Raw genomic sequence first — 226,342 nt, 5'->3', positions numbered from 1 at the left:
CGACGTGCGCCTGCGCTTCAGCCCGCAGATGACGCCCGTGCAGGTGGAGCCCACCGTCGAGGACCGGCTGGGCGACCTCGTGGGCCGCAGCGTGCCCATGCGGCAAATCTTCGCGCTGCTCCAGCGCATCGCCCCCACGGACTCCACCGTGCTGCTCGTGGGCGAGACGGGCTCCGGCAAGGGCGCGGGCGCCAAGGCCATCCACAAGTTGAGCCCCCGCACGGCCGGACCGCTCGTCGTGTTCGACTGCGCCAGCGTGTCCGACTCGCTCATCGAGTCCGAGCTGTTCGGCCATGAGAAGGGCGCCTTCACCGGCGCGGTGGGCCAGCGCATCGGGTGCCTGGAGCGCGCCCACGGCGGCACCCTCTTCCTGGACGAAATCGACGACCTCGCCCTGGACCTGCAGCCCAAGCTCCTGCGCGCCATCGAGGACCGCGAGTTCCGCCGCCTGGGCTCCTCGACCCCCATCTCCTTCGACGCGCGCATCGTCGTGGCCAGCAAGAAGGACCTGTGGGCGGAGACGCAGGCGGGCCGCTTCCGCGAGGACCTCTACTTCCGCCTGTCTGTCTTCACCTTCAGCCTGCCACCCCTGCGCGACCGCAAGGAGGACATCCCGCTGCTCGTGGAGGCCTTCGCCGGCGAAGGCCTGTGGCCCCGGCTGCCGGAGAAGATTCAAGAGCAGTTCCTGGGGCACACCTGGCCGGGCAACGTGCGCGAGCTGCGCAACGCCCTGGAGCGCGCCCGGCACATGGTGGACATCCCAGGCCTCACCGGGGACAACCTCCTGCGCGAGTTCACCCGCGACGTGCCCACGCCCGCCGGGGACTTCCTGCCGGTGGAGTTCACCGGGCCGTTCAAGGTGTGCAAGGACGAGCTCGTCCGCGCCTTCGAGCGCGAGTACCTCACGCGCCTGTTGGGCCGCGCCCGAGGCAACATCGCCCGCGCCGCCCGCGAGGCGGAGCTGGACCGCAAGCACCTCTATTCACTGCTGCACAAGTACGGGCTCGTTCAGAGCGAGCCGGACTGACGCCTTCGTGGCATGGTGCGGCCGCTTTCACGCGGTCCCCCATCCCCCAGGAGGGCTTCATGAAGTTGCGTCCGTCCCGCTGGCTCGGTGTGCTGTGCGCGGGTGTCTTGATGATGAGTGCGACGGGCTGCTTCGGCTCGTTCAAGCTCACGACGAAGATCTGGCAGTTCAACAAGGGCATCTCCGGCAACAAGTTCGTCCAGTGGCTGGTGTTCCTCATCTTCGTCGTGGTGCCCGTCTATGAAATCGGCACGCTGGTGGACGCGCTCGTCGTCAACAGCATCGAGTTCTGGACCGGCAGCAACCCGGTGAGCAGCGTGGAGGGAGAAGACTCCAACACGCGCATCGTGAAGCTGGGCCCCACCGACACGCTGAAGATGTCCCGCGACGTGGAGTCCGGCGTCATGCGTCTGGAGTTGCAGCGCGAGGGCCAGGAGCCCGTGGTGCGCTACTTCGAACCGCTGGAGGACGGCATGGTCGCGCGCGACGAGGCGGGCGCCCTGCTCATCCGCGCGCAGGGCCAGACGGACGGCGCGGTGAAGGTGACGGACGCCACCGGCTCCACCGTGACGGTGCACGCACGGGACGCGGTGGACGCCGCGCGCCAGCTCTTCCTGGACGGCGGCGCGCCGGCGCTCGCGCGGTTCGCCACGCACCAGGGACAGCTCTCCCAGGGCATGGCCACGCTCGACACCTGCACGCCGTAAGAGAAGACCCAGGGCTTCCGGTTCGCGTCACCGGAAGCCCCGGAGTGATTCAGGGCGCGGGCTCGTCGCCCACCACGTCGCCCAGGTCTGGGCCGAAGCCCGCGTCGAGCGCCAGGGAGTTGAACGTCCCCTCCATGCTGCGCCCCGCGCCGTAGCCGTCGCCCTTCTTGAACGACAGGGAGAAGTCTCCGCGCGTGGCCTCGCCCACGTTGCCGCCTTCGTCCAGCACCAGGTCGCCGCGCTCCACCTGGGTGAAGACGCGCGCCGGTTCGCCCGCGGCCACATGCACCACCGACGCGCGGTCGCGGCCAGAGGGCGTGGTGCCGCCGAGGTTCACCTTCGTGCCCGGCTTCATGTCCACGCCTTCCGTGTCCACGGTGAGCCGCGCGACCAGGTCCACGTCCAGGCCGTTGTTGCGGAAATAGCTCACCTGGAGCGCCTCCGGATTGCGGCGGATCTCCACCCTCGACACGTCGGTGACGGGGAACAGCTCCGACACGCTGCCGGACAGCTCGTTGTCTCCCCGGCACGCGATGACACCCGCGCCGCTCAGCACGGCCGCGAGCCCCAGCGCCGCCACGGCGCGTCCCGCGAGGCTCACCGCTCCACCGCCAGCGTCAGGGCCTGCGTGCCGCCCGCGCGGTAGAGCACCACGCGCTGGCCGGAGGACAGGAACGCCAGCTTCGGCGACCAGCCACCCGCCGTGTCCACCGTCACCTCGCGCCACTGGTCCTCCACGCGCGTGGCGATGATCAGCGCGTCGTCAGCCGGCGAGCAGCTGCCCTCGTTGCGCCCGGACTCCAGCGAGCAGATGTGGAACGCGATGGACGGGTCGTGCGTCTTCGGGTCGAACGCCAGCGACGGGTACCAGGCGCCGGAGCCCGTCTGGTACACCGGATCCGGCGTCGTCCAATCCCCCGCTGCCGCGCACTTCGTCCCCGTCGTGCCCGCGCAGGTGATGAGCGTGAGCCGGCTGCTGGAGCGGTCCACCGCCGCGATGCCGAAGCCGATGGTTGAGTCATACGCCATCGACGCGCCCAGCATCGTGTTGCCCACCGCCTGCACCTGCACCGGCGGCGTCCACGTGGTGCCGTCCGTGTTGCGGCGCTGGAAGTACACGTTCTGCCCCGGCGCGTCCGCGGCCCCAAAGGCCTGGTCGAACACCAGCGCCGGCTGATCACCCGCCATCAACATCTGCAGGTGCCCGCCGTACGCGCCCTTCTGGTCGCCGCCCGACGCCACCACCCGGTGCTGCCACGCCGTGGGCCCGCCGCTGGCCAGCTCCACGTCGCTGCCCGCCCAGTCCTGCTGCGGGAACTGTCCGTTGTGTCCGTCGCGGTAGACGACCAGGGCCTGGCTGCCGCTGAAGACGATGGAGGGATTGAGCCCCACCAGGTAGCCCGTGTCGCTCACCGGGTTGCCCGACACGGCCTCGTCACCATGGGTGACGGCGATGCGCTCGGTCCAGGTGCCATTCGCGTTGCGGTAGGACACCGCCAGGTCGCTCTGGAACCAGAAGATGGAGTCATCGCTTCCACCGCCCAGGTAGCTCACCGCGGGCTGTCCGGACGGGCTGAACGCCAGCGACACGCCGTACACGCGCTGCACGGTGGCGATGGTCTCCGCCTGTGCCTGCACCTGGCCGTCCTTCACCTCGCGGTAGCGAAGCGCGGAGTCCTTGTCGTTCAGCTTCACGTAGTACGCGATGCCGATGCGGTCGTCCGGGCCCACCGCCATCGCGATGTTGGAGATGGCGAGCTGCTCGCTCGGCTCCGTGTCCACCGTCAGCCGCACGAAGGGCGTTTCCGTCGTTCCGCCATCATCCTGCGGCTTCGAGCCCGCGTCCGGGTTGGCCGGCTTGCCGCCGCCACATCCCAGCGCGAGCGCCGCTCCCAGTAGCCACGCGTGCCGTTTCATGCGGTCCTTCTCCTTGGTTCAGTCGGCCTGGTTGAGCGCGCCATCCTATGTCAGCCGCGCGCGTTGTCCGTCACGCCTCGCGGTGCGGACCCACGTCACGCACGCGGTGGGCGGCCAACCGACCCCGGCCCCTTCTCAGGTGCCGTGAAACACACGCACCTGGGATAGGCTCGCGCGCCATGGCTCGCGCGCGTTCGCTCCCCCCGAAGCTGTCCCGGCGCACCTTCATCCAACGGCTCACCTTCTTCGGCGGCGGCGTGGTGCTGCTGGGTGGCATTGCGTGTAAACGTTCGAAGGAGGCGGAAGAGAAGAAGCCTGCGGAGCCCACCGGCACCACCTCCGCCGGCCAGGCCCTGCGCACCTTCTCCGCCTTCGAGTACGCCGTCGTCGCCGCGGCCGTGGAGCGGCTCCTCCCCCGCGACGAGGACCCCGGCGCCCAGGACGCGGACGTGGCGCTCTACATCGACCGCATCCTGGAGACGCAGGGGCTGGAGTCCATGCACCGCGACTTCCTCCAGGGCCTGTCCGCGCTGGAGCGCCGCGCGCAGCGCATGTTCCAGAAGGGCTTCGCGCAGGCCACGCCCGCCCAGCAGGACGAGCTGCTCGCTATCTTCAAGGACAGCCCGGCCGGCAGCGGCGAGGCCCACTTCTTCGAGCTGTTGATGACGCTCAGCCTGGAGGGCTTCCTGGGCGACCCGTCCTACGGCGGCAACAAGGGCCGCGTGGGCTGGCGGCTGATGGGCTTCGACACCGTGGGCACGCTCGCCATGGCGCCCCCGGAGGGATACGACGGGCCCAAGTGCCTGCGCGAGTGCGGAGGTCACCACCCGTGAGCCTGCCTTCCGTGGACGTGTGCATCGTGGGCAGCGGCGCGGGCGGAGCGCCGCTCGCGCTGGAGCTGGGGCGCGCGGGCTTCAAGGTCGTGGTGCTGGAGAAGGGCCGCCACTACCAGCCCAAGGACTTCGTCCACGACGAGATCCTCAACAGCCGCCGCAACTTCTTCATGCCGCTGCCGTGGGAGGAGCCGCACCTGGTGCGCCAGGGGGCCAAGGGCCGCTACGAGCGCAGCAACGCCGCGTGGACCGCCAACTGCGTGGGCGGCGGCACCGTGCACATGAGCGGCTTCTTCTACCGCCTCAAGCCGGTGGACTTCCGCCTGCGCTCCACGCTGGGCGCCGTGCCCGGCACCACCGTGGCGGACTGGCCCATCTCCTATGAGGAGCTGGCCCCCTTCTACGACAAGGCGGAAGCCGAGCTGGGCGTGTCCGGCCAGGCCATCCCCCACCCCTTCGCGGAACCCCGCAGCGGCCCCTACCCGCTGCCGCCCCTGGATGTGCACCCGGTGGCGTCCGAAATCGACAAGGTGTGCGCGGCCATGGGCTGGCACGCCCTGCCCACCGCGCGCGGCATCATCAGCAAGGCCTACAAGGGCCGCTCGCCGTGCGCGTACTGCGCGCTGTGCGGCAGCTACGGCTGCGAGACGGGCGCCAAGAGCAGCACGCTCGCGAGCCTCATCCCCAACGCCATCGCCACCGGCAACGTGGAGGTGCGCCCGGGCAGCATGGCGCGCTCCATCGAAGTGGATAAACAAGGCCGCGCGAAGAGCGTGGTGTACCTGGACAAGGACGGCGTCGCGCAGGAGCAGCCGGCGAAGGTCATCATCGCCTCCGCCACCGCGGTGGAGAGCGCGCGCCTGCTGCTCAACTCCACCTCCAGCCGCTTCCCCAACGGGCTCGCCAACGGCAGCGGGCTCGTGGGCAAGAACCTCCTCTTCAGCTCCTTCGGCGGCTCGCGGGCGCACTTCCGCGTGTCGAAGCAGAAGACCGCGCGGCCGTGGCTCACGGACCCGGCGCCCTTCGTCAACCGCAGCCTCCAGGACTTCTACGTGATGCCGGACGCGCGCCACGGCTTCCGCAAGGGCGGCACGCTGGGCTTCATGTGGGCGCACCCCAACCCCATCTACGCGGCGGTGGGCCTGGCGGGCAGCGGCAAGTCCGGCGTGTTCGGCAAGGAGTTGAAGGACCGCATGCGCGCGTACCGCGACTCGCGCATCCTCGAGTTCGAGGTCTACGCGGAGTTCCTCCCCACGCCCGGCACCTCCGTCACCGTGGAGCCCGAGGTGAAGGACAAGTACGGCATCCCCGTGGCCGCCATCACCCTGGACCGGCACCCGGCGGACTTCGCCGCCACGCGCTTCCTCGTGGAGCGAGGCGAGGAGGTGTTGATGCGCCTGGACCCGGACAGCGTGGAGCGCGTGGGCACGCAGGGTGAGACGACCATCCTCCAGCACGGCACCTGCCGCTTCGGCAACGACGCGGCGGCCTCCGTGCTGGACAAGCACTGCCGCGCGCACGAAGTGCCGAACCTCTATGTCGTGGACGGCAGCTTCATGCCCACCGGCGGCAGCGTGCCCTCCACGCTCACCATCGCCGCCAACAGCTTCCGCGTGGCGGACCACCTGGTGCGCACGCTCAAGGGCTGAAGCCGCGCGCCGCTGACGCGCTACTGGAGGCGCAGCGGCGTCACGTCCACCTTCACCACGTAGCGCGCCTGCATGTCGGAGTCGAACTCCACCAGGTGGTCACCCACGCCGGTGACGTCCGCCTGCTGGGTGAAGACGCCGAACTTCTCCATCTGGTCCAACGCCGCGCGGCCCGTGGACGCCTTGCGCTGCCGTGCGCGGCAGCCCTCCTCGTGCACGGTGATGGCCGTCTCCTCTCCCGCCGCCGTCACCTCCTCCAGGTAGAAACTCACCTTGATGGTGGAAGCCTCCGGCACGCGCACCAGCACCTGCCCGCGGCCAGGGAAGCGACCTTCGGAGTAGCTCTCCGGCCCGAGGATGCAGCCGGCGTACTCACTGCACACGGGCCAGGACGCCTTGCAGACATCCAGCACGCGCGCGCCGATGAAGTCATCCCGCGAGCCGCCGCATGCGCCGAGCATCAATCCCATTACAGCGCACGCCAGTCGCGAGACATTCCGTGTTACAACACCAGACATTCTTCTGAACCTCAGCGAGGAGTGGATGTCCATGCGCATGCGCAACCTGTGGCTGCCCCTCACCATCATCGCCCTGGCGGGCTGCGGAGACGAGTCCGAGGACCTGCCGAACACGCCGCAGCTGCTCATCGACCGTACGGAGCTGAGCTTCGACACGGAGTTCTCCGCGGGGACCTACGTGGGGGCGACGACCTTCAACACGCTCTACATCGAGAACCGCGGCCTCCAGACGCTGGAGCTCACCGAGGCCTCCATCTCCGGACCCAGCGTCTTCACCATGAAGAAGCCGGAGGACTGGCCGGAGAACGGCCCCCTGAAGCTGGAGACCTACAAGCGCACCTTCATCGAGGTCGCCTTCAAGCCCAACGCCGCGCAGGAGTTCACCGGCAAGCTCACCCTCAAGTCCAACGCCGCCAACGGCGAAACGCGTGAGCTGACGCTCAAGGGCAAGGGCGTCGCGGCGCCGAAGCCGTAGTCCCGGCGAAGGCGGCGGAGGCGTGAAGCCCCGCCGCCCGCCCGGCGCTGCTACCGGGTGAACTGGCAACCGCCCACCCACGTGCCACCGTCCTGCGTGGGCGCCGGGCACGACGTGGGCGAGCCGCCATCCGCCGCCGTGTAGCTGCGCGGGTAGTCGCCGTAGCCGGTGCGCAGCGTGTAGCTCACGGGCGTGTAGTCCGTGCGCTCGGTGGCGCTCACCGCCACCTTGAGCGTGCCGCCCTGGATGAAGCGCCGCTCCAGGCAGGAGCACGTGTAGGGCGCCACCGTGACGCGCGTCGTGGTGGCCGTCTTCTCCAGCTGGTACAGCGCCTGGTAGCTGCTGAGCGGCGCGCTCGCGGAGGTGTGCCACGCGCGCATCGCCGTCGGGTTGTAGGCCAGCGTCAGCGCGCCGCCCGTGCTGGTGGTCGTCACCGGCATGCACCCGGTGGTGCCGCCGTCCGTGGCGGTGCCGTCGCAGAAGGTCAAATCCAGCGCCAGTCCGTGCGGCGTGCCGCCATCCGGCAGGTTGTCCACGTCCCACTGCACCAGCCACGCCGCGTCCTCGGGCGCGCTCAGCGCGGGGAGCTGGTACTCGAAGGTGTCCGTGTCGGAGGGCACCGCGTCGTAGTCCGTGGGGCCGCGCACGCCCAGGCCCGTGGCGCGGTCGTTGTTCCGCAGCCGGCCGTGGCCGTGCGTCAGCTGGCCCTTCGCCTCGAAGGTGGCGTTGCCCACCGGCAGGTTGCCCGTGCCCACGTCGCCGAGCGTCTTGGAGCGCGGCTGCTCCACGCCTCCGCTGTAGGCGTTCTCTTCTTCCGTGTCCTCCGCCGCCCAGGACACCTCCAGCCGGTAGTCACGGTCATCCGCCCAGTTGTTGCCGTCGTCCTGCACCACGAAGTGGTACGTCACCTCCGTGCCGTGCGAGGGCACCGGCAGCGCGCCCTGGAAGTTGCTCAGGCCGGCGAAGCGCGCCGGGTCGGACTCCTCGCGCACGGACTGGATGCACAGCACGGCCTCCGCGTTGTTGCAGTAGGTCTGCACCAGCCCCGGCGCGTCGGGGTGCTCGCGCGTGTCGCGCGGGCACACGGCCGGGTTGTTGGAGCAGGTGGCGCGCTGCTCCGCGGTGACAGTCGTGCTGACGGTGCTGAACACCAGCACCTGCCGGTCCGCCAACTGGCCCAGCGGCAGGGGCAGCGGGTCGAAGCGCGTGGTGGTGGGCCGCTCCGTCAGCCGGTAGCGCAGCACGCTCGGCTTCGTCAGGCTGGACAGCTTCACCGCGAACCAGTCGCGGTCGCCCACGTAACCCAGCCGGCCCTCGAAGGTCGTGGTCGCGCCCGTCGTCCCCAGGTTGTTCGAGTACGCGCGGGCGTAGGCGTCGTTGTCCCCGGACTGGTCGCGCGGGTCCTCCTCGTCCACCACGCGCACCTCGACTTCATACGGCTGGCGCAGGTCGCCCGCGGGCACGGGATCGTTGTTGCCCTTGTACCCCTTCACCACCAGGGTCCAGGTGCCCGCCAGCTTCACCTTGCGCGCGGTGGCCATCACGCCCGGGTGCACCTTGGGCAGCACGTTGCCCTCCGACTCCTTGTCGGTGCCGTTGGGGCGCAGCAGCTCGTAGGACAGGCGGTAGTTGGGCGCGAAGCCCTGGTCCGGCGCGGTGATGCGCACGTAGGCAATCTTCCCCGCCGTCAGCGGGAAGCTGAAGCGGTCCACGTCGTTGTCCGTGGCCAGGTAGCCCTGCGCGGTGCCCACCTGCACGGCGCCCTGCGCCGCCAGCGCGATGGGCGTGGGCGTGACGTCGTTGGGCTCGTTCGTGTCCGGGTTCTCCAACAGCTCCACGGTGAGCCGGTAGGCGTTGCGCGCGTCGTAGTTGGGGCGCGCGGGGTTCGTGGGCGCGTCCCGCACCACGATGATGAGCTGCGTGCTGGGCGTGCCGTACGGCAGCACGATGTCCACCGGCTTCGGCGCGCCCGCGCCGTGCTGGTCCGACTTCGTCACCAGAGAGGTGTCCTTGTCCTTCTCCCGCACGGAGATGGACAGGTTCACCGGCGTGCTGGACGCCAGGTACGTGCCGGTGACGTGCACCAGCGTGCGCGCGTTGGCGGTGGCGGGGATGTTGACGCGGTACCAGTCCTCGTCACCGGCCTTCACGTCGCCCGTGAGCGCCAGGTAGCGCTCCATGGGCACGCCGGGCTTCAGCTCGCAGTCCGCGTTCGTCAGCGCCTCCTCGCGGTTGTTGCAGAGGTCCTCCACCACGCCCGTGCCGGCGTCCGGCGTGTCCTCCCCGCCGGAGGAACAGGCGGCCAGCAGGAGGAGCGCGAGCGGGAGCAGTCGGGTGCGAAGGCGCATGGGGGAAGTCCGGGAGGCGAAAAAGAAGTCAGGGGACGGGCGAGAGGGTCGGGGCGACGCCGGGGCAGCCGTCCACGAAGTCCTCGGGGTTCACGCGGATGACGCCATCCGGAGGCGACTTGATGCCGCCCACCGGGTAGCGCACGGAGTCCACGCGGAAGGTGCGCACCAGCGTGCGCGCGGTGGGGTCGTCCGCAGGCAGCATGGCCACGGAGAGGTAGATGTCGTTGTAGCCCGCGCCGCGCTGCACGGTGCCGGCGTCCACGCCGCCGTCCACACCCCCGTCGGCGATCATCGCGATGGTGGGCGCCAGCAGCACGTTGTCCACGCGGAAGCGGTAGCACTGGCGGCCCTGGTCATCCACCGGGCCGTCCGCCTCCATGCTGTAGCGGTACGCGTCCGAAGCCAGGTTCGCGGTGTCCACCTGCAAGGGGCGCATGTGCATGCGCAGCTCGCTGCGGTTGGTGAGGCCGTCCGTGTCCGGGTCCTCGTCCAGGTCCTTGCTGGAGCCCTGCGTGCCGCCGCGCCACTCCATGCCGTCCGGCACGCCGTCGCCGTCGCTGTCCTGGAGGGTGGCGTTGGTGCCGATGAACTGCTCGTCGCAGTCCAGGAGGCCGTCGCAGTCCGTGTCCACGCCGCGCAGCGCGGGCGGGCAGCCCTTGTCCAGACCGCCGCCGTCCGGCTGCGCGACCTGCGTGGGGTCGAACTGCACGCCGCGGTCGCGGAAGTACACCTCCACGCCGTCGCTGAAGCCGTCGCCGTCCGTGTCGCGCAGGTTGGGGTTGGTGCCCAGCTCGTACTCGCGCGCGTCGGAGAGGCCGTCTCCGTCCGTGTCCGCCTCGTCCAGCGGGCTGCCCGGGGGCGCGGAGAAGTTGGAGGCCACGAAGTCCTTCACGATGAAGGCGCGGCGCACCTGGCCGAACTGGAAGTTGAGGAAGTTGATGGGCTCGTTGTTGCGGAAGTCGCGGAAGTTGCCGCCGCCCAGCGTGGCCATCTTCTCCAGACGGTCCGCGTTCTGGTTGATGATGAGCAGCGGGCAACCGCCGTCGCCGAAGCCGCCGTCCTCCGCCACCAGGTCGCACACGGACGGCACGGGCTGGATGGGGTTGAAGACGTGCACGGTGTTGAAGCGCACGTCCTCCACCAGGTCGCGCAGCTGGCGGATGCGCACCACCGCGTCGCCGCGGATGAGTTCGTCGTCCTGGTTGTTCGTGGGCTTGCCGTCCGACAGGAAGATGACCGAGTAGCGCGCCTGAGCCAGCGCGTCGCTCCCGCTGGGCTGCTGCCGCGCCCGCGCGATGTCCGTGTTGATGAGCGAGTAGATGTCCGACAGCGGCTTGACGAAGTCCGTCGAGTCCCGGTTCGGTGACGTGTCCGTGTTGCGGAAGGTGAGCAGCTTCTCCGTGAGGATGGCCTTCGCGGTGGCGTCCAGCCGCGACACCTGCACGAACCCGTCCTCCAGCGGCGGCCCCGGGTTCTGCGTGAGGAACGCCGTGGTGCTGCCCGCGAAGAGCATCACCGCGATGGAGACCTCTTCGTCCTGCGGGAGGTTCTCGATGAGGTCCACCAGCGCCGTGGCGCGCACGCCGTCCGGGTCGCTCACGCGCATGGACTGGCTGGCGTCCATGGCGACGATGATCTTGATGGGCCGGATGACCTCATTGGCGCCCAGCGTGCAGAAGCGCCCGTCCAGCGCCACGGCCCGGTCCGCGGGCACGTCCGTGTCGCGGCGCGGGTCATAGAGGTACGAGTCCGTACAGGCCATCACCACGGCGAACCCCACCAGGCAGAGCGCCCACCAACGTCCCGCGCGGCTCACGGCGAGGCCCCTCCCTGCGACGGCGACACGCCGACGCAACTGCCCTGGGTCCTCCAGGGGTCCACCAATTGGTCAGGACGGCGGAAGTCACCGTCCTCCATGGCCAGGTCCGGCGCCAGCGGCACGCGCACGCTGGGCGGCGCGTACTGGGCCCACGCGCACGCGGTGCGCCAGACGCCGTAGTCCGTGGCCACACCGCTCTCCGGCGCCTCCGCGAACCACACCTTGAACAGGTTGTAGCCCTGCTTCACGCCGGAGCGGTCCGGCGGCGTCACCAGCTGGAGGTTGGACACGGTGAAGTCGTAGCAGACGCCGTCCGTGTCGGTGCCGCCCGGGACCTTCTTCACCTCGTACTGGATGCCGTACTTGTCGTGGAAGGGCCGGTCGCGCCGGGTGGGGTCGCTGCCGGCCTTCAACTCCTCGTCGTCCGGGATGCCGTCGCCGTCCGTGTCCAGGCCGGACACGCTCGACTGGAGCGGGTTGAGGCCGTACTTCACCTCCAGCCCGTCCGGCATGCCGTCGCCGTCGCTGTCCACGATGCCCTGGCGCGTCTTGAGGTAGTCCTCGGCGAACTGCGACAGCCCGTCACCGTCCGTGTCCCGGCAGATGCAGCCGGGCGTCAGCGGGGACTGCGGGTTGCAGCCGCGCGCGTCCAGGTCGTTGCCCGGCTTGAAGCCCTGGTCCTGGCGCCGGTACTCGAAGCCGTCGCTCAGGCAGTCCCCGTCACTGTCGATGGTGAAGGGGTTCGTCTTGAGCGTGAAGCTGTTGTCCAACGAGTCCGGGACGCCGTCGCCGTCGCTGTCCAGCACGCGGCCGTCATCTCCCGGCGCGGAGCTCAGGGGCTCCACCAGCAGCGTCTTCATCACGTTGGGCGACGCGAAGGAGGAGTAGTCCAGCGCGCCCAGGCCCAGCTCGGAGATTTCCGCCGTGTCGCTGAACTCCTGGTAGACGCCGTTGCCCATCTCCGCGAAGCGCTTGAGCAGGAAGGAGGCGATCTTCTTCGCCGCGGCCGGGTACTGCGCCTCCGGGACGCCCGGGTAGGTGCCGTAGATGTCCTGGCAGATGGGGCCGCAGGCGCGCACGGCCTCTTCGTTGAAGAGCAGCACCGTGTGCATGCGCACGTCGCCCACGTTGTACTGCGTCTTCAGCTCCATCAGCCGGCGCACGTAGCTGAAGAGCTGGTAGTTCTGGTTGCGGTCCGTGCCCACCTCGAAGCCGGTGATGGCGTCGGTGGTGCTGGTGGCGTTGCAGAAGCTGGTGATGGAGTCGCGCCAGGTGAGGTCCGGCGTGTCCGGCCCCGCGTAGGCGGACAGGTCGTCGTTGGCGGAGCAGCGCGGGTAAGGCGTGCCGTCCGTGAGGAACACGACGACGTAGCGCGTGCGCGGCAACAGCTCCGGCGTGGACTGGGACACCGCCTCGATGTCGCTGGCGATGAGGCTGTACGCGTAGCTGAGCGCGCCCTGGTAGTCCGTGCCCTTGCCCAGCTGCGACTGCAGGCCTTCGATGTAGCTGTTGATGTTGCCCGGCGGCGCGAAGCGGTCTCCCGTGGAGGCCGGCGGCCAGGTGTTCTTCACGTTCGTTTCGAACGGGGCAATGGCGATGCTGATGTTGCCCTGGCGCGCGTCGTTGATGCGCCGGAAGCCATTCACCACGTTCTTCAGGGCGCGCACGCGCGCGGGCTCCGTGACGCCCGGCGGGATGATGGCCTGGACCTCCGCGCGCTCGCAGAAGCCGCTGCCCTCCTGCGAGCCCGGCGGATCCGACACGCACATGCTGCCGGACTCGTCCACGACGAGCACCACCTTCACCGGGAAGCCGGTGGGGTTCGCCGGACGCGTGCACACCCGGCCGGTGAGCGTCAGCCGGTCATCCAACTGGGACTGCTCCTGGGCGCGAGGCTCCAGGAGCGTGTCTGAACAGGACAGCACACCCAGGACCAGGAGGCCGGTCGCAAGAAACGGAACAGCGAGCAGACGGCGCATGCGATGCGGACCTCCTGGCACGGGGAACATCCTGGGTTACGCCTTCTTGCGGCGGCGCAGGAGCAGGCCGAGCACGCCAGCGCCCAGGGCCGCGGCGCTACCGCCCGCGGGCAGCGAGGTGCAGCCACCGCCTTCGGAGTCCTGCTTGCCCACCTTCACGAAGAGGCTGGACACGGAGGCGCGCTCATTGGGGAACACGCGGTCCGCGAAGGCCAGGCGCGTGGACACCTGCAGTTCGTACTCGCCTTCCTTGTCCGGGTTGAAGTTGGGCACGCTGCCGTCCACGTACTGGTACTCCCAGTGGCGGCTGTAGGTGACGGCGCCCTTGGGGTTCTCCACCACCGCGGTGGAGCCGGAGGGACGCTTCACGACCGTCCACGTGTACTCGATGGCCGCGCCGTTGCGGTTGGCGAACAGGGGCGGACGCACCGCCATGCCCGTCTTCTCCACGCTGATGGAGCCGCCGGTGCCCACGCTGAAGGGCGACTTCGGGTCGAGGCAGTCGTTCGGGTTGTCCTTGTTGAGGACCACGCAGTAGCGCGTGTCGCACGCGTCGCCGATGCCGTCGCCGTCGTCATCCGCCTGGTCGCGGTTGGCCACCAGCTGGCAGTTGTCCACGTTGTTGAGGACGGAGTCGTTGTCGATGTCCGGATCGCACTTGTCGCCGATGCCGTCCGCGTCCGTGTCCTTCTGGTCCGGGTTGGCCAGGCCGGGGCAGTTGTCCAGGTTGTCGGAGACGTTGTCGCCGTCCGCGTCCACGCGGCACAGGCTCACGTCCGCCGGCAGCACCTGGTCCGGGTTGGCGATGAGCGGGCAGTTGTCCTCGCCGTCCGCCACGTCGTCGTTGTCGTCGTCCGTGTCGCAGACGTCGCCAATGCCGTCCTGGTCGTTGTCCGCCTGGTTGGCGTTGGGGATGGTGGGGCAGTTGTCCTCACCGTCCAGCTTGCCGTCGTTGTCGTCGTCCGGGTCGCACGCGTCGCCAATGCCGTCGCCGTCGCCGTCCAGCTGGTTGGCGTTGGACACCGCGGGGCAGTTGTCACAGGCGGTGCCGACGAGGTCACCGTCCGCCGTGTCGTCCTGGTCGCGGTTGGACGTGAAGGGGCAGTTGTCCTTGTCGTCCGCCTTGCCGTCGCCGTCCGCGTCGTCCGTGTACGACAGCGTCTTGCCGTCGTCCGTGTACGCCACCCAGACGGAACAGCCACAGCCACAACCGCAGCCGCCGCCCTCCTCCTTGGGGCGACCGCATTCGTCTCCGAGGCACTCCGGGTTGTCCGGGTTCTGCTCCTGGGCCTGCACGGTGCGGGGACTCAGCACCAGGAACGCTCCGAGCGCCAACAGGGGGGCAATGCGACCGATAGTCATGGTGACTCCTTTCACAACCCCTGCCCTAGCAAGAGGCGATCCCGCGTCTGTAGGAGTTTCAGGGTCAGGAACTTCAAGGGGTTGCGCGTTCGGAAGAGCCTGCTACAGGAAGGGTGTGGGGGGGACACCCCATTGAGACTGTGGGGAACACCCCACGCCGGGGGGCCGTCTCAGGTGCCCACGATGAAGTCGTCGGAGAGCATGGGGACCATGCCCGCGGGGGTGCGGCCCGTGTCGGGGTCGTATTGGATTTCCTGGATGAAGAGCGAACCCACGCCGGCGCCGCGCGGATCATTGTCCCGGCCCACCTGGAGGTAGAGGTAGACCTCGTTGGTGCCCGCGGAAATCACCTCGCCGGGAATCAGCGGGTGGGGGCGCTCCAGGGTGGGGACCAGGGAGACGTTCTCCACGCGGGTGCGGTAGCAGGCGCGGTCGCTGGTGGCGGTGGGCGGCAGCGGGACGATGGAGTAGCCGTAGCCGCGCTCGCGGTGGAAGTCGAGGTCGGCGCTGAGCGGGTCGGTGTGGGCCTCCACCTCCGCCACGTTGGAGGCACCGTCGCGGTCGGTGTCGAGCAGGTCCTCGGCGATGAGGGGGTTCGTTTGCGACAGGGCCTCCACCAGGTCCGGCAGGCCGTCGCCGTCGGTGTCGCCCACGCAGGGGTCGCTGCCGAGCACGCGCTCCTCGCAGTCGTTGAGCCGGTCGCCGTCCGTGTCCTGCACCACGCTGCAGCCGTTGATGATGTCCACGGCGAGCGGGTCCAGGCCCATGCGAAGCTCCACGCCGTCCATGAGTCCGTCCTGGTCGGTGTCGGGGGAGGTGGGGTCCAGGCCCAGGGCGCGCTCGTCGTCGTCCGACACGCCATCGCCGTCGCTGTCGACGAGCATCTGGCCGTTGCGCACCTGCACGTTGCGGTTGAAGGCGAGGAAGCGCTTGAGCTTGAGCGCGTTGTCGAGCGCGCCGTAGTCCAGCCGCGCTAGCGCGTTGGGCAGGCCCACGAAGTCCGTCTCCACGGGCGCGCTGCCGCCTGCGTTCGCGATGGCGGCCACCTGGAGGCGGGTGACGGGGTCCGGCGTCTGGCCGCGGACGTAGACGGGCTGGACGCTGACGTCGCCCGCGCCCAGTTGCTCCACCAGGCCCTTGAGCTCGCCCACCACGGCGGTCAGTTCGCACTGGCTGCACGAGGCGTTGCACTGGGCCTGGGCTTCCGGGGTCGCGTTGCAGCCGGCGGCCTGGGCCAGCGCGGTGCACCGGCTGTCGATGCCGATGTTGTACGCCGGGTTGTCACAGCTCACGTCGGAGCTGCGGATGACGGGCGCGACCACGTAGCGCGAGCGCGCGACCTCGCCCTTGCAGGCGGCCTGCATGTCGCCGGACATCAGGCTCTTGGACAGCCGCAGCGCGGAGCGGATGCTGATGGGCCCCTGCTGCTGGTAGCTGGCGTAGCGAGGCAGGACGGACTGGAAGGAGGCGGCGTCCGTGAAGCTGCCTTGAAGGCCCGTGGCCACCGAGTGGAAGGCCACGAGCCCGAAGCGCACCTGCGGGCCGGTGAAGCGCGAGGTGAGCGTGGTGAGCCCGTCCACCGCGGAGCCCACCACCTCCGGCTCCACGCCGGTGCCGCCCTGGAGCGCGAAGATGACCTTCACGGGGAACGCGTCGCCGGTGGCCTCGGGGACGCAGAGGTCTCCCTCGAAGTTGGCGCGGTCGCGTGTACCGCCCGCGCGGTCATCAATCGAATAGAGCCCCGCGTCGGTGCACGACAGCCACAACGTTGGAAGCAGGAGCCAGGCGACCCGGGGGGAGGAACGCATTCGTTGGATTGTAGACCTCAGCCCCCCCTTCCAACGCAAGCGACCCGAGTGCCGGCTCCACGTGAAGGCCCCGACACCGCTCCCGCCTTTTCGCGCCGACAGAGAAAAGCTCGCCGCCAACCAGGCTGGAATGTCCACATCCCGCCTGGAATCAGCTCCCGACAATTTCCTGGTCTTCCCGGGATGGTTCCGATTTCGGGGAGGGGAAAGACATTGCCCTCGCTGTCCAACCAATCCCCAAGGAGCAAGACCATGAAGAAGACGCACGTGAAGCTGGGCGGGACCGTGGCGATGTTCGTGCTGGCGCTGGGTGCGACGGGCGCGATGGCTCACAACCGTGAGGTGAAGAGCCATGATCCGCGCATGGCGGTGTCGATGGAGGAGGTCGTGCTGGTGTCGAAGACGGGCCCCCTGGCGGGTGGTTCCGGCAGCGGCAACGGCAACTGCGGCATCCTCAGCAACATCCTGGGTGGCGGCAACATCATCGGCAACACCACGGGCAACCTGCTGGGCCTCTTCATCGGCGGCGGCAGCATCTCGGGCAACTGCAACTGACGCCAGCTGACGTCACAACCCCCTGAAGTGATGTAGCGGTCCATTCAAGACGGACCCGACGCCGGAGGTGCCCCCTCCGGCGCTCGGTCTGGAGCCCCCATGCGACACACGTTGACTCCCCGGCACGGGTTGTTGACCGGCCTCGCCGTGCTGCACCTGCTGATGGTGGCCCGTGGCGCGCTGCACGTGCCCCTGCTCCCGCTGACAGACACCGGGCGGACCTGGGCCCAGGCCTATGGGCATTGGACGGGCTCGAGCAGTGGCTTCAGTTTCTTCGCCCCCGGGGTGAGCCCGGCGGTGCGTGTCTCCTTCGACCTGGAAGGTGCGTCCGGCGACCGGCTGCACGACGACTTCCGGTCCGAAAACGGCGCCGTGAGCGTGCGCATCCATTCCATGAACCTGCGCTTCAGCCTGGAGGAGAGCCGGGACGCGCTGGCCCGCGCGTGGGCGGCGGCGATGTTCGGCCGGCATCCGGACGCGAGAGCCGTCACGGTGCGCGTGGAGTCGCTCCAGCTGCCCAGCATGGAGGGACACCTGCAAGGGTCGCAGCCGCTCTGGACGGAGGCCTACCGTGCGGAGTTCCAGCGGCGCGTGCCCGCGGCCGTGTCCACCGGTGAGGTGACGCCATGAGCGCCCGGACCTGGAAGTCCGCCGTGGGTGCCAGGCTGGCGGCGTTCGTCGGCGAGCCCTCTTCTCCGCAGCCGCTGGGCGTGTTGCGCATCGGCGTGGCGGCGCTGCTGCTCATCCAGGCATGGAGCCTGTCGGAGATCCTGCCGGAGCTGTTGGGCAACCAGGGCTGGGTGCCCTGGAGCGTCTCCGAGGCGATGGCATCCCCTTCCGTGCCCCGGGTGGGCGCGGTGGTGGCCGCGCTGGCGCCGCTGGGCTTCTCGCAGGCGGCCAGCATCCAGGGCCTGACGTTCGTCTACGTGGTGGCGCTGCTGGGGCTGCTGCTGGGCCTGCACACGCGGCTGTCGTCGGTGGTGGCGTGGATCCTCCACACGGTGCTGCTCAACAGCATCAGCTTCTTCTCCTACGGCGTGGAGACCTTCGCGCACATCAGCCTGTTCTATTGCGCGGTGATGCCGGTGGGCACGGCGTACTCCCTGGACGTGCGGGCGGGCAGGCTCTCCGGCGCGCCGTCCGCGCTGGCGACGCTGTCGCTGCGCGTGTTGCAGGTGCACCTGTGTCTCATCTACCTGACCACGGGTCTGGAGAAGATGCTGGGGCCCGTGTGGCGGGACGGGACGGCGCTCTGGGAGGTGCTGATGCAGCCCCAGTACGGCCAGTTCGACTTCGCGTGGCTCGCGACGGTGCCGTGGATGGTGAAGCTGGCCACGTGGGGCACGCTGGTGGTGGAGGTGGGCTACGCGTTCTGCGTCTGGCCCCGGCGCACGCGGGGGCTCTGGGTGGCGCTGACGATGAGCCTGCACCTGGGCATCGCGGTGATGATGGGGCTGTGGATGTTCAGTGGGATGATGGCCGTGCTCACGTTCGCGGCGTTCGGGTGGCCCCTGATCGCCGAAACGATGCGCACGCGGGTCCGCGCCGCGGTGCTGTTCCCCTTCCACTCCGGGACCGCGCGTTAGGGCTCACAGCGTGAGCAGGTACGCGAGCAGGTCGTCGCGCTCCTCGGCGGTGAGTTCCTGCGCGGCGCCGTGGGTCAGGCCTGGGGTCTCCAGCAGCGTGCGCAGCGGGAAGCGCGAGCCCACCACGAGCCGGTCCTCCTGCACCGCGTAGCCCGCCGTGGCGCTCGTCAGGAGGGGCCACACGTCCCAGGTGCCCACCAGTGAGGGCGGCGCTGCTCCTGTCACCAGTTGCTGCTGCTCCAGCCGCAGCGGCAGCGCGATGGGCGTGCCGACGTCCTGATACTGGCCCCGCGTCGAGGGGTCCTGGTCCAGGGTGAAGAGGGGCGTGGGGTGGCAGGCCGTGCACCGGGCCTTCCCTTCAAAGAGCGCCAGGCCCTTCACCGGGTGGCCGGCCCTGCCGTCCGGCAGCGTGACGGTCTCCAGCGGCGCGCCGTCCTCTCCCCGGTACGGGTTGGGCGCGGTGGGCAGCAGCGAGGTGTAGAGCGCCAGCGCCTCCACCTCCGACGGCAGCGGATCCGGGTTGTGGTAGCGGTTGCGCCCGCCCACCGTCTCCACCGTCTCCGCGATGCTGCGCGTGCTCGCGGGCGTGAAGTAGGGCGGCGTGTCCCGGCTGCCCAGGGCCGTCGTGGACCGGTAGATGCGCATGGGGCGCGTCTTCTCGAAGAAGACGCCTCCCGTGTGCCCTTCGATGTGGCACGCGTCGCAGCTCATGCCCGTGCGACCCACGTCGGAGAAGTAGAGCACCTGGCCCAGCCGACGCTGCTCGCGCGAACGCACGTCCACCACCGGCCACTGCCGCGTCACACGCGCGTTTCCCGCCCGCGCCTCACGCACGTCCACCACCGCCACCGTGCCCGTGAAGCGGTTGAGCACGTAGAGCGTGCGTCCGTCCGGGGACAGCGCCAGCGAGCGCGGCCCGGAGTGCAGCTCCAGCCCCGCCCTCCCCTTCGTCCCCAGGTCCTCCACGGGGCGGATCCATGGCGTGCCTTCCGGCGCGAGCACCGGCAGCGTCTGGAGCACCGCCTCTCGCGCGGCCGCGTCGCTCTTCACCAGCGCCTTCGCGTCCAGCACCCGCACCTGCCCCAGGCCCACGTCCGCCGCGTAGAGCAGCCCGGCACGGTCATCCAGCGCCAGCCCCTCCGTCACGCCCGCGCCGAAGCCCCGGTGCCGCACCACCTCCTGCCGGTCCAGGTCCAGCACCGCGACGCCGCTGTTCGCACTCACCTCCATGCGCTGGGCGTTGGGCCCCACGTTCGGCCCCAGGCTCGACATGAAGAGCCGCTTCAAGCGGTCGCTCGCGACCAGGGCTCGCGGCGCCTTGCCACCCATCACCTGCGCGGAGAAGGCCTCCGTGGTGCCTCCGACAATGGGGACGCCCGGCTTCGGCACCACCGGCGCCAGCTCCCGGCCGTCGTCCTGGCGCAGCAGCACCACCTGCCCCGTCTGGAGGCTGCCCACCGCGAGCAGTCCGTTCCACCGCGCCATCGCGCGCGGGTTCGGATCCACGGCCGCGCTCCATTTCTCGCGGCCATCCTCCAGCGCGAGCGCGTGCACCGTGTCGCGCAGGTGCTCGGCGACGAAGGCCACGCCCTTCGCTCCGTCCACCTCCAGGCCCCATGCCCCCGAGGGCGCGGGGACGACCCGGGCCTTCCGCTCCGGCGCGTCCAGTGCGTACAGCCAGAGCTCCGCGCCGTACTGGTGGGCCACGCCCAGCCAGGGATGGCCGCTGGCGTCCTTCCAGGTCGCGAGCGCGGACGGCCCGTCTCCCACCGCCATCGCCTCCACGCGGCCAGACTCCACGTCCAGCGCGAACACCGTGTCCGTGGGCGGCGACGCGACGAAGAGCGTGCGCCCGTCCGGGGACAGCGCCATCGCCATCAGGTCCGGGAAGGCCGCGTCGTTGACCAGGGTGAGCCGGGCGGTGCCCGTGGGCCGGGGCCCGGTCGCGGCGAGCGACAGTTGCACGTCCGTCTGGAAGGTGCCCTCGGGGAGCTGGAGGTCGGGGGGGAGCCTCGCGTAGCCATGGCGCGCGTCCACCACCGTGAGCGGCACCTCCCGCGACAGGGGCGCGCCGAGCACCAACCTCAGGCCCGGCACCAGGTTCTCACCATAGAGGGCGAGCGGCTGCGAGGTCTGGTTGCTGGTCAGCTTCGGGCCCACCGCCTGGAGGATGGGGCGCGGTTCAGCGGGAGCGGCGGACGGCGCGGGCGTGGGCGTGGGCGTTGGCGTTGGCGCGGGCCCGCTCGGGGGCATCCACACGAAGACCCCAAGGCCCAGGAGCACCAGGGCTCCGAGCACGGCCGCGATCCATCCCCGATTGCGAGTGACACCTATCACGCGTGGGCATGCCTCCCGCGCGCGAGCATCCTCCATCCGCCCACCGTGTCACGATGACTTCGTGCCACGTCTGCTCGCATGCTGGGGAGGCGCCGCTCGGAGGGAATCCCACGGGACGTTTCCAGCGTACCGGCACGAAGAAGGACAAGTCGTGGAGGGTCCGCCCCAGGTGAGGTGGACTGCCCCCCACACCTGATCGCCACAGGCCATGCCATGGGGCTGGAGTGTGCGTTGACAGGTCGGGGCTCGCATCGCTTAACCTGTTGATGATGCGACGTTTCCTCTTCTTCTGTGCCGTCGCCAGCGTGCTCGGCTTCGGTCCCCTCTCCCCCGCGAACGATGCCTGGGCCCAGGGGCGTGCACGCGCTCCCAAGACGAAGGCCGTGAAGTCGGCCAAGCCCAAGAAGGGCTCCAGCAAGGCGCCCCCGCGCATCGAGACGAAGTCGAGCACGGCCGTCACGGACCCTGTGACGGGAGATGCCTCGGCCGCCGCGTCGTCCGCGCCGCCGCAGCGCGGCCCGTCGCGGATCGACTTCGACGACCGCCTCATCCAGGGCCAGACGAACAAGTCCGGCGCCGTGTACCTCTATGACCGCAAGGAACTGAAGACGCGGTCGATGCTCCGCGAGCGCGACAGCTTCCGCTCGGAGACGCTCGCCACCGTCTACGATCAGTAGGGCCGTACCGCCCATCACCCTTCGAAGGGAGCGTCACCGTTGAGCGGCCAGCCCAGCGTCCTGCAAGTCGTCATCCTCCGCGACGGCCTCCTGGTGGGGACGGAGGTCTTCGTCCCCGGCACCTACGCGCTCGGCTCCGATGCATCGTCGGATCTGCGGCTGGACGACGCGTCCGTGTCGCCGCGCCATGCGTTGCTGTACTTCCAGAACGGTCGCACCGCGATCCAGGACGCGGGCGGTGGAACCAGCGGCGTCTTCGTCAACGGACACCAGGTCACCGCCTGTGAGATCCGCTCCGTGGATGAGGTGCTGTGCGGTCCGTTCGTCCTGAAGACGCGGATCCTCAACCAGCGTCCCGTCGAGACCAAGCCGCAGCCGCCGCCCGAGGTCGCCGCGCTCCTCGGAGGTGCGGGGGCTCCGCACTCCGCGATCCCGAACGGAGGGAACGGGGCGACGCACGCGTTCGGACCCGCCACGAATGGCTTCGCGCCCCAGCACGGCGCGCAGGCCGTCCACGCGCAGCAGACCGTCGTCGCACAGCAAGCTCAGCAAGCCGCGCTGGCACAACAGCAGGCTCAGCAGGCCGCATACGCGCAGCAACAGGCTCAGCAGGCCGCACTCGCGCAGCAACAGGCTCAGCAAGCCGCCTACGCTCAGCAGCAGGCGCAACAGGCCGCCTACGCGCAGCAGCAAGCCCAGCAGGCCGCGTTGGCACAACAGCAGGCGCAGCAGGCCGCCTACGCCCAGCAGCAGGCTCAGCAGGCCGCCTACGCCCAGCAGCAGGCTCAGCAGGCCGCGCTGGCACAACAGCAGGCGCAGCAGGCCGCCTACGCTCAGCAGCAGGCTCAGCGCGCCGCACAGGCCCAGCAGGCGGCACAGGCGCAGCAGGCCGCATACGCGCAGCAGGCACAACAAGCGGCGCATGCGCAGCATCCGGGCGTGCATGCCCAGCAGCAGGCGCAACAGGCTCAACAGGCGGCCTTCGCGCAGCAGAACGCGCACGCCCACCCCGGCGCGCACGCGGGGCATCCCCAGGCCGCGCACGCTCATGCGGGCCACGCACCGCAGGCCGCGCACGGCGCGCACCTGAATGGTGCCCACGCCGCGCAGCCCTCGGCCTCGAAGCCGGCCCCCGCTCCCGCGGTTCCCCCGGGCACCGTCCCCTCCGCGCGGCGCCGTCCTCCGTCGGAGGTCATGCCCAGCCTCCTCGTCGCGGACGATCTGCTCGCGGACCTGGACGCGGACGTCGCGGCGCCCACCTCCGGCCCCCTCGTCCTCGACAAGACCCCGGCCAGCCGCCCCACGCACGCGCCGAAGATCGGCCCGGGCAAGGGCGCGGCCCAGCTCTACCTGGAGCTGTACTGGGGCGCCGTGCGCCGCGACGCGCGCCGCTTCGCCCCGGACGCGAAGAAGCCCGTGAAGGCCGCCCAGGAGGAACTGGCCCCCATGCCGCTGTGGGGCTTCACCCTCCCGGAGGGTGACGACTTCACCCTCGCCGAGTCCGTCAACGGCAACTACCGCCTCTTCGTGCCCCCCGGCACCGACGTGGAGAAGGCGCACAGCGACGGCCGCTTCGCCCCCGTCACCACCGCCGCGCTCGAGTCCGACGGCAGCCGCCGCTTCGTCACCCTGCGCGACGGCGCCGCCGCCCGCCTCACCCAGGGCAAGATGTCGCTCGTCGCCTACGCGGCCCCCGCCCCCGAGCGCGTCTTCGTCAACCCGCTCAAGGGCCTGCCCTGGCTGACCCTCTTCTTCCTCGCCATCTTCGGCGGCGGCCTGGGCTGGTTCATCGCCACCCGGCCTCAAGGCCCCGCGACCGCGGACTTCACCCAGAAGAACCTCCCGCCCGTCGCGCTGCGCCTCATCGCCCCCGAGCCCAAGAAGAAGGAAGAGGCCAAGAAGAAGCTCGAGGCCCTCAAGAAGAAGGAGCCCGTGAAGGAGAAGCCCGTCGTCGCGGAGAAGGCTCCTCCCAAGCCCGTCAAGGAAGTGCAGGTCCCCAAGGCCGTGGCCGCCGCTCCTGAGAGCAAGGCGCTCAAGGCGCTCGCGAAGCTGTCCGCCGCGGGCCCCGCCGCCAATGACCTGCTGGCCGCCGTGGACAAGCTGGGCAGCGGCCCGGGCAGCAAGAACGCCAAGCAGACCAACTACAAACTCGCGGGCCTCATCGGCAAGGCGCCCATCGCCAACGCGGGCCTGGGCACCTTCGGCCTGGGCGGCGGCGGCAAGGGCGGCGGCGCCACCCTGGGCGCGGAGCTGCTGCGCGGCAAGGGCGGCGGCGGAATTGGCGCGCTGGGCGCGGGCGGCGTGGGCAAGGGCGCGGTGGGCGGCACCGTCACGCGCGCCACCGCTCGCAGCATCTCCTCCACCCAGGGCACCGTGGACCGCGAAGCCGTGGCCAAGGTCATCAACAGCCACCTCAATGAGGTGCACGGCTGCTACGAGCGCGCGCTGCTCAAGGACCCCGGCCTCGCTGGCAAGGTGGTGCTGGAGTGGGCCATCGGGCTCAACGGCCGCGTCGCCTCCGCCAAGACGAAGTCCTCCACCCTCCGCAACGCCTCCGTCGAGGCGTGCATCCTCAGCAGCCTGAAGGGCTGGCAGTTCCCAGCTCCCAAGGGCGGCCAAGTCATCATCACGTACCCGTTCCTCTTCAACTCGGTCGGCTACTGACGCGGGGGCCATCCCCCCACCCCACGTCGTCCCCCGCCACCTGACAGGAAAAAGTCCCCGTGCGATTCCTCCTGCTCTCCCTCCTGTGCCTGGTGCCCGGCCTCGCGCGCGCCCAGGCCGAGGAACTCGAGAACCCCGGCACCGTCTCCGCGGTGCAGGACCGGCTCTACCGCATGCACCACGAGCTCTCGCTCGGCGTGGGCGTGCTGCCCGCGGATGCCTTCTACAAGGGGCTCATCGGCACCGTCGGCTACACGTACCACTTCAGCGACAGCGTCGCGTGGCAGGTGGGCCGAGGCACGTACAGCTACAACGTGCAGACCAGCCTGCGCCGCCAGTTGGAGCGCGACTTCGACGCCGCCCCCACCGCCACCGCCTTCGAGGACCAGGTGCAGTGGATGGTGGGCTCCGACCTCATGTGGAGCCCGCTGTACGGCAAGACGTCCTTCCTCAACTCCAACGTCATCCACTTCGAGGTCTTCCTCCTGGCCGGCGGCACGGTGGTGAAGGTGGACCGCAGCGACGGCTTCCGCCCCGCGGTCAACCTGGGCCTGGGCGTGCGCATGTTCTCCAGCCAGAACGTGTCCTTCCGCCTGGACGTCACCAACAACACCGTCTTCGCGGGCGCGTCGCGCATCATCAACGTGCCCACCGTGCAGATTGGGACGGCCTTCAACTTCGGCGCCACGGAATGACGTCCCGCCCGCTCATCGTCGCCGCGCTCGCCAGCGCCGCGCTCCTCGTGTCCCCGACGGTCGCCCTCGCGGCGCCGGACGCGGGCACGCTGCCCATGCCACCCGCGCCGGCCGCCACCGCGAAGGCCCCCGCCGCCCCCACGGACGCGGGCACCCCCGGTCCCACGGACGCGGGCACCGTTGCCGGCACGCCCGCTCCCGCCAAGGCCGCCGTCGCCGAAGCACCTCCGCCCCCGCCGCAGAAGGTGCCGCCGGAGACCTTCGACAACGCGCTCAAGGCCTACTTCGACGGCAAGCCTCGCGACGCCGCGGGCCCGCTGTACGCGTGGCTCCAGGCCACGCCGCGCACGGATGACAACTACGCGTGGGGCCAGTACTTCCTCGCCCGGAGCCTCATCGACCTGGGCCTCACGCACGCGGGCGCGACGTACCTGGCGCGCATCGCGCGTGAGCGCTCCAACCCCAACGTGCTGCCTCGCGCGCTGGACGCGCTGAAGGGGCTGACGGACCGGCCGCACGACGAGGTGATGATCGACGAGCAGGTCTTCGGCGCGCTCGACCTGGGCTTCCTCCCGGACGAGACGGGTGCCTACGCGCACTACCAGCAGGGCCTGGTGGACCTGCGCGTGGGCAACGAGCGCTGGGCGAACACGCACTTCTCCAAGCTGCCGGAGACGAGCGCCGAAGCCAGCCGCGCGAAGTTCGCGCTGCTCGTCACCCGGCTCAAGCAGGTGAAGGATCCGCCGGAGGAGATGGTGAAGGACTTCCTCGGCCTGTCCCAGGACGAGAAGCTCACCCGCGAGGCGCGCAACGAGGCGGCGCTCGCGGTGGCCCGCCTGCGCTACGAGAAGAAGGACTTCCCCGGCGCGCTGGAAGCGTACGGCAAGGTGAAGCTGCCGGAGCTGGACCCCGGCCGCGCCAGCCTCTACCTGGAGGAGGCGTGGACCCGCTACAAGCTGGGCGAGCTGCGTGCGTCGCTGGGCATCCTCACCACGCTGGACGCGCCGTCCTTCCGCGATGAGTTCATGCCGGACAAGTACCTGCTGCGCGCGCTCATCTTCCGCGACCTGTGCCACTACCTGCCCGCCAAGCGCGCGGCGAAGGAGCTGACGCGCCGGTACGCGGACTCGCTGGAGTCCGTTCGCAACCGCGAGGACCTGAGCCAGGACGCCCGCCTGCGCCGCGCCGCCAACGCGCACGGCGGCACCCAGCGCGCCGCGAAGTTCGTGTCGCTGCTGGACCTGGAGGGCGAGCGCCTGGGCCGCTACGCCGGCAGCTTCGGCGACCGGCTCTTCGGACACCTGACGCGCGTCTATGACTTGTCCCACGCGGAGGCCGTGCGCGTGTACGACGCGCGACTGCAGGACGCCGTGCGCCAGGAGGCGGACACGCTGCTGCGCGCCGCGGAGCAGGTGCGCCTCATGGAGTACGAGGTCGGCCTCAAGCTGTACGAGCGCGTGAAGAAGGGCGCGCAGGTGGTGGCGGCGCAGGAGGAAGAGCTGCTGTCGCCCGCGCAGGTCGCCTTCAAGTTCGACAACGAATACTGGAACGACGAGCTCAAGTCCTACCGGGTCCGCATCGAGAGCCGTTGCATCGAGGAAACCCCATGACCGGCCCGTTCACCGGCCTCATCACCGCCGCACTGCTCGCGGCCGCGGCCCCTGGCCCTGGCCGTGTTGGGCCCAACACCAACCCCATCGTGTCCAAGGCGAAGGAGCGCGAGGAGCTCGTCGCCAAGCTGAAGCGCGACATCTTCAAGGTGGACCGCGCCATCGGCGAGACCGAGAAGCTCATCTCCAAGAGCCGCAACGCCCCCTACCTGCCGGACCTGCAGTTCCGGCTGGCGGAGCTCTACGTCGAGAAGAGCCGCTACGTTTACTACCTCCAGGCGGAGACCCGGCCGGAGGGAGCCACGGGCGCCATCGTCTCTCCGGAGACGCGCCTGATGAAGCAGAAGGCGGTGCAGATGTACTACCGCCTGCTGCGCGAGTACCCGGACTTCAAGGACGGGGACCAGGTGACGTTCTACCTGGCGCACGAGCAGCGCGAACTGGGCCAGTTCGACGAGATGCTCAAGACGCTGGGGGACCTGACGCGCAAGTACCCCACCAGCCCGCTGCGCCTGGAAGCCGAGCAGATTCTCGGTGACCACTTCTTCGACAAGGCGGAGCTCGTCGAAGCGGAGAAGCACTACCAGGCCATCCTGGAGCTGCCGCCGTCGCCGGTGCACGACCTGGCCCGCTACAAGATGGGTTGGATTCGCGTGAACCAGGCCAAGCACGCGGAGGCCGTCACGTTCTTCGAGGCGGCGGCCGCCAGCGCGCCCCTGCCCGGCGTGGACGTGAAGAAGGCGCTCAACGTCAAGCGCGAGGCGCTGCTGGACCTGGTCTACAGCTACACGGAGGCCAAGCCCCCCAAGGGCGCGCTCAACTACTTCGAGAAGCTCAGCGAAGGCCGCGCCACGTACGCGCTCGCGCTGGACAAGCTGGGCAACCGCTACTTCATCAAGCAGCAGTACGAGTGGGCCATCCCCACGCTGCGCAAGCTGATGGAAGTGCAGCCCGACCCTGAGATGGACCTGGAGCGGAGCCAGAAGCTGTACGACTCGCTCAAGGCCGCCAAGGGCAAGGTGATGCCGGAGCCGGAGGACATCCGCTTCCTCGTGCGCGCCGCGGTGCAGAGCAAGACGGACCCGGAGATGTCGGAGTCCGACCGCAAGAAGCAGCTCGCGGAGACGGAGGAGATGGCGCGCGACCTGTCCACGCAGGTGCACCTGGCCGCGCAGAAGGCGGACTCGCGGGACCTGTACCTCAAGGCCGCGGCCGCCTACCGCGAGTACCTGGGGCTGTTCCGGCCAGACCAGTACGTGCGGCCCATCATGAAGAACCGCGCGGACGCGCTCTTCGCCGCCAAGGAGTTCCCGGAGGCCGCGCGCCAGTTCGAGGAGCTGGCCCGCTACGAGGACAAGGCCAAGGACGGCAAGGCCGTGGACACCGCCATGTACGGCGCGCTCCTGGCCCACTTCTCCACGCTCAAGCCGGAGGAGGCGCAGAAGCGCAACGCCTTCGAAGTGGCGGACGCTCGGCAGGCCCTGAAGCTCCTGGGCGCGACCTACGTGTCGCGCTACCCGCAGAGCCCGCACGTGCTGGACGTGAAGTTCAACATCGCGCGCGCCTACTACGAGGACGGCGATTACCCGAAGGCGGCGGAGCTGTTCACCGCGTTCGCGCTGGCGCACCCGCAGTACAAGGACGCGCCGGTGGCGGGCAACCTGGCCCTGGACAGCCTGCGGCAGGTGAACGACTTCAAGAAGCTGGACGAGACGGGCCGCAAGTTCCTCGCGTCCTCGCTGCCGTCCAACTTCCGCGGTGAAGTGCAGAAGATCCTCACGCAGAGCAAGGCCGAAGCCCTGGACGAGCTGGCCCTGCAGAGCGCGCAGGAGACGGGCGACGTCATCGAAGGCCTGATGAAGGTCGCGGACGAGAACAAGAACAGCGACATCGGCGAGAAGGCGCTCTACGGCGCGTTCACCGCCGCGCGCGAGAAGCGCGACCTGCCACGCGAGCGCGAGCTGGGCGCGAAGCTGGTGCAGTCCTACCCCAAGAGCCAGTACCTGTCGGACGTGCTGCTGACGCTGGGCCGGCACGCGGCGGAGGCGGCGGCCTTCAACGAGGCGGCCGGCTGGTTCGAACAGGTGGGCCAGAAGCTGACGGGCGACCTGGCGTCGGTGGACGGCTGGATGGCCGGTGCCCGCCTGCGCATCGCGCTGGGTGAGTACAAGGAAGCGTCCCGCAACCTGGAGACGGCGTCGGAGGCCGCGGGCGCGCGCAAGGGCGAGGTGCTGTCGCTGCTCGCCGAGACGCGCCTGAAGCAGAAGGACTACTCGCGCGCGAAGACGGCGGCGGAGACGGCGCTCAAGCTGGACAAGAACAACGTGGCCGCCGCGGCGGTGCTCGCGGAGGTGCAGGCCACCACCGCGCCCACCGCTCCGCCGGACGCGCTCATCTCCACCCTCACCGCCGCGGTGCAGGGCCCCAACGGCCAGACGGAGGAAGCGGCCAAGGGACTCTGGTACCTGGGTGAGATCCTCTACCGCGGCTACAAGGACCTGCCGGCGGACAAGGTGGAGGAGAAGGTCGCCGCGCTCCAGGCCATGGAGGGCGTCTACACGCAAGCCGCGTCGCTCGGGTATCCGGAGTGGGCGGTGGCGTCGCTGTGGAAGATTGCCCTGGCGTACGGCCACATCGCGGACGTGGTGGACCAGACGCCGGTGCCCGGCGGGCTGTCCGCCGCGGAGACGAAGCAGTTCCAGGACGCGGTGAAGCAGCAGGTGGGGCCGCTCAAGGCCCGCTCGGACGAAGCCTTCAAGGCGTGTCTGTCCCGCGCGGAGTCGCTGGAGGTCTTCAACGCGGCGGTGGTGGGTTGCCGCAGCCGCACGGACGTGGCCGCGCTGCCGGTGCCGCAGCCGGCCGCGCCCACGCAGCCCGCGGCGCTGGAGGACCTGCGCAAGAAGGCGGAGAAGGTGCTCACCGCGGAGGCGCTGGAGGCCCTGGGCATGGGCTACCTGGATGCGCACCAGTACGGCATGGCGCAGCTGACCTTCGGGCGCGTGACGGAGCTGCAGGACACGCGCGCGTCCGCGCACGCGGCGCTGGGCTGGGCCATGCTCAACCTGGGCGATGCCATGGGTGCCCGCGAGGCGTACGCCAAGGCGCTGGAGGCGGACCCCACCTACGACAAGGCCCGCCTCAACCTGGCCGCGCTGCGCTGCCGCTTCGGCGACACGGATGGCGCGCGCCGCGAGCTGGCCGTGCTCAAGGACATGGGCACGCTCAACGGTCCGGACGTGGACGCGGGGTGGAAGGCATGCAAGTGAGCGCGCCCTTCCGCCGCATCGCCCCGGTGCTGTTCGCGCTCTTCGCCACCGCGTGTGGTGACGAGGGCGGCAAGCTGGAGGGCAGCGTGACGGAGCTCATCGACCTGCGCTACCAGCGCACGGAGGCGGCCCTGGCGGAGGGGACGCTGGCGGTGAGCTTCGTCAACACGCAGGGCAGCGGGCAGGACGTGGTGTTGAAGGTGAGCGCGCGGGTGGCGGACATGCTGCCGGACAACGAGTACGCGGGCTCGCTGGACATCGACCTGGCACAGGCGCTGGACGACGGCTCGCAGCGGGGCAGCGTGGACCGCAGCGTGCTGGACGAACCGGTGCGTCCGTTTCCGCCGCTCGTGCGCGGCAACCTCTTCGTGAAGTCCCTTCCGAAAAACACCGGGGACCGGGTGTCGGGCGAGTTCAGCGTCACGTTCACCAACGGCACCGACGTCTACTCCGGCCGGACCATCTTCAGCCGTTTCGAGGCCATCGCTCCATGAAGCGCCACCTGCTCCTCAGCCTGTCCCTCCTGACCGCCGCCTGCGGCCCGAGCTACGGCATGCGCGTGCCGGACGCGCTGGTGAAGAAGCTGCCGTACGAGACGCGCATCGAGCTGCTGGAGGCGGAGAACGACCTGGCGCTGGCCATCGACCGGGTGGACGAGGCGGACAACGAAGTCAACCGCGCGCGAGACAACATCCGCCGGGCCAAGTCCCGCCAGGAGGCCGCCGAGGACGAGGAGGACCGCGCGCAGGACGCGTCCTCCCGCGAGGTGGCGCAGCTGGCCATCGCGGAGTCGGAAGCCCGCGTGGAGTACCTGCGCGCGCACCAGCGCCTCAACGTGGGGCTGCGCGAGGTGGAGAAGCTGTCCCTGCGCTGCGCGTTCGCCCGCTTCGAGCTGGCGCGGCTGACGTCGGCGCGCAAGGCGAAGGTGCAGGGCAGTGAGCGTCTGGAGCCGAAGGACTTCGAGCAGCAGGTGTCCGAGTGCGAGGCCGCCGTGAAGGAAGAGCGCGCGAACCTCGGGGGGGACACGAAGGAAGCGCAGGCGGCGAAGGAGGCGTGGGAGGCGAAGAAGGCCGCCCTGGCCAAGAAGACTTTCGACGCGCGCGCCAGCCCGTACGTGGAGAACCTGTGATGACGAAAGCCGGAGTCCTTCTCCTCCAGTTGTTGACGGCCCAGGCTCCTGCCCCGGAGACACCTCCGCCGGAGAAGCCCGCCGCGCGCGCGGACAAGCTCCCGGACGACCCGGACGCGCTCTACAAGCTGGGCACGGCCTTCCTGTCGCAGAACCAGGCGCGCCGCGCGGTGGCGCCGCTGACGAAGCTGGTGGGGCTCACGCCGGACGGAGTGCCCGCGAAGGTCGCGCTGGCGCGTGCGCTGCGGCTGTCCGGTGACGTGCCCAAGGCCAAGGCGGTGCTGGACGCGGCGCTCGCGGCCTTCCCGGAAGAGGCCACGCTGCGCTCGGAGCGCGGCCTGCTGGCGCGCATCCAGGACGACACGGACGAGGCGATTACCCAGTACTCCGTGGCGACGGAGCTGGCGCCCAAGGACGCGGAGCTGCGCTTCAATCTGGGCGAGGTGCTCCAGCGCGCGAACCGCACGGATGACGCCATCGAGGCGTACCGCGAGGCGCTGAAGCTGGACGGCGCGCTCCAGGTGGCTCGGGTGAACCTGGGCAAGGCGCTGGCGGAGAAGGGGCTGGCCGCGGAGGCGAAGGAGACGCTGCGCGAGGCCATCCGCCAGAAGGACAGCGACGCGGAGGCCCACTACAACCTGGGCGTCGTGCTGATGCGGGAGAACGACGTCACGGGCGCGTTCTCCGAGTACCAGGCGGCGCTGAAGGCGGATCCGAAGCACGCGCGCGCGCAGAACAACCTGGGCGTGGTGCTGGACGGCCAGGGCAACGCGCGCAAGGCGGCGGAGGCGTTCCAGAAGGCCATCACGTTGGATCCGAAGTACGCGGAGGCGCACTTCAACCTGGGGCTCGCGTGCTTCCAGTTGGGGGAGAACGCCCGGGCGACGAAGGCCTTCGAGAAGGCGCTGCTGCTGGAGCCCCGCCGCGCGAGCGGCCCGTACACGCAGCTGGGCCAGCTGTACCTGGCCCAGGGCAAGAAGACGCAGGCGGTGGCCGCGTTCCAGAAGGCCATCGAGAAGAGCGCCGACGACGGCAAGAAGACGACGGAGTCCTACCAGGGCCTGGCGCGCGCGTACCTGGAGCTGGGCAAGGTGGACGACGCGGTGGCCACGCTGAAGACGGCGGTGGAGACCTTCCCGGACGAGCCCGGCGTGCGCGCGGGCTACGGCGACGCGCTCAAGGCCAAGGGCGACCTGGAGGGCGCCATCGCGCAGTACTCGGCCTGCGTGAAGCTCCAGCCCACGGTGGAGAACCGGCTGATGCTGGCGGAGGCGTACGCGAAGAAGCACGTGGGCGCCCAGGCGCGGCCCCTCTACGAGGCCGTGCTCCAGGAGGATCCGAAGCACCGCGCGGCGAAGCTGGGCCTGGCGGACCTGCTGCTCGCGATGGGCGACTACGCGGCGGCGGAGAAGCTGCTCACTCCCGCCCAGGGCGAGGAGGCGGAGACGGCGGCGCTGGCGCGGCTGGGCATCCTGCACTCGCGGCGCGGCCGGCCGGACCTGGCGGTGCCTGAGCTGGAGGCGGTGGTGGCGAAGGACCCCGCGCAGTTGGAGGCCCGCGCGGAGCTGGGCTTCCTGTACCTGCGCGGCGGTGACGAAACCAAGGCGCTCCAGGTGCTGAGCGACGTGCTGGCGGTGGAGCCGCGCAACTCGCTGGGCCTGCTGTACCTGGGGCACACGCTGTACCGGCAGGGCAAGTTGCCGGAGGCGGAGAAGGCCTTCCGGGGCGCGTCGCAGGTGGACGCGAGCGCGGGCGAGCCGCACTTCGCGCTCGCGCAGCTGCTGGAGGCCACCAACCGCAAGCCCGAGGCGAAGAAGGAGTACGAGGCCGCGGTGCAGTTGCAGCCGGACCACGCGGACGCGAAGACCGCGCTGCGGAAGCTGGCCGTGGACGTGCCGTAGTCGCGGCGGGAGCGCACCGCACGAACCTGTCCGACAGTCGGACAGGTTGGGCCCGCGCTCTCTACTCCCGGGCTCGCATGAGGCTGTCTGGGAGCGAGGGCCCCGTGGGCGCGGGCCGTGGCGACTCCGTGAGCGTCCGGCCAAAGTGGTAGCGCGCCTCCGCGTGGACGCCGAAGGATTCGCCTCCGGCGCTCGCCAGCAGCACGAGGTCGTCATCGGGGCGCCCATCCGCGGGCAGGCCCAGGGTCCAGGGCACTTCCCGCGTCTCCCCGTCCAGGACGATGGGCGACCTGGGGCCTTCCCGGAGAACCGTTCGCGGCGGCACGCGCAGGGAGACCTCCACGGGCGCGGTGAAGCCCGGGCTCCGGTCCAGCCGCGCGACGAGCCGCACCGTGTCCGCGCTGGCATCCACGACCCGCCAGGAGACGTGTAGCGGCGCCGGGATGCGCGCCGTGGCGGGGAGCACCGTGGGCCGTGACGCGGGGCTGTCCGTGGCGGTGGCGTCGTCCTCCGAGCCTCGCATGAGTACCGTGGACGAAGGAGTTGTCGCCGCATCCCTGACGTGTGGCTTCGCCGGGACCGGCCGCGAGCCCTGACGCACGCGCGACTTCACGTCCCACGTATCCATTCCGTACGCGGGGAGCGCCACCGACCGCGCGGACGCGAGGAGCGTTGGAGAGGACGCGTGGACGGGCTTCTCCTTCGCCTGAGGAGGTGACTCGGAAGGCCTTGGTGGCTTCTTGCGCCGCACCCGGTCCATGCCGGACGCCATACCCGCCGACAGCGCTCCAACGAGCGCCAATGCCAGCACGGCCCCCGCCACGCGTTTGCGCATCAAGGGGCGCAGGAGGTTCAGGGTCGTGGACCGTCGGCTTCGCTGCATCGGACGCGGGAGCGTCATGGACACAGGGGCTCGTGGCTCGGATACGGGAAGGCGGTGGCGGGTTCGGTGGCCGCGTCGACCCGAGTGCTCGGGAAGCCCTGGCACATCAGCGCGTCCAGGAAGTCCGCGAGACACGGTGAGGATCTGCCCGTGTCCACGACGTCCGTGAGCGCGCCCTTCTCATCCCGCGTCCAGGTGTGTCGCGTGTAACCGCGCGCCCAGGGCGCTCGGTTCATCGAGGGCGCGGCGAGCGCGTCGTAGAGGGGCTGGCTCGACGGTGTACCGGCGGCCGTGCGGTAGAGGATGGCGGCCACCTCGTTCTCGTCCACGGGCTGGAGCAGGCCATCTTCGGCGCGGGGCCGCGTCCACGGGCTCACCGAGGAGGCTCGCGCGGACAGGTCCACCCAGAACAGCGTCCCGCCCTGCCGGTCGAAGTAGCGGGGACTGCGGCGCGCGTCCGCGCTGAACCACGTGGCCCAGCCCTCGCTCCATGCCTGTCCCGGGAAGGTGGGCACGCCCACATAGTGCGAGCCGCCCTCCTCCGGACTGGTGCCCCGGCTGGCCATCACCCAGTGCCCCAGCTCGTGCATCACCATCGCGTCCGACCACCACGCCGCATCCGAGTCCCCCGGCAGCCACACCTGCGCGTCCCAGCTCCGGCCCACCGCCGTCACCGGCCACGGCGCGAAGCAAGCACCACAGGACCAGGTCGTCCCGAAGCCCAGCCACGCCACCACGGGCAGGCCGTCGCGTCCGCCGTAGCGCTCGCGCATCTGGCGCCAGGCCGTGCCCAACACGTCGAACACCGCCGCCGCGCCAGAGCCCTCGGACTCGGCGAGGGTGAACGCAGGTTGTTCGGACAGCTCGCGCGTCGTGCGCGACCAACTCCAGATGCGGGCCGCGTCCCCCGGCACCGTCTTCACCGACTGCGCGCCCGGCAGCCCGGGGTCCGCCACCGCGTAGGCCACCGCGCCGTCCCGCCCCCGACCGGCCGCGTATACGACGACGCGGTCGTCCTCGCCCAAGGACGACGACACCTTCAGCGTGAACCGGCCGGCGTCATCCGTCACCTGCGAGTCGAGCACCTTCGAGCCCTGGAACGACACGATGAGGAACCCGCGAGCAGGCACCGGCTCCACGTCCAGCGTCCACGCGCGGAACTCCGCATCCGGGAAGCGGCGCGCGTAGCGCACCGTGCCGCTCAACGTGGGCCCGGGTCTGCCGCAGAAGCCCCGACCGGGCGCGGCTTCGCAGGCCACGTCACAAGCGCGCGCGACCCACCGGCCGTTCGTGCACACCTGCAACGCTCGGGACTCCGTGCACCGCGAGACGCCGTCGACGCATGCAGTACCCGAGACACAGGCGACCTCCGGCGATTCGACACAAGTTGTGTCCTCCGCGCAGTCCTCCCGGTGCACGGCGCCATCGAAACAGCGCTCCAGTACGCGAGGCCCCAGGCACCGTGACGGCGCGGGGAGCTGATCACACGCGAGCGCGGGCCGGACGGCCTCCTCAGGCAGGGACGTGACACAGGCCGCGCAGGCCGCGCCCTCGCAGTCCGCGGCACAGGGAGTCAGCTCCGCCCCCGAGTCGCAACCCGCGAGCGCCAGCGCCACGAGCGCCCAGCACGACACCCAGACCCCGCGTCCCACCAGGAGGAAACCTCGTTCGAGCCAACGCGCGCGAGGACAGCACGCACGACTCGACGTCAGGCAGAGCCAGGAGGACGACGGCTCCCCTGCTCGCCCGCTCTCCAATAGGTTCCAAGGTCCCGAGCTTCGGACAACCGCGTCAGGGGCGTGGAGCGTTCGGGCGGCACAGGACGAGCCCCACGTCATCCGGGAGCGCGCCGCTCGCAAGTCGAGGCAGAGCGGCCAGCGCGAGCACAGCAGCGTGTGCGTCGGCGATGCTCACATGCTCCTGGATACGACGGAGGTCGACGTACTTGAACAATCCGTCCGACGCGCCGAGGAGAATGCCGCCTCGCCACACGCGTTCGAAGGTGACGGGCCGAGCCTGCCCGCTACCGAGCAGGGGCTTGCGGTGTTGATGCTCCGTCAGCGCGGTCGCTTCGCCGCCCTGGAACAGCCACAACTCCGAATCCCCCACGCTGGCCCCCACCACGTGCCGAGGGGTGACACAGGCGACCACGGCGGTGGTTTCTCCTCCCTGTCCCGAGGCCACCAGTTCCGCGTCGCACCGCACCAGCACATCGCGCCAGGTCTCTTCGCGTTCCACGTCGGCCCCGGCCTCCACGGCGTCCTGGACGCCATGCAGGACGGCCTCCGCGGCCTCGGCGCCACGTCGTGAGTTCCCCGCCCCATCCGCCACCACGAGCACCGTCACGGCCCCTGGCGTCAGAACCAGCACGCGGTCCGCCCCCGTCCTGCCCGCCGGTTCCACATGCCACACCGTCTCGAAATCGCTCATGTGTCGCGCTCAGGGGCGACCTTCGCATGCCATCGACAAGCAGTCGCGCCGCGCCGCGCACAAACCTGTTCGACCGTCGGACAGGTTCGGCCGAGGAGACAGCGGCTCATACAAAGAGCATGTCCACGAATGAGGCGTCCAGCCGTCGCCGCTTCTTGTCCACGGTCGTCTTGCTGAGCGCTGGAAGCACCGCGAGCGCAGCACCCAAGTCCAAGCCCTCGGAGGTGAACGCCACCGAGGACCTGATGCGCGAGCACGGCGTCATCCGCCGCACGCTCCTGGTGTACGAGGAGATCGCTCGCCGCCTCGACCTTCGTGAAGAGAAGGCTCCCGTGGAGGTGCTCGCCCAGGCCACTCGCCTCATGCGCCGCTTTGGCGAGGCCTACCACGAGAAAACGGAGGAGACAGAGGTGTTCCCCCGGCTGGTGAAGGCGGGCCAGCAGAAGGAGCTCGTTCAGGTGCTCATCGAGCAACACGCCGCAGGGCGCAAGCTCACCGAGTCCATCCTCGCCGCGACCTCAGGCCGCGACGCACTCACGCAACCCCAGCCAAGAGCCGAAACTGCGCGGCAGCTCAACCTGTTCATCCGCATGTACGGGCCGCACGCCGCGCGCGAGGACACGGACCTGTTCCCCGCTTTCCGCAACCTCTTCGACGAGAAGCAATTCAAGGAGCTCGGTGAGCGCTTCGAGGAGCAGGAACACCGGCTGCTGGGGAGCAACGGCTTCGAGAACGCGCGCAAGGAGGTGGCTCAGTTGGAGCGCGCGCTTGGAATCCACGACCTTGCCCGGTTCACGCCCTCGGAGAGGTAGGAAGTTGCGTGCGCTCAAGGAACGCGGTCAGCAGGGCCCGTCGCTCCTCTTCGCCCAGCACCCCATCCAGCGCGGGGAACAGGTACGTCTCCTCGCGCAACGAGTGGTGGTGCTCCAGGTGCTTGAACGTGCTCTCCATGTCGAACACGCGCAAGACCGTGCGGCGATAGTCCGGAGCGCTCGCGTCCAGCGCGTCCACGGCCTCCTGACACTTCGCCAGCAGCTCCTGCATGCGCTGGTGTTCTCCGGTGAAGAGCTCCGGCGCGGCGCCTCGGATCCTTCCGGCGCGCGGCAGCTCCGGCAAGAGCAGCGCCTCCTCCGCCTCCAGGTGCCGCGTCAGCTCCTCGCGGTAGCGCGACAGCCGTTCACGCGCGGCGGGCAGGTCCATGCCCATCAGCGCTTCCTGGTGCAGGAGGAACAGCTCCTCCAGGTCGCGGTGGAGCGCTCCCAGGCTGACGAAGTCGGTGGGCGCGGCCATCAACGCCCTTCAGTGCACCTTGTCGTCGCGCACGTGGGCCTCGCGGGCCACTCGCGGACGCGGCGTCACCATGCGGGCCACTCCGGAGTAGAGCTGATCCTCCGTGTAGACCTTGCGCACGCGACGATGCGACGCGCGTGGGTGGTAGGCCGGGCCCGGGCGCTCCAGCCACTGCAGCACCCGCACCTCGCCCGAGTGCGCCAGGTCCGCGAGCAGCGCCTCCGGGCACAGCTTCAGGTAGCGACGCACCAGCGGCCGCAGGCGGCGCCCGAACTCCGTGCCCAGCTTCGCGTGGCGGCGGCCCGCGTGCAGCGTGCCGTCGAAGCGAAGCGAGATGTGGAAGAGCTCGTGCATCAGCGTCTCCAGCCGCGCCTTCGCGGTGGAGCCCCGGAAGAAGAGCGGGCGCAGCGTGATGCAGTACAGGATGCGGCGGCCCCGGATGCGCACCTCCGGCTTGCGCCGCCCCGCCTTGTCGATGCTCTTGCCCCCCTTGAAGCACAGGGGCTTCACCGTGCCTCGCGACGCCCTGCGGGCCTCGCCCGCCACCACCAGGATGCGGCCCACCTTCACGTGGTTGAACTCGGGCATGCGCGCGGCGATGTCCCGGATGAGGGAGCGCAGGGTCCGGTTGAAGTTGGGACGTCGGGGAGCCACGGTTGGTGGACAGTCTAGCGGAAATCCCCTTGGGACTGGCCCCTGGCCTCCCCAGAATGTCCTTTGTGAATCGCTCGACCTGCCTGATGGCCCTTGTGTCCGCGCTGTTCGCCCTTAACTCCGGGTGTGCTTCCGCCCCCGTCCGCTCCGGGGGGCCCCCTGCCCTGACGGCCCAGGAGACCGCCGTCGTCTCTCAGGGGCTCACCGACGCCTCCGTGCGCTACACCGGACAAATCACCGGCACCGCCAACGGCGTCGTGGAGCGCGCCGACTATGAGCTCGTCGCCGACGGGCAGGTGGTGAAGATCGGCTCCACGAAGCTGGGGGTGCCGTTCGCGCCGGGAGCGCCCGCGGACTTCTCCATCGAGGAGAAATCCGCCTACGTGAAGAGCCCGGAGGACCTGGCCCGCCTGAGCGCCCAGGGCGGCACGGTGCTCATCGCGCTGCGCGGCACGCTGGTGGTGCGCTCCGGCGGCAGCGAGGACTCCCTGCCCTTCGCCGCCAGCCGTGCCGTGCGCGTGCCCCGGCTGCCGGAGGTCATCGTGGAGAGCCTGGACGCGGCCCGCTATTCGCCGGAGGAGGTGCAGATCAACCTGCGGCTGGGCGTGCGCAACCCGAACCCGTTCCCGCTGCGGCTGGACTCGCTGACCTACCAGGTCGCCGTCGCGGACAAGCCCCTGGAGGAGGGCACCACCGCGCAGGCGGACTCGGTGGATGCGTCCGCCACGGGCGTGTACCCGGTGGAGGTGGCGGTGACGGCCCAGTCCTGGGGCCCGGGCGTCAAGGCGCTCATCGGGAAGGGCGTCCTGCCCTACAGCGTGAAGGGCGAGCTGAAGGGCCCCATGTTGCAGGTCCCCTACTTCCTCAAGGGTAACGTGAAGCTCAACGTGTCCCGCTAGACTGGCGCGCACGCGTGCCCATCTACCTGCTGAGTGACGACGAGCCGGAGCTGTTCCCCCCACCCGCCAAGGCGGACAAGAGCGGCCTGCTCGCGGTGGGCGGCGACCTGCGCCCGGAGCGGCTGGTGGCCGCGTACTCGCAGGGCATCTTCCCCTGGTACAGCGAGGGCCAGCCCATCCTGTGGCACTCGCCCGACCCGCGCTTCGTGCTGGAGCCGGAGAAGATTCACGTGGGCCGTTCGCTGCGCAAGGTGATGAACCGGGGCACGTACACGGTGCGATACGACACCGCGTTCCCGAAGGTCATCGACGCGTGTTCGCGCGTGCACCGGCCGGGGCAGGACGGCACGTGGATTACCGACGCGATGAAGCAGGCGTACATCCGACTTCACGAGTTGGGGCTGGCGCACTCGGTGGAGGCGTGGGACGGCGAGGTGCTGGTGGGCGGGCTGTACGGCGTGTCGCTGGGCGCGGCGTACTTCGGGGAGAGCATGTTCGCGCTGGCGCCGGACGCGTCGAAGGTGGCGTTCGCCACGGCGGTGGAACGACTCAAGGGGTGGGGCTTCCAGCTCATCGACTGTCAGGTGGAGACAGAGCACCTGGAGCGCTTCGGCGCGGAGTCGTGGCCGCGCAAGCGCTTCCTGACGGCGCTAGAGCAGGCGTTGAAGGAGCCCACGCAGAGGGGGCGGTGGACGGAGTAGACTTCACCGGATGGACGTCCACTACACCTGGATTGGCCCTCCTCCGACGGACCGCAACCGCGACATCACCGCGCCGAAGGCGCTGGCGACACGCTGTGCGGGACAGAGCGTCACCATCTATTTCTGGTGCCTGGACGCGCACGTCGCGACCTACGAGCGGGACTTCGCCGCGCACAAGAACGTCACCGTGCGAGGCATGCAGGCGTTCCTGACGAAGGCGGGCACGAGGGCGTATCGCTGGTACTACTGGTACCAGGAGTCGGACGACTGGGCCGTCGCGGCGATGACGGACATCCTCGACTGGGGCCTGGCGCTGGCGACGCCGCCCTCGTACCGGGCCTTCGTGAAGGACGCGTGGTCGCTGTTCCTCATGTACACGTGGGGCGGCTACGTGCTGGACGCGGGTGTGGGGCCGCAAGGCGGAGGCACGTTCGCCCTGCCGGAGCCGCAGGCCTTCATGGCGCCGTCGCTGACGAGGGACGACGCGCTGATGATCCGCCGCTTCCAGCTGTCACGGCTCACCGGCTGGCAGGCGGAGGGCGACGTGACGTTCAACGAAAGCCGCGCGGACGAGGTCTGCGAGGCGATGAACTACGGCGCGGCGGACGACGGCGAAGGAGAGATGTGTCCCCAGCTGGAGGTCTGGATGCTGGGGAGCCCGCGCTACTCCAAGGGTGCCTGGGCCGCGCTCAAGCAGTACTGCGTGGTCTGGAAGGAGATGCAGCAGAACAACACACTTGTGAGCACGACCGCGCCGCAGGTGTTCCGCTACCTCATCGCGGGCTCCGTCTACAACGGGCTGACGCGCACGCAGAAGGGCGGCGTCCAGGCTCCGCACGGCGCGCTCTGGTACTGCACGGACAACAAGAACGGCACGGTGGATGTGCCGGACCTGAAGCTGCGCAAGACGTACCACGGCTCCAGCGCTCAGTAGCCGGGCTGCAGCTGAAGCTCGTAACGAACTTGGACATCTGACTTCGCGAGGAGGACATCCATCAGCCTCGCGGCAGTCACTCGCGCTTCCGCGGCAGAGACAGCATCCACGCGGAAATACACCTCTTCGACTCCGCCATTCTGCGGGCCGACACAACCGCTATCGAGCACGACCTCGTCGAGCGCTTCAAAGACAGACCGCCGCTCCGCAGCGGTCAGTGGGCGCGACAAGTCGGCGTAGACGGACCAATTCATCCACAGGCCTCCCCCAGCGGTATCTCCGGGAAGGCTCCGCTCCACACCTCGCGGATTGCTTCCACTACCTGGGGCCCGTTCCCGGTGGCGGTCTGCTCCCAATAGGGGAAGTGCGCGAACACGGCCTCATGGTTCGCGGTCACCTCGCCGTGGAAGTCCATCCCGTTGTACCCGTGGATCCCAATCAGGGTCTTCAGTTGGGTCCGCGCATTCTGTCCACGCAGGGAGAAGGCCTCTGGAATCCTGCCCGTGAAGTGAGGACCAAAGTCCGCGGCGATCACACGAATCCGTCCCTGGATGTGATCGTTGAACGCATCCAAGGCCTCGGCCAGAACCCAGAGTTCCTGGTGCATCCGGGCACCGACCTGCTGGACCTCGAATGAGGCCGCGTGGGCCTCCTCCACGTCGAACGCCGTCACGTAGCCGGCGCCTTCGGGGCTCTTGGCGTTCCAGTCCCGGCTGATCTGCCGGGCATAGGGCTCGTTGAGCACCGGGTAGAAGATGGGTTGCTCCGGCAGACGCGGTGGAAAACGCCGCATGCCCGACCGGTAGATCAACAACAACTCGGCAAGCCCAACGGGACGATAGAGGCGCATGGCGGACCTCTCCCTTCTGGAGCGCTTCACGCGAAAAACCCCTGGATGCTGACAGCAGCGTCCAGGGGCTTCGGCTTCACAGCCTGAGCGCGGCTACTTCTTGCACGGAGACAGCGTGCGCTTCGCGTGGATGAGGTCCTCTTCCGTGGGACTCCCGTACCGCACGGCCTTCGGCGCGGCCTTCAGCTTCTGATAGTCGTACGCGTAGAGCACGCCCATCTCCCGGCTCAGGATGAAGCGCGGGCCGCTGAAGTCCCAGAGGCCTCCGAAGAGCTGGCCTCCCGGCTTGAGCGGCGTCAGCGCCGTGCTCTCCCGCCCCCGTACGAACAACATGGACAGGTCGTCCGTCGCCCAGTTGCACGGGTTGCTGCCGTTCTTGTGCAGATAGGACACCGTCAGGTCGAACGAACCTTCGCCCTCTTCGCCCGTCACGCCGAAGTACTCCCAGATTCGCGCGCACTCCGGCGCCGCGCAGTCCTGCGGCGGGATGTGCTCCGCGTAGTCCGGGGGAATGCCGTCCGACTCCTTGCCCGTGTGGTTCCGGTTGGGCCGGCGCAGCACGCACCCCGTGGGCTCGTCCTTCTGCCGGAGCGCGACAGGCGTGCCCGCGAGCCGTCCGGGCGGCAGCACTTCACACTCCATCGCCAGCTCCGCCATCAGGTACGTCTGGCGGTCCTCGTCCGTCCCCATCCGCACCGCCCAGTACGCGATGGGCGTGCCCTTGCACGCCTTCGACTTCTCCTTGCCGAACACCCAGATGGGCGCCTTCGTCGTGTCCAGCGCGCCCAGCTTCTTCGACTGGTCCATGGGCACCGGCTTCACCCCGGAGCGGCTTCGCGCCCCCGCCTGGAAGAACTTGTCCTTCGAGGGCGGGATGATGGCCTGGTGCACCAGCCATCCCAGCCGGTCGATGCCCACCTGTCCCATGGGCGTCATCGGCAGGAACTCCGGCTTCACCGGGCAGCCCCGGTCTATCTCCGGCAGGTCCACCACCACCGCCGAGCCGTCATCCTCATCCACCTGCGCCCACGCGGCCCCCGGCCCCACCGTCAGCGCCAGCACCAACGCGAACCCCGCGCACTTCACTCCGTTCGTCATTCCGTCGGACCTCCACCCACGGTCATACCGCAAGCGGATGCCCTCCGGCGCGCCCTCCGAAGTTCAGCGCGGCTTCTTGGGCGGAGCCTTGCGCTTCACCGGCGGAGGCGGCGCCGGCGGCACCCCGGCATCCCCCGGCACGTCCGACACCGTCGCGTCGAGCGCCTCCTGCTTCGCGGCGTCGTCCGGCTTCGGCGGCGCCTCCACCTCCGTGCGGTCCTCCAGCGGCACCCGGCCCACCGCGCGGTTGAACAGCTCCCACAGCGCCTTGCGGTGCCCCTCCCGGTCCGTCTTCCCGGACAGCACCAGCCCCGCGCCGCTGTAGCGCACCGTCAGCCCCGGCGGCATGCCCGCCTCGAAGTCCTCCAACTGCGCCTGGAGCTGCGGCACCGCGAACGTCAGCTCCAACTCCTTCGCCAGGTACGCGTGCGTCTTGAGGAACGTGCGCAGCGCCAGCCGACACGCGGTGTCGTTCACCGTCGCCGTGAGGCTCCGCTCCACGCCTTCCGTGGCCTTCAGGTCCGGGCAGGCCTTCTTCGCCGCAGCGAATTCGGATCCGGTGTTCTGCAACTCGATGGGGCCCACCATCACCCGCCACACCGCGAAGCGGCCCTCCGCGTACAGCAGCACTCGCGCGATGCCGGCGGCGTGGGGCGTCAGCAGCAGCTCGCCGCTCTGGGGCAGCGCCTCCGCCGTGACGACGTTGGGCGCGTCGGACTCCGCCCAGTCCACCGCGGTGAGCTTCTGGAAGGTCTCCTTGCCGGGCTCCAGCGTCAGGGCCTGGTCCACCGGCCAGGCCAGGGCCGCCGAGGGCGCCGCCAGCGCGCCCAGCAGTCCGCCAATGACGTACATCCGACGTCCCCGCATGGTGCCTCCCGCCAGGGTGGTATGCCCCTCTAGCACGGGATAAGAACGGACCCCTATGCCTACCTGGACCCTCTGGGTCGCCTGCCTGGCCCTCTGCTTCATGAGGTCCCTGGTCGCCGCCGCGGAGTCCGCGCTCTATGGGACGTCCGACCTGCGCGCCCAGGAGCTCGCGGAGGAGAGCAAGAGTGTCGCCGCGCGCCGGGTGCTCCGTCACAAGACGGACCGCGAGCCCGCCGCCACCGCCCTGCGCCTGGGCATGGTGCTGTCCGGCTTCCTCGCCGCCGCCATTGGCGCCTTCGTCCCGCCACGCCTGTTGGACTTCAGCCGCTACGCCGAGGCCACCTGGGTGCCCATCGCCACGGTGTGCGCGGGCGCCCTCTTCGTGGGCGTGCTCGCCAGCCTCATGGAGGTGACGCTGCGCGGCCTGGCCAACGGCAACCCGGAGCGCTGGGCCCTGCGCCTGTCGGGCCTGGTGTCCCTGCTGGTGACGGTGCTCTACCCGCCCATGCGCATCATGCTGGGCCTGCTCAACCTGGGCGCCCGCACCATGGGCCGCACCCTGCGCTTCGAGCCGCCGCCCCCGCCCCTGGAGGAGCTGGAGAAGCTGCTCGCCGCCCAGGCCGCGCGCAACGAGGTGGACAAGAGCGCCCCGCAGCTCATCCGCTCCATCTTCGAGCTGTCCGACAAGCGCTGCCGCGACGTGATGGTCAACCGCACGGACGTCATCTCCGTGGACGTCACCACCCCGCCGGATGAAGTGCTGCGCATCCTGGCGGAGGAGAACCACTCGCGCATCCCGGTCTACAAGGACGACGTGGACCACATCGTCGGCGTGCTGCACGCGCGCGACCTCATCCCGCTGCTCCAGCACCCGGAACTCATCGTCCTGCAGGACGTCATCCGCCCCGCCCACTTCGTGCCGTGGATGAAGCCCGTGGGCGACCTGCTCCGCGACATGCAGAAGCGGAAGATCCACATGGCCATGGTCGTCGACGAGTACGGCGGCTTCATGGGCGTCGTCACGCTGGAGGACATCCTCCGCGAAATCGTGGGCGACATCGGCGACGAGTTCGAGGTGGAGGAGAAGCTCGTCGAGAAGATGGCCGACGGCAGCTCGCTGGTGGACGCCGCCATGGAGGTGGATCAGTTCACCAAGCTCTTCGGCTTCCCGCTGCCGGAGGGCGACTTCGACACGCTGGGCGGCTACCTGTCCTCGCTCGCGGGCCACCTGCCCGACGTGGGCGAGCGCTTCACCTACAACGGCTGGCAGTTCGTCGTGGCCACCAAGGAGGGCGCCCGCATCGACCGCGTGCGGATGTCCCGCCTCAAGAGCGCCGCCCCCGGCCTCCCGGACGGCCAGGGAGGCCCGCCGCGACAGGCCTCCGACTCCGACTCCAGCTCGGCTCCGGACGCGAAGAGCTGAAAGCTCACTGCGCCGGGCTGGACTCCCCGCCCGGCACCCACGCGAGGTCCAGCGAGCGCGTGTCCCGGAAGGGCGCGCGCCGCTCGGAGCCTCCGAAGCGCAGCACCACGCCGCCCTCCACCCGCACCACGTGCGAGCCCGGCTCCGGACGGCCGCCGCCGCGCGCCACGGCCAGCGGGAAGTAGACCTCCAGGGGGACTTCCCCCTTGCCGTCCAGGGGCACGCCCATCACCTGCTCGCCCGTGGCCACGCGCCGCCCGTCCACGCGCAGGTCGAAGTCCACGCGGGTGAGCGTGGCCGCGTCCGAGGACGGGTTCCCCACCTGGAGCTTCAGCGTGAGCGCCCCGCTGCCGTCGCGCGTGAAGGCCACGTCCATCGCCTCCACCCGCACCGCCTCGTCGTAGGCGCGCGGCCGGAAGGGCACCACGCCCAGGCAGCCGGACAGGCAGGAGATGCCGGCCAGGCCCAGCCCGAGCACCGCCCGGCGCGAGCGCATCAGCCGCCCAACAGAGGCTGCAGCGCCTCCACCGTCAGGGGCCAGCCCGCGCGGCGCGCCAGGACCTCCAGCGCCTTGATGAACTCCCCCGCGGTCTGGAAGCGGCGGGCCCGGTCCGCGAACAGCGCCTTGCGCGCCACCCGCGCCGCGTAGTCCGGCAGGTCCGGAGACAGCGTGGACAAGAGCGGCACGCGCGCGTCGCGCACCTGGTGCATCAGCTGCGCCTCGTTGTCGCCGGTGAAGAGGCGGCGGCCGGCCCACAGCTCCCAGAGGATGACGCCCACGGCGTACAGGTCCGTGCGGGCGTCCACCGCCTGCCCCAGCACCTGCTCCGGGCTCATGTACGGCAGCGTGCCGCGCAGCGCGCCAGAGTCGCCGCGGATCATCCCCTCGACCTCCGCCACGCCGAAGTCGGTGAGCTTCACGTCGCCCTGGACGCCCAGCAGCACGTTGGCGGGGTTCACGTCGCGGTGGACGATGGTGGCGCCGTTCTCCCCCACCTTGGCGCGGTGGATGTAATCCAGCGCCTTGAGGATGCACCACGCGATGTAACAGGCGGACTCCGGCGGCATCGCGGCGCCCGCCTTGATCAGCAGCTCCTGCATGTAGCCCAGCGTCCGGCCACTCACGAGCTCCTGCACCATGAGGTAGTCCGGCCCGGCGCGGAACAGCCGGAACGTCCGCACGATGTGCGCGTTGCGCAGGCGCACCGTCAGCTTCGCCTCGTCGACGAAGGCCTTCACATACGCGGGGTCGTTGCGGAAGGACGGGTGCAGCCGCTTGATGACCACTTCGTCGGGCTCGCCCGGGGAGCGCTGGGTCGTCTCACGGGGACGCGCCTGATACACCTCGGCCATGCCTCCGACCGCAAGCCGGCCGACCACTTCATAGCCACCCAGGTCAGGAGCTTCCGCCACGGGCCAAGATTAACGCGGATCCGGGAGCGGCCCCACTATTCCGCCACCAGTGACGTGAAGAGGGCCTCGTACTTCCGGGCGGACGCGGTCCAGGAGAAGTCCTTCCCCATGCCCCGCACCTGGAAGTCCCCCAGCCGTGCGGGGTCCGCGTACAGGGAGAGCGCCCGGCGGATGGCGGCCAGGAGCGCCGAGCGGTGGAAGGACTCGAAGAGGATGCCGTTGCCGTCCAGCCCCCCCTCCACCGTGTCCACCAGTCCACCCGTGGCCCGGACGATGGGCACCGTGCCGTAGCGCAGTGAATACATCTGGTTCAGGCCGCACGGCTCGTAGCGGCTGGGCATGAGGAAGAAGTCCGACCCGGCTTCCACCAGATGTGACAACGCCGGGTCGAACCCGATGTGCACGCCCACCTGCTTCGGGTGGCGGGCCTGTAGCGCCCTCAGGCCCGCCTCCAGGGTCGGGTCGCCGTTGCCCACCGCCACGAACTTCAGGTCACCCTGGAGCGCCGCGGGCAGCGTCTCCAGCAGCAGGTCCACGCCCTTCTGCCACGCCAGCCGGCTGACGATGCCGAACACCGGCGCGTTGCCTTCCGTGGGCAGGCCGAAGCGCTCCAGCAGGGCGCGCTTGCACATCGCCTTGCCCGTCATGTCCTCCGGGCCGTAGCGCGCGGGCAGGAAGGAGTCCGTGTGGGGGTTCCACTCGTGCGCGTCGATGCCGTTGATGATGCCGGTGAGCGCGTGCGAGCGGCGGCGCAGCAGGCCATCCAGCCCGTAGCCCTGCTCCGGCGTCTGGATTTCGCGCGCGTAGGTGGGCGACACGGTGGTGAGCGCTTCGGAGTAGACGAGCCCCGCCTTGAGGAAGTTGACGTGGTCATAGAACTCCACGCCCTCCGGCGTGAAGAGGTCCCACGGCAGCCCCAGGTCCTCCATGGTCCGCTTGGGGAACTGCCCCTGGTAGGCCAGGTTGTGGATGGTGAAGACGCACTTCGCCTTCGCGAGCGGCGTGCCCTGGAAGCCGCGGCGCAGGGCCACGGGGACCAGGCCCGTCTGCCAGTCGTGCAGGTGGATGATGTCCGGGAAGAAGCGCAGGCGCTGCGCGGCCTGGAGCGCGCCCACGCACAGGTAGGCGAAGCGGCGGGGGTTGTCCGCGAACTCGCCACCCGCGTCGCCGTAGAGGCCCTTGCGGCCGCCGTAGAAGGCCTCGTTCTCCAGGAAGAGGACCTCCAGGCGTTCGGAGAGGCGCGCGGACAGGATGGGGCCGCCTGATTCACCGAAGGGGAAGCGCAGCACCAGGGACTGGCCGGTGGGCAGCAAGTGTCCGGTGTTGCGCACGTCCTGGTAGCGGGGCGTGACGATCTTCACGTCGTGCCCCAGCCCGGCGAGCGCCGTAGGCAGGGCCCCGGCCACGTCGCCCAGTCCCCCCGTCTTCGAGAAGGGGGTGACCTCCGAGGCGATGAAGAGGATCTTCATGAGTCCCGCCATTGCGTGCGAGTCCCGACAGGGAGTCAACCGCGAACGTGCGCGCCGGGGCCGTGTTTCCTATGGTGCGCCGCGTGACGAATATCCCTCCCGACCCCATCCAGCGCTTCGCCGACCTCTTCGCCCAGGCGAAGGCCGCCATCCCCGTGGACCCGAACGCCATGGTGGTCGCGTCCGTGGACGACCAGGGCCGCCCCAGCTCACGCGTGGTGCTGCTCAAGGACTTCGATGCGCGGGGCTTCGTCTTCTTCACCAACTTCCACAGCCGCAAGGGGCGTCAGCTCCGTGCGCACCCGTACGCGGCGCTGTGCTTCTTCTGGCAGCCCCTGGAGCAGCAGGTGCGCATCGAGGGCCGGGTGGAACAGGTGACGGACGCGGAGGCGGACGCGTACTTCCAGAGCCGCGCGCGCGGCAGCCAGATTGGCGCGTGGGCCAGCCTCCAGAGTGAGGAACTGCCCTCGCGCGAGCTGTTGGAGCAGCGCGTGGCGGAGGTGGAGGCGCGCTTCCAGAGCCGCGAGGTGGAGCGCCCGTCGCACTGGAGCGGCTTCCGCGTGGTGCCGGACCGCATCGAGTTCTGGCACGCCCGCCCCAGCCGGTTGCACGAGCGCAACGTGTACCTGCGCGACGGCGCGGGATGGAAGACGCAGCTGCTGTTCCCTTGAAACAAGTCCTCAGGGCACGCGGTGCTCGCGGAAGGTGACGCGCAGCGTGTACGTGCCCGCCGGAGCCTCCACCCGCACGAAGTCCCGCGCGTGCGGCGTCTGCTGCGTCAGCGTGCCTCCCGTGGCCTGCTTCTCCCAGGCCACCAGCGCCAGGTCGTCCACCGCCGTCACGCCCTGGCCGGACTTCGGAGGCGCGGTGTTGAGCGTCAGGTCCAACGCCCAGGGCGCGTTCCACAGGTCCGGCTTCGGCGGATCCGCGGGGAAGCGCAGGTCCTCCGCCACCAGCGTCCAATCGTAGGTGCCGCCGTCGTGGCGCAGCAGCGTCTGCTCGCCGAAGAGCGTGTAGGACTCCACGGGCAGGTACTGCACCTTCGCGGAGAAGGCGCCACCGCCCTGCCCCTTCAGCCACGCCACCGCCGTGAGGTCCCGGTTGGGCGGCCCTTCCGCAAAGCCCGGTGGACGGAAGCGGTTGACCAGCTTCACCGCCGCGCTCCGTGAGTCGCTGGCCGCGCGCCGCTGGCAGAGCGCCGCGGCGCCCCGGTGCGGACCGTCCTGGCACACGTAGCCGGCGTTCGGGCCCACACTCCAGCGCGGCGCCTCGTTGGCGTCGTCGTCCACGTCGTGGTCCTCGAAATCGCCGTGCAGGAGCACGTCCCGCCCGGCCTTGAGCCTCACGCCCGTCACGTCCGCGCCCGTGAGTTTCGCCACCGCAATGGACTCCCCTTCATGGCGCAGGGGCCGCAGGTCCACCGTGGCGCGGCCGTTCGCGTCCACCGTCACCGGCACGTCCACGGTGCGCTCGCTCACCGCCGCGTGTCTGTCCTCTGGTAGCAGCTCGCCCCAGGAGGGCTGGGGCACCAGCTCCACGCCGCCCTCGCGGGACAGCTCCGCCAGGTTGCGCAGGAAGTTCTCCGCCAGGTCGCCCGCGACGGGCCGGGGGCGGTAGTCCTCGATGTATACGGGCACCGCGCGGGCCCGATTCACGCGCGTGCCGCTGGCCTCCACCTCCGCCATCAGGCCCACCATCGTCTCCATGCGGTCCTGGTCGAAGGCGAAGTTGCCCAGCGACTGCGCCATCAACACGCCCTCGTGGCGCGCGAAGCCCTGCGGGATGTGCGGGTGGTGCGCGATGACGAGCCCCGCGCCCGCGTCCACCAGGTCGCGCATCCGCTGCGCCGTCGGAGTGGAGGGCCGAACGCTGTACTCGACGCCGGTGTGCAGCACCGCTACCGGCACGCGGCCCTGCGCCTTCTCCGCGGCCAGCAGCGCGGACGCCCGCGTCAGGTTCCTCGCGTCCGCCGCGCCGCCCTGGTTGGAGCCCGCGACGTACTGCTGATCATGCGCGCTGCCGGTGATGGAGCACATGGACACCAGGCTGTAGTTCGCGCCCGCGAGCGACACGCGCGCCGGCATGAAGGCCTGGTCCTCGTTCTGTCCCGCGCCGCTGAAGGCCATGCCCGTCGCGGCCACGTGCGTGAGCGTGTCCTCCAACCCTGGCGCCAGGTAGTCGTAGACGTGGTTGTTGCCCAGGCTCACGTAGTCCACGCCCAACCACGGCAGCGCGGGCAGCGAGCCGGGCAGCGTGAAGAACGCGTAGGCCTTCTCGTCGTGGGGCGTCGCCGGATGATCCGTCACCGGCGTCTCCAGGTTCACGGCCCGGAAGTCCGCCGCCTGGAAGTAGGGCCGCACGTGCGTGAAGACGGCCTTCGTGCCCGGCAGCGGATCCGACACGCGGATGAGCGCCGCCGGGTCGTCCGGCGGCATCTGGTTGCGCGGCGTGGTGTCGTCCGGGTCGAGGAAGCGCCGGCCCAGCGACACGTCGCCCGCGAAGAGCATCCGCACGCCGTCCTTCGGAGACAGGCGCACCGGAGGCAACGTCACGCGCTTCTCCGTGAGGCTCCGGCGCAGCTCCACCGCGACCACCGCCGGGCGGAAGCCGTCCGCCTCCACCGTGAGCAACCGGTTGTGACGGGGCAGTACGGGAAATCGGAAATGTCCGGTCGCGTTCGTGCGCGCCTGCGCGTCCCCCACCTTCACCACGACGTCCGCCACTGGCGTGCCCGCCGTGGAGACCAGCGAGCCCTCCAGCGCGATGCCGGTGCAGGCGTAGTCATGGCGCGCGGTCCGCTCGGCTTCGGGCACGGTGGCGTCCGCCGCGGGCTCCGGCGCGCAGGCCGTCAGCACCGGATCCTCTTCTGGCGGTGGCGGCTCTTCCGCCGTCTCGTCGGGAGGCGGCTCCTCCTCCGGCGGTGGCTCGGGAGGCGGGGGTTCTTCCTTGGGCGGGTCGTCCGGAGGCGTCACGGGCGTCACCGGTTCATCCCCCGGCGTCACGGCCTCCTGTCCGCTCTTCGGCGTGGAGGCGCCCGGACCACACGCCACGAGACACGCCGCCACCCACACCGTGGGCCACCACCGCCGCCACGCCATCCCACTCCTCCGCCGCGGACTTCCTCGCGACGAGATGGGGACGACGGCAGGCAGGCGCCAGCGACGGCCTCGTCCCCGGGGGCTGCCTGCCTGCCCCCGGGGGCCGGGGCGTGTTCACCCGGCGACAGCGACCCTGTCCCTCCAGGCCACTACCAAGGCACTTCCGCGCCCTCGTAGTCGAAGAACCGGCCGGAGTGCTCCAGCGAGACGCTGTCGATGACCCTCAGCATCCCGCGCACGGACTCCTCCGCCGGTAGCGGCGCGTCCTGCCCGCCCATGTCCGTCTGCACCCAACCCGGATGCAACAGCACGCACGCCAGGCCTTCGCGGCGCAGGTCGTTGGACATGGAGCGCACGCCCATGTTCAGCGCGGCCTTGGACATGCGGTAGGCGTACGCGCCGCCCTCCGTGTTGCTGGAGAGCGACCCCATGCGGGACGTGACGTGCGCCACCTTGCGCCCCGCTCCGTGCCGCAGCGCGGGCAGCAGCGCGGAGGTGATGCGCAGCGGCCCGAGCGCGTTCACCTCGATGGTGCGCGCCAGGTCCTCGTAGTCCAGCTCATTCAGCCCCACCCACTGGCCGGACACGCCCGCGTTGTTGATGAGCACGTCCACCGGCTCGCGGCAGATGCGCTCCGCGAAGGCCTGGACGCTTTCCGCGCGGGTGACATCCAGTGGATGGATCCTCAGGCGGCTGCCGGCCTCCAGCAGCAGCGGCTCCAGCCGGCGCGCCAGTTCCGGGGCACGCACCCCTGCATCCACCGTTTCTCCCCGCCGCAGCAGTTGCTGCACGAATTCGAAACCGATGCCACGGCTCGCTCCCGTGATGACATAGCGCATGCCTTTATTAACGCGCCGGGAGGCTCTCCTTGGCAAAGCTCTTGCCTTCGCACTAAGGCGCCCGGGGTTGCTCACCTCACGACAAGCTCGGGAGTAGGTCGACATGACGGTCGCGGTCATTGGGGGAGGTATCACCGGACTGGCGTTGGCCTACCAATTGCGGGCTCGCGGTACTGCTGCCGTGGTGCTGGAGTCGACGTCACGCGTGGGTGGAAACGTGCAGACCCACGCCCGCGAGGGCTACCTGTTGGAGGCCGGACCCAACAGTTTCCTCGACCGGGAGCCCACGACGCGTGAACTGGCGGACGTGCTCGGAGTGTCATCCCGGATTCGTTCGGCGGATGCAGCGGCAAAAAAACGTTACATCTACACACGCGGAGCCCTGCGAGCCCTGCCCACGTCGCCTCCGGCATTCCTGAAATCCGACATCCTTCCCCTTGCTTCCCGCTTGCGGGTGGTGGGGGAACTGTTCAGCGGACGCAACCCCACGGGTGCGGACGAGTCCCTGGCCCGGCTGGGGCGGCGCCACCTGGGGCGTGAGGCGACGGCGGTGCTGCTGGACGCGATGCAGACGGGCACCTACGCGGGCGACCCGGAGCAGCTCAGCGCGGAGGCCACGTTCCCGCAACTCGTGAAATTCGAGCAGGAGCACCGCAGCCTCATCCTGGGCGCCATCCGTGCGCAGCGCGCGGCGCGACAAGCGAAGGGCTCGGGCGCGGTGGAGACAGGCCCCCGGCTCACCGGACAGATGAGCACGTTCGACGGCGGCCTGGGCGTGCTGGTGGACGCGCTGGCGAAGGCGCTGGGCGACAGCGTGCGCACGGACGCGAAGGTGGAGGGCCTGGAGCGCTCGGCGGACGGCTGGAAGGTGCGGTACCAGGAACGGGGCCAGCCGGCGGAGCTGAGCGCGACGCACGTGGTGCTGGCGGTGCCCGCGCACGTGGCGGCTTCGCTCGTGCGCCCTTTGGACGCGGAGCTGGCGGAGAAGGCGGACGCCATCCCGTACGCGCCCATCGCCGTGGTGCACCTGGGCTTCGCGCCGGGGACGGTGCCGAAGCCGGACGGATTCGGGTTCCTGGTGCCAGCGGTGGAGGGCACCGCGATGCTGGGCACCATCCATGTCTCCACCACGTTCCCCTTCCGCGTGGAGGGCGGGCGCGTGCTGCTGACGTGCTTGATGGGCGGCGCTCGCCGGCCGGAGGTCGTCTCCCGGGACGAGGACGCGCTGGTGGCGCTGGCTCGCGAGGAGCTGAAGACGATGGCGGGGCTCACCGCGACGCCGGAGCTGACAGCGGTGTTCCGCTGGCCGCGCGGGATTCCCCAGTACACCGTGGGCCACCTGGAGCGCCTGGCGTCGATGGAGGAGCGGCTGAAGCGCTGGCCTGGCCTGCACCTCACGGGCAACGCGTACCGGGGCGTGGGCGTCAACGACTGCCTCAAGGAGGCGGCGCGGCTGGCGGAGGCGCTGGGCGGGCCGGCGGCGGGAGCCACCCGGAGCGCCTGAGCGACCGCTCACCCGGGGACAGCGACGGCCGGGGGCAACCCTCCCTGAAGGGTCCCTGGGTCGATGCCAGAGTCCGTGGGCATGTTTCATGGACACTGGAGAAGCCCCCCATGTTCTCACTGCGCTCGCCGCTCCTGTTCATGCTCGCCGTCCTCTTCTTCCCCGCGGTCCTCGCCGGGACGCTCGTCCTGGACCTCGTCCCCGCGCCCATCCCCCAGCGCTAGGACGCGGGACGGTGTAGCCTTCCGCCTCCGCATGCAGGAGACGTCGCAGGAAGGCTCCATCGTTCGCGCCACGCTGCGCGCGCTCGTCGCGCCGTGGCGGTTGGCCCCCATCGTCCTGGTGTCCATTCCGCTGCTCGCGGCCCAGGTGCGCTGGAGCGTGGATCCTCGCGCGTTCTGGATTGGCCTCCTGCTGTGCCTGATGTGCGTCGCGGTGGCGCCCGTGTCGTACCGGGTGCTGTTCCCGGAAGGGCTGGACCTGAGCCACGGCGGTATCCGCTTGCTGCTCTACGCGGCGGTGGGCAGCGGCGTGGTGCTGTCGGTGGGTTACGCCCTGCCGCGCGTCACGCTGATGCAGGACATGTTCCTGTCGGAGCCGTACAACCTGGCCATCTGCGGCGGCCTGTTCCTCGTCGCGGGCTGGGGGTTGGGGCGGGACATCGGCTTCGAGGAGACGCTGGCCCGTGAGCGCGCCCGCGCCACCCGCTTCGCCTGGGAAGCAGAGCAGGCGCAGCTGCTGGCGCTGCGCAGCCACCTGGATCCGCACTTCCTCTTCAACACGCTGAACGCCATCGCGGAGTGGTGCCGCGAGGACGGCGCCGTCGCGGAGGCCGCGGTGCTGCGGCTGTCCACGATGCTCCGCTCGGTGCTCGCGGGCGTGCGCAGCGTCACCTGGCCGCTGTCGCAGGAGCTGGAGCTGATGCGCACGCTCTTCGACCTGCACCTGCTGCGCGACCCGGACCTGTTCCAGCTGCGCATGGACGTGGCGGACGGGCTTTCGGACGTGCCCGTGCCGCCGCTGTTGCTCCTGCCCCTGGCGGAGAACGCGGTGAAGCACGGCCCGGCGGCCGGCCACCGGGGCCCGTTGAGCGTGGAGGTGGTCACGCGCGAGGGGGCGGTGGTGGTGACCATCGACAACCCGGGCGCGTCCAAGGGCCCGCGCGAGGGCAGCGTGGGCCTGCCCACCGTGGAGCGGCGGCTGGCGCTGGCCTATGGCGGCCACGCGCTCCTGTCCCTGGAGAGCGCCGACGGGCGCACCCGTGTCACCGTCACCCTGCCCCGCCAGGGCCCCCAACCCGGAGTCCTCACGTGAGAGAGCCCCTGCGCGTCCTCATCGCCGACGATGAACTGCTGGCCCGCAAGCGCCTGTCCCGCCTGCTGGCCGCGCTGCCGGACGTGAGCGTCTGCGGCGAGGCGGTGGATGGGGACTCGGTGCTCGCGGCGGTGCGCGCGGGCGGCGTGGACGTGGTGCTGCTGGACATCCACATGCCGGGCCTGAGCGGACTGGACGCGATGGCGCTGCTGCCGGAAGGCGGGCCCCACGTCATCTTCTGCACCGCCCACGCGGAGCACGCGGTGAACGCCTTCGAGCACGGCGCGGTGGACTACGTCCTCAAGCCCGTGGAGGCGGCGCGGCTTCAGAAGGCGCTGGAGCGCGCGCGGGCGCGAGTGCCGGCGCGGGTGAAGGCGCCCACCGCGACGGCGCAGACGGCAGCGGCGGAGAAGCCGGCACTGACACGGCTGCCCATCCCTACGCGGCAGGGGCTGGTGCTGGTGTCACCGGACGCCATCTCGCACGCGTCGCTGGAGGACGAGCTGGTGACGGTGTTCACCGCGCAGGGCGACTACCTCACCGACTTCACGCTCAACGAGCTGGCGGACAAGCTGCCTCCGGAGCACTTCCACCGGGTGCACCGCCGCGCGCTGCTCAACCTGTCCCACGTGACGCGGCTGGAGCCGCTGGAGACCGGCGGCTATCTGGCTCGTACGGCGCGGGGCCACTCGGTGGAGGTGAGCCGCCAGTCCGCGCGCGAGCTGCGCCGCATGCTGGGCCTGCGCAAGGGCGCGGAGGACGAGGGCTGAGCGCGACCGCCAGTCCTCACGCGAGCTGCGCCGCCTGCTGGGCCTGCGCAAGGGCGCGGGGGATGAGGGCCGAAGCCCAGCCTACGTGCGGCACCGCTTCCAGTCGGCGCGCACACCTTGCAGGCGCATCCCACGCGCAATCCGTCGCGGGCTGGCGTCAGCAACCGTGAGGCAGGCGCGGCGAGCGCACCCGCCTCGACGCCGAGCGCCTCAGTTCCAGACGAACAGCCGGTGCACCTGCGCCGCGTCGTCGCCCAGCGTGTCCGTCAGGGCCTGCTTCGCGGGGCCGGGCAGCTCCACACCGCCTCGCGCGCAGCGGGCCGCATCCTCCACGGCGAAGGCGGGCGCATTGCAGAACGCGTCCTGCCAGCGCGACATGAGCGAGGCGAAGAAGGTCTGCTCGTAGCCGCGCAGCTGGCCGTCCAGCCAGCCCTCCTTGTTGGGCCGCTGGAACACCTGCGGGCGCACGCCGCCAGGCTCGAAGGTGATGTTGTGCTCGTAGCCGGAGGCCTCCAGGGCGTTCTCCGCCTTCACCGCCAGCGGCGCGTGCCGCTCCTGGAGGATGCCCTGGGCCACCACCGCGAAGTGGTACTCCACGCCCCGCCGCTGCGCGTGGTAGTCGAAGGAGCGCGACACGTCGCGGTACTTCGTCACCTCGACCGTCGTCTTGTACTCCACCGTCTTCGTCTGGCGGACCAGGCGCTTCTTCATCACGCCCTTCTCTTCGTAGGACTCCTCCACCGAGTACGGCACCTCCGCCGTCGCGGTGCGGTCCTCGTGGTCCGTGTACGGCACGCGCTCCGTCCACGGCGCCGTCAGCCGCACGGGCTCGACGGTGCGCCGCTCGCTCAGGCTCCCGGCGATGGTCATCGGCGCGTGGCGCTGGGACGCCTCCGAGTACCAGGGCGAGGCCTCGAACGCGCCCGACAGCCGTGTCACCAGGTACTGCACGACGTCATTGCTGATGCCATCCACGGACACCTGCCACGTGGGCACGCCCAGCGCCTCCGGGAACATCCCCGCGCGGGGCGCCGACTGCTGGTAGTGCCCGCAGTAGCGCGACACCAGCTCCGTCCAGTGCTGCGCGCCGCCGGACAGCGACTGCTTCAGCTTCGCGCACGTCGCCACGCCGCCCTGCGCTACCGCCTCCTCCACGTCGCGGCGGATGGGCGCCATCTCCGGTTGGGCCAGGAGCGTGCGCTTGCGGTCCAGGTGCGACTCCGCCGTCAGCGCGTTGCCCAGCTTCGCCGGGTCGATGATGAGCTGGCGCAGGTGCCGGTGCGTGCCCGCCATCTCCTCCAGGAGCGAGCTCTCCATGCCGCCATCCAGCTTGGAGTTCCACTTCACCCTGTAGGTGAAGAACTGCTCCAGGTTCGCTTCCGCGTCCTCGTCCCGCCCCTCCACCCGCGCCTGCCGCGCCTGGGTGAGCAGCTGCGACAGGCCGCGCCAGCGCAGGTCATCCAGCGACGCGCGATACTCGGGGTTGTTGGGCTCGTCATTGACGAGCTTCACGTAGACCTCGGCCGCCTCCACGAAGCGGCCCTTCTCCGCCAGGTCGTTGGCGTGGCCCCGGGTGGTCGAGCACGCGGTCAGGGCCCCCGCGCACAGCAGCGCGGGGACGAGGAAGGGCTTCCGGCGGGCGCCGGAGCGGAACGAAGCAAGGAGCGAGGCAATCACGGGAACGGCACCCTTCAGCGCGAGGCACGCGGCCCCGCAGGCTGACTCACAGGATGCCGCGATTATTCACCGCGACAGCCCCGTCCCGACAAGGCCCCCAGGCTCCGGGGCACGTCAGCGCTCCACCGGCCAGGTGTGCACCGGCAGCCCCTCCTCTGACAGCTCCAGGTAGCGCTCCAGCAGGGCCGCCAGCGCGTCCTGCCGGGGCATGTGGGCCTCCAGCCGCTCCAGCACCGCCCGCTGCCAGCGCGACCCGGTCCGCTGAAGCGCCACGCGGCGGGCGATGATGTCCAGGAGCCCGTCCGCCTCCGCGACCTCCACCCCGGCCTCCAGCAGCCCGCGCCTCGCCACCGGCAACAGCTGCTTCACCAGCTCCGCCGCCGACATCACCCGAGGACTGGGCGCGGTCTCCGCCGGCCACAGCAGCGTCGCGCCCAGGCCGTAATGAGCCGCCTGCTTGAAGTTGCGCCGGGCCTGCCAGAAGGGCAGCGCCGGGAGCAGCGCGTCCACCCGCTCCGCGAGCCCCAACGTCAGCCCCAGCATGAACGCACCGTTGGCCACCATGTCCACCGGAGTGGGGCCGGACGGCAGCGCGCGGAATTCGATGCGTACGTGACCTTCGCCGTGCGGATCATAGATGGCCCGGTTCCATGACCAGACCGTCCCGTGGTGCAGCCGCAGCTCCTCCAGCTTCGGCAGGCCGCCAGCGGCCACCACTTCCAGCGGAGACTCCTGCCCCATCACCGGCAGGAGCGCCGGATAGAGCGCCACGGCCTCCGCGAACAGCTCGTGCAGGCCCTCGCGCACCCAGCCGTGTCCGAACGTCACGCGCGGGTGCAGATGCGCGGCCTCGTCACTGTCGCTGCGGTCGTCGGTGGCCTGCTGGAAGAGCGCCACGCGCGTCTCCTCCCACAGCCGCTTGCCCAGGAACAGCGGCGAGTTTCCGCACGCGGCCAGCACCGGCCCGGTGGCCAGCTGCGCGGCGTTGTACACGCGCGCGAAGTCCTCCGGGGCCACCCGCAGGTGGAACTGGAGCGACGTGTTCGCCCCCTCCAGCGTCACGTCCTCCCAGGTGAGGTTGAGCGTGTCGTCGCCCGCGATGGCCACCTGGAAGGGCCCGTCGCGCCGCTTGCGGATGGCCGCGGACAGCGCCCGGTAGCGCGCCTGCGGCGTGAGCGCGTTCTTCCCCAGGTCCGCCTGCCGCAGCGTGGGAAGGATCCCCACCGTCGCCACGCGCGCGCCCTCCGTGGCCGCCGCGCGCCTCAGCTCCGCCAACACCTCGTCCAGCTGGGCCTGGAGCCCGGTGAAAGGCCGCCCCGCGAGCAGCGAGGGGCGCAGGTTCATCTCCATGTTGAAGCGGTTGAGCTCCAGCGTCAGCCGGTCGTCCTTCGACTTCGCCAGCACCTGCTGGTTCACCGGCAGCGGCGAACCCGCGCCGTCCACCAGCGCCACCTCCAGCTCCGCGCCCATCGTCGTGGGCCCCACGCCGAAGCCGGGACGCCGGAGCACCTGGCGCAGCGCCTCCAGGCTCTCCGCGAGCCGCGCCACGAAGCGCGTGTGCTCCTCCGGCGTGAACTCCTCCTGCTGGATGGCCAGACCCATAGGCCCTCCACGATTGGCACGACGCGGCGCACTGGCACGCGCGGTGTCAGCCGCTGGACGCCGCAACGCACCGGGAACCCCGCCCGCCTCCCACACTCGCTCCCTCGTCCGCCCCCCAGGCCGGCGGACCCGGGTGCGTCCGCGCCGGGTGTGTTATCCCAGGTCCCGTCATGCCGGACGCCACCGTCAACCTCTACGACCTGCCCCGCCCCGCGCTGGACGCGCGGCTCGCCGGCTGGGGCTTCAGCCCCCAGTACCGCGAGCGCGTGTGGACGGGCCTGTACCGCGACGGCGTCACCGCGACAGGCGACGTGCAGGGACTGCGCCCGGACCTCCAGGCCGTGCTCCAGGAGCGAGCGCACCTGGGCACGCTCGCCACGCATCACGAGAGCTTCAGCAGCGACGGGCTCACCCACAAGCTGCTCCTGCGCCTGCACGACGCGCAGACCATTGAAACGGTGCTGATGCGTTTCAAGGGCCGCGCCACCGTGTGCGTGAGCACGCAGGCCGGATGCGCCATGGGCTGCGTCTTCTGCGCCACCGGACAGATGGGGCTGTCACGCCATCTGACGCCGGGCGAAATCGTGGGCCAGGTGCTCCACGTCACGCGCGTCCTGCGCGCGCAGGGGGAAGCGCTGCGCAACATCGTGCTCATGGGCATGGGCGAGCCCCTGCACAACTACGAGCACACCATGGCCGCGGTGGACATCCTCGTGGACCCCAAGGGCCTGGCGCTGGCGCCGCGCTTCATCACCTTGTCCACCGTGGGCGTGGTGCCCGGAATCCTCCGACTCGCGGACGAGGCGCGCCCTGTGCAGCTCGCGGTGAGCCTCCACGGCGCCACGGACGCGGAGCGCGCCGCGCTGGTGCCCGCGGGCCGCCGCTGGCCTCTCAACGAGCTGATGGACGCGTGCCGCTACTACGTGGCGAAGCGCAAGCGCCGCATCTTCTTCGAGTGGACGCTCATCTCCGGCCGCAACGACACCGCGGAGCACGCACACCATCTGGGGGCGCTGCTGCACGGGATGGACGCGCACGTGAACGTCATCCCGCTCAACCCCACGGTGGGCTACGACGGCGGCCCCAGCGTCCCCGACGCGGTGCGTGCGTTCCAGGACGTGCTCACGTCGTACGGCGTGCCCAGCACGGTGCGCCAACGTCGCGGCATCGACATCGACGCGGGCTGCGGCCAGCTCAAGGCCGCCGTGGAGCGCAAGCCCCGCCGCTCCCTTCCCGTCGCGTCCTGAGCAACGTGCGGGGTCGCTCGGAACACCACCCGACCTGACGTGTCACCCCGGAGCGCTAGCGTCCGCTCCGTCCGCACGCGCGTAACGAGGTGTGTGCGGCACGTGGATGTTCGGGGGCCCTTGCGTGGCATGGGCTCGTGGGCACATTCTTCAAGACGGCTTCCACGCAACCCCAACGGCTTCTCTGGCGGAGGTGGGCAATGCTTTCCATCCAGGAGCACGGCACGGTGGAAGAGGCGAGCAGCAATCTGCTCGACTTCATCCTGATCCCCGACAACTGGCTTGAGCAGGCGCCTCCGCAGCCGGAGGGCTCCGCCACATGGCCGGCATCGGATACCCAGTACCAGCGCCGCGTGGGTACGCTGCGCATCTGTGCGTCGGTGGACGTGGCACCGTCGCTGGACGTGGTGCTCCACATCGCGTTCCGCGCACCGGGGCTCACGCCGATCAAGGCGGCGGACCACCTGGAGAGCTTCCTCAAGCAGCGCCTGCCGCTGACGCCCAACAGCGAGTGGCAGGTGGAGGTGGACGAGCGCCGGTGGATCCACTTCTCGCGGCGCTACGCGGGCACGCACCTGCTGGCGTGACGGCTACGGCGCCAGCCGGTAGTGCCGCAGCGGCTGCGCCACGTTCTTCACCGGCGTTTCCGTGAGGGGGCCAAACTGGAGCTTGCGCACGAAGGGCTCCTGCGACTGCTTCAGCGCTTCGTGCACGCTCTCCATCACCAGCGTCTCGCGGAACCCCGCCAGCGACTGCAGCCGCGCGGCCTGGTTCATGCCACTGGAGAACGCGGTGTAGTTGCGGTTGGGACCAAAGAGGCCGCAGTTCGCCGTGGCCAGATTCACGCCCACCGACACGCCCAGGCCCGGCAGCTTCACCCGCTGGCACAGCGCGGCCACCTCCTCGCGTTCGCTCAACTCCGCGGTGAAGGCCTGGATGTCCTGCGCGGCGCGCACGGCGGCCTCCGCGCGGCGCACGCGGTCCGTCTGGAAGAAGGGCGGACCGAAGAGGCCGATGACGCAGTCGCCCACCATCTTGTCGAACACGCCGCCGCGCTGCCAGATGCAGTCCACGGCGCGCGCGCTCCACTCGTCCACGAAGCGGCCGATGCTGCGCGGGCTGTCGAAGCCCTGCTCGCAGATGCGGGTGAAGCCGTTGATGTCCGCGAACAGGATGCCCACCTCCTGCTCCTGCGCGCGCAGGTGCCGCGCGTAGTCCGGGTCCAACAGCAGCGCGTCGATGGCCACCGTGGGGAAGAACTGCGACAGGTGGATGCGCTCGCGGTTGTAGTCCAAGAGGCGCTGGCTCAACGTGGAGGCCAGCACGCGGATGAGGTCCATCGCGTACGCGGAGAAGCCCTCGTTGCTCCAGACGACAATCTTGCCCAGGGGCTCGCTGCGCGTGGCCGCGGAGATGAGCACCGCCTCCGTGCTGCGCCCGTCGAACAGGCGCTTGAGCACGCCCGCGTCCCCGTGCAGCAACCGCGTGCCGTGCTGGTGCAGCAGCGTCTCCAGCTGCGAGCCGGGCTGATCTCCGCTCTCGTACTCCAGCTGCCCGTGCCGGTACGAACGGTAGTGCAGCACGTGCGGCTGCACGGCGTCGCGGTACAGGAGGAGGAAGCCCGGCAGCCGCACCCGCTGCGCCAGCGTGCGCACCGCGTGGTCCATGCCCGCCTCGAAGACGGGGTTGGCCAGGTGCTCGTTGCACTGGAGGATGAGCTGGTGCTTCTCCGACGCGGTGTGGACCAGCATCAGCACCGTGTCCAGCTCCTCCGCCACCGCGTCCAGCGCGCGCAGGCGCTTCGCGGTGGTGCCCGCGTCACCGGGCGGCCCCGCGAAGAGCACGCCCAGCGTGCCCACCGGTGAGCCCGCCACGTCCAGCGTCTGGGTGAGCAGCGTGCCCGTGTCGTGGACGCTCAGGCCCACGGGCCCCGCCAGAAGACTCCCGGCGAAGACGCCGCCCCAGTCGCCCTCGCTCCAGGTCTGCTCCACCAGCTCCTCGTCGCGCGTGGTGACGGCGATGGCGCGCGCGCCCAGGTGCGAAAGCAGCGTGGGGAAGCAGCGCCGGAAGCACTGGGTGAGCGTCTCGCGCTCCCGCAGGCTCTCCTCCAGGAGGTCGTCCGTGACGCGCCCCAGCTGGCGCAGGTAGCGGTACTCGTCCAGGGACAACTCAACGGGTGGGGGCGTGGGCGCCGGGGTCATGTGCGCCCCTTGTACCGCCGCCCGGGGGGACTGTCACAAGGCCGGCACGTGCTTCGTTCCGCCCACGACGACGCCGTCCTGGACCTCGATGAGCCAGTAGCCCTCCTTCCCCGCCTGGGTGGAGGAACCCGCGCCGAACAGGTGGGGCCGGTCGTCGGTGGCCGGGTGGTGGTAGCGCTGGTGGATGTGCCCATGGAGCACCGCGAAGCGTGGGCCCGGCAGGAGCTTCAGGAGCGCGTCCGCGTCACGCAGTCCGTGGTGCCAGCCGTCCGCGTGGTTCGCGGCGCCGCGCGGCGCGTGGTGCACCACCACCAGGATGGCGCGGCCGTCCAACCGGGCGTCCTTCAGCAGGGCCGCCAGGCCTTCGAGCTGCGCGGGGCCCACGGTGCCGTAGGACAGGCCGGGCGTGGGCAGCGGGCGCGCGGAGCACAGGCCCACCACCGCGGCGCCCTCCCCCACCAGCCTCACGAAGGGGAACGCGCCCTCGCGGCGGTACTCCGGCAGGTCGCTCTCCAGCAGGTCCCCGAAGTGCCGCGCGAAGCGGCCGTCACGCGCCGCGCCGGGGGTGAAGACGTCGTGGTTGCCGGGGATGACGGTGCAGCGCGCGGGCGAGGGGGACAGGGGCGCCAACGCGGCGCGGGCGGCGCTGAACTCGCCTTCCAGCGCGTAGGCGGTGAGGTCGCCGGAGAGGATGAAGTGGTCCACGCCGTGCGTGCCCGCCTCGCGGGCGATGGTGGACAGCGTGGCCTGCGCGTTCCGGTAGGCCTTCGCCCGGCCTCCCACCGTCAGCTCTACGAGCGCGATCCAGCGGCGCCAGCCCAGCTTGCGCAGCGGCAGGGCGAAGTAGTCCTCGGTGATATGGACGTCGGAGCAGTGCAGGAAGCGCATGGAGGAAGTCACACCCCAGGGAACGGAAGGAAGCGGCGGGGCATTCTCTCCCAGCGCGCGGTGCGGGCGGGGAAGTTATGGTCGCCGCCACGATGCGAGGACGCTTCGCCCCCAGCCCCACCGGCCGCATGCACCTGGGCAACATGAGAAGCGCGCTCCTGGGCTGGCTCCAGGCCCGGGCCGCGGGCGGCGCGTTCCTGTTGCGCATCGAGGACCTGGACCGCGCGAGATGCCGCCCCCAGTTCCTCCAGGACCTCTACGAGGACCTGCGCTGGCTGGGCCTGGACTGGGACGAAACACCGCTCATCCAGAGCGAGCGCGACAGCGTCTACCGCGAGGCCCAGGAGAAGCTCGAGCGCGAGGGGCTCATCTACCCGTGCTTCTGCACGCGCGCGGAGATCGCCCGCGCGGCGAGCGCTCCCCACGGCCTGTCCGACGAAGGCCCGCGATACCCCGGCACCTGCGCGCACCTCACCACCGGGCAGATTTCGGAACGTGCCCGCACCCGCGCCCCCGCGTACCGGTTCCGCGCGCGTGAAGGCGAGGTGCGCTTCGTGGACGAGCTCATGGGCCCGTACGTCCAGGACGTGCAGGCGCTGGTGGGGGACTTCGTGGTGCGCCGCAACGACGGCGTGGCCAGCTACCAGCTGGCGGTGGTGGTGGACGACGCGGCCAGCCGCATCACCCACGTGCTGCGCGGGGACGACCTGTTGCCCTCCACTCCGCGGCAGCTCCAGCTCTACGCCGCGCTGGGTCTGCCAGCGCCCGCGTTCCTCCACGTGCCGCTGGTGATGGGCGAGGACGGCAAGCGCCTGGCGAAGCGCGACGGGGCCTTCGCGCTCGCGGAGCTGAGGGCGCGCGGCCAGCCTCCCGAGCACGTCCTGGGTCTGCTCGCCGCATGGAGCGGCCTGGGCGACGGCAGCCCGGTGACCCTGCCCGCGCTCGTCGCGCGCTACCGCACGGACGCGCTCCCTCGCGAGCCGGTGGTGGCGCGCGAGGCACTGCTTCTCGACGCGCTCGGCCTGCGCTGAAGCCTCCCGGCCTTCCGCCCCACCCTTCGGGACGGAGCAGCCGTGAGGCAGTGAAATGAAGCAGCCTCCCTGGTGCACACCTTCATCCCAGACATGTACGTCCTGGCCGTGCCCAAGCGGCCGGGCGACACACGGGAAGCGAGGGTGGAGTCCAATGGCAGCCATTGTTGAAAGCGAACGCGCCGGCATCATCCCAGCGGTGCCGGGCAGTGCGTACAAGCTGAGCTGGGGCGCCATCTTTGGTGGCACCTTCGTCGCGCTGGGCGTCTGGATATTGCTCTACACGCTGGGGCTGGCGCTGGGCCTGTCGTCGGTGAACCCCGCCGACGCGTCGAGCGCGAAGTCCGCGGGCATCTTCACCGGCATCTGGAGCGTGCTCGTTCCGCTGGTGGCGCTCTTCGTGGGCGGACTGGTGGCCGCACGCAGCGCGGGCATCGTGGACAAGGCGGGAGGCGCGCTGCACGGCGCGGTGCTCTGGGGCCTGACGACGCTCGCGGGCGTCATCGTGATGGGCATGGTGCTGTCGTCCGTGCTGGGCGCGGTGTTCAACGTGGGCAAGTCCGCGGTGAGCGCGGGCGGCTCGGCCGCGGTAGGCGCCGTGACGGGTGGCGGTGAAGCGGCGAAGGCGTTCGGCCTGGACGCCAACGACGCGCTCGCGCCGGTGAACCAGCGCCTCAAGCAGGAGGGCAAGCCCGCCATCACGGCGAACCAGTTGGAGGCGGCGACCAAGGACATCGTCACCGAGGGCGTGCGCCAGGGCCGCATGGACCGCGAGCTCCTGGTGAACAACATCGCGCAGAACACCAACCTGTCGCGCCAGGACGCGGAAGGCGTGGCCGACCGTGTGGAGCAGCAGGTGGACCAGGCCAAGACCAAGGCCAGTGAGCTGGGCCAGCAGGCCCAGCAGGGCGCGCTGAAGGTGGCGGACCGCTCCGGCCGCGTCTTCTGGGGCATCTTCGCGGGGCTGCTGCTGGGGCTCGTCGCGGCGGTGCTCGGCGCCACGCTGGGCGTCAGCCGCAAGCAGCGCATCCGCGCGGAAGGGGCGGTGGTGGTGCCCCCGACGACGCCCACGACGCCCGGCCCGCGGCGCGAGGTGTATCCGTAGCCTCGGGCGCTCGCGTGCATCCCCGCTTCACGGCCCTTCGTGAGGCGGGTATGACACGCGGGCTCCCGGCCCATGGCGTCCTCTCACCGCACCGTTGTCCATTGGCTCCTCATCCCCGGCCTGAGCCTGGGGCTGTTCCTGCTGTTCACGCTGGGGGCCGCGTGGGTGACGCGATTCATGGACGCACCGGAGCTGCCTGCACCGGCCGCGCCGCCGCCGGCCCTTCCGCCGCGCGCGACCGCGCCGGTGCCCGCCGAGCCCTCCCGGCTCCCCGCCCCGCCGCTCCCGCGCCCCGAGGCTCCAGTGCACGAGCCCCCCCGCGCCCCGCCGCCGCGCCAGGACTTCGACGCCCCCGACCCGCGCCGCGTGGAGGTGGTGGAGCCGGTGGTGGAGGCCTCGTCCGGCCGCATCGACGCGGAGGACCTGCGGCTGGCCATCCAGTCCGTGACTCCGCTCGTGCAGCAATGTTTCCAGGACGCCGCACAACGCAACCGGGGCACACACGAAGTGAAGCTGCGCTTCACCGTGGAGGGCGAGGGCTCCGAGGGGAAGATGAACCGGGGCGAGCTCGTCTCCAGCACCATCCCGGACCCCATGGTGCAGGCGTGCGTGCTGGATTCGCTCCTGGACGCGCGCTTCCCGGCACCCCACCTGGGAGGATCCGCGACCGTGCTCCAACCATTCCGGTTCACCGTGCCTGGGGACGCTGGCCCGTGAGGTCGGGTTGCGCGTAAGGTTCAGGCCCCTTTCGCCCCTCGCGCATGCCCGTCACCGTCGAACAGCTCGCGCCTTCCCACTCGGACGCCCTGCGCGCGCTCCTGGCGAAGGATCCCGTCCACAACCTCTACCTGCTGGGGTTGCTGGAGGAGTTCGGCATCGCGGCGCCGGAGCGCCAGGCGGCCTTCTCCTTCCACGGCCGCTTCGACAGCGGCGTCCTCACCGCGGCCGTCTTCGTGGGCGGCGATGGCGGGCTGGTGGTGCCCAGCGCCAGCGACGCCAGCGCCACGGGCGTCATCGCGGACGCGCTCGCCGCCAGCCTCAAGCTGCGCGCCACCGTGGGGGACAAGTCCTCCGTGGACGCGCTGGTGCGCAGCCTCTGTGAAGGCAAGCCGCGCCTGTCCCGCACCCAGAAGCTGTTCAGCGTCTCCGCGGACGACCTGGGCCCCTTCACCAACCCCACCCTGCGCCTGGCCCGCGAAGAGGACGTGCCCCGCCTGCTGCCCCTGGCCCAGGGCTACGTGCGCGAGATTTTCGAGCGGGACCCGCTGTCGGAAGACCCCGCCCACTACGAGGCCCGCGTCCTCCAGCGCGTGCGCCAGCGCCGCACCTACGTGCTGGAGGAGGGCAGCGAGCTCGTGTTCAAGGTGGACATCGGCTGCCGCTCGCAGTTCGGCGCGGAGCTGGAGGGCATGTACACGCCCCCGTCCCGCCGCCGCCAGGGCCACGCCACGCTGTGCCTGGGACAGATTTCCCGGCACCTCCTGTCCTCGCTGCCCCGGCTCGCCATGCGCATCGACGAGCGCGACGAGAGCACCGCCCGCATCGCGCGCAAGGTGGGCTACCACGCCGGCCGCACCCAGCGGCTCGTGCTGGTGGAGTAAATGGAATGAGCAGCCGCCCCACGCCCTCCCGCCGTCCCCTCTCCGGAGCGGGCCCCGTCATCCTCCACGCGCCCACCGACCCGGGCTGGCTGCCGCTGGCGCTCGCCCACTTCGACGCGGTGCTGGTGGACCACGCCCACTGCGAGAAGAAGGCCGCCGCCAACGCGCTGTCCATGCTCCAGGCCTACCCGGACCTGCCGGGCCTGCCGTCGCAGATGGCCCGCCTGGCCCGTGAAGAGAGCGCCCACCTGGCGCGAGTGCTGGACCTGATGGCCGCGCGCGGCCTCACGCTCACCAAGGACGCCGGGGACCCGTACGCGCAGGGACTCCAGAAGCACGTGCGCACGCCCGCCCTGGAGCGGCGCGTGGACCGCCTGCTCGTCGCCGCCATCATCGAAGCGCGCTCGTGTGAGCGCCTGTCCCTGCTCGCGGAGGGGCTCACCGACCCGGCGCTCGCCCGCTTCTACGGAGAGCTGGCCCAGTCCGAGGACGGGCACCAGTCCCTCTTCCACCGTCTGGCCGTCACCGCGTCCAACGGGGACGAGGCCGCCGTGGACGCGCGCCTGCAGCACCTGCTCGCGCAGGAGTCACAAGTCCTCGCGAGCGTGGGACTGCGCGCCGCCATCCACTGAAAAGGCGCTTCACGCGCCTACGCGTGGAACGGCCACACCACGGGCACGGCGAGCACGAGGAACACCACCAGCACCGCGGTCAGCGGCGTGCCCAGCCGGAAGAAGTCGGTGAACCGGTAGTGCCCGGGCCCGTAGACGAGCACGCAGCTGGGCTCCAGCGGGGTGATGAAGGAACAGCTGGCCGCCAGCGTGACGCCCATGGCGAAGGGGCGCACGTCCACGCCCAGCTGCGTCGCCGCGTTGAGCGCCACCGGCAGCACCACCAGCGCCGCGGCCTGGTTGCTCATGGGCGCCGACAGCACGATGGTCAGCACCATCAACAGCGCCAGCACCCCGCGAGGCCCGCCGTACGCGCCCAGCCGGGCCACGTGGTCGCCGACGAACTTCCCCGCGCCGCTCACCTCCATGGCCAGCCCCAGCGCCATCATCGCGCCGATGAGCAGCACCACCCGCCAGTCCACGCGGAACGCGGTGCGCGCGTCCACGCACCCGGTGGCGATCATCAGCAGCATGCCGGTGAGCCCCGCCAGCGACAGCGGCACCCAGCCCAGGGAGCCCACCGTGAGCGTGCCCAGGAAGATGAGCACCGCGAGCAGCGCCTTCGCGTAGCGCGGCGGCTCGTACTCGTGCCCCTCCAGCACCATCAGCGTATGGCCCGGCTCCAGCTCCGCCATCTTCTGACGCGGACCGCGCAAGAGCAGCACGTCCCCCACGGACAGGGGCAGCGTGGACAGCGAGTGCTCATCCCACGCGCGCCCCATGAGCTGCAGCTTGGTGAGCCGCTGGATGGCGGGCCGGCGGTGCAGCCCCAGCGCCAGGAGCCCGAAGCGCTCCACGAACAGCGTCTCCCGCAGGCTGCGCCCCACCAGCGGACTGTCGGGCGGCACGCTCGCCTCCACGAGCATCGACTCCGGCCCCTCCAGCTCCGCGTCCGACAGCCGCACGTCCGGCCGCAGCGCGAGGCCCCGCAGGTCCTTCACCCGCAGGATGTCCTCGCGCTTGCCCTCCACCAGCAGCCGCTCCTGGCCCGTCAGCACGTAGGACGGCTTCGCGTTGAGCGTCTCGCCATCGAGCACCACGCCAATCACGCGCAGGCCCAGCCCTTCCGTGAGCTCCGCCAGGGGCTTGCCCACGTAGCGCGAGCCCTCCGGCACCACCGCCTCCGTGAGGTAGTCGCGCAGCGCGAAGCCCTCCGTGCCCGGCTTGCCCTCGCGCGAGGGCAGCAGCCACCGCCCCAGCAGCACCACCACCGCGATGCCAATCAGCACCACCGGCAGCCCCACCGGCGCCAGCTCCGTCACGCCAATGGGCGCCATCCCCTGCCGCTGCAGCGCCGCGGACACCACCAGGTTCGTGGACGTGCCGAAGAGCAGCACCGTGCCTCCCAGCATGGACGCGTACGCCAGCGGCAGCAGCACCTTGCTGCGCGGCACCTTCGCCCGCTGCGCGGCGCCAATGGCCACCGGCAGGAAGGCCGCCGTCGTCACCGTGTTGGAGATGAACGCGGAGAACACCGCCACCACGCCCATCATCGCCAGCACGAACACCTGGTGGCCGAAGCGCGCGAAGAACGCCATCCGCTGCCCCACCATCTGCACCACGCCCGTGGCGGCGAGCCCCTGCGTCATCGCCAGCAGGGTGAAGATGAAGATGACGGTGTCGTTGCTGAAGCCCTCGAACGCCTGCGCCGGCGTCAGCACGCCGGAGAGCGCCAGGAGGCAGACCACCACCAGCGAGGTGAACTCGATGGGGATGGAGTCAATGGAAAACAGGACCAACGCGACAACGATGACGGCCAGGACGAGAGCGATGGACATGGAGGAGGCGTGCGCACCCTCAACCTGGGCACGGCGCGCTGCGCTGCCAGCGTGTGCCGCACCGCGCCGTTTACTGATGAGCGACCGGACGCTGATAAGTGGAATTAGGCCAGAGCGGTCGAAAGTCCGGTTGACTGCCGGACGTCAGTTGCTTTTGGGGCCTGGGTCCAGAAGGTTTGGTGTTCCTTCCGCTGTAGGGTTTCGCCCCCTCGCGAAGTCGCGAAACGCGGGAGACCCGACCCATGAAACACCCCGAGGAAACCTCCATGGCTTCGACGCAAGCGGCCGCCGCCACCGAGCAGGCGCCCACGAAGAACCCCACGCTGTTGGCCTGGGTGGCCAAGATGGCCGCGATGACCCAGCCGGACCGCATCGTCTGGTGCGACGGCTCCGAGGCTGAGAAGCAGCGCCTCACCGAGCAGGCGGTGAAGGACGGCACGCTCATCCCGCTCAACCCGCAGAAGCGCCCCGGCTGCTACCTGCACCGCTCCAACCCCAACGACGTGGCGCGCGTCGAGCACCTCACGTTCATCTGCACGCCCAACAAGACGGACGCGGGCCCCACCAACAACTGGATGGAGCCGGACGAGGCCTACACGAAGCTGGGCCTGCTGTTCGAAGGCTGCATGAAGGGCCGCACCATGTACGTGGTGCCCTACGCCATGGGCCCGCTGGGCAGCCCCTCCACGAAGATTGGCGTGGAGCTGACGGACAGCGACTACGTGGTCCTCAACATGCGGATCATGACCCGCATGGGGAAGGCCGCGCTGGACATGCTGGGCGACAGCGACGACTTCAACCGCGGCCTGCACTCCACGGGCGACGTGAACCCGGACCGCCGCTACATCTGCCACTTCCCCCAGGACAACACCATCTGGAGCTTCGGCTCCGGATATGGCGGCAACGTGCTGCTCGGGAAGAAGTGTCTCGCGCTGCGCATCGGCAGCTACCTGGGCCGCGAGGAGGGCTGGCTGGCCGAGCACATGCTCATCCTGGGCGTCACCAGCCCCAAGGGTGAGACGACCTACGTCGCCGCCGCCTTCCCGTCCGCGTGCGGCAAGACGAACTTCGCCATGATGATCCCGCCCAAGGAGTACGCGGGCTGGAAGATTGAAACCGTCGGCGACGACATCGCCTGGATGCGCCCCGGTCCGGATGGCCGCCTGTACGCCATCAACCCGGAGGCCGGCTACTTCGGCGTGGTGCCCGGCACCAACAACAAGACCAACCCCAACGCCATGGAGACCATCTCCAGGGACACGCTCTTCACCAACGTGGCGCTCACGCCGGATGGTGACGTGTGGTGGGAAGGCAAGGACGGCGAGGTCCCCGAGGAGCTCATCGACTGGCAGGGCCGCCCCTGGAAGAAGGGCAGCGCGGAGAAGGCGGCGCACCCGAACAGCCGCTTCACCGCGCCCATGAGCAACAACCCGGTGCTGAGCGCCAAGGCGAACGACCCCATGGGCGTTCCCATCAGCGCCATCATCTTCGGCGGCCGCCGCTCCAACACGATTCCGCTGGTCATCCAGGCCTTCAACTGGACCCACGGCGTGTTCCTGGGCGCCACCATGGGCTCGGAGACGACGGCGGCGGCCACCGGCAAGGTGGGCGTCGTTCGCCGCGACCCCATGGCCATGCTGCCCTTCTGCGGCTACCACATGGGCGACTACCTCCAGCACTGGCTGGACATGCAGAAGTCCATCCCGCAGCTGCCGAAGATCTTCCAGGTGAACTGGTTCCGCCAGGACAAGAACGGCAAGTTCATCTGGCCGGGCTTCGGGGACAACATGCGCGTCCTCGAGTGGATCGTGAACCGCGTCCAGGGCCGCGTCCCCACGCAGGAGACGCTGCTGGGCTGGGTGCCGCGCCAGGACCAGGGCCTGAACCTGAACGGCCTGGACCTGTCCGCGGAGGCCGTCCAGGAGGCCACCTCCATCAAGGAGGACGAGTGGAAGTCCGAGCTCAAGAGCCAGGAGGTCTTCTTCGAGCAACTGGGAACCAAGGCCCCCGAGGCCCTGATGCTCCAGCGCAAGCTGCTCATCGCGCGCCTGGACGGCTGATCGCCGCCTGACGCCTGAGAAGGCCCGTCCGGGGCTGCTTCCTCTCCTGGTGCTACAGGGGTGGGGGTGGCCCCGGCGCTTTTTCAAGGGGCCAGTGCTTCGACGGCCGGATTGTTCGGCGCTAGGCTCACCGCCCCATGAGACTGGTTTTCGTGTTGTCGCTGGCGCTGGCGCTGGCACCGGGGTCCGCCCTGGCGCAGCGGGGTGGCTCCAAGGTCAACGTGCAGGCGCTGTTGAAGGAGGGCAAACGCCTCTACGACGCGGGCAAGTACCGCGAGGCGGCGGAGGCGCTGAAGCAGGCCAACGAGGCGCAGCCGCACCCGCGGCTCGTCTACAACATCGCCGTGGCGCTGGAGTACGCGGGCGAGCCTCGCGAGGCGATGACCTTCTACCGGCAGTACGTCACGTCCTCCAGCGAGGACACCGACCCCGCACTGCTGAAGAACAGCAACCGCGCCATCGACCGGCTGCGCGTGCAACTGGACCGCGAGGACCAGGCGCAGGCGACGGCGGACGCGGACCGCAAGCGCCTGGAGGCGGAGGCCGATGCGGCGCGGCAACAGGCGGAAGCCGAGCAGGCCGCGGCCCGGCGCGCGGAGGACGAGAGCGAACGCCAGAAGCAGGCGGAGCTGAACCGGGCCATCAAGTCCTACCGCAACCAGCGCATCGCTGCGTTCGCCTCGGGCGGCGTGGCGGTGCTGGGCGTGGGCGCGGGCGTGCTCTTCGGACTGCAGGCGCGCGACCAGCGCGAGCAGTTCGACAGCGCCAAGACGCTCGATGAGAAGGAGCGTCTGTCGGACAGCACCAAGAGCAAGGCGCTGCTGGCGGACATCGGCTTCGGCGTGGGGCTCGCGGGAGCCATCACCGCCATCATCCTGTATCCCAAAGAAGGCCCTCCCGCGCAGGGCGAGGTCCGCGTGACGTTCGCGCCGCGCGGCGCTGGCATTGGCATGGAGGGGCGTTTCTGATGCGCGCGCTGGGAATGATGACGTTGGGCATGGCGCTGCTGTCGTCCGGGTGCAGCTTCACCACGGCGGGCGGCCTGTCCGAATGCACGACGAGCAGCGACTGCGGCAGCAACAGCGTCTGCACGTCCGGGTTCTGTCTGCCGCAGCCCGCGGGATGCGACCAGGTGGTGGGCGCCACGTCCGCGGCGAACCCCATCGTGCTGGGCGCGCTCCTGCCGCTCACCAACGCGAGCGGCAACGCGGAGATTGAGCAGCAGCGCTTCAACGGACTGAAGCTGGCGCTCAACGAGGTGAACTCGCTGGAGGGCGTGGGCGGCCGGCAGTTCGTCATGTACGTCTGCGACACGAAGGCGGACGTGGAGAACGCGAAGACGCAGGCCACCTGGCTGGTGAACGACAAGCAGGTGGTGGCGGTGTTCAGCGCGGGCAGCGCGCAGACCACCGGCGTCAGCACCATCACCATCAAGAAGAACGTGCTGCTGATGAGCCACACCGCCACCAGCGCGACCTTCACCGAGCTGGACGACAAGAACGGCGGTCCGGTGGGCCTGGTGTGGCGCACCACCCCGTCGGACGCGCTCCAGGGCCGCGTCATCGCGGAGGTGCTGAGCGGCAAGACGGCCATCAACGACCCGGGCTCCACGTTCACGGTCCCCACCAAGATTGGCGTGGCGTACGTGAACGACAACTACGGCCAGGGGCTGTTCTCCCAGCTGCTGGACCGGTTGCCCTCGAAGGTGGGTGGCGCGCAGTACGAGCGCAACGGGGATGTGGGCACCGCCGTGACCTGGCTGAAGAACAACAAGCCGGATGTGACGGTGCTCGCCGGCTTCACCGAGGACAACGCGCGCCTGGTGCCCGCGGCGGTGGCGGAGCAGGTGAAGGTCGCCAACGGCAACCGGTGGTTCCTGACCGACGCTAGCAAGGACCCCACCCTGCTGACCAACGACGCGACCGCCGCCGAGCTCGCGGGCACGTACGGCACCGCCCCCGCGTCCGCGCGGCCCGACGACTCCGTCTACCAGCTCTTCAACAGCCGCTTCCGGACCGCCTACAACAACACGGACCCGGCGCAGTTCTCGTTCACCGCGCACGCCTACGACGCCATGTACCTGGTGACGCTCGGCGCGGCGTACGCGATTGGCAACGACCTCAACAACCCCGGCGCTGTCACCGGTGACCGCATCGCCATGGGGCTCACGAAGCTGACGCCCCCCTCGGGGCAGACGGCGAAGACCTACGCGCTGGGGCCGGTGCAGTTCAGCGGGGCGCGCGATGAACTGCGCGCGGGCAACATCGTCAACGTGCGCGGCGCCAGCGGTGAGCTGGACTTCAACAACGACACCGGCGAGGCCATCTCGCCCTACGAGCTGTTCAAGGTGTCGGGCAAGAACTTCACCCAGCTCCAGGTCATCACCCCGGCGGCGGACTGAGCACGCGAACCAGTGGCACCAGGGCGGCGGTGAACACCTCGGGCGTCGGTAGCAACGACAGCACGAGGTACGCACCGCCGCCGAAGTCGTAGAAGTAACCCGGTTGCACGCGCACCCCCTCCTCCAGGAGCCGCAGACAGGTGGCTTCTTCTCCGGGGTGATGGGGGATGCGCAGCACCGCGCTCCAGCCGCCGTGCGAGGGCACCACATCCCACGCGGCGTCCGCCGGGCGCGCTTGAATCAACCGCTCCCGGTTGTGCCGCACCCGCTCCAGCAGTGCCTGTTGGAAGCGCGGCGCGTGCGCGAGGAGCGCCGGTAGCGCGAGCTGCACGGGCGTGGCCACCGACAACGCCGCGTCCGCCACGTCCTCCAGCCGGGCCAGGGCCTCGTCGCGCGCATGCGCGGGGCCGCCCACGTGCAACCACGCCAGCTTGAGGCCGGGCAGGCCCGCCACCTTGGACAGGCCGGAGAGCGAGAACGTCAGGCACGGCAGCGACCGCCCCGCCACGGACGTCACCCGTCCCTCTTCTTCATCCCACGCGAAGTCGGAGAACACCTCGTCGCAGACGAGCGCCTGGCCGTGGCGCGCGCACACGTCCGCGAGCGCGTGGAGCTCGCCCTCGTGCAGGAAGTGGCCGGTGGGGTTGCCGGGGTTCACCACGACGACCGCGCGCGTACGGGCGTCCACGGCGGCTTCCACCCGGGCCGCGTCCAGTCCGAAGCCGTGCACGGCGGGCAGGCGGTAGGAGCGCGTGTGCACGCCCTCCAGGCGCGCCAGGACGTCCACCAGCGGGTAGCCGGGCGCAGGGAGAAGAACGTTGTCTCCCGGGTCGCACAGGAGCTTCAGGAGCCAGCCGTAGGCCTCGCTGGTGCTGGCGGAGAGGACGACGTGCGCTGACTCCACGGACGCGCCCCGTTGGCACAGGTGCGCGGCCACGGCCTCGCGCGCGGTGGGCAGGCCGAAGGGCTCTGGCGTGTAGCGGAAGGGCTCGGGGAGGGCCCCGAGGTCCACCTCTGGGGAGGGCAGCCCCACGCGTGTGGGGTTGGTCTCCGCCAGGTCCAGCAGGGGCAGCCCGCGCGCGTGGCGCTCGGCGGCGGCCTGGGAGAGCGGGTTGGGTGTGCGCGGGAAGGAGGTGCGGAGCGAGAAGCGGCTCACAGCCCCGTCTGGAGCATGGCGCTGGCCACGCGGCGGATCAGCTCGCGGCGCAGCTCCAAGCGGCAGTGCTCTACGGCCTTCTCGTGCGGCGCGGGCAGTTCCGGGTTCCGGGTGCGGATCGCGGTGCGCAGAACCAGCTCGACCTTCGTCGGCTCAATCTGGAACAGACGCGGACCGTCTTTCTGGAGGAAGTAGGACAGCCCGCGCTGTTCAATGAGCTTCTTGAAGAAGCGCCGGACGTCCGCGAGGAGCGTGATGTCGATGATGTCCGCCATTCGTCCGGCTTTCTCGCGCGGAAAAAACGGGACGTCCAGATCACGGCCACCACCACGTGAAAACTTGCGCGACCTGTAGCACGCACCTTTCCGCCGAACGCGGCGGAGGCCGATTTATCGGGCCCGCGCGCGTTCGGACACCAGCGGCGCCAGCGCGCGCCGGAACGCAAACTGGCGCTTTCTTGGATCCTCCACATACGGCACGGGCCCCAGGACATCCACGCCATGGCGGGCCTCCAGGTAGCGCCGGTTGTCCCGCTCCGCCAGGTCACGTCCGGGCACCCCGCGCGACAGCACCACCGCCCGCACGGACACCTTGCGCGCCGCCAGCGCCTCCAACGACAGCGCGACATGGTTGAGCGTGCCCAGTCCCGCGCGCGCCACCAACACCACGGGCAGGCGGAAGGCCTGGATGAGGTCCACCACGTCGCGCTTGGAATCCACCGGGACGAACAGTCCCCCTGCCCCTTCCACCACCACCGACCCGCCCTTCAGCTGCTTCCACGCCGCGAGCGTCACGCGGAAGTCCGGATCCGTTCCCAATCGCGACGCCGCGATGCCCGGGGCCAGCGGCGCCTTGAAGCGGTGCGGGCAGATGGCGTCCACCGGCAGCGTGCTGCCCGCGGCCTCGCGCATGGCGAGCGCGTCCGCCGGGGCCTTGAGGGACTCGCAGCCACTCTCGTAGGGCTTGAAGCCCTGGGGCTTGAGGCCCGCGTCCTTCAGGAGCGACAGCAGCGCGCACGACACCTGCGTCTTGCCCACGCCGGTGTCCGTGCCGGTGACGAAGAACTGGAGTGACTCAGGGGCCACGGGAGACTCCCACCCGGCGCAGGGCCTCCAGCGCCAGGTCGATGTGGCCCGTCGAATGGGCCGCGGAGAGACAGAAGCGAAGCCGGCTGGTGCCGTCCGGCACGGTGGGAGGGCGGATGGCCTTCACCAGGAGGCCCGCCTCGCGCAGGCGCTTCGCCGCGTCCAGCGCGCGCGAGGGCTCGCCCAGGATGACCGGGAAGATGGCGCTCCGGGGTTCGGCGGGCAGCCCCAGCGCGCGCAGTCCTTCGGTGAAACGGTGGATGTGCCCCCACAGCCGCTCGCGAGGAACTGGATCGTGCTCCACCAGGTCCACCGCGCACTCGGCGGCGGCGCACAGGGCGGCGGGCAGCGCGGTGGAGTAGACGAACGGCCGAGCGCGGCTGACCAGCAGGTCCGCCACCGCGCGCGAGGTGGCCACGTACGCGCCCAGCCCGCCCAGCGCCTTGCTCAGCGTGCCCATGCGCAGGTCCACCCTGTCCTCCACACCCAGCGCCTCGCACAGGCCCGCGCCGCGCGCGCCCAGGACGCCGGTGGCGTGCGCTTCGTCCACCATCAGCGCGGCGCCGTGGGCCTCGCACGCGGTGACCAGCTCGCGCAGCGGAGCCACGTCCCCGTCCATGGAGAAGACGCTGTCGGTGACCACCAGCTTGCGCCGCGCGGGCGTCTCCGCCAGCGCGCGGGTGAGCGCGGCCACGTCCGAGTGCGGGTAGACGACGACGCGCGCGCGAGACAGCCGGCAGCCATCCACCAGCGAGGCGTGGTTGAGCGCGTCGGAGAACACCGCGTCGCCCGGGCCCACCAGCGCGGGCAGGATGCCGGTGTTGGCCGCGTAGCCGGAGTTGAAGAGGCGCACGGCCTCCGCGCGCTCGAAGCGGGCGAGCCGCGCCTCCAGCCGCTGGTGCGGCACCATGTCCCCCACCACCAGGCGGCTGGCGCCGGTGCCCACGCCGTAGCGCTCCAGCGCGGACGCGGCGGCGGCGCGCACGGAGGGCGACGCCGCGAGCCCCAGGTAGTCATTGGAGGAGAAGTTGACGAGCCGCTCGTCCCCCACGCGCACCTCCGCGCCCTGGGGTGAATCGAGCGGCTCCAGCACGCGGCGAAGGCCCTTCGCGGACAGGGCCTCCAGGTCCTCGCGCGCCCATCGGTCCGCGACCTGCGTCGTGGGTCTCACCGGTCCTGCCGGGGCTCCAGGGGGCGGATGCCCGCCTTCTCCAGGAGCGCCATGTCCTGGGTGTACTCGGGGTTGCCGGTGGTGAGCAGCTTCTCCCCGAAGAAGAGCGAGTTGGCGCCCGCCATCATGCAGAGCAGCTGCGCCTCCTCGTTCATCTGCATGCGGCCCGCGGACAGGCGCACCATGGACTGGGGCATGAGCAGGCGCGCGGTGGCGATGGTGCGCACCATGTCCACCGTCTCCACGCGGTGCTGCTCCGCCAGCGGCGTGCCCTCCACGGGTACGAGCGCGTTGATGGGCACCGACTCCGGGTGGACCTCCTGGTTGGACAGGGTGCGCAGCAGGTTGCAGCGGTCTTCCACGGACTCGCCCATGCCGATGATGCCGCCGCAGCACACGGAGATGCCCGCGTCGCGCACCCGGTTCAGCGTCTTCAGCCGGTCGTCATAGGTGCGGGTGGAGATGATGTCGCCGTAGTGCTCCGGGGACGTGTCCAGGTTGTGGTTGTACGCGGACAGGCCCGCCTCGCGCAGGCGCCTGGCCTGGCTGTCGGAGAGCATGCCCAGCGTGGCGCACGCCTCCATGCCCAGGGCCCGCACGCCCTTCACCATCTCCAGCACGCTGTCGAATTGCGGACCGTCCTTCACTTCACGCCACGCGGCGCCCATGCAGAAGCGGGTGGCCCCGGCGGCGCGGGCCTGCGACGCGGCGGACAGCACGTCCGGCACCGCCATCAACTTCTCCGCCTTGACGCCCGTCTTGTAGCGCGCCGCCTGCGGGCAGTACGCGCAGTCCTCCGGACACCCGCCCGTCTTGATGGAGAGCAGCGAACAGAGCTGCACCTTGTTCTCCACGAACACCTGCCGGTGCACCGTCTGCGCCTTGTGCACCAGGTCCAGCAGCGGCAACTGGTACAGCGCCTTCACCTCCGCGAGCGACCAGTCGTGCCGCACCGTCACCCCTTCCGGGACGGGGGGGGCGTGGTGGGCGTGGCCGTGGAAGGACTCGGCGGTGTCGGACATGCGGGCTCCTGGGGAGGCGTCAGGAGGCCGACGGTGCGTGGCCCGGAGGCCGTTGTCAACGCTCTTGGTCCAGGGGGTTGACGAGTCCCCTTTCCCCTCTGGGAAGCCCGCTCCGGAGGCCGCCGGAAGAAGCCCGCAAAGACAGAAGGGACGCCCGCGCATGGCGGACGTCCCTGGCTGTCTCCCGCCTCATCGGTCGAGGAGCCCTACGGACTAGACGTGGACGCGACGGCCGCGGCCGGCGAGCCCCACGAGGAACAGCACGACCAGTGCGCCCAGGACGGAGAACAGCAGGCCCGTGGGGTGCAGGTCGAACACGCGACCGTCACGGGAGAACAGCGAACCGACGAAGCCACCCACGAACGAACCGGCGATGCCCAGCAGCGTGGTGGCGATGAGCCCCATCGACTGGTTGCCCGGCATGATGGCACGAGCGATCAGACCCGCGACCAGACCAATCACCAGAAACGCGATAATCCCCATGACAACCTCCCTGTGTGGGGGGCTCGCTCTGTGCGACGCCCGTGGACCAGAAAGTGGGTTGCCCCCCCCTGTGGGGCAACCCGCTACCTGATCCACGACATGACGCCTGCCTGCTCTCCTGGCATGGCGCGCGCGTGAGACGGGGAAACGTCAGGGGTCTGGGGTAGACACTCCAACCCATGGCGAAGGCGAAGACGCACTACACCTGTCAGGCCTGCGGCTACCAGACGGCGAAGTGGCTCGGGAAGTGTCCGGACTGCGGGGCCTGGAGCTCGCTCCTGGAGGAGACCGAAGCGAAGGTGGACGACAAGCGCCCGGCGTGGGGCGCGTCCGGGGGCGCCTCCAAGCCGGTGAAGCTGCAGGACGTGACGGCGGAGACGGAGGTGCGCCGCAGGACGGGCATCACGGAGTTCGACCGCGTCCTGGGCGGCGGCGTGGTGGGCGGTTCGCTGGTGCTGTTGGGCGGCGACCCGGGCATCGGCAAGTCCACGCTGCTGCTGGCGGCGCTGGACAAGCTGTCCCGGCACGGGCCGGTGCTCTACGTGTCGGGTGAAGAGAGCCTGCGGCAGACGAAGATGCGCGCGGAGCGCCTGCGGGTGGAGAGTGAGGCCATCCACCTGTTCGCGGAGACGGACGCGGACCGGGTGCTCCAGGCGGCGGAGGCGATGAAGCCGCAGGCGCTGGTGGTGGACTCCATCCAGACCATGTACCTGCCGGAGCTGGGCAACGCGCCGGGCAGCATCACCCAGGTGCGCGAGGTTGCGGGCCGGCTGATGGCGTTCGCCAAGCGCAGCGGGGTGCCCACGTTCCTGGTGGGCCACGTGACGAAGGAAGGCTCCATCGCGGGTCCCCGGGTGCTGGAGCACATGGTGGACACGGTCCTCTACTTCGAGGGCGAGCGCGGCCACCCGTTCCGGCTCCTGCGCGCGCACAAGAACCGCTTCGGCAGCACCAACGAGATTGGCGTCTTCGAGATGAAGGGCGCGGGGCTGGTGGAGGTGGCGGACCCGTCCGCGCTGTTCCTCTCCGAGCGTCCGCAGGGCAAGTCCGGCAGCGTGGTGACGAGCACGCTCAACGGCACGCGGCCGCTGCTGGTGGAGGTGCAGGCGCTGGTGGCGCCCACGGGATACGGCACGGCGAGGCGCACGGCGATTGGCGTGGACGGCAACCGCGTGGCGCTGCTGGCGGCGGTGTTGGAGAAGAAGGAGGAGATTCCGCTGGTGGGCTGCGACCTGTTCGTCAACGTGGCGGGCGGCATGCAGTTGAGCGAACCGGCGTGCGACCTGGCGGTGTGCGCGGCGCTGGTGAGCAGCCTGCAGAACCGGCCGTTGGACGCGAAGACGCTGGTGCTGGGAGAGGTAGGGCTCGCGGGCGAGGTGCGCGCGGTGGGCCAGGTGGAGCCGAGGCTCGCGGAGGCCGCGAAGATGGGCTTCCAGCGGGTGGTGTTGCCGGCCGGCAGCGCGCGGCGCGTGGAGAAGACGAAGCTCCAGGTGGTGGGCGTGGAGACCTTGAGCGAAGCGCTGGCGGCGATGTTCGACTGACGTCTGGGGCGTCAGTGCTTGTGCAGCATCCAGGACACGTCCGGCACGCGCGTGGGTTTCGTGAGGGTGGGCAGGTCGAAGAAGGACTCGCGGCCCAGGGTGGCGATGAGCTGGCCTTCCGCGGCGTCACCTTCCGGGGTCATGGCCTGGGTGGGCAGCTCGTAGGGCTGGACGAGGACGAGTCCGCCGTCGAGTGACTGGCGCTGGGACGCGGGGATGGCGTCCAGGCGCGGGCCAAAGAGGTCCACGAAGGGGGCGCCGAAGACGTTGCGCCAGTAGAGGCCTTCCAGGCCTTCGCTGTAGTCGCGAATGTTGAAGACCAGTGAGGAGCCGAAGCCATCTGCGTTGGGCTCGATCCGGTCGCGCTTGCGCTGCAAATCGTCGTCGAGGCCAGACTGGGCGAGGGGCGAGCCCAACAGGTGCATGATTTCGACGACCTGCCGCAGATGGGCCTCGCGCCACCGGGCCTTTCGGGCTTCCACAATCGATGTGTACCAGCTGAATGAACCGACGAAGGGGTACTCCCCGTGGCGTTCGGGAGAGAAATGGAGGAAGTCACGATCTGTCTTCGCCCCGATGTAGAAGTACTTGGATTCGTCGTAGTAGGCCGCGAGCGCATCCAGGTCGAAAGAACCGGGCTCAAACCGCTCCCGCATCCCGACACCTCCGTAGCGCACGGGCTGGAACCAACGTCCCTCTGTGAAGAACCGGTGGATGAGTTCTCGGATGGTGTTCGTCGGCGGAACACCTGGGAGCAGCGAGATCCGGGTCCTCAAATAACGCTGAGCCATCAACCACCATCAAGGGAAGAATTGGATGTTGGCACGGCCCAGCTGCCTAAGTTCTTCGATTCCATCTTGCAGCGGTCTGGTGAGCCGTGTCGCGCCCTCGGGATGTTTGGCGGAACGGATCCAGAGTTCGATGGAGCCACCATACCGCTTCACATATTCCAGCATGGCTTCCACATTGCCCGTGAGCGCCAGCTCCTTGCGGCCCTTCACCTCGACGAAGTCGTAGGGGCTGCCCCAGACCAGGTCGCCTTTGTGTCCCGCCACGGAGTCCGGGACGAAGCCCTGGGCCTTGCTGCCGGGTGGCGGCACCAGGAGGTCCGTGTTCTTCGGCAGCTTCCGGCGCTGGAGCACGGACTGTTCGAACGCACTGCCCGCGCCCTTGTTCTTGATGACTGTCTGGTAGAGCCGCTCCCACTCCGGATCCACGGCGTAGCTGAAACGCGGATATCTGCCCGGGTGACGGAACTGGTAGTCCACCCACGCCTGCGCCAGGTGCTCCGCGCTGCCCGGCACCAGCCGCGCGCCCTCCGCCGTCGCCCGTGAGCCCACCAGCGCCACGCGCTTGCCCCGGGCCAACACGCGCCCCGCATCCGCGAGCGGCGCCTCCAACCTCTTCGCCAAAGCCCGCAGCTTCTCCACATCCTCTACGGACACGGACTCACCACGCCCCGCCGCGCGCAGCACCTGGCGAAGCTCCTGGGCCTCCAGCGGCGACAGGTGCTGCACCACCCGCTGCAACACCTGCACCTCGCGCAGGCTCCGGCCTGTGAGCAGCGCGACGCGCTCCGCCCCCTGCACGCCTTCCGACAGCAAGCGCCCCGACACCACCGGCAGCGCCACGCTCACCGCGCACAGCAGCCGCTCTCCGTCCGTCAGCGGATATCCCAGGAGGCTCTGCCCCAGCACCACGCCGCCCACGTCCGCCACCTCGCCGGTGACGGGCAGCAGGCCCAGGGCGATCTCCAGCACCACCTCTTCCGGCGGAATGCCCGGAGGCTCGATGGCCGGGTCCCAGACCGGAGGCGCGAAGCGGCCCGCCTCCACCGCGGAGGCAAGAAGGCTGTCGCGCGCCAGCAGGTAGAGCGCCACTTCACTGGGGCTCTTGCGCGGGAAGTCCGGGTCCTCCGTGTGCGTGTAGGCCCAGTCCAGCACCGCCTCCAGCAACGCCTGCTGCGTCTCTTCGTAGAGCGCGCTCTCGGTGAGCAGTCCGTCACTCCCAAGCCGGCGGAAGTGCGCGTCCGCCAGGACCTGACGGCGCGCATCCGCCCAGCGATGGAACTCCTCCAGCTTCGCCTCCGCCCGCGCGGACCGCTTGCCGTCCTCGAGCAGCGCCTGCGCGTGCTTCGCCTTCAGCCGCAGGTACACCTCCAGCGGCTCGTCCTTCGCGAGCTCCTCCTCCGTCCGCGCGGACGCCCAGAGCATCAGGTCATTGAGCGCGGCATGGCCCACCTGACGATCCGTCTCCATCACGGCGGGCTGCTTCAACGCGGCCCGCTTCTGGCGGATGAACGCGAGGTAGCGGCCCAATTCCTCTCCACCCACGGTGCCGTTCGAACCCGCGCCGCCCCAGGCGGTGTCACGCGTGAACGAAGCCGGGGATGCACTGTGATAGCGCCCGTAGCCGTGCATCCCCACCGGCAGGGTCCGGGAGCCCGGCGTCCCGCAGGCCGTGAGCGACAGGACCAGCACCAGCCCCGCGCTGAATCGTCCCAGCCATCCTGTCAGCATGACGCGCCCCCTCAATCACTCATCACATCTACCAGCCGTGTCTGACGTGTTTTGTGAGCCTCTTCCTGACGCGCAGGGGGCCGCGAACCACCCTCACGTCACGGAGCAGAGACAACGAGTTCCGGCGGCAGGTTCCACGGCATGCACCCCACCTCCTCGCGCGGCTCGCGGAACGAGGACTGGCCACGGACGGGGGCATGCCGTTTGATGCGGGGGTGTCAGGAGCACCGCCCGGATGACGCATCGCCCCCATTCCTCCCGTCTGCGGGACGCGCTGGGCTCCCTGTCCGCGCGGCTGCTGCTGGCGTTCCTCCTGCCCACCCTGCTCTTCCTGTCGCTCGCGGGCGCCTCCGTGTACGCGCTGGCCCGCGCGAGCCTGGAGGATGAACTGGGCGCGAGCCTGTCCGCGCTCGCCGCCGCCACCGCCAGCCAGGTCAGCGGCGAACGCATGCTCACCATCGAGCCCGGCGACGACGTGTCCGGCACCCGCACGTGGCGCAACCTGGTGCGCCTGCTGGACGGAGTGCGCACCGCGAGCGGCGTGCGCCGGGTCTACGCCGTGGACGCGCGGGGCCGTGTGCGCGCGGACGCGGGCGGCAGCCTGCCCGTGGGCACGGAGCTCCCGGACCTCGCGCGCGACCGGCTGGAGCTGACGCGCGTCCTCGCCGGCAAGCGCGCCGCCAGCCAGGTGCTCTTCACCGGCTCAGACGGGCTGCTCTACAAGACGGGCTACGCCCCCGTGGTCCAGGACGGCCAGGTGGTGGGCGCCATCGGCGTGGAGGGCAGCGCGGCCTTCTTCGGACCGCTGCGGCGGCTGTGGCGCACCTTCGTCATGGCCAGCGCCGTGGCGCTCGTCGCGCTCGCCATCATCGCCGTCATCACCGCCCGAGGACTGGCCCGGCCACTGCGGCGGTTGATGGACTCCGCACTGAGAATCGGCAGGGGGGACCTGACCACGCCCGTCCCGCCGGAGCCCACCCGCGAAATCGGCGTGCTCGCGCGCGAGCTGGAGGTCATGCGCGGCGCGCTGGAGAGCCGGGACCGCCAACTCAAGCTCATGCTCGCGGGCGTGGCCCACGAAGTGCGCAACCCGCTGGGCGGCATCGCGCTCTTCTCCGGCCTCCTACAGGAAGACCTGCGCGCGGGCGCCCACGCGGACGCGACCAGCCACGTGGACCGCATCCAGCGCGAGGTCGCCTACCTCCAACGCATCGTCGAGGACTTCCTCGCCTTCGCCCGCGAACAGCCGCTGGCGCGCGCGCCCATGGAAGCGCCCGACCTCGTCTCCAACGCGTGCGAGCTGCTCTCCGCGGAGGCGCACAACAAGGGCGTGGCCCTGGACGTGGCCGCCTCGCCCGCGCACCTGGAGGCGGATGGCAGCCTGCTGACCGCCGCGCTCGTGAACCTGGTGAAGAACGCCGTGCAGGCCGCGCCCTCCGGAAGCCACGTGCGGATCCGCGGCGAGCTGCGCGACGGGCGCTATGCCATCGACGTCCAGGACTCGGGCCCGGGCGTGCCCGAAGCCGAGCGCGAGCGCATCTTCGAGCCCTTCTTCACCACCCGCGAGCAGGGCACCGGCCTGGGCCTGCCGCTCGCACGGAAGATCGTCCGCGCCCACGGCGGTGAGCTCTCCCTGCGCTCCACGCCCGGCGAGACCGTCTTCACGCTCACGCTGCCTTGCCCTGCCCCCGGAGCTGTGGCGGCACCGGAGTACTGACGGACTCCGCCTCCTGGACGTCGAACTGCAGCGCCATCTGCCCCACCTCTCCAGAGACGACCTGCAGCGTCCGCGTGGCATCCTGCGTGGAGGACAGCCTGTGCAGGGTGCCGTCCATCAACTGCGACAGGTCCGCGATGGCGGTGGTGATTTGCGAGAAGGCGGCGTTCTGCTGCGTCACCGCGTTGGCGATCTTCCGCGCCGCCTCGGAGCTCTCCTGCGAGTTGTGCGACAGCGCGCGCAGGGACTCGCCGGAGGCGCGCATCTGGTCCAACCCGGCGGCCACCTGACGGCCGCCCTGCTCGCTCATGGACGCCGCGTCGCGGATGCCCTGGCTGATTTCCGCGAGGATGTTGCGGATGCGCCGGGTGGCCTGGACGGACTGGTCCGACAGCCCGCGGAGCTCCTTCGCCACCACCGCGAAGCCCCGCCCCGCCTCGCCCGAGCGCGCCGCCTCGATGGCCGCGTTGACGGCGAGCAGGTGGGACTGGTCCGCCAGGTCCTTCACCGCGCCGGTGATTTCTCCAATCTGCACCGTGCTCTCCGCCAGGAGCGACAGCCGCTGCTGGATGCCAAACACCGCGCTCCGGATGGCCGACAGTCCCTCCAGGCTCAGGACCACCGCGGCCTCGCCCTGCTGCCCCATGGTCTCCGCGCGGCGGGCCACGCGCAGGACCTCCTCCGCGGAGTCCGCCGCGATGCGCGACGCCCGCCGCAGGTCCTCCGACGTCACCTGAGCCTCGTGCAGCGCCGCTGCCTGCCGGGTGAGGCCCTGCTGCTGCTCTTCGTTCGACACGCGCAACTCCGTTCCCGCCTGGCCCAGCCGCTGCGCGGAGGTCTGGAGGAGTCGGGGAAACCTCCGCAGCCGGGACAGCGCTCCGTTCATCCCCGACGCCAGGTCGCCCATCTCGTCCGTGGACACCCAGCGCGGTGAGCGGATCCTCCCGGACGCCAGGCCGGAGATGGCCCCGTGCACCGCGCCCGCGCTCGTCGCCTGCCGCCTCGCCAGCATCCACGTGGTGAAGGCCGGCAGCACGAACACCAGCGCGCCCACCCAGGGCAGCGCGAAGCCCAGGTCCGCGAACAGCGAGCTGCCCACGTCATCCAACCGCGCCGCCGCCTGCGTCGCCCCATCCGCCAGCAGCACCTCCTGCAGGAGGGCTCGCACCGCCAGGAGCTTCACCACCACCACGCACGCACTCAGCACCACCGTGGCGAAGATGGTGGACAGGAACGTGAACGGCAGGAACCACGACTGCCGCGGCCAGAACGGGCCCGAGCCCGCCGGCGCCAGCTCCGGATGCGCATCCTGCTCGCGCAGCGCCCACGGCAGCGCCAGCCGCTCCAGCCCCAGCGCGATGGGGAACGCCACCACCACGCCGAAGCAGAACGCGATGAGCGTGCCCAGTCCCAGCCGGAACCAGTCCTTGCCGAACCACAGACACACCGGGAGGCTGAAGAAGAAGCCGCCCAGCGTCCACGCCGCGCACGTGGTGAAGACCATGGAGCGCCAGGGCAGCTCCAGCACGCGCCGCAGCCGGTCCCCCGGTCCGTCCCCATGGCGACGCCGCAGGGCCCGGCTCGCCAGCCACCGCAGCGTCACGTAGGGGTGCAGCAGCCCGAACACGAGCACGATGAACGGCAGGACCGTGGCGGTGACGAGCAGCCCCTCCTGGCTCGACAGTCCCATCGCCATCGCGATGAGGTAGGCACAGACGATGGAGGGCGGCAGGACCCACCGCAGGAACAACCACATCCCACGCCAGGCCAGCTCCCGGATGTCTTGTGCTTCATTCATGTGCGTACGCCCCCCGTCCGGTCCAGCGGAAGGCCGGACCGGCGTGCATCGCGACTGCGTCGTCACCACCGATGAAACGGCTGCTTCAACCCACGCGGGGGCTCACGCCTCGCAGCAGGACTCGAACACGCGCGCCAGCAACATCAGGGACCGGTGCGCCGCGACCTCCACGCGCACCGGCTCCCCCGCCGTGACGTCCGTGGACAGCTTGATGATCTCCAGCGCCTCGTCCGGGTGCGCGTCGTCGTAGCGGGCATGCGCCCGGAGCCAGCGCAGCGCGTTCGCGTCCACGCGCACGCCGTCCCGGGCATACGCGGTGAAGGGCTCCACCACGGCGCGCGTCCAGACGCCTGTCACTCCCTCGATGGCCCAGTTGGACGCGGCGATGCCCTCCGCCAGGGACCCACCGAGGCACATGGCCAGCAGGTGTTGGTGGAGCGCCCGGACGTCCGGCGTCAGCGGCGTTTCGAAGGCCCTGTGGGCGTCCACGCCCGACGCCTGCATCCAGTCAATCCACCATTCGGCGTGACGGGCCTCCACGCCCAGGTTCTGCAAGAGCCAGCGGCGGATGCTCGCGTCACCCGGGCGTACGCCGTAGGTCGTCTTCGCCAGGGACAGCCCCATGTACTTGGGGAAGTTCTCGACGATGGGGAAGCAGCGCTCCAGGAACCGCTGCCAGGCGCGCAGGGGCGGATGCCGTCCCTCCGCCGTCTCCCGGAACAGCGTGGGCGCGCAGGCCGCGTCCCACGCGGGCTTGAGCGCCCCCAGCATCGTCTCCATCCAGGGAGGGTGTGGCGTGCGCTTCAAGGCGGCGGGCTGATAACGCCGGAAGACCTCCTCCTGTCTCATTGACGAAACAGGAAATCCCTCCACGGCGGTGCCCTGGGACACTGCGACCGGAGACGACATGAGACGTGCTCCTGCTCCCGGGTGGACGACAAGCCGTCATGGCCGCCCCCCTCCACCCTGAGCATCCTCATGCTGACTGGATGTATGTGTTTCATCCAGTCCCCCCTGAAAAATGAAACGAGCCTCAAGTCATATTTTGGTTCAAACCCCGCGAATTCCATTTCGGGGGTTCAGGATTTCAGCCCTTGGACGTTCATTCAATTGACACTCTCAGTCTGTGACCAATCGAGACCCGGGGTAAACAAGTGTCCGGGCCTTGAGCAGCATGCGGCGCAGCGGCGCTTCATCCGCGCGCGTCAGCGCTTCATCCCAGCCCAGCCACTGGATGCCGAACGACTCCGCCGGATCATGCGCAAGTGCCTCCGGGTCTTCCGCCACCACCAGGTAGCGGACATCCAGGTGGCAGTGCTCCGGCTCGTCCTTGCGCGCGGGGATGACGTGCACGTCCACGTCCAGCGGGCGCGGCGCGGTGGGATGCAGGTGCACCTGGCAACCGGTCTCCTCGCGGGCTTCGCGCAGCGCGGTGGCCTCCATGTCGCCTCCGTCCGTGGCCTCCGCGTGGCCCCCGGGCTGCAACCAGCGCTTGAGCTTCGCGTGGTGCAGCATCGCCACCCGTTCGCCCGACGCGTCCACCACCACCACGCTGCCGGTGAAGTGCGCCTCCGCCTGCGAGCGGGAGAAGGGCTCCTTCAGCGACGTGGCGAAGTGGCGCATGCGCGAAAGGTCCTCGCGCTCCTTGTCGTCGGAGGGGGCGTGGCGCGCGAGCAGTTCAATGAGGGCAGCGGAGACGGGAGCCATGCGCCGGATAGACACCCACCCGGCCCGTGACGCCAGCCCTTTCACGGCAGGCCCCACCTCCGCCCCGGCGGGTCCGGTGTAGGGTGGCCTGGCGTGTGCATTCCGCCGCCGTCCCACCGGTGGCACCCCACCCTTCCCTTCCGAGCAGGCGCATGGCCCGCATCCTCGTCATCGACGACCACGACACCCTCCGCGAGGGCATGACCGTCACCCTCACCCGCTCCGGCCACACCGTGTCCGCGGTGAGGAGCGGGGCGGACGGGCTCGCCGCGTACAAGAAGGGCCCCTTCGACCTGGTCGTCACGGACCTGAAGATGGACGGCATGGACGGCATCGCCGTGACGCGCGCGCTCAAGCAGGCGGACCCTGGCGCCGTCGTCATGGTGGTGACGGCGTTCGGCACCATCGAGACCGCCGTGCAGGCCATGCAGGAGGGCGCCTACGACTTCATCACCAAGCCCTTCCCCCCGGACGTGCTGCGCGCCAAGGTGGACAAGGGCCTGGAGCTGTCCGCCACGCGCCGCCAGGTGGAGCGCCTCACCGCCCGCACGGACGCGCACGACGCCGACGCCGCCCTCACCCACCGCGACCTGGTGGGCGACAGCGAGCCCCTGCAGAAGCTGCTCACCCAGGTGCGCAAGGTGGCCGCGAGCGACGCCACCGTACTGGTGCGCGGCGAGAGCGGCACCGGCAAGGAGCTGGTCGCGCGGATGATCCACCAGCGCTCGCCTCGCAAGGACGGCCCCTTCGTCGTGGTGCACTGCGCGGCCCTGGCGGAGACGCTGCTGGAGAGCGAGCTGTTCGGCCACGAGCGCGGCTCGTTCACCGGCGCGGTGAAGCGCAAGCTGGGCCGCTTCGAGCTGGCCGACGGAGGCACCCTCTTCCTGGACGAGATTGGAGAGATTCCCGCCTCCGTGCAGACCAAGCTCCTGCGCGTGCTCCAGGAGAAGGAGCTGCAGCGCGTGGGCGGAGAGGAGACGCTCAAGGTGGACGTGCGCGTGGTGAGCGCCACGCACCGCGACCTCCAGGCGGAGGTGAAGGCGGGCCGCTTCCGCGAGGACCTCTACTACCGGCTGCACATCGTCCCGCTCACCCTGCCGCCCCTGCGCGAGCGCCCCGAGGACCTGCCCGCGCTCGCCCGCCACTTCGTCGCCAAGCACGCGCCCCGGGTCAACCGGAGGGTCACCGGTATCGACGACGCCGCGCTGCACGCGCTCACCCGCCACGCGTGGCCCGGCAACGTGCGCGAGCTGGAGAACGTGATGGAGCAGGCGCTCGTCTTCGCCGAGGGCGAAACGCTCACCCCGCAGGACTTGCCCTCGCACCTGGCCGGCCAGACGCCGCGCATGGACGCGGGGCTGCCCGTGCCCCAGGGCGACCGCCCCCTGCCGGACATCCTGGAGGACCTGGAGCGCCAGCTCATCGCCCGCGCCTACGAGAAGGCCGGCGGCGTGAAGACGGAGACCGCCCGTCTGCTGGGCATCAAGACCTCCGCGCTCTACTACAAGCTGGAGAAGTACGGCTTCCTGCCGCGCGGCGAACGCCCCGAGGAGGCCTCGTAGGCAAAGGAGCGGTGCCCATGCCTGGGGGGCCTCGGAAATCCGTCACCCGCGCCCCGGCCCCATGACTTTCCACCGTCCGGCCCACCCACCCCGTCCCACCCTGCCCGTGCAGGTGCCCGGAACCAGGGCGCTTTCCGTCGGGCCTGGGAACGGGGTAGGAGGAAGGGACTGGCATCCGCCTTGCTGACGGTGTTCCCCCGATGATGTTGCGTGCCCTCCCCCTCCTCCTGTGCCTGTTCGTGGCCGCTCCCGCCGGGGCGGCGTCTGGCCTGGAGCAGGCGCGCGCGAAGGCCCAGTCAGCGCGAACGGAGGCACGCACCCTGCGCACCCGGCAGCAGGGGCTGCGCGACGAGCTCAACGGCGTGGCCGCGCGCATCGAAGCGCTCAAGGCCCAGCGCCAGGGGAAGCTCACGGCGGGCGGAGAGCTGGAGTCCGCGCTGCGCCGTTCGCAGGAGCTGAGCGGAGAGCTGACGGGGCTGGCGCAGTCGGTGTCCGGCGCGGACGGCGAGGTGGAGCGCGCGCACCTGGCGCTGCACGGCGCGCTGTCCCAGGAGCTGACGCGGCTGCGCGCATCATGGGACGCGACGACGGACCGGACGGAGCGGGCGCGGCTGGTGGAGCAGATGCGGTCCGTGCGCGGCGAACGCGAGGCCGTGCGCGCGGCGCTGCCCGCCTCCCAGGTGCCGGCGCTGGATGGCGCGGCGCGCGGGGATGATCCGGAGGATCTGCTCGCTCAGGCGGACGCGCTGCGCGACTCCCAGGACAAGGTGCGCCAGCGGCTCCAGGCCCTGAAGGCACGCATCACCGAGGTGCGCGAGGAGCGCGACCTGGACCGCCGCATGAACGACTTCCTGGGCGAGGAGTCCATGTTCGACGACCAGGACCGCCGCTTGCGCCTGCGCTCGATGGGCAACCAGGGCCTGCAGGTGGCCCCCACCCAGCGGGGCGGCCGGCAGCCGGAGGTGATCCCGGGCGACTCGATGGTGGAGACGCCGGACTACGCGAGCGACCCGACCAAGGGTCCGGGCGTTGGGGGCAATCCCACCGCGGGCGGTCCGTCCCTGTCCGCCACCGCCAGCGACCGGCGGCCCCAGGTGGACCCGGTGCGCGCCCAGGCGCTGGCCGCGGGTGGTCTGGAGGATCTCTCCTCGCTGGAGCAGGAGGCCGCGCGGCTGGAGTCCCTGGCGAGCGAGCTGGACGGGCGCGCGGGCTCGCTGGAGCGCCGCGCGAAGACGCTGGCCCCCTGAAGCAGCGACGGGTGGCCGCTACAGCAGGCCGCCCTCCACCTCCAGCACCACCGTGGCCTGCACGCGCACCTCGCGCTCCGGCAGGCGCCCCGTGCCGCGCAGGATGATGGCCATGCTGGGCGCGGCCACGTAGGGCCTCAAGTCCACGCTGCCGTCCGTGTTCAACCCCACCGTGGGGTTGGGCGGGTTCAGGCCCAGGCCCGCGATGCCGTCCCGGGCCGCGAAGCGCGACTCGGAGTTGCCCGCGCGGGCCACGGCCTCCATCGAGTCCAGGAAGCCGAAGTCCTGATCGTTCGGGCTCAGGACCTTGAGCCTCATCGACGTCACCTGCACGCGCGTCACCTCGTCCTTGGTGACGTCGCGGTTCTTGAAGTCCTGGTTCTCGTTGAAGTCCAGCGAGGAGAAGCTGCTGATGGAGGGAAAGGCATTGAGGAGCGTGGAGGTGCCAGCGGGGTTCGCGGGCACCGTCGCCTCGCCCTGGACCTCCGTGGTGAAGGACGCCGGGGAACAGGCGACGAGCCCCAGACCGGCCACCGCCGCGAGGAAGGACGCGTAAGACATGGCCGCAATGTACCGGGCGGCCGGGTGCGCCGTCACCGACCGCGGGCACACCCCGGGTGTCCCGGGGACGACGCGGCCGTACGGGGCACTTGCGAGCGTGGGGATGCCAGCGGGCCGGAGTATGGTGCGCGCGTCTTGGACCGTCGCCTCCTCCCGCTCCTCCTGGCCCTCAGCCTCCCCTGGGGCGGAGGTGCGCGCGCGGCCGAGTGGCAGGGCTCGCTCCGGGGCACCGGCCGGCTGCTCGTGGACAGCAACGCCCCGCGCGACTTCTCCGACGGCGCGACGCCCGGCCCCGGCTCGGACCTGGCCATGAGCGTGCTGGGCGTGGCGGAGGGACGGGGCACCGGCGAGCGGGCCCAGGTGGTGGGCCGGTACGAGTTGGGCGCGCGCAAGTACCTGGACTACGACAACGAGGACACGCTGGTGCAGGCGGGCGCGCTGGAGGGCTCGCTCGCCCTGGGCACCGAGTGGGGCGTGGGCGCGGAAGGCCACGCCAAGGACCGGCGGGGCGGCAGCCGCGCGTACTCGGACCTGGGCACCAGCCTCTTCGCCGAGTACGCCCCGGACGTGCGCCTGGCCCTGCGCGTGCGCCTGGGCGCCCGCCGCTTCGTGTACCGCCCGGACCACACGGCCGACTTCGGCGGCCCGGAGGTGGGCGTCCTGGGCCGCTACCGGTTGGGCCCGCGCCACACCCTGAGTGTGTTTGGCGAATGGGGTTCGCGCCGCTACGGCCCCTTCGCCCGGCCCTTCCCGGGCGTCACCTCATCCCCCGTGCGGCGGCAGGACGGCGCGCTGGTGGCGGGGGCGGGCTACACGTACCGGGGGCCGGTGAAGCTGTCGCTCAGCTATGCCTTCCAGGAGGTCAGCTCCAACAGCTTCGGTGAGACGGCCATGCGCCACCGGCTCGTCGGCAGCGCCGGGGTGCGGCTGCCGTGGCGGGTGACGCTCCTGGCGCAGGGGACGCTGGGCCTGGCGCGCTACCCGGACGGCATCTTCCTGTCGCCGGAGATCATCCTGGTGGAGGAGGACGAGGGGCAGAACTCGCTGTCCCTCAAGCTGGCCCGGCCCGTCTCCGCCCGCGTGGACATGGAGGTGTCCTGGGGCCTCTGGAGCACGCGCCTGCCGCGCAATGACTTGCGATACACGCGCCAGGTGTTCGGCGTGGGCTTCACCTGGCGGGACCAGGACTAGGAGCCCAGGCTCTGGAGCACCGTCAGTCCAGGTCGGCGATGCGCTCGTCGATTTCCTCGGCCAGGCTGGGGTGCTGCTGGGCGAGCGCGTGGTCCCGGGCGGTGGTGAGCACCTGCTTCGCCTTGTCCGTCTGGCCAGCCCCCGCGTAGGCATCCCCCAGGGAGACGAGGGCGGCGGCGTACTTCGGGTCCAGGCGGACCGCGGACTCCAGGCTCTGGATGGCGCTGTCGTATTCCTTGCGTTCCAGGTGGAGCTTCCCCAGGGAGAACCAGGCCATGGGGGCGTCGGGGAACTGGGCCACCATCTTCTTGAACTGCTCCAGGCGGGCGTCGCTCATGGACGGAACCCATTAGAGGAGCGCTGGAAGCTTGCCAAGGGTGCGATAGGGTATCCGCCACATGGCCACGAAGAAGAAGACCCCTGCATCCAAGAAGGCGAAGGCGAAGAGCACGACCCGGGCTCCGGCCCGCAAGAAGACGGCCGCCAAGAAGGCGAAGCCGGGCGTGCGTCCGCCCCCGCGCAAGAAGACCGCCGCCGCGCGCAAGAAGGCGCCGAAGCCCGCCCCCCCGCCGCCGTTGCCCAAGCCCGCGGACAACCCCAAGGCGCGTGAGCTGGCGCGCCGCATCGGCGACCTGCTGCTGGACAAGAAGGCCACGGACGTCGTCATCCTCGACATGCGCGGGATGACGTCCTACGCGGACTACATCGTCATCGCCTCCGGCGAGAGCGACCGTCAGGTGAGCGCCATGGCGGAGAACGTCCAGGTGCAGCTCAAGCAGGCGCAGCAGCCCCTGCGCCCCATCAGCACGGAAGGCCTGGAGACGGGCCAGTGGGTGCTCTTGGACTACGACGACGTCGTGGCCCACCTGTTCAACGGCGAGGTGCGCGCCTTCTACGACCTGGACGGGCTGTGGGCGGACGCGCCCCGGGTGAAGCTGTCCTAGTCCCGTGAAGGTCCGCCTCCTCTCCATCGGCAAGGACCGCTCCGGGTTGTTCGAGCCCGCCGTGCAGGAGTACGCGCGGCGGCTCGAGCACTACACGCGCTTCGAGCTCTTGGAGCTGACCGAAGCGTCGGGCCGCAAGCTCAAGCCCGGCGAGGCGAAGTCCGCGGAGGCCGCCGCCATCCTCGGCAAGCGCAAGCCGCAGGACTGGATCGTGGCGCTGGACGAGCGCGGCACCCTGCTGGATTCGGTGGAGCTTGCCCGCTACGTCGCCAAGGCGCAGACGGGCTCGAAGGACCTGCTCTTCGTCATCGGCGGGGACGAGGGCCTGGACGACTCGGTGCGCGGCGCGGCGCATCAGGTGATTTCGCTGTCGCGGATGACGCTGCCCCACCGGCTGGCGCGGGTGGTGCTCATCGAGCAGCTCTACCGCGCGTTCACCATCCTGAAGGGCGAGCCCTACCACAAGTAGGCGGCCGGGCGGCCCGCCCCGAGGTGCTGGGGGCCTGGGCGTCAGGGCGCGTGAAGGGGCTGCGTCGGAGCGGCCATCATGAACACGCCCTCTTCTGAAACCTCCACGGCCGCCACCGTGCGCATCATCGCCTCGCCCCAGTCCTGGGTGGAGGGCGAGGCCGTCCGCCAATTGGAGGCCGTGTCGCGCCTGCCCGGGATGAGACTCGCGGTGGGCCTGCCGGACCTGCATCCCGGCAAGGGCGCTCCGGTGGGCGCGGCCTTCGAGTCCGAGGGCTTCCTCTATCCCTATCTCGTGGGCAGCGACATCGGCTGTGGCATGGGGTTGTGGGACGTGGACCTGCTGACGCGCAAGGCGAAGGCGGAGCGGTGGGCGGCGAAGTTGGACCTGGAAGGGCCGTGGGTGGGGGACACGAAGGCGGTGCTCGAGGAGCACGGCGCGCGCGGCATGGGCTTCGAGTCGGCGCTGGGCACGGTGGGCGGCGGCAACCACTTCGCGGAGGTGCAGCGGGTGGAGGAGGTGCACGACACGCGCGTCTTCGAGGCGCTGGGCCTGCGGGAGGAGCGGTTGCTGTTGCTCGTGCACTCGGGGTCGCGCGGGCTGGGGGAGGCCATCCTGCGCAAGCATGTCGACCGGCACGCGGCGGGCGGACTGGCGGCGGATTCGGACGAGGCGCGCGAATACCTCAAGCGACATGACGGCGCGGTGCTGTGGGCGAAGGCGAACCGGGCACTGGTGGCGCAGCGGACGTTGGATGGGATTGGGGCGACGGGGCGGCGGGTGTTGGACGTGTGCCACAACAGCGTGACCGCGCGGCATGCGGACGGACGCGTGGGGTGGTTGCACCGCAAGGGCGCGGCGCCGTGGGACGAGGGTCCGGTGGTGATTCCCGGCAGCCGCGGAGCCCTGAGCTATCTGGTGTTACCGGTGGGCACGGGCGAGCAGAGCGCGTACAGCCTCGCGCACGGCGCGGGACGCAAGTGGACGCGTACGGCGGCGCGGGAGCGGCTGAAGGAGCGCTTCACGGCGGAGTCGCTGACGCGCACGTCCTTCAAGAGCCACGTGGTGTGCGAGGACCGGGACCTGCTCTTCGAGGAGGCGCCGCCGGCATACAAAGCCATCGACCGCGTGGTGACGGACCTGGTGGAGGCGGGGCTGGTGAGGGTGGTGGCGACGCTGGCGCCAGTGCTCACGTACAAGACGCGAGGCCGCACGGCGGAGTGAGCGGCACGGGGCTCGCACGAGGGGCACGGGATGCGCTGCCCCTGTGAGTCCCGGTGATGTGGAAGGCCCTGTTGGATCTGGTCTATCCGCCCATGTGTCTGGCCTGCGCGAAGGTGCTGCCGGGCGCGGGCGCGGTGTTCTGCGAGCCGTGCGACACGGCGCTGGAGCGGCTGCCGCCGGTGTGTTGCCGGACGTGCGCGGAGCCCGGCGCATTCCCGGGGAACACCTGTCTCCGTTGCCGGACGGTGCCGCCACCGTTCAGCCGGGCCTGGGCGCCCTTCGCGCATGAAGGGCCGGTGGCGCGAGCCATCCACCGGTTCAAGTACGAGGACCACCCGGACCTCGCGGCGCCATTGGGGGTACTGCTCGCGGACGAGGCGCGGCGGTTCTTGAGGACCGCGCCCGGATGCGTGGTGGCGTTGCCTCTGCATGTGCGGCGATTCCGGAAGCGGCAGTACGACCAGGCGCACCTGCTCGCGGCGGAGCTGGCGAAGGCCACGGGGCGGACGGCGCCGGGGGATTGGCTGAAGCGCACGCGGGAGACGCGCCGGCAGGTGGGGCTGAGTGAAGCGGAGCGCACGGGCAACGTGGCCGGAGCGTTCGTGGCGTCGCGGGCGGTGAAGGGGCAGGAGGTGTTGCTCCTGGACGACGTGTTCACCACCGGGTCCACCGCGCGGGCCGCCGCGATCGCGCTGCGGGAAGCGGGGGCCACGCGCGTGGAGGTGCTGACATTGGCGAGGGCGTTCACCCTCGCCTGATGACTGTGATTCAGCCCTGGGACTTCTTGAGCCGGGCGAGCTCGGCCTCGAGTTCTTTCAGACGACGCTCCAGGCCCTCGCGACGCTGAAGCTCGGCCTCCAGTTGGAGGACACGCTCTCTGTAGCTCAGCAGCGGCGTGGCGCTGGTCCAGAGCTGGAGGCGCTCGCCTTCCGTCTGGAATTCGAGTCCCAGCACCTTGGAGACGTATCGCCCCCGCTGTGGTTCGAGGCGGGTGTAGACGCGCGCATCGGGTGTCTCGAGCTGGTAGCACTCCAGCGTGCAGTCGCGTCCGTCGAGGATGAAGTACTCGGGAATCCCCAGGCGGGCATAGCGCTGCACATTGGCTTCGGCGGCTGTCTTCCGGTCGCCGCCCGCGTGCACCTCCATGACCCAGTCCAACCCGTGGGCCTCGGCGCTACATACCCACTTGTCGCGAGTGCGCTGTTCCGCATCCAGCACGACCAGCAGGTCCGGCGCGAAGCGTGGCTCCTCGGGATAGTAGATGGGGAGCGCGGAGCTCACATAGGCCCGTCGAGACTGTTGGGCCCAGTATCTGCGCAACACATTCCAGACGTAGGTACGCGGGCCGGTGTGCCAATCCCCTTCTGGCATTGGCATCTCATTCCACGTCACCTCGCCGGGCAGGGACGCCACGACCTGTGCCCGCTCCTCTTCGTCCATTGCATCCCATGCAGCCTGGGAGGGCGCACGTGGATATTCGAGCACAACCTCTGGAGTCACATCTTCCATGAAGGACATGATGGGTCGTCTCCATGGCAGGGTCAATCACCCGGGCGCCGTCTATGCTTCGCGGCGAATGACATCCACACCGGCCCCCATTCCTGGCAACGAGCCGAACGCGCAGCCACGGTGTGGCCCGCATTCCAGGGTCGCGACGGAGGCGTGCTCGCGCTGCGGCGGCTTCATGTGCCGGGCATGCGTTGCCCCGGATCTCGAACCCGCGCATTGCCGGCCGTGCCGGAAGCACCTGCTGGCGACGGGCGCCATCGTCCCCAGCAGCCACTCCACCCTGGGCGAATACCTGGCCCAGTTCAGCTGGTTGATTGCCTTCCTCACTGCAGCGGGCATCTACCTGGCGCGCAGGACGGACAGCGCCGGACTGTGGCTGATCATCTTCCGGGTCGGCTTCACGCTGGGCCTGGCCTGTGGCGTCGTGGCGCTCATCCGGGAAAAGGGCCGACTCAGCCCCGGGGTCGTCGTGCCCGCCGTCATCGGCATCGTGCTCAACACCCCTCCGTTCCTCTGGGGAATGCTGATAGCCGTGGCCGGCGTGTAGTGAATCAGCGCGTCTTCGCCGTCTCCAGCGCGAGCGCCTCACCCCGCAACTGCGCGTCCAGCCAGAACGTCCCGCCCGGCACGAGCGAAGCCACGAAGGCCAAGGCGATCCGCTTCACACCCCAGCGGTATTCGATGGCCGCCATCATCAGCGTGTAGAGATACGCCATGAACAACAGGCCGTGCGCCATGCCCACCACGCGCACGCCCAGGGGCATGTGCAGCACGTACTTCAGCGGCATGGCGATGAGCAGCAGCACCAGGAAGGACAGGCCTTCCCAGAAGGCGACGAGGCGGAAACGGCCCAGGGCGGTCTTCAGCATGACGTCCTCTCTCCTCCGCCCATCCCCTGCCGTCAAGGCACCCGACGCTACGACCGCGCCTGCCCGCTCCAGGGCCCGCCTGACGTCAGGGCATCCCGGATGTCGGAAGCATCACGCCCTACGCCTTCCTCCACCCGTCCAGCCCCGGAGGCTGTTATCCCCCTGCGCGTGGACCCCACCCCGAAGAACCCCTCCCTCCCCGCCCTCGCGCGCGAGGCCGCCGAGGCTCCGGCCGCCGCCCGCCGCCAGCTCGAACGCTGCCGCGACACCTTCACCTACCTGGGCGCCCGCCTGCGCCGCACGCCGCCCCGCTTCGTCGTCACCTGCGCCCGGGGCAGCTCCGACCATGCGGCCGTCTACGGCAAGTACCTCATCGAGACCACGCTGGGCCGCGCCGTCGCCTCGCTGGGTCCCAGCGTCGCGTCCGTCTACAACACGCGCTCCCTGGATCTGCGCGACTCGCTCTTCATCGCCGTGTCCCAATCCGGCCAGAGCCCCGACCTCCTGCGAATGACCGAGGCCGCCCGCGCGGGAGGCGCCGTCGTGCTGGGCTTCATCAACGACGAAGCCTCTCCGTTGGCCGCGCTGTGCGACGTGCGCATCCCGCTGTCCGCCGGCCCCGAGCACAGCGTCGCCGCCACCAAGTCCTATCTGCTCTCCGGGCTCGCCTTCCTCCAGCTCGTCGCGCACTGGTCGGACTCCGCGGAGCTGCATGACGCCGCCCGGCGGTTCCCGGACGCGCTGGAGGCCGCCGGCAAGCTCGACTGGTGGCCGGCGCTCTCGACGCTCAAGGACGCCAACAGCCTCTATGTCGTCGGCCGGGGCAGCGGCCTGGGCGCCGCGCTGGAGATGGCCCTCAAGCTCAAGGAGACCTGCCGTCTGCACGCGGAAGCCTTCAGCACCGCCGAGGTCCTCCATGGTCCGCTCGGGCTGGTGCGGCCGGGCTTCCCCGTGCTCGCGCTGGGGCAGGAGGACAACGCCGCGCAGGGCACTCGCGAAGTCGTGCAGTGCATGGTCGAACTGGGCGCGAACGTCCACACCGCCCTGCCCGTCCCCGGCGCGCAGGCCCTGCCCACGCTGCCGGACCTCCCCGCGGCCATCGCTCCGCTCTGCCAGGTGCAGAGCTTCTACTTCGCGGTGCACCAGCTCGCGACGGCGCGAGGCCTGAACCCGGATGCGCCCGCGCACCTGCGCAAGGTCACGGAGACCGTGTGACGACGACCGTCCTCCATGGCGCACGCGTCTTCACCGGGGACCAGCTCCTCGAAGGTCACGCCGTCGTCATCGAGGACGGCACCGTCCGCGCCGTGGTGCCCCAAGCCGGACTCCCGACCGGAGCCACCGTGCACACGCTGCCCGGTGACACCCTCCTGGCTCCCGGCTTCGTGGACGTGCAGGTCAACGGCGCGGGCGGCGTGCTCTTCAACGACACGCCCACCGAGGAGGCCGCGCTCGCCATCGCCTCGGCCATGCGCGCGTGCGGCACCACGGGCCTGCTCCCCACCTTCATCACCGACGACGCCGCCCGCATGCGCGAAGCCTGCGAGGCCGCGCTCACCGCCACCGCGCGCCCTGACAGCGGCGTGCTCGGCATCCACCTGGAAGGCCCCTTCATCAGCCGCGAGCGCGCCGGCGTCCATGTGCCCTCGTTCATCCGCACGCCCGACCCTCGCGACCTCGACTACCTCACCGCCCTGCCCCGCCGCTTCGCCGCGCACGGCGGCGGCGTGTTGATGACGCTCGCTCCCGAGTGCGTGGACGATGCCACCCTGCGCCGCCTCGCCACCTCCGGCGTCGTGCTCAGCGCGGGCCACACCGCCGCCACCAGCGAGCGCACCACCCAGGCCCTAAACGCAGGCGTGCGAGGCTTCACCCACCTGTTCAACGCCATGCCGCCGGTGATGAACCGCCAGCCCGGGCCCGTCGTCGCCGCGCTCATCCATGACGACGCGTGGTGCGGCGTCATCGCGGACGGCGTGCACGTGCACGCGGACAACCTGCGCCTGCTCCTCAAGGTCAAACCGCCGGGCAAGGTGTTCCTCGTCACGGACGCCATGCCGCCCGTCGGCACGCCCGTCACGTCCTTCACCCTTCAGGGACGCACCATCCTGCGCCGCCACGGCCGCCTGGAGACGGAGGACGGCACGCTCGCGGGCGCGGACATCGACCTCACCGCGGCGGTGCGCCACTGCGTCCAGTCGCTGGGCGTCCCCCTGGAGGAAGCCCTGCGCATGGCCTCGCTCCATCCCGCCACCTTCATGGGACTGCATGGCCACCGGGGCCGCATCGCTCCCGGCCATCGCGCGGACCTGGTGCTGTTGAAGCCGGACCTTTCCGTCCACACCACATGGGTGGGCGGGCAGGCGAAAAGCATTCACAGCGATTAACCCGGAAAAACGGGTGCGTGACTCCTTCCGCGTGTACCGCAGGCGAGGAGAACACGAATGCGTCGTAGCAAGTGGATTGTGGGCCTGGTGGCGTCCGCGCTGACCGTCGCTGGCTGTGGCCAGGAGTCCTTCGCTCCCGAAGCCGAGGGCCCGGGCAGCGTGATGAAGGCACCGCTGGATGCCGCGTGGGCCGTGGGCGTCGCCTACTCCGTGGGCACTCGCGTCACCTTCGAAGGCCGCGTCTATGAGTGCCGTCAGGCCCACACGTCCCAGGCGGACTGGACGCCGACGGCCGTGGCGGCGCTGTGGCTGGACATGGGCCCCGTGACAGGCGGTGGCGACACCACCGCGCCCGCCGTCACCGCGTCGAGCAGCAGCACGAGCGTCACCGCCGCGGGCTCCATCACCATCTCCGGCAGCGCCACGGACAACGTGGGCGTGACGAAGATCGAAATCCTGGAGAACGGCACGCTCGTCGCCACCGCGTCCTCCTATACGCGGAGCTTCTCCGGCTCCGGGCAGAACGGCACGTACACGTACACCGTGAAGGCCTATGACGCCGCGGGCAACGTGGGCTCGAAGACCGTCACCGTCACCGTCTCCATTCCCTCCACCGGCGACACCACCGCCCCCATCGTCACCGCCAGCGCCAGCGCGTCGCGCATCACCGCCGCGGGCTCCGTCACCGTCTCCGCGAGCGCCACGGACAACGTGGGCGTGACGAAGATTGAAATCCTGGAGAACGGCTCGCTCGTCGCCACCGCGTCGTCGTTCACTCGCGCGTTCTCCACGTCCGCGCAGAACGGCACGTACACGTACACCGTGAAGGCGTACGATGCCGCGGGCAACGTGGGCACCAAGACCGTGAGCGTCGTGGTGGAGCTGCCCGGCACGCCTCCGCCGGGTGGCAAGCGCATCGTCGGCTACTTCACCGCGTGGGGCATCTACGCGCGCAACTACCAGGTCTCCAACGTCCCGGCGTCGAAGCTCACGCACATCAACTACGCCTTCTCCAACATCACTCCGGACGGCAAGTGCGTCCTCGGGGACTCGTTCGCGGACATCGACAAGGGCTTCGGCTTCCCCGGTGAGTGGGACCCGGGCGCGCTGCGCGGCAACTTCCGCGCGTTCAAGGAGCTGAAGAAGACGAACCCGAACCTCAAGCTGCTCATCTCCATTGGCGGCTGGAGCTGGTCCAAGTACTTCTCGCAGGTCGCCGCCTCCGCCGCGTCGCGCACCGCGTTCGTGAAGTCCTGCGTGGACCTGTACGTGAAGGGCCAGTTCCCCGGCGTCACGCCGGCCAACGGCGTGGGCGTGTTCGACGGTATCGACGTGGACTGGGAGTACCCCACCGGCGGCGGCCTGCCGGACAACATCAGCAGCCCCGCGGACAAGGTGAACTACACCCTGCTCATGCAGGAGTTCCGCACCCAGCTGGCCGCAGTGACGGCGCAGACGGGCCAGCCCTACCTGCTCACCATCGCGTCGGGCGCGTCGCCGGACCTGCTCGCCAACAAGCAGGAGACCGTGAAGCTGGCCGGCATCCTCGATTGGATCAACGTGATGTCCTACGACTACCACGGCGCCTTCGAGAGCACGGTCAACTTCCACTCCGCGCTCGACCGCGTGACGGGTGACCCGGGCGCCACCGACGGCTTCTACACGGACGGCTCCATCGCCAAGATGCTCCAGCTGGGCGTGCCCGCCTCCAAGATCGTCGTCGGCGTGCCCTTCTACGGCCGCGGCTGGGGCAACGTGCCCAACGTGAACAACGGCCTGTTCCAGTCCGGCGTGCCCACCAAGGGCACCTGGGATGACGGCCAGTCCGGCCTCACCGGCGTGTTCGACTACAAGGACCTCAAGGCCAACTACGAGCGCGCGGGCTCCGGCTACACGAAGTTCTTCCACCCGGAGAGCAAGCAGGCCTACGTCTACAGCCCGTCCACGAAGGTGTGGGTGGCCTACGACGACGTGCAGAGCATCAACGCCAAGTCGGACTACATCCTGTCCAAGAGCCTGGGCGGCGCGATGTTCTGGGAGCTGAGCGGCGATGACGGCAGCCTCGTCAACGCGCTCTACAACAAGCTCCACTGACGGCAGTCCCCAAGTCAGGGGCACCCACACCGGGGCCGGCACGGGCATCACGCCCGCGCCGGCCCTGTGCGTTTTCGTGCCCCGGCCTTCACGGGCCCACCCCGCCCCACACCGGTCCGGCATAGAGTGGGACTCGGATGGGTTGCTTGCCCGCCGTCCGGGGCCACATGCAGGGGAAGGCCGTGACGGGTCCGCCTGTTCACTGGCGTCATCGCCCCCTGCCTGCCCCCGGGCGCCGTCGAACTTCGAGGAGAACGGATGTCGCGTTTCACATCGCTGGCCGCACTTGTCGTGCTCACCTGCCCCGTGCTGGGGCTCGCGAAGCCGAACGCGGACGACCGGGCCCGCGAGTACGCGGCCGAGGCCGTCAAGGCCGCCAACTCGCCACGCGGCGGCGCCGCGCTCCTGCGCATGCACGCGCTGGTGGATGACGTGGAGGACCTCACCCCGCTGGTGAGCACCTACCAGCAGATCGCGTCGCGCCGCACGTCGGACGCGAACACGCGCACCACCGCGCAGTTGCTGCTGATGGACGCGGAGCGCTCGCGCGGCCGCATGGTGCGCGCCAACGAGGTCCGCCAGTGGCTGGGCTTCGTCAACGACTACTACGTCGTGGGCGGCTTCGAGAACGAGGGCAAGGCCGGCTGCGACACGGACTTCGGTCCGGAGGCCGCCAACCTGGACCTCACCGCGCGCTACCCCGGCGCCAAGGGCCACGAGGCCACCTGGCGCAAGCTGTCCGTCACGTCCGCGGACGGCTACGTGGACCTGGCCACCGCCGTGCGCCCCAACAAGGAGTCCGTGGCGTACGCGCTCACCTGGCTGGAAGTGCCCCAGGACACGCGCGTGGCGCTGGGCCTGGGCACCTCCGGCGGCTACCGCCTGTGGGTGAACGGGCAACTGGCGTCCAAGGAAGACCGCTACAACCTGCCGCGCCCGGACCAGACGCGCGTGTCGGTGAAGCTCAAGAAGGGCCTCAACCGCGTGCTGGTGAAGGTGTGCCAGGAGTCCGGCCCGCTGGGCTTCTACCTGCGCTCGGAGTCCGCGTCCGCCCGCGCCTCGCTGCCCGCCAAGGCCCCCGCCCTGGAGCGCATGCCCGCGCCCGCGCCGCAGCCCCTGCCCACGCTGACCTCCTCGCTGCGCGCGCTGGTGGAGAAGAACCCGGACGACGCGGCCCTGCGCGGCGACTACGCCCAGGTGCTGTCCTTCTTCCGCGCGTATGACGAGCGCGAGCACACCGCCAGCGCCGAGGCCGCGCTCGCCGCGGAGAACGCCCCCAACGACGCGCGCCTGCAAGTGCTGGCCGCCAACACCCAGACGGACGACCTCAACGAGCGCCGCCGCTTCCTGGAGGCCGCCGTGAAGGCGGACCCCACCTACGCCCCGGCGCGCCTGGCGCTGGCGGACCATGAGATGGACCGCGGCCACCCGGAGCGCGTGCAGCCGATGCTCGCCCCCATCCTGGAAGTGGAGGACGGCCGCAACGTGCCGGGCGCGCGCCTCCTGCTCGCCCGCGCGGCGGAGGCCCTGGGCGAGCGTGCCCGGGCGCACGCGCTGATTGAGGAGGCCTTCCGTCAGCAGCCGCGCGTGCCCCGCGTGGTGCGCGTGGCCGCCGCGGCGTCCCGTCAGCTGGGCCGCGCCCAGGAGGCCATGGACCGCATGCGCGTGGTGCTGGCGCTGCGCTACGACGATTCCAACACCCGCCGCCAGCTGGCCTCCATGCTCGCGGACGCGGGCAAGGTGGACGCCGCCGAGCGCGAGTACGCGAAGCTCACCGACCTGAACCCCTTCGACAACGGCAGCCGCGTGCGGCTGGCGGAGCTGAAGGCCGCCAACGGCGCCGCGGAGGAGGCCACCGTCCTCTTCACGGAGGCCAAGGCGCTCTCTCCGGATGAGCCGGAAGTGTACGAGCGCGAGGGCCGCGCGCTGCTGGCCGCCGGTCAGCGCGAGCCCGCCCTGGCCGCCTTCGAGAAGTCGCTGGTGCTGCGCCCGCAGAACCCCGGCCTCAAGGAGGCCCTGCGCACGCTCAAGGGTGAGTCCGAGAGCGCGGGCACCCAGTACCTGGTGGACTCGAAGCCCCTGTCCAAGGAGGCCGAGGGCTACATGAACGAGGACGCCCTGTACCTCGTGGACAACACCTACGTGCGCGTGCAGAAGAGCGGCCTGTCCAGCCGCATGCAGCAGATGGTGGTGCGCGTGTACAACCAGCGCGGCGTGGACGCGTTCCGCAGCGTGCCGGTGACGTACTCGCCGGACCGCCAGGAGGTGCGCGTGCTGCGCGCCCGCGTGACGAAGCCGGACGGCTCCGTGGTGGACAGCTACGGCGACGCGGACCGCAACATCAACGAGCCGTGGACGGGCATGTACTACGACGCCCGCGCGCGCATCCTGTCGTTCCCGTCGCTGGCCGCCGGTGACACGCTGGAGCTCACCTACCGCCTGGACGACACCGCGCAGGACAACCTGCTGTCGGACTACTGGGGCGACGTAGAGAGCGTGCAGGGCGTCTACCCGAAGGTGCGCTTCCAGTACGTCGTGGACATGCCCAAGGAGCGGCCGCTGTACTGGAACAAGAGCCGCCTGGCTGGCGTGGACCAGCAGCAGGAGGCCCCCGAGTCCGGCCGCACCGTGTACCGCTTCGGCGCGAAGCACGTCTCCAAGGTGGTGCCGGAGCCGGGCATGCCGGGCTGGGCGGAGGTCGCCCAGAACCTGCACATCTCCACGTACAAGACGTGGGACCAGGTGGGCCACTACTGGTGGGGCCTGGTGCGTGACCAGCTCCAGCCCAACGCGGAGCTGAAGACCACCGTGGACCAGGTGCTCACCGGCGTGGACCGCAAGGACCAGCTGGCCGTCGTGCGCGCCATCTACTCCTTCGTCGTCACCAACACCCGCTACGTGGCGCTGGAGTTCGGCATCCACGGCTTCAAGCCGTATCGCGTGGACCGCGTGCTCGCGCGCCGCTTCGGCGACTGCAAGGACAAGGCGAGCCTCATCCACTCCATGCTGAAGGTGGCGGGCGTGGACAGCAAGCTGGTGCTCTTGCGCATGCGCAACCTGGGCGCGCTGGACGCGGAGCCCGCGTCGCTGGCGGCCTTCAACCACGCCATCGCGTACGTGCCCAAGTTCGACCTGTACCTGGACGGCACGGCGGAGTTCCACGGCGCCAAGGAGCTTCCCTCCGCGGACCGCGTGGCCAACGTGCTGGTGGTGGACCCCAACGGGACGAGCAACTTCCTCACCACGCCGGAGGCCAAGGCGGAGGACAACAAGACGACGCTGGCCATGGACGTGGCGCTGCGGCCTGACGGCGGCGCGGACGTGAAGGGCCAGAGCAGCGTGTCCGGCCAGTCCGCGCCGGACTACCGCCGCGCCTACCGCCCGGAGTCCACGCGCAAGTCCACCTTCGAGCGCGCCTGGGCCCAGAGCTTCCCCGGCCTCACCGTGCGAGAGGTGAAGCTCAGCGACACCACCCGCCTGGATGACGACGTGACGCTGGACTTCAACATGGGCATCCCGCGCTACGCGGAGGTGCTGCCCGGCGGCAGCCTGCGCTTCCTGCCCTTCGGCACGGGGCGCACCTACCAGCAGGCGTACGCGTCGCTCGCCGAGCGCCGCTTCGACCTGGTGATGTCCAGCCCCTGGGTGAACACCTTCAAGCTGCGCTACACGCTGCCCGGCGGCTACACCGTGGCGGAGATGCCGCAGGCGGTGGAGGAGACCACCCAGTTCGGCCGCGTGAAGCTCAGCTACCGCGTGGAGAACGGCGCGCTCATCGCCGACGGCGAGGTGGCCCTCTCCGTCGCCCGCATCAAGGCGGACGAGTACCCTCAGTTCCGTGAGTTCCTGGGCCGGGTGGACCGCGCCTTCGGCCGCCGCATCCTGCTGCAGGGGCCGGGGCAGAAGACGGCTTCGCGGTAATCGCGGACACTCGCGGCGCCTGCCTGGTGTCGCATGAGCACGGAGGGCTTGACCCGGACGCGGCCCTCCGTGCTTAAGCAGATGCATGCACCCTGCACGCGCGCTCGTCCTTGGCTGCCTGCTGGTGGCGACGGTCGCCACCGCCGCCACCCCCGTCGTCCAGCTCCCCGAAGGTGGCCGGGCGGTGGAGGTCATCCCCAAGGGCGTGCTGTGCGGCCCGGTGCGCGGCGGCTGGGTGCTGGAGGGCCGCACGCTCAAGCCGCCCACGCGCGCGGATGACGCCAGCCGCACGCTGGAGCTGAAGGTCGCCGCGGACGAGGCCTCCTGCGCCACGGCCACCGACACCGTGGTGGTGGTGGCCACCGGGCCCTTCCCGCGCATCGACAGCGCCGCCACCACGTTCTACCCGGACGACGGGCGCCTGGAGCTCAAGGGCACCGGCCTGAAGAACGTGGCCATCGCCTGGTCCGGGACGCCCCGGGGCGTGGATCCGAAGACGGCCTCCGTGGACGGCCAGGACTTCTGCCTGGAGCCCAACGCCCCCAACGAGTGCGCCGTCCCGCTGACGCCTGGCCTGCCCACGGACGCGACGCTGTCGTGGGTCCCCGCCTACGGTCGCCGGGGCGCGGGCGTGTCGACGTACGACGCCAACGGGCGCTTCCTGGACGACGAATACTTCCGCCTGCGCCCCGGCCGCACCGTGCTCACGCGACCCCTGGTGCAGTCCTCCGGCGTGGACCTGTCCAAGGGCCCCGGCTACGCGGCGGTGACGCACTCGGAGGCCATCGCGTCCGTGGACTGCGGCACCGCGCGCTGCGAGGTGACCGAGGGCGCCGTGTCCATCCGCAACGTGCCGGGGCTGAACCCCACGGTGAGCCTGCGCCTGCGGCTGGTGCCCCGCGTGTTCTTCGCGAAGGGCGACGCGCTGGAGACGTCCTTCTCCGAGACGCTGCCCGTGCTCGCGTGCCCCATCACCGCGGTGGAGGGCACGGTGCTGCGCGACGCGGAGGACTCCGGGCTGGTGATGCGCCTGGACGCCGCCTGCGCGCACGACCCGCGCGGCCTGTTGTGGACGGTGAACGGCGCGCGCGTGCGGGTGGAGCGCGTGGTGAAGGCGCAGGACGGCACCTACGTGCTCCTGCGCACCAGCGGCACCAACGAGCCGCAGGTGACCGTCACCGCCATCACGTCACGCGTGGACGGCACGGTGGTGGCGTCGGAGACGGCGGACACGAAGCCCGTGCCGGACCCGCGCGCGACGCTGGAGTTGCCCGGCCACGGCAGCATCGACTTCGTGCCCACCAACCGCCCGGCGGAGGTGACGGTGGCGTCCAACGGCGGCCTGGGCCGCTTCGTGCTGCGCCCGCTGGGCGGCGCGTACACCGTGACGATGCGAGAAACCACCACGCTCATCCAGGGCGAGGCCACCGCCGGCGGCTTCGTGTCGCTGCGCTTCGCCTACCGGCTGCCCACGCTGCCCGCGGAGCTGGCCACGTCCGACCTGTTCGTCACCAACGAGCGCGTGCAGCGCGCGGTGCGTGAAGCCAGCGTGCCCACCAACGTGGAGAACCTGGTGGAGTTCATCTGCGCGGACAAGGAAGGCAACGACGAGAAGCTCGCGCCCAGCCGTCCGCACCGGCTGGAGTACGGCATGCGCAACACCTGCCGCGTCATCATCCACCGCGAGCGCCTCACGCTGGAGGAGGGCAACCAGGAAATCACCCTGCGCATCACCGTGACGAAGTCCGACAACTCCATCCGGGGCGAGAGCAGCGTGGACCAGCGCCTGTTCCTGCGACCCAAGGGTGAGATGCGCGTCATCCCCGTGCAGGGCAACCTGGGCCAGTACGACCGCATCCTCGTGCAGGTGGCGCACGTCGCGGATGAGTCCCGCTACGCCCTCTCCACGGTGGACCGCACGGGCCTGCCGTCCGCGCAGTGGACCGCCATCGTGCGCGGCGGAATGTTCCGCCTCTACACCATGGCCACCATCCCCGCGGGCCTCTACCGCGCGACGCAGCCCACGGGACAGCTGGCCATCAACTTCGGCGTGCTGTCGCGCCTGGCGCTGCTCAACAACGAGGGCCAGGAGCGCCTGCTGGGCATCGAGATGGGCCTGATGGGCCTGGGCCTGGTGCCGCAGTCCGGGGACATCCAGTTCCCGCCCACGCTGGCGGCCGTGCTGGGCCTGGGGCTGCGCGTGCCCATTGGCCCGGGCGCGGCGGTGGGTGCCAACGCATGGATTGCCCGCGAGTTCCGGGGCGACATCACCCGGCGCACCAGCGGCGACCCCACCACCGACACCGTGGTGCCCTCCAGCAAGTGGTCCTTCATCTTCGGACCCAGCATCTCCGTGGGCAACGTGGGCTTCAATCTCTGAAGCCCACGGGGCGCCCCGCGGCTACTTCCCGAGCAGCGCCTTGAGGAAGCGCCGCACCTCCGGCGGCCCCTCCACGCGGTACGTCGCGCACGTGTGCTTGTTGCCCGCGTGCACGGTGATGCCGCCCGGGGGCACCGCCGCGAACAGGTCTTCGTCGGTGACGTCGTCGCCCATGGCCACCACGCGCACGTCCGGCGCCTCCTGCTTCAGCACCTCCGGCACCACGCGGCCCTTGTTGACGCCCCGGGGCCGCACCTCCACCACCCGGTCGCCGGGCAGGATGTGCATGGGCTCCTGGGAGAACTTCTCGTAGAGCAGCAGGCGCAGCTCGCGCGCCTGGAGCGCTCCGAACTCCGCGTCCACCTTGCGGTAGTGCCACGCGAGCGACGCCGTCTTCTCCTCCACGAAAGAGCCCGTCACCCGCGCCGCGAACGCGTCCAGCACGGGCTTCACCTTTGGCTTCCACTCGAAGGACACGCCCGGCAGTGCCTGCCACGGCTGGCCCAGCCGCATGCGCGACCACAGGCCGTGCTCCGCGTGCAACCCCACGGGCAGCTCACCGAACCACGCATCCAGCGTCTCGCGCGGGCGGCCGCTCACGATGTGCACGGAGATATCCGGCCGGGCGCACAGCTCCTGGAGCAGCGTCATCAGCTCCGCGTCCGGCGCGGCCAGCTCCGGCATGGAAGCGAAGCCCACGAGCGTTCCGTCGTAGTCCAGGAACAGCACCTTGCGGCCCGGCCCCTTCAGCTTGTCCAACGCGAGCATGCCGTCCGGCAGCGGCGGCTTCTCCGCCACCGAGGGCAGCCCCTGGAGCCGGTCCAGGAAGCTGGCCACCCACCAGTGCACGTCCCGCGCCTTCACGCCCGCGCGCAGGGAGCTCATGCGCTCCTGGCGCTCGGACCTGGGCATCTCCAGCGCCTGTTCGATGGCGTCCGCCATGCCCTCCACGTCGTAGGGGTTCACCAGCAGCGCGTCGCGCATCTCCGCCGCAGCGCCCGCGAACTCACTGAGCACGAGCACGCCGTCCTCGTCTGGACGGGCCGCGCAGAACTCCTTGGCCACCAGGTTCATGCCGTCGCGCACGGGCGTCACCAGCATCACGTCCGCGCCGCGGTAGAGGCTCACCAGCTGCTTCTCGTTGAGCGAACGATAGAGGTAGTGCACGGGCGTGCTGTGCACCGTGCCGTAGAGGCCGTTGATGCGGCCCACCAGCTCGTCCACCGTCTCGCGGTACTCGGCGTAGGCCTGCACCTGCGTGCGGCTGGGCACGGCCACCTGGATGAAGCGCAGGCGCCCGCGCAGGGCCGGCTCACGCTCCAACACGCGCTGCACCGCGAGCAGGCGCCGGGGAATGCCCTTGGTGTAGTCCAGCCGGTCGATGCCCACGAGCAGCCGCTCGTCACGCGAGCGTTCGTGCAGGACCTTCACCTCATCCATGACGGCGGGCTCGCGCGCCAGCGTCTCGAAGGCGGTGGCGTCGATGCCCATGGGGAAGGCGCCCACGCGCACCTCGCGCCCCTGGAAGAGGACGCGGTCGACGTCCGTGTCCAACCCCAGGTGCCTCAGCAGCGTGCCGGAGAAGTGCCGCACGTAGCTCACCGCGTGGAAGCCGATGAGGTCCGCGCCCAGCAGGCCCTTGAGCAGCTCCCCGCGCCGGGGCAGCGTGCTGAAGATTTCGGACGACGGGAACGGGATGTGGTGGAAGTAGCCGATGCGCGCGTGAGGCAGGCGCTGGCGCAGCATCCCGGGCACCAGCATGAGCTGGTAGTCATGCACCCAGATGGTGTCGCCCGGCTGATAGTGCTTCGCGGCCAGGTCGGCGAAGCGCTCGTTCGCCTTGCGGTAGGCGTCCCAGTCCCGGTCCTGCCGGGGGACGCGGTCCAGCATGTAGTGGCACAGCGGCCAGAGCACCCGGTTGGAGTAGCCCTCGTAGAAGCGGCTGACCTCGCTGGCGGACAGGTACAGCGGCACGCAGCGCAGATCCGCCAGCTGCTTCTCCACCTGCGAGCGCTGTGCGTCCGTCAGCCGCGAGACATCCCCGGGCCAGCCGATCCACATGCCTCCGGAGCGCTCGTGCGGGCGGCTGAGCCCGGTGGCGAGCCCGCCGGCGCTGCGCACCACGGAGACAGAATCCTTCTCCGCCTTGACGGTGACGGGAAGACGGTTCGAGACGAGCAGGAGTCGAGCCATAGACCCACTAGCTCTATTCACCCCCTCCGGGAATGGCTACCACCTTGTGCGCCTGGCTGACGTTTGAGGGCCCCTGCCCCGCCCGTGCCCAGCCGAGCCGGACCAGCAACGCGGGCTCCCTCCCTGCCTTCCAGATGAAGGCGTCCAGCACGTAGTGCGTGGCCTGCGGCAGCGCAAGCAGCGGCACCACGAGCGCCAGCACATCCGCCTCCAGGACGGGACCACTGTCGCCGAACAACACCGGGCGGTCGTGCCACACCAGCACGTCCCACAACCCCTCTTCCAAAAGCGCCAGTCCCGCGAGGAACAGCAGGAAGCCCGGCAGCCCCGCCCGCAGGAGCACGCCCATGTCGCCGAAGCCCCCTTCCGCGTGGCGCCCACGTGCGTAGCGGAACAGCAGCGCGAAGTACGGCACGCCGTGCAGCACCACGTTCATCACCGTGAACGCGAAGTCGTCCCGCGCGAGCACGATGCCGCCGAACCACGCCACCCATGTGGCCACGACCAGCAGCACCTTGCCGGCCTGCACGCCTTCGCCCCGCGCGATGCGCAAGCACTGGAAGCCCGCCCACAGCGTGAGCACCGCCGCGTGCGCGCCCAGCGCCGCGGTGCCCATCCACCGCGGGAGGCCGGAGATGAAGTCGTTCTCCACGAACCACCAGAACGAGCGAGGCAGGTTCGCGTGCCACCACACGACGGGGCCCAGCGTGGCGGCGTAGATGGCCGCGGCATCCAGGCGCCGCTCGAAGGCGGACACACGCGCCTTGCGGTCGTAGAGCGCCATCCAGCCGTACTGCTGGCGGATGAAGTGGAACAGCGCCACGTACGCGAACAGGCTCCAGAACGCGCCGGGAGACACCATGTACGCGAAGACGCCCGCCGTGTACGCGGCGAGCGGCGCGCCCACGTAGAGGCCCGGGCGGCGCGACACCTCCTCGCCGTCCAGGTACGTGCGGAACAGCGTGGACCAGACGTGCGCCACGTCCACGCCCACCACGAACAGGAGCCACGCCCACGCGGGCATGTCCCCCACCGCTCCCAGCCACGGCGCGGCCAGCACGAAGACCACGGACACGAGCGCGCTGCCGGCGAACACGGAGAGGTCCACGCCAGGGCCGAACAGCCAGGCCTGCGCGGGCGAGAGGAGACGGGGCATCGGGCCCCGGAGATTAGCGCACTCTCCGGTCCTCCCTGGTCCTGGCGCACCCACTTGATTTACCCGGTATCCAATCAATCCTTTACAGCTGAGCAGTCATTGAGGCGCAAGCAGCGCGCGGCCATGACGGTGCGTGCGTGTCATTCCGTGCAGGCGATTCGTTAGGGTTTGCCCCCCGCGCCCTCCTTTCCACCGGCTCCCGTCTGGACGGACGCGCTCCCACGCCCATGCGCAATGCCTCACCGGTTCCGGCCCGCTGGAACGCGACTGCCTCCATGCTGCTCTGCCTGCTCCTCGCCGCACTTCCCGCCCTGGGCGCCGAGCGCGCCTTGCCCTGGGAAGGGCCGGCCTTCACGGCTTCCGCCTCCGCCATGGCCACCAGCGCCGCGAAGCTGCCCGCGCCCGCCGGGGGCGGTGACGTGGAGGTGCTGCTGCGGGAAGGGAACTACCAGGAACTGGGGCCTCACCGCTGGCGCACCACCCACCGCAATGTCTTCCGCATCCTCACCGCCGCGGGCGTGCGCCAGTGGGCCGAGGCCCGCGCCGAGTGGTCCCCCTGGCGCCAGCAGCGCCCCGTCCTCCGCGCCCGCGTCATCACGCCGGATGGGAAGGAGCACCCGCTGGATGAAGGGACGCTGCACGACGCGCCCGTGGAGGACTCGGCGCCGGACGTCTACAGCGACACCCGCGCGTTGCGCGCGCCGCTGCCCTCGCTGCGGCCCGGCAGCATCGTGGAGATGGAGTCGGTGGTAGAGGACACGCAGGCGTTCTTCGACGCGGGCGTCGTCACGCACTTCTACTTCGCCAGCCCCGTGCCCGTGCGCAAGGTGCGCCTGGCCATCGACGTGGCCCCCAGCACCCAGCTCGCGCTGCGCGTCCAGGGGCTGCCGCTGGAGCCGCTGCCGCAGCACCAGTCCGACCGCAAGCGGCTGAGCTTCGAGGGCGGCCCCTACGCCGCCGTGACACCGCTGGAGGCGGACCTGCCCGCGGCCCAGGCCTTCCAGCCGCACGTGGCCTTCTCCACGGGCCGCTCCTGGAACGAGGTGGCCCGGGCCTATGACACCATCGTGGAGGAGCAGCTGGATGGCGCGTCGCTCCAGGCCCGGGCTCGCGCGCTCGCGAAGGGCTCCAAGGACCGCCGCGTCGTGGCGCAGCGGCTGCTGGAGGAGGTGCGGGAGTCGGTGCGCTACACGGGCCTGGAGTTCGGCGCCGCCGCCATCGTTCCCGCTCCGCCGAAGCAGGTGCTCGCGCGCCAGTACGGCGACTGCAAGGAGATGTCCACGCTGCTCGTGGGCCTGCTGCGCGGCGCGGGCATCCCCGCCCACGTGGCGTTGGTGCGCTCCGGGCGCGAGGACGTGCCGGAGCTTCCGGGCATGGGCTTCTTCAATCACGCCATCGTCCACGTTCCCGGGGCGCCCGCCCTGTGGATCGACCCCACGGATCCAGGCGCGGAGGCCGGGATGCTCGCCCCGGAACTTCAGGGACGTCACGCGCTGGTGGCCGCGCAGGACACCCAGGGGCTCACCGTCATCGACGAGGCGCCCCCTTCGGCGAACACCGCCCTCTTCACCCGCACCGTGGAGCTGTCCGACGAGGGCCCGGCCCGCGTGAAGGAGACGCGCGAGCTGTCGGGCTCGCTGGCGGTGCAGTACCGCCGCCTGCTGCGCGCGGTGCGCCCGGACGACCTGCGCCGCAACCTGGAGGCGCTCGCCACCGCGCAGTACCAGGGCACCCTGGAGGGCCTGAAGCACACGTCGCTGGAGGAGGGCACCGGCCCCTTCCGGCTGGAGCTGGACGTCGCGTCCGCGCGCTTCGCCACCACGGGCTGGCGCGGCGTGCGTGTCCCCCTGCGGCTCGACTCGCCCCTGGCCTGGCTGCCGGACTCACTGGACGACGTGAGGGAGCTGCTGCCGGACGAGCTGGGCCGCAAGCCCGCTCTGCCCTCGAAGCGCAAGGCGGACCTGGTGCTCCCGGTGGCCTACCGCGCGGAGGTGCGCTACCGCCTGCGCCCACCGCAGGGCTTCGGCGTGCGGACCGTCCCTCGCGACGAGACGCTGTCCCTGGGGCCCGCCACGCTCGCGCTGGCCTACACGCGCGAGTCCGACGGCGGCCTCAGCGCCACCTTCCGCTTCGACACCGTGAAGCGCCGCTACACGCCGGACGAGGTGACGGCCTTCCGCACGGCGCTGGCCACGTTCGCGCACCGGGCACCGATGGAGGTGGAGTTCGAGGACCGGGGCGCCCGGCTGGTGGAGGCGGGGCGGGTGAAGGACGGCTTGGACCTCTACGAGAAGCGGCTCACGTCGCGCGCGGATTCGGCGCAGGTGCGCGCGCGCTACGCCGGGACGCTCTTGCGGTTGGGCTTTGGCGAGCAGGCCCGCATCGAGGCGCGCCGGGCGGTGGAGCAGCGGCCGTCCTCGCCGCTGGTCCACCACGTGCTCGCGTGGGTCCTGCAGCATGACCCGCAGGGCCAGCCGATGCTTCCGGGCGCGGACCTGGAGGGCGCGGTGGCGGCGTGCCGCAAGGCCATCGCGCTGGAGCCGGACAACATCTCCGCGAACGTGCTCCTGGCGGACCTGCTGGAACACAACCGCGAGGGCGAGCGCTTCGGCCGGGGCGCGCCTCTCGCCGAGGCGGTGGCCACCTGGCGCCACCTGCGCGATGACCTGCACGCACAGGACGTGGACGACCGGCTCATCGCGGCCCTGTTCCGCTCGGGCGCCACCGCCGAGGCGCTGGAGGCCGCGCGCAAGGCCGCGCCCTCCGACCTCCGGACGAAGGTGCTGGTGATGACCACGGCGGAACGGCAGGGCATCACGGAGGCCATCGCGGCGGCGGACCTCGAGTTCGAGGGGCCGGACGCACGCCGTCAGGCGCTGGCGCTCGCGGGCAATCACCTGCTCACGCGGGGCCGGGCCGGTGACGCGGTGAAGCTCTTCGAGGCAGCCCTCAAGGGCGCCTACGACCCGGACCGCCAGTTCCAGCTGGAGCTGGCGAAGAACGCTCGCGACGGCAAGAACGCGAAGGAGGAGAAGGGGCCGGAGGCGCTGGTGCGCCGCATCGTCAAGGCGGCCTGGACGGCGCGCGACGCGAAGGACTTCAAGGCCACCATCCGCCCCCTGCTGTCCAACCGCGACCGCGAGGACAGCACACTGGACCGCAAGCTGGAGCTGCTCCAGGCCCAGGCCTCGCGCTTCTCACGGACCTCCCTGGACACCGTGGGCGAGTCCTCCATGGCGGACCTCGCGGTGGCCGCGCTCGACCTCAAGGTGGAGGGCCAGGAGAAGATTGGCTACCGGGTGCGGCTGAAGTTCCTGCTGGGCGCGCAGGTGTACGAGGACGCCTGGTACATCGTGAACGAGAGCAACCAACTGCGCCTGCTGGGCTCGGTGACGGATCCGCGCCCGCTGGGAGCGGAGGCGCTGCGGTGGCTGGATGCCGGCAAGCTCAAGCAGGCCCTGGTGTGGATTGAATGGGCCGTGGCGGACACCCGCGCGGTGGAGCCGACGGGCCTGTCCCCCCTGGCCTCCTTCGCGAACACGCTGCGGGGCTTCTCCGGAGCGGAGGGCGTGACGCACCTGCGCGCCGCATGCGCCTACCTGGGCGCGAGCACGGGGGACGCGCGCGTCCTCGCCGCGCTGCGGGCCCAGGCGCAGTACGCGTCGGGCCAGGAGCGGCACCGGCTGATGATGGCGCTGGCGGTGGCCACGCGGGCGAACGGCCAGAGCCCGAACGCCGAGGTCATCCTGGACGAGGTGCGCTCGGACGTACCGCAATCCGCGGATGCCTTCTGGCTCAAGCGCGAGATGCTCTCGGAGAGCGGCCGGTGGGCGGAGCTGCGCCAGGTGTCCGAGAGCCGGCTCGGGCTGCTGCACACGGACAGCCTGGGCTTCGAGTCACTGATGCTGGCCTCCCTGAACCTGGGCAACTGGGCGAGGCTGGACGAAGCCACGCGCGAGCTGATGGACCTGGGAGGCGGGGGGGCTGACGCGTACCGGACCCTGGCCTGGGCGGCGCTGTACCGCGGCCGGGTGAGGCCCGAGGACATCGCGTGGGCCCAGAAGGCCGTGCGCCTGGGCGCGGAAGGAGACACGACGCCCACCGCCCTGCTCGCCGCGCTGCTGGCGGAGTCCGGCAAGCTGGTGGAGGCACGAAAGCTGGTGGACGACGCCATGGACCTGGGCGGCGCTGACACTCCGGCAAACGCGGGCCTGCTCTACGTGAAGGCCCGGCTCGCGGAGTCCTTCGGGCTGACGGAAGCGGCCCGGGGGCTCTATCGCGCGGTCCCCCGCGACGACACATCCGACTCACGTTCGTTCCACCGGCTGGCGCAGACCCGTCTCAATCGCCGGTGAGCCACCCTGCGGGTTTCCACATGGGTCCACAATCACCGGATGCTTGCTGCCTGATCAGAAAATGCGACCGGCAGCGGCGTTGGCGGACAGCCGCCGTGGAATCTTCCTGAGACAAAGGGGCGGTTTAAAGACAACAACCCGACACGTGAGACTAACTTGCAAGGTTTTCCTTCCTGGGCGTTATCATGGTTGAAGACACACAGACGCAGGGCTGAGCGAGGAGGCTGTCATGTCCGGAACGGCGATGATGAATGGACTGGTTCACACCGCGGACCTCGAGTGGAAGCCGCTCGGTCCTGGAACGTCCTACCGCCTGCTGCGCGTGAGCGCGGAGACGGGTGTGTGGAGCGCCATCCTGAAGATGGAGAAGGGCGCCGTCTTCGCGCCGCACAAGCACCTGGGCCCGGCGGAGATCTTCATCCTCTCCGGCTCGACGCAGGACCGCCTGGGCATCACCCGCGCGGGCGACTACGAGTTCGAGCCGCTGGGCGCCGAGCACCCCGCCACCACCGCGCTGGAGGAGTCGCTCGTGCACTTCACCGCGCACGGCCCCATCGCGTTCCATGACGACAAGGGCCGCATCGTGATGCTGCTCGACTCGGAGTTCTTCCTGAAGGCCCAGGAGCAGGAGCCGCAATACAGCATCAAGAAGGCGGCCTGACGCACTGCAAGGCTGTGTTTCACACGCCGGGTGTCTGACTTTGACACCCGACGTCACGGCAGGCGGCCAGGTATCAGGCCGCCTCCAGCAGGCGCAGGAAGGCCCGGGCCGCATCGGCGTCGCTGATGGAGCCCAGCCCCTCGCTCACCTGCAGCTCCGTGGACACGACGCCGGGCACGCGCGTCTGTCCGAAGCCTCCCGCCACCCAGACCCGGTCCTCGCGCGCGATGCGGTCGCGCTGGCGGCTGTACACCTGCGGTGAGCCACGCAGGAACACGTGGAACATGTTCGTCTGCACGGGCTGCGGCAGCACGGTGACGCGGGAGTCCGCCGCGATGAGCGTGGTGAGCGCCTTCGCGCGCTTCACGTAGCCGGGGATGGCGGTCAGCGCCGCGTCGAAGCGCATGGCGGCGGAGGCCACCAGCGGGGCCAGGTGGAACAGGTTGCCGCCGTGCCGGTGGCGCCACACGCGCGACTCCTTGATGAAGTCGCGGTTGCCCACCAGCATCGCGCCGCCGATGCCGCCCACCATCTTGTAGAAGGACACGTAGACGGAGTCGAAGCCCTTGCAGATGTCCGCGTAGGAGCGGCCATAGAAGGGCTGGCTCTCCCACAGCCGCGCGCCGTCCATGTGCAGCTTCACCTTCTTGTCGCGGCACGTGCGCTTGAGCTCCTGGAGCTGCTCCCACGTCTGGAGCTGCCCGCCCAGCCAGCGCACCGGCAGCTCCACGCTGACGCTTCCCAGCGTGTCGCGCGCCTGCACCACGTCCTCCGCCAGCAGCGGCCGCGTCCACGGGCCCAGGTTCACCGCGCGCAGCTGGTGCAGCACGGAGTAGGCGTCGTCTTCATGCAGCACGTGGTGCGACGACGGGTGCACGCCCACCGTGCGCACGTTGCTCGCGTCCGCGTAGATGCGCAGCGCGATGAGCTGCGCCATGGTGCCCGTGGGCATGAAGCACGCGTCCTCGAAGCCCAGCAGGTCCGCGAGCTTCTTCTCGAAGGCCTGCACGAAGTCGCCGTTGCCGTAGAAGTCGCTGGTCAGCTTCTGGCGCTGCATCCACTCGCCAATGCGCACGTACTCCGCGCCGTCGTCGGACGTGGAGGCCACCGGCAGCGACGCGGTGCAGCCCTTGCGCAGCTGTTCGTACTCGGCTTGGGAGACGGGCTTGGGAGCCGCCTCCGCGGCGGGGACGCCCGCGAGCCCCGGCGACTTGACGGTGCGCAGGGACGGCGTGCCTCCGTCAGGAGCCGCCTGGCTCCGGGTCGGGAACAGCGTGGAGCCCGCGAGCAGGCTGGTGAGTCCGAGGAACTCCGCCCGGCTGAAGCGACTGTCCTTCATGTGCCCTTCCCTCCCGCTTCCAATGGCTACAACCAACTGGCGCTCTTGAGCCCCATTCCCGCCAGGGCCCGCTCCGCGGCCTGCACGCCGAACCAGTTGGCCTCCTCGAAGAGGGCCATGCCGCCCAGGTCCGTGTGCGCGAAGTGCAGGTGCCGCCCCAGGCTCTGTTGCGCGGCGCGGCGAGCTTCGCCCCAGAGGAAGCCCGGCTGGGGCCGCACCATGGCGTGACCCCAGCGCTGCACCTCCAGCCGCTGCGCGAGCGCGCCCACCCCGGGGTGCGCCGGCAACAGGTCCGCCATCACCAGCGCCTCCCAGTCCCCGTACGTCGCGGAGAGGGCCTGATTGCGCTCCGCCTTCACGTCCGCGCCGGCCATCGGCAGGTACCAGGTGAGCACCGTGGGCCCGCGCGAGTCCTGGCGCAGCGACTGGTGCGTAGCCACCACGTAGCCCAGGCTCCGGCTCTCGTAGAAGACGTTGTCCCAGGCCAGCGGGAAGCCCCGAGACGCCGGTGGCGCGGACACCGTCAGGTTCGCCACCACCCACGGGCTGTAGACGAAGGCGTCCATCCACGCGGGTCGCGCCTCGCGCCACGGCGCCACCACGTGCGCGGCGACGAAGCGCGGGCACGCCAGCACCACCTGCCGCGCACGAAAGGCCCGGGGCGCCCCGGTGCGCGCATCCAGCGCGTGCACGCGGCAGCCGTCCTCGCCCGGCTCCACCGTGTGCACCAGCACCTGCGTCTCCAGCTGACGCGGGCCCAGCGACGACGCCAGCTGCTTCACCAGCCGGCCGTTGCCCTCGGGCCAGGAGAGGAAGCCGTCGCTGCGCTCACCCTTCCCGTTCTGCCGCGCGGCGAAGTACCAGATGCCCGCCCAGGCGGAGACGTGCTCGGAGGTGGTGCCGTAGTCGTCGCGGCACGCGTAGTCCACGAACCACTTCAGCCGGGGCGAGCGGAAGCCCTCCGCCTCCATCCACTGAGCCATGCTCAGCGCGTCCAGCGCGGTCCACTCCGCGTCGTCGCTGGAGAGCGCCACTGGCACCGCGAACGCCTTGCGCCCCTTCGCGTCGCGCGCGGCCGCGAAGGTGTTCATCCGCGCATCGAAGCGCTCCAGCTCCGCCAGGTCCTCGGGGCTCGCGCCCGCGCGCAGGTACAGCCCTTCGTACCAGTGGCCCCTGTAGAAGACGCGCTCGTCGGGCTCCTGGATGAGCAGCTCCTCCGCGAACGACGGATGGCCTTCCGCGTCCACGCCGGTGACGGCGTCCATCTCTCGCAAGAGGCGCATCACCGGCCCTGTGTCCTCCAGGGGGGACGGCAGGTAGTGCGCGCCCCACGGGAACGCGGACACGGTGTTGCGGCCCGAGCGGGACGTGCCCCCGGCCTCCGTCTCCAGCTCCACCACGCGCAGGTCCTTCACGCCCGCGGCGGACAGGCGCCACGCGGCGGACAGCCCGGCCGCGCCCGCGCCGACAATCAACACGCCCACCGGCTCGAAGTCCTGCGCGCGCGGCAGCGGCCCTGTGCGCAACTTGTGGCCGGTATCCACCGCCCGGTCCACGATGGCGCCCGGCACCGGCGCGCGAGCGGCCTGCCGCGTACAGGCGCTCGCCACGGAGGCGCCCAGGAACGCGGCCACCAGCTCGCGCCGCGTCAGTTCCACCGGCGCCACTCCTCTTCGTAGTAGTGCACCAGCACCTGGTTGTTCAGCCGGTTCACCTCCGCCGGCAGCGGGGACATGTCCGGGGAGAAGCGCGTGAGCCCCTCCAGCGTGTCCTCGTCCAGGAACGCCAGCCCCTCCGGCAGCGGGCGGTAGCGGCCGGGCCGGTCCTGCGCCACCAGCACGTAGCCCCACTCACCGAAGGACGGCACCAGCGCGTGGTACGGCTGCGTCCAGAAGCCCGCGGCCTTCAACGTGGTCTCCACGCACCAGAACGAGCGCCGCGCGAACAGAGGGCTGGTGCTCTGGATGACCGCCACGCCGCCCGGCGACAGGTGCCTCTTGAGAATCTTGTAGAAGCCCGTCGTGTACAGCTTCCCCAGCGCGAAGTTGTTGGGGTCCGGGAAGTCCACGATGACGACGTCCCAGGCGTTGGCGCCCTCCGCCAGGAACTGCATGGCGTCCGTGTTGATGACGCGCATCTTCGGGTGCGTCATGGAGTGGTGGTTGAGCGCCGCCAGCTCCGCGTAGTTCGTGGCGAGCCCGGTGATGGCGGGGTCCAGGTCCACCAGCGTGACGGACTTCACGTCCGGATACTTCAGCACCTCGCGCGCCGCGAGCCCGTCCCCACCGCCCAGGATGAGCACGTGCTCCACCTTCTGCGCGCGCACCATGGCCGGGTGCACCAGGGACTCGTGGTAGCGGTACTCGTCGATGCTGGCGAACTGGAGGTTGCCGTTGAGGAACAGCGAGAAGCCCCGCTTGCCGCGCGTGACGATGATGCGCTGGTAGGGGGAGCTCGTGGCGTGGACGACGTCATCCGCGTAGAGCTGGTCCTCGTAGAACGTGGTGAGCCGGTCCCCCATCGCGAAGCACACCAGCAGCCCCGCGCACAGCGCCACCGCCTTGATGCGCAGGCGCATGGGGTTGGCCAGCACGGGCGCGAGCAGCCACGTGCTCCACAGCCCCACGCCCGCGTTGAGCAAACCGAAGAGCAGCGACGTGCGCACCAGTCCCAGCTTCGGCACCAGCAGCAGCGGGAAGGCCACGCTGGCCGCGAGCGCGCCCAGATAGTCGAACGTCAGCACCTGGCTGACCAGGTCCTTGAACTTGAGCTGGTCCTGCAGGATGCGCAGCAGGAGGGGAATCTCCAGCCCCACCAGCGTGCCGATGAGCAGCACGCTGCCGTACAGCACCACGGGGAACACGCTGGTGAGCGTGAAGGTGAGGAACAGCATCGGCGCGCACAGCCCGCCGACCAGGGCCACGGCCAGCTCTATCTCCACGAAGCGCTGGGCCACCCCGCGCTCCACGAAGCGCGACAGGTAGCTGCCAATGCCCATGGCGAAGAGGTAGCCGCCAATGACGGTGGAGAACTGGGTGATGCTGTCCCCCAGCAGATAGCTGGCGAGCGTCCCGACGATGAGCTCGTAGATGAGCCCGCACGTCGCGATGACGAGGACGGTGAGGAAGAGCAGCGTCTTGTTCAAAGCGTCACGTGTTTCAGCCGCTGATGGCCGCCGCGATGATGATGGCCAGGCCCAGGATGAACGAGCCGATGACGATGCCCAGGGCGGTGTTCTGGTCGACCTCGATTTCCTTGTGCACGTCGTACGGCAGGATGAGGCGGATGACGTAGAAGCCGGCCACGAACACCACCAGGCCGATGAGCGAATAGATGACGCTCGCCAGCACTCCCTGCAGGGTGACCACCACTCCGAGCAACAGCATCACTTGCCTCCCATGAATCCACCGGTCCACAGCAGCACGCCGCCGGGACCGCGCTTCACGTCGCCGGTCACCCGCCCGCGCTCCTCGTCACTGAATGGGGCCCAGCCCGTATAGGTGGCCCACGCATACGCCACGAGCACCAGTCCGCCCAGGTACTTCATCGTCCACCTCCTGGCCCGCGCGGGCCGTGCGCGCTACAGGTTGCTTTCCTTCCAGCGCTCGGTTTCGAAGCTGTGGGCGCCGAAGAACGACAGCGCCGGAATCACCAGCAGCAACACCAGCGCGATGACGAACCAGCTCTCGTTGGGCGTGTCGTGCGTGAGCAGCACCTGGTAGCTGAGCACCGGCCCCAGCGAGGGGCCCGTGAGCTTCAGGTTCGGGTCGAACGACGTGGTCGTCCGCAGCACGTACTTCCCCTTGGGCAGCGACGACAGGAACACGCTGCCATTCTGCCCGCCCTCGCTCCACGAGCCGTCGCTGTCGCGCCCGTGGTAGTAGCTCACCTCTTCGTAGAAGCTCACCACGTCCTGCGTGTCCTGGTTCACCAGGTCGCCCTGCACGCCCACCCAGGAGTTGTCGAGCGGCTGCGACATGTGGATCTCCGCCCGCACGTTGCCGTCCCGAAGAAGCTCGAAGGGCTCGCTGAAGTGCATGGCATCCGGGGAGCCGGAGGTCGCGGTCCGGGGCAGCGTCACCCGCAGGTCCAGCACCCGCGCATTGAGCGCGCGCGCGTGGAGCAGACCCGCCAGCGCGAACAGGCCCAGCAGCCACACCGCGGACCAGCGCAGCGTGCGCATCATCGACTCGCGGCGCAGGTTGGGCTGGCTGGGCGCGATGCCCCGGGGCCTGGGCAGCGGCTCCTTCAACCGGAACGCTTCGCGCACCTTCTCCGGGGAGAGGTACTCGCCATGCGTGTACGCGACTTCGTTGTCGGTGGCGTCCTCGTTCACCGAGTACGGCGGCGCGACGTACTCCGTGGCGCGCGCCTTCTCGCCCTGGAAGACCTTCCAGTAGAACTCGCCCACCACCGCGTCGGTGACGGCGGTGACGGACTGGAAGGCCTTGTAGCGGCGGCGTTCGTAGAAGGCGGACACCTGCGGCACGACGCTCGCGTCACCGGCGGCCATGGGCGTCAGGAACACCCAGTGGCCGTTGGACTCCATCAGCCAGGTGAAGCCGCGCGCCGCGTTGTAGAGCAGGTACTCCATCCACGGGTAGCGCGTGCCCTCCACCACGCACGAGCGCTCCTGGTAGCCGATGCAAATCCAGTCCGTGCCGTCGAGCGTGCCCTTCTGCCCCAGGGCGATGGCCGCCGGCAGCTCCGGCTTCTGGAGCAGCTTGAGGAAGGCCAGCTTGCCCTGCGTCACGCTCATCAGCGCGCCGCAGTACGGGCACGCCACGCGCATCGCCTGGTCCGGCGCGCGCAGCTCCAGCGGGCCATTGCAATTGGTGCAGCGCGCCTGCTGGAGCTGGGCCTTGCGCACGCGAGGGCGCAGCTCTCCCGCGGGGATGCCCAGTTGCTTGAGCTCCAGCCGCTGTCCCAGGAACACCTCCGGGTCGCGGTCGCGCCTGCCGAAGTCCAGCGTGACGAACAGGCCGCGCGGGCCGGTGGCGTCCACGTAGTAGCTGTCCGCCTCTGGATCCACGTCGCTGGGGAGCTGTCCCTCCGCGGCGACGACGCGCCCGTGGCCGCGCTCCTCCACCACCAGCGGGCGGTTGCGCAGGCGCAGGCGGTCACCGGGGTGGAGGTGCTCCAGCTCGATGCCCTCCTCCACGCCCGCGTCGGAGAGCAGGTGGAAGGCGCCCTCGGACTCGCTGAGCCAGCCGGTGCGGCCGTCGGCCATCTCCACGTACCACTCGTCCCAGGGGCCGGCGCCGTGGTCCTTCTGGAGGTGCCCGACGATTTGATACGAGGTGCCGTTGACGCGGCCCTCCAGCCCCAGGCGCAGCGGAGAGTCCGTCTCCACGATGCGGGCCACGCGGCCGTGGTCCTCCAGCTCCGCGCCCACGCGGGCCACCATCGTCTGACAGTGGCCGCACACCACGACCTGCGCCGACCCGGCGGAGAACTCCACGCTCGCGCCACACGACGGACACGCCCCCTGCGTCACGCCTCCACCCCTCTCGACAGCTCGCGCACGCGGCACGACGTGGCGCCCAGATGCTTCGCCGCCAGCGCGGCGAAGTCCGGACGCGCGCGGGTGCGGCAGCAGTAGACGTTGAGCGCGGCGAAGCCATGCTCCGGGAAGGTGTGGACGGTCAGGTGGCTCTCCGCGAGGAGCGCCAGGCCGGTGACGCCGCCGGGCTCCGGGAAGACGTGCCACTGCGGCTGGCCCACGACCTTCAGGTCCATCAGGACGACCAGCTCCTCGAAGAGTGCCGCCAGCGCGGCGGCGTCCTTGAGCCGCTCCGGCGTGCAGCCGCTCGCGTCAACCAGCCATTCCTGTCCGGTTGTCACAGGGGAAACCTCCGGGAGTAGAGACCCTCTTTAACACGCTGGAGCCGGGTCGAAAGCCGCTAGGATGCCCGCCCCATGCGCACCCGATTCCTGACCGCTGGACTCCTCTGCCTCGCCCTGACCGCGTGCTCCAAGGACAAGGAGCAGCCGCCCGCCGCGAAGGCCCCCGCCGCTCAACCCTCCAACTCCGCGGCGGCCACTCGCACGGTGAGCCTGCAGACGGACGCGGCCTCCGCGAAGGGCTTCCAGAAGAAGGCCCTGGAGGGCCAGGACCTCTGGGCCACGATGGAGACGAGCGAAGGCACCGTCGTCATCAAGCTCTTCTCCAAGGACGCGCCCAAGACGGTGGCGAACTTCGTGGGCCTGGCCACGGGCGAGCAGCCGTGGATCAACCCCAAGACGGGTGAGCGCGAGGAGGGCAAGCCGCTCTACGACGGCGTCCTCTTCCACCGCGTCATCCCGGACTTCATGATCCAGGGCGGCGACCCCACGGGCACCGGCCGGGGCGACCCGGGCTACCGCTTCGGGGACGAGTTCAAGAGCAACCGGGACTTCGACAAGGAGGGCCTGCTGGCCATGGCCAACGCGGGTCCGGGCACCAACGGCAGCCAGTTCTTCATCACCACGTCCAAGCCGCAGTTCCTCAAGGGCAAGCACACCATCTTCGGTGAGACGGTGAAGGGCTACGACGTGGTGCAGAAGATCGCCGGCGTGGAGCGCAACCGGGCGGACCGGCCGTTCTCGGACGTGAGCATCAAGCACATCACCATCAGCGACACGCAGCCGTGAGCCTCCGTCCGCGCCACGTGCGCACGAAGCTGGGTGAGCTGGACTGCCACGTGGTGGACGCGCTCCCCGAGGGCGCGACGCCGGAGCTGGTGGTGGTGTTGAGCCACGGCTTCGGCGCGCCGGGCACGGACCTGGTGGCGCTGGCGCCCGAGCTGATGATGGCCGCGCCCCGCCTGGCGCAGGGCGTGCGGTTCGTCTTCCCGGAGGCGTTGCTGTCACTGGACGCCCTGGGCATGCCTGGTGGCCGCGCATGGTTTGAAATCCCCATGGCCATCCTGATGGGCCAGGGACGGGACTGGCCGCAGTACTCCCAGACCGTGCCGCCGGGGATGCCCGCCGCGCGCCGGGCGTTGATGAGCGTGGTGGCGGCGCTCCAGGTGCCCCTGAACCGCGTGGTGCTGGGAGGCTTCAGCCAGGGCGCGATGATGTCCACGGACGTGGCGCTGCGGCTGGAGGAGTGCCCCGCCGGCCTGTGTCTGCTGTCCGGGGCCATGGTCGCCGGCAAGGAGTGGGAGCCCAAGGTCCGCGGCCGGCCATCCCTGCCGGTGTTCCAGGGACATGGCCGGCAGGATCCGGTGCTGCCCTTCCAGGAAGGCGAGCGCCTGCGCGACCTGCTGACGGGCGCGGGGCTGCCGGTGGAGTTCCTGCCGTTCGACGGCGGGCACACCATCATCACCGAGGAGCTGGAGCAGCTGGCGGCGTTCCTCGTGAAGCAGCTGGACGGGCGCTGACCCGCGGGACACGGAGGGTTTCGCGTGTATCAGGCGAAGGAGCTGACGGTGTCCACGCGAGGCCGAGGCCTGGTGGACATCACCGGTGAGGTGCAGCAGGCGGTGAAGGGCACGGGCATCCGCGAGGGCCTGTGCACGGTGTTCCTGCACCACACCAGCGCGTCGCTGATCATCGGCGAGAACGCGGACCCCGTCGTCCAGCGCGACCTGGAGGCGTTCTTCTCCCGGCTGGTGAAGGACGGGGATCCGCTGTTCCAGCACGACGCGGAGGGGCCGGACGACATGCCCGCGCACGTGCGCACGGTGTTGACGCAGCTGTCCCTGAGCATCCCGGTGAAGGACGGCGAGGCGGACCTGGGCACGTGGCAGGGCGTCTACGTCTGGGAGCACCGCACGTCACCGCACCGCCGCCGCGTCACGGTGTCCGTGCTGGGCGGCTAGAGGTCACGCACGGTGGCGACGATGGGGGCGCCCTTGCGGCGCCTCTTTGGCGCCTCGTGAGCCTGTCCTCGGATGCGCACCCAGGTGCCGGGGTCGTCCGGCATCGCGTGGGCCATGGACCAGCCGGTGGGCACTTCCGGCGTGGTCCATCCGTAGAGGGCTCGCGCGTCCTTGGGGGCCAGGTTGATGCAGCCGTGGCTCACGGGTTCGCCGAAGCGGTCGTGCCAGTAGGCGGTGTGCAGGGCGAAGTCGCCCTCGAAGAACATGGTCCACGGCACGGTGGCCACGCGGTAGCTGGCCTTGCCCATGCTGCCCGTCATGTCTGCTTCCGCGAACTTCACCCAGATGCGGAAGAGACCTTCTGGCGTGTCCGTGCCGGGTTTGCCGGAGGAGATGAGCGTGGCGTAGACGGGGCGGTCGCCCTCGTAGGCGATGAGCGTCTGGGCCTCCAGGTCCACGTCCAGCCAGCGCGCTCCAGGCTCCACGATGGACGGTGACGCCAGCGACCACGCGACGTGCAGGTCGTCGCGCGCCACCCAGTGGTCCTCGGCGATGCGGACCCACTGGCCGTCGGGGGACAGCTCTCGCACGGAGACGAGCGTGCGCGGCGGGAGGGTCGTCTCTCGTTCCGCTCGCGCGTCCGGGGCCTTGCGCACCACCACGTCCGTGCGAGGCGCGGCGCGGGACTGGGCCCAGCCGAAGGGCATGGGCAGGGACGCGAGCGCTTCCGCGTCCAGGCCGCTGAAGTCGGAGGGGCGGTGCTCGCGCAGCACGCGCGCTTCGAAGTACTGACCGTCGGAGGTGCGCCAGAAGGTGCGCCGGCCGACCTTCACCTGGCCCAGGAGCTTCACGGTGACGGAGCCCTTGAGCAGCACGCCCTGCTTCTTCCGGCGGGCGAGCGCGAGGCTCGGATAGGCACGCACGCGGTGGCCCACCACGCGCGCGTAGACGCCGGGAGTGAGCGCGCCCTCCTCCACGCGAGGCAGCGGGCGGACGCGGGGCTCGCGGAAGTTCTGTTCCAGGTAGCGCTCGCAGACCCAGCCACGCGGTTGCAGTTGCACCCAGGTTTCGCAGTCCGGGCCGCGCATCGCGCCCTGCCACTTCACGCGCATGTCCTGGGCCACGGTGCCCAATGAAGGCGAGTCCTGCCGGGGCTCGGAGCGCACCGCGATGGAGCGGCGCACGCGCAGCGAGCCCGCGTCTGGCGCGTACGGGATGGCGTAGGGCTCCATGCCCGCGTCGACGTCCGTGAGCGGTACTTCGGCGACCACGTCCTCGTCACCGTCGGCCCCCGTGATGGGCGTTGCCGGGGGCGGACCGTGGGTGTCGGTCCCCGCGTTCGCGACAGGCGCGTTCGGGTCGGAGCCCATGGCGATGTCAGGCGAACCCGGAGCACTCCCGCCGTCGAGCGCTTGCGCGAGGGCCTCCGCATCGGTCGCGGTGGCGTCGTCGTCCGCGTCGATCAACGGCTCGCCGTCCGGCCCCAGCTCCAGCACGGGGACCTCGGACTCGGTGATGACCTGCGGCTCCTCTTCGCCCGGAAGGGCTCCGGTGTTCGCGCCAACGGAGATGGATTGCGCCAGCGAGAGCGCACTGCCCGCGTCCTCCTGCTCCTCCATGACGTCCAGCAGCGCGGGAGCAGCCGCATGCGTGACGCCACCGTCATCAGCGGGCTCGGGCGCGGTGGCCTGCCATGCGGAGTGAAGCGCCTGCGCGGACTCCTCCTGCGCGGCCTCTACAGCGTGCGCGGAGGCCTGTGCCGTCACGGCCGGCGCGGCGCGGGCCTCGGGCACGGGGGCCTGTGCTGTCACGGTGCCCGCGTCCACCAATGCGGCGGGCACGGGGGGCTCCACCGGAGCGCACGCGAAGAACAACAGGGGGAGTCCGAGGGGGAACCAGCGGCGGCGCATACGGGCCGCAACGGTACGGGTCCCCGCTGACATCCTCAACGTCGGCTCAGGTGCGATCTCCTGCGCGCGGAAGCGCGTGGGTGGGCAGGGCTTGCGCCCTGAACGGCGATTGCCACGAACGGCGGAAAGCGCCGCCGCGGATCAACTCCGCCCCTCCGCGGGCGGAATCCCTTCGGGCGACTCCGGCGCCTCCAGGAGCTTGTAGAGCGTCTTGCGGTCCACGCCCAACAGGCGCGCCGCTTCGCTCTTGTTGCCCCCCACGTGCTGGAGCACGTGCGCCGCGTAGCGCCTGGACAGCTCCGCGAGGCTCGGCAAATCCCCCGCGAGTCCCGTCAGCCGCTTGGGCGCGTCACCGATGGGCTCCGGGAAGTCCGGCGGCCCCAGCACGCCCGTCACGTTCAGCGCGAGCGCCCGCGCCATCACGTTCTCCAACTGCCGCACGTTGCCCGGCCAGTCGTACACCGTGAGCCGCGCCATCGCGTCCGCCGTCACCACCGGCCGCACCCCGCCCCTCGCGTGCAGCGACGCGAAGTGCTCCACCAACGCCGGGATGTCCTCGCGCCGCTCGCGCAGCGGCGGCAGGTGCAGGTGCACCACGTCCAGCCGGTACAGCAGGTCCTCGCGGAACAGCCCCTCCACCACCCGCGCCTTCAAATCCTTGTTCGTCGCCGCCAGCACCCGCACGTCCACCTTCACCGGGACGCTCTCGCCCACGCGGCGGATCTCCCCCTCCTGGAGCACGCGCAAGAGCTGCGACTGGACCTTCATCCCCACGTCGCCAATCTCATCCAGGAACAGCGTGCCGCCGCTGGCCTCCTCGAACAGGCCGCGCCGCGCGCCCGACGCCCCCGTGAAGCTGCCCTTCGCGTGGCCGAACAGCTCGCTCTCCATCAGCGACTCGGTGATGGCGCCGCAGTCCACCGGGATGAACGGCCCCGACGCGCGCGCCGAGCGCTTGTGCAGCGCCCGCGCCACCATCTCCTTGCCCGTGCCCGTCTCACCCGTAATCAGCACCGGCACGTTGCTGGTCGCCGCGCGGGCCACCTGCTTGTAGACCTCCAGCAGCGCCGGGCTGCGGCCCACCAGCGACGTGCGCTCCACCTGCTTGCGCAGCGTGCGGTTCTCCTCCACCAGCCGCTTCTGCTCCAGCGCGCGCTTCGCCACCCGCATGATGGCGTCCACGTCGAACGGCTTGGACAGGTAGTCGAAGGCGCCCAGCTGGATGCTGTCCAGCGCGCCCTCGATGTTGCCGAACGCCGTCACGACAATCACCGGCGTGTCCGGCAGGTTCGACTTCACCGTCTGGAGCACCTTCAGGCCGTCGCCCGGGTCGGGCATGGCCATGTCCGTGAGCACCAGGTCGAAGGACTGCTCGCCCATCCGCTCCGCCGCGCCCTTGGGGTCCGGCGCCTGCGTCACCGGCCCCAGCACGCCCAGCAGGCGCTGGAGCAGGTCCCGCGCATGCGGATCATCATCGACGACGAGGATTCGGGCTGTGCTCATGAGGCCTTGCGGATGGAGTGAGCGTCGGACTCCACCACAAGCGGCGCCGGAGTGCGCGCCACACGTGCGAACCGCACGCGGATCCGCGTGCCCTTGCCCTCTTCTGAATGAACCGTGAGCGTGCCGCCGTGCGCCTCCACCACTCGCCGGGTGGTGGCCAGCCCCAGGCCGTGCCCAGGAATGCCCCGCACCTCCGCGGCCCGGAAGAACGGCTGGAACAGCGACGCCTGCGTCGCCGGGCTCATCCCCAGCCCGTTGTCCGTCACCTCCACCACCGCGTCCGTCCCCTCCGTCGCCACCCGTACCTTCACGCGCGGATCCGGCCTCCCCGCCGTGTATTTCACCGCGTTGGACAAGAGGTTGCGCGCCACCACCTGGAGCAGCTGCGCCGGACAATCCACCAGCACGCCCGGTTCCAGCTCGCGCTCCAGCGACACGCCCAGCGCCGTCGCCGTCTGACTCACCTCCAACAGCAGCGTGCTCACCGCCGTGTCCAATTCCCCCATCGTCCCGTCGCCCCGGGTGCCCGCGCGGCAGAAGCGCAGCAGCGCTTCAATGAGCTCCCCCATGCGCACCGCGCTGGATTCGCACTGCGAAATCATCTCCAGCGCGCCCGGGTCCTTCACCGCGCCGGAGCGCCGGATGAGCGTCAGGTAACCCTTGAGCGGGGACAGGGGCCCCATCAGGTCGTGCGCCACGCGCCGGGTGAACGCATCCAGCTCCTGGTTGTGCCGCCCCAGCTCCTCCAGCTGCCCCTGGATGGTGGCGTCCTGGCGCTTGAGCAGGGAGATGATGTGCCAGCCCACCAGCATGGACAGCAGGATGGCCAGCAGCGTGGTGGCCGCGCCCAGTGCCGTGTTGCGCACCCGCAGCGTGCCCAGCCGCCCCACCAGCACGCGCGCGTCGGACGCGTTCTCCGTGGCCAGCTGTCCCGCCAGCTGGTCCACCTCCGCCGCCAGGGGACGGATGCTCTCCACCAGGTGGCGCCGGGCGCGCTCCGCGTCGCGCTGCCGTGAGAACACCGCCGCCGCGCGCACCTGATCCGCCAGCCCCTGGCACGCGCCGTTGAAGCGCAGCCAGATCTCCTTCTCGCCGGGCGGCAGGTGGCGCATGTACGCCTCCGAGGACTGGCGGATGCTGCCCAGGATGTCCTCCATCACCGCGTCGGCTTCCTTGCGCTCGGCGTCGCCGCTGGAGCGCACGTGCGCTTCGATGGCGGACTCCAGCGCCATCACGTCCACGCGGATGCGGCCGATGAGGCTCGCGCGCTCCAGGGCCTCCAGCACCAGCGCGTCCACCTGACGCCCGGTGCGCACCTCCGTCAGGAGCATGAAGCCGGTGACGCCCGACAGGAGCATCACCACGAAGAAGAAACCCGCGCGGTATCCACGGATGGGGGTCCGCGAGTTCATCGCCACGGGAACGCTCCTTGGGTCGACAGAGGAAGAACCAGCGGGCGTCCCGTCACGGACGCCCACGCGAAACTCACGGCACCGGCCTGGCTGCCTCGGTGGAGGTGGCGCCCGGCAGGGGCGGCTGGGTGCGCCGCCGCGCGCGCTCCAGCGCGGACTCGTACCAGACGTCCGACAGCTCTTCGTGCAGCGCCGCCAGCTCGCGCTGCCGCGCCAACAGCTGCGCGTTGTGCTCCTCCAGCGAGTGGCGCTCCGTCTCCAGCCGCGCCAGCTCTTCCGTGGCGGTCGCTCGCGCCTGCTCCGCCTCCGCGCGCGCCTGCTCCGCCTCCGCGCGCTCCTGCGCCAGCTCTTCCAGCGCGGACTCCAGCGCCGCCAGCTTCGCAGCCAGGGCCTCGGTGCGCTCGCGCTCGGACTGGAACTCGCGCTGCCAGCGCTCCGTCTCCAACACCTGGGCCTGGAGGCGCTCGGGGGGAATGGTCGCGGCGCATCCCACTCCCAGCCACGCCACACTCCATGCCACCAGCAGGTGCCGCATACGCCATCTCTCCCGACACCTGGCCGCGCGACATGCACGACGAGGACGTCCGGGCTTCATGCTCCCCTTCATGTCCCGGCGCGTGGTGCTCGGAACGGAAGGTTGCGGTGCAGCTTGCAGAAGAGCGTCGTTGCCGTCAAAGCAACGTGCGCCTGCCTGGGGAGCTTGCACCCATTGTTGCAATCGCAACTGAGGAGTTTCTCCCCATGGCGGATCCGCTCCTACCTGGAGAACCCCGCGAAGTTGCTCAAAACCGGTGCTGGCACGGCGAGTGCTCAAGGGTCATGGCATCAACCGATGCAATTCCGCGTCGGCGTGTCGTCCCCGGAGCCATCCATGAAGACCGTCATCGTCGCCGCCCTCTTCGCCGCCACCACCGCGTTCGCCAACACCCCGGCTCCCGCCGCCGTCCCCGCCGCGCAGCCGGCTCCCGCCGTCGAGGCGAAGACCGAGGCCGCCGCCCCCGTCGAGGCGCAGGGTGAGGTGAAGACCGAGTCCAAGACCGAGACCAAGCACGAGGGCAAGGCCGGCAAGAAGGGCACGAAGACCAAGACCGAGAAGAAGACCACCACCGAGACGAAGACCGAGGGCTGATCCCTCGCTTCACTCGCGCCCTGTCCGCCTCCAAGGGACGGACAGGATGCGGTCCCGGCAGGGGCGCTCTCCTCACGAGGGCGCCCCTGTTGTCGTTTGGGCGTGAGAGCGGAATCGTTGCCACTCCAGCGGCCTTCAACCGGTTGCGTGTGAGCGGGCTCCACGTGACGGCGAGTGAATAAACAAACCTCCGCCCCCATCTAGAGCCGCGATGACGATGCCCGGCGCACTCCAGCGCGGGCCGTCTGTCACGACTCCGAGCCCATCATCATGAAGACCTTCCTCGTCGCCGCCCTGTTCGCCGCCTCCACCGCCATCGCCTCCCCGCCGCCCACCAAGGCGCCCACGGATACGCGGGGCCCGGTCAATCCCCCCGCGACCGGCACCCTCGAGACCCCCACCGGCGACGACATCCAGGCCGACCCGCACGCCCCCGCGAAGACCGAGGGCAAGACCGAGGCGGCCACCGAGACCGCGCCCTCCGGCCGCACGGAGACGATGATGCAGGGCACCGGCGGCACCAAGAAGCCCGTGAAGGCCCCCGCCTCCAAGAAGTCCGCGCAGTAGTCCGCCGCCCTCCTCCAAGGGACGCACCACACGCCGTGCCCGAGCAGGGGCGCTCTCTTCACGAGGGCGCCCCTGTTCGCGTTTCCGGGCCCTGCAACGCTCCGACTCTCCTCTTCTTGGGTTTCCAGTAAAACCACCATTTGACAGGAACAGAGGAATCCTGCATAACGGGACATGTGTGGATGACAGCTCATCCACGACAGGAAGGGGTGACCCCCTCCCCCCCTTCAAGCGAGACGGTCATGGTGGAAGCGTTCACGAAGGTGTCCGAAGCGTCGCGGTTGCTGCTGGACAAGGGCCTGTGCCCGGCCACCGGTTCGGATGCGCTGGGCATGGTGGCTCGCCCGATGAAGGTGGACCGCGCGTGCCTCTTCGAGAACCGGACCACGAACCTGGCGGGCCGGTTCCTCACGGACCTGCGCTACGCCTGGGCGGAGCCGGGTGTGGTGTCCCCGCTGGCGCACCCGGTGCTGCGCTCGCTGCCGATGCGCGACTACGCGATGGCGTGGGCGGACATGCTGGAGGCGCAGATGGTGGTCTCCTGCACCACCAAGGAAGCGCCGCCGATGATGCGCGAGCTGCTGGAGCGCCAGGGCGTGCAGTCCGTGCTGATGTGCCCCATCGTCCCGGCCAAGCAGTGGTGGGGCTTCGTGGCCTTCGAGGACTGCCGCCAGGCCCGCCTGTGGCGCCCGGAGGAGATTTCGCTGCTCAAGTCGCTGGCGCGGGCCATTGGCGCGTCGGTGCGGCACGCGAACATGCGCTCCTCGCTGTCGCAGGTGCGCACCAACCTCACCAGCGTGCTGCGCCCCGTCGCCGGGGACACCTGAGCCCACCTCGGGAGCCCATTTGGGGCTCCCACGGGAAGTGACATCACCCGGGTCATGGCCGCCCGCCCACCCGGCGAGCGGGAGGGGGCTGGAAGGGCAGCTGGGGAGCGGTAACGCGGCGCCCCGTTTCTGCTACCCTCGCCGCCCGGTTCCCCGCCCATGTCCTCGTTCGAGCCCACCGCCATCAGTCGTTCCCGGCCTCCTGATCTCGTCAGCGGCTACCGCCTGGAGAAGCTCGTCGGCGCTGGCGGCATGGGAGAGGTCCACAAGGCCACCCAGCTGTCGCTCGGCCGCACGGTCGCGGTGAAGCTGCTGAATCCGGACCTGGCCAAGGATCCGTCGTTCATCGCGCGCTTCCAGAAGGAAGCCGCGGCGCTGGCGACGCTGAGCCACCCCCACGTCGTCGCCATCGTCGACAAGGGGAAGACGGACAACACGTACTACCTGGTGATGGAGTTCGTGGACGGGCCGTCCCTGCGCGAGCTCATGCGCAACCCGTCCATGGACACGCCGGCGCTCCTGCGCCGGATGCTCGAAATCTGCCGGGCCATCGAGTACGCGCACGGCCGGGGCGTCATCCACCGCGACCTGAAGCCGGAGAACATCCTGCTGGATCAGCAGGCCGGCGGCATCGCGAAGGTGTCCGACTTCGGGCTGGCGTCCTTCCTGGATGACGCGTCCGCGGCGTCGCGCTTCGCGCTCACGTCCACGCACGTGTCCATGGGCACCATCTCGTACATGGCGCCCGAGCAGCGCGTGGACGCGAAGAGCGCGGACGCGCGCGCGGACATCTTCTCCCTGGGCGTCATCCTCTACGAGACCTTCACCGGCGAGGTGCCGCTGGGCACCTTTGATCCGCCGTCGCGCAAGCGCGCGGGGCTGGACTCGCGCGTGGACGCCATCGTGATGCGGTGCCTCAAGCCGGATCCGGACGAGCGCTATCCGTCCGTCGCCGCGCTCATCGCGGACCTGGAGCCGCTGGTTCCCGGAAGCCTGCTGTCCATGCCGCCGCTGAGGCTGACGCGCTGGCAGCGGGCGAAGGCCGCGATGCGCCGCGCCGCGCGCGTGACGGCGCAGACGGCCGCGGGAGTGATGGTGCTGGCCGCCGCGGGCGTGCTGGGCGTGGCGTACAACCGCAGCGGGCAGGTGCGCGTCCAGCCGCCGCTGGCCGGCAAGGCCATCATGGACCAGGCGCTGCGGGACGCGCCGCGCAACGGTCCAGGCCGGGTGGAGGACGTCACCCCGGACAAGCGCCGCGTGACCATGGGAGACGGTCCGGATCTGCCCCAGATGCTGGTGGCCGGCCGAACGCTGAACTTCGAGAACAAGGCCCTGGTCTTCCCTCCCGTGGACGACAACGAGGCGTCGCGCGTGGGCCGCGCGCGCGTGGATGTGCTGGGGCTGGTGGGCGGTGTGGCCCGGCTGACCGCGCGCGTGCGCGCTGAAGCTCCGCCGACCACGTGGAAGCGCCGCCTGAAGGAAGTCTGGGACGGCCCGCCGCCGGAGCCGGTGGCCTCGCTGGGGCTGATGGGCCGGGACGGCCGCTACGTCACGCTCGTGCACCATGGCGCGGGCGCGCCGCTGACCCTGGAGTGGTCCCTGGGCGAGCGCGGCGGCGCCATGCTGGGCCTCGCGTCCCCGGAGGGCGAGGTGCGGCTGGAGCTGTTCGTCACCGAGGACGGCGTGATGCAGGCCTTCGTCGGCCAGGGGAAGGACCAGCGCCCCATCGCGGAGCCGCTGAACCTGGGCCCGGACTGGCAGGCCCACTTCGGCGAGCCCCCCGTGCCGGCCATCGGCTGCATCGAGGGCACCTGCACCATCGAGGGGCTCACCTACACGGTGGACAAGCCCGCGCCCGTGACGGAGGCCCCGTCCACGCCGGTGGTCGTCGTCCCGCAGGCGCCGGTGCGCACGGTGGCCGCCAACACGGTGCCGGCGAAGGCGGTGGTGGCCAAGAAGCCCGCCCCGCCGCCCCCGCCCAAGCGCCAGCCGGTCAAGGCGGCCCCCGCCAAGCCCGCCCCGAAGCGTCGCTAGGGGACACAGCCGGGCTGGCTCCGGACAAGCACCTCAAGGGGAATATGGCCTCGCCGAGGGGATTGCATTATCCCTCGGCTCCCCTATGCGCACCTTTCGCAGCGGCCTGACCGCGCTCGCCCTCGTCGCCGGCCTCACCGGCTGCCCCCGGCCCTCCTCCGTCGTCGCGCCCCACGTGCTTGAGTCCGCCGCGGAGCGGGCCGGCCAGGCTGACGCGGAGGCGCGCACGCTCGCGTTCGCGGGCTTCCACGCGTACCTCGTCGCGGGCGACGTGAAGCTCGCCCAGCAGCGCTTCGACGCCGCCGTGCAGAAGGACCCCGGCGACCCGTACGCCCTGCAGGGACAGGTGCTGCTGGCCCGGCGCAATGGCCAGTCCGACCGCGCGCTCGCCGCGTCGCTGGAGCTGGTGAAGCGCGCGCCCCGCCACCCGGTGGCCGTCATCGCCGCGCGCTACGTGCTGGACCGCGTGGGCACCTCCCGCGCGGAGGACGACAACATCCTCAAGGGCGTGGACGCCGCGCTCGCCGCGGGCGCCCGGGGTGAGACGGCCTACCTGCTGCGCGCCGCGCGCCTGTCGGTGGCGAGCCTGCGCGCGGACACGGCCACCCAGGCCCAGACGCTCAAGGACCTGGGCGGCGCGGGCGAGGCCACGCTGGTGGGGCCCTTCTCTCCCTTCCATGTGCTGGCCATCGACGAGCCCATCGCGCCGGAGAAGGACGGCTCCTTCGCGGGCCCCTTCACGGGAGCGTACGGCCCGCTGACGGCGCGCACGCTGCGCTCGCCGGACGGCCGGCTGGACCTGGGCGGCGAGCCCGGCCACGGGGACATGTACGCGCTGGGCATCGACGCGGAGGTGGCGCAGGCCGGCGTGTACGTGCTGCGCACGGTGAGCCAGACGTCGCACCGCGTGCTGATGGACGGCGCCCCCGTGCTGGAGCGCCGCGACTGGGCGCGCACTGCGTCCACGGTGAGCGTGCGAGCGATGGAGCTCCCCGCCGGCAAGCACCGCTTCGTGGTGAAGATGTCCCGCGACAACACGCAGGGCGGCCTCTCCTTCGCGCTGCTGAAGGCGGACGGAAGCCCCTCCGGCGCGCGCCTCACCGCCGCCACCGGGCCCGCGCCGCGCTGGAACGCGAGCGCCCCGGGCGAGGTGGAGGCCCCGGACATGTACCCGGGCGCGGAGGACGTGGCCCAGGCGCTCCAGGGCGAGGCTGGCGAAACGCTGAGCAACTTCCTGGCGGTGCGCGACGGCCTGGCGCGAGACCTGGACGGCACCCACCGGCTGATGGCGAAGCTGGAGGCGACGACGCCCGCGCTGCTCACCCTGCGCGCGGAGCAGGCCGCGCAGGACCGCGGCATCCCGTCCAAGGTGGCGCGAGGCCGGGCCACGCGAGACCTGGAGGCGGCGCTGGCGAAGGACCCGGGCAACGTGGCCGCGCTGCTCTTGCGCGCGGACCTCTTCCTGGATGACGGCCAGCCGGCCACGGCGTTGGACACGCTGAAGACGGCGCGCGACGCGGTGAAGCCCGCGGGCTTCCCGGTGCACATCCTCCAGGCCCGCGCCGCGCTGGCGCTGGACGTGGACGCGCAGGCGGAGGTGGCCCTGGCCTCGGCGCTGGAAGCCCAGCCGGGCCTGTGCGAGGCGCTGGGGTTGCAGTCCTCGCTGGCGCGCCGTCGTGACGCGGTGACCCGCACCGACGAGCTGGTGAAGGCCCAGGAGGGCTGCCCCGGCGCGGACGCGCGGCGGGTGGACCACCTGCGCACGCGCGGCGACCTGGACGGCGCGGCCAAGGGCTACACGCAGCTGCTCGCGCAGGACCCGGACAACCTCACCACCGCCGCGGCGCTCTCCGGCGTCTACGTGAGCCAGCGCCGCTACGACGACGCGGCGAAGGTGCTCCAGGCGCAGGCCGCCGTGTGGCCGCGCAACGCCGAAATCCTCAAGCGGCTGGCGGACGTGCGCGAGTACGCGGGCCAGGGCGCGGAGGCGCTGAAGCTGCGCGAGCAGGCGCTGAAGCTGGACGGCACGGACCTGTCGCTGCGCCGCGCGGTGGAGCGCGCCAAGACGGGCAAGGAGGTGCTGGCGGCGTACGCCATCGACGGCAAGGAGGCGCTCAAGGCCTACGAGGCGGCGCCCGTCACCGGCGGCAGCGCGGCGGCGTACGTGCTGGACGCGGCGGCGGTGCAGGTCTACCCGGACGGCTCGATCGTCAACCGCATCCACACCATCCAGAAGGCGCTGGAGCAGTCGGGCGTGCAGGAGATCGCGGAGGCGAACATCCCCCGCGGCGCCCAGGTGCTGGCGCTGCGCACGCTCAAGGCGGACGGCCGCGTGCTGGAGCCGGAGAACATCGAGGGCAAGGACACCATGAGCCTGCCCGGCGTGCAGGTCGGTGACTCCGTGGAGGTGGAGTACCTGCTGCCCGAAAGCGACCGCGGCCCCGCGCAGCCGGGCTTCACCGCGTCCGCGTTCTACTTCCAGATCGCCAACCAGCCGAACGCGTGGAGCACGTACACGGTGGTCGCGCCCAAGGGCAGCGGCATGAAGGTGGACGCGCACGGCATGAAGGCGCCGCCGCCGGAGGTGAAGGGCGACGTGGAGGTGTTCCACTACGACGCGCGCCGCGTGCCGCCGTTCATCCCGGAGCCGGACGCGCCGCCCTCTGGCAACGAGTACCTGCCCTTCGTGATGGTGGGCGCGGGCGAGACGGGCAACGACGGCCTGGCGCGCGTGTATGGCGACGCGTTCCAGGACCGGTGGATCCGCACCTCGGAGGTGGAGGCGTTCGCGCGCCAGGCCACCGAGGGCAAGAAGGGCCTGGAGGCGGTGAAGGCGCTGCACTCCGCGGTGATGAAGCGCTTCTCCGGCCGCGACGCGAGCCTGGCGCAGTCCGCGGCCTCCACGGTGGCGCAGGACCGCGGCAGCCGGCTCACCGTGATGAAGGCGGGCCTGGAGACGCTGGGCATCCCGTCGCGCGTCGCGGCGATTCGCACCTTCAACACCGACCCGTCGCCGTACCTCTTCCCGGCGGACGCGCTGCTGCCCTACGCGGCGCTGCGCGTGGAGGTGCCGGGTGAGCAGCCGGTGTGGCTGGACACGTCCGTGCGCTACGGCCCCTTCGGCGAATTGCCGGAGACCGCCACGGGCGAGCGCGAGGCGTACCTGCTGCCGGAGCCGGGCAAGCCCCTGCAGAAGGTGAAGACGCCGCCGCTCAAGCCGCGCACGGGCAAGGACGTGAAGCTCACGCTGGAGCTGGGCGCCGACGGCAGCCTCAAGGGCCAGGGCGAGGAGGTCTACTCCGGCTTCGAGGCCGCTCAAATCGCCGAGGCCTTCGAGCAGCTCTCCGCGGAGAGCCGCAACCAGGCGCTGCAGGGCGCGGTGGCGCGCTACTTCGGCGGCGCGGAGCTGTCGTCCGTGAAGCTGGAGCACGAGGAGGCCGTGGGCGCGCCCTTCGTGCTGCGCTACGCGTTCACCGTGCCGCGCTTCGGGCGCATGGAGGGCGACAGCCGCATGGCGCTGGGCCCCCTCACCTTCCCCGCCCTGCTGGGCCGGCGCTACGTGCAGCTGTCCACGCGCACCACGCCGCTCTACATCGACGACACGGAGGCCAGCCGCACCAACGTCTCGGTCACCCTGCCCCAGGGCTGGAAGCTCAGCGACCCGCAGACGGGCCTGAAGGTGGACAGCCAGTTCGGCCACTACACCCGGTCGGAGAAGCAGGATGGACGCACGCTCAGCATCTCGGAGTCCTTCAACCTGCCCCGCGCCCGCGTCAGCCCGGCGGAGTACGAGAAGTTCTCCGGCTTCGCCGGTGACGTGGACCTGCTCCAGGTGCGCGAGCTGTTCCTCGTGAAGCAGTAGTCCTCGAGCCGCTTCCGCGCACCCGTCAGGGGTGCGCGGAGCCGGACCCGGTTGCCCTCCTAGGGCTGCTGGAAGATGGCGACGGTGGGCGTGCCGTCCTCGCTGATGTAGCCGCGATACATGCCGCTGGAGTTGAAGGGCATGGCCACGTGGCCCTGGCGGTCCATGGCGATGACGCCGCCCTCGCCGCCGGCCTTCACCAGCACATCGTTGATGACGTAGCTGGCGGCCTCCGGCAGCGGGAGGTCCTGGTACTCGACGCGGGCGCAGATGTCGCGCGCCACCGTGTAGCGGATGAAGAACTCGCCGTGGCCCGTGGCGGAGACGGCGCAGCGCTCATCCGCGTAGGTGCCCGCGCCGATGATGGGAGCGTCCCCCACCCGGCCGAAGCGCTTGTTGGTCATGCCGCCCGTGGACGTGCCCGCCGCGAGGTTGCCTTCCATGTCCAACGCCACCGCGCCCACCGTGCCGAACTTGTGGTCCCCCGTGATGGGGTCCACGCCCGGCGTCAGCGATGAGCCGGGCTGCGGCTGCGCGGGCGTCGTGGGCTGGCCCGGCGGCGGCGCCGATGCGGGCGGCTGCGCGGGTGTCACCGGCTGTCCGGGCGTCGCAGGCGACGTGCGTTGTGCGGGCGGCTGGCCCGGTGCGGAAGGCTGCCCGGGCGTCGCAGGCGACGTGCCTTGTGCGGGCGGATGCGCGGGCGTCAGCGGCTGTCCGGGCGTTGCGGGCGATGTGCCTTGTGCGGGCGGATGGCCCGGTGCGGAGGGCTGCCCGGGCGTCGCGGGCGACAGGCCCTGCGTGGACGGCTGACCCTGTTCCGCGGGCGGAGCCCCCTTCGCGCGCTCCTGCTCCAGCGCGCGCTGAAGGCCCTGCCAGCGCTCCTCCGTGTAGAAGTACTTCGCGTCCACCAGGGGCATGCCCTGCGACTGCGCGAAGGCCTCCGCCCCGTCGCCCACCATCATCACGTGCGGCGACTTCTCCATCACCAGCCGAGCCAGGTCGATGGGGTTCTGGATGTGGTGCACACCGGCCACCGCGCCGGCCATGCGCGTCTTGCCGTCCATCACCGCCGCGTCCAGTTCGTTCACGCCGTCGTGGTTGAACACCGCGCCCTTGCCGGCGTTGAAGTACGGCGAGTCCTCCATCACGCGGATGGCCGCCGTCACCGCGTCCATGCTGCGGCCGCCCTTCGCAAGCACCGCGTGCCCCGCCTGGAGCGCTTGCGTGAGCGCGGCGCGCATCGCGGCCTCGCGCTCCGGGGTCAGGTTCTCGCGCGAAATCACGCCCGCGCCGCCATGGATGACCAGCCCCCACTTCGGCTTCACGCGCGGCGGCTCGTCCGTGCGCAAGGCCGCCTCGTCGCGCGCGGCGCCCGCATGCGACGACGTGGCGCAGCCCAGCGGGGCCAGCAGCAGCGCGGTGCTCGCGAGCAGGCCGCGGTGCATCCGTGAAGAAAACGAGGGGGACATGCCGTGCGCCTCCAAAAGGGGGCCCGCGTTCAGGCGGACTGCCTTCGTCGTAAAGCCGTTCCCCCAAGGCGTCCAGCGCCGCCGCATGCCGCGCCGCACCACCCCGCGAGAAGGCATCACCCCAGGCGCCTGCCTGTCCGCCTGCCCTCCGCTTCCCCTCCCGGAAGGGCATGACCACTGTGCAGGTTCGGGTTGTAGGGCATGCCCGGACATCGCGACATCGGGAGGACAGGGCAATGAAGAAGCTGAAGGGGATGCGAGTGGCCGTGCTGGCGGCGGATGGCTTCGAGCAGGTGGAGCTGACGCGACCGGTGAAGCGCCTGGAGCGAGAAGGCGCACGCGTCACCGTGGTCTCCCTTCACAAGGGCCGCATCCGGGGCATGAACCTGCTGGTGCCCGGCCGCAAGGTGCGCGTGGACGCCACGCTGCGCGACGTGAAGGCCGCGGACTTCGACGCGCTGCTCCTGCCCGGCGGCTTCATGAACCCGGACTTCCTCCGGCAGAGCGCCCTGGCACTGGACTTCGTGAAGGACGCGGACCTGTTGGACCAACCCATCGCGGTCATCTGTCACGGGCCGTGGCTGCTCGCGTCGGCGGGGCTGCTGGAGGGCCGGCACCTGACGTCCTGGCCGGGCATCCGCAACGACATGGAGAACGCGGGCGCGCACTGGACGGACGAGCCCGTGGTGCGCGACAGCAACTGGGTGTCCAGCCGGGGGCCGCACGACCTGCTCGCCTTCGAGCACGCGATGGTGGAGCTCTTCGCGGAGCGCATGTCGCCCGCCATCGCCCGCCGCTCCACCGCGGAAGCCGCGCCACGCTGGCCCCGCTGGCTCGCGGGTGGGCTCGCCGCCGCGGCCACGCTGGGCCTGGTCGCGCGCGGACGGAAGGCCCTGGTCTAGCGACGAGCGCTCACATCCAACCCAGCTGGAGCCGCGCCACGTCCGACATGCGGCTCTGGTCCCACTGCGGTTCCCACACCAGCTCCACGTGGGCTTCCTTCACGCCGGGCAGCGAGGACACCTTGGAGCGCACGTCCTCCACCAGCACCTGCCCCATGCCGCAGCCGGGCGCCGTCAGCGTCATCTCGATGTCCACGCGCTGACCGCCTTCGTCCAGCGGCGTGGCCTTGCACGTGTACACCAGCCCCAGCTCCACGATGTTCACCGGGATCTCCGGGTCGTAGACCGTGCGGAGCTGCTCCCAGACCTGCTCCTCGTGGAACTCGCCGGGCGTGACGCTCTCATCGGTCGTCTTCGCCTTGGCGGCGTACTCCTCGCCCAGCACCTCCGCGTTCTTCTCGTCGATGCGGAACAGCTGGCCGTACGGATCCTGCACCGTGACGTTGCCGCCCAGCGTCTGCACCACCGTCAACTCCGAGCCCGCCGGCAGCAACACCTTGTCCCCGCTGGGGATGAGCATCGCGTCCACGTCGCGCTCGATGACCGTCATCGCGCCTCGCATGACCCCTCCCTACTCCGTCGACACCGACGTGGAGCGGCCATCCAGCGCCGCGTTCAGCGTGTGCCACGCCAGGCTCGCGCACTTCACCCGGGCCGGGAACTCGCTCACGCCCGACAGCACCGCGAGCTTGCCCAGCGACTCCACGTCCACCTTGTCCGGCCCTTCGGTCACCAGCGTGTGCACGCGCTCGAAGAGGGCCTGCGCCTCTTCCCGCGTCTTGTCCTTCACCGCGCCCGTCATCAGCGACGCGGACGCCTTGGAGATGGCGCACCCCTGGCCCTGGAAGCCGATGTCGCGGATGACGCCGTCCTCCAGCTTGAGCGTCACGGAGAGCTGGTCGCCGCACAGCGGGTTGTAGCCCTCCGCCGCGCAGGTGGCGCCCTCCACCACCCGGAAGTTGCGCGGGCGCTTGGAGTGCTCCAGCACCACCTCCTGGTACAGGTCCTTGAGGTCCGAGCTCACGCGAACACCTCCTTCACCTTGTGCAGGCCCTTCACCAGCGCGTCCACGTCCTCACGCGTGTTGTAGAGCGCCAGCGACGCGCGCGCCGTGGCCGCCACCCCGAAGCGCTGCATCAGCGGCTGGGCGCAGTGGTGCCCCGTGCGGATGCAGATGCCCTCCTGGTCCAGGATGGTGCCCACGTCGTGCGGGTGGACGTCCTCCAGCGTGAAGGACAACACGCCCGTCTTGTGCGGCGCCGTGCCCACCAGCTTGAGCCCCGGAATCGACTGGAGCGCGTCCGTCGCGTACGCGAGCAGCCACTGGTCGTGCTGGGACACGTTCTCCATGCCCACGGCCTCCAGGTACCGGATGGCCGCGGCCAGCCCCACCGCGCCCGCCATGTCCGGCGTGCCCGCCTCGAAGCGGTGCGGCACGCGGTTGTAGACGGTCTTCTCCATCGTCACGGAGAGGATCATGTCCCCACCGCCCTGGTACGGCGGCAGCGACTCCAGCATGGCCAGCTTGCCGTACAGCACGCCGATGCCCGTGGGCCCGAAGAGCTTGTGCCCGCTGAAGGCGTAGAAGTCACAGCCCAGGTCCTGCACGTCCACCGGGAAGTGCGTCACCGACTGCGCCCCGTCCACCAGCACCGGGATGTTCTTCGCGTGCGCCTTCGCCACCAGCTCCTTGATGGGATTCACGGAGCCCAGCGCGTTGGACACGTGCGTAATCGCCAGCAGGCGGGTCTTCTCCGTGAGCAGCGCGTCCACGGTGTCCATGCGCAGCTCGCCGCGCTCGTCCACGGGAATCACGCGCAGCTTCGCGCCCGCCGCGTCGCACACCATCTGCCAGGGCACGATGTTGGAGTGGTGCTCCATGGCGGAGATGAGCACCTCGTCGCCCGGGCCCACGTGCTTGCGGCCGTAGGTGGCGGCCACCAGGTTGATGGCCTCCGTGGTGCCGCGCACGAAGATGACCTCGCGCACGTCCTTGGCGTGGATGAAGCGGCGCACCGTCTCGCGCGCGTCCTCGAAGGCCTGCGTGGCGCGCTCGGAGAGGATGTGCACGCCCCGGTGCACGTTCGCGTTGTCGTGCGTGTAGTAGCGCGTGATGGCGTCCAGCACCGCCTGCGGCTTCTGCCCCGTGGCGGCGCTGTCCAGGTACACCAGCGGCCGGCCCCGCACCTCCTGCCGGAGGATGGGGAAGTCCGCGCGCACTCGCGCCAGGTCGAATCCAGGGCCGCTCATCCCATCACCTCCGCCGAACCCGGCAGCTTCTCCGCGAGCAACGCCTCCACCCGCGCGCGCACCGGACCCTCCGGTACCGCGCGCACCAGCTCGCTGGCGAAGGCCTGCGTCAGAATCCGCTCCGCCTCCACCTTCGGGATGCCGCGCGAGCGCAGGTAGAACAGCGCGTTGTCATCCAACCGGCCCACCGCCGTGCCGTGGGCGCACTTCACGTCGTCCGCGAAGATCTCCAGCTGCGGCCGGGCGTCCACCTGCGCGCCCTCGGAGAGCAGCAGGTTGCGGCTCTGCTGGCTGGCGTCCGTCTTCTGCGCGTCCTCACGCACGCGGATCTTCCCGTGGAAGGTGCCGCGCGCGCGGTCGTCCAGCACGCCCTTGTAGAGCTCACGGCTGGAGCAGTGCGGCACCGCGTGGTCCAGGTCCGTGCGGTTGTCCAGGTGCTGCGTGCCCCGGCCCACGAACAGGCCGTTGAGCACGCACTCGCCGCCCTCGCCCGCGAAGGCCGCGTGCACTTCATTGCGAGCCAGCGCACCGCCAAACGAGAACGCGTGCGACTGGAAGCGGCTGTCGCGCCCCTGCCGCGAGTACAGCCCGCCCAGGTGCAGCGCGGTGTCACCCTCCGCCTGGAGCTTGAAGTGGCGCAGGCTGGCGTTGTCTCCCAGCGACACCTCCGTCACCGCGTTGGTGAACGTCGCGCCCGAGCCCAGGCTCGCGTACGTCTCCACCAGCGTGGCCTCGCTGCCTTCGCCCGCCACCACGACGATGCGCGGACTGGCCAGCACCGGCCCGTCGCCGCCGCGCGCGAGGAACAGCAACTGCACCGGCACCTCGCTCAGGGCGCGAGGCGCGAGCGTGAGCAGCGCGCCCTCTTCCAGCAGCGCCGCGTTGAGCGACGTGAAGGCATGCGCCGACGGCCGAGCGCGCTGGCCCAGCGTCTCCTGCAACAGCGCCCCGTCCTCGCGCAGCGCCTGCGACAGCGGCTTGAGCACCACACCGCGCGGCAGCCCCGCGAGCACCGACAGCGCCGGCACGAATCTCCCATCCACGAACACGAGCCGGGGACCGGGCAGCGCCAGCCGCGCCACCGCCTGCGCCACGTCCTCGCCCACGGACACGTCCCGCACGGGCTGGAACGGATGCGACGACAGCGTGGCCACGGGCGTGTACTTCCACTCCTCGTCCTTGGACGTGGGCAGGCCGCGCGCCTGGAACTGGCTCAAGCCCTCCTCACGCAGCGCCTGGAGCCACGCAGGGACATCCGCGCGCGCCTGGAAGGCCCGGGCCACGTCCACGTAGTGGGACGCGCTCATGGCCGAGCCTCCTTCGCCTTACCGGCCCCCTCCCCGCCAATCCAGCCGTAGCCCTTCTCCTCCAGCTCCAGCGCCAGCTCGCGTCCCCCCGAGCGCACGATGCGGCCCGCCGACATCACGTGCACATGGTCCGGCACGATGTAGTCCAGCAGCCGCTGGTAGTGCGTAATCATCACGATCGCCCGGTCCTTCGCGCGCAGCGCGTTCACGCCACCCGCGACGATGCGCAGCGCATCGATGTCCAGGCCCGAGTCCGTCTCATCCAGCAGCGCCAGCCGGGGCTGGAGCACCGCCATCTGGAAGATCTCGTTGCGCTTCTTCTCTCCGCCGGAGAAGCCCTCGTTCACGGAGCGGTTCATGAACGCCGCGTCCAACTGCACGAGCTTCGCCTTCTCCTTGGCCAGGGAGAGGAAGTCCATCGCGTCCAGCTCCTCCTCGCCCTTGGCGCGGCGCTGCGCGTTGAGCGCCGTGCGCAGGAAGTGCAGGTTGCCCACGCCGGGAATCTCCACCGGGTACTGGAACCCCAGGAACACGCCCGCCTTCGCGCGCTCCTCCGGCGGCGTGCCCAGCAAATCCTTGCCGTCGAAGCGCACGGTGCCCTTCGTCACTTCGTACGTCTCACGCCCCGCCAGCACGCTCGCGAGCGTGCTCTTGCCGGAGCCGTTGGGCCCCATGATGGCGTGCACCTCGCCGGCGCCCACCTCCAGGTTGATGCCCTTCAGGATGTCCTTGCCGCCCACGCGGGCATGCAGGTCCTGGATGCTCAACAACGACGCCATCACCCCACGCTCCCTTCCAGACTCACGCCCAGCAGCTTCTGCGCCTCCACGGCGAACTCCATGGGCAGCTCCTTGAAGACCTGCCGGCAGAAGCCGTTCACGATCATCGACACCGCGTCCTCCTGCGAGATGCCGCGCTGCCGGCAGTAGAAGAGCTGGTCCTCGCCAATCTTCGACGTGGACGCTTCGTGCTCCACCTGCGCGGTCGCGTTCTTCACCTCGATGTACGGCAGCGTGTGGGCGCCGCACTCGTCGCCGAGCAACAGCGAATCGCATTGCGTGTAGTTGCGTGCGTTCGCCGCGCTCTTGAGCATCTTCACCTGGCCCCGGTACGTGTTCTGCCCGCGGCCGGCGGAGATGCCCTTGGACACGATGGTGGACCGGGTGTTCTTCCCGATGTGCACCATCTTCGTGCCCGTGTCCGCCTGCTGCCGGTGGTTGGTGAGCGCCACCGAGTAGAACTCGCCCACCGAGTCATCCCCCTTGAGGATGACGCTGGGGTACTTCCACGTAATCGCCGAACCCGTCTCCACCTGGGTCCACGAAATCTTGGCGCGCTGGTGCGCGATGCCGCGCTTGGTGACGAAGTTGTAGATGCCGCCGCGCCCTTCCGCGTCACCCGGGTACCAGTTCTGCACCGTGCTGTACTTGATGGACGCGCCATCCAGCGCCACCAGCTCCACCACCGCCGCGTGCAGCTGGTTGGTGTCGCGCATGGGCGCGGTGCAGCCCTCCAGGTAGCTCACGGAGGCGCCTTCATCCGCGATGAGCAGCGTGCGCTCGAACTGGCCCGTGTCCGCCGCGTTGATGCGGAAGTACGTGGACAGCTCCATGGGGCACTTCACGCCCTTGGGCACGTAGCAGAACGAGCCGTCGCTGAAGACCGCGGAGTTGAGCGCCGCGAAGAAGTTGTCGGAGAAGGGCACCACCGTGCCCAGGTAGCGCTCCACCAGCTCCGGGTGCTCGCGCACCGCTTCGGAGAACGAGCAGAAGATGACGCCCGCCTTGTAGAGCTTCTCCCGGAACGTCGTAGCCACCGACACGGAGTCGAAGACGGCATCCACCGCCACGTTCTGCAGGCGCTTCTGCTCCTCCAGCGGGATGCCCAGCTTCTCGTAGGTGCGGAGGATTTCCGGGTCGACCTCCGACAGGCTGTCCTTCTTCGGCTTCTGCTTCGGCGCCGAGTAGTAGCGGATGGCCTGGTAGTCGATGGGGTTGTACTTCACCGCCTGCCACGACGGCTCCTTCAGCGTGAGCCAGTGGCGGTACGCCTTCAGGCGCCACTCCAGCATGAAGGCCGGCTCGTTCTTCTTCGCGGACAGGACGCGGATGACGTCCTCGTCCAGGCCGGGCGGCAGCGTGTCCGACTCCACCTGGGTGACGAAGCCCGCCTGGTAGCCCTTGCGGGTGAGTTCCTGGATGGTTTCGGTGGTGCTCATGAGCGGACTCCCGTGACGGAAGCGGGAGCGCTGATGGACGCCGGCAGGCCCAGGCCCACCAGCCGCTCCGGCATGCGGGGCGCGGGCGCGCGCAGGTCCGCGAGCGTCAGCTTCCCCAGCGCTTCCTGGATGGCCTGGTTGATGAGGCGCCAGTGGCCTCGCACCTGGCAGACGGATTCCAGCTCGCAGGGGCCCGCGGGCTTGCCCTGGTGCTGGCCACACTCCGTGAGGGACACCGGCCCCTCCAGCGCGGACACCAGCTCCGCCAGCGAGATGGCCTCCGCCGGACGCGCCAGGCCGTAGCCGCCATTCGCCCCCCGGTGCGACACCACCAGCCCCGCCTGCAACAGGCCCTTCAGGACCTTGCTCGCGGACGGAAGGGCGACATGCGTGCGCGCCGCCAGCTCTCGCGTGGTGCGGGTTTCCCCGTCCGCGCGCGCCAGCTCGGTCATCAGCACGATGCCGTAGTCGGTCATCTTGCTCATCCGGAGCATGTAGGGGTGTCTCCTGTGGCTGTCCGCGGGCCCGATGCCCGCGACGGCCTCTTATGTAATGTGGACCTGTTCAGTCCACATTCAAATCCAGAGCGCTTCCCTGCCCGTTACGTCGGGTGTGGGTTCGCCGCACTCCACCGAGCAAGCTAGGGTGGAGCCGTCCGCTTTTTGAGTCCGTCTCCCCCCGAGGAGCCCCACCGATGCGCCGTTCCCTCCCCCTCCTGCTCACCGCGCTGGCCCTGGCCCTGGTGGGTTGTGAGAAGAAGTCCGCCCCGGCCCCCGCGCCCGCGCCCGCCACGCAAGAGGGTGGCGCCACGGCCGCTCCGCCGGGACCTCCGCCGGCGGGCAGCATCCTCATTGGCGAGGTGGGCAGCCTCACCGGCTCCGAGGCCACCTTCGGCATCTCCGCGCGCAACGGCATCGACCTGGCGCTGCAGGAGGCCAACGCCGCGGGCGGCGTGCGCGGCCAGAAGCTGGTGGTGCGCGTCTACGACAGCCAGGGCCGGCCGGAGGAAGGCGCCCAGGCCGCCACGCGCCTCATCGCGCAGGACAAGGTGGTGGCGCTGCTGGGTGAAGCCGCGTCGTCCGTGTCCATGGCCATGGCGGACAAGGCGCAGGCGGGGAAGGTGCCCATGATTACGCCCACCTCCACCAGCCCGGAGGTGACGAAGAGGGGCGACTACATCTTCCGCGTCTGCTTCATCGACCCGTTCCAGGGCCTGGTGATGGCGAAGTTCGCGCGGGAGAACCTGAAGCTGTCCAAGGTCGCGGTGCTCACCGACAACAAGAGCGCCTTCTCCGTGGGGCTGGCGGAGGTCTTCAACCAGAAGTTCAAGGAGTTCGGCGGCACCATCGTCGGCAACGAGAGCTACTCCAAGGGCGACACGGACTTCCGCGCGCAGCTCACGTCCATCAAGAACCTGAAGCCGGAGGCGGTGTTCGTCCCGGGCTACTACACGGACGTGGGCATCATCGCGAGGCAGGCGCGTGAGGTGGGCCTGCGCGTGCCGCTGCTGGGCGGTGACGGCTGGGACTCCGACAAGCTGTACGAGCTGGGCGGCTCCGCGCTGGAGGGCAGCTACTTCTCCAACCACTACTCGCCGGACAACCCGGACCCCGTCGTGCAGAACTTCCTGAAGACGTACAAGGCCGCTTACGGCAGCGTGCCGGACAGCGTGGCGGTGCTGGCGTACGACGCCGCGCGCCTGCTGGTGGATGCGATGAAGCGCGCGCCGGACACTTCGGGCCCCGCGCTGCGAGATGCCATCGCGTCCACGAAGGACTTCCCGGGCGTGGCGGGCACCATCAACCTGGACGCCAACCGCGACGCGGTGAAGCAGGCCGTGGTGATGAAGGTGGAGGGCGGCAAGGCGGTGTTCGTCACCACCGTGAAGCCCTGAGCCGCTTCCGGCCGCCCGTCCCCGGCGTCAGGGGATGGGCGACTGGATGATGTAGTAGATGGACTGGAAGTAGGTGTTGAGGGCCCGCAGCAACTGGACGAGGAACGGCCAGCTCATCACGGTGAAGCCGAAGAACGCCGCCGTGATGACGCCGTACTCCGACATGGCCTGGCCACGCTGGAGGGCCTGCTTCAGGCTAGTGCGCGTCTTCTTCACCGGGCGCCTCCATCTTCGTGTCGCCGCCGCCCTTCTTTCCCGTGCGGCACTGGTTCATGCACTTGTCGCGCGCCTGGCCGGCGACCTTCATGCAGTAGGGGATGGCGTTCTTCGCCTTCTCCTTGCAGACCTTCTCGAACTTCGCCTTGTCGTCCGCGCAGCGGCGCTCGCAGCTGGGGCCAGCGGCGAAGGCCTGCGGGGCCCACAGCAGCGCGCCCACGCTCAGGGACAGGGCCAGGACCGGGTTCTTGAAACGCTTCATCACTCGTCACTCTCCGCGCGCCGGGTTCACGGCGCGGCCTGGGCCCGCATCAGGGACAGGTGGAAGTCCACCGACTGCTGCGCGGCAGGTTGTCTCAAGGTGGCCTGTCCGCGCAGCCCCGTGCGCGTCAGGCTCAGCTGGGTCTCCTGGAAGCCCTCCTCTTCACGGGCCTCCGTCACGCTCCAGCCCTGGTCGCGCAGCTGCGCGCGGTAGGCCTGCTCCGCTTCGGAGAGCGTGGTGTCAGGCACCCGGCCCGACACGGTGATGCTGGTGGCGCCCTCCATCCGCAGGGACAGGGACGCCACGTCCTGAAGGCCCCGGGGCACCGGGACGCCCGAGGGCACCCGGCCGGCGCGCTCCAGGTAGTTGCGCATGCGCGCCGAGGAGACGAAGACCAGGGTTTCGCCCCCCTGGTGCAGCGTGGACATCAGCCGCACCTCGTCATCCTTCGGGACCCAGTAACCCACGTAGCCGGCGTTGTCGTTGAAGCGCACGCCCACGACGGGCAGGCCCTCGTCCAGGATGACCTTGCGGTAGTGCTGCAGCACCTGGTCCGACGAGTCCTGCGTGGAGAACCACGCCACCGCGATGGGCGTGTCCGGCCCCAGGTAGTCCGCAGCCAGCGCCTCCGGGCGTCCGGCCTTGGGATAGGGCGGGAAGTACGTCAGCGTGCGGGCCAGGATGGCCTCGTCCCGCTTGGAGCGCGTGGGGCCGGTCTGCGCCGCCGTCGCCTCCTGGTCCAGTTCGTCCGCGGCGGCCTCCGCCCGCTCCAGCTCCGAACGGGCGCCCCCGTAGCGCGCCTCCTCCATGCCCATGCCGATGAGGATGCCCGCCACCGCCACCGTCACCAGCACCGACGCGGTGCGGAAGGCGGGATGCGCGGTCAGCTTCTTCAGCACGACTCCGGATCCTTGCACCCCATGTACCACTCACCCCGCTGCCCGTGCTTATAGGTGTTCTGGTTCTTGTCGTTGTCCCAGTCACGCCACTCCTGGTTGAAGTAGCGGGTGCTGCCCTCCTGGTCCACGGTGTTGGCCGGGGTCTGCATGTTGGCCAGGTGCGGGTGGATGGACACGTACGGGTTGTTGGGCGAGTCCTCGAACATGAAGAGCATGGCGCCGTCCAGCAGCTCGTCCGTCAGCGCGCTGCGGAAGTCCATCATGCCGCTCTTCATCGTCGAGGCGCCGGTGACGTTCGAGTACACGTAGTCCACGCGCTCGTAGAACTCACCGCTGGAATCCGACGGGGAGATGTCCGCGTCCTCCGTCAGCGCCCAGGTGTCGGTGATGATGCTCATGCGCTGTTCCTTGAGGAAGTACGCATTGCCGCCCACGCCGGTGTCGCCCGTGCCCTGCTGCGCGTTCGAGTGGATGTCCCCCTCGCCCTTCCAGTTCTTCTTGGTCAGCGCCACGTTCTTGCTGAACTCCGGAAGGAACTGCTCGGGCAGCAGGTAGTTCTCCACCACCGCGCGGGCGGAGCATTCGATGTAGCCGCCGTTGGTGAACTGGCCCTGGTACTGGCCGGCCAGACCGCCCAGCGACGCCGCGCCGGTGTCCGGCGCCTCGCACGTCACCTGCTTGGCCTTGTCGTTCATCCAGCACACGTGGGCGACGACCGCCAGGTGGTGGTCCAGGTCCTCGCAGTCCGCGTAGTTGCTGCCGGACATGGCGTCCGGCCGGTCGATACCGGACTCGTGGTCGCAGTAGGTGAGGCGGGCGTTGTGCTGCACGTTGGAGCTGCCGCCCTGGGGGCCGCTGCCGCCGCCGCCGCTCTGCTTGAGCGCCTTGGTGTAGTCCTGCGTGGTGAAGTCCCAGATGGTCGTCACCGCGGCCTCCTGGGCATCCAGCGAGTAGCGCAGGAGGTCGTCCAGGAAGAGCGCGTACATGAAGATGGGGATGAGGACGATCATCGAGAGCGCCATCTCCACGGAGGCGGCGCCCCGGACGCGGCGGCTCTGCGGGTGCACGGCGCTCATAGGGCCAGGTCCTTGGCGCCCGCGAGGTCCGCCGCGTCGCTGTTGCCGGCGCGGTTGAGCACGCGCGAGGCTTCCTGCGCGGTGAACGGGTGCAGCTTCACGCGCCAGTAGGGGTTGAAGAGGCCCGGGGCCTCCTTCCAGCCGTTGGGGCCCAGGCGGTGGTAGTAGACGAGCGCCTTGGAGAGCGCCGCGCCTTCGCCGGGCGCCAGCTGCAGCTTTCCGTCGCCCTGGGCGCCGTGCGTGAGCGTGAAGGAGCCGGTGTCGTTGAGCTCCCACGGCGCCTTCTTCGGGTCACCCACGAAGAACTGCTTGGTGACGTAGCTGTAGACGTGCGGCTGGCCCCAGTCCGTGTCCGGGTTGTCGTCCGCGCGGAACTTCATGAAGCAGTTGCCGCTGGCCGTGCAGGACATCAGGTCCTTGGTGTTGATGCCCTTGAACTCGTCGTGCTGGCCGCTGTGGGCGCCGGAGGGCTCGTGGCTGCCGCCGTTCTCGCTGCTCTCCACCACGGCCTTGTACGTGCCCACGCCGAAGCCGTGGCGCCACTGCGACAGGAGGGTGCCGTGCTCGTCCGCGACCACGACCTTGCCCTCGTTGCCGGTGACCTGGCCGGGGCCGTGGATGTTGCTCTTCGTCTGCGCGACCTTGGCCGTGCCCTGGTGGCCCATGATGACGTGCGTGCCCTCACCCGGGATGTCCTTGAGCAGGTCCTTGATGAAGTCGCTTTTGAAGTAGGTGGGCAGCCCGTTCATGATGACGGGCAGGCTGCGGTTGGCGGCCCAGCTGGGGCGAGAGGCGTTGGAGATCTCCGTCATCACCTGGGCGCGGGCCTTGTTGCTGGAGTTGGCGCGCGAGCAGTTCATGCCATCCACCGCGCAGTCGAACTCCTCGCCGTTGAGCCCGCCCACGGACGAGTCGAGCGAGTTGGCGCCGGGGACGTTGTAGTCGGTCAGGTTCGACAGGTTCGCGGACTGTCCACCGCGCACGGCGCTGCGCGCCTTGCTGTGGGCGGACTTCTGCGAGTCATGGATGCTGTTCGCCATCTTGTTCAGGTCTTGGATGACCTTGTTGAACTTGTCCTCCACGTCCTTGACCTTGGAGTCGTAGTCGCTGGCCTTGGAGCTGTAGTCCATGGCGATCATCAGCGCTTCAATCGCGTCGAAGCAGTGCTGGAAGTTGTAGGGCGGGCACTGCGCCACCTCCAGGGCCGCGACGATGAAGAAGCTCATCTGCCCGGCGCGCATCATGTCGCCGGTGGCGCTGGCGGCGGCCATGTACGCGTGCGCGGACGTCATCCCCACGTAGGAGGACGCGATGGCCCGGTTGCTGGCCGCGTAGTAGTTGAGCGCGCGCGCCTCCACGACGCCCATGGAGTATGCGAGCGCGTCGCTGTGCTGCTGCAGGCTCATCTTCTCCCGCAGGGCGTGGCTCAGGTTGAAGCTCAGCGTCGTCATCAACGCGAGCAGGAGGAACGACAGACACGCGAGCACCAGGGCCTGGCCCCGGTGGCGGCGCTTGGGCCGGGAGGCGGACCTCACGGTTCGAACGGGAAGATGCATTCGTTCTCCTCCGGAAGTTCCTTCTGGGTGAGGTAGATGTTGGAGTGCATCCGCATGATGTACGTGGCGCGGATGGGCAGGATGTAGAGCTTGTTGTCCGCCGCGGAGTCGTACTTGGACATCTTCTTGACGATGAACTCGTCGCGGTCCGAGTCCTTGCCCAGGCGCAAGACGTACGGCAGGTCCCGGCCGCGCGCGATGTTGTAGATGACCATGTCCGCGAACGGGATGGGCATGCGGTAGTTGAACGTCACCTGCACGCTCAGCTTGGTGCGCAGGCTGTCCGCCCAGCCGCCTTCTCCGGAGGCGACCTTCGGATCATCGAAGTCCATCTCCTTGTTGCCGTGGGAGCCGGAGCCCATGTTCCCCTTGAGGGGGCCGCAGATGGTGACCTCCGCGAACTTCAGGCCGGAGGCGTCGTTCATCTTGTTCTTGGAGATGTCCCCGGATTCGAACTTGGACTTGAAGTCACCGGCGCTGGTGATGGGCTTGATGATCTCCGCGCCCCCGCTGGCGGCCGTGCTCACCATGGGCAGCAGCACCGCCAGTGCGGCCTTCTCCATGGTGGGGATGTCCGCGTTGTGCAGGGAGCCGGCGCGCACGGCCTTGTAGGCCGCGTACTTCGTGAGGAGCCGCGCCTGGTGCATCAACCCCAGTTGGAGGATGCCCAGCAGCATGAACACGAACAGGGGCAAGACGATGGCCGTCTCCACCGCCGCCTGGCCTGATTCGTTGCCGCGCCTCATGCTTCGCCCCTGTACTGAAAATACCCCAAGGTGGGAGTCTTCCCGACCCATTGTGCCGTTACCATACCGCCCGTAGGTTCGGCGGGAATCGGCCAAGTGGCCGGGAATGCAGGCCCGGCCACCGGGCTTGCGGACATTATCGGGCCGGCCGGAGCCCTGGGTGCTTGACGCTGTGCGTATGCCATGGTTGGCACGGACATTCGCGTTGAGACGCAGGGAGACGAATCGCATGAACTGGCACGTGGCGAAGCGAATGGGCGTGGTGCTGGCGGTGGCGTTGCTGGCGGCCTGCAGTGATGACGGCGAGGGCGGCGGCAAGACGGACGGAGGCACCACCTCCGATGGGGGCACCAACACCGGCAAGTCCCTGGGGCCGGGCCTGGGCCGTTCGAAGGACGACCCGACGGGGCAGGCCTTCGCGCTGCCGGCGGGGCTGACCCTGGAGAACCCCATCGTCGCCTACGTGCCGGAGAACCCCGAGGACTGCGACGACAAGTACTCGGACGAGGCCAATGGCACCGGCGAGGAGGTGCGGGTGTGCCTCATCTTCAACAACACCACGAGCACGCCCATCACCGTGACGCTGCCGCCGGGGCTCATCCTCAAGTCGACCAGCGACGACGTGCAGAACGGCATCATCGTGCAGACGGTCAGCATCGTGGTGCCGCCGGGTGAGCGCTACTTCGCCCCGCTGTTCGCCTACTGCGTCAACCAGGACCGCTCCACGACGGGCCTGGACGACCGGTACGAGCTGGGACCCGCCGTCACGCACAAGGACTTCCAGGAGGTGTTCACGCTCCTGGCGGGCAAGAAGCTCACGCGTGAAGCCGCCGGTCGCGTCCAGACCGTGGTCCACCACGTGTCCCAGGGCGAGGGGCTGTCCGCCGCCGACCGCGCCACCCTGCAGAGCCTGTAGTCCCGAATCGCGGTCCTTCGTCCGGCGGGCCTTCACCGCCGCCGGGCAATCTCCTGGATGAGCGCCACGTAGCGGCGCTGCTGGGGGTTGAGCTTGAAGGCCTTGCGGAGGGCATCCTCCGCGAGCGCCCACTGGCCCTCGCCCCGGGCCACGTCGCCCAGGAAGGCCCAGCCCTCTTCCAGGCCGGGCTCCTGGCGCGTCAGCTCCTGGAGCTCCTGGAGCACCAGCCGTCCGTGCGCCTCCGGCTTCATGAGGTAGCGCGCCCAGGCGCGGTGGGCCTGGTACAGCGGGCGGGGGTCGATGTCGCAGGCGTATTCGAAGTACTCGAAGGCGCCCGCGAAGTTGCGCGCCTCCAGGCGCCGTTTGGCCTCGTCGAACTGGGTGGTGGCGTCCAGCAGGTCCGTGCGGATGCGGAACTGCTCCGCGGTGGAGGGCCGGCCGGTGTTGCTGCGCGCCTTCTCCCGGTGCGCCTGCCGGCGCTTCTTCCACAGCGCGTTCTGCTCCGGCTCCGACAGCAAGCCGTAGGCCCGCGCGTACGCGGCGAGCATCCCTTCCGCCTTCTCCTTCAGCTCCGAGGTCTGGAAGCGCAGCGGGGAGAAGCGGTCCGCGGCGGCGAGGAACGCCTTGCGCAGCGCCACCGGCTGCACGTCCTCCGGCACCTCCAGCAGCGCGAACGGATCCAGGCTGCGGTGGTTGAGGAACGCGCCCACGAGCGCGTTGCGCGCGGCCTCGTCCTCGTCCGCGAAGGGCGTGCCGGACGGTGCCTGCGCCAGCACGGGCACCGGCGTGGGGACGGGCTCCGGGGCGGGCGTGGCGGCGGGGGCCCGGCGGGCCAGCTCCTCGGCGCGCGCGTCCACGTCCTCCGCGAAGCCCGCCACGCCCAGCAGACACAGCGCGTAGAGCCGGCGCAGCACGGAGTCCATGTCGAAGCCGGTGCGCTCCAGCAGCTCGTTGAAGGTGGGCCGCTGGCGCAGGGCCTGGAACAGGCGCGCGTCCTTGGAGGACAGCTTGGGGGCGGACTCCACGCCGGGCATCTGCCCGAAGCGGCGGTCGTCCGTGAAGGTGAAGTGCGTGGCGACGGTGTCGAAGGGCAGCTGGGTGGAGACGCCCGTGAGGATGAGCTGCGCGGTGTTGGCGCGCACGGTGGCGTCCGGGTGCTCCACGTCCGCGATGAGGCGGTACTTCGCCTCCGTCCAGCGGAAGCAGTCCAACAGCTTGTGCGCCAGGTTCGCCTGGAGCTGCTTGTAGAGGTCGAAGGGGCTGATGAGCCCCTTCTGCACGAGCAGCCCGCCCAGCTGCATGCCCGAGGACACGCTCTCCGCCAGGGACTTCTGGTAGTCGCCTTCAGTCAGGCGGCCCTTCTCCACCAGGTACTTGCCCAGCGTCTCGTGCAGGAGGTTGGAGTTGCACGCCACCGGCGCGCCGTCCTCGAAGGTGATGCGCTTCTCGCGCTGGCGCACCTTGAGCTCCAGCGTGCAGGTGCGCTCCTCCACCATCAGCGCGTGCAGCAGCAGCGGGAAGGGCGTGTCCGCCAGCAGGCCCTCGCGCTGGCGCAACACCTGGGACGGCAGGGGGAACATGCGCGGAAAGCCTACTACTACTCCGCGTCCTCGCCGCCCATGTCGTCCGCGGCGTAGGGCTCATCCTCATAAGCGCCGTAGCGGCCGTAGGTGTCGTGCGTGGGCAGGTAGCGGGTCAGGTACGCCCCCACGCCCATCAGCACCAGGGCCACGGCGGCGTACGCCAGCGGGCGGGACGGGCGGGCGCGGTACGCCCACCAGCGGTCGCGGCGCTTCTGGAAGCGGGGGGCGACGGCGTACTCGCGCCAGGCGGCGTCGCGGGCGTCCTGCGCCTCCACGTCCAGCCCCTGCTTGTCCAGCGCGCGCGCCAGGAGCACGCGCCCCTCCACGGAGCCCTGACGCACCTGGAGGAAGCGCCCCAGGGCCTCGCGCGCGCCGGGGAAGTCGCCGCGCTGGAGGCGGAAGCGGCCGCGCTCCAGGTCGATGGCGCCCTGGCGGAAGTCGGCGTCCAGGCGCTCGGCCTCGGTGAGCAGCAGCTCGCCCCGGGGCGCGTCGCCCGCGCCCAGGTAGGCCACGCCCAGCAGGTAGAGGGTGTCCACGTCGTCGTCGCCCGCGTCCAGGTTGGGGCGCAGCAGGTCCACCGCCTCCTGGTAGCGCTTCTGGCCCAAGCGGATGTCGGCCAGCTCCGCGCGGGCGCGGCGGTCGTGGGTGTTGGTGAGGATGGTGCCCGCGAGCTCCCCCGCGCGCTGCCACCGCTTGAAGGCGCGCATGGGGCTGGGCAGCACCTGCAACGTGAACCGGTCCGCCGCGAACAGCAGCACGGCCAGGAGCCCCAGGGACAGCAGCGGGCTGCCCGTCAGCATCGTGAGGCCCATCCACAAGAACCACTTGGTCAGCACGGTCGAATCGTCCTTCCTGGAACCGCCTACAACAGCCGCGCGCAGATGGCGCTGTGCACGTCCGCCCCCCGCTCCGTCAGGGCCAGCCTGCGGCCATGACGCGTGGCGAAGCCGTGGGCCACCAGCCGCTCCACCTCCGCGCGCCGGGGCTCCACGGGCTGGCCGTATCGCTCACAGACGGCCTCCCAGTCCACCCCCGACACCAGGCGCAGGCCCATGCTCAGCCGCTCGGCGAAGAGCTCCTCGGGGCTCAGGTCCTCGCGGCTCGCCTCCGGGAGTCTCCCCTCCTCCACCGTGCGCAGGTAGGCCTCCGGGCTCCGGAGGTTCACGTAGCGGTGGGGCGTGGGGGACAGCAGCATGCCGGTGGCGCCCACGCCCAGCGCCAGGTACTCGCCGCCGGTCCAGTACAGCGCGTTGTGCCGGGAGCTGAGGCCGGGGCGCGCGTGGTTGGAGACCTCGTAGCGGGTGAGGCCGTGCGCGCCGTACACGTCGCGCACCACCTGCGCCATGGCCACCACGTCGTCGTCCTCCGGCAGGGAGAGCTCACCGCGGTCCAGTTGCTTGGACAGCGGCGTGGACTCCGCCAGCACCTCGCGCTCCACCGTCAGCGCGTAGGTGGACAGGTGCTCCGGCTCCAGTGCCACCGCGCGGCGTGCGTCCGCCTCCACCTGCGCGACCGTCTGGCCGTGCACGCCGTAGATGAAGTCCATCGCCACCACGGGGAAGGCCGCCTGACGCGCCGCCGCCACCGCGCCCTCCACCATGGCGGCGTCGTGCGCGCGGCCCAGCGCCTTCAGCGTCTGAGGCTGGAAGGACTGCACGCCCAGCGACAGCCGGTTGATGCCCGCGGCGCGGTAGCCGGCGAAGCGCTCCGCGTCCGCGCGCTCCGGGTTGCCCTCCAGCGAGACTTCCAGGCCAGGGGCCAGCGACATGCGCGCGGCGATGCCCTCCAGCACGCGCGCCACGTGGCGGGGGTGCCACAGGGACGGCGTGCCGCCGCCCAGGAAGAGGGACTCCAGCGGCTTCGTGCGCAGCGACGGGTCGGCGGCGAGCCGCGCGTCCAGCTCCGCCAGCACTGCGTTCGCGTAGCGCTCCTCTGGCACCTGGCGCGCTACCGCCACCGCGAAGTCGCAGTAGGGGCACTTGGCCAGGCAGTACGGGAAGTGCAGGTACAGCCCGAAGCGGGCCGCCTGCATGCCCGTCAATGGGTCCGTGGGCGCGGCGAAGGACATGGAGGTCCAACCTCTACTTCAGAGCCTTCAATTGCGCTTCCAGCCGCGCCACCTTCGCCTTGGTGCTGGCAGCCGATTCGAGCGCTGCCTCGGCCGCCATCAGCTTGCGCTTCATGGAGGCCACGTCCGCCTTGAGCTGGTCGCGCTCCGCCGCCAGGTCCGCGGGCCCGTCCGCGCCGGCGGCAGGGGCCGCCGCGAGCTTCGCTTCGAGCGCCTGACGGGCCGTCTGCTCCGCCTTGAGCGAAGCGCTGACCTGGGCGAGCCGGGCCTCCAGCGCGGCCTTCTCCGCCTGCCGTGTGTCACCCGCCTGGGCATGGGCCTGGGACTCGCCGAGCTTCGCCTCCAACGCGGCCCGCTCCACCTGCTCCGCTTCGAGCGCGGCGCGAGCCTCCTCGAGTTGCGACTCCAGCGCCGCCTTCACACCCTGTTCCTCCAGGAGCGTGACGTCGGACTGCGCGAGCTTCGCCTCCAGCAGCGCCTTCGCGTTCTGCTCCGACGTGAGCTTCGCTTCGAGCGCGGCCTTCGCCGCGTTCAGGTCCTTCACGCGGGCCGCCTCCGCTTCGGCGACGCGCCGCTTGGACTCGGAGGCCTCCAGCGCCCCCTCCACCATCTTCACGCGCTGCTGGAGCCGGTCCACCTTGTCCGCTTCCGCGCGAGCCGCCTCCAGCTGCTCGCCGAGGGAGACCAGCTCATCGCGCTGGCCGTCATGTCCCGCGCTCAGCGCCTCGGCGCGGCCCTCGGCCTCGGCGGCCTGCACCCGGGCGTCCGCGATCTCGGCTTCCACCGCCTCACGGCGGGCGCGCTCCAGCGACAGCTCCTCCTGGGCCTTGGCGACCAGGGCCTGCTGGCGCTGCACCTCCGCCTCGCGCTGGCCCGCGGCCGTCTCCAGCATGGACACGCGCGCGGAGTAACCCACGCGCTCCGCCTGCGTGGTGGCCAGCTTGCGCTCCACGGCGGCCAGCTGCTGCTGGTGCGCCTCACGCTCGGTCTGCGAGGCCGTGGACTGGGCGGTGAGCTCCGCCAGCTGGGCCTCCAACGCCGCCGCCTTCGCCTCGGCCTCGTGGACCCGGACCTCGGCCTCGTGCACCGCTTCGCCGAGCGCCGCCGCGTCCGACTCCATCCGGTCGCGCAGCGAAACCTGCTCGACCTCCGCGGCCTCCAACACCTCGCGCAGGGAGGCCAGCTCCGACTCGGTCATGCGCGCGCGGACCTCCGCGGCCTCGACCTCCGAGCGCGCGGCTTCACGCGCCTGGGCGACCTCCGCCTCCAGCTCGCGCACGCGCGCCTGGACCCGGGCGACCTCCGCGGCGCGGCCCTCCAGGGCACTTCTGAGCGAGGGCAGCTCCGCGGCCTCCGCCGTGCGCGCGGTGAGCGCGGCGCGCAGACCCACCGCGTCCGCGTCCTTCAGCGCGAGCGCGCGCTCCAGCTCCGTCACCTGCGTCTGGAGCGTCTTGAGCCCGTCCTCCACCACCGCGAGCTGCCGGCGCGCGGCGTCCCGCTCGCCCTCCATCCCCTTCGCGTGGGTTTGCGCCTCCTCCAGCGAGCTGCGCGACCAGTCGCTTTCGCTCTCCAGGGCACCCATGGCGCCCTTCGCCTCCGAGAGCGCCGTCTCCAACTGGCTGATGTTGAGCGCCTGCGCGTCGCGCTCGGTGGTCAGCCGCTCCACGTCCGCGAGCAACGACTGGTACTGCTCCTGGACCGCCTCCAGCGCGCCCTGCGCCTCGGACTTGCCGGAGGCCAGCTCCGCCATGCGGTCCTGCGCGAGCCCCAGCGCCTCCTTCGCGCCGACCAGCTCCTCCGCCATCGACCCGCGCGACTCGCGCTCGGCGTGGAGCTCCTCCGTCAACCGGGGGACCTCCGACTCCACCTCCGCCAGCGCGCGCGTGAGGTCCTTGCGGTCCGCCTCCGACGCGGCGAGCTCCGCCTCCAGCGAGGCGACCTTCGCCTGGGCCAGCTTCAGCCGCTGCTCGTCCTGCGCGGACGGCGCCGGAGCACCGCCGCCCCCTTCCTTCCGCGCCTTCTCCAGCGAGGCCTTGAGCTGGGTGACTTCGCCCTCGCGCTCGGCGTACAGCGCGCGCGCCCGGGCCAGGGTCTCCGTCTTCTGCTTCAGGATGCCCCGGAAGAACTCCAGCTTCTCCTCCGGCGAGCCTCCCATGGGCAGCCGGGGCTCGGCGGGCTCCGCGAACGGGTCCCCCTTGCCGGGGCTGCGCGCCGCGGCCGCCGGGGACGGAGGCGTGGTCGTGGGCAACCCTCCACCCCCGATGGGCGCGGGGTTCGTGGGCACCCGGGCAGCGGGCGCGGCGGCAGGGGCTGCGGGCAGGCCTGCGGCGGGCCGCCGGGGCGGCAGGGGGGGAGGCGCGGAGGGGGGAGGCCTGGGAACCGCGAGTGGCCTGGGGGGCGCCGGAGCGGGCGCCGCCACCGGGGCGTCGCCGTCATCCAACAATTCCTTCAGGTCCGCGAGCGGATCCGCCTCGTCCGGGGGAGACGGCATGTGCGCGTCCCAATTTACCGGCCACGGGGGGTTTCCACCAGTTACGCGATGGACACCGCGCCGCTTCGCCTGCCTGGTGGGAGGCGGACGGCACGGTCCGCTCGACGTGGAGGGGGCGGGACGTTAGCCAATGGAGCAAACATCACACCTCGCCTTGCCTCTCCTCGGGAGGGGATGACAGCTTCGGACCACTCCTATGGCCATCCGCTACACCCTGCCCAACGGGCTCACCGTCGTCTTCGAGGAGCAGCACGCCGCCAAGGTCGCGGCCTTCCAGGTCTGGGTCAAGGCCGGCAGCGCGGACGAAAGGCCCGACCAGGCCGGACTCGCCCACCTGCACGAGCACATGCTCTTCAAGGGCACGGAGCGCCGGGGGCCCGGTGAAATCGCCCGGGACATCGAGGCGCACGGCGGCGAAATCAACGCCTGGACGTCCTTCGACCAGACCGTCTACCACATCGTCATCGCCAGCCAGTTCGCCCGCACGGGCCTGGACATCCTGGGCGATGCGGTGCGCCGCTCCGCGTTCGACAAGGAGGAGCTGGCGCGCGAAATCGAAGTCGTGTGCGAGGAGATCAAGCGCAGCTACGACTCCCCGTCGCGGCGCGCGTCCCGCGGGCTGTTCACCGCCGCGTTCCAGACGCACCCCTACCGGCTGCCCGTCATCGGCACCGAGGAGAGCGTGCGCAGCTTCACCCGCGAGAAGGTGCTGGAGTTCTACCACCGGCACTACACGCCCAGGAACCTGGTGCTCTCCGTCGCGGGCGACCTGAACGAGGCGGAGCTGCGGCAGTGGGTGGAGGAAATCTTCGGCGGTGACTGGGGCCGGCCCTACGTGGGCCCGGTGGAGCGTCCTCGCGACCCGCCGTCCACGGGCCGCCGCGTGCTCATCCAGACGGAGGACGTGAAGGAGGCCTATCTGCACCTGTCCTTCGCCATCCCGGAGCTGGAGCACCCGGACGTGCCCGCGCTGGACGTGCTGGCGATGCTCGCCGGCCAGGGCAACTCGTCGTGGCTGGTGCGCGAGGTGAAGCGCCGCCAGCACCTGGTCAACGACGTGCACGCGTCCGCGTACACGCCCAAGGACCCGGGCATCTTCTCCGTGTCGCTGACGCTGCCGCCCGCGCAGTCGCTGAAGGCGCTCACGCAGACGGCGCGCGTGCTGGAGGCGCTGCGCACCACGGTCGTGCCCGAGGACGAGCTGCGCACCATCCAGTCGGTGGTGGAGGCGGAGTCCGTCTACCGCAAGGAGACGGTGCAGGGCACCGCGCGCAACCTGGGCTCGTACCAGACGTCTCCCGGCGGCCTGGAGTCGGAGGCCCGCTACCTGGAGAACATCCGCAACCTGAAGCCGGAGGACCTGCGCCGCGTGGCCCAGAAGTACCTGCGGCTGGAGCACGCCGTCGTCACCGCGCTGGTGCCTCCCGCCGCGGAGCTGACGGAGGCGCTCGTGCACGCCGCGCTGGATGAAGCGGCGAAGAGCCCCGGCGTCACGCCCCCGGAGCGCGCCGCGAAGCAGCCTCCCCCGGAGGCCCCGCCGCGTCCGGCCCGGAGCGCCATCGCGTCCGCGCGTTCGGAGGTGGTGCAGGAGAAGCTGCCCTCCGGCGCCACGCTCATCATCCGCGTGGAGCCGCACGTGCCGCTGTTCTCCATGCGCGCGGCGTTCATCGGCGGCGTGCGCTACGAGACGCCCGAGGACAACGGCATCACCACGCTGCTCAGCCGCGCCCTCACCAAGGGCACCACGACGCTCAGCGCGGATGACATCTCCCACCTGACGGACCTGTACGCGGGCAACCTCACCGGCCAGGGCGGCCGCAACTCCGTGAGCGTGAAGGCGGACTTCCTGTCGCGCTACTTCGAGCAGGGCTTCCGGCTGTTCGCGGACGTGCTCGTGAACCCCGCCTTCCGCGAGGAGGAGGTGGCGCGGGAGCGCGCGCTGCTGCTGCAGGACATCCTCACCCGCGAGGACAAGCCGTCAGGCCTGGCGTTCGAGCTGTTCTCGCGCACGCTCTACCAGGAGCACCCGTACCGCCTGTCCATGCTGGGCGAGAAGGCGTCCGTGGAGGCGCTGGGGCCCGAGCAGCTGCGCGCGTACCACCGGTCGTACATGGACCCGTCGCAGATGACGCTCAGCGTGGTGGGCGACGTGGACGTGGAGCAGGTGCGGGCGCTGGCGAACGAGTACTTCGGCAAGTCGCGCGGCGGCGCGCTGGCCCCGAAGCAGGTGCGGCCGGAAGCGCCTCCGTCCGCTCCGCGCACGGAGAAGAAGGTGCTCGCGCGCGCGCAGACGCACCTGGTGATGGGCTTCCAGGCGGCGCGGCTGGGCGACCCGTGGCGGGTGGTGCTGGACGTGCTGTCCACGGTGCTGTCCGGCCAGGGCGGGCGGCTCTTCATCGAGCTGCGCGACAAGCGCTCCATGGCCTACAGCGTGAGCAGCTTCTCCATGGACGGGTTGGACCCCGGCTACTTCGCCGTCTACATGGGCACGAGCCCGGAGAAGGTGGAGGCGGCGGTGGAGGGCATGCGCCGCGAGCTGCAGCGCATCCGCGACGAGCCGATTCCGGCCGCGGAGCTGGAGCGCGCCAAGCAGCACATCATCGGGGCGTATGAAATCGACCTGCAGCGAAACAGCGCCCGCGCGACGCTGCTGGCGCTGGACACCTGCTACGGCATCGGGCTGGACAACTTCCTGCACTACTCCGAGCACGTGGCGAAGGTGACGGCGGAGGACGTGCAGGAGGTGGCCCGCCGGGTCATCGACTTCGACCGCATGGCCATGTCCGTCGTCGGTCCGTAGGTACCCCATCGCGAGCGTGGAAGCGTCACGACGACGGCGCTTCCACGCCGCACCGGGTGCGGTAGAAGGGGCGCCATGTCCCAGACCTACCTGTCACTCACCGTGGATATCGCGGAGGAGTCCTCCGAAATCCTCCAGGACCTGCTCCATGAGGCCGGAGCCCTGGGCCTGGAGGTCCGCGACACGGAGACGCCCACCATGCCGGGTGTGCGCGCCCCCACGAAGGGCGAGTCCATCGTCGTCGCCTACTTCGAGGACCGCGAGAGCGCGGAGGACGCCCGCGACGCGGTGGCGGAGAGCCACCCCACCGCGCGCCTGTCCCTGGACGAGCAGCCGCAGCAGGACTGGAGCAACGAGTGGAAGTCGCTCATCAAGTCCGTGCAGGTGGGCCGCCTGTGGGTGGGCCCGCCCTGGGACGTGGTGAACGCGCCGGCGGACAAGGTGAAGCTCGTCATCGAGCCGAAGATGGCCTTCGGCACGGGAGACCACCCCACCACGTCGCTGTGCCTGGCGGCGGTGGATGACTTCATGTCCACGCACCCGGGCGCGAGCGTGCTGGACGTGGGCACCGGCACGGGCGTGCTCGCCATCGCGGCGAAGAAGCTGGGCGCGGGCCACGTGGTGGGCACCGACAACGACCCCACCTCCGTGGAGCTGGCCCAGGAGAACTGCACCGACAACCAGACGCCCGACCTGGACATCTCCGGGCGCGAGCTGACGGAGGTGTCGGGCACCTTCGACCTGGTGCTCGCGAACATCCTGGCCAACACGCTCATCGAGCTGGCGCCCCTCATCGTGCCCAAGGCGAAGGACCGGCTGGTGCTGGCCGGCGTGCTCGCGCATCAGCGCGCGGACGTGGAGGCCGCGTACCGCAACCTGGGGTGCACCGTGCTGGAGGGCGCGCAGCAGGGCGAGTGGGTGCGCATCGACTTGAAGCGCTAGAAACAAGAGGGGGTCGGGCAGCGAAACCTGGTTCGCTTACCCGACCCCATCTGGACTCGCGAGGCTTTCCCCCTTGGCGTCAGGACCTCGCGAGTCCCGCCGTGTGACTGGCAGGCATTGCAGTCCGCGTGCCTGCCGCTGAGGCCTCGGAGTCCCAAGGGACACGGGCTCGGCTGTAGCGGGGCAGGTTACGGGGAGCGCGGCGCGTGTGACCTTCCGCGCTACAGCGGGCCTCAGGTGAACGCCAGTGTTCCGGCCGCGCGCAGGGAGCCCACGACTTCGTTCCGGGTATTGAGGATGCGCGGCTCCGCGTGGTGCTCCAGGCCCGTCATGGGCAGGGACAGGCCCTGCTGCTCCGCGATGAGGCGCAGGACCGCGAGGAGCGCGGGCGCGGCGCAGCGGGCATCGCCATCCTCCACCTTGATGGCCACGCCCAGGCGGGCCTTGGGCAGCGCGGCGCAGTAGACGCCCTCCGCGCCAATCTTCACCACGGCATCGCCCTGGAAGGCCGTCATCAGGTCCGTGCACGCGCGGCCCTTGCCCGCGACCAGGTCCGGGTGCTCGAGCATGGCCTCCCGCAGGCGGCGGGCGGCGGGCGCTTCCGAGACGCCGAAGCGGGCCCACGCGGTGGCCATGGCGCTGAGCGGCAGGCCGAAGCAGACGGCGAGGCAGCCATCCACGGCCTTCACCAGCGCGTCGCTCGGCAGGCCCGTCCACTTGGCGATTTCGTCCTGGATGCGCTCCTGCACGGGGTGGCCGTCGCTGGCGTAGCCGTGGACATCCCAGCCGTGGTGCCGCGCCAGCGCGAGCATCCCCGCGTGCTTGCCAGAGCAGTTGTTCCACCGGGGCGTGAGCACGATGCCCGCCTTGAGGGCCTCCTCCGCGACCGCGGGCGACAGCGACGGGTGCGGGCCGCACGCGAGGTGGCGCTCCTCGCAGCCTGAGGCGCTCAGCATCTGCATGGCGAGGGCGCGGTGCACGGGCTCGCTGGAGTGGGACGCGCAGGAGAGCGCCAGTTCGCGCGGGCCGAAGCCGTAGCGGTCCGCCGCGCCGTCCTGGACCATGGGCAGGGATTGGAAGGGCTTCGCCGCCGAGCGCCAGAAGGTGACGCGCTCCGGGTCGCCCGCGTACGCGACGCGCGTGCCCTCCGCGCTCACCACCGCGACGGACACGGTGTGGAGGGATTCGACGAAGCCGGAGCGGGTGGACTCGATGACGAGGGTGGCCATGGGCGTGGGCGCGCCATAGCAGGAACGGGACACGGCCGGGCGCTCGCGGGTCGAGGAAAGACGAACCCTGGACGCATGGACGGCTATCCTCCGGGCGCCCTCCCCTTCAAGGAAGCCGCCGTGGTCCGCCTCTTCGTTCCCCTGCCCGACCCCGCCCCCGCCGACGTGACGCTCACGGGCGAGCGCCGCCACTACCTCGTCCACGTGCTGCGGCTGGAGGACGGCGACGCGCTGGAGGTGTTCGACGGCAAGGGCCGAGCCTTCGAGGCGCGCGTCACCGGCCTGGACGCGGAGTCCGTGCGGCTGGTGCTGGGGGCCGTGCGGGTGACGCCGCCCGCGCGCGAGATGAGCATCCTCCAGGGACTGCCCAAGGGGGACAAGCTGGAGCTGGTGCTGCAGAAGGGCACGGAGCTGGGCGCCACCGCGTTCCATCCGGTGGCCACGGCGCGCAGCGTGGTGAAGCTGGAGCCGAAGCGCGCCGAGGAGCGCACCCAGCGGTGGGCGAAGATTGTCGAGGAGGCCGCGCGCCAGTGCCGGCGCGACGATGTGCCGGTGGTGCATCCGCCCCGGCCGCTGCTGGACGCGGCGCGCGCCCTGACGCAGGGCACGCTGCTGCTGGTGCTGGATGAAGAAGAGTCCGCGGTACCGCTGGGCGAGGCGTTCCGGAGCGTGGCCGCGGGGACGCCGGTGGCGCTGGTGATTGGCCCCGAGGGCGGGCTCGCGCGCGAGGAGGTCGAGGGCTTGAGGGGGCTGGGCGCGCGACCGGTGACGCTGGGCTCGCGCATCCTGCGCACGGAGACGGCGGCGCTCGCGGCGCTCGCGGTGATGCAGCATCTGGACGGGTCGCTCGGTTAGCAGTCGAGCAGACAGTCCCTCCCTGCATCCCAGGTCACGGATTCGTGTGGTGATTCCTACGTTTCTGCCATTCGGGACCTCGCGGGTCCCTCACACGGGAGAGACTCTCATGGGGATCATCGCATTCATCATCATTGGCCTCATCGCGGGACTCATCGCCCGGGCCATCCTGCCGGGCAAGCAGAGCATGGGGCTGGTGGCCACGACGCTGCTGGGCATGGTGGGTTCGTTGGTGGGTGGTCTCATTGGCTCGCTCTTCGAGCGCAACGGCCGGCTGTTCGACCTGCATGCCTCCGGCATCATCATGTCGGTCGTGGGATCGATCATCGTGCTTCTCCTGGTGGGAGCAGCGGGACGGCGCCGCGTCCACGCCTAGCGTGAGGCGCCCATACGCACCGTCCTCCGGGGCGGGTTGCATGGCGCTAACGAGCCCCTGACGGTTCCTCGGGCGAGGGACCGGCGGGGGCTTGTCCTTTTCTTGCTACAGGCCTGAATGCGGCCTTTCATGGCGACGGTTGTCCGCGTCACTGGGAGGATCCGTTGTCCAAGTGCCTGAAGTGCGGCGCCTCGCTGCCGCCGGTCGGAGATTGCCCCGCTTGCGCCGCCAATGGCGCGCGCCCACCCGCGGTGGCCCCCCTCCCGAGCCTGCTCGACCGCGACATCCACATTGATCGCCGCAAGGCCGGGGACCGCATGGCCCAGGACGCTGGCGGCGGCGACCCCATCACGCTGAACAGCGAACCGCTGGAGCCGGAGACGCTGCGCGGTACGCCGGCCTTCGCGCTGGAGGCGCCTCGCGGCCCTGTCACTCCGCCGGGCATGACGCCGTCGGTTCGTCCGGGGATGGCGCCCGTGCCTCCCGCCGCGCCGCGCGCAGCAGCGCCCCGACCGCCCGCGCAGGCTCCGGCCGCCGCGCCTCGCGCCGCTGTGCCTCCAACGGATGGCCCCGTGCGTGCGCCCAATCCGGCTCCCGCGGCTCGCCCCGCGCCGGCCCCTGCGTCCCCCGCGGATGCGACGATTCGCGCGGCGGCTCCGACCGCGCGTCCTGCTTCGCCCCAGGCGGATGCGACGATTCGCGCGGCCGCGCGCCCTGTCGCGCCCCAGGCGGATGCGTCCCCCGCGGATGCGACGATTCGCGCGGCGGCTCCGGCTGCGCGCCCTGCGGCGCCCCAGGCGGATGCGCCCCCCGCGGATGCGACGATTCGCGCGGCGGCTCCGGCTGCGCGTCCTGCTCAGGCCGATCGCGTCCCCGCGCCGCACGCGGAGGGTCAGGCGGTCCGGGCTCCCGCGCAGCAGGCGCCTCGGGCGGCGGCGCCCATGCCTCCTCGCGCCACGCCTCCCGTTGGGAACGCGCCCGCTGGCGCCGTGCAGCCTCCGCGTCCCGCCGCGCCGCCTCCTGGCGTGGCACCGATGGCCGCCGTGCCTCCGCGCGCCGCGCCCACCGCGGCCCTGTCGGAGCCGGGCTTCCAGAATCCTGGCGTCGCCGTGCCTCGCGCCGCGCAGCCTACGGTGCCCTCCACGGAGCCCCGACCTGGCTCCGCGCTCACGCCGGCCTACGGCACGGAGCCGCACGTTTCGCGCCCCCAGGCCGCCTCCGGCCAGCCTCGTGGCAACGCGCAGGGTTCTCCCGGCCTGCCCCGCATGGACGCGCCCGCGCAGGCCCAGGCCGCCTCTGGCCAGCCTCGTGGCAACGCGCAGGGATCTCCCGGCCTGCCCCGCATGGACGCGCCCGCGCAGGCCCAGGCCTCCGGCTTGCCGCACATGGATTCGGCCTCGCAGGCCCAGGCCTCCGCCCGGATGGGGGGCGCGCAGGCCCAGGCTTCCGGTCTCCCCCGCCGGGAGCCCGCCTCCGGACCGTCGGCCGCCGAGCACTGGGATGCACCGCAGGCCACTTCCGGCCTGCCCTTGATGGATGCTCCCGCGCAGGCCTCCGGTCCGTCTCGCCGGGACGCCGCTCCGGGCCTTCCCGTCATGGAGGACCCGGCCATCCTGCCTCCGCTGGAGACGCCGGCCTACGCGACGTCCCCGGCGCCCGCTCCGGGAGTGTCCCTCATGGAAGCCTCGTCCGCCCCTGCCCCCGCCGCCCCCGCGAAGAAGTCGAAGGTCTCCGCGGCCCCGGCTGCCCCGGCCACGGGCGAGATTCACGCGCGGCCCGCCTCGCTGTGGCGCCGGCTGCTGTCCTTCACCGTCGACACCGCGGCCATCAGCGCCGTGGCGGCGGCCTACATCACCCTCGCCTCGTCGGTCGCGGGCGTGAAGGGTCCGCAGCCGGGGCTGACCGGGCTGGACGCCTTCGTCGCCTGGCTGCGCGCGCTGCACTCCGTGCTGCTGCCGGGCGTGGTCCTGGTGCTGGTGCTCGCCACCGTGTATTGCGCGGTCGCGGCCTTCCTGTGGAATGGACGCACCCTGGGACGATTGCTCCTGGGCCTGCGGCTGGTGGACACCCATGGCATGGCGCCCACCCCGGGCCGGGCCATCTTCCGGGCGCTGCTCGCCGGGCTTTCCTTCGTTCTCTTCCTGGGCGGGTTCTGGATGGCGCTATTCGACCGCCGCGGACAGACGCTCCATGACAAGCTGACGTCCACCTTCGTCGTCCAACCGAGCTGAAACAGGCTCATTGTGCCTTGCGGCCGCGGCCGTAAGATGCCGCGGCCTTCATGCCTTCGCGTCTTGCCCAGCACCTCGTCTCGCGCGCCCTCCTGTCCCAGGAGCAGGCCGGAGAGTTGTTGCGTCTGCACCAGGCCCAGGGAGGCCATGTGGACACCGCGCTCCTGGAGCGCGGCATGTCCGAAGCGGACGTCCTCGCGATGCTGGGCGAGGTCTCCGGCTTCCGGCCCGTGAACCTGGTGGACTTCGAGCCCAACCTCGAGGTCGCCAGCTTCATCCCCCCGAAAATCGCCGAACGCCTGAGCGTCGTTCCCCTGTCCCTGGACGGCAACACGCTGCACGTGGCGTGCGCCTACCCGGTGCCCAAGAAGGAGCTGGACGAAGTCGGCTTCCTCCTGGGCAAGCCGCTGGAGCTGTGGGTCGCCATCGAGCTGCGGGTGCGCGAGTGGATCTCCATCATCTACCGCCAGCCGCTGACGCCCCGCTTCGTGCAACTGGCCGCGTCGGTCGCCCAGCAGGCCGGAGCGCTCACGCCGCCCCCGCCTCCGCCGCCAGACGACGAGTCGATGACGGTGGACATGGTGGAGCAGCTGGCGCGCAACGTGGCCCAGGAGCCCGTGCCCGCGGCAGCCCGTCCCGCCGCCGCGCGTGAGCCCGAGCCCGCGGACATCCCCCCGCCCGCGTACACGCGCGAGCCGCTGCGCCTGAACACCTCCGCGGGACCGGTGACGACGGCCCGCGCGGTCCAGCGCCCCACGCCGGCGCCGGCGCCCACCGACATCCCCCCCCCCGCGTACACGCGCGAGCCCCTGCGGCTGAACATGCCGGGCACGCCCGCGCGCGCCACGCCTCCCGCGCAGGCTCCGAACCAGGGCGCGTCGGGGAACGCCGCGCCGCCGACCCTCTACCCGCCGGGAGAGCGTCCCCTACCGCCGCCGCAGCCCGTGCCCGTGCTGTTGCCCGTGGGTCCGGCAGGCACGTCCGCCACCGCGCCCCAGGGGGGTCGACCCGCCGCGCCCGGTGCGTTCGCCACGCCGCCGCCGACCGCGAGCCGTCCCGGCACCACCGTGCAGGGTCCCGCGACCCAGGGCTTCGGAGGACAGGGCCCCAACGCGCAGGGCATCTCCGCGACGCAGGGCTTCGGAGGACCGGGGCCCACGACGCAGGGCTTTGGCGGCCAGGGTCCCGCGACACCGGGACAAGGTGCTCGACCGGGAACTCCCGTGCAGAGCCCCCAGGGCACCACCCCGGCCGCGCAGCCGGCACAGGGCCCCGCTCGACCGGGCACCACCGTCCAGACCTCGCAGGGCGCGGCCCCCACGGCGCCTCCGTCCGCGAACCGCCCCAGCGCCCCCGCGCAGCCCCCGGGAGCCCGTCCCGCGGTGTGGCCGCCCTCGCCCGAGCAGCAGGCCCGCGCGGCCCAGACCGCCACGCCGACCCAGCCGCCAGTTCCCCCGGCGCCGCCCCGGGGCGAGCCGTCGTTCATCATCTTCAGCAACCCCGCGTCCACGCAGGGCGCGACCCGTCCTCGCGCGCCGGAGCCCGCCTCCGTCCCGGGTGCCTCCAGCGCGCCGGATGCCGCCGTGCCGGAATGGACGCTGCCCCAGGCCCGCTCCGCGCTGCGCGAGTCGACGCGAGACCTGGACCGCCTGCTGGACGTGGCGCTGCGCTTCGGCCGCCGCACGTTCGACTACGTGGCCGCCTTCGCCGTCGTGCGCGGCGCCGCGGGTGGCTGGGACGCGCGCGGTGAGGGCCTGGACGCGAACGCGCTCTCCCTGGTCTCCATCCCCCTGGACGCGAGCAGCGTCTTCCGCACCGTCGCCGTCACGCGCGGCAGCTACGCGGGCCCGCTGCCTCCGGACGCGCTCACGCGGCACTACCTGGAGCTCTTCGGCCGCCAGGCCCCGCGCACCGTCTTCCTGTACCCGGTGGAGGTGAAGGGCCGCCTCGTGGCCATCCTCTACGGCGACTGCGGCCAGAAGCCGATGAGCCAGCGCCGGCTGAGCGACTACATCCTGTTCTGCCAGGACCTGCCGGCCGCCTTCCAGGAGCTCATCCTCTTCCGCAAGCAGCGCGTGTCCGAGCTGCGCGCGCCAGAAGAGGACATCACCATCGACGTGGACGTACCCGGCTTCCCGGCCCCGGTCCAGCCCGCTCCCGCGCCCGCCGTGGTCGCGGGGCTCGGGTGGAACCCCGTCTTCGGCCGTGGAGGCGTGGCCAACCTGGGCCGCGCCGCCGCCCTGCCTCCGCGCGTGCTGTCGCCGGAAGAGCGCCCGCCTCCGGACTTCACGCCGCTCCTGCGCCGGCTCACCGGCCCGGACGCGTCCCAGCGCTCCAGCGCCATCGCGGAGCTGGCGCGTTCACCTGAAGCCAGCGCCCGGGTGCTCGCGCAGCACTTCCCCGGCCCCACCGCCTGGAGCCGCCTGCCCGTCGTGGAGCTGCCGGAAGCGGACGAGCTGGGCCCCATCCCCGCGGCCCTGTCGCGCCTGGGCCGTCCCGCGGCCCTCGCGCTGGCGCCGCTGTTGGACTCGAACGACGCGGACACGCGCTACCTGGCGCTGCTCACCGCGGGCAACCTGCCCTACGCGGAGCTGGTGGACGGCGTGCTGCGCGGCCTGTTCGACATGGAGCCGGACATCTCCAGCGCCGCGCGAGTCGCCGCCGCCGCGCTCAAGCACCTGCCGCGCCTGGACGCGTCCCTGCGCGACCTGCGCCAGGAGCTGGCCAGCCGGGACGCGCTGCGCCGCTCGCTGGCGGCCCGTGCCCTGGGCACGCTGCACGACCGCGACGCCATCGAGGGCCTCATCAACCTCACCGGCAGCGACGACGCGATGTGCGCGCAGGCCGCCGCGGAGGCCCTGCGCGAAGTCACCCGCGCCACGCTGGGTCTCCAGCCGCGCCAGTGGTCGGCGTGGTGGGCGGAGAACCGCAGCCGCCGCCGCGCGGACTGGCTGGTGGCCGCTCTCCGTCACCGCGAGCTGGACGTGCGGCTCGCCGCCATCGAGGAGCTGAGCCGCGCCCTGCACGACACGCTGGGCTACTACGCGGACGCTCCCGACGCGGAGCGCGAGTCCGCGGTGCGGCGCTGGGAGTCGGCGGCGGTCGACCCCGCCAACGCCCGCCGGTTGGGCATGCTCTGAGCCACGGAGGCGCGCGATGACGGGCGCCATGTGGGTCAGCCTGCTGGCGTGCGCGGGGCAGCTCGCGCTCGCCGGCATCGCGCTCGCCCGCGTGGGACGAAGCCCCCTCGCGCTGCCGCTGTCTCTCTTGTCCATCGCGCTGTCGACCTGGAACTTCTCCGCCTTCGGGCTGGCGCGTTCGGGGGACACCGGCTGGCGGCTGATGGGCTTCGCCGCGGCGCTGATGACGCTGCCGTGCGCGTTGCACTTCATCCTCGCGTTCGTGGGCCGCCGCCGCCGCTCCGCCCGGGTCCTGTACGGCACCTACGCGGTGATGGGCGCGCTCGCGCTGACGATGATCATCGCCATGGGCGTGCCCGCGCTGCAGGAGCGCATCTACACCTTCCGCTTCGGGCTCGCGGTCGCCTTGGGCGTCATCCCCATCCTCACCACGGGCTTCGTGCTGCTCACGCGCCACCTGCGCCACACAAGCTCGGAGAACTCGCAGGACGAACGGGCGCGAGCGGGGTTGATGCTGCTGGGGCTCACGCTGCTCGTCGCGCTGCTGCTCACGGACCTGGCGGCGGACATGGCCCTGCCCGTGCCGAAGCTGGGCAACGTGGGCACGCTGCTGGGCCTGCCGGTGATGGCCACCGCGTCCCTGCGCTTCCAGCTCTTCGGCAAGGACGCGCGCGCCACGAACGCGGCGATGCACGCGGTCGTGCTCGCGCTGGTGGGCGTGCTCGCCTACCTGGTGCTCTTCCGCGCCTTCGCCGCCGAGTCGGGAGCGCTGGTCGTGGGCACCACCGCCATCACCTTCGCGCTGCTCGCGGCGGCGCGGCGGGGCGTCACCGCCTTCGTCACCCAGCGCGAGCGACTGGAGCAACTGGCCACGCTGGGGCGCTTCTCCGCGCAGATGGCGCACGACCTGAAGAACCCCATCGCCGCGCTCAAGGGCGCCGCGCAGTACCTGAAAGAGGAGCACGCGCGCGGCCACTCCTGGGACGCGCACGGTGACTTCCTGGACCTGCTGCTGGAGCAGGTGGAGCGCCTGGACCGCGTGGCGGGCACCTACCAGCGCCTCGCGCGAGTCGAACCGCTGCGCCGGCCGCTGGACTTGAACCGGCTGGTGGAGGGCGTGCTGTCACTCCAGGCCTTCGCGACGCCAGGAGCGGTGGAGCTGAAGAAGGAGCTCGCGCCCGGCCTGCCCGAGTGCGCGGGAGACGAGGACCTGCTCGCCAACGCACTGGAGAACCTGGTGCGCAACGCGTTCGAGGCCATGCCCGAGGGCGGCACCCTCACCGTGCGCACGCAGCAGGACGGCGGCGCGGTGGTGGTGGAGGTGCAGGACACCGGCAGCGGCATGGACGTGCGCACGCGTGAGCGGGCCTTCGACGACTTCTTCACCACCAAGGCGACGGGCAGCGGCCTGGGGCTGGCCTTCGTGCGGCGCGTGGCGGAGGCGCACGGAGGCACTGCGTCCCTGACGAGCGGCGAGGGGCATGGCACCATCCTCCGCCTGCGCCTGCCGGCGGCCCCCGTTTCCCAGGCCCCGGCATCCGAGGGAGAAGCCGCGTGAGCGAAGCACTGAAGGGCCACGTCCTGGTGGTCGACGATGATCCCGCGCTGCTCAAGGTGCTGGGCGCGCTGCTCACCCAGGCGGGCCTCACTCCGCATCCAGCCTCGAACGCGAAGGACGCCCTGGCCCTGCTCGCGCGCCGCCCCATCGACGTGGTGCTGAGCGACGTGCGCATGCCGGGCATGAGCGGCATGGAGCTGCTCGCGGAGGTGGGACGCGGCTGGCCGGACGTGCCCGTGCTGCTGATGACCGCGCACGGCACGGTGCCGCTCGCGGTGGAGGCGATGAAGGCGGGCGCGGCGGACTTCGTGCTCAAGCCCTTCGACCGCGAGGAGCTCCTCTTCACGCTGAAGAAGGCCCTGCTCCACGCGAGCCAGGACCCGGAGCCCACGCGAGGCACCGGCAAGGCGCCGGACGGACTCGACAGCCTGCTCATGGGCGCGAGCCGCGCGATGAAGGACGTGAAGGCCCTGCTGGTGAAGGCCGCCCAGGGCACCGCCACGGTGCTGCTCCGAGGCGAGTCCGGCACGGGCAAGGAGCTGGCCGCGCGAGCCCTGCACGAAAACAGTCCCCGGCGCGCGGGCCCGTTCGTGAAGCTGCACTGCGCGGCGCTCCCGGACACGCTCTTGGAGAGCGAGCTGTTCGGCTACGAGAAGGGCGCCTTCACCGGCGCGGCGACGCGCAAGCCCGGACGCGTGGAACTGGCGCACGGCGGCACGCTGTTCCTCGACGAGATTGGCGACGTGTCCCCCGCCGTGCAGGTGAAGCTCCTGCGCGTGCTCCAGGAGCGCGAGTTCGAACGGTTGGGCGGAACGCAGACAGTGAAGATCGACGTGCGCTTCGTCGCGGCCACGCACCAGTCGCTGGAGGACGGCGTGCGCCGGGGCACCTTCCGCGAGGACCTCTTCTACCGGCTCAACGTGGTGCCCCTCTGGTTGCCCACGCTGCGCGAGCGGCCGGAGGACATCGCGGCCCTCGCCCGCCACTTCCTGGACGTGCACGCCAAGAGCAACGGGCGGCCTCCGTTCACCCTGAGCGAAGACGGCCTGCGCGCGCTCCAGGCCCAGCCGTGGCCCGGCAACGTGCGCCAGTTGCAGAACTTCCTGGAGCGGCTGGTGGTGCTCTCCGACGGGCCCATGCTGACTGGCGAGGACGTGGCGCGTGAACTCTCCCGCCAGCCGGGACTCGCGCCACCGCCCGTCGCCGCGCCACTGCCCCCGTCACCGTCCGACTCCGTCACGCTGGAGTCACGTCGCAAGGACGTGGAGAAGGAAGCGCTGGTGGATGCGCTGAAGCGCTCGGGTGACAACCGCACGCTGGCTGCCCGGCTGCTCGGGGTGAGCCGGCGCACGCTCTACAACAAGCTGGAGGAGCACGGCCTGCTGTAGAGGTGCCGGGAGGGCGACCCGCTGGAATCCAGCCCGTGTTGTCACCGAATGCTTCCGTGTACGGACCTGACTTCCAGGCTTATGCTGCTTCGCGCTCGTACGCCCTGGACGCGGCACCGCAGCGCACCCGAGTCCCCCTCCCGGCCCGCAAGGGCTGGCTGACACGAAGGAGCAACGCCCCCATGACCCAGTCCCTCGCCGCCCGCGTGAGCGGTCCCGTCTACACCCCCAACGACGCGGGCTATGCCCCGGAGAGCGCCGGATTCAACGTCCTCGTCACGCACTCGCCGCAGTACGTGGTGGCGGTGAAGTCCACGAAGGACGTGGCGGAGGCCATCCGCTTCGCCCGGGAGAACCAGCTGCCCATCTCCGTGCAGGCCACGGGGCACGGCACGTACGCGCCCGTCACCTCTGGCGTGCTCCTCTCCACGAAGGCGCTGAACCACGTGAGCATCGACCCCGCGACGCGCATCGCCACCATTGGCGCGGGCGCGCGCTGGGAGCCGGTCATCGAGGAGGCGGCGAAGCACGGTCTGGCGCCCATCGCCGGCTCGTCCACGAACGTGGGCGTGGTGGGCTACCTGCTGGGCGGCGGCCTGGGGCCGCTGGTGCGCAGCCACGGCGTCAGCTCCGACTACGTGGTGGGCTACACGCTCGTCACCTCTGACGGCGAGACGGTGGAGGCGAGCGCCGAGCATCACCCGGACCTGTTCTGGGCCCTGCGCGGCGGCAAGGGCGGCTTCGGCATCGTGACGGAGGTGAAGCTCCAGCTGGTGGAGATGCGCTCGCTCTACGCGGGCAGCCTCTTCTTCGCGGAGGAGCACATCGAGGCCGTGCTGCGCGGCTGGGTGAAGTGGACGGCGGAGGCGGACGCGCGCGTGTCCACGAGCATCGCCGTGATGCGCTTCCCGCCGTTCGACTTCATCCCGCCCCCGCTGCAGGGGCGCACGGTCATCAACCTGCGCTTCGCCTTCCCGGGCTCCGCGGAAGAGGGCGCGAAGCTGGCGGCGCCCCTGCGCGCGCTGGCGCCCCTCTACCTGGACATGCTGGGCGAGCTGCCGGTGACGCAGATTGCGCGCATCCACAATGATCCGGACAAGCCCAGCCCCGTGTGGACCCACGGCATGATGCTGACCCACGTGGACCAGGACCTGGCCACCACGCTGCTGCGCCACGTGGGCGCGGGCGCGCAGACGCCGTACTTCATGCTGGAGCTGCGGCACCTGGGCGGCGCCTGCCAGAAGGACGTGGCGGGAGGCTCCGCGGTGGGCGGCCGCGGCGGCAACTTCATCGTCGGACTGGTGGGCATGCACCCGCCGCTGTTCGAGACGGTGCTGCCCGGCGCCACGGAGGGCCTGCGCGCGGAGCTGAAGCCGTGGCTGTCGCCAGAGATGACCATCAACTTCATGGGCAAGGTCCGTGACGCGCAGCACTTCGACAGCGCCTGGCCGGACGCCATCCGGGCGAAGCTCAAGGACGTGCGCGGCAAGTACGACCCGCACAAGCTCTTCGCGAAGTAGCGCTCAGGGGGTCGTCGTCTCCAGGGCGGCCAGTTCGTCCTGGAACGCGGCGACCAGGGCCTCCGGGTCGGGCACGCGTGACGCATCCGAGGCCACACCCACGGTCACCTGTCCCGAGTAGCTGAAGAGGCTGACCCCCAGGCCCACGTGGCCGGCCTGGGGGACCCAGAACGTGAGTCCCTGAAGCTGGCTGCCCGCGAGCGACACCGGCTGGCGCGGCCCGGGCACGTTGGTGGCGACGAGCGACGCCTTGGTGCCCATCACGTCCACGACGGCGCGCTCCAGCGCCGCGGGCGTGCGGCCCAGAAGCTCCAACACGCCGGACGTCACCACGGCCTCCGGCGAGCGCTTGAGGTGCTCCATCCGCTTCGCCACTTCGCGCAAGCGGCGGCGCGGCTCCGCCAGGTGCACGGGGAGCCGCAGGAACACCACGCCGAAGCGGTTGCCCAGCTCGCGAGGCACCGGCACATCCATGGGCCGCAGGTTCACCGGTACCAGCGCGTGCACGTCCTCCATTGGAGCGTCCCGCGAGTCCAGGTAGCGCCGCAGCGCGCCCGTCACCGCCGTGAGCAGCACGTCGTTCACCGTGCCGCCCAGGGTCCGGCCCACGGCCTTCACCCGCTCCAACTCAATGGGCTCCGACCACGCGGCGACCTTCCGGGGGCCCAGCGGTCCGCGCAAGGGAGAGCGTGGATCCGGAGGCAGCACCAGCAGCTTGCCCAATGCCGCAGCCCCCTTCGCGCCCTCGCGAACAAGGTCGCCCGCGAGGATGGGCTCGCGCACCATTTCCGCGCCCTTGCGCAGCGCGGAGCGGGCGCCCCGGGCGAAACGCAGCCAGCCAGGAGCGCCTGGCCGCCGCTCCGGTTCGGAAGGCGTCACCGCTTCCAGGCTTTCATCCCAGGTTTCCGGCACGGCGACCGCGTCCACCGGATCCGTGAGGGACAGCAACACCCGCGCGAGCGCGATGCCATCCGCGATGCAGTGGTGCAGCCGCGCGAGCAGCACGTCCCCGCCCGGCGCGCCGCGCACCAGGTGGAAGTGCCACAGCGGACGGGAGCGCTCCAGAGGCACACCCAGCCAGTCCCCGACGAGCGCCTCCAGCCCCGCGCGTCCCGCCGACTCCGGCACGCGCAGCGTGGACAGGTGCTCCTCCAGCTCGAAGTCCGGCGCGTCCTCCCAATGCGGCGCGCCCAGCGGCCCGGGCACCACCCGCTGACGGAAGCGAGGATAGCGCTCCACCAGCCGCTCGCGCACCACCGCGCGCAGGCGCTCCAGGTCCACGGCGCCGTCGAACCACAGCACCGCGGTGATCATCATCAGGTTCGCGGGCTCCTCCATCTGGAGCCACGCCGCGTCCATGCTCGCCATCCGCTCGCGGCCTGCCATGGCGTCCTTCTCACCCGTACGCCCCCGTGGGAGCAAGGTCCTCCTCAAGGCTTGGGTTGAGGCTCCGGCGCTTCCTGCTTCTCCCGTTCGAACTGGAACGTCTGCCGGGTGGCGCCCGGCACCGTGAGGACGAGCGAGTCCTTCTCTTCAATGGCGTACGTGAAGTCCCCGCCCTTGAACTTGCCCTTCGTCAGGGGCACCACGCGCTCCTTGCCGCACACCGGGCCCACCGCCTGACCGTCCTGCGTGCGCAGCGCCAAGTGCTTCTTGTCCTTCACCTCCAGCCGGCCCCACGCGCGAACATCCAGCGTGCTGCCGCGCCCGAGCGTCGCGTCATCCAGCTTCGTCCGCATCACGAAGCATCCGCTCGGCGTGATCTGCAACGCCCGCGCGTAGTCGGACCGGGGCTGCACGTCGATGCGCTCCTCCTTCCCCTGGTCCGTGTCCGGGATGCTCGCCGCGGACAGCACCCACGTGCCCACCAGCTCTTCGGGGACGGCCGTGCCCTTGGGCGCCTTATCGCCCTCGCACGGGTTCGCCACCAGCTTCTCCGGGCTCTTGGGCGCGGGCTCGAAGGACTTCTCGCAGGTGAGGCCGCACGACTTCGCCGCGCACGCCGTGTCATCCGGCGCGCAGGCCGCCTTGCTGGTGCAGGTCTTCAGCCGCTTGAGCGCGTCCTCGCAGCCCTCGCGCATGCACTTGTCGACGCACTCCGCGTCGATGCACTCCGCGACGCAGACCCAGTTGGTGCGGCCACACACGCCCGCCACGGTGCGGGGGGCCTGGGCCGCCGCGGGCAGCGCGGCGGCGGAGACAAGAAGCAGGACGAGGAGTCGGAACGGTCGCATGCGTCCTGCAAGCTAGGCAGTGCGCCCACCTCCGGCGACACCCGGAGGCAGGCAGGCTGTCCACCGGGCATCACTCCGGGCTCCGGCACCGCCGTCAGGTGAACTGCCACCGCCAGGTGCGCGGGTCGGACGGATTGGGCAGCTCCAGTTCGAAGTCCAGCGTGTCGTAGCGGTTGAACTCGCGAGGCTCCACGCGAAGGAGCGTCATCGCCGTGGTGTTGCGCTCGCGCATGGGCGACACGTCGAAGGCCAGCTCCGCGTCGAAGGCGACCTTGTAGAACAGGCAGAAGCCATCCACCCGCCCGTCCTCCTCCACCGGCCGCTGGATGCGCACGCGCGAGGGCAGCCCCTCCGCGCGCATCGTCTCCAGGTCGAACCCGAACACGGGCTCCGGCTCGCACAGCAGGTGGTCCACTTCGTAGGAGCGCACCAGCCGCGTGAAGTACGACGGGCTCATCGCCTCGCGCAGCGACTGGAGGCACCGGAAGTCCACATGGGGCAGGTGCTGCGTCCAGATGAACGGGACACACGCCTCCTCGCGCAGCTGCACGGGCTCCACGTAGACCTCGAAGCGGTTGGGGAGGATGCGGCCGCCGGGCTTGAGCAGGCGCGAGCGCAAATCCAGCATCCGGGGCACGAGCCCCGCGTCGAGCAGCGCATCTCCCAACAGCTCATGCAGCAGCACGTCCGCCTTCTCCTGCGGCTGGAAGTGCCAGGTGGGCTCGCGCACGAAGGCGATGCGGTCCAGGCCGTTGCGTCGGGCCACCCATTGAGTGGTGTCCAACAGACGCGAGTCATCCACCGCGTACAGCTTGCGCGGGTTCTGGTGCGCGGCGAGGAAGGTGCGCAGGCCGGTGCCGGCCTTCACGTCCACCACCACCTGGTTGGGGCGCACGTAGCGCTCCACCGCGCGGCGCCACATCTCCACGCGTTGAGGATCCGCCAGCACGGAGTCCTGCGGCGCCGGACTGGACAGGGACAGGCTGTTGGGCGCGTGCCGACGGTGGAGATGGGACACGAGCGGCAGGTGGCTGAGACGCGAGCGCAGGTCCATCAATGCCTGACGCGGCAGGTCGAGCAGGTTCGACATGGTGGCTTCCCCCCGGAAGGCCGTGGCGGTCCCGACAAAGACGCGGTCGACCACCCCGTCCCCCGGAACCGGACTGCGAACGATGCGTGAGAGACGGGCTCCGACCCAATACGTCGCGAGGGCCGCTCACTGTCCCCACGTGAACATCCCGCCTCGCACCGGGGTCCGAGAATCCACTCGCACCGCTTCGTGACAATCCCTCAAAGCAGGAAGGCACCGGTCGCCCCGGTGACCTCTCGCCGGCGGGTTGGAGACGGCGCCGGCGAGAGGCTTTCCCACCTGCACGGGAGCGTCCGCGAATGACAGTCCAAGCATCCCTCCGGGCGGGCAAGAAAACAGGTGGAGTGCGTCTTTTCCGGAAAGCCGCTCATTCGCGAGCCCTGCTCGTGGACGGGAGGAAGGCTGCCGGTCACGCCCGTGGTTGGACCCAGGTCTTGATGGAAGAGGGGGCACGGATGATGCGAGCGATGGAATCGCGGACGCAGGGCGGGCGGGAGCTGGTGGCGAACGTCGAGGGCGCGGCGCGCTGGGAGGCGCAGCCGTGGCGGATTCAGCTGCAGGACGCGAGGGCGCGCGAGCACCGGCTGGCGCGGTCGGTGCTCATCGCGGCGCTGCTGGAGGAGGGCTTCACGGCGGAGGCGGAGGTGGCTGGGTTCGCGGGGGCGCTGGAGGACCGGGCGTCGCTGAGCATCGGGCAGGTGCTGCGGTTCGTGGACGGCGTGCGGGTGCGCATGGTGCTGGCTTGCACGGACGACGAGGTGTTGCAGCTGGCCTACCTGTGCCGCAGCGCGGAGGAACTGGCGGAGCGGATGATTGACTGGGCCAACACGGGGCGGCTGCCGGCGTAGGGCCAGCGGGGCGCCGTGCGGACGTTGGTGATGGGCGTCCCGGGTGGGAGTGCCTTGACAGGGGCCGTGGGTCGCTTTCAGGTGGGGGCATGCTCGCCCTCGCACTTGCCGCCACGCTGGCGGCCGCACCCGCGCCTCGCGTCGCCGCCTCCACGGTCACGGTCCTCCACGCCCCGCAGCTGGATCAGCTCCAGGGGTTGAACGCGTTCCTGACGCGGGCCGGGGCGTACTCGCAGCTGCTGAACCCGGAGGCGTGGCGCGGAGAGCTGCACCCCATCCTGCAGCTCGACCTCGGGAAGCCGGAGGTGATGGAGGCGCAGGGCATCGACGTGACGGGGCCGCTGACGGTGTCCATGCGGCAGGACGGCCGCATCGCGTGCACGCGGGTGAAGGACACGAAGGTGTTCCAGGAAGCAACGGCGAACGTGCTCGCGCGCAACGGCGACGTGAAGGCGGGCACGGTGAAGGGCGTGACGACGCTCCGCGCGCCGAGCGCCTCGGGTGGCTTCGGCGGCTACGTCATCAAGGGCCAGGAGGCCTGCGCCTTCCTGAGCACGGATTCGGACGACGCGCTCCGCAAGGAGGCCGCGAAGCTGGTGGCGCTCAAGGCGGCGGCCGCGGACGCGCGCATGGCCACGGTGCCGGGCGTGCTGTACCTGTCCACGAAGGACGGCGTGTTGGCGTTGGACGGCACGGCGACGGGGCTGAAGGTGGAGGGCACGACGACGAAGCTGCCGCTGCCGCCCTTCCAGGCCAAGGGCACGAGCCCCTACGGCGCCATGTCCCCCGCGGGCCTGCTCTTCGCCAGGGCGCAGGTGGCGCCGACGGGCGTGGCGCAGGCGGTGGAGTCCGTGGCGAGCGCGGTGCGGACAGTGTGTCCCGCGTGCCCGGCGGAGGACGTGAAGGCGGTGACGGACGCGCTGGCGAAGCAGATGACGGGGCAGGTGTTGTTCGGCGTGGATTCAGTGACGGTGCGCGGTTCGCTGCGCAAGCCGGAGGTGCGCTTCTTCGCGGCGAAGCAGGCGTTGGCGGCGGAGGTGACGGATGCGGCGGCGGTGAAGGCGGCGCTGGCCCCGCTGGCGAAGTTCCCGGGCGCCAGGACGCTGGAGGACGGCTACGCGATGGAGGCCAAGGGCGGCAGCGTCTACGTGCGGCTCAAGGGCAAACAGCTGGTGTTCGGCAACGACTCCACGGTGACGCAGACGATGCTCGCGTCGCTGCCGGAGAAGGGCGGGCCGCTGAAGCGCGCGGTGGAGTTCACGTTGGATCCGAAGAAGCTGGCACGGGGCCTGTCGCAGGTGTCGCTGATGGACGTGATGGGCGACGAGCGCCTGGCCGCGTTCTTCGGAGCGAGCACGGAGCTGGGCCCCCTGCTCGCGAAGAGCGACAGCATCACCGGCTGGCTGGACAGCGCCCCCAACGGCGCGCACCGCTTCCAGATGAACTGGTCGCTGCCGGAGAAGAACTGAACGCGGCTACTTGCGCACCAGCTCCACCTGCATGCCCAACAGCTTGCGGCCCTCGCCCGTGGTGCCGCAAATCGCGCCGTCCGTGAGCGGGCCCATGGGGCGCTCCATGCCCTCCACCTTGCACCAGTAGCGCACGGTGTACAGGTGCGCCCCTTCGCCGCGCAGCCGGATGCCGAAGGCCTCCAGGCGCCGTGACTCGCCCTGTGTCCCGCAGGGCGTGCCCTCGGGCAGCCATCCCGAGTCACCGATGTCCTGGAGGTGGCACTGGTACTCCAACTGCACGGCCTTCATGGGGCGCTTCAGGTGGAACTCGAACTGCTCGATGCGCTTGGGCTGCGTGGGCAGCCACGTGGCCCGGCGGGAGCTCTGGTTGCCGATGTCCTCGCTGTGAACCGTGCCCACCAGCTCCACCGTCTTCGAGGGACCGGCACCCAGCGTCGACGCCAACATCATTCCAACCAGCAGGCTCTTCATGGGGCTTCCTTTTGGGAGACACCCACCCAGACGCGCTGCCCCTGCAAGTATTCACTCCGGGACCTACGCCGTCCGCTCGCGAGGCCACCCCGTCCGCGACCGCTGGCGCTCCGCCTCCTCCGCGCGCGCGAGCCCCCGCTGGATGTCATTCCAATCCAACGTCCCCGCGAGCAGCCCGTCCTCGTCCACCACCGCGGCCATGGGCACGCGCGCCTCCGCCATCCTCCGGAGCGCCGCCCACCCGTCCTCGCGCAGGTCCGCCACCACTCCGTCCTCCATCGCGTCGCGAACCACGTAGCTTCCGCGCTGCGCCTCTGGCACCGCCTGCACCGCCGCCCACGTCACCCGCCCCACCGGCCGCCCCGTGCTCGTCACCGGCAACATGCTCACGTGCTCGTGACGCAGCGCCCAGTGCGCGTCCTGCATCGACAGGTCCAGGTCCACGCCCACCATCCGCGGCGTCATCAGCGCCTCCACCTGCACCTTCTCCAGTACTGCCTTCAGCCGCACCTGCCGCGACTCCCCTTCCGCCCCCATCAGCACGAAGAACGCCACCACCAGCGTGAACGGGTTCAGCGTCACCAGCCCCCACACGCCGAACAACACCGCGAACAGCCGCCCCAGCCCCGCCGCCACCTTCGTCGCCCGCACCAATCCCAGCCGGGGCGTCAGCGCCGCGCGCACGATGCGGCCTCCGTCCATGGGGAACGCCGGCAACAGGTTGAAGCCCCCCAGCACCGCGTTGAGCATCGCCAGCGTGAAGAGCGCGAACTGCACCTGGAACATCCCCAGGCCGTGCACCACCCACGTCAGCGCGCCCAGGAACGCCGCCAGCCCCAGGCTCGTCAGCGGGCCCACCAGCGCCATCAACGCCTCGTCCCGGGGACGCTTGGGCACCTCCGCCAGCTCCGACACACCGCCGACAATCATCAGCGTGATGCCGTGCACCTCGCCGCCATGCCGCAGCGCATAGAACGTGTGCGCCATCTCGTGCAGCAGCACCGACACGAACAGCCCCACCGCCACCGCCAGCCCCCACGCCCAGGGGTGCCCGCCCAGCGCGCCCGGCGGCACGTCCGCTGTCTCCGCCGCCCGCTGGAGCGCTCCGCCGAACGACAGCGCCAGGAGCGGCAACGCCACCAACAGGGAGACATGGACCCGGATGGGGACGCCCCGGAATGAGCCCACCTGCAGTGCTCCCGGCCTCGCGCGCATCGCCAGCCTCCCTGTGCCCGCCTCCCCACTGGAAGACGCCGTGTCGGAAATCCTGAACTTCCGTCCCGTCCCCGTCCCATGCACACCGGGCCCGGCCGTTCGCCCACCCCTCCAGGAGCAAGGGAAGCGCTGCCAGCGACGTCCAATCGTGTTAGAGCGCCCCCCATGGCCACGACCCCCGAGAACGATCCCTTGCGCGCACGGCTCCAGCAGATGGAGCAGCAGGCCGAGCAGGGCGGCGGCGCCGACCGCATCGCCAAGCAGCACGAGGCTGGCAAGCTCACGGCCCGCGAGCGCATCGACCTGCTGCTCGACCCCGGCTCCTTCAGCGAGCTGGACAAGTTCGTCACCCACCGCAGCCACGACTTCGGCATGGGCGACAAGAAGATCCTCGGCGACGGCGTCGTCACCGGCTACGGCACCGTCGAAGGCCGCCAGGTGTTCGTCTTCGCCCAGGACTTCACCGTCTTCGGCGGCTCGCTGTCCGGCGCCTACGCCCAGAAGATCTGCAAGATCATGGACCTGGCCACCCGCGTGGGCGCGCCCGTCATCGGGCTCAACGACTCCGGCGGCGCGCGCATCCAGGAAGGCGTGGAGAGCCTGGCCGGCTACGCGGACATCTTCCTGCGCAACACGCTGGCGTCCGGCGTCGTCCCCCAGATTTCGCTCATCCTGGGGCCGTGCGCGGGCGGCGCGGTGTACTCGCCCGCCATCACGGACTTCATCATGATGGTGAAGGACACGTCGTACATGTTCATCACCGGCCCGGACGTCATCAAGACGGTGACGCACGAAGAGGTCTCCAAGGAGTCCCTGGGCGGCGCGCTCACGCACAACCAGAAGTCCGGTGTCGCCCACTTCGCCGCGGAGAACGAGCAGGCCGCCATCGCCATGACGCGCGAGCTGCTCTCGTTCCTGCCCTCCAACAACCAGGAGGACCCGCCGTCCCAGCCGTGTGAGGACGACCCGTTCCGCGCCGAGGAGTCGCTCAAGTCCATTGTCCCGGCGAACCCGAACAAGCCCTACGACATCAAGGAGATCATCCGCGCCATCGTCGACTCGAAGCACTTCTTCGAGGTGCAGGAGCACTTCGCGAAGAACATCGTCGTCGGCTTCGCGCGCATGAACGGCAAGAGCGTGGGCATCGTCGCCAACCAGCCCGCGGTGCTCGCCGGCTGCCTGGACATCGACGCCAGCGTGAAGGCCGCGCGCTTCGTGCGCTTCTGCGACTGCTTCAACATCCCCCTGCTCACCCTGGTGGACGTGCCCGGCTTCCTCCCCGGCACCGACCAGGAGTGGGGCGGCATCATCACCCACGGCGCCAAGCTGCTCTACGCGTACGCGGAAGCCACCGTCCCGAAAATCACGCTCATCACCCGCAAGGCCTACGGCGGCGCGTACGACGTCATGGCGTCCAAGCACATCCGCGCGGACATCAACTACGCCTACCCCACCGCTGAAATCGCCGTGATGGGTCCCGAAGGCGCGGTGAACATCATCTTCCGCAACGAGCTGATCAAGGCCCAGGACGCCAACGCCGAGCGCAAGAAGCTCACGGACGACTACCGCGAGAAGTTCGCCAACCCGTTCAAGGCGGCGGAGCTGGGCTACATCGACGAGGTCATCCGTCCGGAGGAGACCCGCGCCAAGGTCATCCGCGCGCTGGAGATGCTCAAGGACAAGCGGCAGGAGAACCCGCCGCGCAAGCACGGCAACATCCCGCTGTAGAAGTAGTCCCCAGAAGGTCTGGAGCCCGCCCGCACGTCCCCTGTCGCCTGGGGGGCAGGCGGGCGTCGTCACTTCCGGAAATTCTCAGCTAACGCCGGGGCTTTCACGGGGCCACTCAAGGAGCCCCCCACGTGTCCCAGCAGCGCCGACTCGTTCTCTTCCTCTCCGACGTCGAAGGAAACCTCACCGCTCTGCGTCAGACGCTCAAGGGCGTGTGCGAGGGGCTGGACCTCCCCTGTCCCGAAGTGAAGTGGGTGGAGTCCCGTCCGGAAGCACTGGCTGACAGCGGCTGGCACGTCGCGGAGATCCCCCTCGTCTCCGGCAAGATGCCCGGCAAGGTGTCCTCCCCCGAGGAGCACCTGGACGCGATGACGCAGGCCCTCTCCAAGGACTTCCGCGACCGCTCCATGGGCATGTACGTGGACCGGGAGCACAGCTACGCACGCGTCTGCATGGCCGCCCCCAGCCGCCCACCCCGCGCCATGGAGGGCGAGTACCTGGACGTCCTGCGCCAGGCCGCGCGCTGGCTGGACGTGGAGACGACGGGGCTGGCCCGCCTCTTCAGCGGGAATGCCGCGCGCAACCTGCTGGCGGCCGCGGTGGACTTCGGGCCGGATGGCAAGCCCGTGGAGGCCCCCTCGCACCCCGCCCCGCCCCCGGAGCCGGACGAGGACGACCGCTACGTGGAGGCGAAGCTCGCCCAGGCGAAGCAGCTGATGGATGAGTACCTGAACCTGCGCAAGTAGGGACGGGCAATCCCGGGCGCCCCATGCTAGACGGGCGCCCATGCCCAAGATCCGCAAAGTGCTCGTCGCCAACCGCGGCGAGATCGCCATCCGGGTGATGCGCACCTGCAAGGACCTCGGCATCGCCACGGTGGCGGTGTACTCCGAAGCAGACCGCTCCGCGCTGCACGTGCGCACCGCGGACCAGGCCTACTTCGTCGGCCCCCCGCCCTCGCGCGAGAGCTACCTCGTGCAGGAGCGCATCCTGGAGGTCGCGAAGGAGTCCGGCGCGGACGCCATCCACCCCGGCTACGGCTTCCTCTCCGAGAACGCGTCCTTCGTGCGCGCCTGCGAGAAGGCCGGCATCATCTTCATCGGCCCGCCGGCCGCCGCCATGGACGCCATGGGCGAGAAGACCCGCGCCCGCGCCAACATGATCAAGGCGGGCGTGCCCGTCGTCCCCGGCACCACCGAGCCCATCGCCACCATCGAGGAAGCGCGCGAGTACGCGCAGCAGATTGGCTTCCCCATCATGCTCAAGGCCGCTGGCGGCGGCGGTGGCAAGGGCATGCGCCGCGTGGAGGGCCCGGCCGACTTCGACTCCGCGTGGCGCTCCGCCAAGAGCGAGGCGCTCAACGCCTTCGGCAACGACGCGGTCTACATCGAGAAGTACCTGGAGAAGCCCCACCACGTGGAGATCCAGGTGTTCGCCGACCAGTACGGCAACACCATCCACCTGAACGAGCGCGAGTGCTCCGCGCAGCGCCGTCACCAGAAGGTGGTGGAGGAGACGCCCAGCCCCATCCTCACGCCGGAGATGCGCGCGAAGATGGGCGAGGTCGCGGTGAAGGCGGCCAAGGCCGTCAACTACGTGGGCGCCGGGACGGTGGAGTTCCTGGTGGACGTGCACCGCAACTTCTACTTCCTGGAGATGAACACCCGCCTCCAGGTGGAGCACCCCGTCACCGAGTGGGTCACCGGCCTGGACCTGGTGGCCATGCAGATTCGCGCCGCGGAAGGGGAGAAGCTCCCCCTCTTCGAGGCCCCCACGCCGCGCGGTCACGCCATCGAAGTGCGCGTGTACGCGGAGGACCCGGCGCGCAACTTCATGCCCAGCCCCGGAAAGATCCACGCGCTGCGCGTGCCGAGCGGCCCGAACGTGCGCGACGACTCGGGCGTGTTCGCGGGCTTCACGGTGCCCAACTACTACGACCCCATGATTTCCAAGCTGTCCGTGTGGGGCGCCACGCGCGAGGAGGCCATCGCGCGGGCGAAGCGTGCGCTGTCCGAGTACGTGGTGAAGGGCATCACCACCAACATCCGCTACCTGCACGGCATCCTGTCCCACCCGGAGTTCGTGGGCGGGGACTACGACACCAGCTTCCTCACCCGCCATCACACGGCGCTGCTGGGCGAGGAGGACTCCAAGCTCAGCGAGGTGGCGCTGCTCGCGAGCACGCTGCACGCGTTCCAGCGCGACCAGAAGCGCGCGAAGACGCTGCCGTCGCGCACCGGTGGCGGTGACGCCCCTGGCCGCATCAGCCCGTGGCGTCTGGCGTTGAAGAGCCGCCGCCGCTGACCTGCTTCCTCCCGCAAGCCTCCGGAAGGACCTTTCCTCATGCGTTACTTCACGAAGCAGCAGGGCCAGAAGGAAGCGGTGCCGGTGGACCTGGAGTCACTGGGCCAGGACCGCTACCGGCTCACGGTGAACGGCCAGACGTTCCAGGTGGACGCGCTGTCCGTGGACCAGGGCACGCTGTCGCTCCTGGTGGACGGCCAGTCCTACAACGTCGAGTTCGAGGAGAACGGCGACGAGATTGGAACGTTGGTGCGCGGACAGGTGAACCGCACCGACGTCGCGGATGAGCGCAAGCTGCGCATGCGCGCCGCGGCCGGTAGCTTCTCCGTGGAGGGCCGTCAGGTCATCCTCGCGCCCATGCCCGGCAAGGTGGTGAAGGTGCTGGTCGCGGTCGGTGAGGAAGTGAAGGAGGGCCAGGGGCTCGTGGTCGTGGAGGCCATGAAGATGGAGAACGAGCTCAAGAGCCCCAAGGCCGGCAAGGTCACGGAGGTGTTCGCCAAGGAAGGCACCGCCGTGGAGAACAACGCCAAGCTCGTCGTCGTGGAGTAGCCGCCCCATGGAGATGCTCTGCACGCTGCGCAGCACCACCGAGTCGCAGCGCCAGTCCCTGCACCAGGCGCCCGAAGCGCTGGAGCCCTTCCTGGAGGACGAGGAGGACTTCGGCGACGCGAAGGGCGCATCGTTCCTGGAGCTGGACATCGGCGAGGCGTGGCACGGCCTCCAGTACCTGCTCACCGGCACGGCCTGGGAGGGCACGCCGCCCCTGGACTTCCTGGTCCGCGGCGGCGAGGACGTGGGCGACATCCCGTCGGATGAAGGCACCGCGCGCGTGTTCGACGTGGCCGCCGTGAAGGCGCTGGCGGAGGCGCTGAAGAAGGCCTCCGTGGAGGACCTGCGCAAGCGCTTCGACCCCGCGACGCTCCAGGCGGAGGACATCTACCCCGGCACCTGGGACGAGGAGGAGCCCGCGGAGGATGTGGATCCGCTGGAGGAGCTGCTCTCCTACTTCGTGGAGCTCCAGAAGTTCACCGCCGCCGTGGCGAAGCGCGGCCTGTGCCTGCTCGTGCACATCGGCTGAATCAGGCCGCCCAGCCCCGCCACACGTCGTACCCCAGCTTCAGCACCAGCGCGGCCACCACGCCGAGCACCACGACGCGCACCACCCGGTCGCCGCCCTTCACCGCCACGTGCGCGCCCAGCCACGCGCCGGTGAACTGCGCGGCGGCCATGGGCAGCGCCACCTTCCACAGCACCACGCCCCGGAGCGTGAAGAGCGCCACCGACGCCAGGTTGGAGGCGAAGTTCACCACCTTCGCGTCCGCGGACGCGCGCGCCAGGCCGTGGCCCAGCAGTGACGAGAACGCCACGATGAGGAAGGTGCCCGTGCCCGGACCGAAGAAGCCGTCATAGGTGCCAAGGCAGAGCGCGATGAGCGCGCCGATGGCCTGCGCGCGCGCCCGGGGTGAGGGCTCCACGCCGTCCTTCTTCGGCGGCGTGCGGCGGAAGGCGAGGAACACCGCCACCGCGATGAGCAGCACCAGCACCAGCGGCTTGAGCACCTCCGGCTTGAGCAGCAGCACCAGCGCCGCGCCGCCGAACGCGCCCATCAGGCCGAAGGGGAACGTCGCCCGGGCCAGCTTCCAATCCACCAGCCCCGCGCGCGCGAAGCGCACCATCGCCGCGCCCGAGCCGAACACGGACTGCCCCTTGTTGGTGCCCAGCGCCACGTGCGCGGGCAGGCCCGCCGCCAGGAGCGCGGGCAGGCTGATGAGCCCGCCGCCCCCCGCGATGGCGTCCACGAAGCCCGCGCTCAGCGCGGCGACACACAACAGCACCAGCTGTACTGCGCTGACGTCCATGTCCACGATGGCGCCCCGCTTATCACCCTTACTTGCGCGGGGTCGAAGCTTGGGGGTCAATGGGGTCCATGCTCGCGACCCTGATGACCGTGCTGGCGCTGACGCTCGCCGCGCCGCCCTCGACGCCTGACGCGACCACCGCCACGTGCCGCTCCATCGACGGGCACGTGTCCTGTGGCTATGCGTGCAAGTCGGATGGACAGCGCGTGCGGTGCGCCCAGACGCTCCAGGGCAAATGTACCGTCATCGACGGACAGGCCACCTGTTTCGACCCGCCGGCCTACGTTGTGAAGGCGTACGGCGCCGCGCTGCCGGACTCGGAGTGCAAGACCATCGACGGGGTGGTGGGCTGCGGGTACGGGTGCGCCACGGACTTCGGCAAGGTGCAGTGCGCGAAGACGCCCGCGGGCGCGTGCCGCAGCCAGGGTGGCAACGTGATGTGCTTCGACCCGCCCGCCGCGGTGTTCGCGGTGTTCGGCCGGCAGGTGCCGCGCGCGCAGTGCGTCAGCAACGGCGTGCAGATGGCGTGCGGCTACAACTGCGTGAACGCCTCCGAAGGGGTGCGCTGCGCGAAGTCGCCCCTGGGCGTGTGCAAGGCGCAGAACGGCCACCTCACCTGCTTCGACCCGTCGCCCGCGGCGCTCTGCGCGTGGGGCAAGGGCCTGCCGGCGCCCCAGTGCAAGCTGAGCGAGGTGGGCCCGGTGTGCGGCTTCAACTGCACCACGGCGTACGGCAAGGTGGCGTGCGCGGGGACCCCGGCGGGCATCTGCAAGGTCTTCGATAGCGAGGTGTACTGCTTCGACCCGCCCGCCGAGCAGCAGGCCGACGCGGCGTGTCTGGCCAACGTAGGGCTGGCGGCGATGGAGGGCGCCACGCCCTGAAACGCCCGTCCGGCCGCTCGTGTGCGGTCGTCTGCTTGGACGCGAGCCTGGGCGGCGATAAAATTCCATCTTCCCGGCGGTCCAGGGACTGGGAGCAGGACGGCACATGGCGGAGGGCGAGGTCCGGCAGTACTGGGTGCGGAACGATCGGGGCACCACCTGGGGGCCCCTGACGGGCGCGACCATCGAGCTGCTCATCGACAGCGGCTCCATCCAGGGCAAGATCCAGGTCTCCATCGATGGCCTGCAGTTCGCCTTCCCGTGGCGCTTCCCGGAGGTGCGGGACTCGTTCCCCCGGGAGCTGTGGGGCGACGGCGCGCCCGCGTCGCTGCTGCAATCCACGCCCGGGGCCATCGCTCCACCCCCACCCGGCCCTGCCGCGCCCGTCGCGGGTCCGGCCGCCGTGCCCATGGCGGGCCCTGGAATGGCCCCTGTCGCGGGTCCTGGCACCCGGCCGCCCATGGCGGGCCCTGGCGCGATGCGGCCCGGGCCTGGAGCCGTGCGTCCGCCCGTCGACGCGGCGGGACGTCCTGTCGCGGCCGCGCGGCCTCCGGGTCCTCCGGTCGCGGCGGCCCGTCCGGCGGGAGCACCTGGCGCGGGAGCGGCTCCGGCGGCGGCTCCGCAGGCACCGCCGTCTCCGGCGGATGACGGGACCAACACGGTGCCGCCGCAGGGGCAGCTCCAGCAGTGCTCGCCCCTGCAGCTGTATGGGCGCATCGCCGCGGGCGAGCAGACGGGCCTGCTGACGCTGGGGCTTTCGGACCGCACGCTGTCGGTCCACTTCCGCAAGGGCAGCCCGGAGTACGTGGACTCGTCGCACGCGGAGGACGCGCTGGGCGTGTCGCTGATGGGCGCGAGGCTCCTGACGGCGGAGCAGCTCCAGCAGGCGGAGGGCTCCAAGGAGCGCTTCGGAGGCGACCTGCTCGCGGCGCTGTTCGGGTTGGGGCTGCTCCAGCCGGCGACGGCGTTCACGCAGCTGGCGCAGCGGGCGCTGGGCATCCTGGGCAAGGCGCTGCGTGCGGAGTCCGGCACGTTCACCTTCGAGGCGCGGGACCTGCCCGCGCAGAAGGCGATGCCGCTGGGCAACCGCTGGGCGCTGATCAGCGACCAGGTGCGGCGCATGCCGACGGCGGACCTCAAGCGGCGGCTGGCCTTCGTGCTGCCCATGCCCATCATGAAGTCCGGGGGCAGGGTGGCCTCCAGCGAGCTGCGCCTGACGCCGCACGAGGTCCGCGCGCTCTCCTTCATCGACGGGGTGCGCTCGCTGGGGCAGCTGCTCCAGAACGTGCCGCAGGACACGGATCACCTGCTGCGCGTGGCGTTCCTGCTGAAGGAGCTGAACGGCGTCTCCTTCGCGTCGGCCTCGCGCGCGCAGACGGCGGCCTCCGGCCCCACGGCGGGCCCGGGCAACCCGACCCGTCCGTCCGGCACCGTCCCCACCGTGGGTGCGGGGAATCCGACCCGTCCATCCGGCACCGTGCCCACCGTGGGACCTGGAGCCACCGGCCCGGGTGCCGCGCCCGGAGCACCTGCCGCCGCGAGCGCCGGAACCAGACCCGGTGCGCCCGTCGCGGGTCCGGGTGCCGCGCCCGGTGCGCCTGTCGCCGGTCCAGGTGCCGCGCCCGGAGCACCTGCCGCCGCGAGCGCTGGAGCCAGACCCGGAGCGCCCGTCGCGGGTCCGGGTGCCGCGCCCGGTGCGCCTGTCGCCGGTCCAGGTGCCGCGCCCCGCCCCGCCGGTGCCGCCCCCGTGGCGGGTCCCGGTGCCGCGCGTCCGGCCGCCGCGCCCACGGCGGGCCCGGGTACGGCGCCCCGTCCCCCGGGTGCCCCTGCCGGAGCCGCCCCCACCGCGGGCCCGGGTGCGCGTCCCCCGGGTGCTCCCGCTGGAGCCGCTCCCGTGGCGGGTCCCGGTGCCGCCCGGCCCGCTCCGCCCGTCGTCGCCGCTCCGGCGGCCCCGGCCGCTTCGGGTCCCGCGCCCGGTTCGGACGAACTGCCCGCGCTGCGCCAGCTCGCCGCGACCCTGAAGGGCCAGAACCACTTCCAGCGGCTGGGCCTCACCGAACAGACCGAAGGCAGCGCGGTGAAGATCGCCTACTTCCGCCTGGCCAAGCTCTACCACCCGGACACCCTGCCCCAGGGCGCCCCGCCGGAGCTGGAGAAGCTCAAGGCGGAGGTGTTCGCGTACATCGGTGACGCCTACCGCGCCCTCTCCGACGACAAGAGCCGCGCGGCCTACATCGAGGAGCTCAAGAGCGGCGGCGGCGACGGCGTGGACATCCAGGCCATCCTCCAGGCGGAAGAGCTCTTCCAGAAGGCCTGCATCCTGGTGAAGGCGCGCAAGTACCCGGAGGCCGTGAAGATGCTCAACGAGGCCATTTCCCTCAACGCCGAGGAACCCGAGTTCTTCGCCTGGCGGGGCTATGCGCGCTTCCTCGCCGCCCCGGACAAGAAGGCCGCCCAGCCGGAGTCCTTCCGCGAAATCCAGGCCGCCATCAAACGCAACGAGCGGTGCGCCCCCGCCCACTACTTCCTGGGCGTCATCGCCAAGCTGTGCGGCGACGCGGCCGGGGCCCTCAAGCACTTCAAGCGGACGGTCGAGCTGCAACCGGACCACATTGATGCGATGCGAGAGGTCCGCATGGCGTCGCAAAAGAAGTAGGGTGCGCGCCTTTTCAAGGAGACACCCCCCATGCCCCTCACCGGGAAAGAACGCCGCCACCTGCGGGCCCTCGGCCACCACCTGGAGCCGGTGGTCATCGTCGGCTCGTCCGGCGTCACCGAGGGCGTCATCGCCGCCATCGAGCAGGCGCTGAACGACCACGAGCTCATCAAGGTGAAGATCAACGAAGGCCCGGAAGGCCGCCACGAAGGCGCCGACAGCATCGCCGAGGCCACCGGCTCGGAGCTCGCGCAGCTCCTGGGCCGCACCGCCCTCTTCTTCAAGCGCCGCAAGCAGAAGTCCCACTTCGAGGACATCCTCAAGGGCCCGCATGAGCCCCGTCCGGCCCCCAAGGCGGACGAAGAGAAGAAGCCGCGCCGCCGTTAGTCGCACCGTTTTCCAGAGGTCGCGGGGAATCCAGATTCACCCCCGCACTTTCTGCGGGTTCGAGGGCAGTCGGACCCTCGTACCGGGTTCGAAATGTCCCTACGCTGGGGGTCTTCCCCCCGCGGAGGTGACGTGCAGACTTCCTCGTCCTCCCCTTCAGCCTCCCCCGGCTGGCACGACGTGCTGATGCATCACCTGGAGCCGCTCCTGGGTGACTTCACCGCGAAGATGGCCATCCACACCGCTGCGTTGCGGGCCCTCAAGCGTCCACCGGAGCAGGTGGGCGTTCAGGACGTGCCGCAGGTGCTGGAGGGCCTCAAGCCCATGCTCAACGTCTTCATCGGCGCGGTGCGCACGACGAACACCCTCACGGAGATTTCGAAGGCCATGGAGAAGCTGCGATGAACGCCCCCCGTTCTTCCTCGGGTCGCGCCTTCAAGCGGATGGCGCCGTGGCTGGGCGCCGTCGTGGTGCTCCAACTGGTGCACCTGGCCGCGGTGGCCACGTCGTTCCAGGACGCGCCCCGGCTGGCGCTCGTGGGTGACGTGGCGGGCTGGACGGTGGGCCTGCTCGCGGTGGCGGGCACGGCGGCGGCGGCGCTGTCGTTCGGCTCGGGGGACTACCTGCGCCGCGTGTGGGGCCTGCTGACGGCGGGAGCGGTGCTGTCGCTGGTCAGCACGGCCCTGCGCAGCTACTGGATGCACGCGGTGCCGGACGTGCCCTTCACGGAGTCACCGCTGCTGCCCGTGCGCATGGGCGTGGTGGTGCTGGCGAACGTGTGCACGACGTTCGCGCTGGTGCTGCTGTCTCGGACCTACAAGCAGTCCGGTCTGCAGCCGCCGCCCAGCTCCCGCGCGTCGCTGCTGTGGGCGGTGGCGGCGGTGGCGGCGCTGGCGGTGGGTGGGCCGGCGCTCGTCACGGCGGTGGGCCACCTGGGCCAGGGCTTCGCGGCCACGTGCACGGCGGTCATCGCGCTGGCGTCCACGCTGGCGGACATGACGACCATCCTGCTCGTCGCGCCCATCCTCCGCGTCGCGTACATGCTGCGCGGTGGGCGGCTCGCGTGGGTGTGGTGGGCCATGGGCGTGTCCGGCGCGGTGTGGCTCTTTTACGACGCGCGCGAGTGGCTGGCGCCGCTGTTGCCCGGCAATCCCGCGGAGGCGGTGGAGCTGCTGCGCACGCTGCGCACCTCGGGGCTCGCGATGCTGGGGCTCGCCGGGTGGTTGCAGCGCTCTGCGCTCATGTCGGCCCAGCGCCAGTCCAGCCCGGGCGTCGTCGTCCCCACCGCCTGACACGGCCCGTCGCGTCGAGCTGACGCACGAGGCCACCACCGGCCCGCTCCGTCTTCCGGGGCGGGCCGTCGTGTTTCCAAGGGCACGGGGCTGGAGGAGACTGGGACTCCCCGTTCTCCTCACTGGAGGCTCCCCGCCCATGCGCTCTTTCCCGACGTCCCTGCTGTTGGCCACCTGTCTTCTGGCGGGATGCCGGACGGCGAGAGAAGCACCGGCGGCACAGGCGAAGGCGGACTGCGGCCCGGTGATTCCCGGCATGGAGGCGGTGCTCAAGCCCGCGGCCTTCGTCGTGTTGGGAGAGATTCACGGCACGCAGGAGGCTCCGGCCTTCGCGGCGCGGCTGGCGTGTCACGCGGCGGCGGCGGGACAGCCGGTGCGGCTGGCGTTGGAGCTCCCGGTGGAGGAGCAGGCGCGCCTGGACGCGTTCGTCGCGGGCGAATCCGAGGGGCCTCCCGACAGCGCCTTCTGGCGCCGCGAGGTGCAGGACGGCCGCAGCAGCGAAGCCATGCGGAGCCTGCTGGAGCGCGCGAGGGAGTTGAGGCACGTGGGGCTGCCGCTGCGGGTGGTGGCGTTCGACGCGGGTGGCAAGGACCGCGATGACACGATGGCGGCGCAGCTCCGTCAGGCGCGGAGCGAGGCGCGTGGAGACACCTTCATCGTGCTCGTGGGCAACCTGCACGCGCGCCGCGACGTGGGCGCGCCCTGGAACGAGAAGCTCCAGTTCATGACGCACCGGTTGCTCGAAGCGGAGCCCGGTCTGGTGTCGCTCGACCTGGCGAACACCGGGGGCTCCGCATGGATCTGCCGGGGCATGACGGCGGACACCTGTGGCCAGCAGTCCCTGCGAAGCCGGGGCGAAGCGCAGGCCCCGGGCATCACGCTCCAGAAGAACGCGGAGGATCCAGACGGCTACGACGGCACCTACGCCGTGGGAGCACTGAACGCCTCACCGCCCGCGTTCGGCGCCACGAGCACCGCGACGCCCGAGCCTCGCTGAGGCTCCGAACCAGGTGTCGTCCCGCCCACGCCCAGGCCATCGAGGAGTGGCCGACCTCCCACCGGGCGCGCTACATGCGCGGCTCCATCCTTTTTGGGCACGAGGAACCTGGAATGCTCGCACGCACCTGGCGCGGGGTAACGAAGGCGGAGGACGCCGACGCCTACCTCGCCTATCTCCACCAGACGGGCCTCACGCACTACCGGCGCACGCCGGGCAACCTGGCCGCGTACTGCCTGCGCAAGGTGACGGACGGACGCGCGGAGTTCCTCCTCGTCACGTTGTGGGAGTCCATGGACGCGGTGAAGCGCTTCGCGGGGGACTCGCCGGAGCGCGCCATCTTCTTCCCGGAGGATGACCGATACCTCATCGACCGGGACGTGCACGTCACCCACTACGAGGTCCCCTTCGCGGAAGGCCAGGCCTTCGAGCCCCAGCGGATCCGCTTCGACGACTTCCGGGTGGCGGGGCCCGCTGGCGACCTGCGGCTGGTGGACACCGGCGGTGGCGGCAAGGCGCTGCCCGTGGTCTTCGTGCACGGGCTCGCGGGCAACGCGTCCCACTGGCAGGCGCAGCTGGAGCACCTGGCCCGTCAGGGCCGCCGGGGCATCGCGCTGGAGCTGCGCGGCCACGGGTGCTCGACCGTGCCGGAGCCGGAGGACTACACGCTGGAGTCGCTCGCCGGGGACATCGCCGCCGTCGTGCGAGCGCTGGGGCTGCGCCGCTTCGTGCTGGTGGGGCACAGCATCAGCGGGGGCGTGACGCTGGCGTACGCGGGAGAGAACCCGCGGCAGGTGGCGGGGCTGTTCCTGGTGGATCCGATGACGGACTCGCGCCAGTACCCCGAGGAGCAGGTGGCCGCATACATCGCCTCGCTGGACGCGCCGGACGTGGCGCAGGCGGTGCGACAGGACTGGGCGCAGATGGCGGGGCCGCGCGCGGACGTGCGCGAGCGGTTGCTGGCGGACCTGGACGCGACGCCGCTGTCCGCCGTGACGGCCGTGCAGCGCTCCAGCCTGCGCTTCGACCTGACGGCGGCGCTCGCGCGCTACCCGGGGCCAAAGTTCTCGCTCGTCGCGCCGGACAACGACGCGCCGCACAGCCTCCACCGGCTGGGGGAAGGCGTGGCGCACCAGGTGGTGGAGGGCGCCGGCCACTGGATCCAACTGGACCATCCGGACGAGGTGAACGCCGCGCTGGACGCGTTCCTCACGAAGTCAGCACCAGCTTGACGAGCTCCGGGGGGCTGCCCAGCCGCATGGGTGGCCCCCAGAAGCCGCAGCCCCGGCTGACGTAGATGTGTGAATCGCCGTGCCGGTAGTGGCCAGCGGAGTGTTCCCAGCTCAGCCCGATGAGCGCCGTCATGGGGAAGAGCTGGCCGCCATGGGTGTGGCCAGAGATTTGAAGGTCCACGCCGCGCTCCGCGGCCACCTTGAAGTTGGCGGGCTGGTGCGCGAGCAGCACCGCGGCGCGCTCGGGGTCGCGGTCCGCGAGCGCCAGGTCCAGGTCATAGCCCTTCTGTCCCAGGCGCCGGCCGCCGTGCCAGTCGTCGACGCCGACCAGGTCGAACGCGCCGCCCGCGTCGCCCATGCGCACGTGCCGGTTGCGCAGCGAAGGAATGCCCATGGAGCCCAGGTGGGCCACCCAGTCCTCCGCGCCGGACGAATAGTCATGGTTGCCGGTGACGAAGAAGCTCCCGTAGCGAGCATGGAGGTTACCGAGCGCCGCGACGAAGCCGCCCAGCCGGGGCACGGTGCCATCCACCAGGTCACCGGTGATGGCGACCAGGTCCGGCTTGAGCGCATTGGCCCGCCGCACGAGTTCGTCCATGAAGCGCCGCTGGATGAAGGGGCCCACGTGCAGGTCGGTGAGCTGCACGATGCTGAAGCCGTCCAGCGAGCGGGGCAGCTTCGGAATGCGAACCACCACCTCCGTGACCTCCGGAGCAGTGAACGCGCGCCAGCTCCCATACCCCGCCAGTCCCCCACCCAGAGCGAGCGCCCCACCCGCGGTCGCCTGCGACAGGAAGCGCCGCCGTTCGGCATCCACGGAGGGCGCGGAGGGAGCAGGACGAAGCCGGCGTCCCAAAGCGAGCACGGCGCGTCCCAGGTCAACGCCCACGAGCCCGAGCACCAGGCACAGCGCCACGCCCATCCACGAATAGGACACCAGCTCCACGACGTCGCCAGGAGCCTCCGGGAGCGTGCGTTGCAGATACCGCCGCGCAATCAGCACGAGCGTCATGATGCCCAGCACGAGCGCGGCGACGAGCCGGGGCCCACGGCGGGACGTGAGGCTCCACACAAGCCGCCGGAACAGGTACAGGTGCCCGAGCGAGGCACCCAGCGCGATGAAGAGCGAGAACGGAGACAGCGGCATGGGCTCAAGCCTCCCGCGCCTCGTGCCCGCGCGCACCTGAATCCGTGCTCGGCCGGCCGCCCGCCATGAGTCGCTGCCCGGAAGCGGACGTCCTGCTCAGTACACTTGCGTCCAGAGATAGGAGCAATCCAGGGCCAAGGCTTCGAAGGGCTCGACCCTCACGGGCTCAGCATCCAGGGGGATGGCCCTTCGCACATAGCGCCCCGCCTCGAGTTGGAACAACTCCAGCATCCGGGACTCCCTCTCGAGGAACCAGACATGCGGAATTCCCGCGCGCGCGTACAGAGGCAACTTCAGCTCGCGATCCAGGACCTCCGTTTCAGGCGTCAGCAGCTCGCCCACCCAATCAGGCGTCAGAATGACGGGATCAGGATCCCAGATCCTTGGCGCCCGCTCCCGTCGCCAGCCAAGAAGGTCGGCGACCAGGATGTCGTCGCCAATGTTCACTTCCGCCTTGCGCGTGATGAACCAACCACCGGGCCCCTGCATCCTCTTGTCGAAGAACTGCATGACCTCCACCAACACGAAGGACAGCATGAAGGAGTCCTGCGGCTTGAGCAGAGGGCTCACGTACAGCTCGCCGTTGATGATTTCGCCCACCTTGGTTTCGGGCAGTGCATCCAGATCCGCGGTGGTCGCAGGCTTCTTTCCCATCACGCGCTCCCAATCCTCATCCAACATCCTGGGTTGTTCACAGAATCAGCAACCCTATACGTCCCAAGACGATTCCCCGTCCAATTCCCTGCCGCGCCTCCACGTGGTGGTTAAGAGGCCCGCGCTTCCTTCCATCTTCACGAAAGGCCCCCTCATGGCCACGCCGCTCCAGGGACGTGAAATCCGCCTGAAGTCCCGCCCGCACGGTGAGCCCACGCCGGACAACTTCGAGTTCGCCACGGTCACCGTCCCGGAACCCGCCGAGGGCCAGGTCCTCGTGCGCAACCACTTCATGTCCGTGGATCCGTACATGCGCGGCCGCATGAACGACGCGAAGTCCTACGTCCCGCCCTTCAAGCTGGGCGAAGTGATGGACGGCGGCAGCGTGGGCCAGGTGATCCGCTCGCGCTCGCCTGACTTCAAGGAAGGCGACTTCGTCGTCGCCGGCACCGGCGGCTGGCGCGAATACGCCGTCGCTCCCGCGAAGCACTACCAGAAGGCCGACCCGTCCGTGGGCCCCCTCTCCGCGTACCTCGGCGTGCTCGGCATGCCGGGCATGACCGCGTACGTGGGCCTGCTCGACATCGGCAAGCCGAAGGCCGGAGACACCGTCTTCGTGTCCGCCGCCGCGGGCGCCGTGGGTGGCGTCGTGGGCCAGATTGCCCGCATCAAAGGCTGCCGCGTGGTGGGCAGCGTCGGCTCGGACGCGAAGGTGAAGCACCTCCGCGATGACCTGAAGTTCGACGCCGCCATCAACTACAAGTCCGCGCCCATCGCCGAGTCCCTGGCCAAGGCCTGCCCGGACGGCATCGACGTCTACTTCGACAACGTGGGCGGCGACCACCTCGAGGCCGCCATCGGCCTGATGAAGAACCACGGCCGCATCGTCCTGTGCGGCGCCATCTCCGTGTACAACGCCACCGCCCCCACGCCCGGTCCGCGCAACCTGGGACTCGCCGTGGGCAAGCGCCTCACCCTCCAGGGCTACATCGTCATGGACCACGCGGACCGCCGGGCGGACTTCCTGCGCGACGTGGGCCAGTGGCTGCGCGAGGGCAAGGTCCAGGACGTCTCCACCATCGTGGACGGCCTGGACAAGGCCCCCGACGCCTTCATCGGCCTGCTGCGCGGCGACAACACCGGCAAGATGCTGGTGCGCCTGGCGAAGGACGCCTGACGCTCGCTGGCCAACGTCGCGAACGAACGCCACCGGACACAGCCGCCGTCTTGCGTCCTGCATCTCCCAGACGCGGGACACAAGACGTGCGGCCTCCGCCGCGTCCGGCACCCTGCACGCCCTTTCGCAGGAGGCAGTGCGGTGACCTCACAGAAACAGCCGGACGCGGTGCGCGTGGATGAGAAGAGCAAGGACCAGCAGCTCGCGAAGGACCGCGCGGAGCCCACTGGCAACTTCCTCACCACGGACCAGGGCATCCGCGTCGAGCACACCGACGACTCGCTCAAGATTGGCGCTCGCGGTCCCACTCTCCTGGAGGACTTCCACTTCCGAGAGAAGATCACCCGCTTCGACCACGAGCGGATCCCCGAGCGCGTCGTCCACGCGCGCGGCGCGGGCGCCCACGGCTACTTCCAGGTCTACGAATCCCAGGCGAAGTACACCCGCGCGAAGTTTCTCCAGGACCCGTCCAAGAAGACGCCCGTGTTCGTGCGCTTCTCCACCGTCGCGGGCTCGCGCGGCTCCGCGGACACCGCGCGTGACGTGCGCGGCTTCGCGGTGAAGTTCTACACGGAGGAAGGCAACTTCGACCTGGTGGGCAACAACATCCCCGTCTTCTTCATCCAGGACGGCATCAAGTTCCCGGACATCATCCACGCCGCCAAGCCGGAACCCCACCACGAGATTCCCCAGGCGCAGACGGCGCATGACTCCTTCTGGGACTTCGTGTCGCTCGTCCCGGAAACGATGCACATGATCATGTGGATCATGTCCGACCGCGCCATCCCGCGCAGCTTCCGGATGATGCAGGGCTTCGGCGTCCACACCTTCCGCTTCATCGACGAAAAGAACACCGCGCGCTTCGTGAAGTTCCACTGGAAGCCGCTGCTGGGTACGCACTCGCTCGTCTGGGATGAAGCGCAGAAGCTCGGCGGCAAGGACCCGGACTTCCACCGCCGCGACCTCTACGAGGCCATCGAGCAGGGCGACTTCCCCGAGTACGAGCTGGGCGTTCAAATCCTGGAGGAGAAGGACGCGCAGGCGCTGGGCGTGGACCTGCTGGACGCGACCAAGCTCATCCCGGAGGAGGTGGCGCCGGTGCAGCCCGTGGGCAAGCTCACGCTCAACCGCAACCCGACCAACTTCTTCGCGGAGACGGAGCAGGTCGCCTTCTGCGTGGCCAACATCGTGCCGGGCATCGACTTCACGGATGATCCGCTGATGCAGGCGCGACTCTTCTCGTACCTGGACACGCAGCTGACGCGCCTGGGCGGGCCGAACTTCGCGGAGATTCCCATCAACCGCCCGGTGGCGCCGGTGCACAACCACCAGCAGGACGGCTTCGGCCGGCACACGAGCAACGTGGGCCGCGCCAACTACTTCCCCAACTCGCTGGGCGGCGGCTGCCCGTTCCTCGCGGCCCAGCAGCAGGGCGGCTACGTGCACCACCCGGAGCAGGTGAGCGGCAAGAAGGTGCGCGAGCGCGCCGCCTCCTTCAACGACCACTACAGCCAGGCAGCCCTCTTCTTCCGCAGCCTGTCCGAACCGGAGCAGCAGCACCTCATCGACGCGTGCCGCTTCGAACTGGGCAAGGTGGAGACGAAGGCCATCCAGGAGCGCGTGCTGGAGCACTTCGCGAAGATCGACGCCCTCCTGGTGTCGGCCGTGGCGGAAGGGCTGGGCCTGCCCGCGCCCAAGGCCACGCCCGTCACGCCCAAGGGCCCTCCCGCGTCCAAGGCCCTGAGCATGGAGGCCATGAAGCTGGCCACGCCGCCGTCCATCAAGACGCGGAAGATTGGCGTGCTCGTCGCGGACGGCGTGGACGCGGACGAGCTGATGGCCCTGCGCAAGGAGTTGGAGTCACAAGGTGCCCAACTGAAGGTCATCGCCAAGCGCCTGGGCACGGTGAAGGCCTCCAACGGCAAGGACGTGCCAGTGGACAAGAGCGCCATGACCACGGCCTCCGTGGAGTACGACGGCGTCTTCATCCCCGGCGGCGCCGCGAGCGTGGCCACGTTGAAGAAGGACGGCGAGTCGCGCCACTTCGTGCAGGAGGCCTACCTGCACTGCAAGACGGTGGGCGCATCCAAGGACGCGGAGGAGCTGCTCAAGGCCTGTGAAATCGACCCGGCCGCGCCGGGCGTCGTCGCGGGCTCCAAGGCAGGGGCCGGCGCGGCGCTGGCCACCGCGTTCGCGAAGGCGCTCGCGAAGCACCGGCACTGGGACCGCAAGGACAACGACCGCGTCCCGGCCTGAGGTCCACTGAGGCGAATGTCACCGCGTCCGCTGTGACGCGGTGACGCGCCGCCACCCGGCAGGACAGCCCTCGCGCAGCACCCGCGCCGCCGCGAGGGCACAGGCATAGCTGCTCGTGATGGGGCGCTCGCACCAGGCGCCGTCCGCGTAAAGCCGCACCGTGGCCGAGTCCTCGACGTGGTCCACGATGTCTCCCTTCCTCAGCGCGTGGGCCATGGCCGCGTCCGCCACCGTCACCACCGACGGCAAACCGGACGGCAGACCCGATACAGGACCCGCGGCGCAGAGCACCAGGCTGCCCTGCTCCACCGCACGGTCCAGGAGCGCGGTGAGGGGCGCCTCGAAGGCGCGGCCCACGGTGCCCAGGCTCAGGTTGATGAGGTCCGGCCGCACGTCCTGCGTGAGCCACTCCAGCGCTTCCAGCAGGCCCAGCGAATCGCCGCGCATCCGCCCATCCAGCACGCGCGCGACGTACCACTCCACGTCGGCACCGGGACGGCCCTGCTCCATCAGGATGCTCAGCACCGCGGTGCCGTGGCCGTGCGTGTCCTCCAGGTCCTCCAACACGGAGTCGCCGCCGCGCCAGGCCGCCAGCTCCTCACGCGAGTGGACACGGGACTCCAGGCGCCGCGCTTCCCGGTCCACCGTGAAGCTCGCGGCCCCGGCGAGTGACAGCCCCGCCCCGCGAAGGAAGCCTGCCGACACACCACTGTCCACGATGGCGACCTTCATGGGGGCAGGGCCTTGCGACACGCCTAGCAGGAGCTGCTCGAGTCCTCGCCCACCGGATACTTGAGCACCGGGAAGTAGGTGCCCACCCACTGGGTACCGCTCCAGGTGTAGTGCTGGCCGTTGAGGTACGACGTGGCGCAGGCGTGGCCCATCAGGTCCTCGGACCCGCTGACTTCCTCCAGCAGCTTCGACACGTCCTTGCTCGTGAACTTCATGGCAACACTCCCGGCGTTGAATTGGGGGAAAAGCAGGAAGGAGCCTAGGGGGCCAGTGAGCGGGTCGCAATGATGTGGGGCGTCCCTCGAAGGGGAACGCAGCGCCGGACTCGCGAGGGGGTTAGGGTCTGCCGGTCCACCGGTGTGAGAGGTGTCTCGCGATGAAGCTCTGGGCCCGCTGGTTTCGCATTCCCTTCTGGCAGCGAGTGCTGGGCGCCTTCGTGCTGGGAGCGCTCGCCGGATGGGCGCTGGGCGACCGCGCCGGCACGTGGCTCCAGCCGCTGGGCACGCTCTACGTCCAGCTGATCCGGATGATCGCCACACCGCTGGTGTTCTTCGCCGTCATCCACGCGGTGTCCGCGCTGCGCGGCCAGAAGAGCGTGGCGGCGCTGGGCGGCCGCACCTTCCTCTGGTTCGCCGTCACCGCCGCGCTCGCCGTGGGCGTGGGCCTGGGCACCGCGGCCCTCACGAAGCCGGGCCTGGGCGTGGGCACGCTCCAGGTGGCCAGCGACTTCAAGCCCAAGCAGGTGCCCGGCCCCGTGCAGGTGCTGCTGGACGTGGTGCCCACCAACCCCTTCGCCGCGCTGGCGGAAGGGAAGATGCTCCAGGTCATCTTCTTCGCGGGCCTGCTGGGCTTCGCGCTGGTGAAGCTGGGGGACCGCACCGCCCGCCTGCGCGCGCTCGTGGGCGAGGCCAGCGACGCGATGATTCAAGTCACCCGCTTCGTGCTGGAGCTGACGCCGCTGGGCACCTTCGGCCTCATCGCCGCGCTGGTGGGCACCTACGGCTTCGAGCGCCTGCTACCCCTGGGCACCTTCGTCCTCACGCTGTACCTCGCGTGCGCGGTGCACGTCGTCTTCGTGTACGGCGGGCTGCTCGCGGCGCACGGGCTCAACCCGCTGCGCTTCTTCCGGGGCGCCGCGCCGGGCATGCAGGTGGCGTTCGTCAGCTCCTCCAGCTTCGCGTCCATGCCGGTGGCCCTGCGCAGCGTCACCCACAACCTGGGCGTCGACCGGGACTACGCGGCGTTCGCGGTGCCCCTGGGCGCCAGCATCAAGATGGACGGCTGCGGCGCCATCTACCCGGCCATGACGTCGCTCTTCATCGCCCAATACTTCGGCCTGACGCTGTCCGCGCCCCAGCTCTTCATCATCCTGCTGGCGTCCGTGCTGGGCAGCTTCGGCACCGCCGGCGTGCCCGGTACGGCGGTGGTGATGACCACCGTCGTCCTCAGCTCCGCGGGGCTGCCCCTGGAGGGGCTGGGCTACCTGCTGGCCATCGACCGGGTGCTGGACATGATGCGCACCCTCACCAACGTCACCGGCCAGATGCTGGTGCCCGTCCTGGTGGCCCGCGAGGAGGGCCTCCTGGACCTGGCTGTCTACAACCGCGCGTCCAGCAACGTGGGGCTGGAGGAGCCCCCGTCGCCGGCCGCCTGAGCGCTACTTGCAGGTCGTCACTTGCAGGTCTTCGCGGGCATCGAGTCGATCCAATCCGCGATGAGCTGCGCGCCCTCCGCGTGGTGAATCGTGCGGCCAATCTGCGGCATCATCTTGCCGGACTCCTCCGTGTGCAGCCGGTACCAGAGGATGGACTCCGCGTGGTTGCCGGGGACGATGTCGAACTCGCCGCCCACGCCCGCTCCCGCGGAGCCCGGGCGCTTGCACTCGCCCAGTGAGAACAGGCTGGTGTTGTCGAAGTTGAGGAACAGCTGGCTGGTGATGCCCGCCGTGCCCTTCGGGTTGTGGCAATGCGCGCAGTTGATGTCCAGGTACGTGCGCGCCCGCGTGTCCAGGTTCGCCGACTGCGGGTCGAACGCGTCCGGCGCCTTCGGCAGCTCCGCCTGGGCGGGCAGCCCGTCCAGCTTGCCCAGCGACGCCAGGTACTCCAGCTGGTCGCGCTCCACGCCTCCGTAGGTGTTCGTGCGGTGCAGGTAGCGCGCCTTCACGCCAATGGGGTGCATCACCTGGTCGCCCTTCTCATCCACCAGGTGGTGGCACTGCTGGCACTGGTTCTTGGAAGGGACCGAGTACCGGAACGACCGGGTCTCCCCCTCCAGGTCGATGAACGTCACGTCGCGCGCACGGCTTCCGGTGGCCAGATCAGCTTCCGTTTGCGCCGGATTCCAAACGTAGGGCCATGCCTCCCATCCCGACGGCTGGCGCACCAGGACGCGCGTTTCGATGAAACGCACGTCCTGGTCCGGCTTCCGCAAGTCCGCCGGGAAGGCGAACGTCTTCGTGATGAGCGTCCCCACCGGCAGGTCCAGCGCATCCACGGGCGCGTAGTGCGCCGTCTTGCCGGGGGGGATGTAGAGGGTGCGTGACTTGACCGCGTAGTCGGAGAACAGCACGGTGGACAGGGTGTAGGGCACGTTGCCCTCCACCGGCACCAGCCCTCCGTCCGCCGGGCTTCCGGTGAACAGCCCGAAGCCCGACAGCACATTGGGGATGGCCAGCGGCGGCCCTGCATCCACAGGCCCCGCGTCCAGAACGCCCGCATCGAGCGTTCCGGCATCCATGCCCGCGTCAGGTTCACCCGCGTCCGGAACCCCCGCGTCCCCCGTTCCGGCATCCACGGTCCCCGAGTCGGGTGTGGGCCCGGGGCCTTCCGGGTCGGAGGAACCGCAGGCTGCCAGCGTCAACGCCAGCAGCACCACGGAGAGACGGGGGCTCACGAACGACGTCCACATGGGTGTCACGCTCCCTGACCTCGGTTACGGCTTGATGAAGTCGCCAATCGTCAGCGCGGGGCTGAAGCCCGAGCAGTTGAACTCCGCCTTCGAGGCCGGGTAGTGCCGCGTGAGGGCCCACCCGCCCGCGAAGTTGCCCGTGGCCGCGGCCGCACCCGCCGCCACCAGGTCCAGGTCCGCGATGGCGTTGACGGTGCCCGAGGGCAGCGTGTTGTCGGCGAAGCAGATGTTGATGGGGTTCAGCTCCGTGCGGGCATGGCCGTAGGGGTCCACGCCGTCCCACACCAGGTGCTCCACGCCCTTCGCGCCCTGCGTCTCGCCGTAGGTGTAGAGCGCCGCCAGGGCCGCGCCCAGGGGCCGCAGCTGCGGGCTCAGGTTGCCGTTGTCCACGTTGTCGCCGCTGCCACCCTGGAAGGTGTTGCCGTGGATGTAGACGTCCGAGCTCGCGAAGTTGAAGCCGCCCGCCGCCCACAGCGCGACGTCGTCCTCGATGGTGAGGCCGCTCAGCACCGCCACGTCCACCGTGTTGTTGTTGCCCCAGGTGTTGCCCGTCAGCTCCACGCGGCGCGACGCCAGCATGAACGTGCCCGTGCCCGCCGGCACCTGCGACACCGTGCTGCTGCTGGCCGCGACGGACGCGAAGTTGTGCCGGTTGTTGCCGGTGATGGTGTTGTTCTTCACCCGGATGTCCGTCCCCATGATGGGGTTGCCCGGCAGGTCGAACACCACCAGGCCCGTGGTGTTGTCCTGGGCCGTGTTGCCCAGCACGTAGGCGTACTTCGTGTTCTCGATCTCGATGCCCGCCACGTTCTGCTTCGCCACGCTGTTGCGCACGACGGCGTACTCCGTCTGGCCCACGTAGATGCCCGCGTCCGCGGCGTTGTACGCCTCGCATTCATCGATGAGGACGTACTTGGACTTCACCGGGTACAGGCCGTACTTGCCGTTGCTCTCCTTGTCGGCCTCCGCCCACTCCGTGCGCACGCGGCGCATGACGACGTCGATGGAGGACTCCACGCGGATGGCGTCCTTCTTCGCGTTCCACACCGCCAGGTCGCTCACCGTGAAGAGATTGCCCACCACGTCCAGGCCGTTGGAGTTCGCCGCGGCGTTGGTGAACACCAGCACCGTGCTGCTCGCCCCGCCGGTGCCCTCGCCCTTCGTGCCCTTGCCCGCACCCACCAGCGTGATGCCGTTCTGGCGGATGGTGATGGCGTTGTCGAAGGTGTACGTGCCCGCCGCCAGATTGATGGTGGTGCACTCGGCCATGGTGTTCACCTGGTCCTGGAGCGCCTCCTCCTGGCCCGGTGCGAAGTTCAGCATCGCCTGGGCCTTGCCCTCGCAGGAGAAGGTCCCCGCGCTGCCGCCGTCCCAGGGGATGCCCGTGTCCACGCTGCCCGCGTCGCTGCCGGCGTCCGTGTTCGTGCCCGCGTCCGTGTTCGTACCCGCGTCCACTTTCACGCCCGAATCCGGCGTGTTGTCGTCGTCATCCGAGCAGGCGGTCAACGAGAGGGCCCCTACCAGGGCCAGAACGGTCGCGCGCGTAGCGCGAGTCCACTGCAAACGGGGCATGTCGTTCCTCCGCGAGGCCGCTCCGCATGGGCCACGGGGAAGCGCCCGCGGCCCGCGAAGCAGCGGGAAGGCGGCATGCTCGGAGCAAAGACACACTGGCGACAAGCACAAGTTTCACGTTTGTGTTTTGACGCGGCGCCCCTTCAGTCACGCTCAAAAAAGCACGCGCACGCGGTAAGCCTATCGTCCGCAATGTGTCCGGAATGCGAATGACGCACGGCCCCATGACAGGCGCGCGGTCAGGCCCGTGGGCGAGGACACCGCGCTCCCCGCAGCCGACCCGCGCGGTCATCTTGAGAAGGAGGTCGCGGCGCGGTTCCCCTCTCCCGCGACGGAAAGAACGAGGACGCCCATGCGCACTGGAACCCTGGTGACCCTGGTGGTGGCGCTCGCGTCAGGTCCGGCCCTGGCGCAGCAGGACGAAGCGATGACTGCCCCGGATGGCAATGACTCGCAGAACCTGGATGACCGGCAATCACTGACAAGCGATTCCGGCGACGGCACCTTCTGGAACAATTACTGGTATCAGCCGCCCGCGGAGAGCGGGTTCCAGCAGCCCCTCGCCGGCTCGTATCAGCTCGAGCAGCCGATGGCCGGTTCGTACCAGCTGCAGCAGCCGCTCGTCGGCACGTACCAGCTCCAGCAACCGCTCATCGGCTCATATCAACTCCAGCAACCGCTCAACGGGACGTACCAGTTGCAGCAGCCGCTGAATGGGACGTACCAGCTCCAGCAGCCGCTCATCGGCACGCAGCAGCAGCGCCCGCCGATGCATGGGCCGGGCGCCACGCGGGTGCGCTGAGCCCTTGCGCCACCTACCGCCGGGCGTTGAAGGTGTCGCACGCCTCCAGCGTCCCCTGCTCCAGGCCGCGCTTGAACCAGGTCATGCGCTGCGCGGCGGAGCCATGGGTGAAGGACTCGGGGACGACGTAGCCCCGGGCGCGCTTCTGGAGGGTGTCGTCGCCCACGGCGCTGGCGGCGCCCAGGCCCTCCTCCACGTCCCCCTGCTCCAGGATGTTCCGCTCCTTCTGCGCGTGGTGGGCCCAGATGCCGGCGAAGCAGTCCGCCTGGAGTTCCGTCAGCACGGAGAGCTGGTTGGCCTGCTCCTCGCTCGTGCGGTTGCGCAGGGACTGCACCTTGCGGGAGACGCCCAGCAGGTTCTGCACGTGGTGCCCCACCTCGTGCGCGATGACGTACGCGCGGCCGAAGTCACCCGGCGCGCCGAAGCGGCTCTCCAGCTCGTCGAAGAAGGTCAGGTCCAGGTACACCTTCTGGTCGCCCGGACAATAGAAGGGCCCCACCGCGCTCTCCTGCATGCCGCACGCGGACTGCACCGCGTCCGAGAAGAGCACCAGCCGCGGCTGCACGTAGCGCACGCCCTGGGGCTCCAGCAGGCCGGGCCAGGTGTCCTCGGTGTCCGCGAGCACGACGGAGGCGAAGTCCTTCAGCTTCTCCTGCTGCGGATCCACGTTCCCGGAGCCGCCCGTACCCGGTTGCGAATACGGAGAGGTGCGCGTGCCAATCTGGACGTCGGACGGGTCGCCGCCCAGCAGCATCACCAGCAGGGCCACCACCAGTGACGCGGCGCCACCGCCCACCGCGAGCGGGCGTCCGAAGCCACCGCCCCGCCGGTCCTCGATGTTCGAGCTGCGACGTCCGCCTTCCCACCTCATCCTGTTCCCCCTGTCAGTGAAGACGCTCCGAGGACCAAGGTAGGCAGCGGGCCCTCCGTCAGCGACGGTGCGGGCCCGGAGTGGACGGATGGCAGGAGGTCCGCAGGGCAGGCGGGCGGACGAGCCCCTACTTGATGGGAGAGAAGCCGACCGCCCCAGAGGCCACGCGCGCGGCGGTGCCCAGGCGCTCCATCAGGGCGGGACCGAAGTACTGGCGCCGGGATTCGCCCTGCCCTTCGCGCACCTTCTCAGGCGTGTCCAGGTAGCCCACGTAGCCGTTGGCGAGCCCCAGCACGTGCGTCGCCCCGGTGAGGTCCGCCAGCGCGCGGCCCGCGCCCACGGTGGGCTCTCCCGGGATGGACAGCAGCTCCAGGGGCCCCAGCGCCAGCGCATCCACCTCCGCCTCGCGCGGTGATGAAGCGCACAGGAAGTTGTCCCCTGCCGCGCGGGTGAAGGCGGGCACCAGCCGCGAAGAGTCCGGCCGGGGCAGCGCCGTCTGGACTCGCGCGAACGCCAGCCGCACCGGCTCCGTCACGGACGCCGGGGCAGCGCCATCCGCCAGCGCCGATAGCTTGCGCGCGAAGCCCAGGGCGCGCTCGGGGCCCTGGCCCTCGTTGAAGGACACGGTCGCATTGCCCTCGCTGCCCTGCACGAACAGCGTGACGCCACTCCCCGCCTCCTCGCGCAGCGCGCTCAGCCGGCCCGGGAAGTCCGGATCCAACAGCGACCGCTGCCGGGGAATGAGCGTGGCGTGCCCGGCGAACACCAGCACCTCCGCCACGGGCCCCTCCGCTCCGCGCAACACCGCCCGCGTGAGCTGGCCGTCCGGGACATCCCCACCGGAGCGGGAATGGACGAGCTCCGCGTCCGCCGCGCCGCCCACCTCCAGTGTCACGTCCTTCATGGAAGCCGCGGCCTTCTCCAGCGCCTCGCTCGCGCCCTCCACCACCGCGTTCGCGGACGCCTCCCGGTAGCGCCCCGTGCCGGAGAGCTGGGCCGCCCACCGCGCGTCGTAGCCTCCAAACGAGGAGTGCGTGTGCGTGGCCACCACCAACACCTCCTTCACCCCGGCCTTCGCGACGCGCTCGCGCACCCGCGCCGTGATTTCCGGCGTCACCAGGAGCAGCTCCAGCGACACCACGCCCACGCGCGCGCCACCGGCCTCCAGCACCAGGGCCCTCGCATGGAGGGGGAGCTCGGCCTGGCTCGCCTCGGGCCGGGGTGGGACGTAGCCCGCCACCACCACCGGATAGGGCGGAGAGAGGGCCACCTTCGCCGCGCCCGCGCGCAGAGGACCTTCGCCACGCACCTGTGACAGCACCTCGGGCGTGCGCTCCTCCCACCTCCCACACCAGTTCCAGGAGGCGAGCGCGTAGGCGGCCCCGGCCGTTAACAAGGCGAAGGGCAGCAAGGGGCGGAGGAAGGAGCGCCGGGAAGAGGACATGCCGGAGGCAGCGTAACCCCTCGGCGCTTCCAGGCGGCTCCTACCTTTCGGGCAACGGTGCCTTGCCTGGCCTACAAGGGCCGACGTCGGCTGATGGTGGAATACCCACCTTCAAGGCGTGCGTTCCTGTTCCGCTTCGCGGTCGAAAGGGGTAAGGCAGCGCGCCATGTGCGGCATCTTCGGAATCGTGGGTCACGGAGAGGCGTCCAACCTGACGTACCTGGGGTTGCACGCCCTGCAGCACCGCGGACAGGAGTCCGCCGGAATCGTCGCGTCCGACGGGCACGTCCTGCGCGCGCACCGGCAGATGGGCCTGGTCGCCGACATCTTCACCGCGCCGGTGATTGAAGGGCTCCCCGGCAAGGCGGCCATCGGCCACGTGCGCTACAGCACGGCGGGTGGCAGTGGCATCAAGAACGCCCAGCCCCTGTTCGTGAACTACGCGGGCGGCCAGTTCTCCATCGCGCACAACGGCAACCTCGTGAACGCGGTGGAGCTCAAGGCGGAGCTGGAGTCGGAGGGCGCGCTCTTCCAGTCGGACGCGGACACGGAGGTGGTGATGCACCTCCTCGCCCGCTCCAAGCAGCCCACCTTCGAGGCCCGCCTCGTGGAAGCGCTGCGCCGGGTGGAGGGCGCGTACAGCATCCTGCTCCTCACCGAGGACAAGCTCATCGCGGTGCGCGACCCCAACGGCTTCCGGCCGCTGGTGCTGGGCAAGATGAAGGAAGGCGCCTACGTGCTCGCCAGCGAGACGACGGCGTTGGACCTCATCGAGGCGGAGATCGTCCGCGAGCTGGAGCCGGGCGAGCTGGTCGTCATCGAGAACGGCGTGCTGCGCTCCAGCATGCCGTTCAAGCCCGCGGCCCGGCTGGGCCGCTGCATCTTCGAGCACGTCTACTTCGCCAAGCCGGACTCGGTGCTCTTCGGCAGCAGCGTGTACGAGGTGCGCAAGCGCCTGGGCATGCAGCTGGCGCGCGAGCAGCCCGCGGAGGCGGACCTGGTCATCGCGGTGCCGGACTCCGGCGTGCCCGCGGCCATCGGCTTCTCGCAGGCGAGCGGCATCCCCTACGACGTGGGCCTCATCCGCAGCCACTACGTGGGCCGCACCTTCATCGAGCCGCAGCAGTCCATCCGCCACTTCGGCGTGAAGCTGAAGCTGTCCGCCGTGCGCCAGGTGCTCAAGGGCAAGCGCGTGGTGGTGGTGGACGACTCCATCGTGCGCGGCACCACCAGCCGGAAGATCGTGAAGATGCTCAAGGCCGCGGGCGCCGTGGAGGTGCACCTGCGCATCTCGTCGCCGCCCACGCAGTGGCCCTGCTACTACGGCATCGACACGCCCAGCCGCACGGAGCTCATCGCGGCCAGCCACACCACGGATGAAATCGCGAAGTACGTGACGGCGGACTCCCTGGGCTACCTGTCGCTGGAAGGCCTGGGCACCGCGGTGGAGGACCCGAAGCGGAGCACCTACTGCACCGCGTGCTTCTCCGGGCAGTACCTCACCGACAAGCTGTCCCAGAGCGCGGGTGCCACCAAGCTCAGCGCCTGAGATGTCAGCCGCGCCTTCGGGCCGGCCCGGGCTCGCCCAGGCGGAGCGGCAGTTCGTCCGCTCCGTCGTCGCGGGCCTGGTGTTGTTGGGCGCGGTCGCCGTCGCGGGACCGCTGCTCTCCTACCGCAGTGACGTGGCCGTGGCCCGTGCGGAGTTCCAGTCCCGCATGACGCGCGAGGCCCGCGTCTACGCGGAGGCGCTGGGCCTGCACCTGAAGCTGCTCCAAACGGAGCTCCTGCGCGTGTCCGAGGGCGTGGGCCCGGACGTGAAGCGCGAGCTGCCCACCGAGGACCTCCAGGACCTCACCACGCCCCGCGCCGGCCTCTTCCACGCGGGCGTGATGGTGCTGGACGCGCAGGGCAAGCTGCGCTGGAGCGACCCACCGCTCGACGAGGCGCAAGCCCAGGACGGCTTCGCCACGCGCCCCTGGTTCCAACAAGTGCTCGCGCGCCAGACGTCGGTGGTGGACGCCATCGCGCCGGGCGCGTCCCTCTTCGTCGTCGCGGTGCCGGTGGTGCGCGCGGGCGAGACGACCGCGGTGCTCGCGGGCCTGCTGGACACGGGGACGGCGCTGCCGGGCGGGCGGCCCCTGAGCAACGACCTGGAGCTGCTCGTCCTCAACGCCTCGGGAGACCTCTTCCTGCCGAGCGCGCCACCCTCATGGGCCAACGTGTCGCGCGCGTCCGGAGAGCTGCGCGACTTCATCCGCGAGGGCGTCCGGCCCCCGTCGCTGGACGCGATGCCGGAGACCTTCCTCACCGCCACGCCCGTGCCCGGCACGGGGCTGCACCTGGTGCTCGCCGCGGACGAGACCGCGCTCCTGTCCGGCCTGCGCGACCGCTTCCTCGTGCAGCTGCTGGTGCTGGCGCTGCTCCAGGTGGGCACGCTGGTGCTCTTCACCGTCCACTGGCGCCGCGTCTACGGCCTGTTCCGCGAGGTGGAGACGCGCTCCGCGCAGCAGGAGAAGATGGCCGCGCTGGGCAGCGCCGCCAGCCTCATCGCGCACGAGGTGAAGAACTCCCTCAACGGCCTCAAGGCCGCCACCGGCCTCGTCTCGCCGGAGGGGGAAGGCGGGCTCGTGGTGCGCACGCTGCACGGCCAGATTGACCGGCTGGCGCACCTGGCCACGTCGCTGCTCAACTTCGGCAAGCCGCCCGTCGTGCGCCGCGTGGACGTGAACCTGTCCCAGCTGGTGCGTGACGTGGTGGAAGGCCTGCGCTCGCTGCCGGAGGCGGGGGAAGTGCGCGTGGACGTGGACGTGCCCCCGGACGCGGCGCCCCTGTCGTGCGACCCGTTGCTGCTCACCACCGCGCTGGACAACCTGGTGCGCAACGCGATGGAGGCCACGGTGGCGGCCAAGGACCTGGGCAAGGTGGCAGAGCCCCAGGTGCGCGTGCGCGCCCGCCTGGACGCGGACGCGGCGGTGGTGACGGTGGAGGACAACGGGGGCGGGCCACCGCCGGGCGTGCAGGAGCACCTCTTCGAGCCCTTCCACACCTCCAAGCCCAAGGGCATCGGATTGGGGTTGGCCATGACGCGCCAGGCGCTGGAGCATCAGGGCGGACAGCTCACCTTCGAGCGCCTTCCCGACGGCAGCCGCTTCCTCCTCCACCTTCCCCGAGTGCCCCGGCCATGAGCCTCCCCGTCCTCTTGGTGGATGACGACCGAGCCTTCTCCTCCATCGCGGCGGTGGCGCTCCAGCGCGAGGGCTTCAGCCTCACGGTGGCGCACTCGCTGCACGAGGCCCGCGCGTCGTTGGCGAAGACCACGCCCGTGCTGTTGGTGTTGGATCGCCGCCTGCCGGATGGAGACGGGCTCACGTTCCTGCCGGAGCTGAAGGCGCACGCGCCCGGCGTGGCGGTGGTGATGGTGACGGCGCACGGAGACATCGCCAGCGCGGTGGACGCGGTGCGAGCGGGCGCGGCGGACTACCTGGCCAAGCCCGTGGAGCTGGCCGACCTGGTGCTGCGCGCGCGCCGGGCCGTGGACGCGAGCCGTTTGAGGGACCGGCTGGAGACGGCGGAGGCGGAGCTGTCCGGCCGCCGCCGGCTGGTGCCCCCCACGTCCGCCGCGATGCAGCGGGTGTTCGCGATGCTGGAGCGCATCGCCGCGTCGCCGCGAAGCCCGGTGCTGCTGCTGGGCGAGACGGGCGTGGGCAAGGAGCAGCTCGCGCGGCACCTGCATGCGCTCGCGTCGAAGGACGGGGGCGCGCCCTTCGTGCACATCAACTGCGCGGCCCTGCCCGAGCAGACGGTGGAGAGCGAGCTGTTCGGCCACGAGAAGGGCGCCTTCACGGACGCGCGCACCGCGAGGCGCGGCCTGGTGGAGGTGGCCCACGGCGGCGTGCTCTTCCTGGATGAAGTGGGCGAACTGCCGCTGCCGCTCCAGGCGAAGCTGCTCACGTTCCTGGACTCGGGGAGGTTCCGCCGGCTGGGTGGTACGACGGAGCAGACGAGCACCGCGCGCATCGTGGCCGCCACCAACCGGGACCTGCCGAAGCAGATGTCGGGCGGCAACTTCCGAGAGGACCTCTGGTTCCGCCTGGGCGTGTTCCGCATCGACATCCCGCCGCTGCGAAAGCGGCGCGAGGACATCCTCCCGCTGGCGGAAGGGATGCTCGCGGACCTGGGCCGCGAGCTGGGCCGGCGCGACGTCAGCCTGGGCGTGAAGGCCCGCGCGAGGCTCGCGGCGTATGCGTTCCCGGGCAACGTGCGCGAGCTGCGCAACATCCTGGAGCGGGCGCTGGTGCTGGAGTCCGGACCGGAACTGGAGCTGGAGGTGCTTGGCGGCACGCCCTCCGTGAGCGCCGCGGTGAAGGTGGAGGCATCCGCCGCGGTGGCGCCGGGAGCCTTCAGCGTGACGGAGCCCGTGCCCATGGAGGACCTGGAGCAGGCGTACGTGCGCTGGGTGCTGGAGCGGCTGGGCGGCCGGCGCATGGAGGCGGCGAAGGCGCTCGGGCTGTCCTATCCGACCTTCCTCAAGCGTCTGGGTGACACCTGAAGCGATTTGCAGTGCCCGCGATGAAAGGATTTTGAAGTCGCGGGCTCTGAAAGGATTTTGAAGTCGCGCGGCGTCGCATCCGCGCGGATTTGCTGGGGCCAGGCCGGGCACACGGCTTGCGATGGGGCTCCTCCGGATTCTCACCGGAGCCTGCCGCTTGCGCCGTTCCCTCCCCGTACTCATCGCCCTGGGCACCCTGCTCGGTCTCACCGCCGGTGCCGAGCAGCGCCCCACGTCCTCCTCCACGCTGCTGCTCTCCACCCTGCCGGACGACGACGGTCTGGCGGAGCTCCTCTGGGAGCACTCCGCCGACTTCGCGGACGACCGCGCCCGCCTCGCGGCGTCGCGAGCGGGTCACCAGCGCACGCACCTGCTGCCCAATCCGGAGCTGGACGTGTCGATGAACACCATCCCCATCGGCGCCACGAACCCGCCGGGCCTGCGCCGCCTGGACGACGTGCCCAACTACGTCGTGGGACTGTCGGAGCTGGTGGAGCTGGGCAAGCGGGGCCCGCGTCAGGACGCGGCGAAGGCGGCGCTGTCCGCCACCACGTTGGACGTGCACGCCGCGCTGAGGGCTCGCACGTACGACGTGCTGGAGCGAGCAGCGGACGTGGCCACCCTGGAGGTGCGCATCGCGGAGCTGACGAAGCTCACCGACGACGCGCTGAAGCTCACGGACCTGCAACGCGCCAGGCAGCAGCACGGCGACGCCGCGGGCCTGGACGTGGACCGCTCCACGTTGGAGGCACAGTCGTTGGAGACGTCGCTGGGAGAGGAGCGGGTGAAGCTCACGGACGCGCTGCTCGCATGCGCGCAGCTCGCGGGCATTCCGTGTGAGCCGTTCGGAAACCACGAGCGGGCGATGTCCTTCCTCCAGGCGAGGCTCGACAAGGCGCCCGCCCCCGTCGCCATCGAAGCAAGGCCGGACCTGCGGGCCCTGAGCGCGCAGGAGGACTCCGCACGGTCCTCTCTGACGTTGGCGCAGCGCCGCTGGATTCCGGATCCGACGGTGCGAGCTGGCTACACGCGAGACCAGTTCATGATCTCCGGCAACCAGAAGAACTCCCTCTTCGTGGGCCTGTCGATTCCGCTCCCCCTCTTCGACCACGGTCAGGCGGACGCGCACGCCGCCAGCGCGAGCGCCCAGTCCGCGAGGACCGCGCGAGAGCTGCTCACGGCCCAGGCCTCGCGGGAGACGGACGTCCTGAACCAGCAACTGCGAGCGGTGCAGGAGCGCAGGCAGAAGCTCCACACGCAAACGCTGCCGCTGGCCGAAGGCGTGGTGCAGCGCCTGGACGCGGCGGTGAAGGCAGGAGGAGCGGCATTGCAGGACCTGCTCCTCGCGCGCCGGACCTACGGCGAGCTGGTGCTGCACGCGGCCGACCTGGATCAGACCGCCTACCGCCTCACCATCGCCATCGCCCGGACCAGCGCCGCCGGTCCGCGCGCACCGGACGCGATGACCAACCCCCGCTCCTGATGACGGCAGGCGCATTCCCCCGCTCCTGCCTCCGCTCCTCGAAGCACGAACACCGCCCTGCCCGCCCCTGACGAGCCGTCCCATTCCGCGTGAGCCCCACGCGATCCCTCCCACTTTCCAGAAAGCCCCCGCATGAACACCCCCGACACCGCCGCTGCTCCGACGTCCAGCACCACTCCATCCCGCCGAACCACGGTCTGGATGGCCTTCGCGGGAGCGGGCCTGCTGGGCATCGGTGTGCTGCTCTACGTGCTGGCCCCCACCGACTCCATCGCGGAGAGCGAGACCGCCATCAGCGGCCCCACCGTGAAGGGCGAAACGGTGCACCTGCCGGACGGAGCACCGCAGTGGCACTACGTACAGCTCGCAGTGGCCACCGAGGGCAGCGCCCTCACCCCACTCCCGTCCCCCGCACGAGTGCAGTTCGACGAGGCGCGCACCGCGTCCGTAGGGGCCCCGCTCGCGGGCCGAGTGGAGGAAGTCCGCGTGCGTCCCGGAGACCGCGTGAAGCAGGGTGACGACCTCTTCAGCGTGCGCTCCGGCGCCTTCGCGGAGCTAGTGCGCGAACAGCGCGGCGCGGAAGCCGAGCTCGCGGAGAAGCGCCGCAACGCGGACCGCCTCAAGGAGCTGGTGGCCCTGCGAGCCGCCCCGGAGAAGGAGCTCCTCGCCGCGCAGACGGAGCTGCGTCAGGCGGAAATCTCCCTGGAGGCCGCGAAGGCGAAGCAAGGCAGCCTCCGCGTGTCCTCGCGAGGCGAGAACCTCTTCTGGGTAACGGCGCCGCGCTCCGGAACGGTGGTGGACCAGGACCTGGTGGCCAGCCAGGAGGTGACCCCGGACCGCGACAAGCCGCTCGTGCGCCTGTCGGACCTGGATCAAGTCATGGTCCTCGCGGACCTCCAGGAGGCGGACGCGATGGACATGTCCCCCGGCCAGGACGTCACGGTCACCACGCGAGACGGCATCGTCCGTGCCGGCAAGGTGGACCGCGTCGCCGAGGTGGTGGATCCGCTGCGCCGCACCGTGGAGGTGCGCGTGCGAGTCCCCAACAACGACCGCCGCTTCCGCCCCAACGCCTTCGTGGAGGTGACGCCCACGCCCCCCGAAGGCGTCAAGCGCGTGCGGGTCCCTGACAGCGCGGTGGTGACGGACGGAGCGCGCTCGGTCGTCTTCGTCGCCCGTGACTCGAACCGCCTGGAGCGGGTCGCCGTGACGCCGGGCCGCCGCCGCGACGGTGAGGTGGAGCTGCGCGGGGGCCTCGCCTCCGGAGACCGGTTCGTCGCCCGGGGCGCGCTGCTGCTGGAGAACCAGATCGAACTGGCGGACTGAAGTCCCCACGACGGAACGAAAGACGCCCATGTTCGAAAAGCTCGTCGACTTCAGTCTGAAGAACCGCGCGGCGGTGGTGTTCCTCACGCTGCTCACCGCCATCTGGGGCTGGTTCTGCTTCACCGACCTCACCGTGGAAGCCTTCCCGGATCCCACGGACACCCAGGTCAACGTCATCACCCTCTATCCGGGCCAGCCGTCGGAAGAGGTGGAGCGACAGATTGGCCTCCCGCTGGAGCGAGCCCTCAACGGCATCCCGGGCCTGACGCGCCTGCGCAACCTCTCCATGTTCGGCCTGTCGTTCGTGACGCTGAGCTTCAACGACAACACCGATGTGCTCTTCGCCCGAGCCCAGGTGCTGGAGCGCCTGCGCGACGCGGAGCTGCCCGAGGGCCTCACGCCCTCCCTGGGCCCGCTGGCCACCCCCATCGGAGAGATCTACCGCTACACGCTCAAGGGCGCGAAGGGCGACCCGATGAAGCTGCGCACGCTCCAGGACTGGGTGGTGCGGCCGGGCCTCTTGCGAGTGGACGGCGTCGCGGACGTCGTCAGCTACGGAGGCCTCCTCAAGGAGATCCACATCCAGCCGGATCCCGTGAAGCTCGCGGCGTTCGGCCTCACGCTGGACGACGTGGAGGACGCGCTGAAGGACGGCTCGGAGAACGCGAGCGGCGGCGTGCTGGAGCGAGGCTCCGAACAGTTCGTCATTCGCAGCGAGGGCCTCTTCCGCTCGCTGGACGACATCCGCGACGTGCGGGTGGCCACGCACGAAGGCACGCCCGTGTTCCTCAAGGACGTGGCGGACGTGAACGAGGGCTGGTCCCCTCGCCAGGGCGTGGTCAGCCGGGATGGCGACGGAGACGTGGTGCAGGGCATCGTGCTGATGCGCCGGGGAGAGAACCCCTCCGTGGTGCTCTCCCGCGTGCGCGACGCGGTGGCCGCGGTGAACGGCCGCCTCCAGACGGACGACGCGCACATCGATCCATTCTACGACCGCACGGACCTGGTGAACACGACGTTGCGCACGGTGGGCCACAACCTGCTGGAGGGCGCGCTGCTCGTCACGCTGGTCCTCTTCATCTTCCTGCTGGACCTGCGGGCCGCCATCGTCGTGGGCGTCCTGATTCCCCTCTCGCTGCTGGCGTCGTTCATCTACCTGAAGATGCGAGGCATGTCGGCGAACCTCCTGTCCATGGGCGCGGTGGACTTCGGCGTCATCGTGGACGGAGGCGTGGTCATCATCGAGAGCATCCTGGCGCGAATGTCCGGCCACCAGTACGAGGGGGAAACCCCGCTCGAACGCATCCAGCGCGCGACGAAGGCGGTGGTGCGCCCCACGGTGTTCTCGCTGCTCATCATCATCGCGGCGTACCTGCCCATCTTCATGTTGCAGCGGGTGGAGGGCCGCATCTTCGCGCCCATGGCGAACACGGTGGTGGCGGCGCTGCTGGGTGCGCTCGTCTTCTCCGTCACGCTCATCCCGGTGCTGGCATCGTTCGTCTACCGCAAGCCGGTGAAACACAGGGAATCACCGGTGCTGCGAGCCGCGGACAAGGCCTATGGCCCCGTGCTGACCTGGAGCCTCAAGCACCCGGGCACCGTGGTCGCGGTCTGCACGGCGGGCCTGCTCTTCGCGGGAGCGCTCGTCCCGCGCATGGGCAGCGAGTTCCTCCCAGCGCTCAACGAAGGCAGCCTCTACCTGACCTTCACCATGCCCTCGAACATCTCCCTGTCGGAGGGCCGCAAGCTGGTGCCGCGAATCGAAGGCCTGCTGCGCGCGGCGCCGCAGGTGGACGGAGTGCTCAGCCAGTTGGGCCGCCCGGAGGACGGCACCGACGCGAAGCTCACCAACAACCTGGAGTTCTTCGTGAAGCTCAAGCCACCCGCCGAGTGGCCCAAGAGCACGCCCAAACTGGACGACGTACTGGAGGTCCTCCAGCGCTCCGTGTCGGAGGTCCCGGGCATGGAGGTGAGCTTCAGCCAGCCCATTGGCGACAACGTGAACGAGAGCATCAGCGGCCAGCAGGGCCAGCTCGCGGTGAAGCTCTTCGGCGACGACCTCCAGGTGCTCCAGGAGTATTCGCAGAAGGTGAAGCGCACGCTGTCGAAGGTGGACGGCGTCGCGGACCTGGGCATCGTGAAAAGCGGTGAGGTGCCCAGCATCCAGGTGACCCCGGACCGGGTAGCGCTGGCCCGCCACGGCATGTCACTGGGGGACTTCCAGCACGTCTTCCAGACGGCGGTGGGCGGCCGGCCGCTCAGCGAGTTCTGGGAGGGCGAGCGCCGCTTCGACGTGGTGATGCGCCTGCCCATGTCCAGCCGCGACGACGTGGAGAAGATCTCCCACCTGCGGGTGCCCGTGGAGGGAGGCGTGCTGGTGCCGTTGAACGAGCTGGCCAAGGTGAAGACGGGCTTCGGCCGGGCCTCCATCAACCGCGAGAACGGCCGGCGTTACATCGGCGTGCGCATGAACGTGCGAGGCCGGGACCTGGGCTCCTTCGTGAAGGACGCACAAGCGCTGCTCCAGAAGGAAGCCCCGCCCCCCACGGGGATGAGCGTCGAATGGGGCGGCGAGTTCGAGAGCAAGGAGCGCGCGATGGACCGGCTCCTCACCGTGCTGCCGGTGGCGCTGGTGCTCACGCTGCTGCTGCTCTTCAAGGCGTTCAACTCCTTCGGCCGCGCGGTGGTGACGCTGCTCAACGTGCCCTTCGCGCTGATGGGAGGCGTGTTCGGCCTGTACTGGGCGGGCATGCCGCTGAGCGTGGCGGCGGCGGTGGGCTTCATCGCACTCATCGGACAGGCGGCGCTCAACGGAGTGTTGGTGATGAGCGCCATCGCGGAGCGGAGGGAGGCGGGCGAGTCGCTGGACGACGCCATCCTCCACGGAAGCCGCGAACGCCTGCGCCCTGTGTTGATGACGGCAGCGCTGGCGGCGCTGGGCCTCGTGCCGGCGTGCTTGAGCAACGGAATCGGATCGGAGATGCAGAAGCCCCTGGCCATCGTCATCGTGTCCGGAACCATCTCCGCGTGCGCGCTGACGCTGGTGCTGTTGCCGGTGCTCTTCCGCATCTTCGCCCGCTTCACGGAGCAGGTCGTGGACCGGATGCCCGAGCAACTGTTGCGCGTGGTGCCCGGAGCGAAGAATCTCCGCAAGGCAGGCTGATTGAGGTTCAAGGAGTCCCATGACGACCTGGATGAGTGGAGTCCGCGAAGCGAACGGCATCGACCTCCACTACCTCCGGACGGGAGGCGCCAGACCTCCCGTCGTCCTGCTCCATGGATTGCTCGGGAGCGGAGCCTGCTGGACTCCCGTGGCGCGCGGGCTCGAAGGTGAATTCGACGTCGTCATGCCCGACGCCCGAGGGCACGGCGGTTCGAGCGCGCCGCGCCACGGCTACCAGTACGACGATCACGCAAGCGACGTCGTGGGCCTCATCCACGGTCTGGAGCTCCCGCGTCCGGTGCTGCTGGGCCACTCGATGGGCGGCATGACCGCCGCGGTGGTCGCAAGCCGAGGGACGGCGGGCCTCCGCGGCGTCATCCTGGTCGACCCGACGTTCTTGAGCCCCGAGCGCCAACGCGAGGTGCACGCCAGCGACGTCGCCGAACAACACCGCCGGACCCTCGGCTTCAGCAAACCTGAGCTCGTTGCCCAGGCCCGAGCCCGGCAGCCGCATCGTTCGCCCGAGCTCATCGAGCATCTCGCCGAGGCGAGACTGAAGACCCGCTTGGAAGCCTTCGACGTCCTCACGCCGCCCAACCCCGAGTATCGCGATGTGGTGAGCGCGATTGACGTCCCGATCCTCCTCGTCTTCGGGGACAGCAGCCCCGTCGTCGCGCTCGAGATGGCAACGGAACTGCGGAGCCTCAACCCACGCCTGCGAATCGAACAGATACAGGACGCCGGCCACGGCCTCCCGTATGACCAACCCGAGCGCCTGGCGGAAGTGGTCGCGTCGTTCCTGCGTGAACTGGCCGGGCCGATCAACTCCCGGCGATGAAGTCCTTCAAGTCATCGGGAAGCGGCGACGCGAAGGTGACGGACTCCCCGGTGCCCGGGTGCGGGAACGTGATGCGCTCCGCGTGAAGCGCATGGCGCGGCAACCGCAGCCGGGCCCACGCCTCCGGCTCCAGCGAGTGCTTGCTGAACCGGTCGAAGTAGCCGGGGTCCGGCCCGTACATCTTGTCGCCCACCAGAGGAAAACCCGCCTCGCGCAGGTGGATGCGAATCTGATGCTGCCGTCCCGTCTCCGGAAAGCAGCGCAGCAGCGCGAACGGCGCGCCGCCATGAGTGAAGCGCTGAAGCACCTGGAAGCGCGTACGACTGGGCTTGCCCACCACCGGGTCGATGCGCACGGCGATGCGGATCAGGTCCGTGCCTTCCGCGATGGGCGCATCCACGACGAAGGTGTCCTCGGAAGGCTGGCCCTCACACAGCGCCAGGTATTCCTTGTGCACATCACGCGACAGGAACAGCCCGCCCAGCACACGGCAGGACTCGGTGGTGCGGCCACACACCACCAGCCCGCTCGTCTCGCGGTCCAGCCGGTGCGCGGGCTCCGCGAAGCGCTCACCGAAGCGCTCACGCAGGAGCGTCACCAGCGTGCCCTTGTGGTAGCGCGCGGTGGGGTGGATGGGCAGCCCCGCCGGCTTGTCCAACACCAGCAGCCAGTCATCGGAGAAGACGACGGGCAGCTCCGTGGGCGTCACGGGCTCCTGGCTCGCGGGGCGGCGGATGCGGAAGGTGAGCCCCGGGTACACGGGCGTGGAGGGCTTGAGCCGGTACTCGTCGCACAGGACGCCGCGCAGGATGATGCCCCGCACGCGCTCCAGGTCCATGCGGCGGATCTTCTCGCAGAGGTATCGGTCCAACCGCCACCCCGCGTAGTTCGGCTCCACGACGAACGGGATGTCGACGTAGCCGTCGGGCACGGCCGGAGCGCTCTCGGAGTCTTCACGCATGGCGGACCCGACGCTCTACCACGCTTTGAAACACGAAGGCCGCCTGGCCCCCGCGCACGAAGACGCGAGCACCCGGCGGCCTGATTGCTTCACGAACGCGTCAGCTCACCCGAAGGCGCGCTTCGTCTCCACGCCCAGGAAGCGCGAGTACAGGTCCGCGATGCGCTCGCCCGTGCGGCCGTCCCACAGCTCCGGCACGCGGCCCTTCTTGAAGTCGCCGGACAGCACGCGGTTCGCGGCCTCGCGGATGCGCGCGGGGTCGGTGCCCACCACCTCGTTGGAGCCGACCTCCACCGTGATGGGGCGCTCGGTCTGCTCGCGCATGGTGAGGCACGGCACGTTCAGCGCGGTGGTCTCCTCCTGCAGGCCGCCCGAGTCCGTCATCACCAGCTTCGCCTGCGACGTGACGGACAGGAACTCCAGGTAGCCCATGGGGTCCACCAGCTTGAGCCCCGGCGTCTGCTCCAGATTGGAAGCCAGCCCCTGCTCCGAAATCATCTTCCGCGTGCGCGGGTGAACCGGGAACACGACGGGCAGCTCCTTCGCCACGTCCATCAGCACGCCCAGCAGGCCCGCCAGCAGCTTCGGGTTGTCCACGTTGGACGGCCGGTGCAGCGTCGCCACCACGTAGCCCTTCGGCGTCAGGCCCAGGTTCTTCAGCGTGGGCAGCTGGTCGGCCTTCTCCTTGGACGACAGGAGCGAGTCGATCATCACGTTGCCCACCAGGTGGATGTGCTTCGGGTCGATGCCCTCCTTCAAGAGGTTCGCGTCCGCGTCGCGCGACGGCGTGAGCAGCAGGTCGGAGAGCCGGTCGGTGACGACGCGGTTGATCTCCTCCGGCTGGTGCCGCTCGAAGCTGCGCAGGCCCGCTTCCACGTGGGACAGCGGAATCGCCAGCTTGGACGTGACGAGCGCCGCGGCGATGGTGCTGTTCACGTCGCCCACCACGGAGACCAGGTCCGGCTTCTCCTGGAGGAAGACCTTCTCCATCTCCACCATCATCTTCGCCGTCTGCTCGGCATGGCTGCCGGAGCCGATACCCAGGTGGATTTCGGGCGGAGGCAAGCCCAGGTCCGCGAAGAAGACGTCACTCATCTTCGCGTCGTAGTGCTGGCCGGTGTGGATGACGAGCTGCCGCAGGGACGTACGCGCGGAGATGGCCCGGTGAATGGGTGCCACCTTCATGAAATTGGGACGCGCGCCAACGATGTGGATGACCTTCTTCATGTCGCCCCGGAAGCTAGGCATGGCGCCAGTTCTGGCCAGTGGTGGGCGCCAGTCAGCCCCTCCCCAAGCGCGGCGGGACGTCCTGAATCTGATAGATGCCGCCCCATGCCCGCCTCATACACCGTGGCCGTCATCCCCGCCCGCCATGCCAGCACCCGCTTCCCTGGCAAGCCGCTCGCCCTCATCGCCGGCCGTCCGATGATCGAACACGTCTGGCGACGCTGTCAGGAAGCCAGCGCCTTCGACGAGGTGTGGGTGGCCACCGACGACACGCGGATCCGCGACGTCGTGGAGGCCTTCGGCGGCAAGGCGGTGATGACCAGCCCCACCTGCCCCACCGGCACGGACCGCATCGCGGAGGTCGCCCGCGCCCGTCCGGACGTGGAGGTGTGGGTGAACGTGCAGGGGGATGAGCCGCTCGTGGACCCCGCCGCCCTCAAGGTGCTCGCGGAGCTCTTCCAGGACGAAGCCGTGAACATGGCCACGCTGGTGCGCCCCCTGGAGCTGGAGGAGGTGGAGAACCCCAACGTGGTGAAGGCCGTGCTCGCCCTCAACGGCGACGCGCTCTACTTCAGCCGAGCCACGGTGCCGCACGCCCGCGAGCCCGGCACACCCGTGCGCCGCTGGGCCCACCTGGGCCTCTATGGCTACCGGCGGGACACGCTGCTCCAACTCGCCGAACTCAGCCCCACCCCACTGGAGGAGGCGGAGAAGCTGGAGCAACTGCGCGCCCTGGAGCACGGCCTGCGCATCCGCTGCGCCAGCGTGAACTGGCGCACCGTGGCGGTGGACGTGCCGGAGGATGTGGCTCGCGTGGAAGCGGTGATGCGCGAGCGCGCTGCCGTCAGATGACGGGCAGCTCGTCCGGCTCGTCGCCCTTCGGGAAGGCCGCGTCGATGCGCTGGAGCTCGTCCTCCGTGAGCTTCAGCGAAGCCGCGCTCGCGTTGTCTCGCACGTGCGCCGCGTTGCTCGCCTTGGGGATGGCGAACACCGACGGCCGCCGCACCAGGAACTGGAGCGCCACCTGGAAGGGCGTCACGCCGTGCGCCTTCGCGATGGACGCCAGCACCTTGCCGCCCGCGCTGGTGGGTGACGGGAACTGCCCGTTGCCGAAGGGGCTGTAGGCCACCACCGCCACGCCCTGCGCCTCGCACCACGGGATGACCGCGTGCTCGATGGCGCGCTCCTCCAGGTGATACAGCACCTGGTTGCACGCGATGCGCCCCTTGCCCGCGAGTGCCAGCACCTCCTCCAGGTCCTCCACCCCGAAGTTGCTCACACCCCAGGAGCGGATCTTCCCCGCCGCCACCAGCTCCTCGAAGGCCTCCACCGTGCCCTCCAGCGGGTGCGAACCGGGCCAGTGCAACAGGTAGCAGTCCAGGTGGTCCGTGCCCAGGCGCTTCAGGCTGCGCTCGCAGGCGGCCACCGTGCCCCTCCGCGTCGCGTTGGACGGCATCACCTTGGAGACGAGGTACACCTCCTCGCGCCGGCCCTCGATGGCCTTCGCCACCAGGGCCTCCTCCACCTGCCCCTGGCCGTAGAGCTCCGCGGTGTCCAGGTGCGTGAGCCCCAGGTCCAGCCCGGCGCGCAGGGCTCGGACGGCTGCTTCCGCGTTGTCATCCTCCATCTGCCAGGTGCCCTGTCCGATGACCGGCACCGCCACCCCGGTGTTGCCAAAGACGCGCTTCTCCATGGCCCCTCCTCGCATGGAACGTGCCTTGGAATACCACCCAGGCCACCCGCCTGCATCCCGGCCCTGCGGACACCGTCCGGGCTGCACGTCCTCCGACAGTCCGGTAGGC

190 protein-coding genes (1 of these 190 running past the window's edge) are annotated in these 226,342 nt (G+C 70.5%); 98 read left to right on the top strand and 92 right to left on the bottom strand.

All coding sequences use genetic code 11. The features are described from left to right. On the top strand, nucleotides 1-1,027 hold the 3' portion of the coding sequence (locus GTZ93_RS05610; protein ID WP_121758585.1) for a sigma 54-interacting transcriptional regulator. 338 nt of this gene lie to the left of the window's left edge; the window shows 1,027 of its 1,365 coding nt (coding positions 339-1,365); its start codon lies beyond the left edge, outside the window; it ends in the stop codon at nucleotides 1,025-1,027. 59 nt (nucleotides 1,028-1,086) lie between these two features. After that, on the top strand, nucleotides 1,087-1,734 hold the full coding sequence (locus GTZ93_RS05605) for a DUF3332 domain-containing protein (RefSeq protein WP_139923548.1): 648 nt from the start codon (nucleotides 1,087-1,089) through the stop codon (nucleotides 1,732-1,734). Nucleotides 1,735-1,783: 49 nt separating this feature from the next. Here the strand turns inward: GTZ93_RS05605 and GTZ93_RS05600 are convergent, their stop codons facing one another. Further along, nucleotides 1,784-2,335: a hypothetical protein gene (locus GTZ93_RS05600; RefSeq protein WP_120578943.1), complete on the bottom strand. Its 552-nt coding sequence runs from the start codon at nucleotides 2,333-2,335 to the stop codon at nucleotides 1,784-1,786. Continuing rightward, a complete protein-coding gene (locus GTZ93_RS05595) occupies nucleotides 2,332-3,651 on the bottom strand; it encodes a hypothetical protein (RefSeq protein WP_139923546.1) in 1,320 nt (439 codons plus the stop codon). The genes GTZ93_RS05600 and GTZ93_RS05595 overlap by 4 nt, the downstream gene beginning before the upstream one ends. A 179-nt stretch (nucleotides 3,652-3,830) precedes the next feature. On the opposite strand from GTZ93_RS05595, the gene GTZ93_RS05590 reads away from it, so the two are divergent. Both GTZ93_RS05590 and GTZ93_RS05585 read left to right on the top strand, forming a co-directional pair. Further along, nucleotides 3,831-4,484, top strand: coding sequence for a gluconate 2-dehydrogenase subunit 3 family protein (locus GTZ93_RS05590; RefSeq protein WP_139923544.1), 654 nt, complete (start codon nucleotides 3,831-3,833; stop codon nucleotides 4,482-4,484). After that, complete coding sequence (locus GTZ93_RS05585; protein ID WP_161662667.1) at nucleotides 4,481-6,133, top strand: GMC family oxidoreductase; 1,653 nt, start codon at nucleotides 4,481-4,483, stop codon at nucleotides 6,131-6,133. Before GTZ93_RS05590 ends, GTZ93_RS05585 begins: the two co-directional genes overlap by 4 nt. A 20-nt stretch (nucleotides 6,134-6,153) precedes the next feature. Here GTZ93_RS05585 and GTZ93_RS05580 read toward each other — a convergent pair whose 3' ends face one another. Further along, on the bottom strand, nucleotides 6,154-6,603 hold the full coding sequence (locus GTZ93_RS05580; protein ID WP_180946157.1) for a hypothetical protein: 450 nt from the start codon (nucleotides 6,601-6,603) through the stop codon (nucleotides 6,154-6,156). 79 nt (nucleotides 6,604-6,682) lie between these two features. On the opposite strand from GTZ93_RS05580, the gene GTZ93_RS05575 reads away from it, so the two are divergent. Beyond that, complete coding sequence (locus GTZ93_RS05575) at nucleotides 6,683-7,126, top strand: Ig-like domain-containing protein (RefSeq protein ID WP_169821850.1); 444 nt, start codon at nucleotides 6,683-6,685, stop codon at nucleotides 7,124-7,126. A 50-nt stretch (nucleotides 7,127-7,176) separates the two neighbouring features. Here the strand turns inward: GTZ93_RS05575 and GTZ93_RS05570 are convergent, their stop codons facing one another. The 5 genes from GTZ93_RS05570 to GTZ93_RS05550 all read right to left on the bottom strand — a co-directional run bounded on the left by GTZ93_RS05570 (nucleotide 7,177) and on the right by GTZ93_RS05550 (nucleotide 16,445). Continuing rightward, on the bottom strand, nucleotides 7,177-9,474 hold the full coding sequence (locus GTZ93_RS05570) for a hypothetical protein (RefSeq protein WP_139922248.1): 2,298 nt from the start codon (nucleotides 9,472-9,474) through the stop codon (nucleotides 7,177-7,179). Between the two features lie 28 nt (nucleotides 9,475-9,502). Continuing rightward, nucleotides 9,503-11,239, bottom strand: coding sequence for a vWA domain-containing protein (locus GTZ93_RS05565; protein WP_120578946.1), 1,737 nt, complete (start codon nucleotides 11,237-11,239; stop codon nucleotides 9,503-9,505). Nucleotides 11,240-11,289: 50 nt separating this feature from the next. Beyond that, a complete protein-coding gene (gene mtsD, locus GTZ93_RS05560) occupies nucleotides 11,290-13,275 on the bottom strand; it encodes a cell-cell cohesion protein MtsD (RefSeq protein WP_139922246.1) in 1,986 nt (661 codons plus the stop codon). Between the two features lie 36 nt (nucleotides 13,276-13,311). Further along, complete coding sequence (gene mtsC, locus GTZ93_RS05555; protein WP_139922244.1) at nucleotides 13,312-14,637, bottom strand: cell-cell cohesion MYXO-CTERM protein MtsC; 1,326 nt, start codon at nucleotides 14,635-14,637, stop codon at nucleotides 13,312-13,314. Nucleotides 14,638-14,807: 170 nt separating this feature from the next. Beyond that, nucleotides 14,808-16,445, bottom strand: a complete 1,638-nt coding sequence (locus GTZ93_RS05550) for a calcium-binding protein (protein ID WP_161662666.1) — start codon at nucleotides 16,443-16,445, stop codon at nucleotides 14,808-14,810. A gap of 252 nt (nucleotides 16,446-16,697) precedes the next feature. Between GTZ93_RS05550 and GTZ93_RS05545 the strand changes: the two genes are divergently transcribed. The 3 genes from GTZ93_RS05545 to GTZ93_RS05535 all read left to right on the top strand — a co-directional run bounded on the left by GTZ93_RS05545 (nucleotide 16,698) and on the right by GTZ93_RS05535 (nucleotide 18,586). Further along, a complete protein-coding gene (locus GTZ93_RS05545) occupies nucleotides 16,698-17,000 on the top strand; it encodes a hypothetical protein (RefSeq protein ID WP_120578934.1) in 303 nt (100 codons plus the stop codon). Nucleotides 17,001-17,099: 99 nt separating this feature from the next. Next, nucleotides 17,100-17,630, top strand: coding sequence for a hypothetical protein (locus GTZ93_RS05540; protein ID WP_139923701.1), 531 nt, complete (start codon nucleotides 17,100-17,102; stop codon nucleotides 17,628-17,630). Beyond that, nucleotides 17,627-18,586, top strand: a complete 960-nt coding sequence (locus tag GTZ93_RS05535) for a hypothetical protein (RefSeq protein ID WP_139923699.1) — start codon at nucleotides 17,627-17,629, stop codon at nucleotides 18,584-18,586. The genes GTZ93_RS05540 and GTZ93_RS05535 overlap by 4 nt, the downstream gene beginning before the upstream one ends. Before the next feature lie 3 nt (nucleotides 18,587-18,589). On the opposite strand, the gene GTZ93_RS05530 is transcribed toward GTZ93_RS05535, so the two are convergent. Beyond that, complete coding sequence (locus tag GTZ93_RS05530) at nucleotides 18,590-20,959, bottom strand: MtsA protein (RefSeq protein ID WP_161662665.1); 2,370 nt, start codon at nucleotides 20,957-20,959, stop codon at nucleotides 18,590-18,592. A 230-nt stretch (nucleotides 20,960-21,189) separates the two neighbouring features. Between GTZ93_RS05530 and GTZ93_RS05525 the strand changes: the two genes are divergently transcribed. The 8 genes from GTZ93_RS05525 to GTZ93_RS05490 are packed head-to-tail and all read left to right on the top strand — an operon-like array spanning nucleotide 21,190 to nucleotide 32,865. Beyond that, nucleotides 21,190-21,600 (top strand): hypothetical protein, encoded by a 411-nt coding sequence (locus GTZ93_RS05525; RefSeq protein ID WP_257979541.1) that lies wholly within the window; start codon nucleotides 21,190-21,192, stop codon nucleotides 21,598-21,600. Between the two features lie 39 nt (nucleotides 21,601-21,639). Further along, nucleotides 21,640-24,264, top strand: coding sequence for an AgmX/PglI C-terminal domain-containing protein (locus GTZ93_RS05520; protein ID WP_139923656.1), 2,625 nt, complete (start codon nucleotides 21,640-21,642; stop codon nucleotides 24,262-24,264). A gap of 59 nt (nucleotides 24,265-24,323) precedes the next feature. Further along, on the top strand, nucleotides 24,324-24,959 hold the full coding sequence (locus GTZ93_RS05515) for an outer membrane beta-barrel domain-containing protein (protein WP_120576595.1): 636 nt from the start codon (nucleotides 24,324-24,326) through the stop codon (nucleotides 24,957-24,959). Further along, nucleotides 24,956-26,569 carry a hypothetical protein gene (locus GTZ93_RS05510; protein ID WP_161662664.1) on the top strand — a complete coding sequence of 538 codons (1,614 nt, stop codon included), beginning with the start codon at nucleotides 24,956-24,958 and terminating at the stop codon, nucleotides 26,567-26,569. Before GTZ93_RS05515 ends, GTZ93_RS05510 begins: the two co-directional genes overlap by 4 nt. Beyond that, complete coding sequence (locus tag GTZ93_RS05505) at nucleotides 26,566-29,835, top strand: tetratricopeptide repeat protein (protein WP_139916253.1); 3,270 nt, start codon at nucleotides 26,566-26,568, stop codon at nucleotides 29,833-29,835. The genes GTZ93_RS05510 and GTZ93_RS05505 overlap by 4 nt, the downstream gene beginning before the upstream one ends. Next, a complete protein-coding gene (locus GTZ93_RS05500) occupies nucleotides 29,826-30,329 on the top strand; it encodes a hypothetical protein (protein WP_167547814.1) in 504 nt (167 codons plus the stop codon). The genes GTZ93_RS05505 and GTZ93_RS05500 overlap by 10 nt, the downstream gene beginning before the upstream one ends. Further along, nucleotides 30,326-30,964: a hypothetical protein gene (locus tag GTZ93_RS05495; protein WP_139916251.1), complete on the top strand. Its 639-nt coding sequence runs from the start codon at nucleotides 30,326-30,328 to the stop codon at nucleotides 30,962-30,964. The genes GTZ93_RS05500 and GTZ93_RS05495 overlap by 4 nt, the downstream gene beginning before the upstream one ends. Next, entirely contained in the window at nucleotides 30,964-32,865 is a 1,902-nt protein-coding gene (locus GTZ93_RS05490) for a tetratricopeptide repeat protein (protein WP_139916250.1), read from the top strand. The genes GTZ93_RS05495 and GTZ93_RS05490 overlap by 1 nt, the downstream gene beginning before the upstream one ends. A 61-nt stretch (nucleotides 32,866-32,926) precedes the next feature. Here GTZ93_RS05490 and GTZ93_RS05485 read toward each other — a convergent pair whose 3' ends face one another. The 3 genes from GTZ93_RS05485 to GTZ93_RS05475 all read right to left on the bottom strand — a co-directional run bounded on the left by GTZ93_RS05485 (nucleotide 32,927) and on the right by GTZ93_RS05475 (nucleotide 36,178). Further along, the gene (locus tag GTZ93_RS05485; RefSeq protein WP_161662663.1) at nucleotides 32,927-33,766 is read right to left on the bottom strand and encodes a hypothetical protein; all 840 of its coding nucleotides are present in this window, start codon (nucleotides 33,764-33,766) and stop codon (nucleotides 32,927-32,929) included. Then, nucleotides 33,763-35,400, bottom strand: a complete 1,638-nt coding sequence (locus tag GTZ93_RS05480; RefSeq protein WP_139916248.1) for a hypothetical protein — start codon at nucleotides 35,398-35,400, stop codon at nucleotides 33,763-33,765. Before GTZ93_RS05480 ends, GTZ93_RS05485 begins: the two co-directional genes overlap by 4 nt. A 139-nt stretch (nucleotides 35,401-35,539) precedes the next feature. Beyond that, nucleotides 35,540-36,178, bottom strand: coding sequence for a protein phosphatase 2C domain-containing protein (locus tag GTZ93_RS05475; RefSeq protein ID WP_139916247.1), 639 nt, complete (start codon nucleotides 36,176-36,178; stop codon nucleotides 35,540-35,542). 119 nt (nucleotides 36,179-36,297) lie between these two features. On the opposite strand from GTZ93_RS05475, the gene GTZ93_RS05470 reads away from it, so the two are divergent. After that, nucleotides 36,298-36,990, top strand: a complete 693-nt coding sequence (locus GTZ93_RS05470; RefSeq protein ID WP_161662662.1) for a hemerythrin domain-containing protein — start codon at nucleotides 36,298-36,300, stop codon at nucleotides 36,988-36,990. Here the strand turns inward: GTZ93_RS05470 and GTZ93_RS05465 are convergent. Then, on the bottom strand, nucleotides 36,971-37,468 hold the full coding sequence (locus GTZ93_RS05465; RefSeq protein ID WP_139916245.1) for a hemerythrin domain-containing protein: 498 nt from the start codon (nucleotides 37,466-37,468) through the stop codon (nucleotides 36,971-36,973). The genes GTZ93_RS05470 and GTZ93_RS05465 overlap by 20 nt on opposite strands. A 9-nt stretch (nucleotides 37,469-37,477) precedes the next feature. After that, the gene (locus tag GTZ93_RS05460) at nucleotides 37,478-38,122 is read right to left on the bottom strand and encodes a hypothetical protein (protein ID WP_139916244.1); all 645 of its coding nucleotides are present in this window, start codon (nucleotides 38,120-38,122) and stop codon (nucleotides 37,478-37,480) included. Nucleotides 38,123-38,178: 56 nt separating this feature from the next. On the opposite strand from GTZ93_RS05460, the gene GTZ93_RS05455 reads away from it, so the two are divergent. From GTZ93_RS05455 to GTZ93_RS05445, 3 genes are read left to right on the top strand one after another with little or no spacing between them, the layout of a single operon-like run. Further along, on the top strand, nucleotides 38,179-39,021 hold the full coding sequence (locus GTZ93_RS05455) for an LEA type 2 family protein (RefSeq protein WP_180946018.1): 843 nt from the start codon (nucleotides 38,179-38,181) through the stop codon (nucleotides 39,019-39,021). Between the two features lie 14 nt (nucleotides 39,022-39,035). Further along, complete coding sequence (gene aat, locus GTZ93_RS05450) at nucleotides 39,036-39,722, top strand: leucyl/phenylalanyl-tRNA--protein transferase (protein ID WP_139916242.1); 687 nt, start codon at nucleotides 39,036-39,038, stop codon at nucleotides 39,720-39,722. 10 nt (nucleotides 39,723-39,732) lie between these two features. Next, nucleotides 39,733-40,656 carry a hypothetical protein gene (locus GTZ93_RS05445; RefSeq protein WP_139916241.1) on the top strand — a complete coding sequence of 308 codons (924 nt, stop codon included), beginning with the start codon at nucleotides 39,733-39,735 and terminating at the stop codon, nucleotides 40,654-40,656. Here GTZ93_RS05445 and GTZ93_RS05440 read toward each other — a convergent pair. From GTZ93_RS05440 to GTZ93_RS05425, 4 genes are all read right to left on the bottom strand, one after another. After that, entirely contained in the window at nucleotides 40,650-40,910 is a 261-nt protein-coding gene (locus GTZ93_RS05440) for a hypothetical protein (protein ID WP_139916240.1), read from the bottom strand. The two genes, GTZ93_RS05445 and GTZ93_RS05440, sit on opposite strands and share 7 nt — an antisense overlap. Next, entirely contained in the window at nucleotides 40,907-41,506 is a 600-nt protein-coding gene (locus GTZ93_RS05435; RefSeq protein WP_139916239.1) for a hypothetical protein, read from the bottom strand. Before GTZ93_RS05435 ends, GTZ93_RS05440 begins: the two co-directional genes overlap by 4 nt. Before the next feature lie 93 nt (nucleotides 41,507-41,599). Next, a complete protein-coding gene (locus tag GTZ93_RS05430) occupies nucleotides 41,600-42,604 on the bottom strand; it encodes a hypothetical protein (RefSeq protein ID WP_139916238.1) in 1,005 nt (334 codons plus the stop codon). Between the two features lie 63 nt (nucleotides 42,605-42,667). Then, a complete protein-coding gene (locus GTZ93_RS05425) occupies nucleotides 42,668-43,471 on the bottom strand; it encodes a hypothetical protein (protein ID WP_139916237.1) in 804 nt (267 codons plus the stop codon). Between the two features lie 55 nt (nucleotides 43,472-43,526). Here GTZ93_RS05425 and GTZ93_RS05420 point away from each other — a divergent pair, with 55 nt between their 5' ends. Next, on the top strand, nucleotides 43,527-44,894 hold the full coding sequence (locus GTZ93_RS05420) for a hemolysin family protein (RefSeq protein WP_139916236.1): 1,368 nt from the start codon (nucleotides 43,527-43,529) through the stop codon (nucleotides 44,892-44,894). 4 nt (nucleotides 44,895-44,898) lie between these two features. Here the strand turns inward: GTZ93_RS05420 and GTZ93_RS05415 are convergent, their stop codons facing one another. The 3 genes from GTZ93_RS05415 to glgA are packed head-to-tail and all read right to left on the bottom strand — an operon-like array spanning nucleotide 44,899 to nucleotide 47,776. Beyond that, complete coding sequence (locus tag GTZ93_RS05415; protein WP_121753478.1) at nucleotides 44,899-45,390, bottom strand: hypothetical protein; 492 nt, start codon at nucleotides 45,388-45,390, stop codon at nucleotides 44,899-44,901. Further along, the gene (locus tag GTZ93_RS05410; RefSeq protein WP_121782213.1) at nucleotides 45,390-46,307 is read right to left on the bottom strand and encodes a serine/threonine protein kinase; all 918 of its coding nucleotides are present in this window, start codon (nucleotides 46,305-46,307) and stop codon (nucleotides 45,390-45,392) included. The genes GTZ93_RS05415 and GTZ93_RS05410 overlap by 1 nt, the downstream gene beginning before the upstream one ends. A gap of 35 nt (nucleotides 46,308-46,342) precedes the next feature. Next, on the bottom strand, nucleotides 46,343-47,776 hold the full coding sequence (gene glgA, locus GTZ93_RS05405) for a glycogen synthase GlgA (protein ID WP_139916235.1): 1,434 nt from the start codon (nucleotides 47,774-47,776) through the stop codon (nucleotides 46,343-46,345). A gap of 71 nt (nucleotides 47,777-47,847) precedes the next feature. Here glgA and pdxH point away from each other — a divergent pair, with 71 nt between their 5' ends. Then, a complete protein-coding gene (pdxH, locus tag GTZ93_RS05400) occupies nucleotides 47,848-48,447 on the top strand; it encodes a pyridoxamine 5'-phosphate oxidase (protein ID WP_139916254.1) in 600 nt (199 codons plus the stop codon). Nucleotides 48,448-48,456: 9 nt separating this feature from the next. Here the strand turns inward: pdxH and GTZ93_RS05395 are convergent, their stop codons facing one another. Then, nucleotides 48,457-50,874, bottom strand: coding sequence for a CapA family protein (locus GTZ93_RS05395; RefSeq protein ID WP_161662661.1), 2,418 nt, complete (start codon nucleotides 50,872-50,874; stop codon nucleotides 48,457-48,459). Nucleotides 50,875-51,023: 149 nt separating this feature from the next. Next, complete coding sequence (locus tag GTZ93_RS05390) at nucleotides 51,024-51,713, bottom strand: SDR family oxidoreductase (RefSeq protein ID WP_120576571.1); 690 nt, start codon at nucleotides 51,711-51,713, stop codon at nucleotides 51,024-51,026. A 103-nt stretch (nucleotides 51,714-51,816) separates the two neighbouring features. Here GTZ93_RS05390 and hemG point away from each other — a divergent pair, with 103 nt between their 5' ends. The 3 genes from hemG (at nucleotide 51,817) to GTZ93_RS05375 (ending at nucleotide 55,301) form a co-directional block, all read left to right on the top strand. Then, a complete protein-coding gene (gene hemG, locus GTZ93_RS05385; RefSeq protein ID WP_139916232.1) occupies nucleotides 51,817-53,217 on the top strand; it encodes a protoporphyrinogen oxidase in 1,401 nt (466 codons plus the stop codon). A 255-nt stretch (nucleotides 53,218-53,472) separates the two neighbouring features. Continuing rightward, complete coding sequence (locus GTZ93_RS05380) at nucleotides 53,473-54,531, top strand: sensor histidine kinase (protein WP_139916231.1); 1,059 nt, start codon at nucleotides 53,473-53,475, stop codon at nucleotides 54,529-54,531. Then, entirely contained in the window at nucleotides 54,528-55,301 is a 774-nt protein-coding gene (locus tag GTZ93_RS05375; RefSeq protein ID WP_139916230.1) for a LytR/AlgR family response regulator transcription factor, read from the top strand. The genes GTZ93_RS05380 and GTZ93_RS05375 overlap by 4 nt, the downstream gene beginning before the upstream one ends. Nucleotides 55,302-55,511: 210 nt before the next feature. Here GTZ93_RS05375 and GTZ93_RS05370 read toward each other — a convergent pair whose 3' ends face one another. Together GTZ93_RS05370 and GTZ93_RS05365 are read right to left on the bottom strand one after the other, a co-directional pair. Further along, nucleotides 55,512-56,978 carry a hypothetical protein gene (locus tag GTZ93_RS05370; RefSeq protein WP_139916229.1) on the bottom strand — a complete coding sequence of 489 codons (1,467 nt, stop codon included), beginning with the start codon at nucleotides 56,976-56,978 and terminating at the stop codon, nucleotides 55,512-55,514. Nucleotides 56,979-57,092: 114 nt separating this feature from the next. After that, a complete protein-coding gene (locus tag GTZ93_RS05365; protein WP_139916228.1) occupies nucleotides 57,093-58,580 on the bottom strand; it encodes a glutamate--cysteine ligase family protein in 1,488 nt (495 codons plus the stop codon). 170 nt (nucleotides 58,581-58,750) lie between these two features. Between GTZ93_RS05365 and rlmN the strand changes: the two genes are divergently transcribed. After that, nucleotides 58,751-59,827, top strand: coding sequence for a 23S rRNA (adenine(2503)-C(2))-methyltransferase RlmN (gene rlmN, locus GTZ93_RS05360; RefSeq protein WP_139916227.1), 1,077 nt, complete (start codon nucleotides 58,751-58,753; stop codon nucleotides 59,825-59,827). Between the two features lie 200 nt (nucleotides 59,828-60,027). Next, nucleotides 60,028-60,414, top strand: coding sequence for a hypothetical protein (locus tag GTZ93_RS05355; protein WP_120595390.1), 387 nt, complete (start codon nucleotides 60,028-60,030; stop codon nucleotides 60,412-60,414). A 3-nt stretch (nucleotides 60,415-60,417) separates the two neighbouring features. Here the strand turns inward: GTZ93_RS05355 and GTZ93_RS05350 are convergent, their stop codons facing one another. Together GTZ93_RS05350 and GTZ93_RS05345 are read right to left on the bottom strand one after the other, a co-directional pair. Further along, entirely contained in the window at nucleotides 60,418-62,028 is a 1,611-nt protein-coding gene (locus GTZ93_RS05350; RefSeq protein WP_139916226.1) for an adenylate/guanylate cyclase domain-containing protein, read from the bottom strand. Between the two features lie 33 nt (nucleotides 62,029-62,061). Then, entirely contained in the window at nucleotides 62,062-62,916 is an 855-nt protein-coding gene (locus GTZ93_RS05345) for a metallophosphoesterase family protein (RefSeq protein WP_139916225.1), read from the bottom strand. Nucleotides 62,917-63,008: 92 nt separating this feature from the next. On the opposite strand from GTZ93_RS05345, the gene gluQRS reads away from it, so the two are divergent. The 5 genes from gluQRS to miaE all read left to right on the top strand — a co-directional run bounded on the left by gluQRS (nucleotide 63,009) and on the right by miaE (nucleotide 67,285). Continuing rightward, nucleotides 63,009-63,947: a tRNA glutamyl-Q(34) synthetase GluQRS gene (gluQRS, locus tag GTZ93_RS05340; protein WP_167547813.1), complete on the top strand. Its 939-nt coding sequence runs from the start codon at nucleotides 63,009-63,011 to the stop codon at nucleotides 63,945-63,947. Nucleotides 63,948-64,101: 154 nt separating this feature from the next. Next, the gene (locus tag GTZ93_RS05335) at nucleotides 64,102-65,052 is read left to right on the top strand and encodes a hypothetical protein (RefSeq protein WP_139916223.1); all 951 of its coding nucleotides are present in this window, start codon (nucleotides 64,102-64,104) and stop codon (nucleotides 65,050-65,052) included. Between the two features lie 72 nt (nucleotides 65,053-65,124). Then, complete coding sequence (locus tag GTZ93_RS05330) at nucleotides 65,125-65,769, top strand: AgmX/PglI C-terminal domain-containing protein (protein WP_161662660.1); 645 nt, start codon at nucleotides 65,125-65,127, stop codon at nucleotides 65,767-65,769. A gap of 44 nt (nucleotides 65,770-65,813) precedes the next feature. Next, nucleotides 65,814-66,653, top strand: a complete 840-nt coding sequence (locus GTZ93_RS05325; RefSeq protein ID WP_139924250.1) for a GNAT family N-acetyltransferase — start codon at nucleotides 65,814-65,816, stop codon at nucleotides 66,651-66,653. 5 nt (nucleotides 66,654-66,658) lie between these two features. Then, nucleotides 66,659-67,285, top strand: a complete 627-nt coding sequence (miaE, locus tag GTZ93_RS05320; RefSeq protein ID WP_126935403.1) for a tRNA-(ms[2]io[6]A)-hydroxylase — start codon at nucleotides 66,659-66,661, stop codon at nucleotides 67,283-67,285. 17 nt (nucleotides 67,286-67,302) lie between these two features. Here miaE and GTZ93_RS05315 read toward each other — a convergent pair whose 3' ends face one another. After that, entirely contained in the window at nucleotides 67,303-69,102 is a 1,800-nt protein-coding gene (locus tag GTZ93_RS05315; protein WP_139919348.1) for an SLC13 family permease, read from the bottom strand. Nucleotides 69,103-69,368: 266 nt separating this feature from the next. Here GTZ93_RS05315 and GTZ93_RS05310 point away from each other — a divergent pair, with 266 nt between their 5' ends. The 3 genes from GTZ93_RS05310 (at nucleotide 69,369) to GTZ93_RS05300 (ending at nucleotide 73,563) form a co-directional block, all read left to right on the top strand. Next, nucleotides 69,369-71,162, top strand: a complete 1,794-nt coding sequence (locus GTZ93_RS05310) for a phosphoenolpyruvate carboxykinase (GTP) (RefSeq protein WP_139919347.1) — start codon at nucleotides 69,369-69,371, stop codon at nucleotides 71,160-71,162. 137 nt (nucleotides 71,163-71,299) lie between these two features. Then, nucleotides 71,300-72,130 carry a tetratricopeptide repeat protein gene (locus GTZ93_RS05305; protein WP_139919346.1) on the top strand — a complete coding sequence of 277 codons (831 nt, stop codon included), beginning with the start codon at nucleotides 71,300-71,302 and terminating at the stop codon, nucleotides 72,128-72,130. Beyond that, the gene (locus tag GTZ93_RS05300) at nucleotides 72,130-73,563 is read left to right on the top strand and encodes an ABC transporter substrate-binding protein (RefSeq protein ID WP_139919345.1); all 1,434 of its coding nucleotides are present in this window, start codon (nucleotides 72,130-72,132) and stop codon (nucleotides 73,561-73,563) included. The genes GTZ93_RS05305 and GTZ93_RS05300 overlap by 1 nt, the downstream gene beginning before the upstream one ends. Here the strand turns inward: GTZ93_RS05300 and GTZ93_RS05295 are convergent. The 6 genes from GTZ93_RS05295 to GTZ93_RS05270 all read right to left on the bottom strand — a co-directional run bounded on the left by GTZ93_RS05295 (nucleotide 73,544) and on the right by GTZ93_RS05270 (nucleotide 78,480). Continuing rightward, nucleotides 73,544-74,719 (bottom strand): pyridoxal phosphate-dependent aminotransferase, encoded by a 1,176-nt coding sequence (locus GTZ93_RS05295; protein ID WP_139919344.1) that lies wholly within the window; start codon nucleotides 74,717-74,719, stop codon nucleotides 73,544-73,546. The two genes, GTZ93_RS05300 and GTZ93_RS05295, sit on opposite strands and share 20 nt — an antisense overlap. Next, the gene (locus GTZ93_RS05290) at nucleotides 74,716-74,994 is read right to left on the bottom strand and encodes a hypothetical protein (protein WP_014394019.1); all 279 of its coding nucleotides are present in this window, start codon (nucleotides 74,992-74,994) and stop codon (nucleotides 74,716-74,718) included. The genes GTZ93_RS05295 and GTZ93_RS05290 overlap by 4 nt, the downstream gene beginning before the upstream one ends. A 114-nt stretch (nucleotides 74,995-75,108) precedes the next feature. After that, the gene (bioD, locus tag GTZ93_RS05285) at nucleotides 75,109-75,804 is read right to left on the bottom strand and encodes a dethiobiotin synthase (RefSeq protein WP_139919343.1); all 696 of its coding nucleotides are present in this window, start codon (nucleotides 75,802-75,804) and stop codon (nucleotides 75,109-75,111) included. Continuing rightward, on the bottom strand, nucleotides 75,794-76,975 hold the full coding sequence (gene bioF, locus GTZ93_RS05280; RefSeq protein ID WP_139919342.1) for an 8-amino-7-oxononanoate synthase: 1,182 nt from the start codon (nucleotides 76,973-76,975) through the stop codon (nucleotides 75,794-75,796). Before bioF ends, bioD begins: the two co-directional genes overlap by 11 nt. Then, nucleotides 76,972-77,997: a biotin synthase BioB gene (gene bioB / locus GTZ93_RS05275; RefSeq protein WP_139919341.1), complete on the bottom strand. Its 1,026-nt coding sequence runs from the start codon at nucleotides 77,995-77,997 to the stop codon at nucleotides 76,972-76,974. The genes bioF and bioB overlap by 4 nt, the downstream gene beginning before the upstream one ends. Before the next feature lie 213 nt (nucleotides 77,998-78,210). After that, nucleotides 78,211-78,480 carry a GlsB/YeaQ/YmgE family stress response membrane protein gene (locus GTZ93_RS05270; RefSeq protein WP_120561896.1) on the bottom strand — a complete coding sequence of 90 codons (270 nt, stop codon included), beginning with the start codon at nucleotides 78,478-78,480 and terminating at the stop codon, nucleotides 78,211-78,213. 179 nt (nucleotides 78,481-78,659) lie between these two features. Here GTZ93_RS05270 and radA point away from each other — a divergent pair, with 179 nt between their 5' ends. Then, entirely contained in the window at nucleotides 78,660-80,021 is a 1,362-nt protein-coding gene (radA, locus tag GTZ93_RS05265; RefSeq protein ID WP_139919340.1) for a DNA repair protein RadA, read from the top strand. Between the two features lie 11 nt (nucleotides 80,022-80,032). Here radA and GTZ93_RS05260 read toward each other — a convergent pair whose 3' ends face one another. Further along, entirely contained in the window at nucleotides 80,033-80,812 is a 780-nt protein-coding gene (locus GTZ93_RS05260) for a hypothetical protein (RefSeq protein ID WP_161662659.1), read from the bottom strand. A 9-nt stretch (nucleotides 80,813-80,821) separates the two neighbouring features. Beyond that, a complete protein-coding gene (locus GTZ93_RS05255) occupies nucleotides 80,822-82,540 on the bottom strand; it encodes a hypothetical protein (protein ID WP_139919338.1) in 1,719 nt (572 codons plus the stop codon). 235 nt (nucleotides 82,541-82,775) lie between these two features. Between GTZ93_RS05255 and GTZ93_RS05250 the strand changes: the two genes are divergently transcribed. Further along, on the top strand, nucleotides 82,776-84,257 hold the full coding sequence (locus tag GTZ93_RS05250; protein WP_139919337.1) for a sensor histidine kinase: 1,482 nt from the start codon (nucleotides 82,776-82,778) through the stop codon (nucleotides 84,255-84,257). On the opposite strand, the gene GTZ93_RS05245 is transcribed toward GTZ93_RS05250, so the two are convergent. From GTZ93_RS05245 to GTZ93_RS05235, 3 genes are all read right to left on the bottom strand, one after another. Then, on the bottom strand, nucleotides 84,208-86,055 hold the full coding sequence (locus GTZ93_RS05245) for a methyl-accepting chemotaxis protein (RefSeq protein WP_139919336.1): 1,848 nt from the start codon (nucleotides 86,053-86,055) through the stop codon (nucleotides 84,208-84,210). The two genes, GTZ93_RS05250 and GTZ93_RS05245, sit on opposite strands and share 50 nt — an antisense overlap. Nucleotides 86,056-86,157: 102 nt before the next feature. Then, nucleotides 86,158-86,964 carry a TenA family transcriptional regulator gene (locus GTZ93_RS05240; protein WP_139919335.1) on the bottom strand — a complete coding sequence of 269 codons (807 nt, stop codon included), beginning with the start codon at nucleotides 86,962-86,964 and terminating at the stop codon, nucleotides 86,158-86,160. Nucleotides 86,965-87,174: 210 nt separating this feature from the next. Continuing rightward, nucleotides 87,175-87,762 (bottom strand): NUDIX hydrolase, encoded by a 588-nt coding sequence (locus tag GTZ93_RS05235; protein WP_139919334.1) that lies wholly within the window; start codon nucleotides 87,760-87,762, stop codon nucleotides 87,175-87,177. Between the two features lie 152 nt (nucleotides 87,763-87,914). Here GTZ93_RS05235 and GTZ93_RS05230 point away from each other — a divergent pair, with 152 nt between their 5' ends. Beyond that, nucleotides 87,915-89,324: a sigma-54-dependent transcriptional regulator gene (locus tag GTZ93_RS05230; protein ID WP_139919333.1), complete on the top strand. Its 1,410-nt coding sequence runs from the start codon at nucleotides 87,915-87,917 to the stop codon at nucleotides 89,322-89,324. 200 nt (nucleotides 89,325-89,524) lie between these two features. Beyond that, nucleotides 89,525-90,571 carry a coiled-coil domain-containing protein gene (locus GTZ93_RS05225; RefSeq protein WP_139922934.1) on the top strand — a complete coding sequence of 349 codons (1,047 nt, stop codon included), beginning with the start codon at nucleotides 89,525-89,527 and terminating at the stop codon, nucleotides 90,569-90,571. 18 nt (nucleotides 90,572-90,589) lie between these two features. Here GTZ93_RS05225 and GTZ93_RS05220 read toward each other — a convergent pair whose 3' ends face one another. After that, nucleotides 90,590-91,132 (bottom strand): hypothetical protein, encoded by a 543-nt coding sequence (locus GTZ93_RS05220; protein ID WP_167547812.1) that lies wholly within the window; start codon nucleotides 91,130-91,132, stop codon nucleotides 90,590-90,592. 135 nt (nucleotides 91,133-91,267) lie between these two features. Between GTZ93_RS05220 and GTZ93_RS05215 the strand changes: the two genes are divergently transcribed. Next, nucleotides 91,268-92,323, top strand: a complete 1,056-nt coding sequence (locus tag GTZ93_RS05215) for a hypothetical protein (protein ID WP_139922935.1) — start codon at nucleotides 91,268-91,270, stop codon at nucleotides 92,321-92,323. Nucleotides 92,324-92,345: 22 nt separating this feature from the next. Here the strand turns inward: GTZ93_RS05215 and GTZ93_RS05210 are convergent, their stop codons facing one another. After that, complete coding sequence (locus GTZ93_RS05210) at nucleotides 92,346-92,660, bottom strand: tetratricopeptide repeat protein (protein WP_120581195.1); 315 nt, start codon at nucleotides 92,658-92,660, stop codon at nucleotides 92,346-92,348. A gap of 61 nt (nucleotides 92,661-92,721) precedes the next feature. Between GTZ93_RS05210 and rsfS the strand changes: the two genes are divergently transcribed. From rsfS to GTZ93_RS42255, 4 genes are all read left to right on the top strand, one after another. Next, on the top strand, nucleotides 92,722-93,267 hold the full coding sequence (gene rsfS, locus GTZ93_RS05205; RefSeq protein WP_186820043.1) for a ribosome silencing factor: 546 nt from the start codon (nucleotides 92,722-92,724) through the stop codon (nucleotides 93,265-93,267). Between the two features lie 4 nt (nucleotides 93,268-93,271). Then, nucleotides 93,272-93,736, top strand: coding sequence for a 23S rRNA (pseudouridine(1915)-N(3))-methyltransferase RlmH (locus GTZ93_RS05200; RefSeq protein WP_139922937.1), 465 nt, complete (start codon nucleotides 93,272-93,274; stop codon nucleotides 93,734-93,736). Nucleotides 93,737-93,814: 78 nt separating this feature from the next. After that, nucleotides 93,815-94,960: an RNA ligase RtcB family protein gene (locus GTZ93_RS05195; RefSeq protein WP_139922939.1), complete on the top strand. Its 1,146-nt coding sequence runs from the start codon at nucleotides 93,815-93,817 to the stop codon at nucleotides 94,958-94,960. Nucleotides 94,961-95,016: 56 nt separating this feature from the next. Next, on the top strand, nucleotides 95,017-95,718 hold the full coding sequence (locus tag GTZ93_RS42255; RefSeq protein ID WP_172811445.1) for a ComF family protein: 702 nt from the start codon (nucleotides 95,017-95,019) through the stop codon (nucleotides 95,716-95,718). Nucleotides 95,719-95,728: 10 nt separating this feature from the next. On the opposite strand, the gene GTZ93_RS05180 is transcribed toward GTZ93_RS42255, so the two are convergent. Continuing rightward, complete coding sequence (locus GTZ93_RS05180; RefSeq protein WP_233597494.1) at nucleotides 95,729-96,331, bottom strand: Uma2 family endonuclease; 603 nt, start codon at nucleotides 96,329-96,331, stop codon at nucleotides 95,729-95,731. A 136-nt stretch (nucleotides 96,332-96,467) separates the two neighbouring features. On the opposite strand from GTZ93_RS05180, the gene GTZ93_RS05175 reads away from it, so the two are divergent. Then, nucleotides 96,468-97,016, top strand: a complete 549-nt coding sequence (locus GTZ93_RS05175; protein ID WP_139922941.1) for a hypothetical protein — start codon at nucleotides 96,468-96,470, stop codon at nucleotides 97,014-97,016. 4 nt (nucleotides 97,017-97,020) lie between these two features. Here the strand turns inward: GTZ93_RS05175 and GTZ93_RS05170 are convergent, their stop codons facing one another. Further along, a complete protein-coding gene (locus tag GTZ93_RS05170) occupies nucleotides 97,021-97,338 on the bottom strand; it encodes a DUF3817 domain-containing protein (RefSeq protein WP_120581190.1) in 318 nt (105 codons plus the stop codon). Between the two features lie 168 nt (nucleotides 97,339-97,506). Here GTZ93_RS05170 and GTZ93_RS05165 point away from each other — a divergent pair, with 168 nt between their 5' ends. From GTZ93_RS05165 to GTZ93_RS05145, 5 genes are all read left to right on the top strand, one after another. Then, complete coding sequence (locus GTZ93_RS05165) at nucleotides 97,507-98,553, top strand: SIS domain-containing protein (RefSeq protein WP_315967315.1); 1,047 nt, start codon at nucleotides 97,507-97,509, stop codon at nucleotides 98,551-98,553. Further along, nucleotides 98,550-99,725, top strand: coding sequence for an N-acetylglucosamine-6-phosphate deacetylase (nagA, locus tag GTZ93_RS05160; protein ID WP_139916407.1), 1,176 nt, complete (start codon nucleotides 98,550-98,552; stop codon nucleotides 99,723-99,725). Before GTZ93_RS05165 ends, nagA begins: the two co-directional genes overlap by 4 nt. Before the next feature lie 57 nt (nucleotides 99,726-99,782). After that, complete coding sequence (locus GTZ93_RS05155; protein ID WP_139916405.1) at nucleotides 99,783-101,819, top strand: glycosyl hydrolase family 18 protein; 2,037 nt, start codon at nucleotides 99,783-99,785, stop codon at nucleotides 101,817-101,819. A 258-nt stretch (nucleotides 101,820-102,077) separates the two neighbouring features. After that, nucleotides 102,078-105,740, top strand: a complete 3,663-nt coding sequence (locus GTZ93_RS05150) for a DUF3857 domain-containing protein (protein ID WP_139916403.1) — start codon at nucleotides 102,078-102,080, stop codon at nucleotides 105,738-105,740. A gap of 85 nt (nucleotides 105,741-105,825) precedes the next feature. Beyond that, nucleotides 105,826-108,120: a hypothetical protein gene (locus GTZ93_RS05145; RefSeq protein WP_180946026.1), complete on the top strand. Its 2,295-nt coding sequence runs from the start codon at nucleotides 105,826-105,828 to the stop codon at nucleotides 108,118-108,120. Between the two features lie 21 nt (nucleotides 108,121-108,141). Here the strand turns inward: GTZ93_RS05145 and GTZ93_RS05140 are convergent, their stop codons facing one another. Both GTZ93_RS05140 and GTZ93_RS05135 read right to left on the bottom strand, forming a co-directional pair. Then, nucleotides 108,142-110,313 carry a bifunctional alpha,alpha-trehalose-phosphate synthase (UDP-forming)/trehalose-phosphatase gene (locus tag GTZ93_RS05140; RefSeq protein WP_139916401.1) on the bottom strand — a complete coding sequence of 724 codons (2,172 nt, stop codon included), beginning with the start codon at nucleotides 110,311-110,313 and terminating at the stop codon, nucleotides 108,142-108,144. A 13-nt stretch (nucleotides 110,314-110,326) separates the two neighbouring features. Beyond that, entirely contained in the window at nucleotides 110,327-111,469 is a 1,143-nt protein-coding gene (locus GTZ93_RS05135) for a hypothetical protein (RefSeq protein ID WP_139916399.1), read from the bottom strand. A gap of 275 nt (nucleotides 111,470-111,744) precedes the next feature. Between GTZ93_RS05135 and GTZ93_RS05130 the strand changes: the two genes are divergently transcribed. Next, on the top strand, nucleotides 111,745-115,824 hold the full coding sequence (locus GTZ93_RS05130; RefSeq protein ID WP_161662658.1) for a DUF3857 domain-containing protein: 4,080 nt from the start codon (nucleotides 111,745-111,747) through the stop codon (nucleotides 115,822-115,824). Between the two features lie 229 nt (nucleotides 115,825-116,053). After that, nucleotides 116,054-116,485 carry a cupin domain-containing protein gene (locus GTZ93_RS05125; protein ID WP_120577382.1) on the top strand — a complete coding sequence of 144 codons (432 nt, stop codon included), beginning with the start codon at nucleotides 116,054-116,056 and terminating at the stop codon, nucleotides 116,483-116,485. Between the two features lie 73 nt (nucleotides 116,486-116,558). On the opposite strand, the gene GTZ93_RS05120 is transcribed toward GTZ93_RS05125, so the two are convergent. Genes GTZ93_RS05120 through speD form a run of 7 tightly spaced genes read right to left on the bottom strand, consistent with a single transcriptional unit; the run spans nucleotide 116,559 to nucleotide 123,668 of the window. Next, on the bottom strand, nucleotides 116,559-117,824 hold the full coding sequence (locus tag GTZ93_RS05120; RefSeq protein WP_139916394.1) for a threonine aldolase family protein: 1,266 nt from the start codon (nucleotides 117,822-117,824) through the stop codon (nucleotides 116,559-116,561). 26 nt (nucleotides 117,825-117,850) lie between these two features. Next, nucleotides 117,851-119,482 (bottom strand): FAD-dependent oxidoreductase, encoded by a 1,632-nt coding sequence (locus tag GTZ93_RS05115; RefSeq protein ID WP_180946025.1) that lies wholly within the window; start codon nucleotides 119,480-119,482, stop codon nucleotides 117,851-117,853. Further along, the gene (locus GTZ93_RS05110) at nucleotides 119,473-120,969 is read right to left on the bottom strand and encodes a polyamine aminopropyltransferase (RefSeq protein WP_120577379.1); all 1,497 of its coding nucleotides are present in this window, start codon (nucleotides 120,967-120,969) and stop codon (nucleotides 119,473-119,475) included. The genes GTZ93_RS05115 and GTZ93_RS05110 overlap by 10 nt, the downstream gene beginning before the upstream one ends. A 13-nt stretch (nucleotides 120,970-120,982) precedes the next feature. After that, complete coding sequence (locus GTZ93_RS05105; protein ID WP_014393984.1) at nucleotides 120,983-121,210, bottom strand: DUF350 domain-containing protein; 228 nt, start codon at nucleotides 121,208-121,210, stop codon at nucleotides 120,983-120,985. Next, nucleotides 121,210-121,371 carry a hypothetical protein gene (locus GTZ93_RS42110; protein WP_014393983.1) on the bottom strand — a complete coding sequence of 54 codons (162 nt, stop codon included), beginning with the start codon at nucleotides 121,369-121,371 and terminating at the stop codon, nucleotides 121,210-121,212. The genes GTZ93_RS05105 and GTZ93_RS42110 overlap by 1 nt, the downstream gene beginning before the upstream one ends. A gap of 33 nt (nucleotides 121,372-121,404) precedes the next feature. Beyond that, nucleotides 121,405-123,321 (bottom strand): DUF4178 domain-containing protein, encoded by a 1,917-nt coding sequence (locus GTZ93_RS05100; RefSeq protein ID WP_139916389.1) that lies wholly within the window; start codon nucleotides 123,319-123,321, stop codon nucleotides 121,405-121,407. After that, the gene (gene speD, locus GTZ93_RS05095) at nucleotides 123,318-123,668 is read right to left on the bottom strand and encodes an adenosylmethionine decarboxylase (RefSeq protein WP_139916387.1); all 351 of its coding nucleotides are present in this window, start codon (nucleotides 123,666-123,668) and stop codon (nucleotides 123,318-123,320) included. Before speD ends, GTZ93_RS05100 begins: the two co-directional genes overlap by 4 nt. A gap of 75 nt (nucleotides 123,669-123,743) precedes the next feature. Between speD and GTZ93_RS05090 the strand changes: the two genes are divergently transcribed. From GTZ93_RS05090 to GTZ93_RS05080, 3 genes are read left to right on the top strand one after another with little or no spacing between them, the layout of a single operon-like run. Continuing rightward, entirely contained in the window at nucleotides 123,744-124,457 is a 714-nt protein-coding gene (locus GTZ93_RS05090; RefSeq protein ID WP_139916385.1) for a peptidylprolyl isomerase, read from the top strand. After that, a complete protein-coding gene (locus GTZ93_RS05085) occupies nucleotides 124,454-125,188 on the top strand; it encodes an alpha/beta hydrolase (RefSeq protein WP_120577375.1) in 735 nt (244 codons plus the stop codon). The genes GTZ93_RS05090 and GTZ93_RS05085 overlap by 4 nt, the downstream gene beginning before the upstream one ends. Before the next feature lie 24 nt (nucleotides 125,189-125,212). Then, a complete protein-coding gene (locus GTZ93_RS05080; protein WP_120577374.1) occupies nucleotides 125,213-125,629 on the top strand; it encodes a secondary thiamine-phosphate synthase enzyme YjbQ in 417 nt (138 codons plus the stop codon). Here GTZ93_RS05080 and GTZ93_RS05075 read toward each other — a convergent pair. The 4 genes from GTZ93_RS05075 to GTZ93_RS05060 form a co-directional block, all read right to left on the bottom strand. Next, nucleotides 125,626-127,470 carry a L,D-transpeptidase family protein gene (locus tag GTZ93_RS05075; RefSeq protein ID WP_257979058.1) on the bottom strand — a complete coding sequence of 615 codons (1,845 nt, stop codon included), beginning with the start codon at nucleotides 127,468-127,470 and terminating at the stop codon, nucleotides 125,626-125,628. The genes GTZ93_RS05080 and GTZ93_RS05075 overlap by 4 nt on opposite strands. Nucleotides 127,471-127,680: 210 nt before the next feature. After that, entirely contained in the window at nucleotides 127,681-129,042 is a 1,362-nt protein-coding gene (locus GTZ93_RS05070) for a sigma-54-dependent transcriptional regulator (RefSeq protein ID WP_139916383.1), read from the bottom strand. Continuing rightward, the gene (locus GTZ93_RS05065) at nucleotides 129,039-130,454 is read right to left on the bottom strand and encodes a sensor histidine kinase (protein ID WP_120577370.1); all 1,416 of its coding nucleotides are present in this window, start codon (nucleotides 130,452-130,454) and stop codon (nucleotides 129,039-129,041) included. Before GTZ93_RS05065 ends, GTZ93_RS05070 begins: the two co-directional genes overlap by 4 nt. A gap of 73 nt (nucleotides 130,455-130,527) precedes the next feature. Beyond that, nucleotides 130,528-130,989 carry a hypothetical protein gene (locus GTZ93_RS05060; RefSeq protein ID WP_121754065.1) on the bottom strand — a complete coding sequence of 154 codons (462 nt, stop codon included), beginning with the start codon at nucleotides 130,987-130,989 and terminating at the stop codon, nucleotides 130,528-130,530. Between the two features lie 336 nt (nucleotides 130,990-131,325). Between GTZ93_RS05060 and GTZ93_RS05055 the strand changes: the two genes are divergently transcribed. From GTZ93_RS05055 to GTZ93_RS05035, 5 genes are all read left to right on the top strand, one after another. Continuing rightward, nucleotides 131,326-131,583, top strand: a complete 258-nt coding sequence (locus tag GTZ93_RS05055; protein WP_139916381.1) for a hypothetical protein — start codon at nucleotides 131,326-131,328, stop codon at nucleotides 131,581-131,583. 270 nt (nucleotides 131,584-131,853) lie between these two features. Then, a complete protein-coding gene (locus GTZ93_RS05050; protein WP_139916379.1) occupies nucleotides 131,854-132,150 on the top strand; it encodes a hypothetical protein in 297 nt (98 codons plus the stop codon). Nucleotides 132,151-132,392: 242 nt separating this feature from the next. Continuing rightward, on the top strand, nucleotides 132,393-132,977 hold the full coding sequence (locus GTZ93_RS05045) for a GAF domain-containing protein (protein ID WP_120581614.1): 585 nt from the start codon (nucleotides 132,393-132,395) through the stop codon (nucleotides 132,975-132,977). 159 nt (nucleotides 132,978-133,136) lie between these two features. Beyond that, a complete protein-coding gene (locus GTZ93_RS05040; RefSeq protein WP_161662657.1) occupies nucleotides 133,137-135,011 on the top strand; it encodes a serine/threonine-protein kinase in 1,875 nt (624 codons plus the stop codon). Nucleotides 135,012-135,096: 85 nt separating this feature from the next. Continuing rightward, complete coding sequence (locus GTZ93_RS05035; RefSeq protein ID WP_139921418.1) at nucleotides 135,097-138,873, top strand: tetratricopeptide repeat protein; 3,777 nt, start codon at nucleotides 135,097-135,099, stop codon at nucleotides 138,871-138,873. A 59-nt stretch (nucleotides 138,874-138,932) separates the two neighbouring features. Here GTZ93_RS05035 and GTZ93_RS05030 read toward each other — a convergent pair whose 3' ends face one another. Next, a complete protein-coding gene (locus GTZ93_RS05030) occupies nucleotides 138,933-140,342 on the bottom strand; it encodes an isoaspartyl peptidase/L-asparaginase family protein (protein ID WP_139921416.1) in 1,410 nt (469 codons plus the stop codon). 236 nt (nucleotides 140,343-140,578) lie between these two features. On the opposite strand from GTZ93_RS05030, the gene GTZ93_RS05025 reads away from it, so the two are divergent. After that, on the top strand, nucleotides 140,579-141,244 hold the full coding sequence (locus GTZ93_RS05025) for a type 1 glutamine amidotransferase domain-containing protein (RefSeq protein ID WP_121758509.1): 666 nt from the start codon (nucleotides 140,579-140,581) through the stop codon (nucleotides 141,242-141,244). Nucleotides 141,245-141,254: 10 nt separating this feature from the next. Here GTZ93_RS05025 and sufT read toward each other — a convergent pair whose 3' ends face one another. Genes sufT through GTZ93_RS04990 form a run of 7 tightly spaced genes read right to left on the bottom strand, consistent with a single transcriptional unit; the run spans nucleotide 141,255 to nucleotide 147,513 of the window. Then, the gene (gene sufT, locus GTZ93_RS05020; RefSeq protein ID WP_139921415.1) at nucleotides 141,255-141,806 is read right to left on the bottom strand and encodes a putative Fe-S cluster assembly protein SufT; all 552 of its coding nucleotides are present in this window, start codon (nucleotides 141,804-141,806) and stop codon (nucleotides 141,255-141,257) included. A gap of 9 nt (nucleotides 141,807-141,815) precedes the next feature. Then, nucleotides 141,816-142,268: a Fe-S cluster assembly sulfur transfer protein SufU gene (gene sufU / locus GTZ93_RS05015; RefSeq protein WP_014393962.1), complete on the bottom strand. Its 453-nt coding sequence runs from the start codon at nucleotides 142,266-142,268 to the stop codon at nucleotides 141,816-141,818. Beyond that, the gene (locus GTZ93_RS05010) at nucleotides 142,265-143,494 is read right to left on the bottom strand and encodes a cysteine desulfurase (RefSeq protein ID WP_120580585.1); all 1,230 of its coding nucleotides are present in this window, start codon (nucleotides 143,492-143,494) and stop codon (nucleotides 142,265-142,267) included. The genes sufU and GTZ93_RS05010 overlap by 4 nt, the downstream gene beginning before the upstream one ends. Beyond that, a complete protein-coding gene (gene sufD, locus GTZ93_RS05005) occupies nucleotides 143,491-144,801 on the bottom strand; it encodes a Fe-S cluster assembly protein SufD (RefSeq protein WP_120598961.1) in 1,311 nt (436 codons plus the stop codon). Before sufD ends, GTZ93_RS05010 begins: the two co-directional genes overlap by 4 nt. Next, nucleotides 144,798-145,580: a Fe-S cluster assembly ATPase SufC gene (gene sufC, locus GTZ93_RS05000; protein ID WP_139921412.1), complete on the bottom strand. Its 783-nt coding sequence runs from the start codon at nucleotides 145,578-145,580 to the stop codon at nucleotides 144,798-144,800. Before sufC ends, sufD begins: the two co-directional genes overlap by 4 nt. Continuing rightward, a complete protein-coding gene (sufB, locus tag GTZ93_RS04995; protein WP_139921411.1) occupies nucleotides 145,580-147,019 on the bottom strand; it encodes a Fe-S cluster assembly protein SufB in 1,440 nt (479 codons plus the stop codon). Before sufB ends, sufC begins: the two co-directional genes overlap by 1 nt. Continuing rightward, the gene (locus GTZ93_RS04990) at nucleotides 147,016-147,513 is read right to left on the bottom strand and encodes an SUF system Fe-S cluster assembly regulator (RefSeq protein ID WP_120580581.1); all 498 of its coding nucleotides are present in this window, start codon (nucleotides 147,511-147,513) and stop codon (nucleotides 147,016-147,018) included. The genes sufB and GTZ93_RS04990 overlap by 4 nt, the downstream gene beginning before the upstream one ends. 200 nt (nucleotides 147,514-147,713) lie before the next feature. On the opposite strand from GTZ93_RS04990, the gene GTZ93_RS04985 reads away from it, so the two are divergent. Beyond that, nucleotides 147,714-148,913 carry an ABC transporter substrate-binding protein gene (locus tag GTZ93_RS04985; protein ID WP_161662656.1) on the top strand — a complete coding sequence of 400 codons (1,200 nt, stop codon included), beginning with the start codon at nucleotides 147,714-147,716 and terminating at the stop codon, nucleotides 148,911-148,913. Between the two features lie 27 nt (nucleotides 148,914-148,940). On the opposite strand, the gene GTZ93_RS04980 is transcribed toward GTZ93_RS04985, so the two are convergent. Genes GTZ93_RS04980 through GTZ93_RS04955 form a run of 6 tightly spaced genes read right to left on the bottom strand, consistent with a single transcriptional unit; the run spans nucleotide 148,941 to nucleotide 153,668 of the window. After that, the gene (locus GTZ93_RS04980; RefSeq protein WP_120580559.1) at nucleotides 148,941-149,129 is read right to left on the bottom strand and encodes a hypothetical protein; all 189 of its coding nucleotides are present in this window, start codon (nucleotides 149,127-149,129) and stop codon (nucleotides 148,941-148,943) included. Next, nucleotides 149,110-149,391, bottom strand: a complete 282-nt coding sequence (locus GTZ93_RS04975; RefSeq protein WP_139923038.1) for a hypothetical protein — start codon at nucleotides 149,389-149,391, stop codon at nucleotides 149,110-149,112. Before GTZ93_RS04975 ends, GTZ93_RS04980 begins: the two co-directional genes overlap by 20 nt. 26 nt (nucleotides 149,392-149,417) lie before the next feature. Beyond that, a complete protein-coding gene (locus tag GTZ93_RS04970) occupies nucleotides 149,418-150,290 on the bottom strand; it encodes a hypothetical protein (RefSeq protein ID WP_139923036.1) in 873 nt (290 codons plus the stop codon). Beyond that, nucleotides 150,284-151,366, bottom strand: coding sequence for a hypothetical protein (locus GTZ93_RS04965; protein WP_139923034.1), 1,083 nt, complete (start codon nucleotides 151,364-151,366; stop codon nucleotides 150,284-150,286). Before GTZ93_RS04965 ends, GTZ93_RS04970 begins: the two co-directional genes overlap by 7 nt. Next, complete coding sequence (locus GTZ93_RS04960; protein ID WP_306464234.1) at nucleotides 151,363-152,901, bottom strand: TadE/TadG family type IV pilus assembly protein; 1,539 nt, start codon at nucleotides 152,899-152,901, stop codon at nucleotides 151,363-151,365. The genes GTZ93_RS04965 and GTZ93_RS04960 overlap by 4 nt, the downstream gene beginning before the upstream one ends. Then, complete coding sequence (locus GTZ93_RS04955) at nucleotides 152,898-153,668, bottom strand: TadE/TadG family type IV pilus assembly protein (RefSeq protein WP_120580564.1); 771 nt, start codon at nucleotides 153,666-153,668, stop codon at nucleotides 152,898-152,900. Before GTZ93_RS04955 ends, GTZ93_RS04960 begins: the two co-directional genes overlap by 4 nt. Nucleotides 153,669-153,897: 229 nt before the next feature. Between GTZ93_RS04955 and GTZ93_RS04950 the strand changes: the two genes are divergently transcribed. Then, entirely contained in the window at nucleotides 153,898-154,584 is a 687-nt protein-coding gene (locus GTZ93_RS04950; protein ID WP_139923031.1) for a hypothetical protein, read from the top strand. Nucleotides 154,585-154,616: 32 nt separating this feature from the next. Here the strand turns inward: GTZ93_RS04950 and GTZ93_RS04945 are convergent, their stop codons facing one another. Genes GTZ93_RS04945 through GTZ93_RS04930 form a run of 4 tightly spaced genes read right to left on the bottom strand, consistent with a single transcriptional unit; the run spans nucleotide 154,617 to nucleotide 160,726 of the window. Continuing rightward, nucleotides 154,617-156,164, bottom strand: coding sequence for a DUF4388 domain-containing protein (locus GTZ93_RS04945; RefSeq protein WP_161662655.1), 1,548 nt, complete (start codon nucleotides 156,162-156,164; stop codon nucleotides 154,617-154,619). Nucleotides 156,165-156,181: 17 nt separating this feature from the next. Beyond that, entirely contained in the window at nucleotides 156,182-157,000 is an 819-nt protein-coding gene (locus tag GTZ93_RS04940) for a tetratricopeptide repeat protein (protein ID WP_161662682.1), read from the bottom strand. A 29-nt stretch (nucleotides 157,001-157,029) separates the two neighbouring features. Beyond that, the gene (gene hemW, locus GTZ93_RS04935) at nucleotides 157,030-158,235 is read right to left on the bottom strand and encodes a radical SAM family heme chaperone HemW (RefSeq protein ID WP_139923774.1); all 1,206 of its coding nucleotides are present in this window, start codon (nucleotides 158,233-158,235) and stop codon (nucleotides 157,030-157,032) included. A gap of 13 nt (nucleotides 158,236-158,248) precedes the next feature. Continuing rightward, complete coding sequence (locus tag GTZ93_RS04930) at nucleotides 158,249-160,726, bottom strand: coiled-coil domain-containing protein (RefSeq protein ID WP_161662654.1); 2,478 nt, start codon at nucleotides 160,724-160,726, stop codon at nucleotides 158,249-158,251. A gap of 196 nt (nucleotides 160,727-160,922) precedes the next feature. Here GTZ93_RS04930 and GTZ93_RS04925 point away from each other — a divergent pair, with 196 nt between their 5' ends. Then, nucleotides 160,923-163,526 (top strand): M16 family metallopeptidase, encoded by a 2,604-nt coding sequence (locus GTZ93_RS04925; RefSeq protein ID WP_139923518.1) that lies wholly within the window; start codon nucleotides 160,923-160,925, stop codon nucleotides 163,524-163,526. 75 nt (nucleotides 163,527-163,601) lie between these two features. After that, nucleotides 163,602-164,468, top strand: a complete 867-nt coding sequence (locus GTZ93_RS04920; protein ID WP_120581421.1) for a 50S ribosomal protein L11 methyltransferase — start codon at nucleotides 163,602-163,604, stop codon at nucleotides 164,466-164,468. Between the two features lie 233 nt (nucleotides 164,469-164,701). Here GTZ93_RS04920 and GTZ93_RS04915 read toward each other — a convergent pair whose 3' ends face one another. Beyond that, on the bottom strand, nucleotides 164,702-165,730 hold the full coding sequence (locus tag GTZ93_RS04915; protein WP_139923516.1) for an asparaginase: 1,029 nt from the start codon (nucleotides 165,728-165,730) through the stop codon (nucleotides 164,702-164,704). Nucleotides 165,731-165,817: 87 nt separating this feature from the next. Here GTZ93_RS04915 and GTZ93_RS04910 point away from each other — a divergent pair, with 87 nt between their 5' ends. From GTZ93_RS04910 to GTZ93_RS04880, 7 genes are all read left to right on the top strand, one after another. Then, nucleotides 165,818-166,552: a 16S rRNA (uracil(1498)-N(3))-methyltransferase gene (locus tag GTZ93_RS04910; protein ID WP_161662681.1), complete on the top strand. Its 735-nt coding sequence runs from the start codon at nucleotides 165,818-165,820 to the stop codon at nucleotides 166,550-166,552. 109 nt (nucleotides 166,553-166,661) lie between these two features. Then, nucleotides 166,662-166,928, top strand: coding sequence for a GlsB/YeaQ/YmgE family stress response membrane protein (locus tag GTZ93_RS04905; RefSeq protein WP_120561959.1), 267 nt, complete (start codon nucleotides 166,662-166,664; stop codon nucleotides 166,926-166,928). 164 nt (nucleotides 166,929-167,092) lie between these two features. Beyond that, entirely contained in the window at nucleotides 167,093-169,159 is a 2,067-nt protein-coding gene (locus tag GTZ93_RS42620) for an RDD family protein (RefSeq protein WP_261777585.1), read from the top strand. Between the two features lie 50 nt (nucleotides 169,160-169,209). Continuing rightward, complete coding sequence (locus GTZ93_RS04895) at nucleotides 169,210-172,299, top strand: GspE/PulE/PilB domain-containing protein (RefSeq protein WP_161662653.1); 3,090 nt, start codon at nucleotides 169,210-169,212, stop codon at nucleotides 172,297-172,299. 16 nt (nucleotides 172,300-172,315) lie between these two features. Beyond that, nucleotides 172,316-173,857, top strand: a complete 1,542-nt coding sequence (locus tag GTZ93_RS04890; protein ID WP_139920419.1) for a sensor histidine kinase — start codon at nucleotides 172,316-172,318, stop codon at nucleotides 173,855-173,857. Continuing rightward, nucleotides 173,854-175,245 carry a sigma-54-dependent transcriptional regulator gene (locus tag GTZ93_RS04885; RefSeq protein WP_121755458.1) on the top strand — a complete coding sequence of 464 codons (1,392 nt, stop codon included), beginning with the start codon at nucleotides 173,854-173,856 and terminating at the stop codon, nucleotides 175,243-175,245. Before GTZ93_RS04890 ends, GTZ93_RS04885 begins: the two co-directional genes overlap by 4 nt. A gap of 182 nt (nucleotides 175,246-175,427) precedes the next feature. Beyond that, a complete protein-coding gene (locus GTZ93_RS04880; protein WP_139920417.1) occupies nucleotides 175,428-176,765 on the top strand; it encodes an FAD-binding oxidoreductase in 1,338 nt (445 codons plus the stop codon). Between the two features lie 3 nt (nucleotides 176,766-176,768). Here GTZ93_RS04880 and GTZ93_RS04875 read toward each other — a convergent pair whose 3' ends face one another. From GTZ93_RS04875 to GTZ93_RS04865, 3 genes are all read right to left on the bottom strand, one after another. After that, nucleotides 176,769-178,151, bottom strand: coding sequence for a WS/DGAT/MGAT family O-acyltransferase (locus GTZ93_RS04875; protein ID WP_139920415.1), 1,383 nt, complete (start codon nucleotides 178,149-178,151; stop codon nucleotides 176,769-176,771). A 44-nt stretch (nucleotides 178,152-178,195) separates the two neighbouring features. Further along, on the bottom strand, nucleotides 178,196-178,999 hold the full coding sequence (locus tag GTZ93_RS04870; RefSeq protein ID WP_139920413.1) for a hypothetical protein: 804 nt from the start codon (nucleotides 178,997-178,999) through the stop codon (nucleotides 178,196-178,198). A gap of 94 nt (nucleotides 179,000-179,093) precedes the next feature. After that, nucleotides 179,094-180,089, bottom strand: coding sequence for an SAM-dependent methyltransferase (locus GTZ93_RS04865; protein WP_120598877.1), 996 nt, complete (start codon nucleotides 180,087-180,089; stop codon nucleotides 179,094-179,096). A gap of 455 nt (nucleotides 180,090-180,544) precedes the next feature. On the opposite strand from GTZ93_RS04865, the gene GTZ93_RS04860 reads away from it, so the two are divergent. Together GTZ93_RS04860 and GTZ93_RS04855 are read left to right on the top strand one after the other, a co-directional pair. Then, entirely contained in the window at nucleotides 180,545-180,937 is a 393-nt protein-coding gene (locus GTZ93_RS04860) for a hypothetical protein (RefSeq protein ID WP_139920411.1), read from the top strand. A gap of 89 nt (nucleotides 180,938-181,026) precedes the next feature. Then, complete coding sequence (locus GTZ93_RS04855) at nucleotides 181,027-182,406, top strand: hypothetical protein (RefSeq protein WP_139920410.1); 1,380 nt, start codon at nucleotides 181,027-181,029, stop codon at nucleotides 182,404-182,406. Nucleotides 182,407-182,412: 6 nt separating this feature from the next. Here GTZ93_RS04855 and GTZ93_RS04850 read toward each other — a convergent pair whose 3' ends face one another. Both GTZ93_RS04850 and GTZ93_RS04845 read right to left on the bottom strand, forming a co-directional pair. Further along, entirely contained in the window at nucleotides 182,413-182,880 is a 468-nt protein-coding gene (locus GTZ93_RS04850) for a hypothetical protein (protein ID WP_139920408.1), read from the bottom strand. Between the two features lie 63 nt (nucleotides 182,881-182,943). Continuing rightward, nucleotides 182,944-184,095: a site-2 protease family protein gene (locus tag GTZ93_RS04845; RefSeq protein ID WP_139920406.1), complete on the bottom strand. Its 1,152-nt coding sequence runs from the start codon at nucleotides 184,093-184,095 to the stop codon at nucleotides 182,944-182,946. 165 nt (nucleotides 184,096-184,260) lie between these two features. On the opposite strand from GTZ93_RS04845, the gene GTZ93_RS04840 reads away from it, so the two are divergent. The 5 genes from GTZ93_RS04840 (at nucleotide 184,261) to GTZ93_RS04820 (ending at nucleotide 189,205) form a co-directional block, all read left to right on the top strand. Beyond that, nucleotides 184,261-185,823, top strand: a complete 1,563-nt coding sequence (locus tag GTZ93_RS04840; RefSeq protein WP_121758491.1) for an acyl-CoA carboxylase subunit beta — start codon at nucleotides 184,261-184,263, stop codon at nucleotides 185,821-185,823. Nucleotides 185,824-185,954: 131 nt separating this feature from the next. Then, nucleotides 185,955-186,569, top strand: coding sequence for a hypothetical protein (locus tag GTZ93_RS04835; RefSeq protein WP_161662652.1), 615 nt, complete (start codon nucleotides 185,955-185,957; stop codon nucleotides 186,567-186,569). 40 nt (nucleotides 186,570-186,609) lie between these two features. Continuing rightward, nucleotides 186,610-188,127 carry an acetyl-CoA carboxylase biotin carboxylase subunit gene (gene accC, locus GTZ93_RS04830; RefSeq protein WP_139917746.1) on the top strand — a complete coding sequence of 506 codons (1,518 nt, stop codon included), beginning with the start codon at nucleotides 186,610-186,612 and terminating at the stop codon, nucleotides 188,125-188,127. A gap of 39 nt (nucleotides 188,128-188,166) precedes the next feature. After that, nucleotides 188,167-188,676, top strand: coding sequence for a biotin/lipoyl-containing protein (locus GTZ93_RS04825; protein ID WP_120580372.1), 510 nt, complete (start codon nucleotides 188,167-188,169; stop codon nucleotides 188,674-188,676). A 7-nt stretch (nucleotides 188,677-188,683) separates the two neighbouring features. Continuing rightward, complete coding sequence (locus tag GTZ93_RS04820; RefSeq protein ID WP_120580373.1) at nucleotides 188,684-189,205, top strand: YfbM family protein; 522 nt, start codon at nucleotides 188,684-188,686, stop codon at nucleotides 189,203-189,205. Nucleotide 189,206: 1 nt separating this feature from the next. Here GTZ93_RS04820 and GTZ93_RS04815 read toward each other — a convergent pair whose 3' ends face one another. After that, nucleotides 189,207-189,986 (bottom strand): TSUP family transporter, encoded by a 780-nt coding sequence (locus GTZ93_RS04815; RefSeq protein WP_167547902.1) that lies wholly within the window; start codon nucleotides 189,984-189,986, stop codon nucleotides 189,207-189,209. Nucleotides 189,987-190,054: 68 nt separating this feature from the next. Between GTZ93_RS04815 and GTZ93_RS04810 the strand changes: the two genes are divergently transcribed. The 7 genes from GTZ93_RS04810 (at nucleotide 190,055) to GTZ93_RS04775 (ending at nucleotide 197,431) form a co-directional block, all read left to right on the top strand. Then, a complete protein-coding gene (locus tag GTZ93_RS04810; RefSeq protein ID WP_126934123.1) occupies nucleotides 190,055-190,867 on the top strand; it encodes a hypothetical protein in 813 nt (270 codons plus the stop codon). A 106-nt stretch (nucleotides 190,868-190,973) separates the two neighbouring features. Beyond that, nucleotides 190,974-193,523, top strand: a complete 2,550-nt coding sequence (locus tag GTZ93_RS04805; RefSeq protein ID WP_161662651.1) for a J domain-containing protein — start codon at nucleotides 190,974-190,976, stop codon at nucleotides 193,521-193,523. Nucleotides 193,524-193,553: 30 nt separating this feature from the next. Further along, the gene (gene yhbY, locus GTZ93_RS04800) at nucleotides 193,554-193,910 is read left to right on the top strand and encodes a ribosome assembly RNA-binding protein YhbY (protein ID WP_120580376.1); all 357 of its coding nucleotides are present in this window, start codon (nucleotides 193,554-193,556) and stop codon (nucleotides 193,908-193,910) included. A gap of 132 nt (nucleotides 193,911-194,042) precedes the next feature. Next, nucleotides 194,043-194,315: a hypothetical protein gene (locus tag GTZ93_RS04795; RefSeq protein WP_233597397.1), complete on the top strand. Its 273-nt coding sequence runs from the start codon at nucleotides 194,043-194,045 to the stop codon at nucleotides 194,313-194,315. Further along, nucleotides 194,312-195,202, top strand: coding sequence for a hypothetical protein (locus GTZ93_RS04790; RefSeq protein WP_139917752.1), 891 nt, complete (start codon nucleotides 194,312-194,314; stop codon nucleotides 195,200-195,202). The genes GTZ93_RS04795 and GTZ93_RS04790 overlap by 4 nt, the downstream gene beginning before the upstream one ends. Nucleotides 195,203-195,341: 139 nt before the next feature. Continuing rightward, on the top strand, nucleotides 195,342-196,199 hold the full coding sequence (locus tag GTZ93_RS04785; protein ID WP_139917754.1) for a hypothetical protein: 858 nt from the start codon (nucleotides 195,342-195,344) through the stop codon (nucleotides 196,197-196,199). 113 nt (nucleotides 196,200-196,312) lie between these two features. Next, on the top strand, nucleotides 196,313-197,431 hold the full coding sequence (locus GTZ93_RS04775) for an alpha/beta fold hydrolase (RefSeq protein ID WP_257979133.1): 1,119 nt from the start codon (nucleotides 196,313-196,315) through the stop codon (nucleotides 197,429-197,431). Here the strand turns inward: GTZ93_RS04775 and GTZ93_RS04770 are convergent. Both GTZ93_RS04770 and GTZ93_RS04765 read right to left on the bottom strand, forming a co-directional pair. After that, entirely contained in the window at nucleotides 197,409-198,578 is a 1,170-nt protein-coding gene (locus tag GTZ93_RS04770; protein WP_139917756.1) for a metallophosphoesterase, read from the bottom strand. The genes GTZ93_RS04775 and GTZ93_RS04770 overlap by 23 nt on opposite strands. A gap of 96 nt (nucleotides 198,579-198,674) precedes the next feature. Then, nucleotides 198,675-199,232, bottom strand: a complete 558-nt coding sequence (locus GTZ93_RS04765; protein WP_139917782.1) for a Uma2 family endonuclease — start codon at nucleotides 199,230-199,232, stop codon at nucleotides 198,675-198,677. Between the two features lie 154 nt (nucleotides 199,233-199,386). On the opposite strand from GTZ93_RS04765, the gene GTZ93_RS04760 reads away from it, so the two are divergent. Further along, nucleotides 199,387-200,409 carry an NADP-dependent oxidoreductase gene (locus tag GTZ93_RS04760; RefSeq protein WP_120577834.1) on the top strand — a complete coding sequence of 341 codons (1,023 nt, stop codon included), beginning with the start codon at nucleotides 199,387-199,389 and terminating at the stop codon, nucleotides 200,407-200,409. Nucleotides 200,410-200,550: 141 nt separating this feature from the next. After that, entirely contained in the window at nucleotides 200,551-202,665 is a 2,115-nt protein-coding gene (locus GTZ93_RS04755; RefSeq protein WP_180946050.1) for a catalase, read from the top strand. Between the two features lie 18 nt (nucleotides 202,666-202,683). Here the strand turns inward: GTZ93_RS04755 and GTZ93_RS04750 are convergent, their stop codons facing one another. Next, nucleotides 202,684-203,397 carry a S8/S53 family peptidase gene (locus GTZ93_RS04750; RefSeq protein ID WP_139917758.1) on the bottom strand — a complete coding sequence of 238 codons (714 nt, stop codon included), beginning with the start codon at nucleotides 203,395-203,397 and terminating at the stop codon, nucleotides 202,684-202,686. Nucleotides 203,398-203,420: 23 nt separating this feature from the next. Then, the gene (locus GTZ93_RS04745) at nucleotides 203,421-203,612 is read right to left on the bottom strand and encodes a hypothetical protein (protein ID WP_120577837.1); all 192 of its coding nucleotides are present in this window, start codon (nucleotides 203,610-203,612) and stop codon (nucleotides 203,421-203,423) included. A gap of 161 nt (nucleotides 203,613-203,773) precedes the next feature. Between GTZ93_RS04745 and GTZ93_RS04740 the strand changes: the two genes are divergently transcribed. Next, the gene (locus tag GTZ93_RS04740) at nucleotides 203,774-205,051 is read left to right on the top strand and encodes a dicarboxylate/amino acid:cation symporter (RefSeq protein WP_139917760.1); all 1,278 of its coding nucleotides are present in this window, start codon (nucleotides 203,774-203,776) and stop codon (nucleotides 205,049-205,051) included. Between the two features lie 17 nt (nucleotides 205,052-205,068). Here GTZ93_RS04740 and GTZ93_RS04735 read toward each other — a convergent pair whose 3' ends face one another. Both GTZ93_RS04735 and GTZ93_RS04730 read right to left on the bottom strand, forming a co-directional pair. Next, nucleotides 205,069-206,289 carry an SO2930 family diheme c-type cytochrome gene (locus tag GTZ93_RS04735; RefSeq protein WP_257979134.1) on the bottom strand — a complete coding sequence of 407 codons (1,221 nt, stop codon included), beginning with the start codon at nucleotides 206,287-206,289 and terminating at the stop codon, nucleotides 205,069-205,071. A 39-nt stretch (nucleotides 206,290-206,328) separates the two neighbouring features. Further along, on the bottom strand, nucleotides 206,329-207,876 hold the full coding sequence (locus GTZ93_RS04730; protein WP_139917764.1) for a parallel beta-helix domain-containing protein: 1,548 nt from the start codon (nucleotides 207,874-207,876) through the stop codon (nucleotides 206,329-206,331). Between the two features lie 352 nt (nucleotides 207,877-208,228). On the opposite strand from GTZ93_RS04730, the gene GTZ93_RS04725 reads away from it, so the two are divergent. Then, nucleotides 208,229-208,678 (top strand): hypothetical protein, encoded by a 450-nt coding sequence (locus tag GTZ93_RS04725; protein WP_139917766.1) that lies wholly within the window; start codon nucleotides 208,229-208,231, stop codon nucleotides 208,676-208,678. Nucleotides 208,679-208,691: 13 nt separating this feature from the next. Here the strand turns inward: GTZ93_RS04725 and ypfJ are convergent, their stop codons facing one another. Continuing rightward, complete coding sequence (ypfJ, locus tag GTZ93_RS04720) at nucleotides 208,692-209,549, bottom strand: KPN_02809 family neutral zinc metallopeptidase (RefSeq protein WP_139917768.1); 858 nt, start codon at nucleotides 209,547-209,549, stop codon at nucleotides 208,692-208,694. Between the two features lie 127 nt (nucleotides 209,550-209,676). Beyond that, nucleotides 209,677-210,993, bottom strand: a complete 1,317-nt coding sequence (locus tag GTZ93_RS04715; protein ID WP_139917770.1) for a neutral/alkaline non-lysosomal ceramidase N-terminal domain-containing protein — start codon at nucleotides 210,991-210,993, stop codon at nucleotides 209,677-209,679. A 166-nt stretch (nucleotides 210,994-211,159) separates the two neighbouring features. Here GTZ93_RS04715 and purF point away from each other — a divergent pair, with 166 nt between their 5' ends. From purF to GTZ93_RS04680, 7 genes are all read left to right on the top strand, one after another. Continuing rightward, nucleotides 211,160-212,542: an amidophosphoribosyltransferase gene (gene purF / locus GTZ93_RS04710; protein WP_167547810.1), complete on the top strand. Its 1,383-nt coding sequence runs from the start codon at nucleotides 211,160-211,162 to the stop codon at nucleotides 212,540-212,542. A 1-nt stretch (nucleotide 212,543) separates the two neighbouring features. Then, nucleotides 212,544-214,178, top strand: a complete 1,635-nt coding sequence (locus tag GTZ93_RS04705; RefSeq protein WP_167547809.1) for a sensor histidine kinase — start codon at nucleotides 212,544-212,546, stop codon at nucleotides 214,176-214,178. Next, nucleotides 214,175-215,542, top strand: coding sequence for a sigma-54-dependent transcriptional regulator (locus GTZ93_RS04700; RefSeq protein WP_139917776.1), 1,368 nt, complete (start codon nucleotides 214,175-214,177; stop codon nucleotides 215,540-215,542). The genes GTZ93_RS04705 and GTZ93_RS04700 overlap by 4 nt, the downstream gene beginning before the upstream one ends. 157 nt (nucleotides 215,543-215,699) lie before the next feature. Next, nucleotides 215,700-217,025, top strand: coding sequence for a TolC family protein (locus GTZ93_RS04695; protein WP_139917778.1), 1,326 nt, complete (start codon nucleotides 215,700-215,702; stop codon nucleotides 217,023-217,025). Nucleotides 217,026-217,157: 132 nt separating this feature from the next. Further along, nucleotides 217,158-218,351, top strand: a complete 1,194-nt coding sequence (locus tag GTZ93_RS04690; protein ID WP_139921136.1) for an efflux RND transporter periplasmic adaptor subunit — start codon at nucleotides 217,158-217,160, stop codon at nucleotides 218,349-218,351. A gap of 28 nt (nucleotides 218,352-218,379) precedes the next feature. Beyond that, a complete protein-coding gene (locus GTZ93_RS04685) occupies nucleotides 218,380-221,514 on the top strand; it encodes an efflux RND transporter permease subunit (protein WP_139921138.1) in 3,135 nt (1,044 codons plus the stop codon). 19 nt (nucleotides 221,515-221,533) lie between these two features. Further along, on the top strand, nucleotides 221,534-222,352 hold the full coding sequence (locus GTZ93_RS04680) for an alpha/beta fold hydrolase (RefSeq protein WP_139921140.1): 819 nt from the start codon (nucleotides 221,534-221,536) through the stop codon (nucleotides 222,350-222,352). Here the strand turns inward: GTZ93_RS04680 and GTZ93_RS04675 are convergent. Together GTZ93_RS04675 and wecB are read right to left on the bottom strand one after the other, a co-directional pair. Then, nucleotides 222,336-223,313, bottom strand: a complete 978-nt coding sequence (locus GTZ93_RS04675; RefSeq protein ID WP_121779805.1) for an RluA family pseudouridine synthase — start codon at nucleotides 223,311-223,313, stop codon at nucleotides 222,336-222,338. The genes GTZ93_RS04680 and GTZ93_RS04675 overlap by 17 nt on opposite strands. Nucleotides 223,314-223,418: 105 nt before the next feature. After that, on the bottom strand, nucleotides 223,419-224,540 hold the full coding sequence (gene wecB, locus GTZ93_RS04670; protein WP_139921148.1) for a non-hydrolyzing UDP-N-acetylglucosamine 2-epimerase: 1,122 nt from the start codon (nucleotides 224,538-224,540) through the stop codon (nucleotides 223,419-223,421). A 105-nt stretch (nucleotides 224,541-224,645) separates the two neighbouring features. Here wecB and kdsB point away from each other — a divergent pair, with 105 nt between their 5' ends. Then, nucleotides 224,646-225,392, top strand: coding sequence for a 3-deoxy-manno-octulosonate cytidylyltransferase (kdsB, locus tag GTZ93_RS04665; RefSeq protein ID WP_139921142.1), 747 nt, complete (start codon nucleotides 224,646-224,648; stop codon nucleotides 225,390-225,392). Here kdsB and GTZ93_RS04660 read toward each other — a convergent pair. Beyond that, complete coding sequence (locus tag GTZ93_RS04660) at nucleotides 225,385-226,233, bottom strand: aldo/keto reductase (protein WP_139921144.1); 849 nt, start codon at nucleotides 226,231-226,233, stop codon at nucleotides 225,385-225,387. The two genes, kdsB and GTZ93_RS04660, sit on opposite strands and share 8 nt — an antisense overlap. Nucleotides 226,234-226,342 lie beyond the last annotated feature (109 nt).

Source organism: Corallococcus exiguus (assembly GCF_009909105.1).
In the GTDB taxonomy this organism is placed as follows: domain Bacteria; phylum Myxococcota; class Myxococcia; order Myxococcales; family Myxococcaceae; genus Corallococcus; species Corallococcus exiguus.
Note: the sequence above shows the minus strand (reverse complement) of the source record. Positions and strands in the feature narration are given on the sequence as shown.

What these genes read in the sequence shown, in the direction of transcription:
- GTZ93_RS05525 (WP_257979541.1), top strand. Translation starts at nt 21,190, where the DNA reads ATGATGCGACGTTTCCTCTTCTTCTGTGCCGTCGCCAGCGTGCTCGGC.
- sufT (WP_139921415.1), bottom strand. Translation starts at nt 141,806, where the DNA reads ATGCGAGGCGCGATGACGGTCATCGAGCGCGACGTGGACGCGATGCTC.
- GTZ93_RS04805 (WP_161662651.1), top strand. Translation starts at nt 190,974, where the DNA reads ATGGCGGAGGGCGAGGTCCGGCAGTACTGGGTGCGGAACGATCGGGGC.
- GTZ93_RS05575 (WP_169821850.1), top strand. Translation starts at nt 6,683, where the DNA reads ATGCGCATGCGCAACCTGTGGCTGCCCCTCACCATCATCGCCCTGGCG.
- GTZ93_RS04850 (WP_139920408.1), bottom strand. Translation starts at nt 182,880, where the DNA reads ATGAAGAGCCTGCTGGTTGGAATGATGTTGGCGTCGACGCTGGGTGCC.
- GTZ93_RS05430 (WP_139916238.1), bottom strand. Translation starts at nt 42,604, where the DNA reads ATGACGAACGGAGTGAAGTGCGCGGGGTTCGCGTTGGTGCTGGCGCTG.
- GTZ93_RS05570 (WP_139922248.1), bottom strand. Translation starts at nt 9,474, where the DNA reads ATGCGCCTTCGCACCCGACTGCTCCCGCTCGCGCTCCTCCTGCTGGCC.
- GTZ93_RS05500 (WP_167547814.1), top strand. Translation starts at nt 29,826, where the DNA reads ATGCAAGTGAGCGCGCCCTTCCGCCGCATCGCCCCGGTGCTGTTCGCG.
- GTZ93_RS04770 (WP_139917756.1), bottom strand. Translation starts at nt 198,578, where the DNA reads ATGCCGCTGTCTCCGTTCTCGCTCTTCATCGCGCTGGGTGCCTCGCTC.
- GTZ93_RS05535 (WP_139923699.1), top strand. Translation starts at nt 17,627, where the DNA reads ATGAGCGCCCGGACCTGGAAGTCCGCCGTGGGTGCCAGGCTGGCGGCG.
- GTZ93_RS05105 (WP_014393984.1), bottom strand. Translation starts at nt 121,210, where the DNA reads ATGCTGTTGCTCGGAGTGGTGGTCACCCTGCAGGGAGTGCTGGCGAGC.
- GTZ93_RS04925 (WP_139923518.1), top strand. Translation starts at nt 160,923, where the DNA reads ATGGCCATCCGCTACACCCTGCCCAACGGGCTCACCGTCGTCTTCGAG.
- GTZ93_RS04685 (WP_139921138.1), top strand. Translation starts at nt 218,380, where the DNA reads ATGTTCGAAAAGCTCGTCGACTTCAGTCTGAAGAACCGCGCGGCGGTG.
- GTZ93_RS05395 (WP_161662661.1), bottom strand. Translation starts at nt 50,874, where the DNA reads ATGGCGTGGCGGCGGTGGTGGCCCACGGTGTGGGTGGCGGCGTGTCTC.
- GTZ93_RS04820 (WP_120580373.1), top strand. Translation starts at nt 188,684, where the DNA reads ATGGAGATGCTCTGCACGCTGCGCAGCACCACCGAGTCGCAGCGCCAG.
- GTZ93_RS05510 (WP_161662664.1), top strand. Translation starts at nt 24,956, where the DNA reads ATGACGTCCCGCCCGCTCATCGTCGCCGCGCTCGCCAGCGCCGCGCTC.
- GTZ93_RS05260 (WP_161662659.1), bottom strand. Translation starts at nt 80,812, where the DNA reads ATGGCTCAGCGTTATTTGAGGACCCGGATCTCGCTGCTCCCAGGTGTT.
- GTZ93_RS05290 (WP_014394019.1), bottom strand. Translation starts at nt 74,994, where the DNA reads ATGGCGGACATCATCGACATCACGCTCCTCGCGGACGTCCGGCGCTTC.
- GTZ93_RS05415 (WP_121753478.1), bottom strand. Translation starts at nt 45,390, where the DNA reads ATGCGCTCGCGCCGGGCGGTGCTCGGGCTGGGCCTGGCCGGCATCTCC.
- sufB (WP_139921411.1), bottom strand. Translation starts at nt 147,019, where the DNA reads ATGAGCACCACCGAAACCATCCAGGAACTCACCCGCAAGGGCTACCAG.
- GTZ93_RS05470 (WP_161662662.1), top strand. Translation starts at nt 36,298, where the DNA reads ATGTCCACGAATGAGGCGTCCAGCCGTCGCCGCTTCTTGTCCACGGTC.
- GTZ93_RS05140 (WP_139916401.1), bottom strand. Translation starts at nt 110,313, where the DNA reads ATGGCTCGACTCCTGCTCGTCTCGAACCGTCTTCCCGTCACCGTCAAG.
- GTZ93_RS05235 (WP_139919334.1), bottom strand. Translation starts at nt 87,762, where the DNA reads ATGGCTCCCGTCTCCGCTGCCCTCATTGAACTGCTCGCGCGCCACGCC.
- GTZ93_RS04750 (WP_139917758.1), bottom strand. Translation starts at nt 203,397, where the DNA reads ATGAAGGTCGCCATCGTGGACAGTGGTGTGTCGGCAGGCTTCCTTCGC.
- GTZ93_RS05230 (WP_139919333.1), top strand. Translation starts at nt 87,915, where the DNA reads ATGGCCCGCATCCTCGTCATCGACGACCACGACACCCTCCGCGAGGGC.
- GTZ93_RS04705 (WP_167547809.1), top strand. Translation starts at nt 212,544, where the DNA reads ATGTCAGCCGCGCCTTCGGGCCGGCCCGGGCTCGCCCAGGCGGAGCGG.
- pdxH (WP_139916254.1), top strand. Translation starts at nt 47,848, where the DNA reads ATGGTGCGCCGCGTGACGAATATCCCTCCCGACCCCATCCAGCGCTTC.
- GTZ93_RS04730 (WP_139917764.1), bottom strand. Translation starts at nt 207,876, where the DNA reads ATGCCCCGTTTGCAGTGGACTCGCGCTACGCGCGCGACCGTTCTGGCC.
- GTZ93_RS04945 (WP_161662655.1), bottom strand. Translation starts at nt 156,164, where the DNA reads ATGTTCCCCCTGCCGTCCCAGGTGTTGCGCCAGCGCGAGGGCCTGCTG.
- GTZ93_RS05035 (WP_139921418.1), top strand. Translation starts at nt 135,097, where the DNA reads ATGCGCACCTTTCGCAGCGGCCTGACCGCGCTCGCCCTCGTCGCCGGC.
- GTZ93_RS05440 (WP_139916240.1), bottom strand. Translation starts at nt 40,910, where the DNA reads ATGAATTGGTCCGTCTACGCCGACTTGTCGCGCCCACTGACCGCTGCG.
- GTZ93_RS05225 (WP_139922934.1), top strand. Translation starts at nt 89,525, where the DNA reads ATGATGTTGCGTGCCCTCCCCCTCCTCCTGTGCCTGTTCGTGGCCGCT.
- GTZ93_RS05310 (WP_139919347.1), top strand. Translation starts at nt 69,369, where the DNA reads ATGGCTTCGACGCAAGCGGCCGCCGCCACCGAGCAGGCGCCCACGAAG.
- GTZ93_RS04955 (WP_120580564.1), bottom strand. Translation starts at nt 153,668, where the DNA reads ATGAGGCGCGGCAACGAATCAGGCCAGGCGGCGGTGGAGACGGCCATC.
- GTZ93_RS05135 (WP_139916399.1), bottom strand. Translation starts at nt 111,469, where the DNA reads ATGCCCCGTCTCCTCTCGCCCGCGCAGGCCTGGCTGTTCGGCCCTGGC.
- glgA (WP_139916235.1), bottom strand. Translation starts at nt 47,776, where the DNA reads ATGAAGATCCTCTTCATCGCCTCGGAGGTCACCCCCTTCTCGAAGACG.
- GTZ93_RS05130 (WP_161662658.1), top strand. Translation starts at nt 111,745, where the DNA reads ATGCTGCTCTGCCTGCTCCTCGCCGCACTTCCCGCCCTGGGCGCCGAG.
- GTZ93_RS05475 (WP_139916247.1), bottom strand. Translation starts at nt 36,178, where the DNA reads ATGAGCGATTTCGAGACGGTGTGGCATGTGGAACCGGCGGGCAGGACG.
- GTZ93_RS05545 (WP_120578934.1), top strand. Translation starts at nt 16,698, where the DNA reads ATGAAGAAGACGCACGTGAAGCTGGGCGGGACCGTGGCGATGTTCGTG.
- GTZ93_RS05060 (WP_121754065.1), bottom strand. Translation starts at nt 130,989, where the DNA reads ATGCGGCACCTGCTGGTGGCATGGAGTGTGGCGTGGCTGGGAGTGGGA.
- radA (WP_139919340.1), top strand. Translation starts at nt 78,660, where the DNA reads ATGGCGAAGGCGAAGACGCACTACACCTGTCAGGCCTGCGGCTACCAG.
- GTZ93_RS05445 (WP_139916241.1), top strand. Translation starts at nt 39,733, where the DNA reads ATGGACGTCCACTACACCTGGATTGGCCCTCCTCCGACGGACCGCAAC.
- GTZ93_RS05155 (WP_139916405.1), top strand. Translation starts at nt 99,783, where the DNA reads ATGCGTCGTAGCAAGTGGATTGTGGGCCTGGTGGCGTCCGCGCTGACC.
- GTZ93_RS05040 (WP_161662657.1), top strand. Translation starts at nt 133,137, where the DNA reads ATGTCCTCGTTCGAGCCCACCGCCATCAGTCGTTCCCGGCCTCCTGAT.
- GTZ93_RS05420 (WP_139916236.1), top strand. Translation starts at nt 43,527, where the DNA reads ATGCCTACCTGGACCCTCTGGGTCGCCTGCCTGGCCCTCTGCTTCATG.
- GTZ93_RS05530 (WP_161662665.1), bottom strand. Translation starts at nt 20,959, where the DNA reads ATGGAGGATGCTCGCGCGCGGGAGGCATGCCCACGCGTGATAGGTGTC.
- GTZ93_RS04920 (WP_120581421.1), top strand. Translation starts at nt 163,602, where the DNA reads ATGTCCCAGACCTACCTGTCACTCACCGTGGATATCGCGGAGGAGTCC.
- GTZ93_RS05335 (WP_139916223.1), top strand. Translation starts at nt 64,102, where the DNA reads ATGGCAGCCATTGTTGAAAGCGAACGCGCCGGCATCATCCCAGCGGTG.
- GTZ93_RS05050 (WP_139916379.1), top strand. Translation starts at nt 131,854, where the DNA reads ATGAAGACCTTCCTCGTCGCCGCCCTGTTCGCCGCCTCCACCGCCATC.
- sufD (WP_120598961.1), bottom strand. Translation starts at nt 144,801, where the DNA reads ATGAGCGCGTCCCACTACGTGGACGTGGCCCGGGCCTTCCAGGCGCGC.
- GTZ93_RS05490 (WP_139916250.1), top strand. Translation starts at nt 30,964, where the DNA reads ATGACGAAAGCCGGAGTCCTTCTCCTCCAGTTGTTGACGGCCCAGGCT.
- GTZ93_RS04815 (WP_167547902.1), bottom strand. Translation starts at nt 189,986, where the DNA reads ATGGACGTCAGCGCAGTACAGCTGGTGCTGTTGTGTGTCGCCGCGCTG.
- GTZ93_RS05175 (WP_139922941.1), top strand. Translation starts at nt 96,468, where the DNA reads ATGAAGGACATGATGGGTCGTCTCCATGGCAGGGTCAATCACCCGGGC.
- GTZ93_RS05090 (WP_139916385.1), top strand. Translation starts at nt 123,744, where the DNA reads ATGCGCACCCGATTCCTGACCGCTGGACTCCTCTGCCTCGCCCTGACC.
- GTZ93_RS42255 (WP_172811445.1), top strand. Translation starts at nt 95,017, where the DNA reads ATGTGGAAGGCCCTGTTGGATCTGGTCTATCCGCCCATGTGTCTGGCC.
- GTZ93_RS05590 (WP_139923544.1), top strand. Translation starts at nt 3,831, where the DNA reads ATGGCTCGCGCGCGTTCGCTCCCCCCGAAGCTGTCCCGGCGCACCTTC.
- GTZ93_RS05325 (WP_139924250.1), top strand. Translation starts at nt 65,814, where the DNA reads ATGCCCGTCACCGTCGAACAGCTCGCGCCTTCCCACTCGGACGCCCTG.
- ypfJ (WP_139917768.1), bottom strand. Translation starts at nt 209,549, where the DNA reads ATGAGGTGGGAAGGCGGACGTCGCAGCTCGAACATCGAGGACCGGCGG.
- yhbY (WP_120580376.1), top strand. Translation starts at nt 193,554, where the DNA reads ATGCCCCTCACCGGGAAAGAACGCCGCCACCTGCGGGCCCTCGGCCAC.
- mtsC (WP_139922244.1), bottom strand. Translation starts at nt 14,637, where the DNA reads ATGACTATCGGTCGCATTGCCCCCCTGTTGGCGCTCGGAGCGTTCCTG.
- mtsD (WP_139922246.1), bottom strand. Translation starts at nt 13,275, where the DNA reads ATGCGCCGTCTGCTCGCTGTTCCGTTTCTTGCGACCGGCCTCCTGGTC.
- miaE (WP_126935403.1), top strand. Translation starts at nt 66,659, where the DNA reads ATGAGCAGCCGCCCCACGCCCTCCCGCCGTCCCCTCTCCGGAGCGGGC.
- GTZ93_RS04745 (WP_120577837.1), bottom strand. Translation starts at nt 203,612, where the DNA reads ATGAAGTTCACGAGCAAGGACGTGTCGAAGCTGCTGGAGGAAGTCAGC.
- GTZ93_RS04675 (WP_121779805.1), bottom strand. Translation starts at nt 223,313, where the DNA reads ATGCGTGAAGACTCCGAGAGCGCTCCGGCCGTGCCCGACGGCTACGTC.
- hemW (WP_139923774.1), bottom strand. Translation starts at nt 158,235, where the DNA reads ATGTCCTTCGCCGCGCCCACGGACCCATTGACGGGCATGCAGGCGGCC.
- GTZ93_RS04870 (WP_139920413.1), bottom strand. Translation starts at nt 178,999, where the DNA reads ATGCGACCGTTCCGACTCCTCGTCCTGCTTCTTGTCTCCGCCGCCGCG.
- GTZ93_RS04930 (WP_161662654.1), bottom strand. Translation starts at nt 160,726, where the DNA reads ATGCCGTCTCCCCCGGACGAGGCGGATCCGCTCGCGGACCTGAAGGAA.
- GTZ93_RS04845 (WP_139920406.1), bottom strand. Translation starts at nt 184,095, where the DNA reads ATGCGCGCGAGGCCGGGAGCACTGCAGGTGGGCTCATTCCGGGGCGTC.
- GTZ93_RS05540 (WP_139923701.1), top strand. Translation starts at nt 17,100, where the DNA reads ATGCGACACACGTTGACTCCCCGGCACGGGTTGTTGACCGGCCTCGCC.
- GTZ93_RS04775 (WP_257979133.1), top strand. Translation starts at nt 196,313, where the DNA reads ATGCTCGCACGCACCTGGCGCGGGGTAACGAAGGCGGAGGACGCCGAC.
- GTZ93_RS05505 (WP_139916253.1), top strand. Translation starts at nt 26,566, where the DNA reads ATGACCGGCCCGTTCACCGGCCTCATCACCGCCGCACTGCTCGCGGCC.
- GTZ93_RS04975 (WP_139923038.1), bottom strand. Translation starts at nt 149,391, where the DNA reads ATGAAGCGTTTCAAGAACCCGGTCCTGGCCCTGTCCCTGAGCGTGGGC.
- GTZ93_RS05195 (WP_139922939.1), top strand. Translation starts at nt 93,815, where the DNA reads ATGAACACGCCCTCTTCTGAAACCTCCACGGCCGCCACCGTGCGCATC.
- GTZ93_RS05595 (WP_139923546.1), bottom strand. Translation starts at nt 3,651, where the DNA reads ATGAAACGGCACGCGTGGCTACTGGGAGCGGCGCTCGCGCTGGGATGT.
- GTZ93_RS05605 (WP_139923548.1), top strand. Translation starts at nt 1,087, where the DNA reads ATGAAGTTGCGTCCGTCCCGCTGGCTCGGTGTGCTGTGCGCGGGTGTC.
- GTZ93_RS05065 (WP_120577370.1), bottom strand. Translation starts at nt 130,454, where the DNA reads ATGAACTCGCGGACCCCCATCCGTGGATACCGCGCGGGTTTCTTCTTC.
- GTZ93_RS05435 (WP_139916239.1), bottom strand. Translation starts at nt 41,506, where the DNA reads ATGCGCCTCTATCGTCCCGTTGGGCTTGCCGAGTTGTTGTTGATCTAC.
- GTZ93_RS04875 (WP_139920415.1), bottom strand. Translation starts at nt 178,151, where the DNA reads ATGGCAGGCCGCGAGCGGATGGCGAGCATGGACGCGGCGTGGCTCCAG.
- GTZ93_RS05330 (WP_161662660.1), top strand. Translation starts at nt 65,125, where the DNA reads ATGGCGTCCTCTCACCGCACCGTTGTCCATTGGCTCCTCATCCCCGGC.
- GTZ93_RS05315 (WP_139919348.1), bottom strand. Translation starts at nt 69,102, where the DNA reads ATGTCCATCGCTCTCGTCCTGGCCGTCATCGTTGTCGCGTTGGTCCTG.
- GTZ93_RS04840 (WP_121758491.1), top strand. Translation starts at nt 184,261, where the DNA reads ATGGCCACGACCCCCGAGAACGATCCCTTGCGCGCACGGCTCCAGCAG.
- bioB (WP_139919341.1), bottom strand. Translation starts at nt 77,997, where the DNA reads ATGTCCGACACCGCCGAGTCCTTCCACGGCCACGCCCACCACGCCCCC.
- GTZ93_RS42110 (WP_014393983.1), bottom strand. Translation starts at nt 121,371, where the DNA reads ATGAAGTACCTGGGCGGACTGGTGCTCGTGGCGTATGCGTGGGCCACC.
- GTZ93_RS04715 (WP_139917770.1), bottom strand. Translation starts at nt 210,993, where the DNA reads ATGTCCTCTTCCCGGCGCTCCTTCCTCCGCCCCTTGCTGCCCTTCGCC.
- GTZ93_RS04760 (WP_120577834.1), top strand. Translation starts at nt 199,387, where the DNA reads ATGGCCACGCCGCTCCAGGGACGTGAAATCCGCCTGAAGTCCCGCCCG.
- GTZ93_RS05055 (WP_139916381.1), top strand. Translation starts at nt 131,326, where the DNA reads ATGAAGACCGTCATCGTCGCCGCCCTCTTCGCCGCCACCACCGCGTTC.
- wecB (WP_139921148.1), bottom strand. Translation starts at nt 224,540, where the DNA reads ATGAAGAAGGTCATCCACATCGTTGGCGCGCGTCCCAATTTCATGAAG.
- GTZ93_RS05025 (WP_121758509.1), top strand. Translation starts at nt 140,579, where the DNA reads ATGAAGAAGCTGAAGGGGATGCGAGTGGCCGTGCTGGCGGCGGATGGC.
- GTZ93_RS04865 (WP_120598877.1), bottom strand. Translation starts at nt 180,089, where the DNA reads ATGTCGAACCTGCTCGACCTGCCGCGTCAGGCATTGATGGACCTGCGC.
- GTZ93_RS05180 (WP_233597494.1), bottom strand. Translation starts at nt 96,331, where the DNA reads ATGCCAGAAGGGGATTGGCACACCGGCCCGCGTACCTACGTCTGGAAT.
- accC (WP_139917746.1), top strand. Translation starts at nt 186,610, where the DNA reads ATGCCCAAGATCCGCAAAGTGCTCGTCGCCAACCGCGGCGAGATCGCC.
- GTZ93_RS05045 (WP_120581614.1), top strand. Translation starts at nt 132,393, where the DNA reads ATGGTGGAAGCGTTCACGAAGGTGTCCGAAGCGTCGCGGTTGCTGCTG.
- purF (WP_167547810.1), top strand. Translation starts at nt 211,160, where the DNA reads ATGTGCGGCATCTTCGGAATCGTGGGTCACGGAGAGGCGTCCAACCTG.
- GTZ93_RS05300 (WP_139919345.1), top strand. Translation starts at nt 72,130, where the DNA reads ATGCGCGCGCTGGGAATGATGACGTTGGGCATGGCGCTGCTGTCGTCC.
- GTZ93_RS04690 (WP_139921136.1), top strand. Translation starts at nt 217,158, where the DNA reads ATGAACACCCCCGACACCGCCGCTGCTCCGACGTCCAGCACCACTCCA.
- GTZ93_RS05270 (WP_120561896.1), bottom strand. Translation starts at nt 78,480, where the DNA reads ATGGGGATTATCGCGTTTCTGGTGATTGGTCTGGTCGCGGGTCTGATC.
- GTZ93_RS04895 (WP_161662653.1), top strand. Translation starts at nt 169,210, where the DNA reads ATGCCTTCGCGTCTTGCCCAGCACCTCGTCTCGCGCGCCCTCCTGTCC.
- GTZ93_RS04790 (WP_139917752.1), top strand. Translation starts at nt 194,312, where the DNA reads ATGAACGCCCCCCGTTCTTCCTCGGGTCGCGCCTTCAAGCGGATGGCG.
- GTZ93_RS04785 (WP_139917754.1), top strand. Translation starts at nt 195,342, where the DNA reads ATGCGCTCTTTCCCGACGTCCCTGCTGTTGGCCACCTGTCTTCTGGCG.
- rsfS (WP_186820043.1), top strand. Translation starts at nt 92,722, where the DNA reads ATGGCCACGAAGAAGAAGACCCCTGCATCCAAGAAGGCGAAGGCGAAG.
- GTZ93_RS04740 (WP_139917760.1), top strand. Translation starts at nt 203,774, where the DNA reads ATGAAGCTCTGGGCCCGCTGGTTTCGCATTCCCTTCTGGCAGCGAGTG.
- hemG (WP_139916232.1), top strand. Translation starts at nt 51,817, where the DNA reads ATGACGGTCGCGGTCATTGGGGGAGGTATCACCGGACTGGCGTTGGCC.
- GTZ93_RS04660 (WP_139921144.1), bottom strand. Translation starts at nt 226,233, where the DNA reads ATGGAGAAGCGCGTCTTTGGCAACACCGGGGTGGCGGTGCCGGTCATC.
- GTZ93_RS04855 (WP_139920410.1), top strand. Translation starts at nt 181,027, where the DNA reads ATGCTCGCCCTCGCACTTGCCGCCACGCTGGCGGCCGCACCCGCGCCT.
- GTZ93_RS04810 (WP_126934123.1), top strand. Translation starts at nt 190,055, where the DNA reads ATGCTCGCGACCCTGATGACCGTGCTGGCGCTGACGCTCGCCGCGCCG.
- GTZ93_RS04680 (WP_139921140.1), top strand. Translation starts at nt 221,534, where the DNA reads ATGACGACCTGGATGAGTGGAGTCCGCGAAGCGAACGGCATCGACCTC.
- GTZ93_RS04905 (WP_120561959.1), top strand. Translation starts at nt 166,662, where the DNA reads ATGGGGATCATCGCATTCATCATCATTGGCCTCATCGCGGGACTCATC.
- GTZ93_RS05350 (WP_139916226.1), bottom strand. Translation starts at nt 62,028, where the DNA reads ATGACCCCGGCGCCCACGCCCCCACCCGTTGAGTTGTCCCTGGACGAG.
- GTZ93_RS04985 (WP_161662656.1), top strand. Translation starts at nt 147,714, where the DNA reads ATGCGCCGTTCCCTCCCCCTCCTGCTCACCGCGCTGGCCCTGGCCCTG.
- GTZ93_RS04860 (WP_139920411.1), top strand. Translation starts at nt 180,545, where the DNA reads ATGATGCGAGCGATGGAATCGCGGACGCAGGGCGGGCGGGAGCTGGTG.
- GTZ93_RS05145 (WP_180946026.1), top strand. Translation starts at nt 105,826, where the DNA reads ATGCACCCTGCACGCGCGCTCGTCCTTGGCTGCCTGCTGGTGGCGACG.
- GTZ93_RS05030 (WP_139921416.1), bottom strand. Translation starts at nt 140,342, where the DNA reads ATGTCCCCCTCGTTTTCTTCACGGATGCACCGCGGCCTGCTCGCGAGC.
- GTZ93_RS05305 (WP_139919346.1), top strand. Translation starts at nt 71,300, where the DNA reads ATGAGACTGGTTTTCGTGTTGTCGCTGGCGCTGGCGCTGGCACCGGGG.
- GTZ93_RS04990 (WP_120580581.1), bottom strand. Translation starts at nt 147,513, where the DNA reads ATGCTCCGGATGAGCAAGATGACCGACTACGGCATCGTGCTGATGACC.
- GTZ93_RS05390 (WP_120576571.1), bottom strand. Translation starts at nt 51,713, where the DNA reads ATGCGCTATGTCATCACGGGAGCGAGCCGTGGCATCGGTTTCGAATTC.
- GTZ93_RS05455 (WP_180946018.1), top strand. Translation starts at nt 38,179, where the DNA reads ATGTCCTTTGTGAATCGCTCGACCTGCCTGATGGCCCTTGTGTCCGCG.
- GTZ93_RS04890 (WP_139920419.1), top strand. Translation starts at nt 172,316, where the DNA reads ATGACGGGCGCCATGTGGGTCAGCCTGCTGGCGTGCGCGGGGCAGCTC.
- GTZ93_RS05580 (WP_180946157.1), bottom strand. Translation starts at nt 6,603, where the DNA reads ATGGGATTGATGCTCGGCGCATGCGGCGGCTCGCGGGATGACTTCATC.
- GTZ93_RS05380 (WP_139916231.1), top strand. Translation starts at nt 53,473, where the DNA reads ATGCAGGAGACGTCGCAGGAAGGCTCCATCGTTCGCGCCACGCTGCGC.
- GTZ93_RS05210 (WP_120581195.1), bottom strand. Translation starts at nt 92,660, where the DNA reads ATGAGCGACGCCCGCCTGGAGCAGTTCAAGAAGATGGTGGCCCAGTTC.
- GTZ93_RS05150 (WP_139916403.1), top strand. Translation starts at nt 102,078, where the DNA reads ATGTCGCGTTTCACATCGCTGGCCGCACTTGTCGTGCTCACCTGCCCC.
- GTZ93_RS05425 (WP_139916237.1), bottom strand. Translation starts at nt 43,471, where the DNA reads ATGCGGGGACGTCGGATGTACGTCATTGGCGGACTGCTGGGCGCGCTG.
- GTZ93_RS05070 (WP_139916383.1), bottom strand. Translation starts at nt 129,042, where the DNA reads ATGAGCACAGCCCGAATCCTCGTCGTCGATGATGATCCGCATGCGCGG.
- GTZ93_RS05345 (WP_139916225.1), bottom strand. Translation starts at nt 62,916, where the DNA reads ATGCGCTTCCTGCACTGCTCCGACGTCCATATCACCGAGGACTACTTC.
- GTZ93_RS05240 (WP_139919335.1), bottom strand. Translation starts at nt 86,964, where the DNA reads ATGTCGTCTCCGGTCGCAGTGTCCCAGGGCACCGCCGTGGAGGGATTT.
- GTZ93_RS04880 (WP_139920417.1), top strand. Translation starts at nt 175,428, where the DNA reads ATGACCCAGTCCCTCGCCGCCCGCGTGAGCGGTCCCGTCTACACCCCC.
- GTZ93_RS05495 (WP_139916251.1), top strand. Translation starts at nt 30,326, where the DNA reads ATGAAGCGCCACCTGCTCCTCAGCCTGTCCCTCCTGACCGCCGCCTGC.
- GTZ93_RS05125 (WP_120577382.1), top strand. Translation starts at nt 116,054, where the DNA reads ATGTCCGGAACGGCGATGATGAATGGACTGGTTCACACCGCGGACCTC.
- GTZ93_RS04825 (WP_120580372.1), top strand. Translation starts at nt 188,167, where the DNA reads ATGCGTTACTTCACGAAGCAGCAGGGCCAGAAGGAAGCGGTGCCGGTG.
- rlmN (WP_139916227.1), top strand. Translation starts at nt 58,751, where the DNA reads ATGCCGGACGCCACCGTCAACCTCTACGACCTGCCCCGCCCCGCGCTG.
- GTZ93_RS05550 (WP_161662666.1), bottom strand. Translation starts at nt 16,445, where the DNA reads ATGCGTTCCTCCCCCCGGGTCGCCTGGCTCCTGCTTCCAACGTTGTGG.
- GTZ93_RS05250 (WP_139919337.1), top strand. Translation starts at nt 82,776, where the DNA reads ATGACGCATCGCCCCCATTCCTCCCGTCTGCGGGACGCGCTGGGCTCC.
- GTZ93_RS05220 (WP_167547812.1), bottom strand. Translation starts at nt 91,132, where the DNA reads ATGTCTTACGCGTCCTTCCTCGCGGCGGTGGCCGGTCTGGGGCTCGTC.
- GTZ93_RS04765 (WP_139917782.1), bottom strand. Translation starts at nt 199,232, where the DNA reads ATGGGAAAGAAGCCTGCGACCACCGCGGATCTGGATGCACTGCCCGAA.
- GTZ93_RS05120 (WP_139916394.1), bottom strand. Translation starts at nt 117,824, where the DNA reads ATGAAGGACAGTCGCTTCAGCCGGGCGGAGTTCCTCGGACTCACCAGC.
- GTZ93_RS05010 (WP_120580585.1), bottom strand. Translation starts at nt 143,494, where the DNA reads ATGAGCGGCCCTGGATTCGACCTGGCGCGAGTGCGCGCGGACTTCCCC.
- GTZ93_RS05365 (WP_139916228.1), bottom strand. Translation starts at nt 58,580, where the DNA reads ATGGGTCTGGCCATCCAGCAGGAGGAGTTCACGCCGGAGGAGCACACG.
- GTZ93_RS05565 (WP_120578946.1), bottom strand. Translation starts at nt 11,239, where the DNA reads ATGGCCTGTACGGACTCGTACCTCTATGACCCGCGCCGCGACACGGAC.
- GTZ93_RS05255 (WP_139919338.1), bottom strand. Translation starts at nt 82,540, where the DNA reads ATGCTGACAGGATGGCTGGGACGATTCAGCGCGGGGCTGGTGCTGGTC.
- GTZ93_RS04950 (WP_139923031.1), top strand. Translation starts at nt 153,898, where the DNA reads ATGAACTGGCACGTGGCGAAGCGAATGGGCGTGGTGCTGGCGGTGGCG.
- gluQRS (WP_167547813.1), top strand. Translation starts at nt 63,009, where the DNA reads ATGCGAGGACGCTTCGCCCCCAGCCCCACCGGCCGCATGCACCTGGGC.
- GTZ93_RS05465 (WP_139916245.1), bottom strand. Translation starts at nt 37,468, where the DNA reads ATGGCCGCGCCCACCGACTTCGTCAGCCTGGGAGCGCTCCACCGCGAC.
- kdsB (WP_139921142.1), top strand. Translation starts at nt 224,646, where the DNA reads ATGCCCGCCTCATACACCGTGGCCGTCATCCCCGCCCGCCATGCCAGC.
- GTZ93_RS05170 (WP_120581190.1), bottom strand. Translation starts at nt 97,338, where the DNA reads ATGCTGAAGACCGCCCTGGGCCGTTTCCGCCTCGTCGCCTTCTGGGAA.
- GTZ93_RS04965 (WP_139923034.1), bottom strand. Translation starts at nt 151,366, where the DNA reads ATGAGCGCCGTGCACCCGCAGAGCCGCCGCGTCCGGGGCGCCGCCTCC.
- GTZ93_RS05245 (WP_139919336.1), bottom strand. Translation starts at nt 86,055, where the DNA reads ATGAATGAAGCACAAGACATCCGGGAGCTGGCCTGGCGTGGGATGTGG.
- sufC (WP_139921412.1), bottom strand. Translation starts at nt 145,580, where the DNA reads ATGGCGTCGTTGTTGAGCATCCAGGACCTGCATGCCCGCGTGGGCGGC.
- GTZ93_RS04700 (WP_139917776.1), top strand. Translation starts at nt 214,175, where the DNA reads ATGAGCCTCCCCGTCCTCTTGGTGGATGACGACCGAGCCTTCTCCTCC.
- GTZ93_RS05355 (WP_120595390.1), top strand. Translation starts at nt 60,028, where the DNA reads ATGCTTTCCATCCAGGAGCACGGCACGGTGGAAGAGGCGAGCAGCAAT.
- GTZ93_RS04725 (WP_139917766.1), top strand. Translation starts at nt 208,229, where the DNA reads ATGCGCACTGGAACCCTGGTGACCCTGGTGGTGGCGCTCGCGTCAGGT.
- GTZ93_RS05485 (WP_161662663.1), bottom strand. Translation starts at nt 33,766, where the DNA reads ATGACGCTCCCGCGTCCGATGCAGCGAAGCCGACGGTCCACGACCCTG.